The organism is Legionella sp. PC1000, assembly GCF_014109805.1.
Classification (GTDB): Bacteria; Pseudomonadota; Gammaproteobacteria; order Legionellales; family Legionellaceae; genus Legionella; species Legionella resiliens.
In genome coordinates, this window is the sequence record NZ_CP059400.1 from 2,298,498 (window position 1) to 2,529,183 (window position 230,686).

The window sequence follows — 230,686 nt, forward strand, 5'->3', positions numbered from 1 at the left end:
TGGTCAACTGGCAAAAAGGGGCCTGATTTACTTACAAACTGGGTAGATATTGTTCCTGATAAAACCTATATTGTAAACCAAGACCAACTTGCATCAGCAATATTAATGTCAGGTGCAGGCTGCTAGTCCGTCAAAATTTTTTTTAAGCTTGTGGCAGTTTCTAGGAACCTATTAAAGCCACAAGCTTATAAAATTGCTTCCTCCAAGTCTGAATATCCCCTTGTTCCATCTGTACTTTTTTGAACACTCGATACGGCTCAATTCCTGTAACAATTGTTGATTTAGGTCCTAGAAATTATTGAATCCAGCTTGAGAAAAGTATATGGTGAACGATGTAAAGAAAAACATGTGCATGTCTATGCTTTTAAAAGAAAAAATATGATCAAATTATTATTTTTTACCTTACTTATTCTCTTAGATAGTATTTATACTATTGCTAATTCCAAGGCATCACAATCTGTCCCTATAGAATCAACGATCACGATATCAAACCCCAAAACTTTAGCAAGTAATTCGAGCATAAGTTCTAACCCAGCTGCGGTCAATGTGACAACTGGATCGAGCGTTATTCAACGTTATTTAGAGGAAAAACTAGGCATCCAAAATAATCATGGAATTATGTTTCAAGGTGCTTGGATAGGTGATACGAATGAATTGTTTTCAGGAGGAATTTCAGATGCTGATCGTGTGACATCCAATAGCGTACTTTTATTGGATCTTACTGTAGATACGGAGCAGTTTAATGGGTGGAATGGAGGATTATTTAGCGCTCAGTTTCTGCAACAAAATGCTCAGAATACCAATGCGCAAGCAGGTATTATTCAAGGGTATAATTCATTGCCAGATGTTTATCCTTTTAACCGATCCGAGCTTTATGCGCTTTGGTATAGACAAGCCCTTTTTGACAAAAAAATGTTTGTTCGAATTGGAAAAACGATCACCACACTTGATTTTAATAACGTAATCAAGCCCGCATCACTTAGTTCTCATGCCCCCAATATCCCTGCTGTGACAAGCTTGATTTATACTCCAATTTTCATCAATCCATCAGTAGATGGGGTAATGCCGGGCTATACGAATACCGCATATGGTATTACCATGACATTAGCCCCTATTACACAATGGTACATTTCCTATGGCATATATGATGGCAATTTGGCCAGTGGCAAACAAACAGGATTATCAGGTCCAACGTTCAATGGAAATTATTTTCAGGTTGGTGAAACCGGTGGAGCCTGGGTTGTAGGCAAAAATCATCGTCCAGGTACTGCGGGAATAGGTGTATGGCATCAAACAGGATTAATTCGCCAGCACGATCTTACAGAAAAGGGAGCAACAGGTGCTTATCTATTTGGTTCCCAGCGCTTATGGTATCGTCATCCTGGATATGACATTAGTGGAATTTCTGCGTTCTATCAATACAGTATCAATAATTCCAGCGTTTTACCGATGAAACAATCCATTGGTGCAGGTTTGACTGTATTTGGCCTTATTGCAAATCGTGAAGGAGACTCACTTGGAACAGGATTTTCTCTTGCTTGGCTCAATCATAGGATTACAAATCGCTCTTCTGAGTTAATGTATCAAATTTATTATCAGGCAAAAATAATGAACAATATATATCTTGAACCTGCACTTTCATACATACCTACTCCGGGACAAGATACTCATTTACCTCCTGCATTTGCTGGAACATTACGTGCTATTGTATTGGCATAAAAGCAATTACTGCAGATACTATTTGATAAATCACCTCATTTTTATCTAAATAAACATCATACACATCAAGTATTTGACATGAGCAGCACTAAATAATTACCATTTAATTCGGTATGACTTAAATTATGCGCAATCTAATTAATCTATAAAACACCTGCCATCGAAATATAGCTGTATTTTCAAAGGAAAAATCATGACTGTTGAACTCATACAAACTGGAAAGGAAGATACGAATAATTATGAACAATACTTACAAGATTTAGGCTATACTGACTTAAACAAAAATGTAAAAGAAGATGTTATTGCAGTCTGGAAATTTTTCTGCAATGAAGAATTGGTATTACGGGGTTTAAAAAAGTTCGTAACTGCATATTTCTTATTTTACCAAGAAGAAAATAGATCTTTGCGCCAGTTTTTCGATGATTGGGGAAGCAAAAATCATTTTAATACACCAACCTCTTCCGAGATTAGTACGGAATTTGAAACTAGCCCTGATTTTAAGTATCCCAAACACACACCCATTTTGCATGGTGAATTAACTGCTGATCTTTTTAATAATATTCTATTAAAAAATGGTTATTTAGCTGCAGATGCGGGGGCTGGTCCAGCACATGGAAAATGGGCTCACACGACTCAATTTTTTCTTTTAGAAGAAGCTCTAAAAGAAGGTATTTTGCAATTGCATGCGCAAAGTGTTTGCCAATTTATACAAACGATCTCACAAATCAAAGGAATGTTTGAATCATTAAGCTTATGGAATATTCTATTTGATTCTTTTGATGAGCATATTTTTACTTCACCTAATAACATTACCAAGATCTTAACGAGTTCGTGGGATTCTTCAGAGGCAGCTCAATTTCTAGCTGCTAAATTTAATGCTTTTGAAGAGAAATTTAATCGAATTGCAAAAGAGGAAAAATGCTATGAAGGTTATGCCAAACAAAAGTATTTAAGCAGATTACATGAAGCAAATTATATTTTTTATAAAGACAAATGTGCTTTATTATGGTTTGCATCAAAGAATAAAGAAGAGAAAAGCGATACAGATAACTTAGGGAGTGTATGCACATCCTTTTTAGAAGTTTAAGAGTGCTGAAGCTCACCTCTTCCTGAATTGAAAAGATGAGCTAAGCAATTACAATGAGTGCTGCTTCTGATGTGCTGGATGTGACTCTTTAAGAATGAAGCTTGCAATAAGCAAACTGGCTAAAAAGCATATTGGCATTACCATTAAGGCAACCTGGTAACTTTCAACACTGTATACATGCGCCCCATCCACTACATGCCATAAGTTAGTATGCTGTAATATGTAACCTACTAAGGGCTGAAATATCGCACCACCTAACACAACTGAAAGATTATTAAAACCTGAAGCAGTACCAACAAACTCAGGAGGGTTATTTTCTTTGACCACTGCAAAACTTACCGTTTGTCCACCTGCTCCTAAACCCAGTACAAAGAGAACAAGGGGCGCCCATCCATAAGACAATCCAGGCAAATACAATAGGACCAATGTGGCAAATAATCCTAAAAATGCACTAATAATCAGAGCAATACGTCGGCTTTCAATCCTATCACTGAACCATCCTAAGAGAGGACTCCCCACACCTATTCCAATCCAAATCATACTGCATAATCCTGAAGCAGCAACTAAGTTTATTTGAAATTTTTCTTGTAAATATGGAACTCCCCAGAGTGCGGCAAAAACTGCAATTGGAGCCCAGATTGTGAATGCATAACTGCCTATTATCCAAGTATAACCATGTTTGCACACTGCAATAAGTCGTTTCCATTCATCGCGTAGGTAATGTTCAGGAACTGATTGACTTTTCTGGTGCGGATAATCTCGAATATACAACCAAAAAAATGCGGCTAAAATAAAGCCAATAATCGAAAGGATAAAACTTGCATTCCGCCACCCCACAGCCTGAATTAAGTAGGCAAGAGGCATTTCACCAAAAATGGCACCAACCGAACTCATCAATTGGGCAACTCCTGCCAAAATGGCAAAATAATAAGGAGGAAACCATCGCGATAAAAGAACCAGCACCCCTATAAAAGAAAATGCGGAGCCAATACCAATAAGGAACCTGCCGATACACGCAGTGAATACACTGTCTGTTGAAGCAAAAAAAGCAGATCCAAGCGCACATAGTATAATTGCAAAAGTCATTAATTTTCGCGGACCATAACGATCGTATAAGACACCAGCAGGTATTTGCGTGGGCGCGTAAGCATAAAAATAAAATGCAGATATAACTCCAAATCCTTGTCCAGTGACCCCAAAGGTTTTCATCATGGATTCCGCCATAACGCTGGGTGCTACTTGCAAAATGAATTCGTATAAATAAAATGATGCCGCGAGAAAAAATATAAAATAAGCAGTTACGAGACTTGTGCCCGTTCCTTGACTTGTGCTTTTTGAATAATGTGCGCTCAATTTAAGGTCACTCCGTTTGAAATTCCACATTTAAGCCTATACATATTTATTTTGTCAATATAAACTTGCTAGACAAGCAAATACAGTGCTTTTTCGCTTTTCATTTTGAGATACAAAACCTGGTCAACAGGCAGAAAAATAACTACTTCAACTCCTGATTCTACTGCAGCTTACTTAGGCCGATTGATTTTCTTTCACATCATTTTATAACAGGATAGATCGCACCTAAAATTGCTGGTTGTCGTGCGCCAGTAATAGTACATAAATCCACTGGAATTTGATTTATCGTTTGTTCAGCAAGCCAAGCAAACATCATTGCTTCCAAGTAATCAGGGCTAAGGCCTATTTCAGCAATACTTTTTACCTTGGTTTGAGGCAACAATTCAATCAACATATGCAATAAAGCAGAATTATGAGTGCCTCCTCCACATAAGTACATTGTTTCAGCATGATTTTGTTCATTTAATACTGTATCCGCAATTGTTTTAGCAGTAAATGCAAGCAGAGTTTTTTGTACGTCTGCAGGTTGATACTGTTCTTTTAAATGGCCCTCTAACCATAATAAAGAAAAGTATTCTTTTCCTATACTTTTGGGGGATGGCGAATTAACGAACGAATCAGACATTAGCATTTCAAGAAGAGGTTCGATAACTTTACCTTGCCGCGCCCATACTCCATTAGCATCATAAGATTTTCCCTGGTGTTTCATGATCCATGCATCCATTAAACAATTTCCAGGGCCTACGTCCCAGCCTTTAATTGGCTCATTTGCATTAATCAATGTAATATTCGCGATGCCCCCTATATTCACTACAGCGACATGATTATTTTCATTACCAAATAATTTGTAATGATAAAGAGGCGCAAAAGGAGCTCCTTGCCCCCCCAGCACTAGATCACGGGTTCGAAAATCAGCCACAACCGTGATACCTGTTAATGCAGCGATAGTGTGAGCACATCCCAGCTGTAAAGTATAGGGAATAGTGCACTGAGTATTATGACATACTGTTTGGCCGTGACTCCCTATGGAGCAAATATCACTGGCTGATAATTTTGCTTTCTGTAATAATTCATTTACTGCATAGGCAAATTCTCTTCCAATTAAGGTATTGAGCTGACAAATAGATGCGACACTTAAATCTGAACCCGAAAGCAGCTTCTCCATCCGCATTACTACTTCGTTACTGTATTTTTTAGTAATTCCATAAAGCAGCGTATTTGTTGATACATCAACAAGAGCCGCATCAATACCATCCATACTTGTTCCGGACATCAAGCCAATGTACAGAGTCATTAATTAATCCTCAATTTATCGCCAGTAACACTATGTAGTTACAATCTGAAACAAGTATAAAAGTTATTCGTAGTAATTTCAGCTATTTCATCATAGGACATATTACGAAGCTCAGCGATAGCCTCGGCTACATGCTTCACAAGTGCAGGATGATTTTGTTTGCCACGATAAGGCACTGGAGCTAAATAGGGGGAATCCGTTTCAATAAGTATTCTATTTAGAGGCACCTTACGGGCTACATCTTGAAGTGCAATTGCATTTTTAAATGTAACAATTCCTGAAAATGAAATATAAAAATTTAAATCCATCGCTTTATGTGCGATGTCCAAACTTTCAGCAAAACAATGCATGACGCCACCAATTTGATGTGCATTTTCTTCTCCCATTAATGCTATCGTATCATCTGCCGCCTGGCGAGTATGAATAATTAAGGGTTTTGAAGATTTTAATGCAGCTTTTATATGTTCTCTGAAAAGGTTCCGCTGTATCTCCTGAGCTTCTTCGGTATGGGTTCGATAATAATCCAAACCTGTTTCGCCTATGGCAATACATGCTGGATTTACCGCCAAATCACATAGCATTTGTGCTGTAACAGGATATTCCATTTCAGTATTGGGATGAACACCTACAGAAATGCTGATATTAGAATATTTTGCTGCAAGTTTTTCTAATTGTGGATAATCTTTTAATTCGACGCAAACAGATAAAAAATGCTGCACGCCATTAGCTTTTGCTTGAGCCAGTACATTGGCTATATCATCATTGAAATCTGCTAAATCGAGAAAATTCAAATGACAGTGCGAATCAACTAACATGGATGCCCTCATTAAATATTATGCGTTCTAAATTGTATCGGTTAATTGCGAGGATTTTAACATACCTGCTAAATAGGTCTCTATTTTATTACACAGGTAGCGGCTGTTTTCACCAATAAATTGTACCCCTATTCCAGGTACTTTATTAGCCTGAGCGCCTTTGGGAGTAATCCAAATCACCTTACCATCGACTACGTAGAGTTCATCTTCATCTATTAATTTAATCAATAACTTAACCATTGAACCAAACAAATAATCGCTATTAGTACGGATAAATAATCCGCCTCCTTTTATAAAAGGCATATAAGCTGCATATAGTGCTGATTCATTAAGAAATGTGCAATTGATTTGAGGAATTGTATCCATCATCGCCTTCCTTTATATCCCTTAATTTTCAGTAAAATCAAAATATTAATGCATCGGCTTTATGAGAAAGTCCTAGATTTACTGTATAGTCCTAGGTTCCGTGAACCAATTTTTTTAATTACTTGAAAAGTAGGCAGTTTTTATAGTGAAATTCGATTGCGATCGTTAACAACACTAATGGAACTGCCTACATGTATAATAATATATCAGAACGAGTCTGGGATACAATTTATTCTTTTCTGCAAGGAGTAAAAGGATTGCACATTAAGAATAATGAGAAGACAAGATGCTTTGTGGAAGGAGTCTGGTATGTATTACGTACAGGCTGTCAATGGCGCCTGCTCCCGCCCTATTACGGACATTGGCGTAAAATTCACAAGCGATATAAAATGTGGTCAGATCGCGGCATTTGGACTGGCTTAATGTCTTCAGTTAGCGATGTTGATGATCAAGCCGTCATGATTGATGCCACCATAGTGCGCGCGCATGCGTGTGCATCTGGTTACGACAAGGAAGGGAATGATGCTCAGGCATTGGGGCGCAGTAAAGGAGGTTTTACCACTAAAATTCACGCTTTGGTGGATGGACTGGGGAATCCGATTAAGTTTATCCTGACCGGGGGACATCGAAACGATATTACTCAAGCAGCAGAGCTATTGAAGGAGCAGCGTGACACGATAGTTCTTGCAGATAAAGGATATGATTCACAGGCACTTGTTGACACACTGGAGAGTCAAGGCTGTATTGCAACCATTCCGTCAAAAAAGAATGCGAAGAACCCAAGAAAAATCGATAAAGAGCAGTACAAAGAGCGGTTTTTAGTTGAAGCTTTTTTCTCCAAAATCAAACACTTTCGGCGTGTTTTTTCTCGTTTTGATAAAACAACGACCGCTTTTTCCGGGTTCTTACATTTGGCCGGAGCGCTTATATGGATGCGCTAGAAAATTGGTTCACGGAACCTAGCAATAAATCTTCCAATGCCAAAATCTGATTTACATTTATATTATGGCTTAATTTTCTCTGCAATGTATTTAATTTGTCTATTTGATCAAAAATTATTATGGGATTTAATAAAGACATTAAATGATTCAATTGGTGAATCGCTGGACCAACAGCTGCAGGCATATTAATTTGCATCATGTGTATTTGCGCATAGACTAAATACAAAAACCAAAGTAATGCACCAAACTCAAATTGATTCCATTGGGCTGCAATCACACTCGGATGTTCTTTTTGTTCCACCACAGCGATTAACCCTTCTAAAATAAATTCCGATTGTTTCACAATCATTGCTTGTTCAGATTCCGATGAGTAGTACTCAGCCAATTGCAAAAGATTAATAACTGATAAATCTTCATGTGATGTAAAGCGAATGATTTGACATCTGCTTAAAACCGTAGGCAATAAAGTGCTTAGTTGCTGAGCTAAAAGTAAAAATATCGTCTGTGGCGCCGGCTCCTCTAAAATTTTTAGTAATGAGTTCGCAGCAGCAGTATTCATTCGATCAGCCGATTCAATCACAATCAAACGATGTTTGCTCCGCTGAGGAGTCAAATAAGCATAATTTTGTAATTCTCTGATTTGATCAATTTTAATTGGACCACTACTTTTTTCTGGTTTGACCCATTCCACATCAGGATGTTCTCCATGAGCAACCATGTGACAATCAGCGCACTCAAAGCAAGGTTTATTTTCCTTTTTTTTACAGAAAATTAATTGAGTTAATTTCTTAACAAAATCCATAAAAGCAGAATCAAACGAACCCACGAATAGTATAGACTGCGGCATACGATTACTTACCCATGCGGACTGCATTTGATTCCATTGGGTTTGATATTCTTTCTTTCCATTCAATGGTGAAAGATCCTGAAGCTCATTAAAGTCGCTCATCCCTGCTGCTCTATAAATTCATTCATTGCTTTTCGAATTGACTGTTGCACTTCATCTAGCGGTTGCCTCGCATCAATTGTTATTGCATTCGTGCTCATTTCAACATGACGAATATAACTTTTATGAACACGATGGAAAAAATCAATAGATTGTTGCTCGATTCTATCAAACTCTCCTCTTGATTTGACTCTCTTCATCCCTTCCTCAGGACCAATATCTAAATAGACAATCAAATCCGGTTTAAATCCCTTCAATGCAAAAGAAGATAACTGATGTATTATCTCTTGATCTAAGCCACGTCCACCGCCTTGATAGGCCATAGTCGAAAGTTCGAATCGATCTGCGATAACCCAGACTCCTCGAAGTAATGCAGGCTTAATAATTTCCTCAAAAAGCTGAATACGGGCTGTATAAAGTAATAATAATTCACTGCGATCATCCAAAATATCACGATAATCTGGATTTTTGATCAAATCACGCAAAATCTCGCCTATTGCGGTGCCACCAGGCTCCCGAGTAGTTAGGGTTTTAATTTGTCTTTCTGCCAGCAGCTCTGTAATAGTACTTATTGCAGTAGACTTCCCTGCTCCCTCCAATCCTTCAATAACAATTAATTTCCCGCTTAACGATGGCATTAAAAATCCTTGCGTTTGTATTGATTAATTGCTTGCTTTTGCTGTTCATAAGTTTCTGAAAACTGATGTGTTCCATCTCCTTTGGCAACAAAATATAAATAATTGGATAATTGAGGATGTGCTGCTGCATCCAAGGCCTCTTTACCCACCATCGCAATCGGCGTTGGCGGTAATCCTCGATTATGATATGAGTTATAGGGCGAATCGATGAGCAAATCATTGTGAGATAGTTTTCCGGTATATGCAGCACCTAAGCCATAAATGATTGTGGGATCCATCTGTAGAGGCATTTTTTTATTTAAGCGGTTAACCATTACTCCTGAAATTAATTTTCGCTCTTGCGAAATAGCTGTTTCCTTTTCAATTATTGAGGCTGCTGTAAGTAATTCGTATGGGCTTTTATAAGGCAGGTTAGGCGCTCTGTTAGCCCAACTCGTATTTAAATAATTCATTAAATTACGATGAGCATGCTCTAACAAACTTCTCCCACTACTCCCACCTGGATATTGATAAGTATCAGCGAGTAGTAAGCCTTCCGCATTAGGATGATCACCCTGAATCGAACTCCAATCCTCCGAACGATAATTCAAATATGCTGCTCTCATCAAATCTTGAGAAATTTTCTGCTGCGTAGTCCCTGCAATTATTGTAAAATTTTGCGTTAAAACATCTCCGGCTACGATTCGATGCACTAATTGCATTGGCGTTTCACCTGGGTTTATTTGATATACACCTGCTTTAAGTTGAGAAGACAAACCTGAGTAACGAATCATCATTAAAAGCATTGAACTTGAATGGATTAGATTGTTCTCTTTTAAACTTTTTACAAATTGTGATGCCGAAGCAGCTCGGTCAACGGTGATAATAACTGGCGAACCTTGTTTTGGAACAATAGGTCTTGTGATTTGACTATAGACAATCAAAAAGAAAGAAAGGAAAGACATAAAAAACAGTATTACCACAAAAAGCACCAGTTTTTTATGTCTTGTAAACGTCATTTATACACGCTTAAATAATAAGCTACCATTTGTTCCACCAAAACCCAATGAGTTACTCAGAACGTAATTAATAGCTCTTTTTTGAGGTGTATAGGGTACATAGTTCAAATCACATCCTTCATCTGGATTATCCAAATTAATAGTGGGTGGAGCAATCTGATCTCTGATTGCTAAAACACTAAATATTGCTTCTACAGCTCCGGCAGCACCTAATAAGTGTCCAGTCATTGATTTTGTAGAGCTCACAGCCAAATCATAAGCATGTTGCTTAAATACACGTTTAATCGCTTTTGTTTCATTCAAATCATTAAGATAAGTAGAGGTACCATGCGCATTAATATAATCAATCTGTTCGGGATCAATACCTGCATCATGTATCGCTGCTTCCATTGCACGAGCAGCACCATCAGCATCATCATCTGGAGCAGTGATATGAAAAGCATCACCAGACATACCGAATCCTAAAAGTTCAGCATAAATTTTTGCGCCACGAGCTTTAGCATGCTCATATTCCTCTAGTACAAGAACACCTGCACCCTCGCCCATAACAAAACCATCTCTATCCTTATCAAAAGGTCTTGATGCTTTTGCAGGCTCATCATTACGCTTAGATAAAGAGCGTACAGCAGAAAATCCTGCTAAACATAGCGGTGTTAAGGTCATTTCGGCCCCACCACATACCATGACATCGGCATCGCCATAAGCAATCATTCGTCCAGCAAGACCAATATTGTGTGTTCCTGTAGTACAGGCAGTAACAACTGCAATATTGGGGCCTTTGAGCTGATGTCTAATTGAAATCTGTCCAGCTACCATATTGATAATACCGGCTGGAATAAAAAATGGAGAAACCTTTCGAGGACCACCCGCCATCAGTTTATCCTGATTATTGGTAATTGTCTGGATGCCGCCAATACCTGCACCCACAGCAACACCAATACGATTTGATAAATTTGCATCAATCTTCAAACCCGAATCAAGTATTGCTTCATCAGCCGCAGCAATACCGTATTGGGTAAATACATCCATTTTACGTGCATCTTTAAGCGGAACATAGTTCTCAATATTAAAATTCTTAACTTTGGCCCATATCCGTGTGCTGTACTCGGCAGCATCAAACTCATCTGCCAAAACAACGCCACTTACACCAGCCAATATATTTTGCCAAGTTTCTTCTACATTAAGTCCGACAGGGGTCACCATACCCATACCAGTAATTACTATACGCCGCTTATTCAATGAAAGCTCCTCGTAAAACCTCTCCTCCATCTCCCACACGCTAAGAGCAGAAGAGAAGGAGATAAAAGAAAACCGTTACGCTTCTTCTTTATTTAAATTAGATTCAATATAATCAATTGCTTCTTGAATCGTGGTAATTTTTTCAGCTTTTTCGTCAGGAATTTCTGTTTCAAATTCTTCTTCTAGAGCCATAACCAATTCCACAGTGTCTAAAGAATCAGCACCTAGGTCATCAACAAATGATGCATCATTCTTTAACTCTTCTTCTTTAACACCTAATTGTTCAACAACAATTTTGCGAACACGCTCTTCAACTGTACTCATAACTTGATTTTCCTCTTTCGGTTGATAGAAATTTAAAAAAACTCTGGGTTAATTACCATACTACTTCCACTTAACTTTAATTGCTTGAAAAATAAGCCTCATATTCATTCTTTAAATTTTAACCAATTTAACAAATAAGCCAGGTTCCATCTTTTTAATCTAATCACTTCAATTTAAAAGCAATTCAGAAAAACCAAAACAACCAAAGTTAAATGGAAGTGGTATAGTTTATTCATTTATACAGATAACGCAAGTGCATTTAGTCCATATACATGCCGCCATTGACATGGATTGTTTCACCTGTGATATATTTAGCACTTTCTGAAGCTAAAAAAGCAACCGCTTCAGCTATATCTCCAGGCTCTCCCAGCTTACGCATAGGAATTCTTTTTAACATTTCATCCTTTACCATATCAGGTAAAGCTGCTGTCATGTCTGTATCAATAAAACCGGGAGCGACAACATTGACAGTAATTCCCCTGCTTCCTACTTCTTGGGCTAAAGACTTACTGAAACCAACAATGCCGGCTTTTGCTGCGGTATAATTCACTTGGCCTGAATTTCCGCTTGAACCAACCACTGACCCAATAGAAATAATCCGTCCCCATCGTGCTCTAAACATGGGTTTTATACAAATTTTAGACATTTTGTATATTGAATTCAAATTTGTTTCAATTACCCTATACCACTCATCATCGTCCATACGCAGCAATAAATTATCGGAGGTTATCCCAGCATTATTTACCAATATTGAAGGAGATTGGTTCTCTTTAGCCAATTCACTTATCACTTGTTCTATTTGCTCTGAATTTGTAACATCAAGAACTAATCCCTTGCCTGATAATTTTTCTTTTTCAAAATAGGCATTAATTGATTGAGCACCTTGCTCTGAAGTTGCCGTACCAAATACCAAAGCACCTTGCTGTGCCAATTTAAGGGCTATAGCCTGTCCTATTCCCCTGCTTGCCCCTGTGACTAAGGCAATTTTTCCCTCTAGACTCATCATTTATTTTCCTCAATAGAAAATGTTTATTTGTGTAGGTTACGGCGTATTTGACAAACAATTTCAGGTTCCATGCTACAGCCATAGCTATTTACATCTCAGCATACAATCCAGGCTCGCTTTTTCCATATCTCCAGACTAGGCGAATTCTTCTTCAACCTGTTCCAGGCTAATCGTATCGTAAACACTGATAGTATTTAAGCTTCTGTCTATTCGTTTAACTAATCCGCCGAGTACTTTTCCAGGACCACACTCAAGAATTAACTCAATACCATTATTTTTAAAAAGCTGGATTGTTTCAACCCAACGAACAGGGCTGTATAGCTGCTCTTTTAACTTTTCACGTATATGCTGTACTGAGTGATAAATGCTTAAATCAACATTACTCACCACATCAGTTGTTGGGGTTTTGAATTCAATTTTAGCTAGATATTCAGCAAAGGATACTGCAGCATCAGACAATAAGGGACAATGGCATGGAACACTGACTGGAATCACTTTAGCCAGACGGGCCCCAACTTCCTCAGCTAGTCCTAATATTCGTGCGACCGCTGGAGTATGACCTGCAACAACTACCTGTCCGATTGCATTATAGTTAGCAGGAGTCACAACTTCATTTGCTTGGCTGGCTTGCTCACATAAAGTTTTTACTTGCTCATCTGTTAAACCAACAATTGCAGCCATAGCACCCAAGCCCAAAGGTACTGCATTTTGCATTACTTGTCCTCTACGGGCTACCAAACATGCAGCATCAAATAATGACAACGCATTAGCACAAACCAATGCGGCATATTCACCTAAACTATGGCCAGCCATAAGCATTGGCTGAGTAATATTATGCTGCATCAATACTCTATATACAGCCACATCCGCAGTAAGCATTGCGACTTGAGTATGCTCTGTTTGATTTAGTTTTTCTTCAGGACCATGTTGCACTAGTTTCCAAAGATCATAACCAACCGCCTCTGATGCTTCTGCAAAAGTCTTTACAACAATAGGATACTGCAACTCAAAATCAGCCAACATTCCTATTGATTGCGAACCTTGCCCGGGAAATACAAATGCTGTTTTTACCATATTAAAAATAGCTCCGAACTAAAAATTTAATTCAAAAAAGTTAACTCAAATAATCATTAATAACGAATTACCATAGCTCCCCATGTCATCCCACCTCCAAAGGACTCAATCAATAACAGCTCATCTCTCTTAATCTGATTGGTTCGAATAGAATGGTCTAGAGCCAAAGGAATAGATGCAGCCGAGGTATTACCCTGGCTACCGATAGTAACGATCACTTGTGACATAGGAAGGTCCAGTTTTTTTGCAATGGCTTGAATGATACGCATATTTGCTTGATGAGGAATGAGCCATTGAATATCTGATTTCTTTAAATGACTCACCTCTAGAACTTCATCAACAACATCACCCATAATTTTGACAGCAATTTTAAAAACCTCATTACCACGCATACTAATCGTAGCGCGTTGATTATCGAATGTTGCATTACTAAGATTTAATAGCTTTTCAGCATCATAAGAAGCATGTAATACGCTACCCATAAGACCTTGCCTGTCACTGGCACTTAGAACTACGGCTCCGGCACCATCACCAAATAAAACACAGGTCGAGCGATCAGTCCAATCCACAGCCCTGGACATGCTTTCACTGCCAATGACTAGGATATTTTTTACAGCACCAGCTGCAATATACTGTTTTGCAATATCCATCACATAAACAAAGCCACTGCATGCAGCACCAACATCAAAAGCAGGTATAGGTCGCTTAATTTTTAAAGCATGCTGAACATAACAAGCTACTCCAGGAAAGAAATGATCTGGAGTACATGTAGCAACTAATATCAAATCAATTTCATCAGCGTCCAAACCTGAAGCACTTAATGCCTGTTCAGCAGCTTTCGATGCCATATACGAGGTGGTTTCATAAGGTTGTGCAATACTACGACTGCTAATGCCAGTTCGAGTTACAATCCACTCATCGCTGGTATCCAGCATTGATTCCAGTTCAAGATTGGTAAGTTGTTTTTCAGGAATATAACTTCCAGTCCCACGTATTACAGCATTTTTCATAACAGCAATCCCTGATTTATAAAATCATTTATTTGAACGCGCACTAAATCAACTACATTATTTTTAACTTCAAGAACTGCTTGTTCAATAGCATGTTGAAACCCAATCTCGTTGGCACCTCCATGGCTTTTTACCACTATACCATTCAAACCGAGCATACTTGCACCATTATAACGAGAAGGATCAAAACGTTTCTTAAGATGCTTTAAAGCCGGACGAGCAATTAAAGCAGAAAGTTTGGTGTACCAATTCCTGTTAAATGATTCCATGATCAAACTTACAAAAAGCTTTGCAAGGCCTTCACTCGCTTTTAAAGCAACATTACCCACGAAACCATCACAAACTACCAAGTCTACTTCTCCGGTATAAAAATGATCGCCTTCTACATAGCCTACATAATTCATAACATCGCATTCAGCAAGCATATGTGCCGTACGCTTGACTTGATCATTTCCCTTCATTTCTTCCACGCCAATATTTAACAAGGCGATTTTCGGTTTGGGTTTATTCGCTACTGCTTGTACTAGTGCGGATCCCATAACTGCGAATTGAAATAAATGTTCCGCACAAGAGTCTACATTAGCACCTAAGTCAATCACCCATGTTCTACCGCGCATGGTTGGCAGCTCGGAAACTATTGCAGGTCTATCGATTCCAGGTAAAGTCTTTAAAACATAACGTGCTGTAGCCATTAGTGCACCGGTATTTCCAGCACTCACACAAGCCTGTGCCATGCCCTCCTTCACTAAGTTAATAGCTACACGCATGGACGAATCTTTTTTATTTCGCAAAGCATGTGAAGGCAATTCATCCATAGCCACCACTTCAGAAGCATGTACTATGGAAAATTGATTTGAAGAAGTCATCCCCTGCTTTTTTAGAGATGCATGAATCTTATCGTGAACTCCAACAAGAATGAGCTTCAAATCAGGATTATTTTTTGCCGCGCGAACACAGGCAGGAATCACAACACCTAAACCATGATCCCCACCCATCGCGTCAATTGCAATGGTGATATTTTTCAAGAAAATTACTCTTTTTCGTCTTCGTAAACGTTACCAGTATCAATGACTTTTCTACCACGATAATAACCATCTTCTGTCATATGATGACGACGATGTGTTTCACCTGTAGTTGAATCAACCGATAGTGTAGGCAAAGTCAGACTATCATGCGAACGTCGCATGTCACGGCGTGAGCGTGATTTTTTATTTTGTTGTACGGCCATTGTATTACTCCTAAACAAATTGCATTCATAAAGCGGGAATATTAGTGTTAATTAGATAAAATTTCAATAATATTCATTTTTTTCCCGCTAAAATTTGATTTATTTCACTGCTGCAATCATTAATTTCCGGATGAAATTGTGGCGCGTAGAGATGTAACTCATCAATTAGTATATCTTCCAAACTCACTTGCAAATTTTCAGAAACAATACACTCGTAAAGCTCCAATATCTGCTCTGCTCTCTCATCGTTACGACATACAGCAACTACAGTTATATTATCATATGGAAATTTGAATTCGTCTAGACAACGCTGGCATTGAATAGGCAAAACGCCCTTAACATGAAGATGAATCAGGTAAAAATCTTCTTTAGCTTCAATATGATAGATAATATCCAACGGACAGGGAGAAGTAATAAAATTGGGTAAACGCTCACTGAGTATCACGGTCTTAGTTTGTTGGCCTTGTTTAACCATTTCTTGTAAGTGGAGCATTATTGTCGTATCCTAAAGAGTTATATTTGTAAAAGGTCACTTCTAGAATTGCAGGCTGGGTGCAGCGCAGCCAAGCCCGGGAACGTCTGAGCCCTTGTGAAACCCTGGTTTCGCTGCGCTGCCGGCTACAATTCTGGAAAAAATAGAATATTAAGCGGTATCTCAATTTTATGAAAGCTAAAGTTATTGTTGGAATGTCTGGTGGGGTTGATTCCTCAGTTGCAGCATGGTTGTTACAAGAAGCAGGCTATGAAGTAGAAGGCTTGTTCATGAAAAACTGGGAGCAGGATGATAAAGATGGATTCTGCCCGGCAGCTCAAGATCTTGCTGATGCCCAAGCCGTATGTAATCAATTACGTATTCCTCTCCATGCTGTTAATTTTTCTGAAGATTACTGGCAAAAAGTTTTCACACATTTTTTAAGTGAATATGAAAAAGGAAGAACGCCGAATCCAGATGTATTGTGCAACAAGGAAATCAAATTTAATGCTTTTTTAAATCACGCGTTGAACCTTGGCGCAGACTATATTGCTACAGGTCATTATGCTAAAAATAAAATAGAAGGAGATATTGGGCTTTTATATAAAGCCAAAGATCGTGATAAAGATCAAACCTATTTCCTTCATGCTGTAGATCCTAAAGCTCTGGCAAAAACTCTGTTTCCAGTTGGTGATTATACAAAACCAGAAATTAGGGAGTTTGCTAAAAAACTTGGTTTGGTGACGCAAGCAAAAAAAGATTCGACAGGTATTTGTTTTATTGGTGAAAAGCGGTTTAAATCTTTTCTACAAGAATTTATTTTGGCGCAACCAGGCGAGATAAAAAGCACTGATGGTAAAGTTCTAGGTAAACATGATGGATTAATGTTTTACACTTTGGGTCAAAGACAAGGATTAGGAATTGGTGGTTTACAGCATTCAACCGATGATCCATGGTATGTAGTCGATAAAGACATAACTACCAATACGTTATATGTAGCCCAAGGTAGTCAACATCCAATGCTCTATGCACAAGGTTTGATTTGCGGTCCAATCCATTGGCTAGCTGATTACAAGGATAATTTACCGCTTACCTGCTATGCTAAAACACGATACAGGCAAGCAGAACAGGGCTGTATCATATCACCTCAGGATGAAAAGCGGCATTATGTGATGTTTTCAAATCCACAAAGAGCAGTTACTCCAGGACAGTACGTTGTTTTTTATGATAAAAACCAATGTTTAGGTGGGGCTACTATTGAACAAATTATTAGATAAATACATTATACTTGTATTATAGAACGGGAGTTAAAATGGCTGCTATTGATATATCCCCTGCTACCAGTACTAGCGACATTCACTTTACTGTTAGTGCAGCAGACAAAGTTGCTGAGCTAATAAAAGAAGAAGATAATTTAAACTTGAACCTACGGGTCTCAATTACAGGTGGAGGCTGCTCTGGATTTCAGTATGGATTCAGTTTTGATGAAGAAGTCAATGAGGATGATACCGTAATTGTTCAGCAATGTTCGGATGGTGTATCCTCAGTAAAACTTCTTATTGATTCAATGAGTTATCAATACTTGCATCAAGCTGAAATTGATTATGTTCAGGGTATACAGGGCGAACAATTTGTGATTCGTAATCCAAATGCAAAAACCACTTGTGGATGTGGCTCATCATTTAGCATAGATGATGAGGATGATTACTAATCATTAGCGATTCTCATGTAATGAAGCAAAACTCAATTTTGCTTCATTACATCGCTGTTTTTAAAAATTCAATAAGGTTTCACAATTACCTTAGTTCCTATTCGAATAAAATTTTTACTTAACCATTTAGCGTCGCCCGGATGCACACGGATGCAGCCATGACTTGCATTATAATTTGGCACATGATAGGAACCATGAATTGCATAATATTTTGAATAAAACATACAATAGGGCATAGGTGAACCACCCTTACCTACAGGATAACGACTGGAAACACACCCTGGGCCACCTTTACTCCAAACCGTAAAAACACCGCTCGGTGTTTTACATCCTCTTTTTATGTCCGCACAATATTTTTTACCACCAGATCCTTTGCCGGTACGAATAACTTTACCATTCGAATTAATGGCCTTCCATGTAAGGGTATTGGGATTAAAAACAAAGGTATTTGCTGAAGCGGTGGAAGAATATAAAAGAAACCCGAATAATGGAATGAATAAAAAATAAGCTAATGATAATAAAATAGAACTTTGCTTTTCCATAATAATTCCTAACAATTTAATCCATCTTCACCCTAATTCTAGTTCATTTTTTGATCAAAACAAATTATTTTCAAGCAAAAGAACAATATTTGTTCTACTATTAATGGAAGAATGTTAAAAGGTATTTTCAATCATGACTAAACAATTGCTTACAGCTTACTGTATTTCATTGGGATGTATGTTTATTTCGTTCACAACAAATGCCGAAGATAAGGCTGCCAGCTCTACTAGTAGTTCTACAGACTCATCTTCTAACAGTATTGATGTATCTAAAGAAAACTGGTTAAAATCAGTTACACCATTGTTACCTGATCTTATTTGCAAGGGTTTTGAAAATGACCCTCAATTAAAAAAACGACTTGATGACATTAAAATGACTTTTGACCAGTGTGTCGCTAAGATTCCAGATAGTGTCAGTAAATGTCAGCAAGATCTCTACGCTAATATCCCTGATAAAATAAATACCGACAATGCAGGGGTTTGGGGGAAAGCTCTTGGTGAGTGTATCGGTAAAGATTTTGCAATAAAATACTTAATTCCCAAAAGCTAATAAGCAGTTAAGTCACGTATATCCAGCATAAAAGGTATGGAAATACCTGTTATGCTGCTAAACAAATATTATGCGTAGCATGTATAGGGGATACTGTTCGAAACAGGTACTCCCAAATATCAGTTATCACTCCAATGATTAATACCCGACTTTTTATACAACAACTCAACAAACGACTGATGCAACTCCAGTTCTTCATTATCTGCTGATAAAACAATAGGATTTGCCAAATGAAGTGCCGCAATTTCCTGCGTTTTGACTTTAGCATGACTTGATGTTTCTTCAGCCTCTGCAAACAAGCTTGTTTGACCACCAGTCATTGCCAAATAAACATATGCAAGGATCTCGGCATCAAGCAAAGCACCATGAAGTTCACGATTAAAGTGATCGATGCCATAACGTTTACATAAAGCATCAAGACTATTTCGTTGCCCAGGATATTTTTCACGTGCCAAAACGAGTGTATCAATAATAGGACAGAAGTCTTCTAACTTTTTATTCCATTTGATCAACCTCAGCTCAGAATTCAGAAATCCCACATCAAAGGCAGCATTATGAATTATCAATTCAGCGCCAATAATAAACTGCCAAAATTCATCAGCCTTTTCTGCAAATAAGGGTTTATCCTGCAAAAATTCATCACTAATCCCATGGACTCGAAAGGCACCCTCATCAACCCGGCGTTCTGGATTAAGATAGACATGGAAATGCTTGCCGGTTAATTTTCTATCCATTAATTCGACACAACCTATTTCAATCACACGATGACCATACTCATGACCTATACCCGTAGTTTCTGTATCTAAAACAATCTGGCGCATTTATTTACTCACTTAATTCTTCGATCGCTTGGTTTGCCAAAGCATCAACCAAATCATTTTCCACATGACCTGAATGCCCTTTTACCCAGTGCCAATTTATTTTATGGCGCGAAGCCAATTCATCTAATGACTTCCAAAGATCTGCATTCTTCACAGGTTCTTTTTTAGAATTACGCCAGCCATTTGATTTCCAGTTGGCTAACCAATCCATCATACCTTGTCTCAAATATTGAGAATCAGTATATAAATCAACGGTACAAGGGCGCTTTAAGGCTTCCAGGCCTTTAATCGCGGCCATAAGTTCCATACGGTTGTTCGTGGTATGTGTCTCTCCTCCGTATAAGGTTTTTTCCTGTCCCTTATAACGGAGCAACACTCCCCAGCCTCCAGGTCCTGGATTTCCTTTACATGCCCCATCGGTATAAATTTCTATACTCACGTTCATTCCTAATTTTTATTCCACAAGTGGAAAAATGGAGTGGCAAATTCCTCATCGAGAATCTTTTGCTTGATTATGGTAATATCAGGTGCAAAAAAACGATCTGTATCATAAGCTGCAACATTAGAACGGATGCGTTGATAAAATTTTTCTAATAATGTCGATGATTTTAGTGGTTTATGAAATTCAAGACCCTGTCCAGCGGCTAATAACTCAATAGCTAAAATAGTTGCAGTATTATCATTCATCTCCTGTAGCCGTCGAGCAGCACTGGTTGCCATAGATACATGATCTTCTTGATTTGCAGAAGTTGGAAGACTATCTACCGAGTGTGGATGGGCAAGTGCCTTATTCTCACTGGCACAAGCTGCTGCAGTAACATGAGCAATCATAAATCCTGAATTTAAGCCACTTTCTTTAATGAGAAAAGCAGGTAAACCACTAAAGTTCTTATCAATAAGCAGCGCGATGCGTCGTTCTGCACCTGCTCCTATCTCAGCTACAGCCAAAGCAAGATTATCTGCCGCCATCGCAACAATCTCGCCATGGAAATTGCCTCCAGAAATAATTTGCTCTTGCTCACTAAAAACAAGCGGATTATCTGAAACAGCATTGATTTCAACGTCTAAAGTCTTTCTTACAAATCGAATTTGATGCAGTATTGCACCCATAATCTGGGGCTGGCATCTTAATGAGTAAGGGTCCTGGACCCGTGCGCAATGGCGATGAGCCTCGCGGATCTCACTTCCAGCTAATAATTCTCTATAGCATGTTGCTACATTTTGTTGTGCCTCATGACCGCGTACCTTTTGTATCCGTTCATCAAATGGCACATCACTGCCATTTGCCGCATCCACTGATAAAGCACCAGCAACGAGTGCTGTTTCAAACAAGGTTTCTGTAACAAACAAGGCATTTAATGCGATAGCTGTAGAAGCTTGTAATCCATTTAAAAGAGCTAGTCCTTCTTTCGCTTCCAATTCAATTGGTTTTAAACCTGCGATTTTCAATCCCTCAATTGCACTAATTACTTTTCCTTGATGACGAACCTCACCAACCCCTAATAAAGGTAGAGACATGTGAGCTAATGGGGCCAAATCACCGGAAGCACCTACTGAGCCTTTAGACGGAATACAGGGATAAACTTTGTGATTGAATAAAGCGATCAAAGCTTCAATCAGTTCCAGACGAACTCCAGAATACCCTTGAGCCAAATTATTTATCTTAAGCAGTAAAATTAAAGCAACAACCTCATCAGACAACAGCCCTCCAGTTCCGCAAGCGTGGGAAAGGACTATATTCCGCTGTAACTGTTTCAGGTTTTCCTCTGAAATCGTTTGATTTGCCAATGAGCCAAAACCTGTATTAATTCCATATACCGTTTTTTTATCAAGAATGACTTTTTTAACCGTTTGGTGCGATGCATGAATCCGTTCAAATGCCTCTTTAGCAAGAACACAATGCAATTGCTGATTTAAAATGTATTTGATTGACTGCAAGTTCAACTCGCCAGGTTGAAGAATAAAAGGTTCTTGCATTACCTTACCTCCTTAAATATCATTGTGTCTTTTGACCCAACATGAGATCACAACCACCAAAAGTTTGTTGGACAAAAAGCCTCACCAAAGTTTGCTCTAAGATTCCATAGGCAGCCAAAGTGAGTTTTCTTTAGCACATTTTTTTGCAAGATCATATCCTGCATCCGCATGGCGCATGACCCCAGTAGCCGGGTCATTATGGAGTACTCTTGCCAAACGTTTCGCCGCTTTATCTGTGCCATCCGCAACAATCACAACTCCAGCATGTTGTGAAAAGCCCATACCTACTCCACCACCATGATGGATGCTAACCCAAGTTGCACCACTCGCACAATTTAATAAAGCGTTGAGTAAAGGCCAATCAGAAACTGCATCACTACCATCAATCATCCCTTCAGTTTCGCGATTAGGGCTTGCTACTGAACCAGAGTCTAAATGATCCCGTCCTATCACAATGGGCGCTTTAACATCACCATTACGAACCATTTCATTAAAGGCTAATGCTAAACGAGCGCGATCTTTTAACCCAACCCAACATATGCGTGCAGGTAATCCCTGGAACGCAATTTTTTTCTTTGCCATATCCAGCCAATGATGCAGATGCTTATTATCCGGAATTAATTTTTTAACCATTTCATCCGTAGCATAAATATCTTCAGGATCTCCTGATAAAGCAACCCATCTAAAAGGCCCTATTCCTTCACAAAATAAAGGCCGTATGTAAGCGGGAACAAAACCTTCAAATTCAAAAGCATTTTTTTCTCCCGCTTCAAAAGCCATTTGTCTTATATTATTTCCATAATCAAAAACGGGAATGCCTCTCTTTTGGAATTCAAGCATCGCACGAACCTGTACGGCCATAGACTGTTTGGCTGCAGCAACCACTTCTTCCGGTGCAGTTTTACGCAATTTTGCTGCCTGTTCTAATGTCCATCCAGCAGGAAGATATCCATTTAAGGGATCATGAGCACTCGTTTGATCAGTAACTAATGCTGGAGAAGCTCCTCGCTGAACCAACTGGGGAAAAATTTCTGCAGCATTTCCCAAAACCGCAACAGATAACGGACTATTCTTTTGACATGATTCATTTATCCATGCTAACGCTTCATCCAAGTCCCTTGTGTATCGATCTAAGTATTTTGTTTTAATACGTTTTTCTATTCTTGATATATCGCATTCAACAGCCAACACACTGGCTCCTGCCATTGTACCAGCTAAAGTTTGCGCTCCCCCCATTCCACCTAAACCACCAGTTAAAATCCAACGTCCCTCTAAGTTTCCTGCATAGTGTTTTCGGGCAGCTGCAACAAAAGTTTCATAAGTGCCTTGCACAATGCCTTGAGAACCAATATAAATCCAGCTTCCTGCAGTCATCTGCCCATACATCATCAAACCTTTTTTATCCAATTCATTAAAATACTCCCAAGTAGCCCAGCGCGGAACTAAATTAGAATTGGCAATTAGAACTCGAGGCGCATCTTCATGAGTAGTAAAAACACCAACAGGCTTACCGGATTGAATTAACAGGGTTTGTTGATCATTTAATGTCTTGAGAACATCTACAATTTTGTTAAAGCACTCCCAATTACGAGCAGCCTTACCCAAACCTCCGTAGACAATGAGAGAATCTGGATCTTCCGCCACATCCGGGTCAAGATTGTTGCACAGCATACGAAGCGCTGCTTCAGTTAGCCAGCTTTTGGCTTGTTTTTCGTTTCCTCGATTTGCTCTAATTACTCGATTTGTTTTGTAGTCTTCCATTAAGAAATGCTCCATAACGAAAATAAAATAGAAGCATCATACACCAGAGCTATTTCAGAGCATAGATATCAATTCCAGTAGCGGAATATTTGACATAAGTCATTATGTACATAACTCCGGTGTATCTTATAATAATTAATCACTTTGATTATTATATTTACCAATTACCGCTCAAAATGACCTTCAAGAGAACACATTGCCTATGATCTCTCATGACACTATGTTATAATTGCCCTACTCTGAATTTACGTATTTAAATAAAGTGCACATCAACTCTGAAAAACACCCGAAGTCACTCCGTATTTTTTTTGCAACTGAAATGTGGGAACGCTATGGTTTTTATGTAGTTCAATCTCTTTTAGCACTTTATTTAGCTTTGCATTTCAAATGGCCAGATAAGCAAATTTATGCATTAGTTGGCTCATTTACTGCCCTGACCTACCTTTCTCCTGTAGTAGGAGGATGGATTGCCGATAAATTAATAGGCCAAAAGCGTGCTGTGTTGCTCGGCGCAGTGGTACTCTTTGTAAGCTATTGTATCTTGTCATTAGTTGATAATACATTGGCACTTACAGCAGCTCTTGCAGCAATTGCCGTAGGAACTGGACTATTGAAGCCGAACATTTCATCACTTTTAGGAAATGAATATCTTACGGGATCTGCTCGTCGTGAGAGTGGTTTTACTATTTTTTATATGGGAATCACTACAGGTATTATTTTAGGGACTACCCTACCCAGTATTTTAAATGAGCATTTTGGTTGGGTTGCCTCTTTCACCAGTGCTGCTATTGGTATGATCATAGCCTTCCTTGTTTTTTTACAAGGCATCAAAAAATATAACATTAAAGACTACAATCCTTTTGTTTTTCAATATAAAAAAATCATCACAGCCATTCTCTTAATGATATTTCTGTGGTCCTTATCGTTTTATATTTTAAATTCACCTCAATTAGCCAATCTTATATTTGGGCTTGTTGTCTTATTCTCAGCCGGTTATATTTTATATTCAGTCAGTGGAGAAGATGCCAATCAATCACGTCAAACTCTAGTGATTGGTTTATTGTGCATCATTTCAGTAGTCTTCTGGTCTTTCTATTTTCAAATGTTTATGTCATTGACCCTGTTTATTTCACGAGTTGTTGAGCCCACATTTTGCGGTATTCAGTTCCCACCACCTTATTATGTAACGATTCAAAGCGTGGGAATGCTGATTATTGGTTACTTCCTCGCGAAGAAAAACCCCAAACTCAACTTAGTCGAGCGTGGATTAAATATTGGGAAAAAATTTCTTCTTGCCATACTTATTACCACAGCAGCATATGCTATTATTGCCTTAGTCTCCAACTTCACTGACAAGAATGCGTTACTTTCACCGCTTTTAATCATTCCAGCTTATTTAATGTTTTCCTTGGCAGAGCTCTTATTATCTCCAGTAGGATTATCTGCAATTACACTTCTTGCAGACAAAAACAAAGTGAGCACCCTAATGGGTATCTTTTTTGTTTCTCTGGGAATCGGCGGATTTTTATCAGGTAAACTGGCTTCATTAACAGCGATTCCTTCAGGCGAAACAAATATTGCGGTATTAAAAACCCTGTATGCTGCAGCATTCACGCAACAATTAGGAATACTCTTTATTGCTGCACTATGCTGCCTGGTCTTATTTGCAGTAATCAAATTCCTATTAACTCATGTACATTCAACTGATTCATCATCTTTGGAGTTGAAACAAAGTGGAATTTAGACATCATTTGTTTCATTTAAACATCAAATATTGAATCCCTTACTGAAAACATAAGCACATGATTAATCAATATTTTTTTTATTAATCAGCGATTTTATCGGCCATTTCGTTGCATGTGATCCGCGCAGCCCTTTTTATATAGGGAAAATACTGTTATCATTCAGCGCTTTTTATAAGTGATTAGTCTAATTTATGTCAGATCAAAACCCAATGTTAACTAAACTGTTGCAGTTGCTTGATGACAATCAAGCTATTGATGTTAAAGTAATTGATGTTCGAAAACAGACGACCATTACTGATTATATGATTATTGCTTCAGGACGCTCTTCCCGTCATGTTAAAGCTATTGCACAAAAAATAATGGAAGATATGAAATCCGCAGGCACTCCTGCCATGAATTGCACAGGACTGGAAACTGGTGATTGGGTTCTTATTGACTTTAGTGACTTTATCATTCATGTCATGCAGCCTGAATACAGGCAATATTATAATCTGGAAGGTCTGTGGGATGAGCCGTCCAAAGATTAAATACTTTTATTAAATTCGTTATGTTAAAAATCACCATCATTACTTTAGGCAATAAAATGCCCGACTGGGTTAACCAAGGGTCTAACGAGTATGCCAAACGATTAAATGATGGTGTGCAACTTAAACTAATTGAAATACCATTGATTCGCCGAGGTAAATCATCAGACTTATTGCGAATATTAGAAAAAGAGTCTGCACTTATCAGAGATGCCTTACCCAATAATGCACGAATTATTGCTCTTGATATTGAAGGTAAAACGTTTAGCAGCGAGGAGTTGGCTCTTAAGATATCTCAATTGCAACAAATACACAGCCATCTCTGTTTTATCATAGGTGGGCCTGAAGGCCTGTCTCAAGAAATCCTTAAATTATGTGATGAACGATGGTCATTATCAAAGCTTACCCTTCCCCATCCACTTGTACGCATTATTTTACTGGAAACTTTATATAGAGCCTGGTCTATTATTAACAATCATCCTTATCATAAGTAATGAATAGGAGCGGTGCTAGTAAACCATCTAATTTTAAGTTACTATGCAGTTTTTTGAGTCCAGCTAACTGACTGTGCGTCAATGAGTCGAAATCAATCTTTTAAAAATTACCGGTCAGAATCCCAGCATCAACTGTTTAGAATTAATCTGTTGGTGGCGTTCCTTATTATTTTATCTTTAATCCTTGTTTTAAGACTTGCATTTTTACAAATTTCCGAATTTAAAAAGTATCAAACCCTATCTTTAAAAAATCAAATGAGTATTATTCCCATTGCTCCACCAAGAGGAGTAATTCTCGATAGGAACGGCGTATTGCTTGCAGAAAACATCCCTGTTTACGTCCTGGAAATTATCCCTGAACATGTTAAAAACATGGATCAAACATTAGTTGAATTACAAAAATTAATACCTTCGATTACAGAAGAAGATATCAAAAATTTCAAACGAACCCGAAAGCAAAACCGCTCTTTTGTACCCATACCTGTTAAATTAAAATTGACTCAAGAGGAGGTAGCGCTTTTTGCTATCAATCAATATCATTTCCCCGGCGTCAGTATTAAAGCACGGTTGATGCGCCATTATCCCTTAGGTGAGATAACAGCTCATGTCCTAGGTTATGTTGGTCGAATCAATGTTGAAGAATTAAGGGCAGTAGATCCAACCAATTATCGTGCTACAAACTTTATTGGCAAAGCAGGTGTTGAAAAATATTACGAGGATGTGCTTCATGGTAAGGTAGGATACCAAATGATAGAAACCGACGTCAGTGGGCGCACTCTAAGAGTTGTTGATAAAATTAATCCTCATTCAGGAGCGAAGCTTTATTTAAGTATTGATATCAGACTTCAACGGGCAGCTTATGAAGCACTCAAGGACAAACGAGGCGCAGTGGTCGTGATTAACTCTAAGAATGGTGAAATCTTAGCCATGACGAGTTCTCCAAGTTTTGATCCCAATATTTTTGTCGGTGGTGTGAGTACTAAAGAATACAAAAAATTGTCAAATACCTTACAAAGACCCTTATTTAATCGAGCGGTACGAGGTGTATACCCTCCAGCATCAACAATTAAACCATTTGTTGGCCTAGCGGGTTTAGATAAAGGATTTATCACTACTACAACAACAATTTATGATCCAGGCCGATATAAGCTTCCCACTGCCAGCCACATCTATAGAGATTGGAAAAAAACAGGCCATGGAATGATTAACTTTAAAAGAGCGATCACTGTTTCCTGTGATACCTATTTTTATCAACTAGGAAATAAAATGGGTATTTCCAATATTGAAGATATGCTCGTAAAATTTGGGTTGGGTCATTTAAGCCATATCGATCTTTACGAGGAAGCTGCGGGTATTGTACCTAGCTTACGGTGGAAAAGACAAACAAAGGGAGTTTCCTGGTATCCTGGCGATACCTTAATTACGTCTATAGGACAAGGTTTTATGCTTGCTACACCATTACAAATGGCAAATGCCACAGCTTCGTTAAGCCAGCATGGACAGCGGTTTAGGCCTCATTTATTAATGAGAACTGTCAATAGTGACAGTGGTGAGATAAAACGATACAAGCCAGTTGAGGAATATCCAATTTATCTTAAAGATGAAGCAAACTGGGATATCGTTGCAGATGCAATGCATAGCGTTTTAACCAGCAATGAAGGAACAGGTTATCGATTTGGACGCAATCCCCCTTACCCAGTTGCAGGAAAAACTGGTACAGCACAAGTATTTAGCGGCAGACAATATGAAAAAGTAAAATATGAAGACATCCCCGAAGCATTACGGGACAACTCATTGTTCATTGCTTTTACTCCAGTTGAAAAACCTGAAATTGCACTGGCAGTTGTTGTAGAGAATGATGTTGCTGCTTCCACAGTTGCACGTAAAGTGCTTGATACATACTATCAACTTTATCCGATGAAAGCTCATGAACAGACGACACACTAAACCCGTTTACCGGTTTACCAAAAAATCACTGCATTTGGATTTCCCCTTATTGGGGTTACTGCTTTTATTGATTTCCTTTGGTCTTTTGATTTTGTACAGCGCCTCCAATGCGAACACAAGTATGATCTTGCGTCAATCAATGAGACTCATTTTTGCTTCGCTCATTATGATTGTGCTCGGTTTTATTCCTCCGCATAAATATAAAATATGGACTCCATGGATATACAGCGTGGGATTAACTTTATTAATTGCCGTAATGCTTATGGGAAAAATTGGGAAAGGAGCCCAACGCTGGCTTGAATTGGGTTTATTTCGCTTTCAACCTTCTGAAATCATGAAATTGGCTGTCCCTATGATGGCTGCATGGTACTTTGACCGGCAAGCTCGACCCAGCAGCTTTAAATCTCTTGTTGTTGCAGGACTTATTATCTGTGTTCCCGCATTGCTTATTGCAAAGCAACCTGATTTAGGAACTGCAATTATGGTGGCTGCTGCTGGGCTATGTGTTGTATTTTTAGCTGGAATTCGTTTTAAAGTTATTTTATTGCTCATACTCCTGATAGGCTCTGCCATACCGGTAGTCTGGCATGTAATGCATGATTATCAAAAACAACGTGTTTATATGCTGCTTGATCCCGAGCAAGACCCGCTTGGAGCAGGATATCACATTATCCAGTCCAAGATTGCCATTGGTTCAGGCGGGCTTGCTGGAAAAGGTTGGTTACAAGGGAGTCAATCCCATCTTAACTTCCTGCCCGAACATGCTACGGACTTTATCTTTGCAGTTACAAGTGAAGAGTTTGGCTTCGCAGGTGGATTTGCCATTATTGCGCTTATTGTTATGACTTCCCTGAGAAGCCTGAACATCGCATCCAATGCCCAAACGACATATACTCGCCTATTAGCTGCAAGCCTTGCTATGTCTTTTTTTATGTCCGGTTTTGTCAATATTGGGATGGTTATGGGAATCATTCCGGTTGTGGGCATTCCTTTGCCTTTAGTCAGCTATGGAGGTACCGCAATGGTTACCTTTTTAGCGAGTTTCGGAATCTTGATGTCCATTAGTTCACATAAAATTTTATTTAATAGCCTGCATTGATTAGATAATATAGAGAAGCGAATTCTGTTGAATCTGGGTTCCGCTTCGTGTTACGCAGGCTTCAAAATTAAAGCAATGTTGCAACATGTTCGAAATTCCGACGATGAATCTTGCAGGGCCCAAGTCGATTTAATGCTTCTCGATGAGCTACTGTTGCATATCCTTTATGTTCTGCAAACCCGTACCCCGGATAAAGTGCATCAAGCGCTATCATTTCTGCATCTCGAAACACTTTTGCAAGAATTGAAGCGGCACTAATTTCAGGAATTAAATTATCTCCTTGCACAATTGCCTTACAAGGGATACTCAGTTTTGGCATATATTTGCCATCGACTAATACGTGATCTGGCTTGATTGGCAAAGCCTCAATTGCACGTTGCATAGCCAGCAAAGTTGCATGATGAATATTCAAGACTTCAATTTCATCTACTTCAGCCCTCCCATATGCATAAGCAATAGCCTGCTCCTTTATTAGCACGGATAACAATTCACGTTTTTTCGCGCTTAATTTTTTTGAGTCGGCAAGACCTTCTATAGGGGCTTCTAAAATAACTGCTGCAGTTACCACTGCTCCCGCCAAAGGACCACGTCCTACTTCATCTACGCCAGCTATAAGCATAATATTCTTCTCTTTCTTTATCAGTATAGTCATTGGACATTAACGCCGGCTAATAATACTCTTTTAAAATTGATTTATCATCCAAGAAATGCGATCATGCGCACAAATAATTGACATATGAAGATAATGAGTAAAATTCGCTGTGCAGTCATTGGTGTAGGGTACCTAGGTAAATTTCATGCACAAAAATATCAACTTCTTCCAAATGCAGAGTTAGTTGGGATTTGTGACCTGAATCAAAACCTATTGGAAGCAGCTTCACGGGAATTGCATGTTCCTGGCTATAAAGACTACCATGACTTATTTGGCAAAGTTGATGCAGTGAGTATTTCTGCAACAACAAACAAGCATTTTGAAATTGCCAAAGCTTTCTTAGAGCAAGGTATCCATGTTTTAATTGAAAAACCAATTACTGAAACAGTAGCCCAAGCAAAAGAATTAATTCAACTTGCGGAAAAACACCAAGCAAAAATACAAGTTGGACATCTTGAGCGTTTTAATTCAGCACGATTGGCTTTGGATGAATATTTGGAAACACCTCTATTTATTGAATCAGAACGTTTAGCTCCATTTAAACCACGTGGGGCTGACGTTAATGTGATTCTTGATGTCATGATCCATGATATTGATTTAATTCAAAATATAGTTAAAAGCCCAATTGTCTCAATTCTTGCGCAAGGGACGCCTGTGCTTACCAAAGCAATTGATATAGCCAATGCGCGTATTACATTTGCCAATCAGTGCGTAGCTAATATTACAGCCAGTCGAGTCAGTTTTAAAACAGAGCGCAAGACAAGAATATTCCAAAAGAACTCCTATCTTTCAGTTGACTATCAGAGCAAAAAACTGGCTGTATTTAAAAAAGGAACTGGTGAAATGTTCCCTGGAATTCCTGATATTATTCGAGAAGAAAAAGAGTATGAGCAAGGTGATGCATTATTTGAAGAAATAAAATCATTCATCAAATGCATCCAGGAAGACAGTAGCCCACTGGTAACTGGCGAAGATGGTCTTCACGCACTTGATGTTGCAGAAACAATCACTTCGCTTATCCAGAATAACTTAATTGAACGTCATGCAAAAATCTAAACGTATTAGACTTCTTTCCAAACTTGCTACAATCAGGAAAGTGCAAAGAGAAACGGGACGCAGAACTGAAGCGTACATGCAGTCGCATAAGGATTCGAGCACCCTATCGACGAAGCAGTTTTCCGCTGAAATAGAGTTTGGAAAGAAGTCCATTGTCATTATTGCAGGTGAAGAATCGGGTGACGTGCATGCATCGGTTTTGATTCGTCAATTAAAAGCTGCCTATCCAAATATCGAAATTACTGGAATTGGCGGCAGACACATGCAGGAAGCTGGGGCACAAATAATTTCAGATTTAGCTCGATTTGGCGTCACAGGACTTACTGCAGTTATCCGCAATCTTAATGTAATTCGCAAGGCATTTCTGGCGATTAAAAAACATTTAAAACAGCAAAAGCCTGATTTACTCATTTTAGTAGATTACCCAGGCTTTAATTTAAGACTGGCAAAATATGCAAAACAAGAATTAGGTATTAAGATTCTATATTACATCAGCCCCCAAATTTGGGCCTGGAAAGCAAATCGCATTCATCTTATCAAACAATGCATTGACCAAATGGCAGTTATTTTGCCCTTTGAAAAAATTATATATGAGAAAGCTCAAGTTCCAGTAAGTTTTGTTGGTCATCCTTTAGTAGAAAAAATAACATCTGTTGATGACCGTCAAGCACAGCGCAAGATCCTAGGTCTTCCTCAGGAAGCAAATATTTTTGCTCTTCTACCTGGAAGTCGTACTAATGAAATAAAATATCATATGCCCGTGTTGCGAGACACCGCTCTAATTTTGCAGCAACGTTATCCCAATTTGCATTTTGTGATCCCCATTGCAGATACAATTAATCCAGATAAAATTAAACATTATTTTTCTAACCTCAATTTACCTGTTAGCTTTGTACAAGGGCAAGCAGTACACTGTATGGCTGCTGCAAATTTTGTTATCGTTGCTTCAGGTACCGCCTCTCTTGAATGCGCTTTATTAGAAAAACCGATGTGTATTATTTACAGATCTTCCTTTCTTTCCTATGTGCTGGCGATGAGATTTATCAGAGTCAAATTTTTTGGTTTATGTAATCTTCTAGCGAATAGAATGATTGTCCCAGAGTTTTTACAATACGATTGCAATGCTCATGAATTGACCCGTTATATTGATCTTTTTTACAATGATCCAGCTCAACCTACGAAAATGATTTCCCATTTAAATAAGGTAAAAAATTCATTGTCTTCAGAAAAATCCGATCGCTCATTATTTAATCTTGTGGCCAATGAATTGCTCGAAAAAAATGCATAGTTTTCTCTTAAAAATATAGAATATCAATTATCCTTCATGTACAATTAATTTTGCTTTCATTTTAAATGTTAGCAATTGGAATGTGTGATTTAATTAATAATAAGGAAGTTAAGATGACTGTCATTGAAACACCTGAAGCTACATTAAGCATAACGAAACAAGACCAAGGTCTACAAGATTTAGTCTATAGTTTAGTTACTCGTTTTCTCGCTGAAAATAAAAGCAAAAATATTGATGATCTTTACGATATGATCTTATCTGAGGTGGAACCTCCATTACTTCAAGCAGTGATGGAAAAACGTCGTGGCAATCAACTGCAAGCAGCTAAGATGCTGGGCATTAGCCGCGGCACCATTAGAAAGAAACTCCAAAGGTATTTTGGAACTAAATATTTTCGTTTAACTGACGAATAATTAAATTTTAAAACTCGGAAATTATTACTTACATCTAATAAAGGCTCGCATATCGAGCCTTTTTTTATGCTGGTTTTTAAGGATAATATGTGATGAAAAAAATAAGGTACCTCACACCATTAATAGGCCTCCTAATCGCCTCTTGTGTGACTGACAAACCCGATGTAATCACAGACGACGCAGGCAATTTACATTACACAACTCCTTATCTGGATGATACACGAGGTCGCAACATATTTCCCCTGAAGTGAGATGTCCAAGGCAAAAAGCTTTTTATTTTTGACCCTAAAGTCTACGCATGGGCAGCTTATGACGCTCAAGGGAATAGAGTGATGACAGGCAGTGCCTCTGGTGGAATGGATTATTGTGATGATATTCATGAATCATGCCGCACTGTTGTCGGAACCTATCACATATTCAATAAAAAAGGAGCTGACTGTAAATCGAATGAATACCCTATTGCTCGCGATGGTCACATAGTGGGAGGCGCCAAAATGCCTTATTGCATGCATTTCCATGATGGTTATGCGATTCATGCTGCTTATGAAGTTCCTAAATCCAATAGCAGTCATGGCTGCATTCGTGTGTTACCTGGGGCGGCAAAATGGCTCAATGAGCATTTCATTGATCTAGGAACAACGGTATTAGTTCTTCCATATGTATAACACATAACATGCATACCCATTAATCCTGGAAAAAGTAACAATATTATTTTCCAGGATTTTTTAAAAAAATAATACTTATTGACTCTGTAAAGGACTTATATAAAATGCAGCTAAATATTACAGAGGGATTGGAGTATGTCGCTATCAAAATTAAATCTTGAGCGTTCAGTTGAGGAAATAACAGATAAGTACATTGAAAGTTCTCACTATTCTACTTTGCGTGACTCATGCGTTCTTTTATCGCCAATCTCTTTTGTAATCAGCGAAATTAAGGAACTACTCTCACGTATTCTTCAGATTGATCAAGAGGAGTCAACATCTGATTTAACATCAGATGCCTGTAGCAAACAATACAAATCTGATTTAGATGAACAAAATCAGGATCATAAAGAGTCACAAGATGATTCGCTTTTAGCAACTACCTTAGAGTTTCAATTGCAACTACTGCGTGAGAAAGCAAGATCTAAAGAGTTAGAGATACTAAAGTACCAAGATAATATTCATCGCCTCCAAGTCCGTATAAAAAGCATTGAAGAACTTATTTTGGATAAGAATGCCAAAGAAACTCATCAACATCATTCTCATCCAGAGACGGCGGATCCCCTTGCAAAAACTACTCATAATCACCCTCAGCCAGAAGCTTTCGAACAACAAGATGATAAGACAACCCATGCCCACCCCGAAGTTACTTCGCATTTAAAAACATCTCATGCTCATCCGGACATACCACAACATGGCCATCCAGAAATCGACTTAGAAGGCGAAAAAAATACTCTTGCAAAAGAATTAAAATCACTCCAAAGAGAATTAACGACTGAACAATTACTTCATCGACAGCTGATCGAAAGTTGCAGTAAATTCAGCAAAAAACTTTTGGATTTACCCGAAAAAGAAAAACAAAGACAGATCCGAGCTGTGGCACGATCTAAAAGAGGGAGAGCACGTTTGGCGGGAGAGCCTGCTTTATTACAGCTCTCTGAGGAAAACTGCAACTCACTGAAAGAAGCGATTAAGGCAGAGCACAAAAAACTGCATCAAAAACAAGAACAATTGATGCAGCGAGCTATTGAGATAAGCTATCAAACTTATCTTACACGGCTTGAAATTTATTTGCAATCAATGACAAATCTAATTTACCAAGAAAATGAAGCGTTAAAGCAAATAATTCAATTTATGCGTGAATATCTTACACTTAAAGCGGAAGAGCAACGAGTAAGATTAGTACGAAATAACGTTTTTGTTGAGAAGGAAGAAATAGTACAGGATAAGTCTCAAAAAGAAAAAAAAGTTGAACGATTTAAACAATCAAACCCGCAACTGACCTTAAAAAATGTAAGTTTAGGAAAGGAAAATGAACAATTAGAAATCGCCATCAAGGAGCGTCGTAATTATAGGGATACCTTTCTCAAAATAGGATTGCTCTTCTTTTTCTTGACAGCCGGAGGAGCTGGTGCCGGAGCAGCCGTTGCAGGCGAGATTTTTGCAATAACTTCTCTGTTTATGGCTCCAGCTGCACTACTTGCTGTCGTTACATTAAGTCTATTTATTGCTGCATTAATCTACACAATAAAAAACAGTATAGACAGCAATCAATTAAGTAAAAATCAAACCATAATAAGAGATAATATTGTAACCATTACCCAACAAAATAGTGAAATGATTTCGCTTGAAAAAGAAATAATGCCTGAACTAGCAAATAAAATAAGCGGGGCTGAAGGTAATCTGAGTAGGCTGGATAAACACATCAATGGATTATTCCAACATGCTGAATTGAAATTAAATAACGCAAAAAAAGTAACTGTTCAATATCCAAGCAGTCAACCCTTCTTCACTAGTGATCAAACATCTCAACATACATATCACGATTCAAGCCCATCAGCCCCCTTTATGGATGAGTCTCTTGAAGAGAGTACGTTTACTCCTAATTAAATTATTGCTTGGGTGAAGTGAGTCAGAGCTGCCGGTTATGTTAATGTCCGTTGACCTCCGACGTTCCGTGGCTTCTCCGCTGAAGCCAGAAATCATGAGAATCACTGGATCCCGCGAACAAGCCGCGGGACGTAGATAAAACACTGGGTTTCTTAACAAAATAGCAGTTCTGATACTTCACAAAATAGCAGTTCTGATACTTCCTTCGCTATTTCTTAAACTAAAGTATAGTTGCCTGGGACAACTATTAAACCGCAGATGAAACCAATAATTTATTAACTCGATTTACAAAGTCTGCAGGATTATCTAATTGCCCACCTTCAGCTAAAACTGCTTGTTCAAACAACATAGTGACCCATAATTCAAATAAATCATCATCTTGAATATCATGTAAGTGTTTAATTAACTGATGCTCAGGATTTATTTCAAATACAGGTTTGCTTATTGGAACTTGCTGGCCAGCAGCTTGCAAAATACGTTGCATTTCTAATCCCATATCTTGCTCATCTGCAACAACACAAGCAGGTGAATCAGTCAGTCTGTGAGTCACCATCACATCTTTAACCCGTGCATCCAAAACGCTCTTAATATGCTTTAGCAAAGGTTCAAGAGTTTTTTCTTGTTCTTTGATTTGCTCAGGTGACTCATCGCCTAACTCCACCTTTCCTTTGGAAATGGACTGAAGTTTCTTTCCTGCATATTCGCTTAAATAACCAACCAGCCACTCATCCACTTTGTCGCTAAGCAACAATACTTCAATTCCTTTTTTTCTAAAAATTTCCAGGTGAGGACTGTTTTTAGCAGCATTATAACTGGACGCAGTGATGTAATAAATCTTGTCCTGTCCTTCTTGCATACGACTGACATACTCATCCAAGGTTGCTTCTTGTTTCTCGGAACCAGTAGTCGTTGTTGCAAAACGTAGTAGCTTTGCAATAGCCTCTTTATTGGTAAAGTCTTCAATTGGGCCTTCTTTTAAAACCAATCCAAACTCATTCCAAAACTTTTGATAGGTTTCCTTATCTTGAGTACTCATTTTTTCAAGCATGGCTAAAACACGTTTTGTACATGCAGAACGGATGCTCTCTACTTGTTTGTTGTCTTGTAAAATTTCTCGAGACACATTAAGCGGTAAATCACTCGCATCCACAATTCCTTTTACAAAACGTAAATAGCGAGGTAAAAATTGAGTGGCATCGTCCATAATAAAAACACGTTTAACATAAAGCTTTAAGCCATGTTTGACTTCATGTTGCCATAAATCAAATGGTGCATGTGCAGGAATATATAGCAAAGAAATATAATCATGCTTTCCTTCAACATGGTTGTGTGACCAAATGAGCGGATCTTGGAAGTCATGAGAAATATGCTTATAAAGTTGTTTGTACTCTTCATCAGGAATATCTGATTTTTGCATTGTCCATAAAGCAGTTGCCTTATTTACAGTTTCATATTCGTTTGTTTCTTTATCATCCTGAGAGATTTTCTTCATAACGATAGGCCAGCAAATATGATCTGAATATTTACTGATAATACTGCGCAGACGCCAATTGCTGAGAAACTCATCATTCTCATCTTTGATATGTAAAGTGATTTCAGTACCACGAGTTGCTTTATTTTCAGAAGCAATGGTAAATTCCCCTTCGCCATTGGATTCCCAAATAATTCCCTCTTCGGATTTCACTCCCGCACGTCGACTTTTAACAGTTACCTTATCAGCAACAATAAATGCTGAGTAAAAGCCCACACCAAATTGTCCAATTAACTGAGAGTCTTTTGCACTTTCCCCTGTTAAATGGCTCATGAATTCTTTGGTGCCCGATTTCGCGATTGTACCCAAGTTATCAACAGCCTCATCCCAAGTTAAGCCAATACCATTATCTTTAATCGTGATTGTTTTTAACTTCTCGTTAACATCAATAGTAATTCTTAAATCAGAATCATTTTCATACAGTGTACCGTTTGATAAAGCTAAGAATCTTAATTTATCCAACGCATCAGAAGCATTGGAAACTAACTCGCGTAAAAATATTTCCTTGTTGCTATACAGTGAATGCACGACCAAATGCAACATTTGCTTTACTTCTGTTTGAAAGCCCATGGTTTGTTGCTTACTTGACATTTACCTAATCTCCTATGAAACATTTCTTAATGATGTATGTTCATATAGGGTTGATTTGCTAAATTTCAAGGGGGACCTACTGAAATTTACATACAAATTATTCGTAATCAAACCCAGGCATCGTTAAGGTCCCCCCAGAATGAATAATTAATACATTACCTTTCAATTGTTCGGTTTTGATATATTTCCTTGACTCATAAAATAGCTTTGCTGCATAAATAGGATCAGCCAAAATCCCCTCTTCTCGTGCCAGACGCTTTATTTCATTTTTAATTGTTTGATTCACTGAGCCAAAAGCTTTGGCGGTAGTAGGATAAAAACAAAGAAAATTACGGGGAATTAGTTCAAGCCATTGTTTTAGTTTATTTCGAAACGTTATTTCATCATCAGCCAACAACAATACATAAACCCGAGCAGAATGATTTAATCGGTTCAGACCTTTAATGAGTGCAGCAGCGGAAAAGCCTGTACCCGAGTCAATAAAAATATGTTGAAACGTAAATCCCAATGAATGCTCATTTAAAATAATATCATCAGCCAGAGTTAACGCACCATTCATTGCTTGAGATACGCTTGCTCCTTCCCGTAAAACAAATCCAGGCTCATTTAACTTCAGTAAGTAATTATCGGCCAGTTCATTAACTTTTGACCACGCGTTACGGGCAACCCAGACAATTTCCCGTTCCTCGAGAAATAAACGGCTTAATTTATAATTCCCGCGCAGCTCCAATTGCCAAGACTGTATCAAGAAGGCAGTTACTTTCAGTTTAAATTCGCGTACTAATTGTAATGCAGCAAGTAAATTGTTGGATTGAGGTCCGGCAATAATAATTAAGTGCTGAATTCCTTCCTCAATCAAACAAGGAAAAAGACTGGCATACTTTCGTAATTTTGAACCACTGATGCCACAACCTAATTCGTCATCTCTTTTAACATAACAACGTACGTCTTGATTAGGAAATTGATTTAAACAATGTACTCGACTGGATAAGTTCCACATAAATTAACTATTTTGTAGCTTGGGTGAGCGTTGCGGAACCCGGAAATAATTTATCGGATAAAACCCGGGTTCCGCTACGCTCCACCCAGGCTACAATCATTAAATTTTACATTAATGAGTATCTCGTACAAAATCAAGATGAGCATCAGTTGATGTCGAACTATGGAATTTATAACCCAGTTCATTAAATTGCTTCAGGTGTTCTAAATCATCAAATTGGTTTTGCATGAGAAACTTAGCCATTGTCCCGCGTGCCTTTTTCGCATGAATACCAATTATTTTCATTTGATCATTCTTTTTTTCATAAAAATTGATCGTAATCATTGGATAATTTAATCCCTTTTCATCTACAACTTTAAAATACTCACTTGATGCCAGATTAATTAATACCGGATTTTTCTGCTCGGCTAGCTGTTGATTTAGTGCATTAGTTACTGTTTCTTGCCAAAAATCATACAAATTTTTACCCGCAGGATTCTGTAATCGTACTCCCATTTCAAGCCGGTAAGGTTGGATATTATCTAAAGGTTTTAACATACCATAAAGCCCAGATAAAACTCGCAAGTGGTTTTGCGAATAGTCAATCGTCTTTTGCTCCCAGCTTGCAGCTTTTAAACCTTGGTAAACATCTCCCTGAAATAAAAGTAAAGCGGGGTACGCATGTGATGACACTTTATCGTCCAAACAAAAATCTTGATAGCGTTTATAATTTAATTCAGCCAAATCCTTGGACAAATCCATCAACGCAGCTATATCAGCAACTGATTTAGTTTTCATCAGTTTAACCAGAGTATTGGTTTTATCAACAAACATAGGATTGGATGTCGTTCCAGAATAGGGCTTGGAACTATTTAATAATTTTTTAGCTGGTGATAATAAAATAAGCATAATCAATCCATAGAAATTTAACGCGCAGTACCAGGAACCATACCAACCCGCGGTCTAAAGACATAAATAGTAATAGGATCACTAGTATCAATCACATTTCCATCCGCATCAACAATTTGCACAGCCAAATTATGCGTTCCCCTATTCATACCTTTTATTTCAAATACTGGATTCACTTGCGGTTCGCCAAGAGTTCCACTATCGTAAATCAATTGTAACTTATCTCCCGGACGTAATTCAGGTTCTACTCCTGCAGTCACGACGACAAAGCCTTGATTATTACGAATTGTTGCCCCACTTTGGGGTTGGGTAATTTCTATTTTAGTGTAGGAATTCTTTAACTTTATCGTATCATCTTGATCTTCTTGCTCAGGTTTTTGTGCTGGAGTTTGAGGAGACGAAGGAGTTGGTGATGAAAAACTTTGTGTCTCGGGAATTGTCACGGTTTCAGCTCCCTTACGCGGGGTATCACTGAAATGAACATTTCCTTGACTATCAGTCCATTTGTAAATTTGCATCGCATAGGACGCGCAAATTACCATCATAAAGGATAGAGAGACAAAAAATTTACTCATCACCATTGTTCCTATAGGCTGTAATACAACTCAAATTCATAAGGATGGGTCAAACTTCTAATCCTAGTTGTTTCTTCTTCCTTCATTTTGATGTAATTCATAATAAAATCTTTAGTAAACACATCACCTTGTAACAAGAAATCATGATCCTTTTCCAGATATTCCATAGATTGTTCTAAAGACGAACATACTGTAGGTATATCAACAAGTTCTTCTGGTGGTAAATCATAGAGATCTTTATCCATAGCTTGACCTGGATGAATTTTCTTTTGGATACCATCCAGCCCTGCCATCATCATGGCGGCAAATGCCAGATAGGGGTTCGCAGTAGGATCAGGGAAACGGACTTCAATACGACGTGCCTTAGGATTGTTCACATGAGGAATGCGAATTGCAGCAGATCGGTTTCTTGCTGAGTAAGCCAATAGAACCGGAGCTTCAAAACCAGGAACTAAACGCTTATAACTGTTGGTTGATGGGTTAGTAAACGCATTTAAAGCACGTGCATGCTTAATTATTCCACCTATATAATAAAGTGCCATTTCGGAAAGACCGCCATACTGATCACCGGAAAACAGATTCACACCGTCTTTGGCTAATGATTGATGGCAATGCATACCGCTTCCGTTGTCACCAACTAAAGGCTTGGGCATAAAAGTAGCTGTTTTTCCGTAATTATGCGCAACGTTATGAACTACATATTTTAAAATTTGTAATTCATCGGCCTTTTTGGTCAATGTATTAAACCGAGTAGCAATTTCACATTGGTTTGCTGTAGCTACTTCATGATGATGCGCTTCGACAACAGTTCCCAATGATTCGAGGATCAAACTCATTGCAGAACGCATATCATGAGAAGAATCTACTGGAGGAACAGGGAAATAACCACCTTTTATCGCTGGGCGATGTCCAATATTACCTCCTTCTAATTCTTTTCCTGAATACCATTGGGCTTCTTCTGAATCAATTTTATAAAAAGCACCGCCAATGGTTGTTTCCCATTGTACGCTATCGAAGACAAAAAACTCAGGCTCGGGTCCAAAATAGGCTGTATCCGCAATACCAGTAGATTGCAAGTAAGCTTCAGCACGTAACGCCAATGATCTGGGACAACGTTCATATCCCATCATAGTTTTTGGATCGACTACATTACATCGAATGAATAGAGTGTTGTCCTGAAAGAATGGATCGAGCTTCATTGTTTCCAAATCAGGCATCAAAGCCAAATCGGACTGGTGAATTTTTTGCCAACCCTTAAAAGAAGATCCATCTATCATTTTTCCATTTTCAATAAAATCATTATCCACTGATGAAATTGGGATGGTTATATGTTGCTCTTTACCCCGTATGTCCGTAAACCGCAGGTCAACTAATTTGGCATCATGTTCCTTAATCGCCTCAAGTACTGTATTTTTGCTCATTATTACTCTCCAGGATAGTCTGGTTGTATAGTGTACCTTAAGTGACTTATTAAACCCAATAGATTAAACTCTATGTTTTAACATAAACCATAAAAAACATGGGTGCATACCAATATCAGGCGCTTCAAAAAAATGGCAATGCGACCAAAGGTGTACTGGAAGCAGATTCTGAGCGTCACGCACGCCAACTCTTACGTGATCAGGGATTAATTCCAACTCAAGTTCGTATATTGAGTCAACAGCGTGCAGGGAGTCATGCCAGAAGCAAAATTTCTGCAGCAGATCTTGCCCTATTTACACGTCAGTTAGCTACATTACTTGCTGCGGGGATTCCTGTTGAGGAATCATTACGTGGAGTGAGCGAGCAAACAGAAAAAGACAAAGTCAGAGAACTCATTATTGGTGTGCGTGCAAAAGTCCTTGAAGGTTATGGATTAGCACAGGCCATGGCTCAATTTCCATCCGCATTCCCCGAGTTATATCGCGCTACTGTGGGTTCAGGAGAGCAAACGGGTCGCCTTGATGTGGTTTTAGAAAAATTAGCGGATTATACTGAAAATCAGCAGCAGACAAGACAGAAAATTCAGCAGGCGCTGATTTATCCACTCATTATGATTATTGTCTCAATTGCCATTATTAGCTTTTTGCTAAGTTTTGTTGTTCCAAAAATTATTGAAGTATTTACCAGCAGCGGACAAACTCTGCCTGAAATGACTCTATTATTAATTAACATTAGTCACTTCGTTAAAGATTATGGCCTTTATACCTTAATTGTACTTATCCTCATAATTTTTGCCTTTAAGAAAAGCCTGAACAATGAAAAGATTAAAATTACTTGGCATCGTCTGTTATTAAAACTTCCTATAATTTCATATTTGGTAAAAACAGTTAATGTTTCGCGTTATATACATACTTTTGGTATACTTTTCGCAGCAGGAGTAAGTGTTCTAGAAACAATGCGCGTTGCAGCAAGCCTAGTAACCAATGTCGTTATGCGACAAGCTTTTGATACTGCTACAATAAAAGTTAGAGAAGGATGTGGTATTAATGAGGCTTTAAAAGAAACAGGTTATATTAGTCCGATGGCAATTCATTTAATTGGCAGCGGTGAAAAAAGCGGCCAATTGTCCAACATGATGGAACGCGCTGCAGCTCACTTAGATAATGAAGTCAAACGGCTAATTGATACATCATTGACTTTACTGGAGCCTATGGTGATCCTATTGATGGGTGCAATCGTTTTATTTATTGTTTTAGCTACTTTATTACCTATTTTTTCAATGGAGCAATTAATAACTTAAAGCCAAATGTGGTGCAGCTAATTGCTTCACTTTCATCCAATCGAATTTAAATCGGAGTAAAAATGAATAGACAAAAAGGATTCTCATTAATTGAAATCATGGTAGTAGTCGTTATATTGGGCATTCTCGCCTCTATAGTGGTGCCTAAAATAATGGGTCGTCCTGATGAGGCGCGCAAAGTTAAAGCCAAACAAGATGTACTTGCCATCCAAAACGCATTGGATTTATACAAATTAGACAATGGTAATTATCCCACTACGGATCAAGGCTTGATGGCCCTCGTTGAGAAACCGACATCAAATCCTGTACCCAACAATTGGAAACAATACCTCAAGTCACTTCCCACTGACCCATGGGGGAGAGATTATCTTTATTTAAATCCTGGTCAACACGGTGATGTTGATGTTTTCACCTACGGCGCTGAAGGACAACCCGGAGGTACAGGGATTAATGCCGAAATTGGTAACTGGGATGAGAAAAAACAATAGATTTCTTCGGAAGCTCCCTACAGAGAGAGGAACGCGAGGAGGCACGAAGCGCAGAATTGCTTCATGCACGCGGTCACATGAGAATTTGCGCACCGTATGGACCAAGCAATTCTCCTCTGTAGTAGAAGTTCCCAAGAAGTCGAATCAAGGTTTTACCCTGATTGAAATCTTGATTGTTCTGGTGATCATCGGCATAACTGTTGGTTTTGCCTTAGTTGCCTTTGGGGATTTTGGTGAAAGTCGGCGTATTTTATTTTCTGCAGAACAATTAGTTAATACGCTTCGCCTAGCCCAACAGCAGGCTATTTTGGGAACCAGCACTCTGGGCCTGCGTATTGATAACAACGGTTATCAAGTGTTTCAACTGTACAACAACGCTCAATGGAAACCCATTTCCGATAAAGGAGTGTTTAAAATGACTTATTTTCCCCAAGATACACGTATTATTTTGAAAACCAGTAGTTCAACCCCAGTGGGAGTCCCACCTATCATTATTTCTGCCTCTGGAGATATGACACCGTTTACTTTAAATTTTGGTAGCAAGCAAGATAACAATTTAGCCTTGCTTATTGGCAAACGTAATGGGGAACTCCAATTTAACGTGGTAAACACTAAATAGTGCGAGGAGACATGAAACGCAAAACCACAATGTACCTACCCGTACGTGAGGATTCGAATTCTGAAGTAACGTTTCACAAGGGGTCTAATGAGTCAGGATTCACTCTAATCGAAGTTCTATTAGCACTTTCCATAATAGCGATTGCATTGACTGCTTTGCTGAAAGCGATATCACAAAATGTAGAAACTACCCGACGTATAAAAGAAAAAACAGTGAGTCATTGGGTTGCCATGCAAGGTGTGGCAATGATTCAGCTCAATTTACTCCAGATTAATCAAAGTCAGGAAACAACCCAAGATACAACCATGTTGAATGAACACTGGTACTGGAGAGCTAAAGTAAGCTCGACACCACTAAAAAACATTCAAAAAATAGTTATTTCAGTCAGTCCAGAAAAAATAGGCCCTTTTAGAGAGGAACTGCAAGCTTTCAGGTATGTACCATGAAAAAAAATGCAACATCCGACAAACTGAATGGCTTTACTTTGATTGAAATTTTAATTGCACTTGCCATATTTGCTATTCTGGCAACAATTACAAGCTCTGTATTGTATAATGCATTTACAACACGTTCTCGAGTTAATGAACAAAGTGAACGTCTCAACGAATTGCAGCTTGCAATAAGCCTTATTCAACAAGATACGCGTCAAACTGTAGAGCGCCCTATTCGAAGTAATGAAATGCAGTTACTACCTGCTTTTATAGGACAAACAAATTATGTGGAATTTACGCGGGATGGTAATATAAATCCTGGCAATATTGAAAAACGCAGTACACTCAAACGAGTTGCATATGTTTGCCAACAAGGAACTTTAATCCGTAGAACCTGGAGTAGTCTCGACATAATCAATCAAAAAAGCTATGAAGATAAGCTCTTGCTGAATCGCCTTACTAACTGCCACTTTGGTTATTTAAATCAAAATTTGCAAATACTTCCTGAATGGAGAGAACAAGCGGTAACCTTAAATCAGCGTAAAGAGCCATTCCCCAAAGCCATACAATTTAATATGACTTTGCAGGATCAGGGTGAACTGAATTTACTTTTTGTTCTACCGGGTGCGCTTTATGTTTCAAATTAAAACCATAAAAGGAAGCGCCTTACTCACTGCACTTTTTATTATGACTTTGGTTGCAATTGTAGCCACCGCCATGAGTACGAAAGTGCAATTAGATATTTACCGTACAAAACTTATACTCACTCATGATAAAATTTATCTTGCATCACAAGCAGTCACTTTTTGGGCACTTGGTGAGTTAAACAATAAAAACAATAAATTTGCCAAAGCCGATGCACAAGGAATAGTAAGCGTTATCCCCCATGACATGGAACATATCGATAGCACCGTTACCTTAAGAGGCGCACTTTATGATCTACAGGCCCAATACAATATTAATAACTTGGAAAATAGAAAATCCATGTTAGGATTTATAAATCTTATTGGGGTAGCCTTGCCACAAATTCCTGAAGCAGAACGAGTTAAGCTCACTCTTGCAGTTAATGATTGGCTCTCACCATATGATCTGGCACGCGGCAAAGACAATTACCTATCCTATTATATGAGTCAAAAACCACCTTATTATCCTAGTCATCAACTGATGAGCAGTAAATCTGAATTGCGTCTGGTCAAAGATGTGAGTGCTCCTCTTTATTTAGCTCTAGAGCCTTTAATTACAACTTTACCCGAGTCTACGCCTATAAATATCAATACAGCACCGATAAAAGTTCTCAAGTCATTAAGCAGCTCAATGAAAGAAACTCAGCTCAATGAATTACTTAAGGCAAGAAAAGAAAATGGAATTAAAGACCTAAGCAAAGTCTCTGATATACTTAAAAAACTTAATATTGCTAATGACCAAATTACCATAGAGAGTACTTACTTTCTCAGTATTGCTTCTGCCACCAGCGATAATCTTACTTTAACGGTATACACTGTGTTTAAACGAAGTCGTGATAAAAATCAAAAAATCTCAGTTAACGTTCTCAGGGAAAGCTTCAATGTTTTCTAATCTGAATATTAAGAACTGTTATTCTTCATTGTTTGAAGATTGAGTATTAGCATTCTTTTGAAGAATTTCTTTTGATAACTCATCACCTGCTTTAATATCCGCATCAGACAGTTTATTTTTTAACATTTTAAGTTCTCTGATTGCTTCGTCATTTTGATTCTGGGCAGCAATCTTAAATAAAGCATATGCCTTAATCCAATCTTTTTCTACACCTAGTCCTGCAAGATACATATAACCTAACTTGGCTTGCCCTGCTGGGTTTCCTTGTAAAGCGGACTTAGTAAACCAATACACAGCCTGTTCGTAATCTTTTGAAATACCAGTTCCTGTCAGCAGTAGCTGGCCTAATTCAGCTTGTGCCTCAGGTAATCCGCTTTGCGCTGCAGACTGATACCAATAAGCTGCTTTTTGTGGATTTGCTTCGACTCCATATCCTTTAAGGTAATAATAAGCCAAATAAGCTTGTGCTTTCACATGGCCTTGATTTGCTGCTTGAGAAAACCAATAAACTGCCAATTTGTCATCTTGAGCAATACCCTCTTGTTGTCCTGTATATAGTAGACCTAAGCTATACTCAGCCCTAACATCACCCTGATCAGCTGCTTTCTGATACCAATAGAAGGCCTTATTGACATCCTTTTCAGTCCCTTCTCCCATAATGTACGCATAAGCAACGTTTACTTGTGCCTTGCTGTACCCTTTTTTTGCAGATTTTTCGAACCATTCAAATGCAGTTTTTTTATTCGCTTTAACACCATCGCCTGATGCAAACATTAAACCAATATTTCTTTGTGCAATTGCATTACCTTGTTTTGCTGATTTCATATACCATTTAAATGCCTCCGGGAAATTTTGCGGAACCCCTTGCCCTAAATCATACATAAACCCCAGGCTTAGTTGTGCTAAGGCATTATTTTTAGCTGCTGATTTTTGGTACCAACTCATTGCCTCAGTATAATTTTTAGTGACCCCTTCCCCATATTGGAACATACGGCCAAGTAAATACATCGCATCAACATTTCCATCCCTTGCTGATTTCGTTAGATAAGGATATGCAGTGGTATAATCTCCATTTTCATATGCTGCGAAACCAACAATCTCATCACCTGCGAAAGCAGTATTCACTACCAGCAATGCTGCTAAAATCACCCTGCGCATGCCGACTCCAAATCGATCCTCTTACCTAAAGAGTAGAATAAAGAATTAACAAAGCAAGTACACTGCCTTGATAGAAAACATGATATTCTTTGAATATTCAGTAAAAAACGAATAACACTAGCGATGTCTGCTCGAGTTTTTGATTATATAAAATCCCTCTGCCTTTCCATTGTCTTATTAGGGTATTTGCATTCTGGCATTAATTCTAGATGGGATTACTTGGCATTTTAAACTCATATGAATCGTCTTAAAAACAGATCCCTGCTCTGCAGGGATCCTCACTTTTCTTTATTTTCCTGCAACCATCATTTTTTCGATTAATACAGAGCCGCATCGTGTCGCAATATTGGGATTAATATCATGACCCACTGCAAGAATGTTTTTAAACATATCTTTTAAGTTTCCAGCAATTGTAATCTCATCAACAGGATATTGGATTACACCATCTTCAACCCAATAACCACTGGCACCTCGTGAATAATCACCGGTAATAATATTTACTCCTTGCCCCATTAATTCTGTAACTAATAATCCCTTGCCCATAGTTTTTAATAAATCAGCAAGATCACCTGCTGTAGGATCAATCGTTAAATTATGAACTCCATCAGCATTAGCAGTAGTTTTTAATCCCATTCTGCGTGCTGAATAACTGCCCAATACGTATTGTTTCACACATCCTTTTTCAACAAGAAGATTTGGACGAGTTGGAACCCCTTCACTATCAAATGGAGAACTTCCCAAGGCACCTAACAAGTGGGGCTGTTCGTAAATGCGGATGAACTCTGGAAAAACGTGTTGTCCTATAGAATCCAACAAAAAAGTATTTTTTCTATAAAGATTTGAGCCACTAATTGCATTAATAAAAGTTAAAAATAAACCACTGGAAATTCGTGATGAAAAAATAACCGGTGTTGCTTGTGTTGCAATTTGTTGCGCGCCTAAACGACTTATAGCGCGATCAACAGCATTTTTAGCAATTAGATGGGGATCTACCAAATCCTGTGGATTACGAACCGTTGTATAGTCGTAATCCCGTTGCATTTCCTCACCATCCTTCGCAATCAAAGAACAACTTAAACCATGCCGTGTGCTGTGGGTAAATCCTGAACCACCATACGTATTCGCAAATCCATTATGTGATTCATATGTAGATACATTTACTCCATCTGAGTTAGTAATTCGTTTATCCAGCGATAATGCATAATTCTCACATTTTAAAGCCATCTCTATAGCTTGTTGGGGACTTATCTCCCATGGATGAAATAAATCAAGATTGGGATGATTCTTAGACATTAATTCTTTATCAGCCAAGCCAAAGCATGGATCTTCTGCACTTACCCTTGCTATATCACAGGCAGCTTTAACCATAGCTTCCAAAGCAGCAGGTGAGGTATCAGTACTGCTTGCACCACCTTTACGCTGCCCAATATAAACAGTTAGGCCAACACCTTTATCTTCGCTAAATGCTACTGTTTCAACTTCGCCCATGCGCACATCAACTGAAAAACCCTTATCGTTATTCACTGCCACCATAGCATTGCTTGCACCTTCCTTTTTTGCAAGTTCAAGCACCTCGTTCATAAGACGGGTTAAATCTGTTGTTGACTTATGTACTTCACTATTGTTATGTTGCGTTTTAATTTGCATAAGAGATTCCGTGGTGTTGAATGAGTACATAAGGATACAATAACATGTCTTCACAAACCAATGATTATCCTGCAAACAAATCATATTTGTTCGGTTTATTATTTGTGTTTTGTCTTACATTCGTCCCTCTTCATTCCTATGCTGAGGGATATTGGCGAACATTAAGCCCTGGTATTGAGTATCAGGATCTAGCTGGTGGAATCCTTTCACCCTGGGCACATATTTATGTATTTCGTATTGACCTCAATAAAAATAAACTCGCCTTGGTTAATGCAAAAAAACTATCCCTGAAAAATGCCTCTGCAGATCAATTTGCTGAGCACAGTAAAGCTCTTTTAAGTATTAATGGAGGTTTTTTTGATCATGAATTTAATCCTCTTGGACTTAGAATTAATAATAAAAAATTGATTAGTCCTTTAAAACGAATTAGCTGGTGGGGAATTTTTTATATAAAAAATAATCAAGCATATATTTCCAGCTTAAAACATTTTAATCATGATAGTGATATTGATTTCGCCATTCAAAGTGGGCCTCGGTTGCTCATTAAACGAAAAATTCCATCCCTTAAACCGGGTATTGCCGAACGTTCTGCCCTGGGAATCACTGAGGACGGAAAAATAATTATTCTTGTTTCAACCAATGCAGCAATGACGACCAACAAGCTTGCCCAGTTACTCAGATCCCCTCCTCTATCCTGTATTGATGCAATCAATCTGGACGGAGGCAGCTCAAGTCAACTGTATGCCCATATTGGTTCGTTTCTATTAAATGTTCATGGATTTTCTAATGTCAGTGATGCTGTTATTGTGAAAAAAAGAGAAATTCGGTGATAACAAAGCTGTAGCCTGGACCATGCAGCTTATACGTTACTTGAACAATGATGGGATCATGAGTCAGGTGCAACAACCAAATTTTGCTAAAACTCTACGCTTTAACGTGTGCTAAGGCTCTCTTAATAGTCGCTATGTATAATTATTAAATATTAATATTAATATTAAGCTCTTATACATGATAACTAAAGCCGGGGCTGAATACCTACTCACAAAATATGCAAAATTATTTAGTATCTCAAAAGAAGATAAACGGTATATTTTAATTCACAATATTTCTCAGGCTTTGCATGCAGTAAGTGATGGAACAAAATCCAATCCTTCTATTGATGAGCTTATTCATGATTTAGGGAAGGTTGAGTTTCGCCATCAGTTTTTTAATGTTCTGGATGAACAAATCAAAGATCAATTTATTTATTTGGTGGATGATTTACTCGATGACAATCTCGAAATAAAAGCAACTCTCACGTTACATTCCCCTCAGGCGCAACAGAACAGACGAAACGAAGGGGTTTTAGATAGCATTATGGCAGGTGAACAATTTAAAATTACCTTAGAACGTTTTTTGCAACTCCCTTATTCAGAAAATAAAAAAAACCTAATCGATGCATCGAGCACTCTTTATAAAAGTGTTGTGTCTGAACAAGGTTTCGATACCGATAGGATAATCGCCAAACTAGATAAAATCTTAAAGTCTCTTTTAAAAGACATCCACATCAACGCTCATCAAAAAATTCTCCTGGAAATCCTCATTAAGGATTTAGGGAAAGCAGCAGCTGTGATTCAGAAAAGCGAAAAAGTGATTACTATTAAAATCGCGAATGGAAATGAGAAAGGAAAAGATATAAACGCATTTCATGCATTAAATCTCGCTGCCAATAATTATCTTATACCTAATTTCAAGAAAAACACTTTAAAAGAAATTGCTCAGAATTTCTTAGATGAATTAGAGAAACTTGGGAAAGCCAGTACCTTAATAGGGCAAAAAATTTTAGAAGGCAGTTTCTTTTTCTATGGAGAGGATGCTAAAAATATTTATGAAAGAAAGAGGATTATAGAAAATATATTTAAATCTTTTTCTGACAAAATAATTAAGTCAGTGAATAAAGAAAAAATATCTTTAAAAGACAATAAACAACAACTTTTTGACTTTATTGATGAATTATCTGAAAAAGAATGTAATGCTGTAATAAATACATTAATGGACAATATAAAACAGATAACTGCTCAAGACAGAGGCCTTTTGAACACACATTCTATTAATGATAAATGGATTTTTAATTGGTTTATGAAATTAATACAAGTAATTGAAGAAGCATTTGATATTAAAACTACGTCAGAGGAGCTTCTTGAAGGTATAGATTCCAAGGTAGAAGGATTCCTCCATTAGTCGCTGCTAACGCTACTTAGTTTACTCATAAAAACAATTGTGAATAAACCCACAACTTATCCACAAAATACTCCCATATTATTCTCTTGACCATTGTGCAAAAACACATTATCTTGTTATTAATAACCCAATACAACCCAATATGTTGGGTTTTCTGCTATAATCTAAGTAATAGTGAATAAATTTAACTCGACTGTTAATAACAATAAAAACTGCGTGGAGGAAAAATGTCCGCAATTCTTGATCCGGTAAATGATGTGCCGCAAACCAGTCAACTGGAATTGACCGCTAATGCCCCTGGTTTATTAAAAACCATTAAGCGCAATGGTAAAGTAGTAAATTATGATGATACGAAAATTAAAGTTGCAATTACCAAGGCATTCATCGCTGATGAAGGTGGTACCGCCTCTACCTCAGATCGTATTCACCAACAGATTGAAGAACTTACTCGTCAAATAACTCAAGTCTTTAAACGCCGCTTGCCTAGTGGCGGTGCAGTTCACATTGAAGACATTCAGGATCAAGTAGAGTTAGCGCTCATGCGCAGTGGGCACTACAAAGTTGCTCGTGCTTACGTATTATATCGAGAAGAACACCGTAAAGCCCGCGAAAATGAATTAAAACAACAAGCCAGTGATAGTAAAATCCTGCTAATCACAATGCCTGATGGTGAATTAAAGCCATTAGATACTGAACGCATGAACACGATTGTTCAAGAAGCTTGCCGTAATTTAGAATATGTTCAAGCAGAACCTGTTATTAAAGATGCGATGCGTAATCTTTACAATCAAGCGAAATTTGCAGATGTACATAAAGCATTAATCATGGCTGCGCGTACATTGGTTGAAAAAGAACCAAATTATACTTACGTCAGTGCTCGCTTGTTATTAGACAGTTTACGTTCGGAAGCATTGAATAAATTAGAAATTCAAGCAGATGCAACTTTTGATGAAATGAGCAAACTCTATCCTACATACTTTAAAGTGTATGTCGCCCATGGCATCAAGCAAGGAATGCTGGATGTAAAAATGGCTGATTTTGATTTGGAAAAACTCGGCAAAGCACTATTACCTGAGCGTGATATGAAGTTTAGCTATTTAAGCTTACAAACTTTATATGATCGTTACTTCATTCATGATCACGGTGTACGTTATGAGTTGCCTCAAGCATTTTTCATGCGTGTTGCTATGGGTCTAGCAATACGCGAGCAAGATAAAGATGAAAAAGCCATCGAGTTTTATCAATTGCTGTCATCATTTGATTACATGTCATCAACACCTACTCTGTTTAATTCAGGAACTATTAGACCTCAATTATCCAGCTGTTACTTAACTACAGTCCCCGATCATTTGGATGGTATTTACAGTGCAATTAAAGATAATGCCCTACTTTCAAAATATGCAGGGGGGCTAGGTAATGACTGGACGCCAGTACGTGCTATGGGCTCACATATCAAAGGAACCAATGGAAAGTCACAAGGTGTAGTTCCCTTCTTGAATGTTGCTGACGCTACTGCAGTTGCAGTAAACCAGGGAGGTAAACGTAAAGGGGCTGTTTGTGCTTACCTGGAGTGTTGGCATAAAGATGTCGAAGAGTTCCTCGAGTTAAGAAAAAATACTGGCGATGATCGACGCCGTACCCACGATATGAATACTGCATTATGGATACCCGATTTATTTATGGTACGTGTACGTGAAAATGGTGATTGGACTTTATTCTCGCCTGATGAAGTACCTGATTTACATGATCAGTATGGTAAATCTTTTGAAACGCTTTATCGCGATTACGAAGAAAAAGCCCGTCAAGGCCTTATCAAAAACGCAAAAACACTCTCTGCAGTTAAACTGTGGCGTAAGATGTTATCAATGCTTTTTGAAACTGGCCACCCATGGATGACCTTTAAAGATCCTTGCAATTTACGCTCACCACAACAACATGCGGGTGTTGTTCATAGTTCTAACTTGTGTACTGAGATTACACTCAACACTTCAGAAGAAGAAATCGCCGTATGTAATCTGGGGAGTGTTAATCTTCCTGCACACATCAAAAAAGGCAAGCTGGATACGGAAAAATTAAAACGTACCATTAGAACTGCTATTCGTATGTTGGATAATGTGATTGATATTAACTATTATTCCGTACCTCAAGCGCGTAACTCCAACTTGAAACACAGACCTATTGGCTTAGGCCTCATGGGTTTCCAGGATGCATTATATGAGTTAAAAATTGATTATGCTTCTCAAGAAGCAGTGGAATTTGCTGATTCATCCATGGAGTTAATTAGCTATTATGCAATTGAAGCTTCTTGTGATTTGGCTAAAGAACGAGGCAGTTATTCCAGCTATGAAGGTTCTTTATGGAGTAAAGGCATATTGCCAATTGATTCAATTAATCTGTTACAACAATCCCGTGATAAATATCTGGAACAAGATCGTTCACAACGCTTGGATTGGGAAAGCTTACGCATCAAAGTTCGTACACAAGGAATGCGGAACTCCAATGTGATGGCAATAGCACCTACCGCGACTATTTCTAATATCTGTGGTGTAGCTCAATCCATTGAACCTACGTACCAAAACTTGTATGTGAAATCCAATTTGTCAGGCGAATTTACTGTGATTAATCCCTATTTAGTTGCTGATTTGAAAGCATTGAATCTTTGGGATGAAGTAATGGTCAATGATTTGAAATACTTTAACGGGAGTGTCCAACCAATCAGCCGCATTCCTGCTGAATTGAAAAAACGTTATGCAACTTCTTTTGAAATGGACCCAATTTGGTTAGTGGATGCTGCTTCTCGCCGTCAAAAATGGATTGATCAAGCACAATCACTTAACATCTATATGGCTCAGCCATCTGGTAAGAAATTGGATCAACTCTACATGCATGCATGGACACGCGGACTAAAAACTACTTATTACTTACGCAGTTTAGGTGCATCCAATGCTGAAAAATCAACTGTGACTGATGGAGCACTCAATGCAGTTAAAATAGCTGAGGAGCCTAAAGTTTGTTCCATACTCGATCCAGACTGCGAAGCATGCCAATAATCAGGGGAATTTAAATGTCAGAAATAATACAACAACACGATATAATTCATCCTGGTGCAACAGGATACGAGCCCCTTGAAATGGGGGCTGCACGCATTCACGTTGATGATAAACGCATCATTAACTGTCGTGCCGACTTAAACCAACTGGTTCCTTTTAAATATAAGTGGGCGTGGGACAAGTATTTAACTGCTTGTGCAAACCATTGGATGCCCAATGAAATCAATATGAGTGCTGACGTAGCCCTCTGGAAAGATCCTAAAGGACTTACAGAGGCCGAACGTTTGATTATCAAACGTAATTTAGGATTTTTCTCAACAGCAGATTCATTGGTAGCCAATAACCTAGTGCTCGCTGTTTATCGACATATTACCAATCCTGAATGCAGACAATACTTGTTACGTCAAGCGTTTGAAGAAGCGCTGCATACCCATGCGTACCAATACGTCATTGAGAGTTTGGGGCTTGATGAAGCAGAAGTCTTTAATATGTATCGTGAGATCCCATCAGTAGCAACTAAAGCAGCCTGGGCATTACCTTTTACTCAAAGCTTAGGCGATGAAACATTCCATACAGGTACTGCAGAAAATGACCAGCGTTTATTGCGTGATTTAATTGCCTTCTATGTTATCTTTGAAGGAATCTTTTTCTATGTTGGGTTTACGCAAATTCTCTCTATGGGTCGTCGAAATAAAATGGTAGGAACTTCCGAGCAATTCCAATACATTTTACGCGATGAATCCATGCATATGAACTTTGGTATTGATGTCATCAACCAAATTAAAATTGAGAATCCGCATCTGTGGACGCCTGAATTTAAAGAAGAAATGATTCAACTCATTCGCCAAGGAGTAGCATTGGAGTATCAATATGCCAAGGATACTATGCCTCAAGGCATTTTGGGAATGAACGCAGAAATGTTTGAAGAATACCTGCACTTCATAGCGAACCGTCGTTTAAACCAAATCGGCTTGCCAGAGCAGTATCCTGGTGCCGAAAATCCATTCCCGTGGATGAGTGAAATGATGGATTTGAAAAAAGAGAAAAACTTCTTTGAAACTCGGGTCATTGAATACCAAGCCGGCGGAACTCTAAACTGGGATGATGAATAATAACTCCTACATCGAGCTCCATTATAGAACTACCTGGATTAATAGGGATTCCCTGAGAATGGGTAACTTTTGATTAGAAACGTTGATGTATGAGCCACTATTCAATAAGTAGTGCACATACTTCTACGTCCCGCGGCTTGTCCGCGGGATCCAGAATAAAAATAAGATGACATTTTTCCTTCCTATAGTAGAATCTTAAAACAGTCGAAAATGCAATTTCGACCATTGATATTAAATGCATTTCAATAAAAAATTGATTAATCTGGTACAACACATGAGGTGGCGTATGACCAAGAAAAAACAGGAAGATGATACCAATTATACTTTTTTACTCAGATGTATGGCAGCAATAACCGCTGCTGCAATAGTTACGGCAGGAGTTATTGCAGCAGTAACGTTAAAATCTGCTGCTGCAGCAATCACAGCTGCATTAGCTACGAACCCCCTGCTTGCATCGGCTTTTATTTTTACACCGATACTACCAATTGCACTCGTTGCTATCGGACTTGTTTTTGTATTACCTTTTTTATTTTCTTGCAACAATAATACCTATACTACTGTAAGAACCACCGCTGCACCTGGTTACAGTAGTTATAGCTTTTATTCTCCCCTTTATACAACCTCCGATCCTTATTATGACGGACACTATGATACTGGCACCACCGTATACGTAAATAATGATCACTCCCATGGACATCCTAGCTCCCAAGGAGCAGAACCTAGTCATGATGACGGTCATATGCATGAGCATGGCGGCAGTCATAGACATGGTCATTTTTAATAAACCTTCCCCCAATTTGGGGGAAACTGAATCCCTAAAGCTCTTTGATTACATATACTTATTTCTTACAAAATTCATATCATTTTGATTAAAAAATCTTTTTAATTTAAATGTGCTATATTTAATCAAGTATCTTTATTTTTTAACGAAGATAAAGACTTTATGGAAAAATGTACAAGGAGGATGCACAAATGAAAAGAACACTACTCACAGCTTTACTCCTAACTGTCACAACGGCAGCCTTAGCTGATAGCGTGATCGTAACAGAAACCAAATCCTGGAAAAGTGTCCCCATCACTGTAGATACAAGTGCTCATACTTATACTACCGTTGAAGGACCAGTTCCTACAGGTGATTTTTATTATACTTATCCTGGCTACCGTTGTTTAAAAGAGAAAAGGGATATAGCTGGAGTTGATGCACTGATATTCCATGCCGGTGTAGGTGGTGGCAGTGAGATTTATTGTTATCCAGAATAACCTCAAAGATCACGCTGAATAATAGTGTAACCTGGGTTCCGCTTCGCTGCACCCAGGTTATAAATACAACGCCAATTTATCCAAGATCTTTTTTATCTAATGAGCGAGCCAATTGCATTAATTTCTGTTTCGCGATAGCTTTTGCTTGTTTTCCCGTTGAATAATCAGGCTTGGCATTATCCTCAATATATTGAGCAAACAAAATAGTACGTGAACCTTTCTCTATCCAGCCAACAAACCATCCGAGTTGCTTGTCCATATTACGTGAACCATCTGCTTTGAATGGATTACCCGAGCCTGTTTTTCCATACAGTTTCCAACCCGATGGCAAATCCTCAACAAATAGAAGATCATGAGTCATTTGCATGGAAAAATGGCTCACAGGCAGCGTGTTGTGAGTCAGTTTCGATAAAAACTCGACCTGTTCTTGCGGTGAAATCTGCAATGAGCTTGAAAGCCATGCACGAACTAATCCATTATTCATACCCTTGTCACCTGAAACATTCTGATTTCCATAATTAAGAACCTGCATATAATGCTTAAATTGTTCCATTCCTAATTTTTGAGTGATCAGCTGACTGTACCAAACACAGCTGTGTTCTATCCAGCTGGTTGGATTATGCGGTTGCTTCCAAATGTCCAGCCAATCATTATACCCCTCTTTGAAAGGCCATTCAGGATGAGTTTTATCAATCAAAATCCCCTTATCAAACCCCATCAAACTGATTGCAATTTTAAAAGTGGAGCAAGGCGAATGGCGCTCGGTACATCGCCCTTCTTGTTTAAGCACCACACCGCCCTCTTTAGCAATAAAACAATTATTATTTGCCAAAGCAATAGTGTTTACTGAAAGCGCAGTAATTAAAAAAACAACCCATTTTTTCATTTTATAAAACCATCCCATTGACTTGGCTGTCCCAAAGCATTTTGAAATAACTTTGTTCACTGTTTACCAGTTCGTTAAAAGTACCTTCTTCAATAATCATCCCACCTTCCATTACTACAATTCTATCCATGTGCCGAATGGTAGACAATCGATGTGCGATTGCGATGACCGTAGCATTATTTTGTTCTAACATGTCATTAATCGATTGTTGAATCTCTTGCTCAGAAAGTGTATCAAGACTTGAGGTTGCCTCATCAAGAATAACAATTGATGCATTTTTTAAAAATGCACGTGCAATTGCAATGCGCTGGCGCTGACCTCCTGAAAGTTTCACCCCACGCTCGCCAACCAGTGTATTATATTTTTCAGGAAGAGATTCAATAAACTCATCGATATTTGCCATCGCAGCCGCGCGTTTAATCTCTGCAAGAGTCGCATTTTCTTTTGCATAACCAATATTCTCACCAATAGAACGATGGAAAAGCATAATATCCTGGGGAATAAGTGCTATTTGTTGACGCAAAGAATCCGAGGTAATCTCTAAAATGGGTTTATCATCAATTAAAATTTGCCCTGAAGTAGGCCTGAAATTTTTTAACAGTAAGGAAACCAATGTCGATTTACCAGCACCCGAATGGCCAACCAGCCCAATTTTCTCACCAGGTTTGATAAGCAGATTAAGATTTTTAAATACAGCAGTTCCTGCATTATAAGCAAAGGAAAGCTGCTGGAATTCAATTTTACCCTGGGTAATCTGATATTCTTGTGCGTTGGGTTTATCCACCTCATCATGAGGCATCGATAAAATACTGAACGATGATTTGAAATCCCCCATTTCTTTTAAAAAATTACAAAGACTACTCATGAGCGTCCATAAATCAAAAGAAATGGTAATGGCTGTCAGCATAACAAACAGGAAATCCCCAGTAGAAATCTTCCCGTGGGTACGCAGGTAAATCATAAATATAAAAACAGCAATCAACATGAACCAGTACAGTACTGATCCGATCATATTAAATTTAAAGTCATACCGATAAAGAGCAATTTGACGAGGCACAAAATCATCGGACATCAACTCATGAACACGCCGATGTTCAGCGCGTCGTTTAGCGAAATAAAACAGAGAAAAAATATTGGTAATATTATCCGAAAAACTGCCTATGACTTGATGTTTACTCTCAGCCATATGATTAGAGAGCTGATTCAGTTTGAGTGCCATAGGTAACATAATTGTCATAACGAGCACGCACCAGGCAAGCATGAAACAAAACACACTGAAATTGACAATCAACAAAACAAAAACAGAAACAACAACCACACAAAAGTGCTTTCCTACAATGTGATGGATATTGGCAAAAACACTATCATAACCATCTAAAAGGCCTTTTAATTTACTAATTACCGTACCACTGGGCGTATTTTGAAAATAGTTATAGGAATGATGTTGCACATAATTGTAAGCAGATGACAATAATCTTTGCCGCGCATAAGGCTCCGCTTTCCACTCTGCAAAATCACTAATTCGCCAAACAACATCCAACACAATTTGTGCAGTAATAAATAATGCCATAGGGAACACTACCTGTTGATATGAAGTGATTGTTTCACTGGAAAACGCATCAACCAGTAGTTTAAAAGAGTAATTATTGGCAAAAATATAAAACGCAGTGAGCACTGGTGCCTGAAGCATTAAGACATACCACCAACGATAAGGCTTAATGACCTGCCACAAAAAATTCCACGCTGAATGAAATGGATATTTTAAATCCGACGTGTTCATCATATTGCTCAAAGTAAAAGGTCGATAAAGTATACCACAATAAGGCTGCAATATGCTTATTATTAACTCATTTATTATGAATAATTGAAAAATGAAAACCTTGTATTTACCACCTTAGAAGTTGTTATTTTCTAATGATGACGGTAGACTTACGACGTCAATCAAAAGTCCCGGTGGCACAGCTGGATAGCGCAGCCCCCTCCTAAGGGGCAGGTCGGAGGTTCAAATCCTCTCCGGGACGCCAGTAGACAAAGGATTTATGTAAAATACTCCCAATTTTTCTAGTTTACAGGGTGCATACAGGGTGCAAATTGAATGAATGTGCATAGCGTAAATTATAAAACTATATATGCTGATGTAAGAAGCAATAACCAAAATGGTTTATTGGCTTAGTGGTTTTAACTCAAAGGATTAGTAAGTTGTATGTGTAAGTTTGGGTCAATTATTTTATTGTCATTCTACTTCCCTTCTTTTGCTTTTGACTGTCACCCAGAAATTAATCCTAATCTTCCACAATATATTGTTGGCTATGGAAGTTTAAATTGATGAGACCTCTAAAAAAAGAACAGATCCTTCTGCAGAAGAAAGTTTTCCCATTTTGGTAAAAGGATATAAAAGAATTTGGGGAGGACACAGTAATTTACCTGGAGTTAATGTGTTTATTATGGTTAAAAATTCTGATGAGTGCTGGCATGTTCTTATATTTTTCCACGATGAATTTCAAACCCTATATAATGGGCGGCATAGGTGTAGCTCGCAATAAAGCCAGTGATATATTTTGGCCGGCCGCGGTTCAGACAGAATTTGGCGATAAGGCCTGGCAAGCAGGTTTAGGTGCTCTATGGGCCTTACTGGTAAGCTGATAAAGAAAGTAGAGCTATCTTTGACTCTTCACTATATATAACCAAGGAAACTGGGAAATGTATTTTTAATTTCAGGAGTATTCAACCAAATTCTTAATAAATGACGTACAGTATGGTTTTCTGGAAAATCAAAGGTTGTTCTGCCATGTAAAATTTCTTCATTATTGATAAAGATAAGACTTCCAGGCTCTAGTTTTGTTTCGAAAGCAATATTCTTTTGAAGGGAAATCGTGTCAAATAATTTCAGTGCCTCGATTTGTTGAGGAGTATAACGGGGAATATCTGGAAATTTGGTTTGAGCATCATCATAAAATGGCTGATGATACTGGCATCTTAGTTGATCTTCGTACATGGCAAAAACAGGATTCAGATCATAGGGTAATGAGCCTTCTGGTTCATTGCCACGTCTGTCGGTATAAAAGGGTTGATATAATATATCCAGTAAATCTGGTCGGACCTTTTTTATTTCATCGTGTACAGCACGCGAACTGGACAGGATTGTATGTCCTCCAACATCAGCAGATGCAAAACAATACATTCCAAGAATTGCACCAGCATCTGTATGCATGGGTAATGATTCTTTAACATAAGGTCCTCGTGAATTTGTTGCATTAAGTTTCATGCCTTCAATACTTTTCACGTCGAATATAATGTCCTGATTTCTGTTCTGTATCAGGGGCGCTCCTAAGGGTAAGCATAAAGAGATAAAAAAATCTTTTATTATTTCTGGATCATATTTATCTTCAGAGGAAGGAAACCCTTTTAGAGTTATAAATCCTCTTTTATGAAGCAATGCATTCATGATTTCTTCATATAACGGATTGAGACCCTGAGATAGAAGTTGATTAACCCTGCCTTTATTTTCTGACGATAGAGAGTCTTGTTCCAGCACTGATAGAGCATTCAATACCAGGTCATGTTCTTTTTCAGATAGATAACGGATATAGGATACTCCATCATTGATTATGTCCTCGTTGTACCATTTTAGAGGATTGTTAACGCTCGCTTGATTCATGTTTTACCCTAATGTCGCCAAAAATAGTTAACTTTGTTTAGGTGATTTATATTATCTCAGAATATTTGTTAATTGAAAGACCAATGTGATTGTTTTGATAACTTATAAATAAAATACATGCAATATTAATAAAATTTGAGCCTAAAATAATGGCAAGTTACGACTTAAGTCTTCTCTATCTTTATGCGTAATAATCTGAAAAATGGCAGATTTAATAAGAACACAAATGAACTCGGTATTTCTATACAAAAAAATAATGAGATTATTTTCAAACCCGAATTAATTGCTAATATTGATAAGTCTAATATTGCCGCCGTAATTAACCACATGAAGCATTTGAGTAAAAATAGTCTGTTAATGACTCATCATGCTAACAAAGCACTTGCAGAACAATTGCAACAGGCAAATATTCAATTTATTGATTATTCAGGAAATGCCTATATTAATGAGCCTCCAATATTTATCTTTATTAAAGGTGAATTATCGCAAAAAGTATCGTCGTATGATGAACTTGCCTTTGATCTTAATAGCGCCAATATAAAAATTATTTTTGCCCTATTAGCGATTAAGGGCGCAATCAATCTCACATATCGAGAGATTGCTAAAATGAGTGATGTAGCACTTGGAAGTATTAATAAAACTTTTCTTATGCTCCAAAAATATAATTACCTCATCATAAAACAAAATGGTGCTGAGTAAATGATGTATCGCCTACGCAGGAAAATTACGTCCTAAATTAATTCTAGGGAAATTTTCTACCGATTTAATTAATGAGTTAAAAGAAGTAAAACCCTCGGAATTTAATTTCCTGTGGGGAAGTGAAATTGCAGCAAGCCATTTAACCCGCTATTTAAAACCTGAGCTCATCACCTTATATGCAGACAATGATTTGCCCCAATTACAATTAAAATTTCGACTTAAGAAAAATACTCATGGCAATATTGAGCTATTAAAAAAATTTTGGGCCTTCGACACTGAAGACTCCTCTACTATTGTGCCCCACATTCTAGTATATGCGGATTTATTAAATTCTTTTGATGAAAAAAATCAAGAAACAGCGAGCCTTATTTATGAGCAATACATTAAAAAACAAATGGAATAATTTTTTTCTCTAGGATATTGAGTTATTTAAACCCATAAATGAAGTGACCAGTTCCAATAACTGTGCTTATTTTTTAATTGGCGCTAAAGCACGGGACATACTTCTCGAATACTTTTGGTAAAACGCAGCGCAACGAGCAACCTTAGATACTGATATGGCTATTTGCTGCAAAAACTGGAATGAGTTTTATAAAATCAAGAATGCTTTTATTCATACTGCGGATTTCGTCGCGGACAATAAATATGAACATCGAGTGGTGTCTTCTAAATTTGGTTATTTAGATATCCTACCCTTCGGGATATAAAAGAAGAAAATCCAAATTTAAAATGGCCACCTGAATATGATATTGAATTTAGTTTAATTGGATTTGATGATGCTTATAACAGTGCAATTGAAATCGATATTGATAAAGTGGCAGTTAAAGTAGCCTCGCCATTGGGCTTGGTACTACTCAAGCTGTTTGCCTGGATATCCAGACAAGCAAAGAAAGATGCCAGTGATTTTATCAACATTGCTTCTAACTACTTGGACTTTGATAATCAGGATAGGCTTGATATAGAACATGGAGATCTTCTAAAAATTCCAATGGTGAACAAATTTGTTTTACTCGCAAAGGACAAGAGCCTTTTATCATAGCTAAAGTTGACACTCCAACAGAAGCTCAACTTAAAGAGACAAAGCATGGAAAACGTGCTCAAGCAATTAATAAACTGAAAGAACGCCATGTTGCTACTATTAAGTCTTTAGCAGCAACGAGCAGAAGTACATAGTGCATAGTCTTGATCGCATATAATGGGAGTTTCAGAAGCCTGCGCATGCTTCTGATGAATCAAGAAAAAGTGAAGTCATGACAATTGAAGTAAGTGTAGAAATGAAAATAGCTCAAGCGTTGTCATTACAGAGGCAGCAGGATTGTCGGTGCCCATCTGGTACTTAAGATTCTTCAAGAAGAACATACTGTACTTTACCACATGACCAGGATTCCTACGAATATTCAAAGTGTCCCGCTAAACGATAATGCAAAGAGATTTTTGAAAAAATCTCATCTGGAGATATTGCTTGGATGGTCCAATCCGCATCTCCATGCCCAATAAACGCTCAAAAAATATCTACTATACTTATTTATATACTATGCATATACAGAGAGTGTTATGCCTTTATATTTTCACAAAAAAAGAAGTTATTCTGTAGCCGATGCAGAAAATTATCTTAATGACAAGAGTAACTTCAATTATTTATATTCCCTTACAAGTATCTTTGATGATTTAAGGGCCGACTTTCAGTTATTCAGTAAATCTATGAAAGCCTATTACTCTCTCACTAGGCTTTACGGCACTGAATATAATCAAGAACTCTATCTTTCTAATTTATATAAAATTTTTTATGAGGCTAGAGGGGCTTTAGAGATATTACAAAAAAAAATCATGGATCGTTATGGTGAGATTAATGATGCCTTTTCTGAATTCGAAAAAGACGTGCAGACTAAATCTAATTTGGGAAAATATCGCAACTTTCCTACTTTACTTTTGGGCAGAAATGCGTATGAGGACACATTGGATAGATTAGGATATTTAAATGAATGCTGCATAGGTACGATGAAGCACCTCATTGAAACAGCTGAAATTTTTTTACCAAAATTTGCAAAAAAGATTGATGAAGATGCTAATTACATAACTGCCAGAGAGTTTAATTGCCCATTTTTACCACTTAGCCAGACATTTGATCCTTTGATTGGCAGAAGTAATATTGATTGGGATTACTGGGAAGGGACTTGCGGTGGTTATATCGATTTTTGGCAAGAGCAAATCGCTAGCTTTGGCGCACTTCAGTATATGCCTGTAACTACTAGCGATGTTTATAATGCTCAAGGTCAAGCAAAAACTCGATCGGATGTAAACAAAATTGCTTACAAGAATGAAAACATAACAATGGCCGAAGTAGTAGAAAAAATATTAAATAGTATAGAGGAGGATCAAACTTATGCTCTTTCATTTTTGGCAAATGTCGGTGGTCATGCAACAGGGATTAGAAGAATTCCTGGGACGAACGGGATCGAGTTTTTCGAACCCAATTATGGAATTTTTGTTTTTCCTGAGGAAAATTTATTTAAAAGTTGGTTTGTAAGATATACTGACCATTATGCCTCAAAAAATATTTTTATTGAGCACTTCAATTTACAAGCACGTCCAGCTGCCCTGAATCATAAACCCGTTATTCACCCCTCTTCAACCAGTCTGTCATTTTCGAATGAGGCCTTACTAAATTACATGGAAGGGATTTTAACAACCTTTAACAATCAAGAAGCCAAATCATTTAGTGATATACCTAAAGAAAAAATTTTAGCTGAAATAGCTTCCCGATTTGCAAACGGAATTAAGTATATTAAGAATTTAAAAATATTAGAAGAATTAGAAAATTCTATTCAAGATGGGGTTGCTAGGAACGAATCAGAAAAATTATTGATAGAATTTTTAAACAAACAACCTTTTGCATTTAAAGAATCTTTTTTACAAATGATTCAAAAAACCAAAGAAGATCTCGAACTTAGAGAAGGAGATGCTGTTTCCTTTCCTAAAGCAAGAAAATCAATCCAGATTGATTTACCAATTTTTTCTGCCATTTCCTTGGGAGATTCTGAAGAATTCAATGCATATTTAGCCGATAAAAAGGATGTCAATGTTTTTAATTATGAAAAAGATACGCTGCTCATACATGCAATAAAACATAAACAATATGAGATGTGTAAAAAATTACTCGTTCAAAATGCAGATGTCACAGAAGCAGATGGAAAAGGTTTTACTCCGCTACATCTGGTCATTCAAAACGGCTACTTTGATTTAGCAAAAGAGATAATTGCTAGAGGCGCAAAAATTAATGCAGCAACCCATAATAAAGAAACACCGCTTCACTTTGCAGTTTCTAACAACGCGTTGGATATTGTCAATTTATTGCTGACTAAAAATGCCAGTGTCAATTATCGACTTGTAGATACTGGAGAAACACCTTTACATATCGCTTTTAGACGGGGGGCACATGAAATCCTACAGGCATTAATTAAACCAAAAAATGTCAATTTAGGTATAAAAGACAATCAAGGTGAGTCTGTATTGAGCCTTGCTGTTAAGAAGCGTGATCTTCATACCCTGCAGTTATTACTCAACAATAAGTCTACCCAAGAGAAAGAGAGATTGTTAAATGAAGAATACGACTCTCATAACTTGCTCCACTTTGCAATCGATAATAAAGATGTGGATATGATCATTTATCTCCTTGAAAATGGCGCAAAAACTGCTAAAGCTATAGAAAACCGCTATCTATTTACAGATAATCCTAACTTGGAAAGTTCCCTAATCAAAGCGGCACAGTATGTTGAAAAGCGCTCTTCATATGAAACTAGGCATTCCTTTTTTGGTAAGCCTATTCAATTTGGTTTCACAAAGGAAGATAAAATCTTAGGTGCTAAGCACATTATTTCAAGCATTCTAAATAATGATACACTACAGTATGATCCTGTTTTTAGAGAAGGTGACTTAAAGGAAATCTACGATGGTTATCAAAGAATAAAACCGCGGTAGATGCGTTACAATGATGAAACGTGCTGTTCTTGAAAAGTCCTAAAGTTTAGAGACTTCCTCGTTCTTTCTCTGGGGGTAGATAGGGTTCAATGAGTAGCCCCTGATTGTCAGTTAAATCACTGCGATAAGATTTTCGTTCCATTTCTACTATTATTGGGAGTCCATTATCTCAGTATAGGGCTCTGAAGTAGAATGATATTTTTCGGATAGACTCCAAGAGTAAAGTAGCCAGCAATCCAATATCATAAAATAAGCGAGCCATATCACTCGCTTAGAGCTCTATGTATTTAATTGTTACAACATGCCAGCCCTGGTTTTGTTTCTGCTCAAACTTCTTTCATTTGGTTGCTTTTGTTGTAGATAAGAGGGTAGCATCTATTTTTTCCCAATCGCGCTCTGCTATACTCTTTTTTGCTAACTCACATAGTTCTGAGAAGAGATCACATGGTACTGCTTTCTGGATGCTACTTAACAAAAATAGGGTCTCATGAGGATTTATTGCAGAAAATATTCCCTCCAGAGAAGTTTTGGTTTCTTCTAGTGATTGAGATTTTTTAAATTGTTCCAGAACAGTAAGTAGTTCGAATTGGTCATAATTTTTGTGAAGAGTGTTCATCACATCAATTTCTTCAAAATACAAATGTTGTAAATAGTTACTAGCAAACTGACAAAATTCCAAATAAAAATTATTGCTGTATTCAAGACAAATTGTTTTATTATTGGAATCTAGTAATTGATTCAATAGTTTCTCTAAATCAATCAATTTCTTTTCTAGCTCCTCATGCTCGTTATGAAGTAAATTAAATTTCACGAGACTTATTTTCTCTAAAAGAGGATGGATAAAGGTATCTTCATGTTTTGAATGATCCCTCAATAAAGAAAGTAATCTTTTGAATTGTTGTAAAAACATCTGTGAATCGGTTTTATCATAAAAATCAATACTTCCAGCTAAAATACACATCAAGAAAATTTCTTTCCTGATTGCCTTATGAATATTGGTATATAAGCTAAATTTTGGAATTGCCTTGTCTAGGGAATAATTATTAATGAGCCATTCAGCAATTCCTTTTCCAATTTCATCAGGATAATCTTCAGCATGATTATATATCCCTTTACCTAAGTAGTATAAGCTCACTGAAGGAGCAATTTTGCCGAGCTCTTTGACTTGATCGGTCGTAAAAAATGCAGCAGGTTTTGTATAAAAGAATAACTGAGGGATTTGAGTTTGTTTTTGCCATATAAAATTATCATCTACGAGTTCAACGACTTCTTTTGGACTGCCGGCTATTGGTAACTCTTGAGGTGCCTTCCAAGCGGCCTTTCGTCTTGCTATTGATTTAAAAGGTTTTATGTAATTTTCTTTTTCTTCAGGTAAAAGTTTTCGTACCGAAGCATTTACAAATATTTTTTCAAGGAATATATTTTGGTTAACAATAAGATCCCATCCTTCTTTTGAACGAAATTTCTTAAACATTTCTTGGGCTTGCGGGTTATCTGGATTAAATTCCTCCCAAGAATCCCAGGACCCTAACATAGGTTCTAAATAACTCAATCCTCTTACATTTTTTTCATTATTTTTTGCATAAGCGATCCCCAGTGTTATTCCCCAGCTGTGCCCTACAATTAAAATATCCTCTAAATCTAATATTTCAATAAATTTTGTTAGATAATCCAGATGATCTCGAACATTAAACTCAATCTCTGGGGACTCGGATTGCCCATGACCAATGAGGTCGAGTGCAATGCATCGTCCATAAGGTATCAAATGAGGAATAATATTACGCCAAAGATAAGAAGAGGAAGGCATACCGTGGATAAATAGAATCGGCTTCCCTTTCCCTTGTTCTATATAATGTATTCGAGCCCCATTTACCTCAACAAAATTTGAGTGAAGATAGTCCGTTTTTAGTGGAGCATTATCCCCTTTGGAAATGTTTCCGGTGTTTTTAATCATCATGGTTACCTCAATTGTTTTTTAAATCCAGATTGCTCTCTGTAACCATTTAATTATAAGTAGACTGTGTGGGATTTTATTGTAAAAACGCGACAGTTTGGGATTCCTAAATTTGCTTGAGAAAATTTTTTGGGGAAATTCCCGTCAGGTGCTGGAATTCTTTTATGAAATGAGATTGATCATAGTAATTTAATTCTTGTGAAAAAACGTCCCAAGATTTTCCTTGTCTTATTTCTTGTAATGCTTTTTGAAAACGAGTAGTCATCATAAATTTTTTAGGACTTATACCTATAAGGGATTGAAAATGTCGTTCAAGACTACGTCGACTAAATCCATAATTCTGCGCCATTTTCAAAATGGTGTCTTGGGATGGGTTTAAAATTATATTTTTTGCGATATGTATAATACGCTGTTGAGGTGAATAATTATGATTATTCTTTTGAAGCAACTCGATAAGAAAGTTTTGAACAAGCCGGATAATGATGTTCGGATCTTGAATGGATTGAATTTTTTCCTCAATAATTTTTAGTATTGATTCATTTATAATGTCAGATAAACCTAAGGACTGATCAGTAAAAGCCTGTGCTGATTCTCTAAACAAACCAGCTATTGCCCATGGATAGAAAATAATTAGCAAGGACTTAGTATTAGAACTATTTTCTTGAAACGTTCTATAGTTCGTTAATAACCCAGTAATCCCCCAATTTTTTAGTTTAATCCTTTTCGTTTCCTTTGTTATAAGAGAAATACCGCCTTGATATTGAAACCCCATAACTACAAAGGGACCAGGATATACTTTGTAGGGATCGGCTTGCTCCTGAGCTTCAACTAGTTGTATATTTTTTATGTACGGCATCAACACCGGATGGATGTATTGGTCAATCATCGAAAATCACTTTATTGAAGTAACTACCCATTTCTGCTAATTGAAGAAATTAGATTCTATTTTTGGTAACCTTACTTCATTTAGTTTTAATTTAAACAAAATCCTTCTTCAGGTTTACATTATAATTTTAGCATATTCCTCGATCAGGAAGAATCCCGATGGTGAATGCCATTGCAAGACGCTAATATTATTATATTTTTGGAACATAGTATAAATATATGAAAAAAAAAATTGAACGTTGGTTAAATATCAGAACTTACTCATCTATTTCCACTACAGCACAATTAATAGCCCCTTCACTTTATCCCCCTGAAGAAAGAATAACTAATTTTATCAATGAGACAATTAATGCTCCAAACTTCAATACATTACTTTATCAAATTGCACAATCAGACAACTCTGATTGCCAGGAGATATTAGATGCTCTAGGCAGGGTTGAGGTGATGCTTCTAAATAACAAGTTTCAAAAGATAATTGATGCTCAAATTATAAATAAGTTATTTTTCCATTTATCTCAATCGGAAAATCCACAGGGACTTGCTGTATCAAAAGTTATATATGTCATGGGCTTAATAGCCCATGCTGGATGTCTCAATGGAATAATTGATGCTCAATGGATTAATAAATTGCTGTTTCGATTAACACGGTGCAACGTGATTACAAATCAGATGATATCTAATATTTCTTATGGACTTGGGTTAATCGGCCAAAGTGATTGCCTGAGCGAAGCAATTGAGACCGAATTGATAATTCAATTACTTCATAAGTTTTCTCAAGACAGCATTCAGAACGTTCCAGCACCCTCCATCGCTCTATACACACTTCATGGTCTTGGATTGTTAATGCAACATGAGCGCTTAACTCAAAAAATTACTAGAACAAATGTAGAGCACCTACTAAAAATAATCCCATTAAACCGGTCAAAGGCTGTAATGCATTTTGCTATATGTTGTAGTTATCTAGGAATCCCTCTGACAGAGGTGATTGAAATGAAGTTAAATAAGATGCGACCCGAGTCTCAGGAGATTCAAAATCTGCTAGTCTCAAAGTTAAAAAATAAATTTCAAATCAACTATATTGAAGCAGAATATAGATTAGGTCCATTCTTTGTAGATCTCTATCTCAAAATACGAACTGAAAAAGGTGTACAGGAAATTATTGTTGAAATTGATGGAAAGCAGCATTACATGGAAAACGGCAATCTGCGTGGCAAAGATAAAACACGAGACCTCTGGCTTAAAAATTTAGGCCTTAATATTTATAGATTTAATCGTGGCAATATGAAAGATAATGATCTAATACATATTATAATTCAGACTATAGAGAAGAAATACTTAACCCTCACTCAATTTGACAATCCTGAAGGTCAAAATAAATTCATTGACTCCATAGAGCCTAGGTTGAAACAACAATTTACCAGGGGGATAATGAATGATGAATGCATAAATAACTTGCTTTCCCCAATAGCTAAATCAGAAAATAATCAAGCTCTTCAAATATCCTTGGCTTTGTATGAAGCGGGACAAATGTCGAAAAGTGGTCACTTCAATGGACCAATAGATGCTCAATTAATAAATAAATTGCTCTTCAAATTAACTCAATCAGAAAACCTCCAAGGACTCGAAATCTCCAAGTCCATCCAAGGGGTTGCCTTAATGGCACAAAGCGGTTTTATAAGGGGAGTAATTGATGCTCTATGGATAAATAATCTGCTTCTCAACTTAACTCAATTAAAAGATCTCCTCAAACAAGAACTATCTGCTACCAAGTATGGACTTGAGCTTATAGAACAAAGCAGTTGTATTAGTGGAATAATTGAAATCCAGCTGTTAAATACGTTTAGTTGCCCAGAATATAATGAAAAGATATACTTGGAGACTCCTTCTCAATATCAACCCAAATTATTTAAAAATGACCAGAAGAGTCAGAACCATCATAACCCTAATGTGAATACAAACATAAATTGGCCTCGAATTTAATGAATTGTTCTTAATACGAGAGTGGCTTATTTAACCCTAATGAGACTACTGGCTAAAAACACATTGCTACTCTAGAAGTCGTTATGCCCCTTCTCATTTTCCGCCCTTGATGACATAGTCATTCTTTCCTTTGATTTGCGTACAAATATCATAGACTGAAGAAATACACTGTAAATCCCACTCTAGGGTCGCATAAACAAAATTAACCTTAAGTACCGGAGAAATTGAAAAATTTTCTTTAAGCAAAAAACAGTTGGAGATTTTTAATAAATGATATCCAGCGAAATCACCCAGAATATTTTAAATCTTCCGGGGATGGATGAATTATTGAAATAAGCTGGAAAATACCTTGGTAAATGATCAGTCATCGAATTAACTTCTAAATTGTACAAGTAGTTTGACAGATTATAAACAGACTTATCCACAGAAAATGTGTATAACTACCAGGGATTAAAAAGCTATTAAAAAGCTATTAAACTTAGACACAGCAAGAGATATGCAATGTATCAAGATAATTAATAATTATTTAGTATTTTTTAGATATCCACAGAAATGGGATGAAGAAAAGAAATGGCACGTATCTATGGTATACAAATAAAATTTAAAAAAATAGTCTTGACTCGAACTATTTTTACTTTTTATTTTGGAATGTTGGTAATTTAAATTTTGTGACTAAAAATAATCAATACTAGCTTAACCCCATTATCATCCCATAGCTCTGCTACAAAGGTTATTTGAAGATACGTAATCGCCCTCCTTTATATTACCGCATCAGATACTTGATTGATTTGTTCTCCCCAAGCTATTTTTTTAACTCTTTAACCTTATGCTCTGGTAATCATTTAAAATTTCAATTGCTTTTTCACGTGCCTACGCCCCCGACTTCCCCAGAGTATAATTTTATGAGAAATAATGGAGCATAAAGAAAATAATCAATCATTATCTGACTCTAATTTTCATCCTTAAAATATTAGGGGTAGATACTGCCAACACTATGCCTGCCCTAATTAACACTGCCCTATCCTAAAGATAATTAATGGGGTATTCGCTCGTTATTTCAATTGTACTTTAAGTGTTGCCTAAAATTTATTTATATCGTTCTAAAAAATTTTTATGGCTTATTTTAATTTTTCTTTAATACATATTTTATACACTGTACACACTAAATGATCAGATATTGTATTTTTATTTGAGCATTATTTGGAGATTCAAAAAAGGATTGCAAATTTTTGTTCAAGAGGTATTAAAGATGTATGGTTTATATGAATTGGGGGTATCGCTCTTTAGCCGTCGCGCTACTCTAAATGCTGTTCGAATTACTGGCGCCGCTTATGACTCACACAATGTCGTCGCGTTGCAACGTTTCAAGCAAAAACATAATTTTAAATTTATTGAAGTAACTGATCCAACCATATTTAGGGGAATCTCAGTTGAGCATTATCTTGGTTCTTTCGATCGCCCTGGTTTAGGAATATCAGCAATGCGGCCTAGCTTTGCCCGTTTTCTTAAATCTAAAGGATATACCTGTTTGGACGATTTGAGTCCTCTCGAGAAACAGGAAATTATCGAGGCACATGTCCACGGTTTCTCCCTATTCAAAGGAAACACAAAAGTAGCTCACTCATTTACTTATTGTCCTAGTGTAGCTCTTGGTTTTGGACTTGATGCAGCAAAAAAATCAAACTTCCCAAGCATTTCATTGATCAGCGTAGCAACAAAAGTCTGCAGTAAAACGGCATGGGATGTGGAGTATGATCAGCCTTTTGATGGTGAAGACCGTGGTACTTCGATATTTGCGTATCAATGCGAAACTATTGTGCCTCATCTTCATTTGCCTATAAGTCATTGTATCGTTGTCAACCAAAAAGCATCCGGTATTATTCAGCTTGATGATTTAAGACAAGCGAAACGTTTTGATGTCTCAGAATCATCGATACTTGAGCTAAGCATTATTCCAAGAGAAAAAATGAAAAAATATCAACAATTAGAAGTTGATAAAGTCATTGCTTATGATGATTTTGCTACCTACGTCTGTGAAAGTAAGGATCCAAAGCATATAAAAGACACCAAAGCAGCTGAATTATATGAGAAATATAAAAGCATCTTCAAAGAACAAACTGCACTAGTGAATTTATCGCCGTGCGAACGAGATCTATGGGTTAATGTAGCAAGGGAAGTAGCTCCCAAAGCGTACACTTGTATTTCGGCTCATACAGATGGTTTTACTATTGAAGCGCCCGCAAAAAGCGGTGGGGTACTTACGATTGCTATCTCGAATATGGAAGCACTAATCTGTCTTGCTCCATTATTTGAAAAGGATCCAACATTAACCTTAGATCAGATAAAAAATGGTAAGGTTCCTTGCGCTTTGAATTACTTAACTGAGTCAGTAATTAGAAAAAATAAAGAGCTAGTTTGTCAAACTGGTTTAGAAAAATGTGTCGATGAAGTAGAAATTCAAAAACTCAATCTATGTTAAATAACTTAAGCTACAAGCTAAAAGCCTTGCGTCTGTTCAAGGCTTTATTTTTGCTATCCAGCAGCTACATTCGTATAAAAAGTTACCATTACCCTAACTAGCCCAACCCCATTCTAAAAATAATCAATAGGTTATTCGTACAAAATTTGAATCTTAAATAAACCCTAAGTGAACTAAAATTTATTTATACCTTAATAATTTAATTTTTCCTTAATGTTCATTTAATATACTAGTTGCACAAATGTTTAATGATCGGTATTTGAGCATTATTTGGATATTCAAGAAAGGATTGCAAATTGTTACTCAAGAGGTATTCAAGATGTATAATAAGATTTTTGGTTTATGTGAAGTTGGGGCTTCTCTCTTTGCCCGCAAAGGTGGTCTAAAAAAAGCTGTTAAAATTATTGGAAGCGCTTATGAGTCACACAATGTCTCCGCTTTACAACAATTTAAGCAAATATATAATTTCAAATTTATTGAAGTAACCGAGAAGCCAATAATATATAGAGGAGTCTCAGTTGAGCATTTTCTTGGTTGTTTAGATTATCCTGGCTTAGGGATAAAAGCAATGCGTCCTAAGTTTGCCCGTTTTCTGAAATCTAAAGGATATACCTGTGTGGACGATTTGAGTCCTTCCGAGAAAAGTGAAATTGTCGAGTCGCATGTCCACGGTTTCTCCTTATTCAAAGGAAACACAAAAGCAGCTCACTCATTTACCTATTGCCCTAGTGTAGCTCTTGGTTTTGGACTTGATGCAGCCAAAAAATCATACTTCCCAAAAATTTCATTAATCAGCATAGCAACAAAAGTCTGCAGCAAAACGGCATGGGATGTGGAGTATGATCAGCCTTTTGATGGTGAAGAGCGTGGTACTTCGATATTTTCGTATCAATGCGAAACAATAGTGCCTCATCTTCATTTGCCTATAAGTCATTGTATCGTTGTCAACCAAAAAGAATCCGGTATCATTCAGCTTGATGATTTAAGACAAGCGAAACGTTTTGATGTCTCAGAATCATCGATACTCGAGCTAAGCGTTATACCGACTGAGAAAATGAAAAGATATCAACAATTAGAAATTGATAAAGTAATTGCTTATGATGATTTTGTTACCTACGTCTGCGAAAGTCAGGATCCCCAGGATATAAAGGCTGCAAAAGCAGCTGAATTATATGAGAAATATAAAAGCATATTGAAGGAACAAGCTGCACTAGTGAATATGCCGATTTGTGAACGAGAGTTATGGATAAATGTAGCAAAAGAAGTAGCTCCCAAAGCGTATACTTGTATTTCGGCTCATACAGATGGTTTCACTATTGAAGCGCCAGCAAAAAGCGGTGGGGTACTTACGATTACTATCTCGAATATGGAAGCACTAATCTGTCTTGCTCCATTATTTGAAAAGGATCCAACATTAACCTTAGATCAGATAAAAAATGGTGAGATTCCTTCTGCATTGAATTATTTAACTGAGTCAGTAATTAGAAAAAATAAAGATTTGATTTGTCAAACTGGTTTAGAACAATGTGTTGTTGAACAGGAAGACAATCAAAAACTCGCACTGGTTTAAATATCCAATTCTTACTAAAAGCCTTGTGCCCTTTTCAAGGCTTTTTATTTTTTATTTACACAATAAAATATAGCCACTTTGTGTTAAAGTAATTCTCAAGACATGTCTTAATACAATACAAGGATAGGATTTCATGCTCACTAAATTAGAAAGGGTTTTATCGCTAAGAACTAAAATATCAAAAAATCTTACAATGACAAAAGTGATTCCCAAAACGATACAAAAGTTATTTCCTGTTTCACCGATTCAACATCCTTTAGCTCCAATAATGAAAAATTCCTTAACCAAAAAGGAACTGCATGCAATGCATATTAATGGAGAAGAATTAAACTTAGTTCAACAACTGCATGAGTCAAACAAGTTTTATATCCTTGAAAAGCATAATAACGTCTTAAAACAATTTTTTTTAGCGAAACAAAAAGAAAGTTCCCCACTTGGGAATTTGTATAAAGAAATGGATTATCCAGGGTTTTTATCTCGATTAATCTCTAAAAAATTTAAGGCTATTTATTCTGATGGTCGATTAGTAATGCCACGCGACCATACAGCTGAATTTGCTCAAGCCTATCAACGAAGAAAAGAAAAATACAATTCATCGCGTAAATTGCTGGAAGTAATTGGTACCACTGAAGATGATTTACTCTATAAAGAGTATTTATCTTTGGAAGAGGCAGCTGTCAGTCCTTTGATTGTACCGCAAGCCTATTTTTTACCTCTTTCTGATGGAAGACGAACAGAATTTTCACCCGTGCTTCATGGGCTTAATTTACAAGGAGGAAATCTGTTTGATGAATGGGAAAAGGCACATCCCTACCCTGTATCAGTAAGTTATCTTGCAGCACCAGAGTTTCGCAATTGTCTGAGTTTACAATACGATGTATTAGCTTGCGTTCGTTTTGAGAGTTCGAACGGCGAGGCAATCCATTTTGGGGAGCGCCAAGCTTTAGCAGTTCAACAACCTGGATTTTCTTCTGTTCTTTCTTCTATTTATGGTGAAGACAATGCATTATCGCGTTTAAATCATTCCCGATCCAAAACAATACCCTTTAATAGCCCTGTGTTTGGCAAAGGTGTTTTTTATGTCGATGCTTATAAAAACCGTTTAAACCACAATCTCTATCAATTATTACTCCTTGCTGACCACAGTTTAAGCAAAGAAGGAGTTCTTACGATTAAAGGGATGAGTTTGGGTGCATTCGCAATTCAGGAATTATTATATCCAATGGAATGTATTTTTCATGAAGCACTGGAAGAAACGCTGGCTACTCTTGATTTACCGCAAATTAAAAAAATTAATCTTATGAATTTTCCTTCTGCGCTTGATAAGTTTAGCGATCCTGATGATCGCGAGTACGCTTTATTAATAGGCCATAGAAGTGAAACTAAATCGATCAATGTGCATGGAAGAACCATTGAGATCAATACCTGTCTTGGTGCTCCCTTAGCAGCGCAACCCGAAGAAAGTTTTGCTACACATATTTGTGGCGATTCATTGTCGTTTCCAGGAAATGAAGCTCATGCGGGGATTCCCCCTAAGGTTAGCAGCGATGACTCGGTCATGCATTATGCAGGAGCCTGTTTCTCGATGATTAAAGATATCGAATCACCTATGGAGAATATCAGGAAAAAAATCCATGTGGTTAGCGGCAATAGAGCAACTTTATTCAACAAGTATAAATCCAGGCAGGATATTGAAGTTCCAGAAGCGCAGAGCTTATTTACACTCTCAAAAGATTAAGAATTTTAAATTCCCTCTCCCAGAATTTTATACGAATAGGGAGAGGGTACATTTTAGTGTTCGCTTCAAGTCACTTTATTTGGCGAAAAGCGATAAACTTAGTTATCTATTTTCTTTTCATTATTCCAGCAACAACCACTTCTTCCTCGTCATCAGTGTTGCCTTCATGAGTTTTTGCAATCTTCTTGGCAAGTTTTTGGTAAAACATTTTACAAGGCATTTCATCGACACCGCCCTGTTTGTTGACATCAAAACGAGCACAACGAGAGTCATCCACTTTTTCGACATAAATTTGGTGCCTATCCATTTCTCCATCTTCCCGAACAACAGGATAAGTAACCAGCATTTGATCATAATCTTTTAGCAAAGTTTCTACTTTTTCCTCACTTTCACTTTCGCTTGCTTTCACTATTTTTTTATCATAAGGGATATGATGATCTACAAATACCGCGTGAACACCGTCTTTTCCTTTATGGATGAGATCAATTTGGTGCTGTTTTTCTTTTATTGCTTCTTCATAAATATGGGTGGGATCACCCTCTCTATAACTACGATCCCGATAGCCTAATTGTTCCTCAAAATATAAATTGACCATTGGAGAACAAATACCCTCCTCATTAGGAGGCGCACCAACTTTATCAAAGAGTTCATCTTGAGTTGTAAATGCTGTTTCAGAACGAGTAGGTGTTTCACGAGACAGTGATGCCATGATTTTTTTCGGTGAGCCCAGCTCATCTAATTTAGTAGTCTCATCTGCTTGGCGAGAGTGTTCGGTATCCGAACGACTTGAAACAGCATTTTTCAAAGCAGTAATCTGAGTTGCAGCAAAATTAGCAATGAATGTAACCGGTGTTAACAAGAATTTAGCACCTGCCCAAGAGTCTACTCGTTCGTTATCCCTGTTACCGGGATTTGATGAGTTATCTTTTTCATCATGATTCGTTTCATAAAAGTCAGGAGAAGTCTCATATTCCTGAAATTCTTTATCTATTTGGTTGGTGTAATCCGTATCACAATAATCTTCCCAGGAAACACCGGACTGATTATCAGATTCCGAAGGTAAAGCAGGCTTATCCACTAAAAGAGAAGCTTGTATATCCTCAATAATATTAGGATCTCCAAAAGGATCATCCATCATTAATCTCCTCCTGATGATTCATATAGCAAAAAGAATAATATTATCATAATGTAAAATTTATTGCCAAAAAAGAGTTTTTTTAACTCATTACAGTTTCAAATAAATGCAAGGAAAAATAAACAGTACAATTTCCCCTGCATTGAAGACTTAAAGAAGGATTTGAATAGACCATCTTTAATGCATTTTTATTGTTTCATCGATGAAGGCTTAGTCACGATTTCACTATTCTCTTCACCAGTAACTTTCTTCTTAAATTTTTGTTCAACTACCTTTTTAGAGTTTTCAATCATGAGATTGTATAAAAAGTTGTTAGATGGCAGAGGAGTGACAAAACCAGGTTGCGCAGTGACACCGCCTGTAAATGTTTCTAAATCAAGAGCACTTATTTCAGCAACTCCTTTGGCTGTATGGATTACGCTGCCTGCTTTGTCATAGTCATCCTCACCTTGTGCAAACTCGTGAGCAATTTCAAATTCAGTTTTAGCATGGGTAACCGCTTCGCTGGGTGGAGGCAAATCCCCTCCACAGTCTTTTTTCGCTTGTTGTTTTGCCTCCGCATGCTTCTTTAAGGTTTTGCGAGCCCCAGGTAATAACGGTTTCTGCTTTTTATCAAGAAATACATTAACATTCACCATTTCTTCATTCTTTGTATTTCCTGTCTTTTTATCAAGTTTCTCTCGCTCCTTACAGTGAAACGTATGCTGTTCACATTCTTCGCGACTCGTCATTAGCGCTCCATAAACCGTATCAACCGCTGCTGCTAAAATTTTATTTGTTGAATCAACACTTTTTTGGTGCTCCAGATAGTCCACTTCATCAAAATTCTCATCTACTACCTGTTTTGAACTCATCTCATCTGATTCAGTACTGGAAACTGGATTCTTCCCACTAAATGGGGTTGTAATCATATCAGCCAGAAAAGCAATAGGGCTTAGTAAAAACTTTGCTCCCGCCCATGAATCGCTACTCTTTTCAGAACTTTTGTACGGATTTGATGAAGTACTTTCATCGCTCTCACCAGAAAGTTTTTGGTTTTTGTCTGTTTCATTATATTCTGTTTCATAAGAACTCACAGAAGATGATTCGAAGCTTTCTTGACTCGTTGAGAAAGTAACGGCGGTGGTAATAGAAGGTTCGCTAGGTTCGACATGTGTTTGACTCGAGTCACTTAATGATTGATTACTAACGTTAATACTAGAAACCTTTTCATCTTCTATGGCATCATCTAAATCAAACCCCATATCCGGCATATATTTCGACTGCATACTTCTACCCTCTAAAAATAATTGGACTTATATTTGGAGGTGGTATTCTAAATGATTAATATTAAGGCATTATTAACATGAATTAATCATGTTAATAATTTTTAGATCATCACCCCATTTATTGTTCATTTAATTAATTTTTATATGATGCACTACTGATCTCTAGTCTTATTGATCAGTAGCAAAGAAGGAGGTTTTTAAGTAAATGAAATGAGGTTAACTCTCTTAATCTAAGGAGCAACGGTTTCTGTATTATGGTTGTCGAGCTTAGTTGAGATAAAATCTGACAAGCCTTTAATTAATTTATCGCATTGATCAGCCAAGATCTCATATAATGTAAACGCCAACCTACCTGCTCCAATTGGAGAAGTAAGAATTTTTGCGCAAAAAAAGAATGCTACCGCGAAGATATTTTTTATAATACTTGGCTCAAAATCAGTATCAGCAGAAACTTTTTCCAACCCAAACCCGTAAAAGAGTTTACTATACCAACTGCATGTAACTTTCTTAATGATTGCAGGAAATTCCTCATCACTAAACTCATAAATGCCATCATTACAATCGAAATAGTGATAGATGCCATCATCAATTTTTTTTATCGAAAGCGCATGGCCAGCAATAAGTCCAAAATATTTCAAGATTACAGCATCGCCATTATTCACCAACATCTTCTGTATATCTTTTGTTATCGCTTCTTCATTCCAATCCATATACACATCAGGAATCCATTCACTCTTTGCAGAAGGTATAAATTGACTCCATTGAACACATTCAATCGCTTCGGTGAGTGGAATCTCTTGTTCCTTCTCTTTAGCATTCTCAGGAAGCGTTAATTTTCCTTTAGCCCAAAAGAAGCTGTATCCATAACAAGCCCCCAATTTGCTTTTTGAAGACTGTTTTAAATTGCAAATTTTTCTCATAACAAACCCTTTATTGCCTTCATAAAATTCAACATGGGCAAGTTTATCACATTTAGGACAATTAATGCTAAATAATGATTCAATTGATTTTGTGGTGGGAGATTATGCTGAGATCATTCTATTATTGAACCAACTATTTGATTTTATTCCATTACAATTAAGATCAAAGTAACTCATTTGAATATCCTCATATTTATTTCTATATTTTAAATTAATAAATAAGAACTAAGCATAGATAAGGAACTCTATGAATAATCAGAATGAATTGACTCATGAACAACAAAAACTACTTGAAATTTGGGAAAATCATACTCGATATGAATTTGAAGCGAAAAATGTTAACCAAACGATGGAAACAATGATTGATAATCCCTATGTAAACCATGTGCCTACAATGATGGGAGGATTTGGAAAAAAAGAGGTAGAACAATTTTACAGCACGTCTTTTATCCCACAAATGCCCCAAGATACGGAAACGACACTTGTATCAAGGACTATCGGAATGAATCAGATTGTTGATGAGCTCATTTTTAAATTTACACATTCGATTCGCATGGATTGGATGTTAAAGGACATTGAACCAACAGGGAAACGAGTAGAAATTCCTCTAGTAGCTGTAGTTGCCTTTCAAGATGAGAAAATTGCGAGTGAGCATGTTTATTGGGACCAAGCTTCTGTTTTAGTTCAATTAGGGTTGCTCCACTCCGATAATTTACCTGTATATGGAATTGAGACCACGCATAAAGTTATGGAACTTAAAAATCGAACCAATTGCTGAATGATACTCTATACTGGATCCGCTTATTTCCTTATCAATTCGTAATTTTTAATATGTTTTACGCTCGTCTGCTTTAGGTAAAACATGATACAGTTCCCTTAATTGAGTAAGTGGGATTTCAGCAACATCCCAAATATTCCATCCTTTAGAATATAAATTAATTTGCATTTGCGAGCCTCTGTACCAAGCATCCCAGAACTCGTAAGGATCGATTACTACCTGGGCGGAACCGGCAAGTTCATTGATCTTAATGCCCAAATAAAAAGAATAAATAACGGGAATAACGTGACCGTCAATCGAATTTTTTTCCAGCATTGTTGAGGTAAATATAGAAACCAAGAGCTCACCATAAGGACTCGTATCGTATCCACTTAGGACATGAAGGGAGTCATGAGGCATAATAAATTGATAGTTCGCTCCTTCCTCTTCCCCAGGAAATTTGTAATTATTCTTTTTAAATTGCATCCAAATATGATACCCAAAACTTTCTTTAGGTAAACGGTGAAGATTTTCGTAACGTTGCGCAAGTTGCGGATTTTTTTTGGCACCGCGGTAAGGAAAAAGCCAATTATCAATATCTTTTTCATCTTCAAGATCGGGAAAAATATCAAAACTTTCAAGATTCTTGCGCATAATATCTTTAATAAGCCACTGAAAATCTCCTTCTAACGTTTTCTTTAACTGACTCAAATAATGAGGATTAATATGAGCCGCCTCAGCATAGTCAAAAACGGTTTTAATTTTCTCCCCGTCAAGTGTTCTATCCATCAATGCAGTGACTACCAGAAAACGTAATACATATTCTGCCTTTATTGCATTAGGAAAGACCTGGGTAAAACTTGGAAGCGGTGTTTCAAGGAGTTGTGCGAATTGCAATTCATCTTTGTGCCCAAAAACATGAGCGTATACCGCTTTAAGAGAGGATTGTTGCAAAGGTGTTAAAGCCTGTTTCCCCTGAGCTGTGGCAACATCTTTCATAGCAGATAAAAGATACAAGATTTCTTTAATTTGTAATTTCACAGTCATTCCTCGGCGTGTTCCAGGAGGACTCAGTTTAGAGCTCTCAATGTAATAAGTGTATCACATGGATGCTCAAATAATAATCAATGCTATTAGTGAGCAGCATCATGACCAAGTATTCAAGATTTATTTTTCTGCAGCGCATTTGTAACAAAATATGATGTAAACCTTAGTTATTTCCATTAGTAGTATACTTAATAATAGAAAAGTAACTATTTAATTTTCATCGACAATTTTGTCATGCAAAATGAAACTGGAATAGAAATCATGCCCGAAAAAATTGTTCTTATATTCTCTTTAATTTTACTCACGGGTTTTATATGCCAATGGGTTGCCTCGCACCTCAAATTACCTGCAATAATTTTTTTACTTCTTAGTGGAATTTTTTTCGGTCCAATAATGCATTGGCTCAGACCTGACGAGCAATTAGGTGGAATACTTTCTCCTTTTGTCTCTTTTGCAGTTGCAGTTATTCTGTTTGAAGGCAGCATGACTTTAAAGTTTTCTAAAATCAGCGGTATGGGCTCTGTAATCCGTAATTTAATTAGTGTGGGAGCGCTCATTACCTTTTTATCCGTAGCTGTTGCAACCCATTTTTTAATTAAATTCTCATGGGAAATTTCTTTCCTGTTTGCCTCACTTATGGTGGTGACTGGCCCGACAGTGATTGCACCCATGTTACGAATTTTGCGACCGAATGCAAATATTGCTAATGTTTTACGGTGGGAAGGAATTTTAATTGATCCTATTGGTGCTATTTTAGCGGTTTTAGTATTTGAATTTATTATTTCAAATACATTATCCGATGGTTTTATTTCTGGTGCTTTTATTTTTGGAGAAATAATTTTAAGTGGTATCTCTTTAGGTGTTATTGGTGCCCTGTCTATAGGAGTAGCATTTAAAAAATACTGGATTCCTCAATACTTACAAATCTTCGCCGTATTAAGTGCTATCAGTATTGTTTTTGCCAGTTCTAATTATATTACTTCCGAATCCGGTTTACTTGCTGTAACCGTGATGGGGCTTACGTTAACCAATATTAAAGGTATTGAATTAGATGATATCTTGAATTTCAAGGAAAGTTTGAGTTTAATCCTTTTGTCACTCTTATTTATCATCTTAGCTGCACGGATTGATTTATCCTCATTTATTGATTTAGGGTACCCTGCACTTTTATTGTTTTTGGTAATCCAATTTATAATTCGACCTCTAAATGTTTATTTATGTTCTTTAGGTTCTACATTAACTATGCCTGAACGGCATATGATTGCATGGATTGCACCTCGAGGTATTATTGCTGCAGCGATATCTGCTTTATTTGCCATGCGATTAGGCAGCTTAGGTTTTTCTGAAGTATCAAAACTTGTCCCTTTAACATTTTTTATGATTATTGGTACCATTATATTACAAAGTTTTACAGCGAAAAAAATTGCTCTAAAATTGAAAGTCGCTGAACCCGAACCTCAAGGCTTTTTGATCATTGGTGCGAATAAAGTCGCCCTAGCAATCGCAAAACAGTTACAGGAAAACAATTTTTACGTATGTCTTATTGATGAAGATTGGTCAGCTCTTAGCAACGCAAAAATGAAGGGATTGGCAACGATTTGGGGAAACCCAATTTCTCAACATGTCGAGAACAATCTTAATTTATTCAATATCAAACATTTATTAATTCTCACGCCTTATTTGCAGTTAAACATTCTTGCAGCCAAACATTACCGCTATTTTTTTCCTGAGCGAGAAATTTTTGCCATTCAAACAGTACTTCCTCAAGAAGGGCAAAGGGAAGAAAAATTTAGTTTTAAACATAGTGGTAGAAATCTTTTCAAACAAGATATTACTTATCAATGCATAGAGAATTTATTGAATCTAGGCTGCAAAATAAAAACCACCTTAATAACAGGGCAGTTTTCCTATGAGGAGTATCTGAATATACGTAGCGTCCCATTGTTTGCAATTGATCCCAAAGGGTGTATCTATGTTTTTGCAAATCAACCTGCTTTTACCCCTGCTAATGGATGGAAAATCATAGGAATATCTTAATTTACTTTTAAAAAAAACACCTTTTCTTCTATAATCTTTTTCTAAACGCACGTTAACTGAAGAAGATATTGGAGTATTTATCTTATAACTGAGTTTTTGAGGTGAGAAAAATATGGACATTGGAATTCTGTATGCATTAGACAAGAAAGTGGCTGTAGTTACAGGAGCTGCTGGTGGTTTAGCGCGAGTTATTATTGATATTCTATCTCAAGCAGGTGCTACGATAGTCATGATCGATACGAATAAGTCAGTAATTGATTTGCTTGCAAAAGATATGACGTCCCAGGGAAAATCCTGTTTTGCCTTAACTTGCGACGTAACCAATAAATCGCAAATTTTAAAAACCATCTCTGAAATTGAAACAAATTATGGAACTATAGATATATTAGTAAACTGCGCAGGCATATTAGGTGCTGATAAACCTTTATTCGAAATTGAAGAAGATGATTGGGATAAAGTACTGAACACAAACCTGAAAGGAACTTGGCTGATGTCTACAGAAATTGCCAGGCATATGGTAAAAAATAAAATTAAGGGTAACATCATTAATATTTCTTCGGCTTGTGGCGATCACGCCCAGCTTAATCGTGTCCATTATGCCACTTCTAAAGCGGGCGTTGAACATTTAACGCGTAATATGGCAGTCGAATTATTGGATTATCAGATTCGCGTAAATTGTCTTGCACCCGGTTGGATGTCAACTGAAATGGTACGACAAATTTTAGAAGGACCTGAAGGTGAAAAATGGCGAAAAGCAATTCCAGTAAAACGTGCTGCCGATCCCCAAGAATTAGCTGGAGCGGTATTATTGCTTGCATCCAATGCATCAAGTTATATGACGGGTTCAACGCTAAGAGTGGATGGTGGTTATGCCTGTCATGCAATTGTTTTACCTAAGGAGTAACTATGAAACACAACCTGATTATCGTTCCTGGATGGGGTGGAACGGAACTATTATGGAAACATCAAAGCGAGCATCTTTCTGACATCGCTGATATTACTGTCACGTATTTTCCCGACGCAGAAACCATAGAAGAAATGACAGAACAACTCATTAAAGATGCACCTGAAAAATTTATTATCTGTGGGCATTCTTTGGGAGGTTGGGTAGCACAACTCGCTGCAATAAAAGCACCTCATAGAGTTTCTCACCTGATTATCATGGGAAGTTGGACAGGTGATTTAGACCACGAGAAACGCCAATATTTTGAGCAGTGGCAGCATGAAATTGAAAATGACCGGCTCGAAAAATTACTCAGTGAAATCAATGCAACCAGTGTTTTCCCCTCTCGCAGCAATGACAGGACCTTAATGAGCACTCTTATTGAAGGACAATCAAAATTTCCCAGACAAGGATTTCTGAATCAGACTAAAGCGATGCTAAATAGTCAACCAACAACACTGCAACTTCATAAAATAGTATGCCCAACATTAATTATTTATGGCAGACAAGATAGTGCTTTTACTTTGGAAACACAGCAATCAATGAAATCTGGTATTCCTTCAGCAAAATTAGCAATTATTGAGGATTGTGGGCATATGCCTCATGTTGAGCAACCGCAAGCAGTAACTGCATTATTGAGATTTTGGCTTGAAAACCAAGTAAAACAATAACTGTATTGCAGGTTGGGAATGCATCCCCACCCCCAGATGCTTGCTGGCTCATTTCCAAGGAGAATGATCCGTGCTTAGTAAAGAGCACTCCGCAGTCACTGACTCTAATTTTGCACCTTCCTTTTTGAGATAATCCCCCCTTGAAATGAAAAATTTTATAATTATTTTAAAAGAACTCTCGCAATAAATACGCAAAATGATGTAAAATTATCCATATTTGAATATATAGGGTAGTATTTTATTGAAATCGGATATTGAAAAAAGCATACACGCATTAGAAGTACGAATGTCGCTAGTTGAAAAGATTAATGGCATCGGATCAGCGACCGCGCAAAAACAATCTAAATCAATTAAAAACAAAAAAAATACGGACAAATCAATACCCAAGCCTATGTCAGGTAATTGGTTAGGTTTTGTTGCTTCAGTTTGTTTTATTCTAGCAGCGTGCTTCATTGTTAAATTATCAATTGAATCTGGGTGGTTAACTCATGAAAAGCAACTTGGAGTAGCGACATTATTTGGAATGGCTTTATTTACCGCAGGAATTGTTATTTCCAATGCGGATAGAATATATGCATGCTTTTTACCTGCTGCTGGAGCAATAGTACTTTATTTTACCTGTTATGCCGCATATCAATATTATTTGCTGATTTCATTTCAAACAGTCATTGCCGTATCAACCATTATCTCAGGGATTTCTATTTGGTTTTATTTACGGTTTAAACATGATATTTATGCGATTGTGGCTGCATTAGGTGCATACTTTGCCCCCATTGTTGCCGGTGTTGAAAATAATGCTATTTTTTCTTTGTATTATTTCACTATTTGTTCTTTGAATTTTGCAACACTTGCTATTTGGGTAGAGTCGCGTACCTTAACTATGATTTCTGCTTACTTAGCAATATCAATAACAGCAATCGTTGGACTAGAACTTAATCAAGATGTGTTAATCGCTACAGTCCTTGCTCTTAATTTTCTTATTTATTCAATTGGTACTCTATTTTTTACACAATTGACCAAAAAACAGCTCACTGAGAGAGAGTCATGGAGTCTTTTTCCAGTCTTATTGATTTTCTATGCAATGGAGTATTATTATCTAAGTCGTATTGATCAGACTCTAGCCTCATGTGTTTCCCTAGCATCAGCAGCTCTTTTAGTCGGACTCTATTGCTCAGCTAAAAGATGGTTTCCTGATCGTCGTTTTAACAGCCGTAATGTACTGCTGACCTTTGTAACCCTTGTCTGTTTCCATTCTATTTACCTTGGCCTTTTGCCGTTAAGTCTAAGACCATGGCTTTTTGCAGTAATTGTTTTTGCTTACACCCTCTTCCATGAAAAAATTAAATGGATACAATGGAATATTACATTCTTAATCCCATTTTTGGCGCTCTCTGCTATTTTGGGGATTGAATACTTAAGTATATTAGGCCACTTAGTGAATGGCAGCGGATTGTCTTGGTCTGCAGTGTCTTGGGTTTCTTTTGCCAGCATTTGGTATTTATTAATACAAAATCGCCAGGAAATAGTTTATAGAGAAGAATATTATTATGCATTACTAGCAGCAGCACATCTCCTTGCGATCATGAGTCTTTATCAACTAACTTCCGAATCCAGTACCTTGGCTGTGTCTGCTTCCTGGCTTATGTATGTTCTTGTTATCCTCCGCGTTTCAACACTGCGCAATGATGTCCTTATTGCGAAATCAGTTCTCCTTGTTTTATTTTTTGCTGCAGGAAAGGCCTTACTTTATGATGCATCATCAAGTCCAACAATTATTCGGACATTATCGCTTATCCTTACTGGAGTTGTTTTATATGCTTCAGGGCTTGTCATTAGGAAAAAAACGAAGTGGAGAAGTAAGCTAATTGAGGGCCATTCTCAAAGTACCGAATTGGATTGATAGTCAATTAATCATCATGGATGATGAATAAAAAATATCTTCATATCAGGATAATTCAAAATTGTTGCTTTTTATAATCAACTGTCTGTAATATAAAAAATCACGATTGTCATTTTTTGTTATTTTCGCATTTTAATTTTTAGTATCAGTTAAAAATAGAGAATAAATACATGCGTATCAATTTTAGCTTATTAAGACTTTTGCATCTTATTGAGTATCAAAAACCCAAAGGTGAGCAGTGTTCACTTGAATTGTTTCGACGAAGAATGAATCCAATCGAGCTTTCAACATGTATGCGGCACCTCTATCTGTTCTCTTCTGAACAGATAGAAATGCATAGTGCTCAATATCAAGAGATACTTTTAAATTTGAAAAAGCCGCGTTTACATCAAAAATTACCCCAATTAGATATTCTTGAAGGAAGTGAGGCCTATCGATTTCTTTTATTTTGGGTCATTGGAGGATTAAATAATAAAAAGCCTTTTGATGACGAACGTATTTTAGGTGATCTGAGAAAAATTTGCAGAAATTATGAAACTTCAATATCACCTGCTAAAAAAGAAGCCTGGCAACAAAATCAAGCGGTTATGCATGCATTATTAGCGGATGCAAGGCATTTATTAAAATTAACAAAAAATATTGAATTACCTTTAGAAGAAAAGAAAATACTTTTAAAAGCAGTTTGTGATCATTGTACCTGGGTCAGAGAACAAGGTTTTTTTGAGTTAACCCCATGCATCGATTATTCTTCTTTTCTTGATAAACATGAGATGGTAGTGCACCTTCATGGAATACTCGAAATAGTACGTCGAAAGGTCAATATTGAACTTGATAAAATTGCTGAAGATAAAGCGCCTATTTTCTTTTTATTTTCAAGGTCTGCAAACCGCTTGCAAAATAAATTGAACCAGATTGACACACTACAAGCGCTGTTAATAGATGAAGAACCTTCCTTAAAACATGCTGATGGATTAATTCATACTGAGGGGATGAAGATGTATGAAGGATACGTAGGATAACTATTTTATTATACACCAATACTGTGTTGGGATAATTTCTCCTCATTTAACTTAAGCCGACTTAAGGTAACTAAACTGAAAAAACCAATCAAGCACAGTAAGCACATAAAAGAACTTACATCTTTAATACCAATGACGCTCGTAATAAAACTAAATAAGGCTGAACAATTGAATTGACAAAATAGGGTTAAAGCTAAAGCCAATGCCATTTGTTTCGGGAACGGGCGTACGACTACGGAAGTTGCACTAGCCACAATAAATCCGGTGCCAAAATAATAGATCAGCATTGGGAAAATAAAGATAAGATAAATCGTGTCAGAAAGTAGACTAAACAGCCACATTAAAACTGCTGAAAAAGCAAAAAAATAAACCCCAAATGCAGTGAGTTGCCTGCTCGAATAATACTTAACCAAGATGCCGCAGCATGCTGTGCCTAATAAATGCATGATTGCCATAACTGTTTTAGCAAGACCATACTGGGTGGAACTCCATTGAGCCCCTTTAATCAAAATAAATGATGCAGAAGTATTAAAAGCGGATTCACCAGCCATCATTAATGCAGAAATCAATAAATAACCAACAAAAATAGGATGTCGGAAAACTGTTGTTATTATTTCTTTAAAACTCAAGCTCAATGAATAATTTGGTTTTGTTTCCTGTATCCTCATACTCAAGGGAAATAGAAACAGCGCATACAATGCGATGATTATAGATGCAGTCTGCCAATTCCAATGACTATTAATTAAGCCTCCCAAAAAAGGTAAAAAGCATATAAAAAAACCTCCCAGAGTAAAAAACCAGGCAAAGTATTGGGTTGCATGCTGTTCATCATGAGTATCATTAATCATTGCCCTCCCCATAAGCAATGTTGCTCCTACAGCCATTCCCTGAACAAAACGGCAAAGTAATAAAGCGCCAATAGAAGGACTAAATGCAGCGAGAAGATTAGAGATCAGATACAATAACAAGCCCCAAATAAATATAGGTTTCCTGCCATAATGTTCAGAAAGAACTCCCCACAAAATCATACTCAATGCCTTGCCCAGTAAAAAAAGACTAATGGTAAATTGAGCAATATTCGGTTTCACTGAAAAAGAATTGGCTAATTTAGGTAATGCTGGGGTAATAAAATGAATATCCAAATTCCCAAAAAACCAAGTAAATAATATAAGTAGAAGTTCTTTATTGGTCATGATGTACTATCTGAATACGCATTGGAAATCTGAGGTACCGGATTGATAAAAAATCCATGAAACCCCGCCACAAAAAGAGCAAATAAGCCATAGAAGCTGGCAATAATTACAAACAGTGTCGAATAAGCGAGCCAATTCATCAGCATGCCTCCGAGTAATAGGCCAATGAGATTTCCTAGTTTGGCAAAAGAATTTGCTAAACCAAGTGCGTAACCAGGTAAAGAATAACGATCGCTTAAAAGAGCACATAATGCAGGTAATAGGGCAGCTAAAACCACTCCCCATAAGCTACGGAAACAAGCAAAGAGAAAGAGATTGCTTGTAGTTGCTTGACATAACATAAGAATTAAACCGATTACACTGTAACGTACTAAATAGCGATGTACTAAAAAAATGTCACCTCGACATTGATCAAACTGACGCCCACACCATTCAGAACTCACTAACATTCCAGCAGCAGGGAGAGAATAAAGCAGACCGATAAGAATTAAATTATGAGAAAAAGAATCGTTTATAAATAAAGACAATCCCGGATCAGGTAAAAACTTAATGATTTGAGTTAAGGTAATTAAAAAACATAGAAAGTATATAGGCTTCGAATCAACCAACAGTCTATTGGTTTTTTGATTCCGATTTTTATCCGCTTTTTTTGGTGTTGCCGGAAGGTAATATTGCATAATAAGTGTTATAGCCAAGCAAATAGCCGTAGCAATCCCATATAATCCTTGGTAATTGGTAACAGCTAAGATTATTCCTCCTATGAAACCAGCTAGAGTAGTAGCAATCGCCTTTATAGATTGTAAACGCGCCAGCTGTCGACTTTTATGATGCCATTCGCAAAGGCTTAATGAATAAGTTTGCATGGATACAATAAAGCCTGCGAAAGCCCCCTGCAAAATACGAATGATTAAAATCCAGACGAGAGAATGAGCAAACATCATGGCCAGTTGGGTAACTACCAATGCCCAAGCTGCACGCATTAACATCGATTTATAACCATAACGATCGGCTGCAATCCCCCATACTGGTCCCATGATAATGTTCGCAAGCATAGGCAATACGAAACTGAGCATACTATAAAATACCACCTCCTGAAGTGCTCCTTCACTATGGGAGGCTATGAGCAAAGACAAAAAGGGATTTGTCATTTCTAAAGCCAGGATCATAAAAAATTGACTTACTAAAATGAGCGGCTGAAGTGATTTAGGCATAATTTCTGCTCAATGGATTTGTAATCATAGAAAATAAATCTTCGTTTTGATTTTCATGAAGACGCATGGCCAGCAAACATTTTTGTTGCCAAGGTTCAACAAGCAATTTCGTTCGATGCCAATGATGAATTTGGGGCTCAGTTTTAGTTCTAAGTTCTTCTAAAATATCATCGAGAATTTGTCTTACCCTTTGCCAAAGAATAGGCTTAGATAGCTCATAATCGACACTTAAACAATCAATAGCATAAGCCAAATTACTCAGCAGATTACCATGTATAAATTTATTACTCAGTTCACTTAGTCCAGTACAGGTTATGGTTGAATCTGGATGTAGTGTGGGTTTAATTACTTTCTCATAAAGTGGATGATTGCAAATTTTTATCCCTCCTAGATCACGTATTACAAGACCCGAAGGACGATTTGCTTGAAAAATAATTAATGTATTTTGTTGATGGGCTTCCAATGCAATCCCATAACATAACAATAGATGCAGCTGACTTGCTAAAACGCAGCGGCAATAATCAGTAAAGTAATTTACTGGATTACTTTTGCTGAGTTCAATGAGTTCGCTCAATAAAGATCTTCGACTTATAGGTGATCGTTTAAAGAGAGATGCCACTGGAACAAGTTTTTGGTTTAATCTAATCCATTGCAACGGGTTTTCACGAACTATGAGGGCCAAATGTTTCTTTTCATTATCAGGAATCGAGGGATGTAACACATTGATACCAGCTAAATCACGAGCCAAAAATAATTTCCCTCTATAATATTGATTTTGTGCAAGTAATTCATTGAGCCATTGTGATAATGTAGATGAGTTACTTACAGATGCAGGGGAAACCGTACGCAAAGATGAAGTTGTATGTACGCCTACAGCCAATTTCAAATGAGGACCATGTTTTGCGAGTGGCATCATGGTACGAAATGACATCGAAGGTTTTGTTTGTTGGTATACTGGATTGAGTATAAATTGATGCTCCTCAACCAAGGGTTTTGCAAGCGTCTGTAATTTATTAGCCCACTGCCAGGGGTGAATGGGTAATGGGTAATAATCCTCCGATTTTAGTTTCTTTAATCGCAGGGATTCACTCCACAAACTGTATTCCTTGGGAAAATGATTGCTAAATATCCAATGAAAAACCGACTTTGAAGTCGAAGTAAATGCAAGAGAATGATGGATTGCTGCCCAACAAATAGTGACTTCTGAATTGAATTCAGGAGAATACTGTATAACTTCTCTACGGTTAAACCCTATTTTGGCACGAAAATTAGGATGGGATGGATGCCCCATACATCCCCATTGTTCTAAGAAATTAAGTACTTGCTGCTGATCAAATTGTTCGATTAGCCAAGACCACAAATTAGAATACCCCTTTGCCTGGCGTCTTATTTTTTTATGCCACTGGTATTGATATGCAAGAGCTAGAGCTTGGTTCGCAATGCTTTCATTTAATTCTTCATTTAATGAGTGCCAGTTTTTAAATTGAACCTTTCGATTTTTTGCATAAATCTTCAGGATCTCAAGATAAGTAGCAATAGATTGGCTCGTTACTTTTTTATCAATTAATCCTTCTGAAAAAGCCGCCCTTTTTAACCGATTGAAACACTGCTGATAAGAGGTAAAAAGAAAATGCTCCATTTGGTTGGATGAAACAGGAAAATCAGCATTCAATAATAATGAACGTAATTGAACGTTTAGCTCATTAATGTGAGAACTCGATAAAATCATACGCACCACCCTCTTTATTGTCTGATAGCTTAAGTTGTTATTTATTGAGACAACTTTCTGATTGCCCAGACCAAAATCATTCAAGACAACCAAAATGAGAATCATTATCATTTGCAATATAAACGATAATGATTATCATTTGCAATAATTAGGAACGAATTTTTATAAAGAATGATCTGGAATAATTAAAAATTCACTATGAGTTGCAAAGCAAACGTATTTACTTTTGCAGACGACCCCACAATAGTCTTAGTAAGACCCGAGGCTTCATCATGGGAACTGTATTCATAATCTTTGAAATATTGAAATTGCGCCGTAAGATAACGTTTGGGATATGCAGCAAGACCTACACCGAGTCGCTTCTTTGGTATTCTTAATGCTAAAGCGTCATAAGAATATTCGTAAAATCCAATCAATTTCACGGGAGTTTTCTTTATCATTAACTCATAACTGCTTTGAAGGCTAAAAGCTTGAGGTTTAGCTCCCTTCCTATTATAGCTCAGTTCCGAAAGTTGGAATGGATGAACCGCGGTAACATAAGTTAAACTAGCGCCCGCTTTTTTATAATTTAAATGTACATAAGCAGCAAAACCAGGAACTTTGCTGTGGATGGTTCTCTCCAAAAAACCGCCAAACCCTTTGTTGTATTGAAAAAGCTGGCTATCAGCTAAAGAATATAGATAGCTGCCGCCAATATCATAGGTTCTTTTATGAATACCTACGTTTAAATTGTAATAAGGAAGAGAAGAGTAACTAATACGTGAGTAAGGCGAAAATATAGACACATTCATATAATAATCTGCGTCGTAACCCATCACCGCTGTTAATTCATTGGTTTGCCCTAAAGCTTTTGTCAGAGGCTTGTAAATAAGATCACTTTTATAGTTGCCAAAAGCCACCCATTTTCTCCCTCCCTCAAGGTACCAGTGTGAGTTAGGAATTTTTAACTCATGATAAAGTTGATCAAAATAAAATTGTGGGTTGATGGGAGTTGGTAGCGTATTGTAAATCAGCAATCCTTTCGTTTTATTCCAATCATTAATTTGCAACTCAGAACCTAATTTAACGTTTGATAATTGCTGGTTAAGCAAATACTTTTCTCCTTGAACTGCTGAGTTGGTCGCATTAAAAAATACATGCCCTTCATAGGAGAATCGTTTAGGACGCCATTCTAATACTGCAGGTTTTGCAAAAACATGAAATGGTATCAGCAAAATTGCAGCAAACATTGCAATTATTTTAATCATGATTAATAAAAATTATTAAAAACGACATACATCCTAATTGATAATGATTATCATTATCAATTAGGATGTATAAAAATAAATCTATTTATTGCTGGATTTATGATTAAAACCAGTAGAAACCGCTTTCAATGGGAGTTAGGGTTTAGATCACTTAAATAATTTTTCTTGGACACTTGGATGGCCAGCGCCTACGTACCACAACTTTTTCTTGAGAGATCTCCCCCAAAATTTTTCACCCTACCTGCTGCGCTTTATGCCTAGAGATCCTCACAAAATTTAATCAAGGTAAAGATCATTTGTTGCTTGAATCCATCTACTCTAAGGAATGGACACCCTATATCGAAGTCAAAAAAGCTGTCATCCCTGTAGATGTAGAATAGGTATTTTCCTATTTCGATTTTGTGAGGAACTCTCAGGATTTATGCGCGGTATCCAGGAGATCTTACTATATACAAAGAACTCAGGAGTAACCCAATGCATCATTCTGGATACCGTGCATAAAGCACGGTACGTAGGCGCGACGCCAGAACCTTTTAAAGCACCCCAACATGGCAGCCAGCTCAGTACCTGATTTTTGTCCAAGATTATGGGGGTATGTCTTACCAATTTATCGATTCAGAATGAGAACTGGAATCCTAAAAAATAAACGTACATTAGATAATTCACTAAGGTATTATATGTACAATAATCAAAGCTAATTTCGCTGAAAAAGAAGCGATAACCGTTAGAGGCAGCATCGCGGAGAATGTTATTAATAAAAATTTTTGAATGGATTTAACCTAATCATTTTCCTAATTGTAAAATCCATTTTGAACGCTCCTGATAAAAAATACATTACATCTAAAACGATTTAGAAGATTTTTTTTTGTTGCAAAAAAATGCCATAATAGCCCCCTCAGTTTTACAAAAGCAATCTTGAAGCTCTGCTTCATGTTGTAATAAAAAATATGAAACTGATAAACCCAAATAAACTTTAAAAAACAGGATGTTTATAATGAAAAAATTTTTTTGTTCCCTTTGTTTAAGTTTCAGCCTTTTTTCCAGTGTGTTCGCAAGCAACACTCTTGATTTATTAAACTCAGAGATTGCAAATATTCTGGTTCCATTTCAAAATCAAGCCACTGTGGCAAATCTCAAGTTTAACGCAGTAGAAATCAACAATGAACATGCAGCCAAAGTCGCTTTTAATGGGCTTTATCGCAAAATCGGTTCAAAAAATAGTTTCGAAATAAAAGTCGACAACCTCAGTTATGATTATGGCGATGGTACATCTCCTACGACTGTCCTAAAAGGCTCTCTTGGTCTGGATCTTACCAAGTTTTTAACTCGTGAAGAAAGCAATGAAATGATTCCCAGTGCGATTGAGCTTTTAGAAGCCACTGTGAAAAGCTATACCGAAGAATATGGTGATGCAATTTTTATCAAAGGAGTAGTTACTTCAACCACCAAAGATAATGACGGCAATTACACTGGATTAACCGCATTGATCTCAACAAAGATTGATCTCAATAAACTCCCTGAAAATCTATCTCGCCAAGAGGTTATGGCCACCGATGCTTTTTTCTCAATCACCTTAAATTTAAAGACTGGAATCGCTGTTGATGCCTTTATCATAAGTAACCCAGAGTATTGGGGATTTCAGGACAACCAACTTGGTTTGAAAGAACTGCTTGAACATCTTCTTGCCCGTGATAAAGAAGCAATTGAAGTTATCGTAAATGTATTTATGAATTTGGATTATATAGCTTCTAATATAGTCGAAATTGATAATTCATCATCTTGGAGCCTCTTCGCGAAGAAATTTATTACTTTGAACTAAGAGGCTATAGAACAAAAGCTCCCGTATTTGCCAAGCATAATACGGGATGCAACTCCCAAGAAAAGAATCTGGGAGTTGCAGATTTAACGGGCATGTTACTTCCGGAATTGCTCCAATAATTGCAAGGTCTTTTCTTTAGATATCCGTCCAACAGAGCTTAAATTAGTCAGTTGTTGCCCTTGTTTATCATAAAATAGCATCGTGGGGATACCATAAATGTGAAACGCTTGACGAATCTTGGCTACTGCATCTGTTTTTTCGCTGATATCAACCCGAAGACTTACTAAGTCTTGCATCGCATCGATGACTGCAGCTTGGTTAAAAACATACTTATCCATAGCCTGACAATCACTACACCACCCAGCAAAAAACTCGATAAAAACGCGCTTGTTGTTTGCCTTTGCTTCAGCTAATTTAGCATTGACCTCTTCAAGACTATGCACCATTAGGAATGGAGCATGTTTTACTGATTGAACAAGTGGAGCAGGTTGGAATGCTTGGTAAGCTAAAGCCCCTGCCCCCATCATGGCTAACAAAGCCACACCTTGTAACAATCGCCCCCCCAAATGATGTTCCTGACGAAATGCACCAAAAACCCATGCAGCGATAAGTAAGACTATAGCCCACAGCACATCAATCCAAAATGGTGGCACAACACGGCTTAATAACCAAACAGCCATGGCAAACATCATGATAGCAAAAACTTGTTTGATGCGAACCATCCAAGGTCCAGAGTTTGGTAAAAAACGCCCATAACCGGCTCCGACAAGCAGCAAGGGTAATCCCATTCCCAAAGCTAAAACAAAAAGCAACAAACCGCCTTGAGCAACATGTTTGCTTTGAGCAATATACGTTAGAATACCAATTAAGGGTGCCGTGACACACGGAGATACAACCAAAGTTGACAAAGACCCCATCAAAGTTGCTGAGATAACACCATGTCGACGTGATTTTTTGAGGGTAAACCGTGTGAAAATTGACAATCGTAATTCAAAAATACCCAACAACCATAAGGCCATTAAAGTAAATAAAATACTGAAACCCCCAATAATCATCGGCTGCTGCATTAAAGTTTGTACCGTTGAACCAAACCATGCTGCCAACATTCCCGCTACAGCATATGTGACTGCCATACCCATTACATAGCCTAAAGATAATTTAAAGGCATGGCGTCCTGTACTGGCTCCTTGTCCTGTGATAATACTGGATAGGATCGGTACCATAGGCAAAACACAGGGGGTAAACGCCAACAAAACACCGAGGCCAAAGAAGGCAGCCAAATAAAAAATCGGACTATGATTTTGAATAAACATCATTGCATCGACTGGATTAGCGCTGCTAAAACCCGCAGCAAAAACAGAAGATGAGGTGAATGTCATCAATAATGACAAAATTATTTTTTTCATTTTGATTCCTCTAATAATTATTTTTGAATTTAAATAAAAGAGAAATCAAATAGGAGGACGATATATTTCATCCCGAGGAGAGTTATATTTTGAGAAAACAAGTAAAAAACCAAGCAAACCAATGAGCCACTGTGCTATCCATTGTACTTTCAAATGAAATTCATCTTGAAGCCAATAAGAAGCAGAGAAACAGCCGTTATTCATAGCTTGCTGAACAGAGCAAGGAGTTAGCGCAAAAGAAAGAGCAGCAGGTGCACCCACACGTTTATTTAGGCAAGTTGGCATCTTGAGTGGCGCAAGAAAGAGAGCACTCATGAGTAACAACAGAATTAGCGAACGATATTTGCTCATTTGAACAACTTAACATAAAAAATACAAAGAAATCAATGTATGCAATTATGAAGTGATCCGCGCTGATGAATACAAACATGAAAAGAATTCATTTCTAACTATTAAATTTTTATAAATCGCTCAATGTCCCCGCGCGGGACATTGAGCGATAAACGTGCGGATCTATTAGACATTTTGTGAATACTTAAGTAGAACAAACAGCTTGCAATTCATCTGATCCTAAATTAATAAGATTAATTTGAGTTCCTGATTCTGCACTCACAGATAAACTGCTGTTATTTTTTACTTTGATTAGGGTTCCTTGGCCAGTAGATAGTTTTTTCCCATTTACGGTACCGCTATTTTTTACTACATTAATTTTGATTTTGCTCTTAGTAGGGTGCGTGCTTTGAACCACACAAGTAGCATTCAATGTCCACATCGTATTATTTGCGAGCATCTTCGATTCATTGGGACTAAGTTTAATTGTTTTTGCATTGGCGTGGGAACAAAATAATCCAATGAGCATAAAAAAAGATAGAGTTAAAATCTTATTCACGTTGCATCCTTAATGTCATTAATAAAAGTCATGAGCAAATATTGCATTCATAGTATATATTTTATACATTCAATATTAAGGTTTTATTAAGGCATAGTCCTGCTTCTCTTAACACCGGGATAAACCCATCTATTTTCCAATCATTAACCCTGACCCCACGACTTGTTGTCGGTCATCCCTGTGTAGGCAGGGATCCATTTACAATGTATACGAGAAAAACAAATTAAAAAATGGAGAAGACAATGGAAAAACCACCTTACTTGCATCAAATCCAGCGGATTCATTTGAATTATGACTATTTCAAACGATAGCTTCCCAGGAGGGTTTAGGATTAATAGTTGCCATTTTATAGAATATTGCTCACCATAGGATTGTATCGACATTACCTTTTTAAGGCGAAAGGATGGCAAGAACAAAATTTTCATTTTGGTCTGATGCAGCAGATGAAGAGTATTTTGTAGTGAAACTTAAAAAAGGAACAGAAGAACTCACTGCGATAAATGCAATACACGACCATATTTCCAACTCTATTTATCAAGTCCTTGGGGTATGTACAGCAAATTTATATATTGGATACTATCAAAAAATGCTTGCTTTAATATCAAAGGTCTTACCTGGTTACAAAGATCTTATTGAATGGCTTAACAACAAAAATGCATTAGAAGAAATTGAACAATATAATAAAGTTGATGAATTTGTAAACGCCTATAAAAAATTTGAAAGTGATTTATCAATTAACGGAAAAGAAAGTTTACTTGCCGCAGCGATTATCTTAGAGGATCTGGATGTTCTAGGCGCGGGTCTACGTAACATAGGTCTTATCAAGTTTTCGGGTAAACACCAAATTATAAAAATAGATCCCAGTGATTCTATATTTGATATCCCATCAGATAGGATTGATGCTGCCCTGGCTAAGTTTGAATCCAATTTATCATGGGACAATCCTTTAATATATTCACTCTTTTCCTTAAGCAAAGTATGCAATAATCCTAACAACATACTAGGCAATTTACATTTTAGTGAGTTTTTTCATGACATTGATAAAGAAAAACTGAAATATGAGTTAGCAAAATTTACGAGTTTAGATGATGCCTACATTAAAAAACTTATTATCCGTGATGAATACATAGAACTATTATCAATGGATGATAAAAAATTATATTTAGAACAATTATCTAACTTATTAGTGCGTAAAAAAAACATTTTGAAAAAAACTTTAAATTTACCTGAAATAAAAGTAACTCCGCCAGAACCAGCTCCAGTTTTCATAAAGGATGCTGTCTTCAGTGAACCAGTAGAACATATTAAACATGGTGCCTCTAAGCCTTTTAAAGTTAAAAGAATTGTGCCTTCAAAGGATCTGGATGCAGATTTGGTTAGTTGTACGTCGGATTTTATGATGAAAATCGTTTAGAAAACCCTAAAATGGCTCAATGCCTTCAGATTTCCGGAATGATGCAAAGTTTTTAACTAGATTGGGATTTAAATTAGCTTATTTTTCAACTGCTTATTACAAATAAATTTGCACATCATACTCGACTATAAAAATGAACCGGGATGGCACATGGTTTCAAAAAAATGTGACGTCAGGCCTGCCGATAACTGGCAAGAATATAATAGCGGAGTTTATACTCAACCAATTACTGGTAAAAGCCTACTAAGATAGATTCCGTATAAAATCACTTTATAAAAATCAATGGGCTCTCCCTAAAGCAGAACCCATTGTTTTTTTAAGATAACTCAAGACTCAATTAGGTTTGGAAAGAATAGGAGGCTCATAAGTTGATTCGTTATTATTATAAACAGCCATTCCCTCAAATAAATCAATATCTTCCCATTCCATACTTTGAGCATGAGTAACTCCTTTACGTGTTTTAACATTTTCAATAATTACACTAGGGGAACCCGTAAACATGGGCTTTATACCTAGTTCAGTGCATTGAGTCGTATACTTCTCGATCTCTTGCCGAGCTACTAGAATCTGCTCGGTTGCTTGCTCATAAATATCTACTCCTGAGGCCTGCTTAAGTTCATTACCTCTTTTTTCTAGGGCCTTTAATCTGGCAACCACATTTTCCATAAATTCAATATCTAATTTATGAGGTCCCTCTTCACGTCCGTTCGGAATACCATTGTTACAATTTAACTTAATAGCAGTGGCTTCGCTAAGTCGGTTATGCAAGTAGTCAGAAAGTAGCTCTCCTACTCGTCCAGAAGCTTGCTCTAACCAAGCTTGAGAAACATTCATGAAACATCCACGCAAAATCATTTTCCCTGCATTATTGGGTCCAATTTGATCCATAGGCTGGATTTTAGACATGGGTTCCTCCTTAAAACCAATTATTTTGTATAATTATAGAACATACTGGTTAAGTCATTCTTGAACTCATATTTTTATAAGCAAAGAAAATAGGGGATGACACACTGTCCATTATCTTGGCGAATGCATCGCAGCGTCCTGTTTGTCGCTACTCAACTTTATTTGCTGCAGAGAACCCTTATAAGAATGAGCGGAAGCGTCTACAAGAAAAGGATTCGGAGCGAATTGCAAGGAGTCGATTGCCACTAGTTGGGTTTGGGCAGAGTTCATTGTTTCAATGAGCTTTAGTTTTAAGGATGGAGGTAAAACCTTATCAGGCATTGAATTAATTCCTTCAGCCAATTTATGATTGTGCTCTTTCAATGCCGGAATACTGGTTTCTTTAATTGCTTTTTGTATGACATCAAATATTGATTTTAATTCTTTGGGAAAATGTACTGATTTATCGCCAATTTTTAATACAGTCGTATCAGTATAATCACCAAAAAGCCCATATTTTTTAGTGAGCTTCCATTTTTTATGTTCTATTAATTGTTCAAATACTTCTGAAAATTGATTCTGCATGATCTTAATATTTACATCATAGGATTCGAACAATTTTTTTAGAGGATCACCACATCTTTGTGCCTCTTTCATTAATGTACCGCTAAGCATCCCTGTTCTTATTGCGTAAGGATTTGCATTATGCGCTAATAAAAATTGGCATCGATCCATACTTCTCTGGTGAATTGCAACCCACAAAGGATACTGACGCCCACCATTGATATTATCGATTTCTGCATTGACCAATTGAGGAAATTTCTTTAAAACCGCATCTGCTATCTCGTAGTTCTTATCATACAGGGATTTAATAAAGATTTTTTTGCACCATTCTTCACTGACATTTTTTATTGAAAATAACTCTTTAAATAAAACGTTATTGTTCCTTTGATAATACAAATCAAGATCATCAGTGCGTGCAAGAAAAGCAGGGTCTTCTTTTAATTTTTTAATACACTTTATGTATACCTCTTCATTGTTATGCAATAATCCTAATAGATACATTTGGTTTAAAGCCTCGGGTTTTAAACCATCTAAGGCGATGGGGTTTATTAACTGATTAAATGCATTTTCATCTTTTTCAAAAAGGATGAAGGGATCAGTTTGACTTTGTGGACTCTTGAGTAACAGATAATTTTTATCGAGAATAAAACCACCAATCTCTTTACACAGATCGATTTTTTTATGATGTAAAGCGATGAGATAATATTCAATTAACTGCTCTTGAGCTAGCTTTTTAATGTCCACTTTTTTTTCAACAAGCTCAAATAATTCGGGTTTTTGAGTCAGGACTTTCCAGGGAGATAAGGCAACCACAGAGCCTTTTTTAAAGAGTATGTTGGGATCACGTGCAACAACGTGCAACACTGAATTTATGATTTCTACATTACCATGCTTGAGTGCCAATAAATAGATGCTATGAAGTGTGTCTTGAGTTTGTTCCGTATAATTTATACCCGCTAATGCTTGAGTGAATGGAAGCGTTCGTCCGTCATCAAATGTTCCTGTCTCACACAGTTCAACAAACCGATTTTTCGCTGTGCCTGCTTCATGCTGAAGCATTGCGGCAAAAGTAATATTTTCTTGACACCGCTTAATCATGCTTTGGTTATTATTTTTTAGCGCTAAGACATATGCTTCATACCATTGCTCCCCTTTTATGAGTATGGGATAAATCTTTTCGCTCAACGCTCCCCCTGCTCGATACAAGCGATGTATAGGACGTTCACCTTGTTTGTCTTTGGCGAATAATAAAGAGGGATTGCGTGATGCAATATCTACAAAAAGTTCTGGTTGATGAAGAGTAAGATAATGCAAACAATTTCGCCCTGCTTCATCGGTTAATAAAAAATTGACCTTTCTGCCTAATAACATACGCATCACTTCGACACTATTATTTTGCGCAGCGATATTCAATAATGGAGTGGGCGTTTTAGTTAATGCACCGGAATAGATCAATTCAGTAGGATTAACTAAATCAGTTTTATCTTTGTGGAATTGATCATAGTATTCTAAAAGTAAATTAAAAGTGTATCCTTGATCCAGACGTACAGCATCAGCAAGTGCGTGCTCAAATGCCTTCTTCTCAAGACGGTGTCCTTTTTCAAGTAGAAAATTAATTACTTGTTTGTCACCGCTGGAGAACGCATGAATCAGTACGTTTTGATCCACGTATTCTTTTTTATAATAGCGACCTACAAATTCTAGCTGTCCATAGGATACAGCGCTTTTAAATGCTTGTTTTTTAGCTGCTTCAAGTTTCACCGATCCTAGCGTTCGTTCCAGATATTCAACTAACTTTTTATCCCCGTTTTGTACGGCATAGGCTAATGCATCGAGCTTTGTAAAATTATCCTGCTGATCCAGTGTGTCTTTCCTTTTTTCATAAATGGAAGTTACTAATTCGGTAGCAGACGGATAAATAGTTGGCAATACTTCAGGATTTGGATCATGTAATCGTGAATACACATGCATACGTACACCCGTGTACGTCCCTTGAAACTTTACTTCATCAAAATGTAAAGCACTATGAATTGCCTCATCAAACATTTTACTTACAGCTGATTTAAGTGCTGCTGCATTTTCCTCTGCAGTTTCTTTTTGAGGTATTTTAATAATCCAGGACTCCCCATAAGCGGGATCAATCACTTCAATTTGGTCGCCAACACGTGTTATCGATATAGAATGTTTGTTACAACTCAGAGTAAATCCTACACCTTGCTGTTTGCTTGGATCGAGTGTTAAATAGGTTGCAAGGGTTTCCTTGAGTTCTTCAACGGTAATAATGCCCGCAAATTGTTGATGATAAGTTAGGGGAAATGGCTCCCCCTTCCGTTCAAATAGAGCTTCTAAAGCCCCTTTCATGCGATCCTGTTGCGTCCCGGCTTCAATACGTAGAGTTCGATGCAACCATAACGTATTTTGAATAAAGGTTTCATATGCCTGATGCACTTCAGGGCTAATATTTTCTGCAAGAGGATCAGAGTCATAAATGAGTTTTAATATCTTTTCATATTCCCCATATTTTCCTGTTAATGTGCAATACAATCGCCAAATTCCTAACCCCAGGCAAACCCCTTCGTTAGTGACCTCCTTGTTAAAACTTGCAGTATCCCCCCTAAAACGTCCTTGCCATTTGCTCGCTTTTTCTATTAATACCTCTTGTGGAAGTGATGGCATATTGATACCGTGATTTAATAAGCTTATTGTTTATATATAGCACAACAACACACTCCTTTTACTGAAGAGAAACTCATTTAACCTCAACTCGACGTAAGAATCAGGCCTAGTCCTCGTATTGAGCTTGAAGCTTCTTAGGTAAGTCGAGAGTTAATAAATTAATTTTAGGAGGCAAGCTATTTGAATCAAGCGATTGCTCAAAAAATTGCTTCGCTTTCTCTTCATTAGGAGTTTCTAAAAATAAGAAATCATAAACAGTTTCATTAGAATCAACTAATAAATAGAGCCATTTTTTCTTGATCTTGTGCTCTATTTTTTTCATGGTTAATTGATTTTTATCTACTGTTTTTTTAGGAGTTAATTTCTCCAGTTGGTTTTTACGATAATAATCAGAAACATTATCCAAACTATAATCTGTGAGCTTAATTCCTCGTTCATCTGAAAGTTCTAAAAGATTGGAATAGCTTAGTGAAAGGCCTCTCCAAAACACAACGGTAGGTAGGACGTATTTTATAACCCCCCTATTTTTTAAATACCACAAAACATTAGGGATTAGAAATAACAAATCAGTCCAAAGCGAACAGCGAAATAATGGAATCATATTTTAAGTTAATTACAATAAAATCCTTCTTCAAATAATAGCAAATTGCTTTTGGACGAGAGTCTATTTTTTTAGCACAGTCCATAGAATCAAATAAAAGAAAAGATTAATATGGGTGCCTAAAAAAATCTATTTTAGAGGTATTTATGAAGGAACTAATAGAAGCTATGGTATCTAACCCTGATGAATTCATTCGCTTAATTTCTGAGAACTTAGATATATTGTCTTTAAAAGATGCTACTTATTTGGATTCCGTTGACCCTTTAAAATTACATGATTTATTCGAATATGGCGGTTTAGCCCCTTTTGCTGGTCATTCTTTGGGACCGGTATTCAAACCTGCCGTGAGAGAAATAAAGCGAATTACTAAGTTACAGGCAACTCATTTACATGAAGGGCATTTTTCGGAAACTCATGAACGAGGCGGTAACTGGTTTGATTGCGATATTGAGGAAGACGCAATTAAAGCAATGCAGGCAATGTTAGGTTTTTCCGAGCCTTGTGAATTTCTCTATACTCAGGAAGGCTTATCTTCTAATCTAGGTCGACTGGTTGATACTTTTTACCGCCCTACCCTTACTGATTGGCAATCAGGAAAAACTGGTATTTGTCATTTAGGAAAAGAATTTTTCTCCGATCAAGCCATCATTGAATCCATCTTAAAAAGAGGAATACACACTGCAAAACAATTTGGCGTTTTTAGCCCCTCCAGCCGTATCCCTAATCCCGCATCCCTTACCCTAAAAATTCTGCCGGATGAAAAAGGGCTCTATAGCGAAGAGGCAATTATTGCTTTTATCAAAAAAAATGCAGGCCAAATTCAGATTTTACACTTATCGGATCTGGTATTTAGTACAGGACAACGACTTGATATCACCTACATTTTAAATGAATTAAAGGATGTAATCACGAAGCACCAGATTATTGTGGGCCTCGATTTAGCTCATACAGTAGGAAATAGGATTTTAAATCTGAAAGAATTACCCGTTACTTATGCTGTAGGTTGTGGCTATAAACATATTTGTGGCTCGGCAGGTAGTGGATTTGGTATGTATGTTAGTAAGAATACAGATTTGGAAAAATACCCACCAATTCAAGGTTGGAAAGCAGCAGCTTCAGATAAAGTCTTCGGATTAATCGACGATTTTGATGCTAAAATTATGATGCAAAAAGGTGCTTGGGCATTCAGATGCAGCAATCCCTCCCCTATCGCTCTTGCTCCAGTAAAAACCTATATGCAAACAATGAGCCAAATTGGCTGGGATAAATTAATTGCTAAATCAGAATGCCTCACTCGTTATATGCATGCGCTCCTGCAACAGTTTTTGGGTGACAAAATTGAGTGGATTACTCCTGACGACCCTAAGCGGCGAGGCGCTATGCTGGTTTTTCGTGTTAAAGGAATCAGCGATGTCAGGCAGATAGAAACTATGCTAAAACAATCAAGCGAATTAGGACAATTTGAAATAGATGTACGTCCCCCTAACAATATTCGTGTTACTGCGCATTATGGCTATACTCAGTTTACTGATATTCATAATATGGTTTCTCGCCTCACGCAAGTTGTAAATCTGTTACTGGAACAAAAAAAGGTGGAGAGCTCCAGTTTAAGCCCGAAACAGCGAGGAAAAGATGGATTTTTTGATAAGCCGGTCATTTTGGGAAAAACAGATCATACCAATCCTCAACTTCAAACTGATAATGGGAGTTATAGTCCTTAGGTGCAACCACTCACAATATGGCATAACTTATATTTTTTTACGATACGAGTTATGCCTGCTATCTACTTCTATTTTAATGGTTCTTCTTCATGTCTAAAAAAAATTTCTCTGTATATAACAAACGCTGTCCATCACATAATGTACTAGAAAAAATTAGTGACAAATGGTCCATTTTAATAATTAACATCTTATTAAATAAAACCTCTCGCTTCGGAGAGATAAAGCGTGAAGTAGGAGAAATTTCTCCTAAAATGCTCACCCAAACATTAATGAAATTAGAACGTTTCGGTTTTATAGTGAGACGTTCATTTCCAGTATTACCCATGAAAGTTGAATACTCATTAACTCCATTAGGGAACGAGTTAGGTATTATTCTTAATTCATTAACATCATGGACTGAAAAAAATATGGATGCAATTATGATTGCCGAAAGTGAATTTTTAGAAAAGCGCGATTTGTGAATTAGTGGTCAAACCACTTTATCAATGTCTCTTCACCCAAATTATCATATATATAGGATAAATATAGAGTCAACTTCTGTTCATAGTTTTCATCTAAGGTAGTGTCATTTGTATTTACAATAGGCTCATGATGAAAGAAAACGCCCCCAAGGTAATTACCACAAAACTCATGATAATCTTTCGTGAATAAAAGAAATGTATGCCACATATTATCAATATCACACATTTCCGGATGAATAGCACAAGTAAAGTCAAATAATTCGTTTTCAGGATTGTTTTTTTTATCTGACTTGTGCTTTAAACAAAGCCAAATAAATTTCATTAGCTCTCTTAAAGCAACTTCTGCATGCATTTTTGCATGAGGATAATCCTTATTGTATCGATAAATAATTTTGTTATTTTTATAATGTATTAATTCGTTAAGATTAGGACAGTACATAAATTAGACCTGTTAAGTTTTATTGCATGCATCATATTTCATGTCGCATATGATGCATGCTGCTTTAATTATCCGATGCAGGTACCAGGGCCACACCATCCCTTACTTTTCTTTAATACTTTTTCTCGAACAATTTTTTTGATAATTTTTTCTTTCATAATGGTTCTCCTTTTGGGCTCCAAATTCCATTCTCGAGAATATAAAAGCGATATTAATCAGTCAATTAGTTACTAATTGGTAACTAGCTATGGAACATCATATGAATAATAAAAATTGGGTAAATTATTATAAAATTACAAAGCAAAAGACTCTTCCTAGAAAAACTTTAATGAAAGCAATTAAATTGTTTCATTGTAGGAATAAATTCGACCTTCCCAAATTAGCGATTGATCTTGGATGCGGCTCCGGTTCAGATTCACTTGAACTTTTAAAAAATGACTGGTCCGTTCTAGCGATTGATTCTCAAGCAGAAGCAATATCCATTTTATTATCCTCCTGCCCGCAATCATTAAAGAGTAAATTAAAGACAGAAGTCGCTTCATTTGAGTCATTCACTTCTCTACCGATTTCCCAATTAATTAACGCAAGTTATAGTCTCCCTTTTTTAAAACCTGAGCTTTTTTATAAATTTTGGAAGTTGATTTTAAAAACACTACAGCCAGGCGGACTATTTTCTGGAACCTTTTTTGGAATAAATGATGGATGGAATAGAAATAAAAGAGCCGATATGACATTTCTGAGTTACAAAGAATTACATCAGTTATTTCTTCCATTTAAAATCGAATTGCTTGAAGAAGAAGAACGTGATGAAGCAGATGCATTAGGGTACTCTATGAAACATTGGCACAAGTACTTTGTTGTAGCGGAAAAATGTTAATCCATACCGTCCGTATTAAACTGGTTAATACGGACGGGGCATATTATGCTCGCTGAGCTTGATTGACATTTACGGCAATATCAGCTGCATCATCAGCAATGAATTGAGTTTCTTTACATAATTTGACGTATTCTTTATGTGTAATTAATGCATAGAAAAGAGCTGACACGAGCAGAATGTAATAAATATTTTGATAGAAATAAATTAACCACAAATAAGTTAGAAAAGGCGTTGATAATACTAATAATGTTGTTACTTTCATTCGACGTGCAATCTGTATTGCTCCATAAATTACCATCAACATAGAAATCGACAAATTCATCTTTAGAAAATCACTGGCAGGTAAAGTACTCATCATGAGTCCAAGAATACAAAAAATGATTAACCCAAATAATTTGGTGTTCGGCTTAATCGCTCCCATACTAATCGGCGCTGCCATATATCCAATTAAATGATACCCCGTTACAATGACCATTAATGAGGCCCAACTATCGGAATTCCAGAGAAATATTGCAGTGAGCGTGAAGTTAATGAGCAAGGAGCGGCGACACAGATTATATTCAGGATGTAATTTACCAATGGTTTTCTTTGGCATTTGGCCTTCTTTAGCCATGGCGTAAAACATTCGTGAAGCACCACCTAAATAAGAATATCCTGTACCTGATGGGCTGACGATACTATCAGCAATCAAGATCATTGCTAAGAAATTTACTCCAAGCAACATGGCTAAGTTAATTAAAGGTGAATGAAAATTAAGACTGCTCCAACCACTTGCTAACATACTATGGGGCACAGAGCCCATAAAGGATAATTGCAACAGCATGTAAACAAACATCACAATTACAATTGAAAGAATGATTGATAGAGGAATATTTCGTTTTGGATTTTCAATCTCGCTGGCAAAGGCCACTGCTAATTGAAATCCATTGTAAGAATAAATTAATCCAGCAGAAATGATTGCAGTGATTGCTGAGCCAATTCCGTATTGAGAATTTGTATCCAGGGTAAAATTACTGGTGTCAAAACGCATAATCAAGAAAATAACGATAGTAAAAATCGGACTAAGAATTTTTATTACCGTCACTGTATTATTAATTTTGGCTAATAATTTAATACCAAAATAATTAATAAATAAATAAATGACCAAGATACTCAATGCAAATAATTTGCCGTAAATCGTCAGCACATTGTTCGCGATTAGAACATCACTCTTAATTGCAGCCGCTAAATATTGTGTAGTCGCTTGAGCTTCTGTACCAATCGTAACCATTAATCCAAACCAATTGGCAAAGGCAAAAGGCATGCCAAAAATACTATTGTGTGACAACGCGCTAGACCGGGCAGTTGCCCCACGCACTGGGTAGATTGATGCAACTTGTGCAAGACATAATCCCACCGCCATGACCAATAATGCTGCCAGAACCCATGCAAGGAAGGAGTAATTGCCTGCAATTTTAGCATTTAACTGAGCACTAAAGAGCCATCCTGAACCAACCATAGCAGTAGCAGATAGTGCTGTTGCACTAAATAATGAAATTTTAGCATGCTTAGATCTTGAACCCATAATCAATTACCTTAGAAAGATACTCATTTTAGAATAATGTGAAAATAAAATATAAATTTTGCATATTTTTCAGTCAACGTCAATAGGTCCAAATACAAAATCCATCTAAAAAGATAGTGAGAAAAAATTGCTCCCTAAAATAGGAAGAAACATGCACCATCATAAAGCAAGCAACTTATTGTTTTTACTAAATTTACTTCTATTCAAGCGGCAATTGCTTGTTTCTAAATGGATTTATTGATTCAATTAGGAAGAAAAATGAAAACGACGCAATTAGAAGCATTTAGCGATGATGTGCTCGCAATCATTATTACAATTATGGTACTAGAGATTAAAATTCCACATGGAGATACCTTCGCCAGCCTTTCCCCTCTTGGACCCATTTTTTTGAGTTATCTATTAAGCTTTATTTATATTGGTATTTATTGGAATAATCATCACCATTTATTTACCGCCGTAGAGTCTATTTCAGGTAAGATACTTTGGGCAAATCTCAATCTTTTATTCTGGATTTCCCTATTCCCATTTGCAACAGGATGGATGGGAGAAAATCACTAAACTGCGATATCGACTTCCTTTTATGGGATAGTGCTTTTAATGGCTGCTATTTCCTATTCGATACTCGTGCATACTCTTATTTCACATGAAGGAAAAGAGTCGTTAGTTTCAAAAGCGATTGGAAACGACTTTAAAGGAAATATCTTTATCTTCTTATATGTCCTAGCAATTCCCCTGGCTTATGTTTACACATGGATCGCTCAAATACTTTATGTAATTGTCGCGATAATCTGGTTTATTCCTGATAAACGAATTGAAAACAAGATAAAGTAACAATTTCACTAAATACTTAAACTGTCATCGTGTTACCTTAACTCATCCTCATCCTGTGGACTGAAAAAAGTCAGTTATACTCTAAATAGGGCATATCTAATGTTAGAAAATCAGATTATGAAAATAGTGAAATGGCTTTATTTAAGCCTCCTTACCTATGTATCAATGGTACCTGACTCCGCCGCATTGGATGAAAACAATTCCATTACAATCGGAAAAGAAAGAAAAATATTTATGCATTGTGAAGGCTCAGGATCACCCACCGTATTATTCATTGCCGGTTATCCTGATCGGGGTGATGCGGGCTGGGAAACGCCCCTAACCGGAAAAAAGATAACTGTATTTACTGGAGTCAGTAAATTCACAAAAGTATGCGATTATGATCGCCCAGGAACAATCAAAATAATCGGGGACGAGCGTTTTTTAAAAAGTCGTAGCGATCCTGTGCAGCAGCCCGTTTCAGCTGCAGATATAGTGGATGATTTACATCAACTGGTTAAAGCCGCAAAAATTCATAAACCTTTTATTATTGTCGCACATTCTGCAGGAGGATTGGCTGCAAGACTCTATGCGTTGAAATACCCCAATGATGTAGCAGGAATGATCCTTATAGATGTAACCAATGAAAAACTACTTGAGGCATGGACAAAAAAAGAAATTGAAGTATTTTACTTTGGTGTAGACAACAGCTCTAAATCACTAAGCTCCCATTATAAAAATGGTGAAATAATTAACTTTAAGGAAAGCTTCAAACAATTAAATGCTTATCGTACCCAAAAATTAAATATGCCTGCTATTGTACTCACCGCTGGTAAGATTCCAAAGGCCAGCGAAGTAGTCAAAAGTAGGTTTTGGCCAAGTTATGTGACCCAGGATATGGCGGATTCTATAATACATGGTATTGCTCACGCCAATGATCTGGTAGCTGATACTTTTGTACCCAAAGCAAAACGTATTGATGTAAAAGATAGTGAACATTATATACAAAAGGAGCAGCCAGAATTAATTGTTCAACTAATCCATTCTCTTGTCGAACAGCTAAGATAGGACGCTCCTTTTCTCGCAGGTATTTTTTAATTATTGGATTTCTTTTTCTTTGCTCTATCGATTGCAATTGAAATGGCCCTGCCTTCTTCATATCCTTCTTTAAGAAGCGCATTTGCTATTTCAATCGCTTTTTCTCGAGTAGATGAACTCAAATTTTTCATTGCATCTGGATAATCCGATTTGCTCCATGGCATAATGTCCTCCTGTAAATATAAGTTCATGCGAAAAAATCCAGTGCATGAAAACACTGGGTTTTTTTAGTGAATACTCTTTCTTATTGCGCAGGTTTTGTTTGCAACTCGCAGGTAATCTTTGTGCAGTCACGGCAATTTTTTAAGGCAAAATCAAATGCAGAACCTCCAGGAGCCTCATTTTTAGTCATTGTCTGATCGGCCTGCTCATCAGGAGAACCTGAAGTTGGGCTGCTCGCATTGGTAGTACATATCCACATGCCTGGATGCGTATTTGCTGCTGGCTGATTGGCACTTGAAGCTGCTGGCTGGGTGGTAGTAGTCGTATTTGCTGGAGTAGAAGAAGCATTATCAGCCATTACATAACTTGACACTGCAAACATACTGCTTAAAACAATCATTTTCATTATTCCTTTCATGATTTTCTCCTTGTTTTAAATTTGCTTTTCAGAAAACAGAAATGAACAAATAAATCATAGATCTCTTTTAATGATGTTTGACTTCTTGCGCTTTTTTAATATTTTCTTTTCTAGCATGTTGTTGTGCTTTGTTGGTTTATCTTTTTCAGGAACTTTTTCTCTGGTTTTGATTTAAAAATATCACCTTTGCATGGCGTGGATCTTTACCAAGTCTCTAATTACACATGATGAATCAATTATAGCCTTCTTTTTAACATGGCAACCTAAGGTTTTCCTTTAATTTTATCATGTAGATTGCTATAACCACCCTATTTTCCTTAAAAGGGGGATAGTGTTGCATCATAAGCTGGGAACGCTTAACTGGAGAAGCAAGCGTTTTTTAGTCAATCTAATCAATACTTGCACTAAACCAGGGCTATAAAAAAACAAAAAATCTTTTTCAAGAGCGAGAAGGGGATTTTTATTCTGATATATCTTGAATTTAAATTTACGCAATCTATACTCAAAACACACTCATCATGAGTCCAGTGGAAATATTCCTAAGGAAGATGTATGTTGGGTTGGGCTATTCTTTTCTTTATTATTGCGATTATTGCAGCAGCTTTTGGTTTCGGAGGAATTGCCGGAGCCGCTGCGAGTATTGCACAAATACTATTTTTTATATTTTTGGTACTATTTATAGTTTTTATTGTTCTTGGCCGCAGAGGTCCTCCTCCGCCAGTTTAGATGGTCGGAACCAGGATCGCTTCTTAATTTCATTAAGAAGCGATCCATATTTGATTTGAAAAATAATATGGATACCTCTAATTAACGCTCAGACAAATGAGTATTTAGGGAGATATAAATGTGGCTTTCTTATCTCGAGAAAATTAATTCAAGTATGGACCTTTCTTATATTCTTATAAGAACGTTTATAATTTATATTTACGCTATTTTTTTAATCCGAACAGGCAACAAGCGATTTCATTTTGATACACCCATCGATTTCGTACTGATCATTATTATTGGAGCCGTACTAAGCAGAACAATTAACGGTCCTTCGACATTGATACAAGCAATGGCAGGTAGTGCTTTACTTATTTTTTTACATTGGGCATTTGCTAAACTTTCTTTTAAATATCATACATTTGGTAAATTAATAAAAGGCAAACCAAGAACTCTAATTAAAGATGGAAAAATTATTTGGGCGGTGCTGGAAGAAAATCAGATATCTAAAGAGGATTTATTAGAAATCATAAGAGATAAGTTAAAGACTGATAATTTAGATCAAATAAAGGAAGCCTACCTGGAACGTACAGGAAAGATAAGTTTTATTACAAAAAATAAGAAAATATAGTCAAATTCATGAAAACCACACCACAAAGGTACATAACGAATTCTTAATACTTAACCTGCACAACTCATAGAGCATTAATTGAAATCAACAATAAAAGGTTCAGCAGTGTGGGTCAGAGGGTTATATTGAAAACGATTGGTATAATTTAAATTTTTCCCATACACATGCAACGAAATTGCTACTGAGTCGGAGACATTAACTACGCTATGAATGTCATCGGGATTAAAAGCAATAACATCACCAGGAAAACAGGTAATGGCTTTATTTTGTTTTTGAATATCCGCATACTCAGGTTGGGAACCATCATCCCTACGAATCCAAAAAAAATTTTTTTCTACACCTACAACACAACCTACTACACCCCAGGTTTTATGATCGTGTGGCGTAATTTCTCGCCCAGGCTCCCAAGCAACTATATTAACAGCCAAGGAGTGATCTGGCTCTTCAAAAATTAGCCAAGAAGTAAATCCGTTCACTGGGTCAACAGTATAAAAATGCTCCTCAAGCCAATCTGTTTTTTTAACCCAATTTCTTAAAATTAATGAAACCTTTTCCATATTTTCATGATTAGCATGTTCTAGAATATTTAATTGCTTAAGCTCTTGGATCAAAGGCAATAATCCTGAAGGCGTATAAAACTCCATACGATAACTCACAATTGATAAGGTTCTTTAATTAGCATAGCGCATACCATCAATAATTCGAGTTTCACTTCTTTTGCTCTTTGGATAAATCCCTAATTGAAATCAGGAACAGGATAATCAGGTGCTAAAACAGATGCTAGTTCTTTCCATAAGTCTATGCTTAAATTATTGGTTTCATTCGTTATGGGCTTTAAGGTATTAAATGCAATAAACACGATTTGCTTTTCCGGTAATACAGCAAAAACCCCACTATAACCACCAAATCTAGGATTTTGCATAAGCCAATGATTGGCTACGCCAAACCTCATTGCAAAATAAAGTTCATTTGTATTTTTCCCCTTTCCAACAGTATCTGGAGTTCTTAATTGTTGTGTCGATTTGGCTGTTAGCAAATTACCATTCATCCAGGCATTCGCCCATTTTCCTAAATCTTCTATGGTTGAAGTCGTGGCACCCGAGCTTGCAGTCCAGGATGGATCCCAAAAAGTTGCATCTTCATAAACCCCTCTGTCTTGACTAAATGAATGTAACACAGGACAGGGTATCGTAGCTGTGCGATCAAACCGGGTCTTTTCCATGCCCAATTTTTTTAAAATTAATGAACGAAATAATTGATTAAGCGGCTGATTACTTGCCTGAGCTAAAATACTCCCTAATATAACGTAGTCAGTATGAGAATAGTGTTGATTGGTACCTGGCTTAAATAAAGGTCCTTTCATAAACGCATAATCAATTAACTCTTTATCAGACCACTGTTTAAAGGGTTGTTCAATGACTGCTTTAATAAATCCTTCATTATAAACATAATCAGGAAAACCACTGGTACCATTAGCAAGCATTTTTAAATCAACCTGATCTGCGTTGGGCAAATCGGGATACCAGCGTGCCACTTTATTCTCAAGACTTAGATCTTTTTTTTCTACTAACAACATCAAAGCAGTTGTTAGTAATGTTTCTGTTACTCCACCTATACGAAAATACATGTCTTTTGTGGCGGGTACGGCAGTCATGGAGTTTCCAATAGCCTGAATACTAATTGGTTTTCCATCGATCCACAGGCCATAAACTATAGCTTTCACAGGCTTGCCTTTTATAAATGATCGAATTTTATTATCAAGCCAAGGTTGCTCAATCGTAGATGCATAAAGTGAAGCTTGGAACCCGAAAAGGAGCACTATAAATAAATTTCTTATTTTTACCATCGATGTCTCCCCTGGTCATTTTCATTACTCTATTGTTTTTTATGAGAGCAACATGGATAATAAATAGCGAATTGCACTTAATGTGTACATAATAAATGCTACCCTATACTTAATGTATGCCATTTTGAAAAGCAACTATGACATATTCACGCAAAAATCATGTCGTTCTTTCAGATGAAATGGATGATTTAAAAAAAAGAATAAACCAAAGGAAGAAAGAACAGAAGTCATATATTGAAATTGCCCACAAAAAGGGGAAGTTATCCCAACGTCTACTTGAAGGTGCACAAAAATTTTTTGGCCTGGCTGCCACCGCTTTTTCATCGGCAAAAGAACTCCCATACATTGGATTTGTGTTTCAAATTGTCGCCATTATTCCCGCTTCGATTGCCATGATAACGGACAAAAACAGTTCGATATTGGGTAAAATTTTAGCAGTAAGTTTTCTTTTGGGCTTAACCGCTTTAGGTATCACCGCCTTTGTTATGGGGGGATTAGTTGCTGCGAAAATTGGATTGGCTTTGGCTTCTTTGGTTACGGTTATAGAAGGGATGTCATTTATAGGCTCACTTTTTAATAAATATAAAACGTGGAGCGCTTATAAAGAAAAAGAGGAGTTTAACCATTTATTAGATTCCCTTGATTCAGATGCTTTAGAAAATGATAAGTATCGTGAACGATTGGAAATTCGAGCTTTAGAACTAGAACACTTGCTTGAACACTCAACCAGTTCGTCACTTGAAAAAGAAAACGAAGAATTGCAGTTTATCAATACGATTCGCAATAAAAAACCTTATGTGCCTCCCCAAATGGATAACACTCTTCTGCGGTTTATCAATGCGATGCGCAGTAAAATAGGATGGGAAAAATTACCCTCTGATGACCCTCCCATAACCAAACTTTCAAATTTATATGATGAGCGTAAAATAGCGGTAAGTTATTTGGCGAAGATCACAGAAATAATTGACAAAGACGATCAGACAAGCCATTCAATACTTATTGATCAAGTAACTGAGCTTCAACACCAAATTGCCCAAATTGATAAAGAGATTGAAAGCATAACGGAACCATTGCATGAATTGCAACGAAATGATCTCTTAGCCAATGAAGCCATCCCCAAATCCTTTACTAATTTTGCTTTAGGTGGGGCTGGTGTGATTTTGTCAACTATTGGTTTAATGATTTTGCTAAGTGCAGTAGCCGCTCCTCCTATAATGGGCCCTATTTTATTTGGATTTGGTATTGGGCTGGCAATATTTGGAGTAGTTAAATGGGGAATAGAACTTTATGCGACGAGTCAAGACGAGAAATTCAAGCGGAAACTTGAAAAAGAGAATGAAGGAATAATCCTCGAAGAAGCATTATATGAATATGACCATGGATGCAGTTACTCAAACGCAATGCGTCCCATACTCGATTCAAAAGACACAACTTCTGAGAAGCCTACAAATACAACAGAAAATGATTTGGCGAAAATATCAGAACCACCCTCTATAGAATCAACAAAACTTCTAGAATCTACAAACGCCCCCCCAAAAAGCTCAGGAGAATACCAAATCTAATCGCCTCTCCAAAGAGGTGGAAGAAACCGCTGTGAATACCCAATTTTTATATTTTTAGAACAACCTCACAATCTTTTATATTTGTTTAATAAATATTCAAAATAATAAAGAAAGAAAGTTTGTGTTCTTAATAAGAACTTAATAATTTGTTAATAATCTATATGTATAATTTAATGCCTTTTGGTTTAAATTAAAAACGGGTGAATAATGTTCCAAAAGCAAGAATCAATAAAAGGTTTCACACTTAAATATACGGGAACAAAATTTAAAGATGAAGATGTTTCTGTTTATGGAATGGAAGCATTGCGAAAAAATTTTTCCGAAATGGGCGCATTGGCCATTCGATTCCAATTAAGTTTAGCCCAGTTTTCTGCTTTGATTGAGCCAGCATGCGAAGAAAACTATGAGGAAAACTCTATTGAGCATACTGCCGAAGGAAAAAATCAGTCTGATGTGTTTGGTCTTTGCAAGGAAGGCTCAACAGTTTCACAAAATACGAAATTATTGGAAAAATCCAGCCATTATAGTATTGGGAAAGGGAAAATATTAAATGAGCGTAACCAGGCACTTAAATATCCCAACACAGAGGGTCTTCGTGGTGGCGAATCAATTTGGGATACCATTCATTTTTCAGTTTGGCAAACAGGAATCTGTCTTAGTAGCCAACTATCGAAACAAGGATTTCTATATCTTTGTCACCCTCAAAGAATTGATGCACAGCAATATGAATTAATTACTCAAGAGTTAGATAAAGGCGAATTTGAAATTATCACTCAACATGATAAAAAAATTGTTAAAACTTACTCCGGAATAGAAATAGAGACATCTGCTATTCCCTCAAACACCAGAATCGATCTTGATCCTGAACATACTCAAACATATCAAGACAATGGTTTTGTAGTTAATGTAAACGATCATCCTGCACCCATGGGTTGGATTATTAATGAAAATAATAAAAAATTAGTCAAACCAGAGCATGCAGAAGATATACTTCGAGTAATACGAATTTCAAAAAGCGGTTTTCGCCGCTTACCTGAGAACCAGGGAAAATTATTAATGCTTGGTTTAATGAAAGGTAATGAGCATATCCTGCATACACAAAACCGCTCATTCAATGCGATGGATATTCTTCTTGAAATTTTAGAAAAGGAATATGGCTTTGATCCTTCACAATTAATGGACTCTACCGTCATAAAACGTGTATATAATCAAATGCAAAGAGATGCAAAAGAAAAAGATATCGTAGAAGATCTATTAACATTGAATCTTGCATTTGAAATGGTTCAACCTTTAAAGACAACTTTAGAACAAAGTGTAAGACATCCTTTATTAAAACATTTGACTAATTCCTACACAACAAATCAAAACACGCTGAAAGCAATTATTTATGCTTTTGATTTACAAAAAAAAGATGGTAGTCCTGCTCTCTATTTAGATAGAGAGATGCCTATTACCACAGATGAAGGATTAATTGATGTACGAATTAATGGGCAATTGGCCGATCCTGATTTAACAAATCCTAAAAATGCAGCCGCATTATTATCCATTGCAGTTCTTGTTTCAGAACAAATGATACTTGAACAATTGCTACGCGATACACTTCATTATGGAGAAGAACATCCTAATGCACGGGCACTTAAAGCGATATTAAATGATGACGAATTTTTTTTAAACCTAAGAGAAGATGCCTTGCATTTACCCACTAATGAAAATGGGCCAATTTTAGGATTACAATTTGCTTACTGCGAAAAAATCGTTGCTCAACTCAGAGAAAAACTCGGTACGAATCATCTTATTGAAGTCATACGTCAATTAGAGAACGATGAGTCCATGGATATTAATTCTGATGCCACGATCGCTCTTCAGAAATTATTTACCATTGGTGAAACCCTACAGCGACTTGAAGGAATTTCAGGAGTCAAAGCAAATTCTAGAGGAATTAATGGAGGATTAGGTTTAGTCATCCAAAAACTTGCCCCTTCATTATATTATGGACTTTCCAGCCAGAGTCCTCCGCCTCCTGTATTGCCAATAAAATCCAAGGTGGAAAAAGCAAGTTGTGAACTGGAAACAATGGATGCCTGCCCTTTCCTAAGTGGTAAGTTAGGAAGCAAACCTATTGAAAATCCTCATCAGCCAAAAGATTACGAAGTAAAAAAAGAACAAACCACAGTATCATGGTGTGGTTTCTTTACAAAAGTAATCGTTACAACAGGCGTAACTGCTGCAAGTATTTATCTAGGAAGTCAGATTCTATAACGAGACATAGCCCGTATTTTGCATAGCGAACTATGGGCTTTCCCCTCATATTTCTAAATCCATTTCAATTCAATCCCGAAAAAACGTATTTCTCATTTTTTCAATTCAAACCTATACTAAAAGAAATTAATATTACATGGACGATTCTTATGAAAATTTTTCGTGGATTATTGCTGCTCTTTTCGTTAATTTATCAAAACGCTTATGCTGAAAAACCACTTTCCCCGCCAAGCGGACAAGCTCCTCAATGCGAGCAAGCTTATGAAAGCTCTGGCCAGATTAAAACCATAAATAATGTTTTTAGCACTTTATCAAGTACCTGCCATTCTGTTGGCGGGATGAAGTTAATGCATAAAATCTTAATATCAGAACATTCAAATGAACCAACAGGAGTTTTATTTACCTGTACAGGAGAAGACTTAAATTTTGTTGTTTTTACTTGTCTCTTTTCAACAAATATTGGGAGCTTATAAATAAAAATATTTCCTAAATAAGAAAAATGATTTCGTCTATCCTTATAAAAATACTAAAAAAGCACATTGAATAAAATGTACCATCACGTTCACATCAAAAGTCTACAAGGGTTTGACAGACTATAAACAGACTTATCCACAGAAAATGTGAATAACTTAAAAGAATTATGATGTTTTTAAAAGAAAAGAAGATAAGTGCGGTAAAGACTTTCTCATAGTCGAACGATGGTGATTTGACATGAAGTTGAAATAAATATCCACAGATACAGGCTATTTGAAAAAAGAAATGAGACATAGTTATCTTAACAAATAAAGAATAAAAAAACAGTCTTGACTGATATAATTTTCTTTTTATTTAGATTTTAATGGTGAAATTTTTACACTAAGAAACAGATAACGTTTCTGGATCGACGCCCAATAGGTATTATGATAAAATTATATACATATTTTTTTGGCTTTTAGACTCTTACATACGTACTGCACATGCCCTCGTTAACAACAACCAGCATTTACATTTATTGCGTGTTTTTTTTAATAAGTGCCCTGATTGAATCGATGTCATTTAATGCACTCGACCTAGCGGAACAAAAAATTGTATCGAATAGAAAGAAACTTCCTTTTATGACTGATTTAAACAGTACCATCAAAGTATTTTTCTTTTCATTCATTGTTATCTGTATTACACCTTGGCAAATGCGATATAAAACCTATTTATACAGTAATACCCAAGAGCTGGTGTTTCTCTATCATGTGTTTATGTTATTTTTTGTTGTTGCATTTGTACCCATAATCAAATGCTTACAAAGCAACATTAGAAATGAACGTTTACCCAAATGGTATCTTAAAAATATATTAATTGGGGATTATATTCATCTATGGGGTATTTTATTGGCATGTTATGCGTCAATCCCTAATTTTTAGTGAGCCATTTTCTTTCACTCTTAAAAATAAGTTAAGGTCGCTTTAAGATCTTCTGGATACCGCGCATAAAGCGCGGTAGGTAGGTAGAGTGTCGTATGCATACTCACGCATAGAACGCTATCGTAGGTGAGAACTGGATATATCTTTTTAATCAAACCACAAGTGGGACAATTTTATAGGGAACCAGTTCACAATATTTTTTCCAATCATTGCCATACTTAGCAGAGCATCGTTTATCATCACGAAATGCTCTGTCAAATAACAGAACAGTTAAAAAGCAAAGATAAAAATACGGGGAAAAATTATCAAATAAAGCAGGCACAGACCAAAAAAATGTGCCTGCAAGTTCTGGAATATAGTGGAAATGTCTGGCAATTCCCCACCAACCTGAAGCAAGCAATATGGTTTGTTTTTTATCTCCTTCAGTAGTTTCATATCCCGCCAATACTGTAACCGGTTTTTTACCCCAGATTTTACATTCTCCTTGAGTCGCTCGTGCAACAAGTCTCTGTTTGTCAGCAAGATAATTAATAATAATACTTGCTAATCCTAAGCCCAAAATGAGAATTGCCCATACAAAGGATAAATGAATCGGATGGAGCACAAGGTACATACTCGGTGAAGTATAAACACAAGGAACCCATACCATGCACCCCCAGCAAATATAAAAACCGGCGCGATCATGCATGATGTCCAGGGAGCGTAAATAGCCCTTTTCCCACATGTAAAATTTACTCAGATAGACAAATTGCAATAGAACAGAAATTAACATTGAGTTGGATAAACCACCTAATTCTGCTTGTTTGGCACAATAGGAAATAAGAAATAGCCCCCAGCTCATCATGCCAAAGCGGCATGTAATAAATTTTTTAATACTCCATCCCAGAACCTGAGGATAGAGTTCTGTTCCCCAATAATAATCAAATAATATATTCTTAGTTATTCCTGAATCGGTTGTTGAAGGAAAAAAACGTCCTTTGAGATACAAAAATATGCAGAAGATAAGGCTCAACAAATTCAATGCTCCGAAAAGCCCCCCCAGATTGTCATAAAGAATAGAGGCTGAGAATAAATTGAAGCCAAACGATGCAATACAAAAGGTTGCCATAGTGACAATAAATGCTAAAACACCGTTATCTTTATATACCGGAACATTTCCTTTAGGCGTAATAGGACCATTAAATGGTTTTCCTGGCAGAATGCGCATTAAAGCCAGTTCAAATACAGCAAAAACTAAAATAATTTTCCAAGCAAGAGAAGTTCCCCAAAAGTAAGGCTTCCATACTGTAACTATTGTTTGCAAAAAACCGTTTTGGGTTATTAAATCCCATAAAGCAGATAAAGACCCCTGAAGTTGAGTATTGGCATACCACATTAACATTACAAAAATAGGGCATGAAAGGATAAGAAATAAGGGGCCTAAGGTATTCCTAATATTGAAATTCATAAATGCTTCCTTACATTTTTAAAATGTCTAAAGAAGATCATAATACAGGAATTTTTTTCATTTAGTATCCTTTTAAGAGTTGATAAAAAGATGAAAAGCAGAAACAAGGAATATCGAAGACTATCCCTATAATAAAATAAACTTATTCGGAAATTTGCGCCATAAAGAAAAGTATGTGAAGACTCGAATCGGAACACAGAACCGCAGTGTACACAAAGTCACATGAAGGATTCGAACCCTATATCGACGAAGTAATTCTCCTCTGCAGTAGAGATTTTCCGAAGAAGTCTAATGAAGTACCTATTTGCTTTAGTGATTACTTTAATATTTAATTTATTGTATAAACCCGTAAAAAAGTGAATATCATGTCCCAATACCGTATCGAGCGTATGACACAGGATGAGGTTTCAATTGCTGTAGAATGGGCACGAAAGGAAGGTTGGAATCCAGGATTAAATGATGCTGAATGTTTTTATCATACTGATCCGCATGGTTTCTTCGCCGGCAAATTAAATGGCCAAGTTATTGCTGTTGGTTCTGCAGTAGTTTATGACCAACAGTTTGCCTTTTGTGGATTTTATATGGTAGATAAAAAATATCGGGCCCAAGGATATGGGATGCAATTAACACGTGCTCGTCTGCTGTATGTTGGTGAGCGTAATGCGGGAATTGATGGGGTACTCGACATGGTCGATAATTATGCGCGTATTGGTTATCAGTTTGCACACAGTAACGCCCGCTATGCTTTAGGACATACTCGACTGACTCCTAAACCTGATCCCAATCTGGTTGAATTAAAAACGGTCCCTTTTGAGCAATTAACACAATATGATCGTCACTATTTTCCTGCACCAAGACCGAAATTTCTCTCAGTGTGGATAAAACAAAATACTGCTTTAGCTCTTGGTTATGTGCAGGAAAAACAATTAAAAGGTTATGGAGTAATCAGAAAATGTTTTGAAGGATATAAAATAGGCCCTCTATTTGCAGATACCCCTTTCATCGCTGAAAAATTGTTTGAGCAATTGGTCGAATATGCTCAAGGTGAAACAGTTTATCTCGATATTCCTGAAAATAATCCCTTAGCTCTTAATCTGGTAAACAAATATAAGATGTCTAAAGTATTTGCAACTGCTCGAATGTATTTAAAAGGAACACCTAAACTATCTATTGAAGGCATTTATGGTATTACAACCTTTGAACTAGGATAAACATGCGTGATTTAGTGGGTTATGGATCAGAAGGAAAAAAATTTTTTTGGCCCAATAAAGCAAAAATTGCTATTAATTTTGTGATTAACTATGAAGAAGGGGCAGAGTTAAGCCCTATCCATGGTGATTCACAAGCAGAGACTAGTGGCGCCGATTTTCCTTTTATACCCAAAGCCAAAGGACAACGACATCTGAGCATGGAATCATTTTATGAATATGGGAGCCGCGTAGGTATATGGCGGCTGCTGCGTTTATTTGAGCATTATAAAATACCGCTTACATTTTTTATTACTGGACAAGCATTGATATTAAATCCTTTATTTGCCGATTATCTGGCACAACAAAGCCATGAAATAGCAGGGCATGGATGGCGCTGGATAAATTACACCAACATCTCGAGGAACGTTGAAAAGAAACATATTCTTTTATGTATTGAAACGCTGGAAAAATTAACCGGACATAGACCCAGAGGATGGTACACAGGACGACGAAGTAAAAGCACTCGAGAGTTATTGCTTGAAATCGGGGGATTTCTTTATGATTCAGACAGCTATGCAGATGAATTGCCTTATTATAGTGAGAAGCATTTAATAATCCCCTACTCTCTTGACTGCAATGATTTCCGATTTACAACGACACCCGGTTTTGCCGACGCTAAAGCATTTTACGAGCGATTAATGAATACATTTCATTATCTTTATCAAGAAAAACGTCTCGCACTAATGACTGTAGGCTTGCATCCCCGTCTGGGTGGAAAGCCCGATCGTTGCCTTATGTTAAAACAGTTTTTAGAACATGTAACACAGTATCGAGATGTCTGGATAGCAAGGCGTATTGATATAGCTCAATTTTGGTTGGAAAAATCGCCTCCTGAATAACGAGCGAATGCTTGCTTTTTTCCATATAGGCACGACAGATAGGTGGGTTTGGGCCTTGGCCCAACTTCTCTTCAATACTTAAGATAAGAATTATTAAAAAATTATTTTAATTGTATCAAGTTGTTGGGCCAAGGCCCAGCCTACACGTCCGACCATAATGAATGCCCTGATTCCGATTTTGTGAAGAACTCTCAGGAGCATATCGCGATTTGTAGGCGCGATATGAATTTATCATGCGCCTAAAAAATCAAATAAAATTAAACACAGATAATCCCTGAATCAGTACAAAACTTTGCTGGGCAACCTCTAAATTATACAACTCCTGTTTGAATTCAGTGGCAGCGGCTAATGGGTCAACTTCTTGTAGCCGTTTTAAAATAATTTGGCTTTGTTCAATTAAATCAGAGTTCGCTGTTTCAGCATGCTCCAACTGATTGAGGCGAGCGCCCAAGTTAGCCCGGGCATCCAAAATCGTAGTTAAAGAACTATCTATTTGGGCTAATATTTGATTATTTACGGTGGTTGCTGCTGCCTTTTCGGTGGCACTTGAATAGGGTTGATTCAAATTATTAATCATGTTCTGGATCGTTGCAAAAACCGACTCATTTTGTGATGGAGCAATTAAAAATGCATCACCAGGATTTGGCATTCCTGAGACTTTCATTTCCATACCATTAAAACTAATACTCATCCCCTCTTCATATAAAGGGGCGTCATCAGGTAACCCTGTAGGAGGAATAACATTCCCACTTACTGCTCCACTGACCATGACGACCAGCTGCCCCTGTGAATTTAATGCAAAACTCATGGTGTAATTATCAGGCACATAAGCTGAAGGAGTAGTTACCGAACCCGTATTAATTGATGCAGTTCCAGTATTAGGGGTACCTGTTTGTTTAATCGTAAAACTGCCATTTCCATTCGGTATACGCATAAAAAGAGCATCGCCTGGATCGTTGACAGCCATTTGTAAACTACTTGCAACAAGCTGAAAACGCTGGGTACTGTCTCCATTATATACATATTGCCCCGAGGAACTAATTGAAAAAGGCAAGGTGGTAGTTTGCCCACCACTGAACATATAATCACCATTAATATCTTTTGTATTTGCATAATCAAGCAATTCATTCAAAATGATATTCGCTTCGATAGCTAATGCCTTACGATCTTGTTCAGACAATGTAGCATTCCCTGCTTTAACTTGAATTTCCCGCAAGCGTTGTAAACTGGTTGTGCAATCATTTAAGATCGATTCCTCCATACTCAGCGCACTATCAGCACTTTCACGATTTTTTTGCAGAAGCTCCGTGATGTTTATACGCTGATTCATTAGTTCGATTTGCGCAAAAGCGATAGGATCATCGGATGAATAACGCACCTTTAGAAAATTTTCGCTTAGTTGCTCTTGCAGTTTCGCTACGCGTTCTTGCTTAAGTAATAAACTGTTCAAACTGTTCTGATAAATTTGATTTGTTGAAATGCGCATTTATCACCTCATTATTTGAAAAAGTATTTCCATCATTTGATTGGCTATTTCCATCAGCTTTCCTGCAGCTTCATATGCTTGCTTGAATTGCAATAAATTTTCCGCTTCTTCATCCAGGTTAACGCCACTGATACTTTCCTGATAGTCTACAGATTGTTTATATAAAACTTGAAATGCATCACTGCGATTTTTAGCCTCATTAGTTAGGCTGCCTGAATCAGAAAGTAAATCAGAATAAACGTCAAAAAGCGTTTCTGTACCGTTAGAAAAAATATCTTGTTGTTGAATTCCAGCTAAAAGTAATCCATTACGGTTATCACCATACCCCCCCTGGTTGTACTGAGCTGTAAACTGATCACCGGTATTGGGAGCTCCAGATAAAGTAATAGAATAAGAGGGATTGATATTATCCGGAATCTCGATCACATTGTCTGTATTGGGAACAAACGTAATTGGGCCAGTTGTAATGCCATCAGTAACGTTAATCAAATTGAATTGTGTTGGAGAAATAAAATCAATAGTATATCGTTTTGTAACCTCAGTAGTATTTAAAACAGCTCCCAAATCGATTTTTCCCTGCCCCGTATTATTTAGTGATGCACTGGTTTGTACAGGTGATGCAAGCGCCAATTGACGAGGATCACTCATCAATAGAGCAAAATTCGAGGCAGCACCACGTGTAGGCATCAGTGTAAAAGAATCATTATTTACCAAATTAGCCAGGTTATCTACAGTAATGATCATCCCATCAACTACAATTTGTCCTGCAGGAGGGGCTGGCGGGTTGCTACTCCAATTTAATGTTACAGCAGAGCCATCCGAATCACGAATGAGGGTTACCTGATTTGCTCCTGCATTGGTAACAACTAATTGATAATCACTTATTTGGGTTTGTGAAATATCAGAAATATTCACCGACAATACTCCAGACCCCGCATTTGTTGCTGCGGCTATCGAGCGATTCAGCTGTAACGCTTGACTGTTATAATCAGTAAAAATGTTCTGTCCTAATTGATTGTTCAAATCCATACCCAAACGATTTTGAGCATTGAATGTCTGTGCTAAACCAATCGCCATTTGACCTATTATTTGACTGGTTTTAGATAAAATATTTCTTTCATAATCCAGTAAACCACCTAAAGTTCCGCTTGCTAATTGATTTGTAATATCTGTTTGTCCTGCACCTGTATCCAATGAAATATGAGTTCCTTGTGCTGTTAATTGATCATAACTCACAGATAAAGCGCGCTGCGTTGCTCCAATCACCAGCATTTGACCACTGCCAATACCCACATTTACCATCCCATTATTCTGCTCCACAACAGTTAAATCGGAGAATTCGGACAGTTGCTTGAGTAATTCATCCCGTTGATCCAACAATTCAGGTGAGTTGGGCGAGTTCATTATTTGTCCGTTAACGGCAGCAAGATCTGATGTCAATTGATTGATTTTATTTGCTATTTCTTTTATCTGAGCGGTGGAGTTTTCTTGATATTGATCGAGATTTTGCTGTAAGAATAAAAATTGACTCGCTAATAATTGACTTTGACTCATAACAACATTTCGCGACGCAACACTGTCTGGCGCATTATTTAGTTGACCTAGTGAATCAAAAAAGGATTGCAAAGATGAGGAAAGGCTACTGCCATCTTGAGAAAGTAATTTATTAATTTGCAACGCTTGTTGGTAAAAAGTGTCGTATTGAGATTTAATGCTTAGAGTGCTTCTCACTTGAGCGTTAGCAAATTGATCCACGTTACGGGAAACATTATTAACTGCTACTCCGGTCCCAATAAAAGAACCCGCAAACTTGCGCGATGGGGTCGCAGTAAATTGAATACTTTGTCTTGAATAACCTCGAGTTTTGATATTTGCAATATTATTTCCAGTAACACTCAATGCGTTTTGAAAAGCATTCATCCCCGAATAAGCAATACTTAGTATTGACATAGTTACTCACTCCCTGACCTAATAGTCAAATGTTCCATCAAACTTGCTCCAATAACTCACAGCGTTGAATTGCCTGGTTTAATTCCTCGCCACGATAAATTGATAAAATTTTTGTACCGTACTCAGGATCAGTGGCATATCCTGCTTTATGTAACTCATTGACATAAACCTCTGGATTCCCGGTACTGGCTAAAGCACTTTGATAGCGTTCGCTACCCTTGATTAAAGAAATATAATCACTAAAGCTATGTTCAATTGATGAATATTTTCTAAACGATGCATTTATTTTAATCGGCGTATCGGCGATATATTCTGTTGTTTTTACATTTACTGAATCAAGCTCGTTACCACTACTCGACTTGATATTGAACAAGTTATTACTGCTGGTGCCATCAACATCCTTAGTGACAAATTTTCCCCATCCTGTTTCCAATGCTGCTTGTGCCATTAAAACTTTAGGATCCAAACCAATAAGTGACGCAGCCTGTTTTGCCTGGGGCCAAATTGATTTGACGAACTCATCAATTGTAGTAGTTACGGGTATCTCCTGTTTTGCTGCCTTGACTGGAATAGCAGGGAAAGAAGAAATCTCCGACTTAGCTGGAATACTCTTTGCTGGTTGTTCCACGGTAGGCAGATTATGTTCCATTTGTTTTGCAAGCATGTCAGCCAAACCAATACTCTTGGAATTTGCAATGGTACTCGCATATTGAGCATCTAACATATCCTGAAAAGTTTCCCGATCTTTACCTCTAAAGGGACTAGATTCATCAAGAAAATGTTGCCCCATACGCATACTTTTTAACATGGATTGTAAGAATATTCCTTCAAATTGCTTCGCTGCATCAGGCAGCGCTTCTTTTGCATTATTTTGAGCTTGAACTTTTAATTCAGTTAATGCATTAAAATCACTGGTTGCAATTCCATGTACGGTCATATTAATCCTTTATCTTAATCGATGATGCTTCATTGTTCATCAAAATACACACCTATATCACAATTAATGTGGCATTTAACGCACCAGCTTGTTGTAATGCTTCAAGGATCGCAATCACATCAGCTGGAGTTGCGCCAACAGCATTAATACCTCGAACGATATCTTTTAATGTCACGCCACGAGGTAAGACAAAAGCATGGTTATTTTTTTGGTCAATCGATACTTGCGACTGCTGTGTTGAAACGGTTCTTCCATCTGCAAAGGCGTTAGGTTGGCTTATCACTGGAGTCTCAGTCACACTAACTACCAAATTACCATGCGAAACCGCCGCAGATTTAACAATAACATTAGAGGAAATAACAACGGTTCCAGTACGTGCGTTAATAATAATTTTAGCCATAGCCTCAGCGGGTTTAAATTCTATATTCTCCAACACTGAAACATAATCCACACGTTGTGACATTTTTTTAGGCGCGGTAACAACTACTGAAGCGGCATCCAGTGCTCTGGCAGTTCCTGGTCCCATCATTTCATTAATGGCATCGCTCATGCGCTTCGCAGTTGTAAAATCCGGAGTATGCAAATTAAAGGTCAAATCTTTTGTAAAATAGAAAGGATTAGGTATATCTGCCTCAATGGTTGCACCGTTCGGAATTCGCCCTCCACTGGGAACATTTACCGTAACACTTGAACCATCACTTCCTGCAGCACTAACGCCGGATACGATAACATTTCCCTGAGATATTGCATAAACTCGCCCATCCGCTCCTTTTAATGGGGTCATTAACAAGGTACCGCCTAATAAACTTTTTGAATCGCCAATCGACGAAATATTGACATCCAGGGACTGGCCCTTTTTCATAAAAGAAGACAAACTTGCTGTCACCATGACTGCAGCCATATTTTTCGAATTAAGCTTGGTTCCTGGTTGTATGTTAACACCTAATTGAGTGAGCATGTTTGCAAAGGTATCTTCGGTATATCGAGTTCCGGTTTTATCTCCAGTACCATTTAAACCAACCACCAAACCATAACCAACCAACTGGTTTGTGCGAACACCAGCCAAAGTAGCAATGTCTTTAATGCGTTCGGCATAAACATGATTTGATATCAAGTTTATTGCAAACATCCATGTAATTATCAGCAATCGCCGCATTACAATTCCTTAATTAAGCACTTTTATAAATACAAATCCCTTTCGAACTGATAAGACAAAGTAGAGTCAGGCAGATACTTCATTGCAAATTATATTTACCATTACTAAGACTACAGGTTAGGGTTAGGTTGGGAATAATGGCCCCCACATAATTCGCGCTAACCATCCCTGGGCATTCGTGTTATTCACTTGTCCTGTGCCGCCATAAGCAATACGAGCATTTGCCAGACGATCCGAGGTGATGGAATTATCAGCCCGAACATCCTGAGGACGAATAATACCGGAAACACGTACATACTCCTCACCTTGGTCTATTTTAACCCATTTTTCTCCCTGAACGACCATGTTACCATTTGCCAACACTTGAGCCACAGTAACAGAAATGCTTCCTGCTAACTTATTATTCTGTACTGCCTGCGCAGAACCATTGAACTGTCGCCGGTTGTTCAAGTCAAAATCCATACTGTAACCGCTACCAAAGGATATTGGCCGGCCTAAAAAGAGATTGTTTTTGACTACGTTAGTATCTGTTTTCATCTGTTGCAGCGTTGCATTTTTTGATGCATTGGTGCTTTCAACCAAAAAAACGGTAATGATATCGCCAGCATGCCTAGCTCTTGGTGTTTCGAAAAGAGGCAATGCCGTTTCAGCGCTATAAATAGCTCCAGACTCCTTCCTCAACTCCTTTGGATCAGGTGTCGTAGGATATGTAGGTGCATACTCAGGATCATTCCCGCGCTGGGGAGGATTAAACAGTTCGCACCCACTCATAAGAATGACAACCGAGCTTACAACAAGCAAATTAAATAATTTCATTAATGAAATCTTCTTAAACCGTTTGATTCAAGTATTGCAACATGTTATCCACTGTCTGGATGCTCTTTGCTGTAATTTCATAGCTTCTTTGAGCCTGAATCATATTGACTAACTCTTCAACTACATTCACATTCGATGCCTCCAGAGAGCCTTGCAACAAGGTACCTACACCCGAATTTCCTGGATTATTCAGTGTTGCAGCACCACTCGAAGCCGTTTCTATAAAAAGGTTTTGTCCTATAGGTTGAAGCCCTGTAGGGTTAGTAAAATTAGCGAGTTGGATGGTTCCAAGTACCGTTGGCGTATTGCTTCCAACCACGGTAGCACTCACTACTCCATCAGTACTAATGGTTACCCCTAATGTTTGAGTAGGAATATTTATTGCAGGTTGCAACGGATATCCATTGATATCAACAAGCTGGCCTGTGTTATCCACTGTAAAAGTACCATCACGTGTATAAGCTTGGGTACCATCAGGCATTAAAATCGTAAAAAATCCTTGCCCCTGGATCATCAAATCATAAGGATTACGTGTATTTTGTACACTTCCCTGTTCGAATATTTTTTCTGTAGCAGCTAAATGGACTCCTGCACCTGAGTTTATTCCCGTTGGAATTAAAGAGTTCTCTGAAGATTGGGCTCCAGCCTGGCTTGAGTTCTGATAAAGCAAATCCTGAAATATTGCTCTATCCTTTTTAAATCCAGTTGTATTAACGTTTGCCAAATTATTAGCAATAGTAGCGATATTTTTTTCTTGTGCTTCCAAGCCTGATTTACTTACCCATAATGCTGGTTCCATGGAGCCCCCTCCGCAATTATTCTTGTTTTTCAACTAAATTGGTTATCATTCCTGCAATACTTGTGCCAGCTTTTGGAAATTGTCTTCAACTGTGGATATCACCTTCATATGCGCATCATATTCGCGTCCTGAGGTAATCATTTCTACCATCTGATCAATAGCATTCACATTAGAGCCTTCAATGGCTCCGCTTCTAATCTTGACACTCCCATCAGCAGCAGCTGGAGTTCCACCATTCTTTAATTGGAATAAACCTTCTGAATTTTTAACAATATTATTTTTATCGAGCGTAACTAGCTTAATTCTATCCAATATGGCTGCACTTTTAGGATCGCCACCCAATGGAACAACTGTAATTGTTCCATCAGTTCCTATGTTTACAGATTGGGCTGGGGGAATCGAAATTGGGCCGCCATTTCCCAGAACAGGAAGCCCGGAAGCAGTTGTTAATAAGCCGTTAATATCCAAACGCAAGTTTCCAGCCTTAGTATAGGCCTCTTTACCTTGACTACCTACCGCAAACCAACCATTACCCTCAATTGCTATATCTAAATTACGCCCTGTTGTCATAATCTCCCCAGGACTCAAATTAACTGCACTTTGATTTTGTATTGGAAAGGATGGCCCTTTGCCGGATCCATCTGTACTTGCATACATAGTTTGTGCTTGATACATGTCCGCTTTAAAACCTGGAGTACTCAAATTCGCCAAATTATTGGCGATTATCTCCTGGCGTTTAAAGCCGATCCGCCCCCCACCAGCAGCATTATATAAGATAGGATCCATAGGGTTACCTCCTAACGCATATTAATTATTGTTTGTGTGATCGCATCACCAGCACGAATTGACTGAGCATTGGCTTGAAAATCGCGTTGTGCACTGATCAAGTCTACTAATTCACTGGTTAAATCAACATTAGATTGCTCTAACATACCTGATTTAATGGCGCCAAATCCTCCGGATGCAGCAGTACCAATTAAAGGTTGTCCTGAAGCAGAAGTTTCAGCCCAACATACATTCCCCATATTTTGTAGGCCTGTAGGATCAGCAAAATTAGCTAATTGAATCTGTCCCATAGCCATAGATTGGCCGTTGGTATAAATTCCTAAAATAAGTCCGGTATCATCAATACTCAGGCTTGCCAGGCTTCCTGTTGTATAACCATTTGAGGCGGTAGATTGGACACCAAAGGGACTACCAAACTGCGTACTGTTTGATAAATCAATATTTAAGTTTAAAGGATTGGCACCATTATTCAAATTAAGTGACAATGGGATCAGATTATTACCTATGGGAGCTCCTCCTGGACTCGCAACTCCGACAAATGATCCATCTGAATTAAAATTCACTTCGAACAAATTCGTTGTATTATCTGTTCCAACATTAGCTGGAACATTTTGGTTATCAATTTGAAAAGCAACATACCATTGATTCTCTGTACCTGGAGGAGTTGATGCATTGGGTTGTCCCGCTGCAGCAGCAGAATCCGCTTTGATAAAATACATGCTAAGCACATGCGAATTTCCTAAGCTATCGTAAATAGTCAATGATGTTGGATTATTGTAAGAGCTGCTAAGTGGCGCAGCTCCACCTATCCAATCAATGGCTGGAGGAGTACTTTGTGAATTCAAATTGACGCCAGTTGTCACCGTGGTACTTGCCTGCGGACTTATGTTCTCTGTATTTATCTGCAATTTTCCAGAAGTTCCTGTAATATTTCCATTGCCATCAGAAAGGAGTCCAGTAAGATATTGCCCATTCGCATTGGTAATATAATTTTGGTTATCCAAATTAAACTGGCCTGCGCGTGTGTACACTGCACCGCCACCTGGATTATTTAAAATAAAAAAACCAGAACCATTCACTGCGAGATCCAGGCTGTTTGTACTACTGGATAAATTTCCAGATGCGAACGACTGCTGAACTTGAGTCAGCATCACCCCGCTCCCTATAGAAGTACTGCCTGCACCAAAGCTTCCGTAACCGCCAAAAGCATAAATATCACCAAAATTAGCGCGAGAACCCTTAAACCCTACAGTTGAAGAGTTTGCAATATTATTCCCTATAACATCCAGATTACTTGTTGCTGCTTGAAGTCCACTTAGTGCCGCGTCAAAAATCATTTTAGCCTCCTGCTTTTAAACTGATATTTGTCTTACCTGATCCAATGATACTGGTCCAATCCCTGCTACATTCAATTTTAAACCTTCTCCATTTTGGCCAAGGCTTACGCTATCGACATTGGCAGAAGTCATTGTTTTTAAAGATACTTCTTTTCCTCCATAAACAGCATGTACTTCAATTTTATATTTACCCTCTTTCATCCGATTATTGTCGCTGCCAGTACCATCCCAACTAAATTGAAAAAATCCAGGAGCAGGCTGTCCTAAAGGAATTGTCTTTATCAGCTCCCCAGATTCCGAATAAATTGATGCACTTAAATTACTTAGACCAGGTGGAATATCAACTGCTGCCTTTGCATCACCCTCATTATTCAGCTGAAGGGTCTGACTGTTGACCAAAACTTTACGACCCACTAAAGCCGAGGCTTGCAAAGCCTGATTTGATTGCAGGGAAGTTGCCATTTGTTGTAACGACTCTTGCATTTTGGCAACCCCATCATTCGTACTAAACTGTGCTAGTTGCGATAAAAACTCACCATTTACCTGCGGTTGCATCGGATCCTGGTTTTGAATTTGAGCAACCATTAAACGTAGAAAATCCTGTTGCCCCAAACTGTTCTTCGCTGTGGAATCCATTTGATTATTAAATGATGGGTTAGACGCGTTAGTTCCGTTAACTGAATTTGTCGACATTCACTTTTCTCCCTTATTCACCCAACTTTAAAGTCCGTAGTAATAGTTGTTTTGTTGTATTAAGCAATTCAACATCCATTTGATATGACCTGGAAGCAGAAATAACGTTTGCCATTTCTTCAACATAGTTCACATTCGGTGTATAAACAAACCCATCTTTATCTGCCAAGGGGTTATCAGGCGCATAACGTCTTTGAGGATCTAAAGTACTCTCATAAGTTCCTTTAAGTTGTACCCCTCCTGATACGTGTTCCCCCATCCATTGATTTGCATGTTCCTGTACTGCTTTAAATATCGGATACTTCGCCTTGTACACCTCATCAACACTCCCTGATTCTACATTAGCATTACTCATATTCTCGGCGCTAGTGGTCAAACGTGCTGTTTCAGCGGTCAATGCTGAGCCTGCAATATTAAAAATTGCACTTAATGTCATTCTTATTCTCCTTTCAGCGCAAGCATCATGGATTTGATTTTACTATCAAGAAAACTCAAACTGGCCTGGTAGTTAAGGGAGTTACGTGCAAATTCAGTGGTTTCCAAATCTTTATCCACGGTGTTCCCGTCTAAAGACATTTGCGATGTCACTCTGTATTTCAAATTCGCCGAAAAATCGGCGTTTGCATTAATATGATTAGGCGAAGTTACCTCCATCTTTTGCGAACCGCCAGCCATACTGGCTGCTAAAAATTCGTTGAAATCGATATCTTGAGCTTTATAGTTGGGTGTATTGACATTGGCTAAGTTGTTCGCTAATTGTGATGCCCTATGGTCACGTGCTACTAAAGCTTTAGCATGTACTCCAAAATACGAATCCAGATCTAACGCCATATTTTCCCCCTTAAAGTAAGTACAACAAGAAAAGCAAACATTGTGCCAATTTCAAATAAGTGAGAAAATAAGCGTGTTATAAATTGGGGAGATCAGCCACATGTCAAAGAATCATACTCTTCCAGAAAATACGATTGAACAAGTAAAAACTTACCTATTAGAATTACAAAATAAAATTTGCTCGAGACTTGAGCGACTTGATAACCAAGCTCAATTTATTGAAGATGCCTGGAAACGTCCTTCAGGTGGCGGCGGAATTACTCGAGTTTTAACACAAGGCTCAGTCTTTGCAAAAGCCGGTGTCAATTTTTCTCATGTCTATGGAACTCATCTTCCTGCCTCAGCAAGTGCACATCGCCCCGAATTAGCAGGCAGAAATTTTAATGCACTCGGTGTATCATTGGTTATTCATCCTGATAATCCCTATGTGCCAACATCGCATGCTAATGTTCGCTTTTTTCTTGCAGAAAAAGATGGTTCTGAGCCAGTTTGGTGGTTTGGTGGTGGATTTGATTTAACACCCTATTATGGATTTGAAGAAGATTGCACGCATTGGCATCAAACCGCCTTACGCGCCTGCCAACCTTTTGGCCAATCGATTTACCCTAAATTTAAACAATGGTGTGATAATTATTTTTTTATCAAGCATCGGAACGAAGCACGTGGAATTGGGGGCTTATTTTTCGATGATTATAATGAAATCAGTTTCGATCACAGTTTCGCTCTGATGCAGAGCATCGGTGATCATTATATTGAAGCTTATGCTCCAATAGTGTCGCGTCGTAAGTCACATCCTTTTGGTGAAAGAGAAAAAGCGTTTCAACATTATCGAAGAGGACGCTATGTAGAGTTCAATTTGGTATATGATCGTGGAACCTTATTTGGCTTACAATCAAATGGCAGAACAGAATCGATTTTAATGTCCTTACCACCTGAAGTCACCTGGGAATACAATTGGCAGCCTGATGCCAATAGTGCAGAAGCAAAACTTTATACTGATTTTCTACCGCCACGCGATTGGTTAACATAACTCAAATGTTTAAGTCTGATGAAGTGCAGCGGACTTCATCAGGCTATTGGTCCTTACCTTATCCTACTTCCCGCGGCTTGTCCGCGGGATCCATAAATCACGCACTATCACTGGATCCCGCGGACAAACCACGGGACGTAGACAAGACACTTAGTTATTCTTAATTTAATGGCAGTACCGCTGACTTCACCAGGCTATACTTATTTATTATTTTTCTGGCACAATCACCCTCTTGAGATAAATCCTGGCCAGCCATGCAGCACCAACATTTAATAAACTCAAAATTAAAAAAATTTTCGGAATTGCGGCACTAAAGTGTAATAAACCAATAATCATAAACGTCCCTATCACCATAAATAGGGCATTATAAATATTATTGGCCGCAATGACCCTGGCTCTAGATCGAGGGGGACTGGCAACCTGTAAATAGGTATACAAAGGAACTACAAATAAGCCTGAGCTAAACGCTAACATAAATAAATCAAAAGCAATACGCCAATAGTTAAACCGTGTAAAAAAGGTATTTAAAGTAAGTAGTGAACCTTGATCTGTTAAAGGGGTAAAAGGGGTAGCCCAATATAAATCCATAGCAAAGCAGCTAAAAGCAAACATAGCCCAAGGAACCATAGGCAAACTAATCCGCCCTTGAAAAATAAAATTCACTGTCACTGAACCGCATGCAATTCCTATGGAAAATAAAGCAAGAAATAATGCAAAAACAGCATTATTTGCTCCTAAAACATAGTTTGTATAATCAGGAAGCTTTGTCAGTATTACTGTTCCTAGCAACCAAAACCAAGATAAAATTAAAATAGACAATAAAATACCAAAATGTTCTGTAACTTGCTTCAACATTTTATATGTCACTCGCCAAATCTGCATATCGACTTTTATCTTTTCGGAGCTAGGTGGTGCGCTTGGGATAAATAGACTTGAAGTTAAACCAGCTAGCGCAATAATCACTGTTAAGAAAACCGCCATATAAGGTTTAGGATTGTTCATGCCTATAGATAAAGAACCCATAGTAGTTCCCAGCAAAATAGCGATAAAAGTACTCCCATCAATTAACCCAGTTGCACCTAGTAAATCGTTCTTAGGCAAATGATCAGGTAAAATGGCATATTTTATTGGTCCAAAAAAAGTTGAATGCACTCCTAAACCAGTTAAAGTAAGCATCATCAGAAAAATGTTGCCCCAATATAAAGAAAAACTACCAATAATCATTAAAAGTAATTCTAATATTTTAATGAGCCGAGTCATAAAAGCTTTATCGTATTTATCCGCTAATTGTCCGGCAGTCGCAGAAAGTAGAAAAAAAGGGGTTATAAATAAAGCACCCGCTATTGCTTGGTAGAATTCTGACTGAGCTTGGTCATGTGTCAAATGGTAACTAATCAATGTGAGCATCGCTAATTTGAATGCATTATCATTGAAGGCACCAAAGAATTGAGTAAGGAAAAAAGGCAAAAATCGACGTTCTTTTAAAAGGTAAAAAGCACCAGTGCCCATTGGCAAAACTCCATTGATTAATATAACCGTTCATATGTATTCACTAAAAGATGAATACTACACTGAACGGCTATATAATTCTGCACTTGCTATCAATAAAAAACGTGTAAGTCTGATTGATTTGATTTTAATGTTGGAGGAAGAAACTGATTATGCTTTAAAATCAATCCTGCAAGTTTATCATGTGCAACTGCCTCACGTACGAGTTGAGACAAACCTGTTTCTGAAATTCTATTATCTGATAAATCAACATATTTTAAATTTTTATTTGATTTTAATGCGTGGGCGATAAGCTCGGCTCCAGCATCCCCTATTTTATTACTTCTAAGATTCAGATGAGTCAAAGAATTTGATTCAGTGATCATGGTGGAAATTTCTTTGGCACATTTTTCATCCAAATTATTATAGGAGATATCCAAAGTTTTTAATGTTGAATGCTTCAACACAAAATGATGTAATGCCTTCATTCCACCCAAACCGAAATCATTACAGCTTAATACCAACTCATTCAATTCAGTATTCGCTTCTATTGCTTCTAACAAATGCTGCACTCCAGCATCACGCAACCAATTTAATGATAAATCCAAAACCTTCAATTTTTTCTTTTGTAAAAAAGAGAAAAAACCAGAAGGAATTTTTTCCCCTATCCAATTATCTACAAACTTGATTTTATTCAGTTTTTTACTGGGTAAAGATTCAAATAAATAAGTAACTTGCTCAGTATCAATATGATTTGAGTAAAATGAAATTTCGTCAACTTTAGATGATAATTTAAAAATGTCATGTAATGCATGATAATCTTTGTCATCCAAGTTGGAATGATCAACCCTAATTTTTTTTATTGATTTACATTGCTTTGAACCTTTTGATTGTAAATATTTCTTAAGATGGGGAAGCGCCAAGTGGTGTTGTAACTGAAAAAGCTCTATTTCTTCTAACATTCCATGGTCATGTTTCAGTCGAATTGTCATATTGCACCCTCTGTAAATTGAATCACTATTTAAGTGTAGATGATATTTTTCTTTTGAATGTAATGACTTATAAGATTTTCTTTAAAAAAGGAAAGGGGATTACTTATATCCCTCACAAAACTCCACCCTTCTACGTACCGCGCTTTATGCGCGGTATCCAGAACGATGTTTGATGTTCTTTGAGTTCTATTTCAAAAGCAACTACTGCTGGATACCGCGCATAAAGCGCGCGGTACGTAGAAAAGTAAAAAATTCTGTGGGGACTCTTCAGGCATAAAGTACGGTACACAAAATAGCTAACAGGGGGATATTTTCAAATTTGCAATTCATCTTTCTGATTTGTCACTACAGATGCAGTAAATCCTTGCTCGAAATAATTAAATTTGCGTTACTAAGCGAGTCAGCACATTTCCCGGTCCTACTTCTATAAAAACCGTTTCCCCTTGGTTTTTCAAGTAACGAATCGTTTCGGTCCAACGAACTGGATGAGTAATTTGCTTTACTAAATTTTCCTTAATCATGTTGTTGCTATAAAGCTCTGCAGTAACATTAGCGATCACTTTGGTCTTAAGTGTGGAGAATTCAAATGGAGCGATAAATTTTGCAAACTCATCGGCAGCTGCTTGCATATAACGAGAATGAAATGCACCACTTACTTTCAAAGGTACGCACATCAGCGCTTCATTGGCAAGTAACTCATTAGCTTTGGCAATATCTGCAGCAAGTCCAGAAAGAACAATTTGTTTCGATGAATTAAAATTGGCAAAATCTACAGAATCCAATCCATTGACCCTCAGTAAAAATTTAATTCGCTCTTCAGGTAAATTAATTACTGCCAGCATTCCCCCGCCACTTGCTTGAGCCATCAATTCACCTCGTTTCTGCACAAGTTTTAACCCTGTAACAAAGTCAAAAGCACCTGCTGCAAATAAAGCAGCATACTCTCCTAAACTGTGCCCTATGAGATAATGAGGTGACGGTTCTTCAGCAGCCCTGACTAAAAAAGAAAGCGCTTCAATAACGTATAATGCGGGTTGCGTATACTCGGTATTACTCAATTGCTGCTTTGGATCATCCAAGCATAATTCTTTAATAGAATATCCTAAAATCTCATCAGCTTGTTTTATTTGCTCAGGGAAATGTGAAAATAATTCAATTCCCATCCCCTTTATCTGAGATCCTTGTCCAGGAAACATATAGATAGTCATAAGATACTCCTTTTCTAATACGAGCGTTCCAAATAACACATGATAAATACAACCACGAATAATGTCATCTAATAAATCATGTACGGCATCTCATAATGAATCAAATAAGTTGTTACTTTAAATAAATAATATTTCGCCAAAGAATTGACAGGTAAATTATTCAAATGGAGCGATATGATCGCTCCAAGAGCGTAGAAGTTCTAAAGTCTATGGCAAGTAAATTGTACCATCTAAATAAAGATGACTCGTTCCATAAAGAAGAACTCTCCCCTCTTTTACCTCACATTGCAATTTGCCTTGGCGGTTTCCACCTTGTATCGCATCAATACGAGATTTACCCAATTGTTCACACCAATAAGGTGCAATCACACAATGCGCTGAACCAGTCACTGGATCTTCTGGAACATTGCATCCTGGATAAAAACACCGCGAATAAACATCAGTATTTTTACCTGGAGCAGTTAAGATCAAACCTCTATATTCCAAACGTGCGACTGCATCTAAATCTGGATCTGCTGTCCTCACGTCGTTTTCATCCTCATAAACAAACATTAAATCAAACTGGCTTTTTAAGACTTTTTGAGGTTTTTTTAAATTTAAATGGTGCAACTCAGGTGATAATTCAATTGGGTGATAAGGTAATTCTGGAAAATCCATCATTAAACCATTCTCATTTTTATAAACAATAAGCGCCCCGCTTTTAGAATTAAATGTTATTTTCTTACCCTTAAATCCTAATTTTTCAAAAATAACATACGCACTCGCAAGCGTAGCATGACCACATAAAGCGACTTCTTCATTTGGTGTAAACCATCTTATATAAAATCCATCTCCCTCAGGAACAAAGAAAGCTGTTTCTGATAAATTATTTTCTGTAGCGATACGTTGCATTTCCTGATCGGTTAACCAATGTTCTAGCGGACAGACTGCTGCAGGATTACCTTCAAAAAGAGCAGATGCAAATGCATCCACCTGATACATAGATAAGCTTTTCATACCTCACCTCTTAAAGTAAAAATAAATAAACAAGAAGTAAGATATATGAAGATGCTTTAGAGAAATTCAAGAGGTTTTATTTTTTCTTTTGGAATATTTTAGATACAAAAAGAGAACATTGATTAATTGTCACATCCTTATGATTTAAAAGGTTTCTCGCGCTCAGCAAAGAGCCTACGGGAACAAAATCTAGATTGCAACCATAACCAAAAGTCCATTGCATGAAAAGTAACCCGGGTTATGGCAAATCCCTAGCCCAGGCTAAACTTAACACGCAGCGATAGCTGAGAATATTGATTCGTTACTTTACTTATTCAGTAATAATTGTAACGTCTTGTGCTTTTAGTCCTTTAGGTCCTTTATCAAGCACAAAGGATACTGGATCATTCTCATGAAGGGTTTTAAATCCAACACCTTGGATATCTTTATAATGAACAAAAATATCGTCACCATTTTCATTAATGATAAATCCAAATCCTTTTTTCTCATTGAACCACTTTACATGGCCCGTTTCTCTTTGCGACATTAGCTATCCCCTTTGTCTTAAGCTTTACTATCCAACTGTTACAGATGTTTATTTTCAACACAAAAATATTTACTATTAAAGCGCTGAGTATCTATAAACATACACTTATGCAAGAAAAAATTCCCTGCATATAGATTAGCATAGCAGTTTTTTATTGATTGTTAAGGATTTTTTAAAAAAATCGATATCTTTATAATTTTTTTTTCTATTGGAAATACATAATGAATCAGATGAAATCAGCTTTTATAAAATTAGCACTTGATTGCCAAGTATTAAAATTTGGTGAGTTTACTTTAAAATCTGGCCGCATCAGCCCTTATTTTTTTAACGCAGGATTATTTTATCAAGGCAACGCGTTGCGGCAATTGGGCCAATTTTATGCCAAAACATTACTTGAGCACCAAGCTGAATTCGACCACTTATTTGGCCCAGCTTATAAAGGTTTGCCTCTTGCTACAGCTACAGCTATTGCCTTAGCTGAATTAGGTCAGGAAACCACGGTTACTTTTAATCGTAAAGAAGTAAAAAATCATGGTGAAGGAGGCCAATTAATTGGCGCCCCCTTAACTGGGAAAACAATTGTCATTGATGATGTCATTACTGCAGGTACCGCTTTTCGAGAGTCACAGATCTTAATTAAGGAAAATGGCGGTCAATTAACTGGAGTTATTATCGCTCTTGATCGATGTGAGCGAGGATTAACTCAGGAGTCAGCACTGGCAGAAATTAAGGCGCAAGGTATCAATGTTTATTCAATTATCACTTTATTTGATTTAATCGATTACTTGAAAAGTACAAATCAAAACGAGCAAGTAAAAAAGCTTGAAGCGTATCAAGCATTATATGGGTGTTAATTCCACAACGCCCTGAACTGTAGCCTGGGAAAGCGAAGCGGACCCAGGTTTCAGAATTTCATGTTCCACAAATTTTTTGCGCCCTACATACCGCTTAAAAAGCCGTCATCCTTGCGCAGGCAAGGGATCCATTTTCAATGCACATCGTTGCTTAGTGAGTAGGTTGGTTCAGAATGACCTGAAGTATCGTCAGTTTTTTGATGAGAAACCCCCGCTAATTTTTTCGCCTACGTACCCCTCTTAATTTTTTCGCCTACGTACCGCGCTTTATGCGCGGTATCCAGGAGATCTTGCTATATAAATGCTCAGCGGCATCTTAAAATATTGTTCTGGATACCGCGCATAAAGCGCGGTACGTAGAGGAGTTTAAGCGGTTCGTAGTGAAATTTAAAATGAAAAACTGACGATTCCACAGAGCAAAATTACCCAACAAACCTGTCTACGTGAATCTGATACACATCCCTGAAAAACATCGCTACTTCGACCTTCCGAGGCGTTTCCAGAAGATCTGCCCTAAAACACTGAGCCCAGCCGGCAAGCCACGGGACGTAGACAGCGATGTGAGAGTGAGAGGTGGGATGCAAATTGTACAAGATTTATCAATCTTCAGTGTTTGTACATGGTGTTGACAGTTTTAAAAACATTCAGTACTATTGAGTTAATGTTCTATTACGCTAATACATTAATATGAAAACACATACAACAGCAAAACATTCTGCTCTGTCTGATTTAATGCACGCCATTAGTTTGCTTAAAAACAAAGAAGAAGCCTTGCAATTTTTTACCGATTTATGCACCCCAGCAGAACTCGAAGCAATGGCAGATCGTTGGCAGGTTGTTCCTTTATTGCGACAAGGTATTCCCTATCGCACTATTCATGAACAAACTGAGGTCAGCGTAACCACAATAACTCGTGTAGCACGCTGTTTAAGTTTTGGTACCGGCGGTTATGAGCTAATCGCGAAGAGATTGGAGATGTCGTGAAAAATCGTTTACGTTTGGCCTTACAAAAGAAGGGGCGTTTATCTGAAGAATCTTTGAGACTTTTGCAGCAATGTGGTTTGAAATTTCGTATTAAGACGAATAGCTTACTTACTCATGTTGATAACTTTCCTATTGATTTACTTTTTGTCCGTGATGATGACATACCTACTTTGGTATTTGATGGCTTATGTGATGGCGGAATCGTTGGTGAGAATGTCTTACTCGAGGCTTCTCTTGCCAATCCACAAAAATTATATAAAACAACAGCAGCATTAGGCACGTGCACTTGCCGTTTATCCATAGCTATTCCAGAATCCACAGAGTATCAAGGTCCTGGAAGCCTGGATGGCAAACGAATTGCTACCAGTTATCCTAATTTACTAAACCAATATTTACGTGACAAAAAAATATGTGCAGAACGTCTTGTATTATCCGGCTCAATTGAAGTTGCACCACGAATGGGTATGGCGGATGCAATTTGTGACCTCGTTTCAAGTGGTCAAACTTTGGAAGACAACAAACTCTATGAAGTAGATACAGTACTGTTCAGTCAAGCCGTATTGATCCAAAGCGATCGGAGCTTTTCTAACATGTTTCAGGAGTTATTTGACATGCTCGCACGAAGAATTCAGGCAGTACAACAAGCGCAGGAAAGAAAATACATTGTTTTTCACGCTCCGAAATCAGCTCTTGATGCAATTGCAGAAAAATTGCCTGGCGCTGAGTCACCGACAATTCTGCCTTTACCTGGCAATATGAATAAAGTTGCGGTGCATGTTGTCTCCAGTGAACGTGTATTTTGGAATACTTTAGAAACCATTCAAACCCTCGGAGCCAGTTCTATATTGGTTTTACCTATAGAAAAAATGTTGGAGTAGTATGATGTTATCGATTAAAAATTGGCAATCCCTATCCCAAGCTGAAAAAGAAATCTGCCTAACACGCCCAATGCAAACATCCTCGGTAAAAGGCAAGGTACAAGAAATTATCAAACAGGTGCGGACTCTTGGAGATCAAGCATTATTTACCTTTACAGAGCAATTTGATGGGGCTCGATTGAGCAGTCTGCAAATCCCTAAACAAAAAATTGAAAATGCGTGCATTAGTAAATCGTCTCTTGCTGCCCTTACTGAAGCAATTAAAACGATTACTACCTACCACCAAGCTCTTTTACCAGAAAATAAAAATATAGGTACAGCCGATGGTGTAACTATTAACAGTATCTACAAACCCATTCAACGAGTTGGTTTGTATGTCCCAGGTGGCAATAGAACTCCTCTAATTTCTTCATTATTAATGCAGGCCATCCCTGCCCGTGTCGCGGGATGTCCTATAAAAATATTTTGTACCCCTCCTGATGCATCCGGTTCAATTAACGAACATTTATTGGTTGCAGCAAGATTATGCGGCATAGATACCATTTATGCGCTTGGGGGAGCACAAGCAATTGCGGCTATGGCTTATGGTACTGAAACCGTTACTAAGGTAGACAAAATTTTTGGGCCGGGAAACAGTTATGTTACGGAAGCAAAAACTCTAGTTGCTTCAGATCCTTATGGCGCAGCAATTGATATGCCCGCGGGACCTTCCGAAGTCATGGTCATTGCTGATAATCAAGCAAATCCAGCATTTATCGCTGCTGATTTACTAGCACAGGCTGAGCATGGAGTTGACTCACAAGTCATTCTGATTTGCGACTCACTTCAAACCGCAGAACAGGTAAACCAACAGCTGTACGCACAATATAATAGTCTATCAAGAACACAAATAATCAAACAATCACTGGCAAACAGCTTGATTATTGTATGTGCTGAAAAAAACGAACAATTACATATGATTAATTCCTATGCTCCTGAGCATTTGATCATAAACCGTGAAGATGCAGACACTTTTGTAGATGAAATACATGCAGTAGGTACAGTATTTCTTGGCGCCTGGGCAGCTGAAACACTTGGTGATTATGTAACTGGATCAAACCACGTTCTACCAACCAATGGTTTTGCCAAAAATCACAGCGGCCTTGGAACACTCGATTTTCTCACTCACTTTAATATTCAATCAATTTGCAAAGAAGGAATCAAAGCTTTAGGGCCTGCAGCAATTGCTCTGGCTCAAATTGAAGGATTGGATGCTCATGCACGCGCTGTAGAAATCAGGTTGAACTCACTGGAGCTTTAAATGTCAGTACTTAACTTAATACGCCCTGAATTATTAGACAATCAACCTTATAGTGTAGGTAGTGCTCCCATAAGACATCGTTTGCATGCTAACGAACTTCCTTGGTCTGCATTAAGTACGAATATTAATTTAAACTTTTATCCAGAAAAATACCTGCAGAAGCAACTGCAAGAACAATTGGCAAAGTACTATCAAGTTGAAGAAAAGCAAATTGTGCTCACTCGGGGATCAGATGATGGAATTGATTTAATTACACGCTTATTTCTCAGTGCAGGGCAAGATGCATGCCTACAATTTCCGCCCACTTTTTCTATGTATTCTTTTTATATCTATTTACAACATGCCAAGCTTATTGAATGTCCTCTAGATGCTCAAAATAATTTTCAACTTTCTCTACACGACATTCGTAGTAGTTGGCAAAACAACTGTAAGATCATTTTTTTGTGTAATCCCAATAATCCTACAGGTAACTTAATTGATCTAGACTTTATTGCAACACTGTGTAATGAGTATAAAAATCGCTCTGTTATCGTTGTTGATGAGGCTTATATTGAATTTGCTCAAACTCAAAGTGCAACACACCTCATTTCTCAATTTGATAATTTAATTGTGTTACGTACTCTATCTAAAGCTTATGGCTTAGCCAATCTTCGGTTAGGAATCATTTTAGCTCAAGCAAATGTAATTCAAGCCTTGAATAAAATTATGCCGCCCTTCCCCATTTCCAGTGTAGTGATTGATTTAGCTCTCCGTGCATTAGAAAAAAATGAGTGGTTTTTGCAGGCAATCAATACAATTAAAGCGTCTCGAGCCAAGTTAATGAAGGAATTGCAATTATGTCCTCTTATCAAGAAAGTCTATCCGACTGAAGCCAACTTTATTCTTGTTAAAACCAAATACACATCCGAATTGGTTTCTTGGCTTGCTCATCATGGCATAGTAATCAAAAGTTTTTCACCTAATTCATCGTTACATGATCATTTACGAATTACAGTAGGTGATGATCAACAAAATCAACTTTTGCTGCACGCTTTATCTTCTTTCCAAAATAATGTTTCAGGATATTAAAATGCAAAAAATCTTATTTATCGATCGTGACGGAACCTTAATTGAAGAACCTTTTGATTATCAAGTAGATTCTTTAGATAAAATTAAGCTCACACCTTGTGTTATTCCCGCATTACTGCAATTGCAAAAGGAAGGCTTTCACATTGTTATGGTGAGCAATCAAAACGGTATAGGTACCGCTGCTTTTCCTGAAGATGATTTTATGATTTGCCATGAATTCATCTTAGATATTTTCTCGTCACAAGGAATATTTTTTGATGAAGTTTTTATTTGCCCGCACATGCCCGAAGATAATTGTTTGTGCCGAAAGCCTAACACGGGCTTAGTGAATCAATTCCTAAAAGAAAGAGCAATTAATAATTCATGTACCTGGGTTATTGGAGACCGAGAAACTGACCGACAATTTGCCGACAATCTGGGGATCAAGTTTTTGCCCGTCTCCAAAGAGCATGGATGGGATCAAATTACCCAAAAAATACTGGGTCAAAAACGAACTGCAGTTGTCCAAAGAAAGACAAAAGAGACAGAGATAAAATTAACCCTGATTTTGGATACTGACCAGAGCAGCTCCATAAATACGCCATTTCCATTCTTTAACCATATGCTGGAGCAAGTAGCCAAACATAGTGGATTCAATCTTGAATTACATGCAACCGGTGATATAGAAGTTGATGATCATCATTTAATTGAAGATACCGCGATCGCTTTAGGGGAAGGGCTAAAAAAGGCACTTGGCGACAAATGGGGTATTAACCGCTATGGCTTTACTTTACCTATGGATGAATCTTTAGCCTCTATAGCCATCGATATTGGCGGTAGAGGTTTTTGCGATTTTAAAGGCCAATTTACTCGAGAATTTGTTGGAGGCCTGGCAACTGAAATGGTTCCCCATTTCTTTAATTCATTAGCCACTGCCCTTGGTGCAACCATTCACATTGAAGTGAAAGGCCAAAATCATCATCACATGATTGAAGCCTGTTTCAAATCATTAGGACGAGCGCTAGGCCAAGCCTGTATGAAAACAAACAACATTCTCCCATCGACCAAGGGGGTATTATGATTGCCATTATTGATGTCAGCGGCACCAATCTAACCTCTTTAGTAAACGCAGTAAAAAGGCTAGGTTTTAAGTATCAATTAACACACGATGCAAAAGAAATTGGGAAAGCAAGTCATGTGATTTTACCCGGCGTAGGTACTGCTGCTTATGGTATGAATGCGCTACGCCAGTATGAATTGATCGATGTCATTACTTCGCTAGAACAACCCCTGCTCGGTATTTGTCTTGGCATGCAATTATTACTCGAAAGCAGTGAAGAAGGTGATATTCGTTGTCTTGGTATGCTTCCTGGAAGAGCACAACGTTTACGCCAGCAAGAAGATTATCCAGTGCCTCACATGGGTTGGAACCAATTGCAGTGGTGCACAGAAACATTCTTGCAACAAGGGTTAAGAGAACAGGACTATGTTTATTTCGTTCATAGTTACGCACTAGGTGAAAGCCAATACGCTTTAGCCCATTGTGAATACAATGAACCGTTCACAGCAATCATTCAAAAAAATAATATTTGGGGTATGCAATTTCATCCGGAAAAATCTGCTGAAACCGGAATGACTTTGCTAAACAATTTTTGTAACTATTAGATTTTTTCGAAAACCTCTACTACGGAAGAGTATTTTCGAAGAAATCGATAACTTAAAATATGGAGGCTGTATGATCCTTATCCCTGCAATTGATATCCAAGCAGGTCGTTGTGTTCGTTTACGACAAGGACAATTTGATCAAGTCACTCAATTCGATACTCCCCCACTCGAACGTGCTGCTTACTTCGCCGAATTGGGAGCACAGCGTTTGCATGTCGTTGATTTGGATGGAGCACAAACAGGAGCGATGCAACAGTTGTCTTTAATATGTGCTATGCAAAATACAGGAATCGTTGTGCAAGCAGGCGGAGGAATTCGATCCTTAGAACAAGCAATAACATGTTTTTCAGCTGGGATATCCAATCTGGTTTTAGGTAGTATTGCAATTACCAATCCAGAACTGGCTGCACTTATTATCAGGGAAATCAGTCCACAACATATTATCCTGGCTTTAGATATTCGAATGAAAAATAGGATACCCTTCCCAGCTATTCATGGTTGGCAAACAACGACAAATAATAATTTATGGGATGTTGTTACCCATTATCAGCAATTAGGAATTAAACAAATACTTTGTACTGATATTGCTTGTGATGGAATGATGCAAGGGCCGAATTTCGAACTTTATAAAGAAGCAATTGAACGTTTTCCTCAAATCGAATGGCAAGCTTCCGGAGGTATCCGTAATGCAGAGGATATTAATCGATTGGATGCACTAGGAGCTAGCGCAGTAATCCTGGGGTTATCCTTATACCAAGCCACTTTTGATCTGAGGTCAATGTTATTGTAGGTGTAGCCCAGGCTACACGATTAATTTGAGTATAAATTATGTTAACTAAACGAATTATTCCATGTCTTGATGTACGCGATAATCAAGTAGTCAAAGGTGTTAAATTTCGTAATCATCGTGTTGTTGGCAACATTCTCGAACTTGCCGCTCATTATTCTGCAGCAGGTGCAGATGAGTTAGTATTTTATGATATTACTGCAAGTTCTGAACAACGTTCAGTTTGCCCAGATTGGGTCCGCCAAGTTGCAGAAACAATTAATATTCCTTTCACTGTAGCGGGTGGAATTCGCTCACTTGATCAGGCAAAATCGGTATTAAATTCTGGGGCTGATAAAATATCCATTAATAGCCCGGCATTAGAAAATCCCGGTTTAATTAATGAACTAAGCCGGAATTTTGGAAGCCAATGTGTTGTAATAGGAATTGATAGTCAATGGATAGATAATGATTATTATGTCTATCAATACACCGGAGATGAACATAAAATCCTTAATTCCAGACGCAAAACAAGAGAATGGATCAGAGAAGTTCAAGACAGAGGTGCAGGAGAAATTGTACTAAACTGTATGCAATCGGATGGCGTGCGTTCAGGGTATGATGTGCATCAATTAAAATTGGTACGATCTTTATGCCAGGTACCATTAATTGCTTCTGGAGGTGCCGGGGCGCTGGATGACTTTACTCAAGTATTTCTTGAAACTCGAGTAGATGGAGCTTTAGCTGCCAGCATTTTTCATGACAAAATTTTGACGATCCACGAAATTAAACGAACACTTAAAAAACAAAAAATTGAGGTACGATTATGATTCATATGGAAATTAATTCTTTGGATTGGAAAAAAATGAATGGTTTATTACCAGCCATCGTCCAAAATGCTGAAAATGGTAATGTCTTAATGTTAGGTTATATGAATCAGGAAGCGTTGATCGCCACACTGACTACAGGCCAATTGAATCTCTACAGCCGAAGTCGCAAGCGTTTATGGCGTAAAGGAGAAAGTTCTGGTAATAGCATGTCCGTACAGCATATCAGTGTGGATTGTGACAGCGACAGCCTTTTAATTCAGGTCTTACCTAAAGGTCCCGCTTGTCATTTAGGATCCACGAGTTGCTTTCAGCCTGAACATAATACAAATCTTGGTTTTATACATGAGTTGATTGGACTGATAAATGAACGTGCAGACTCAAAAGATGAAAACAGTTATACAGCACAGTTATTCGAATCCGGACTCTCACGATGCGCTCAAAAAGTAGGTGAAGAAGCCATTGAAACAGTAATTGCTGCAGTAAATAATAACCGTGAAGAATTAGTTAATGAATCAGCTGACCTTATTTTTCATTTATTTGTTTTATTAAAAGTATGTGAACTGAGTTTTTATGATGTCTTGCAATGCTTACGAGATAGAGATAGATCGGTTCATACCTAATAGAGTCATTAACCAGGTTATTGCAAACTCGAGTAGGTTGGTGGCGTTCGACCAGAGGTATCGTCAGTATTTTGATGAGAAACCTCCACAAATTTTTTCGCCTACGTATCGCGCTTTATGCGCGGTATCCAGGGGATCTTGCTATAGAAATGACTCAGCGGCATCTTAAAATATCGTTCTGGTTACCGCGCATAAAGCGCGGTACGTAGAGAAATTTAACATGAAAAACCTCCACTAATTTTTTCGCCTACGTACCGCGCTTTATGCGCGGTATCCAGGGATCTTGCTATAGAAATGACTCAGCGGCATCTTAAAATATCGTTCTGGTTACCGCGCATAAAGCGCGGTACGTAGAGGAGTTTATGCGGTACGTAGAGGAGTCGCGGTACGTAGTGAAATTTAAGCGGTATGTAGAGAAATTTAAGCGGTATGTAGAGAAATTTAAAATGAAAAACTGACGATCCATCAGGTATAAATGACTCAACCTACTTGCTTAAATATAATCGTTACGTAGCTACATTATCAATTACACCACCGCCAACAAAATCGCAGTAAGGTAATTTCCTTCTGGGAAAGAAGCTAAGGTAGGATGACAGCTTGCTGGACCATAAATACCTAAAATACGTGCTTGTTTCCCTACTGCTCCAGCTTGAAGACTAACCAAAGAACAAAACTCCTGAGATGAAAGCGCTGAAGAGCAATTACATGTCATTAATAAGGAACCTGATTTCATGTATTTAAATACTTCGCGATGTAAAAACCGATAATAGTTTTTAGCACGCTCAACATGTTGCTTTGATGGAACCAATTTAGGAGGATCAAGGACAACGAGATCATAATTCCCTGCTTTTGTTAAATATTCACGCGCATCAGCCTCGATAAATTCAATTTGAGTCACACCGTTTAATGCTGCATTCTTTTGAGCCTGAGCTATTGCCTGAGCAGAGCTATCCACCGCAGTCACTTTTAAGGCCCCAGCTTTAGCAGCATGCAATGCAAAGCCACCACTATAACAATAAAGATCTAATACGCTCTTTCCTTTGGATAACTGGGCAATACGTTGGTGATTCTCTCGTTGATCAAGAAACAGGCCTGTTTTCTGTGCCTGAGCAAACTCAACCTCATAAATAACCCCTGCCTCAAGAACCTGAGTATTATCATCTTTCTCGTGTAGGCTAATTTGTTTCCATCCATCTTGGCTTAAGGGTTTACTTTGTGGCATCCATTTAATTTGATCTTCAGGAAACAAATTTTGTAATATTTGAATGATAATTTCTCGATTGAGCTCAACCCAATAAGCGGAACTGGCAACGACACACGTTTGATTAAATCGATCAATCGTTAAACCAGAAAGACCATCTGCTTCGCTATTAAACAATCGATAGGCAGTAGTTTCCTTATTAGGTAGATTTAAACACGCCCTTACCTGTTTTGCCTGGCTTAGTCGATGTGTCATCAGGACATGTAAATTACTGATGTCGATGGATTCATTGGCAAGTGCCAAGACCCTGACTCTATAAAGAGAATGCTCATTATAAACACCTACGCCAATAAGCTCTTCATCTGCATTATAAATATCAATCAAATGTCCTGTAACTAATTTTCCATGCGTTTTTGCAATAGCCTTAGGAAATATCCATGGGTGGCCGCGTAATACAGTATTTTGTTTTGCTGCAAGCAAAATAACTTTTGCATTCATTTTCTATTTCCCAAAGAACAAAAATCGGCTAATCTACACAAAGAACGTTAGACCTGCAATAGTTCAAAATCTAAGAAAGCAGTTCCCACCCCAACATACTGGTGGAAATAAATAAAAGTTAGGGACAGTATAACAAATATGAAAAAACTCTTTATCTCCCTTTTTGCTATTATATTTAGCAAAGTATTCTGGTAATCGATATGGAAAATACACAAAAGTTCTCTTATGGCCTCACTTTAGGTGCATTAGGCGTTGTGTTTGGGGATATCGGTACAAGCCCGTTATATGCCTTAAAAGTAACATTAGATAATATCCCTATTACTCAATCACATATTTTGGGTGTTCTGTCACTTATTTTCTGGTGTTTGATTCTTATTATTTCCTTCAAATACTTGATTTTGATTTTTCGGGCAGATAACGATGGTGAAGGAGGAATTCTCGCCCTTTTGGCACTAATGAAGTATAAAAGTACTAAATACACGCCTTTATTTTACATCATCGCAATTTTTGGAGCTGGATTACTCTTAGGTGATGGAATGCTGACACCTGCTATATCTGTAATCAGTGCAGTAGAGGGTCTTAGTACTCTTTCGCATGAATTTACCCCCTTTATTCTACCTATAGCCGTAATTATCCTGATTCTTCTTTTCACATTACAAGCAAGAGGGACAGGAAGTATAGGAAATCTATTTGGTCCAGTTATACTGATTTGGTTCCTTACTATCGCAATTCTTGGCATCGTACAAATTGTTAAAGCCCCTATCGTACTTACAGCAATCAATCCGTATTACGCATTTGATCTGATGCGCGATACGGGATTAAAAGGGTATTTGTTATTAGGCGGCATTTTTCTTGTTGTCACTGGAGGCGAAGCGCTTTATGCAGATATAGGACATTTTGGGAAAAATCCTATTCGTGCCGGTTGGTTTGCGGCTGTTCTTCCTTGTTTGATATTAAATTATTTTGGTCAAGGAGCTAACTTACTCATAAACCCCAATGCAATCAAAAATCCTTTTTACATGATTGCCCCTGAATGGTTCTATATTCCCTTGATTATTCTTGCTACGATTGCCACGATAATTGCCTCACAAGCTGTAATTTCAGCTACGTTTTCTTTGACAAAACAAGCAGTTTTACTCAGCTTATGTCCTCGTATACCAATAGTGCAAACATCCAAGGAGTTTTCCGGGCAAATTTATGTACCGCAAATTAACTTTATCTTGTTTATTGGCACATTAACTTTTTGTTTCGCCTTCCAAACTTCAGATAGACTGGCTCACGCATACGGAATTGCTGTGAATGCAGACATGCTTCTAATTGATGCAATGGTTGCCTATGCAGCAATATCAATTTGGAAATGGCCAAAATATAGGGTCATGACCATATTTGGCTTTTTTCTTATCGTAGACTTTGCATTTCTTGGTTCAAATCTACATAAATTCTTGACTGGCGGTTGGGTTCCAGTCATTTTTGCCTTACTCATCGCCACTATCATGTATACCTGGAAATTTGGCTTGGAATACTTACGCGAAAATTATTATATGAATAAGGATGATATTTCGAAGATTCTCAAGCAATTAGAATATAAAAGTTTAAACCAACTCACTGATCTCACTGCAGTTTTTATCACTGATGTTTATGATAAAAGCGGCGGCAGCTTTCTTCATTTTCTTAAATTAAGTCGTGCAGTTCCTGAGCGCGTACTTATTGTTAATTATGTGGTTGATAACATCCCGCATATCCATTACAGCCAACGTTATGAAATTACATGTTTGCATGAAAAAGTATTCAACCTCACCCTGCATTATGGTTTTATGGAAACTATTTCTATACCCAGAGCTTTGGAACGAGCCTCTAACAAAAATCTTTTTCCCTTTAAGTTAAATGTTGAGCGCGCTACATATATGGTAGAAATTCCTAATATTACCGCATCAAAATCAAGAAAATCATTAACTTTTTACTGGCAAGAAAAGTTGTTCGCCTTTCTGATACGCAATTATTCAGCCAATTTAAATATCGAATTTTATAAACTACCGTACAATAGAACGATGGCAATCGGTACCTATTATATTATGTAATCTCAGGAGTTTTTTTATGTGGTTTAACAATGCACTGATCTATCAATATGAGTTGGATGAAGCTTGTGACTTAACAGCATCTCTAGCTGAAAATATTCTAAAACCTTGCCCTCCCCATGCTCGCTTTGTTTATGGCTGGCTTCCTGCTTTTGCGGATGAAATGGTTCAGGAGGTTGCTGGAAGTTCGCTGATTTGTATGGGAAAGGAAGAGCGTTTGCTACCACGGGGCGTCATCAACAAAATGCTTGCCGAAAAAGTACAAGTACTCGAGACCCAACAAGGACGCGCAATTAAACGGGCAGAAAAAGCGCAAATGGCTGAAGATATCGAGTTTGAATTATTGCCTAAATCATTTTGCATCCAAAAAAAGATGCTTGCTATCCTTGATAGCGCCAGCAAAAGAATCATAGTTAATGCTTCCAGCAATAATCAAGCATCACAACTCACTTCCCTTTTGCGTAAATCCGTAGCCGGAGTTTCGATTGAACCATTAACACACACAGAAAATCTTGCTTTACGATTCGCCGAATGGATTCATTCACCCAATTCGCTTCCCAATCATTTTCAATTAGCGTCTGATTGTCTGCTCTTTTCGCTTGATGACGAGAAAAAACGAGTGCATTGTAAAGGTTATGAGCTACCAGCAGAGGAAGTTTTAACTTTATTATCGCAAGGTATGGCAACCGCAGAAATTTCTTTAATCTGGAAAGAAAGAATTCAGCTTACACTGACTCATGACTTTGCATTCAAAAAACTTAAAAGTCTTGATTATCTACTTGATGACTTTAACGAAATTAAACAACTTGATGAAGAGTATCAACAACGCGATGCAGCACTCACTTTATTATCTGGAGAATTACGCGAGTTGACCAATGATCTTTTAGCGGCACTGACAGTAAAAGAAAAAGAACCTGAGTTAGCGAGCATCGTATAAAGGCTATGCCCGCAATAAAACCTGGGTATTACAATTCTACCCAGGTACAATTCCAGATCAATTAATTAGATACTATATGTTCCATTTTAGAGGTATGATAAGTCGCGTTATATACCACTAATGCTTCCTCAGCAGCCTTGTTGAAACCTAAAGCCATATTCGCATCATACATTACAACTAAAGCTTGTTTTGCGCTCGGAGCTTGTGGATAGTTTTTCACCACATAACTCGCTCTATTAATTGCTGCAACATACATCTTGCGTTTAAAATAGTATGTCGCAACATTCAATTCATGTTGAGCAAACATATTGCGCAAATAAATCATACGCTGTAGCGCGTTTGCTTTATATTTACTCTCAGGGAATTTTTGAATCAGGATACCAAAATCAGAATACGCCTGAGTTTGTGTACCAGGATCTCTCCATGATTCGTCTAGAGGTAAAAATTTTGCAAAAACCCCACGACTTTGTTGGAAATTAGCCATGCCCCTCATGTAATAAGCATAATCCACATTCTTAGCTCTTGGGTAAAGATGAATAAATCGTTCCGCAGTAGCAGCAGCTGAAGGATAGTCCTCATTTTTATAATAAGCATAAATTAATTGCATCTGTGAATGCTCTGCATAATCGCTAAATGGATACATCGTTTCGATTGCTTCAAGATGTTTTATTGCTGTTGCATATTCTTTTTTACGTAGATCCTTCTGAGCATCCGCATATAGTTGCTCAGCAGTCATTCCTTTATAAGGATTATTATCTTCATCGTCTTTACCCCACCATGTCTTACATGCAGATAAAGATACGATAAGACCCACTAGGAACAACATTTGAATTCGTTTCATAAACTACACCTATCTATCAAATATATATATCTGTTGTATCCGCGACAACAGTCACAAATTGGGAACATTATACCTAGGACTATTTATTTTGCGAACATTCTTCTACTTTTTTTGTAAAATGGAAAAAATAGAAACAGTATCGAAAAAAACTGCCTTTAATTGCCCAGAAGATTAAAAAAATATTTGCAAAACCAAGGCCGTTAGGATAGTATTCACGCCTGGAGAGATGGCAGAGCGGTCGAATGCGGCGGTCTTGAAAACCGTTGAAGGGCAACCTTCCCAGGGTTCGAATCCCTGTCTCTCCGCCAAGATCTTCTCCCCCTATTTAGCACCTTCTTAATTCAATATCAAAGCCAATAATATCAATAATGATATTATTTAAGTCATTGATATAGTAGTATTATCTACGAATTAATGGAGAAAACTCTATGATAAGGAATACCCTAAAGCGTTTTGGCGGCGTGACCAAATTATTGCACTGGTTAATCTTTATTTTAATTATCGCCCAATTTTATTTTGTCTGGTCTCTTAGCGATAATTCACCACTCACAGCACTCTATATAATGCTGCACAAATCAGTAGGATTTACTATTTTATTACTCGGAATTTTATTTTTTATTTGGCATATTATAAATATCAAACCACTTCCACCAATAACACAGCCACGATGGCAATACATTACTTCGAAAGTGGTCCATCATACTCTTTTTGTTCTTATTATACTCATGCCCATAGTTGGCTACCTTTTAACATGTGCTGGTGGAAAACCCATTAACTTTTTTGGTTGGTTTACTATCCCTTGCCTTATCTCAAAGAATGATTATTTTGGTAATATTATGTTTTCGACGCATCAAGTGATTGCCTATTTAATTCTCATTTTGGCAGGAATCCATTTCCTTGCAGCGTTATATCATCATTTCATTTGTAAAGATAATGTATTAAAACGCATGCTTCCTTTTACTTCCAGTGAATAGTCTTAAATATCTAATAGAGTGAAAATAAGTCGTAAAATCATGATCTTGACCGAGTAAAGAATTGCTCTTTACTCGGTTCAATACACCTATCCGAATGCAGAATATTGAGGAGCTGTAGGTGTTGTGTACGTTCCAGGATATGGAGGTGGGGTGTCAGAATAGGTAGGTGACACTTCAGGATATAGGGGTTGAACTGGATTATAGTAAGGTGGGATATAAACCCTTTGAGGAAGTCTGCAATCAAAATTCAGCTCCCCTACTTGAACCATATTGATGTCCCCTTTACGCAAATGCCGTAATTTTTCTAATAGCTCCTGGACCTTTTCATTCTCTTTATTAAAATAACGCGAGAAAAACGACGGTATTGGTTTCTCGTTTCCTAATAATTTCGCCATTTCCGCACGCAATGCAACCATCGCGCATCTGACGATAATGGGATCCATACCTTTCTCATCTCTCAAAAAAGCTTCTTCTGAGGCAGTTAATCTAAATCGTTCTGGGTCTGATGGATCCATAGACTCGTTATTTGCTGACTTATTAAGCGAATCATACAACATACTCATCGCAAAACATCCAATACCTGCACCGATGATAGTAAGCAGTACAGCTCCAGCTATCACGATGCCAACTGGATTAAGTCCTGCAGCTACCGCAAGAGCAATTAATGGTGCGGCTCCAAAATTAAGCGTTAAAAAAGCCGAACCTGCACCAAATCCAATAGAAGTAGCGAACATTAATGCGCCCTTTAGCCATCCTTCACCATAGCAAAAACGCTCAATGCTGTTTGCAAATTCATTAAGCATATAATACAAAGCAATAAAAGCTAAAACGACAGCAATCAAAGCCATAAGAATCAGAAGCAAGGCTGCCATCAATTTAGCAAAATCGTCACTTGAAGATGAATCATGACCATGTTGGTTAGAAGGCCAACAGCAGCCATCACTACCCGCATGATGATGATATGAATGATTGTGGGAGTTGATTATGGAACTTAGAATTAACCAATCAAGAAGCGTTGGATCTTGATAACCATAATAATTATACTGATTAATCACATATTTAGCCCTTGGGTTAAACTGAGGCGTTGACGGATTAAAAGTACTTCGTTGAGAAGACTGCATTCCTTGATATAAAGGTAACGCGTTAAATAGTGCATTAAAAGCGGCATATACTTTTAATTTCTCTGCAGGCTCCAATTTAGCGAGTGGGCTTTGACTCCATGATGATTCTAGAGAAAATTGCACCGCGAGAAACATTTCATTGTACGTAGCATTAACATCTAAGCCGCGACTAACACAATTTTGATAATGACTTAGTACATGACCATATAATTGCTTTAATTTAAGATCAGTAAACTTCTTGCTTAAATCAGGCATAGCGATACTCCTATATAGTAGATTACATAGCCAAACTTTGCTATCCCAGCCTTAGTATATTAATTTTAAAAAATAAATAAGCAGCTCAAGTTAGCGCATTTGTCTATAAAACCTAGTGCCTCACAATTTGTGCGCGATTAATTAAACTTTTTACATACAAGTCATAATCCATCATGCCATAGCTTGCTTCTATTTGTTGAATTAAGCTATCTTGCTGCTCCCTGTCTAATGTACTTAATTTTCCATAATGAATTTGTTTCAATCTTACAACAACATAATCCCCATTTGGCATGACAAGACCATCACGGCTTTCTGGTCGTAACAAATTGAATGCCATATCATTAATATCCGTATCTACCTTATCGTTGTCACGAGTAGACATAGCAACTGATTTCCATAATAAATTATTTGAACTAATTAATTCGTGTTGCTGCTTATCCTCAACTGGATTTAACAAACCCTTTCCAATCTCTTTTGCTTTGGATTCAGCAATTTTTCTAACCAAAATTTTGCTAATTTGATCCTGAACAGCTTCTAAAGGTTGCTCTTTTTCATCCCAATGCTGATTAACCCTTACAACCACGAGTGAATCATTATCAATTTGTATTGGTTCGCTGTTATTGTTTAAATCGAGAACATCATGGCTGAAGGCAGCATTAATTACCTGTTTATTTTTTGTAATATTATCTGTCCCACCCGACCTTGAAAAAGGTTGGGTTTTTTCAATTTTTAAATTTAATGCCTCTGCTACAGGCTGAAGGGAGTCTGGAGATTGATAACTTAAATCAGACAATTGTTCCATGGCTTGTGTATATTTTGTTTGAGCCGCTTCAGCAATCAGCTGTTCTTTAATCGAGGAGGCTACTTCGGAAAATGGTTTTGTTGAAACAGGCTTATATGCAATTAGTTTAAAAATTTCATAGCCATGTTTTGTTTTTTCAGGAGGAGAAATCTGTCCTGGTTTCGTTAAATTAGATAAAATTTGATTGTAATTATTTTGGCTTCCTGCAGTAATCCAGGGAAGAACACCTTTATCAGCAACTGAAAGCTTGTCATCTGACATCACTGAAACAAGACGTTCAAATTGTTCTGGATTTTTCTGTAATACTTGGTATGCATCATTCGCTTTTTTCTGAATCTTTTCCAAATCAGCTTGACTTGCATCCTCTGGAACAGCAAATAAAATATGTGCTACTTGCCAGCTTGCAGGAGTTAAATAGTTATTTTGGTTGTCTTCGTAATACCGTTTCGCATCATCATCAGATATTTTTATCTTACTTCTAATATCATACATCGATAAAGTGACATAATCTAAACTGACTTTTTCTGGGGACATAAATTCCTTTTTATGCATTTTATAATAATTTGCAATTTCCTCTGGAGAAACTTGAATATCTTTTTCGAAGCGCGCTACTGGAATAGTTAAGTAATCGTAGTCCCTGCTTTGCATGTACAAGCTCACAAAACGATCTATTTCATCAGGTAAAGCAAAAGAACTACCCATAAAAGCAAATCGTTGCTGGTTCAGTAGCATTCCCTGCTTTACTTCATTTTGAAAACTTGATTGAGTGAATAAAGCAGCATTTAGTGCTTGCTGATATTTTTGAGCTGAGAAATGACCATCTTCCTGAAATTGAGGAATACTTAAAATTGCTGCATCCGCTTGGTTTGAACTCACATCAAACCCATGATTACGAGCAGCTTGCACCAGGACTTCATTAGTAATCATTTGATCTAAAACTTGATTTTGTAACTTCTTTTCACTAGCAGCAGTCATTTGCTCAATATCTTGCATGGAACGAGCACGTCTGTAATTGTTTTCAAATGATTGTATTGATAAAGGAGTGTCGTTGACGACCACCTTGGCGTTTGTTGTTTGATGTGATTGCAGGTAATAATCTACACCAAAAAGTGTAAACGTAATACCGATTAAGATAACCACTAACCAAGCTACAACACCCTGTATACGTTCATTTAACTTTTGTAACATGTCCCGAGATCCATATTATTAATAAATAAAGCATTTTTAATTTAGTGAGGGCTGATTATAACCCAGACTGAGAAAAATCAAAACAAAAATCATTCATCTATGCCGCAAAAATTTTCCTTTCCCTGAAATAACTAAAAATTAGGGTGAAGTGAGCAGATTACTACTTTTCATGGCTTCATCCAATCTTTCTCTTAAAGACATGCAAAATGAGAAGGAAATAAAATTTTGAAGTAAACATTCATTCCAGATAAAAAAAACGCGCCTTTCGGCGCGTTAATCTGGCGGAGTGGACGGGGCTCGAACCCGCGACCCCCGGCGTGACAGGCCGGTATTCTAACCAACTGAACTACCACTCCATTTCTTGGTGGGTGCTGTAGGGATCGAACCTACGACCCTCGCCTTGTAAGGGCGATGCTCTCCCAGCTGAGCTAAGCACCCTGAAAACTTATGCTTCTTGCACTGCTTCTTTCAGGTTTTTACCCGCTTTAAACTTGGCTACTCGTGACGCTTTAATTTGAATAATTTTACCAGTTTGTGGGTTTCTACCTGTTCTTGCTGAACGATTGCCTGTTGAAAAAGAACCGAAACCAGGTATTACTACTTGATCACCACTTCTTAAAGCATCAGTAATAGTACTAGTAAAAGTTTCGAGAACTCTGCTTGCGTCAGCTTTTGTTAAACCCGAACCACTTGCTATAGCATCAACTAATTCGCTCTTATTCATTGCTTCCCCTATACTGTTAATCTTCCATACTTCTAAGTTAATTTAATAAAACGCATCAAATTAACCGATCGAGTAGTTACTTCCTTGCAATGCCCGCTAGTGGCGGGCTACGAAACGAAATATACCTCTAATTAATGGGTATGTAAATCATTATTTTTAATTTTTTTTGATCTTTTACCCACTAAAGCCTCAGATTGTACATTTGTTGGCTTTTCTACCCAAGGACTGCGTTGTAAAGCCAGTTCTAAAACCTGTTCTATAGTCTTAACAGGGTGTATTGTTAGCTTACGCAAAACATTATCTGGAATCTCTTCCAGGTCTTTTACATTTTCCTCAGGGATAATGACATGCTTAATTCCACCTCGATGAGCTGCTAATAACTTCTCTTTTAGACCACCAATTGGCAACACCTGCCCTCTTAGCGTTATTTCTCCTGTCATCGCTACATCCGCTTTAACAGGAATCTGCGTCACTACAGAAACCAATACCGTACACATACCTATCCCTGCGCTTGGACCATCCTTTGGTGTAGCACCTTCGGGCACGTGAACGTGAAAATCATTCTTTTCATAAAAATCATCAGGTAAACTAAGTTTTTTAGCTCGACTTCGTACAACCGTCATCGCTGCATGAATGGATTCCTGCATCACTTCACCCAATTGGCCCGTATGCGTCACTTTGCCTTTACCAGGCATCATTGATGCCTCAATCGTTAGCAACTCGCCACCAACACTTGTCCAGGCCAAGCCTGTAACCTGTCCCACTTGGTCAAACTCTTCAGCCAAACCATATCGGAATTTTTTCACACCCAAATATTTTTCAACATTGCTTGTAGTTACATTCATTTTTTTAACTTTTTTATTCGATAAAATTTCTTTTACTACTTTTCTACAAACACTAGCAATATCACGCTCTAGATTACGTACACCTGCCTCACGGGTATAGTGACGGATAACATCTCGAATCGCACCTTCACTAATATGTATTTCATCGTTACTCAGGCCGTTTAAGACGACTTGTTTCGGCACAAGATATTTCTCGGCAATACTTACTTTTTCATCTTCTGTATAACCTGCAAGGCGAATCACTTCCATTCTATCTAATAATGGAGCAGGAATTTCCAGCGAATTTGCTGTTGCAATAAACATAACGTCACTTAAATCATAATCTACTTCTAGGTAATGATCGTTAAACGTATGGTTCTGCTCGGGATCCAATACCTCGAGTAAAGCTGCAGCTGGATCTCCTCGGAAATCCATAGCCATTTTATCCACCTCATCCAGCATAATTAGCGGATTTTTTACACCAGCCTTACACAGTTTCTGAATAATCTTTCCTGGCATTGACCCGATATAAGTTCTTCTATGACCGCGAATTTCCGCTTCATCTCTAACGCCACCTAAAGCAATACGAATAAACGTACGTCCTGTAGCATTTGCAATAGATTGTCCTAATGAAGTTTTACCTACCCCTGGAGGGCCAACAAGACAGAGTATAGGTCCTTTCAGGCGTTTCACACGCTGCTGAACAGCCAGGTATTCAATAATGCGTTCTTTTACCCGCTCTAGACCATAATGTTCTTTATCCAATAATTTTTCTGCCTTAAGCAAATCAAATTGAATTTTGGTTCTCTTTTTCCATGGTACAGAAAGCATCCAATCAAGATAATTACGGATAACGGTCGCTTCAGCAGACATAGGCGACATCATTTTCAACTTATGAAGCTCTGCATGCGATTTTTCTTTTGCTTCTTTAGGCATTCCGGCTTTGTTAATCGAATTTTCCAGTTGCTCAATTTCATTTCCTTCTTCGCCTAACTCGCCCAATTCCTTTTGAATTGCTTTCATTTGTTCGTTGAGATAATACTCTCTCTGACTTTTTTCCATTTGTCGCTTAACACGCCCTCTCACGCGTTTTTCAACATGCAACAAGTCAATTTCATTCTCTATAGCAGACATTAACCGTTCAAGACGAGTTCCCACATCCTTTGTTTCCAGTAACTCTTGTTTATCGTCTACCTTCAGCGTTAAATGAGCAGCAATGGTATCTGCTAAACGTCCGGGTTCTTCTATACCAGCAAGCGGAGATAAAACTTCAGGGGGAATCTTTTTATTCAGCTTAATGTATTGTTCAAACTGCGACATTAAGGAGCGCATCAAAATGCCAATATCTGGTTCTTGTACCGCACTATTTTCATCTTCAATTAATTCGAGATCGGCTTCAAGATATCCTTTAGCTTGATTGTATTCTTTTGCTCTAGCACGCTTTTCACCTTCAACTAAAACTTTTACAGTTCCATCAGGTAGTTTCAGCAACTGAAGTACGCTAGATAACGTACCGACTTGGAAAATATCAGCTTCAGTTGGATCATCATTCGATGATTTTTTCTGCGCTACCAAAAAGATTTGTTTGCTATCAACCATTGCCGCTTCTAAGGCTTTAATTGATTTTCCTCGCCCAACAAACAAAGGAATGACCATATGAGGGTAGACCACTACGTCTCTTAATGGTAATACAGGTATGTTGGACAGATTTTCTGTCTCATTCGAAGTCTCTTTAATTTCAGTGGACATAATGAACCCTTATTCAAACGGAAAACTTATTTTTATTCACGTGACTGCTAAATTATAATTTAAAAGGAAGGGAGAGTTATTGCAAGAAATCAAAGCGTTATAATTAAGAAAGTTCCTTAAAGAATCTCTCCCACACCCTAGGCAGGAGAGATAAAGAGCAGAAATTCTACTCTTGGCCACCTGCTGCACTCTTTATCCCATCCTGTTCATAAATAAGAATGGGTTTAGATGAGCTATTTACAGCATTCTCATCAACCACAACCTTAATTATTCCTTCAAGAGAAGGTAATTCATACATGGTGTCTAAAAGTATATTTTCAAGTATGGCACGTAATCCTCGTGCACCCATTTTTCTTTCCAGAGCTCTTTTAGCAATAGCGATTAATGCTTCTTCTCTAAATTCAAGTTCCACACCTTCCATTTTGAATAAAGACTGAAATTGTTTGGTTAAAGCATTTTTGGGATTAGTTAAAATATCAATCAGAGCTGATTCATCCAACTCCTGCAACGTCGCAACTACGGGCAATCGTCCAACAAACTCTGGTATCAATCCATATTTAATTAAGTCGTCAGATTCCAATTGATTCAAAACCTTGGATACTTCATCACTGGTATCCTTTTTATTTTTTAATTGAGCAGAAAATCCAATACCTGACTTATCACTTCGTTCTCTTATCACTTTTTCTAATCCAGCAAAGGCTCCACCACAAATAAATAAAATATTTGAAGTGTCTACTTGCAAGAATTCTTGTTGCGGGTGTTTACGGCCACCTTGTGGGGGAACTGAAGCGATTGTACCTTCAATCAATTTTAAAAGTGCTTGTTGAACTCCCTCGCCGGAAACATCTCGGGTAATCGAAGGATTATCAGACTTACGTGATATCTTATCAATTTCATCAATATAAACGATACCATGCTGGGCTTTATCTACATCGTAATCACACTTCTGCAGAAGTTTCTGGATAATATTTTCTACATCCTCACCTACATAGCCTGCTTCAGTAAGGGTTGTTGCATCAGCCATAGCAAATGGAACATTGAGAATACGAGCTAATGTTTGAGCTAAAAGTGTTTTTCCGCTTCCAGTCGGACCAATCAGCAAGATGTTACTTTTCCCAAGTTCAACTCCATCTTCACTTTTATGTTGTAATCGCTTGTAATGATTATACACAGCTACGGACAAGACTTTTTTTGCATGAGATTGTCCAATGACGTATTCATCTAAGAAATTTGAAATTTCTTTAGGTGATGGTAAGCGTACGTCTGCTTCTTCATGTGAGTCATGGGTTTCTTCACGAATAATATCATTACACAGTTCAACGCACTCGTCACATACAAAAACAGAAGGGCCAGCAATCAATTTTTTTACTTCATGTTGGCTCTTACCGCAAAAAGAACAATACAAAACTTTATCGCCACTTCCGTTACCGGATTTACTCATAACCCAACCCCTTCTTACAACGATTATCGGAAAATAGATAATATATGTAAAATATTAGTCAATCAGAAAAAGATATGCCACTGTTTATTCAGCGCAATTATTTTTTAAAAATAAAGCAAAATACGAAGAAGTAATATTGAATCAATATAAAAGGGACCCCCTATCGCATTCCTAGCCTGGGCGCAGTGAAGCGGAACCCGGTAAATCTGAACCTCAAACCCAGGTTCCGCTTCACTGCACCTAAGCTACGATAAATTATAGTTCAGTTCTTTAAATTTAATGAAAAATAATTACTCTGATTTACCTACTGACTCTCGATCATAAAGCACTTTATCAACCAGGCCGTATTCAACAGCTTGTGTAGCGCTCATAAAATTATCACGCTCAGTATCTCGCATAATTTGATCTGGTGTCTTATTAGTATGCTTTGCCATAATGGTGTTTAACCGCTCTCTTACAGCTAAAGTCTCGCGAGCATGAATTTCGATATCAGTTGCTTGACCACGATAGCCCCCTAAAGGCTGGTGAATCATTACTCGTGAGTTTGGTAAACAGAATCTCTTACCTTCAGCCCCAGCACAAAGTAACAAGGCAGCTGCACTTGCCGCTTGTCCTATGCACAAGGTGCTTACATCAGGTTTAATAAACTGGATGGTATCGTAAATTGCCAAGCCTGCTGTTACGACCCCTCCAGGTGAATTAATATAGAGAGAAATATCTTTCTCAGGGTTTTCAGACTCAAGAAACAACAATTGAGCAACCACCAAATTAGCCATATGATCTTCAACTTCACCCAAAAGAAAGATAATACGTTCTTTCAATAATCTTGAGTAAATATCATACGAACGCTCACCTCGTGAGGTTTGTTCAATAACCATTGGGACTAATCCACTGGCATTGCGAATTATGTTCTCTGAATAGCCCGACATATAATTACTCTCCTTTTTTCTCTGCCGCTTCAGTTGCTGGTTTAGGATTCATTACTGAATCATAATCTTTATTTTTATATTTAACTTTTGCATCCTCGGCGATTTTATCTGCAACCATCTCTTCCATAACAAGCGCTTCAATTTCAGCCATGTTCTCTTTGCTATTTTGATACCAGGCACGAAGCTCATCAGGATTTTCATAAGCACTAGCAAAACGTTCAATCATTGCCTTCACTTTGTCTTTATCAGCAACGATTTGGTGTTTTTTAACATAATCTGAAAAGAGCAAACCAAGATGAACGCGTCGTTTTGCTTGTTCTTCGAAAAGCTCTCGTGGGAAGTCAGGAATTTGTTCGTTTTCATGATGTTCATGTCCAAAAAGACGATGATACATATCATGTTTCAAATGTTCGATTTCTTTGTCAATTAAAGCAATTGGCAATTCAATGGTATTTACTTCCATTAATTTATCAAACAACTTTTCCCTGTTCATCATGCTCACGCGACGCTCTAACTCACGAGTCATGTTTTCTTTGATGTCTTTTTTCAGCGCATCTATACCACCTTCTTTGATATTGAACTTCGCTGCAAATTCATCATTAAGTTCAGGGAGTTTCCCTTCCATTACATTATGAATCGTAATTTTGAAAACAGCTTCTTTATCTGCTAATTCTTTATGGCCATAATCTTCAGGAAACGTTACTTTGATATCAAAAGGCTTCTCTTTTTTATTTCCAATAATTCCATCTTCAAAGCCAGGAATCATTGCGCCAGAACCAAGAATTAATTCATGGCCTTTCGCAGTGCCACCATCGAAAGGTTTGTCGTCGAGGTAGCCTTCAAAATCAATAACGACCTTGTCGCCTTTTTTGACAGCTCGCGATACGTCATGCCATTCTTTATTTTGCTCGCGAAGTTTATCCAACATGCTTTCAACGTCTTTATCAGTAACTTCTGAACGAGCCAGCTCAACCACTGCTTGATTTAATTCAGCAATCTCAAATACAGGCATCACTTCAAATGTTGCAGTATATTTAAAATCCTTCCCTTTCTCTATTTGTTCGGGCTCTACGTAGGGATAGCCAGCAGGAATCAGTTCATTTTTTTGTAATGCTTCATATAATGTGGATTGTACCATCTCGCGCGCAACCTCTTCACGAACACTTTGAGAGTAGCGACTGACAACAACATGCATGGGTACTTTACCGGGACGAAAACCATCAATTTTAACTTTGCGAGCAAGATTCTTGAGACGTAAGCTCACTTCTTCCTCAACTTTCTCTGCAGGTACAGAAACTGTTACCTTACGTTCCAAACCTTTTAGGGTCTCAACAGAAACTTGCATCAATTTCACCTCTTTGGAATTATAATGTAATGGTGCGAAAGGAGAGACTCGAACTCTCACGGGTCGCCCCGCTGGAACCTAAATCCAGTGCGTCTACCAATTCCGCCACTTTCGCAAATCAGGTTGGATTATCAATCAGTAATTCGGTCTTGTAAAGACTCAGATAAAATCTTTAGCGATAAACCATTTTTTCTCAAATGGGGTGAACGATGGGACTCGAACCCACGACAACCGGGATCACAACCCGGGGCTCTACCAACTGAGCTACGCTCACCATAAAAACTTTTTAGCCAGAAATTCTTATGAACAAGATCTGGGCTGGCACGCCCGGCAGGATTCGAACCTGCTACCCTCGGCTTAGAAGGCCGATGCTCTATCCAGATGAGCTACGGGCGCATCTTGGTCGGGGTGGAGGGATTCGAACCCCCGACATCCTGCTCCCAAAGCAGGCGCGCTACCAAACTGCGCTACACCCCGTAAAACCCGTCCCAAGGACAGAGCGCAGATGATACTAGGTGCTTTCATCAAGGTCAATATCTTAAATCATTTAATTTTTATTAATTTTGCTTTAAGTATTAAGAGACTTATTTAGCTTGAACAAATCGATATTTTTTGAACCATATAGCTGAGTGTACAAACAAATACTTAGGCTCCTGCTCCTACTCGTATCTTCATCACTTTTCAGCTAGCATTAGTGATTATGATAAATACCCAAATGAATATTATGAAATTTAAACTGCTTCCTATCTTCGATAATATGAATTACTTACATAAAAATCATGAACATGCCGTATTACCCCATATTCGCTTTCAAAATGATTTTAATTACGCTTTAAGTTTTCTGAAAAGCTATACCGGTAGTCAAGGTACATTTAATAGCTACCGCAGAGAAACGGAACGTTTATTACAATGGTCCTGGTTAATTAAGAAAGCTACGATAAATGAATTGAAACGTGATGATATAGAGCAATACATACATTTTTGCCAGAATCCGCCCAAATCCTGGATCAGTTTAAAAAAAGTACCCCGCTTTATTGAAATAGATGGAAAACGTACCCCTAATGAAGAATGGAAACCGTTTGTAGTAACATTAAGTAAATCTGCAATAAAAAATGGACACAAGCCTGAAATTGATCAATTCAATTTATCTCAAGGAGCTATTCAAGAAATATTTGCTATTTTAAGTACCTTGTTTAATTTTTTAATTGCTGAGGAATATTTGGTCTCTAATCCGGTTGCTCTAATTCGTCAAAAAAGTAAATTCATTCGAAAGAGACAGCATAATGCCCCCATACGCAGACTTAGTTTGGTTCAATGGCGCGCAGTATTGGAAGCCGCCGAATCCCTTGCAGAAGAATCTCCCTTGAAGCATGAACGGACCCGGTTCATGCTAAGCATGTTGTTTGGTATGTATTTACGTATCTCTGAACTGGCAGCAAGTGATCGCTGGATCCCGAGCATGAATGATTTTTCCAAAGACAGCAACGGCCATTGGTGGTTTACCACCGTCGGTAAAGGAAATAAAGAACGACAAATTGCAGTAAGCGATGCAATGTTAGAGAGTTTAATGCGATGGCGTTGTTTCCTCGGATTATCCCCTCTTCCCTCCCCTGCTGATAATACACCACTTATTCCTAAGATTCGTGGTAATGGACCCATGAGTGATACAGCACCAATACGAAGAATCATTCAGCACTGTTTTGACTTGGCTGGTGAGCAACTGAGGATAAATGGGAATATTGAGGAAGCAGATAATTTGGCTGCTGCCACGGTCCACTGGCTAAGACATACAGGAATTTCTGAAGACGTTAAAATTCGCCCTCGTGAACATGTACGGGATGATGCTGGCCATAGTTCCAGTGCAACAACTGATCGCTACATTGATATTGAGAAACAGGCTCGCTACAAATCAGCCAGGAAAAAAACTATAGAGCCCGAAACAACCTAGATATTTTGTGTTAAAATTAATTCATTTGTAGCTAAAGATTTATCATGCTTACACTTCGTCAAATTACCCTGAGTCGTGGCACTAAAATTTTATTGGATAATGCCAATGCCACTCTTTATGAAAAACAAAAAATAGGTCTTATTGGTCATAATGGTTGCGGTAAATCAACATTATTTGATTTTTTATTAGGAAAATTAACTCCTGATTCAGGTGAATTTTTAATTAATCCTCAACTCTCCATCAGTCATTTATCTCAGCAATTACCTGACAGCGATGAAAAAGCATTGGATTTTGTCTTAGGCGGCGATGACCATTATATGAAGTTGCTCCAGCGTTTGCACGAAGCGGAAACTATAGGCCATGATGCTGAAGTGCTCGCATGTCATGAAGAATTAAGTCATACCGGAGGCTACAGTAAACCAGCTCAGGCAGCTACGATCATGTCTGGACTCGGTTTTAAAGGCGAACAGCAACACGCTTCGGTAAATAGTTTTTCCGGAGGCTGGCGAATGCGTTTAAGCCTTGCTCGATGTTTAATGAAACCGGCTGATTTACTTTTACTGGATGAGCCTACAAACCATTTGGACATGGAGGCAATTTTTTGGCTGGAACGTTTTTTGAAGCAAAGTCCCAGCACGATTATTCTTATTTCTCATGACCGAGAATTTCTTGATGCTTTTGTTACTCATATATTACATATTGAGAAACAAAAGCTAACTCTTTACAGTGGTAATTACAGTTGTTTTGAAAAAACACATGCACAACAATTAGCATTACAACAAGCAATGTATGAAAAACAACAAACAAAAATCAATCATATGATGTCCTTCGTCAATCGTTTTAGAGCAAAGGCAACTAAGGCAAAACAAGCACAAGGACGTCTTAAAGCCATAGAGAGAATGGAAATTATTGCTGCAGCACAAGCTGACTCACCTTTTTCTTTTGATTTCTTCCCTTGTCCTCGCGCTGGAAATCCCTTAATTCAATGCAATATGGTTGATGCAGGGTATCAAACTGAAAAACCGATTCTAAAAAGAATTAATCTCTCACTCAATCCTGGCGATCGAGTAGCCCTACTCGGACCAAACGGTGAAGGAAAGTCAACTTTAATTAAAACCCTAACTGGGTCTTTAACACCTTTGAATGGTACGATTCACCGTTCAGCACATTTAAAAATTGGCTATTATGCGCAACACCAATTGGAACAATTGGATTGCAATTTAAGTCCAGTGGAAACAATTCAAGTTTTGTCATCCGAAGTGCGTGAACAAACGATTCGTGATTTTTTAGGTGGCTTTAATTTTACTGGTGATATGGCTGTACAACCTATAAATAACTTTTCCGGCGGAGAAAAAGCACGCTTGGCTTTAGCGAAACTTGTTTGGCTTAAACCCAATCTGCTCTTGCTTGATGAACCGACAAACCATTTGGATCTTGGGATGCGATCTGCCATTGAACTTGCATTGCAAAGTTATGAAGGTGCATTAATTCTGATTTCTCATGACCGCCATATGCTCAAAACCAGCGTAGATAATTTCTATCTGGTATACCAACAAAAAGTTCAAGCTTTTGATGGTGACTTAGATGATTATTATTTCTGGTTACAAACTAAAGATGCAATTAAAGAAAATACAATTGCCTCACCTGTGAATGATTATAAAGAAAAGAAAACGTTACAAAATCGCCTGAAAAAATTGGAACAATTAATTGAACAATATCAAAGTGAAATTTCCAAGCTGGATACCCAACTCGGTGATTCCACTCTTTATGAAGACAGTGCGCAACAAAATAAACTCAATCAATTGGTACAAAAGCGCACATCCACTCACTCCTTTTTAAATCAGGCTGAAGAAGAATGGCTAGAAATTAGCAGTAGCTTGGAAGATTTAGTGTAGTGCTGGAAATAACGAAGTAGAATCCAGAAATGAGTGCAGCAGTTTAGTCTGGGTTCTGTTTCGCTGATATACAGCTACGATTTGTTCCACCATTTATCTTTATTTGCAAACCCATTGAATTTTTATTACACGCCCTAATTCTCTTGTAGTCTATAATTTAATCATATAGTGTGAAAATTGAGATCACAGTGGAAGCAAAACTACTTGCGAAACTCAAAAAAATAAATCCTTCAAATGAACATGGCGTTCCTAAAAACCAAGGAAATTGCCATTGGTGTGCTATCGAGGCAGCTCGTGTTATATTACAAGGTGTGGAACCAACGGAAATACCCGAGTTCGAAGGTGGCAATGATCCTGTAGAAGGGTTGGTTCATTCTGTACATGGCAGTAAGGAAGTAGAAAACTTAGATGAATTTTTTCAGCAAATACAAGCATTAAATAAGGGTGAATTAATGTTAGTCAGGCTTGAAAACACAAGTCAAGGTAAAGATGATAAGGATTTGGATCATTCCTACATCATCTATGTAGATGAAAATAATGAAGCATATCTTATTGACCCAGATAGGCAGGTTTTTGTTGAATTAGAGGATCGAGAAGATTTTTTCCAAAGTGTTAAAGGCTGGGATAATATTAGCAAGATTAACTACTTAAATGGGGAACTCGACTCCGCTTTTACAGACAATGTTAAAGTCTGCATATGTAAATTAACTAAGGAAGCCGTTCATGCGACTCGTGGCGATCCTTTGCCTGAGTATGGAACTGAGGTTCCAGGTCTTCGTTTTTCTTAGGGTCTGTTTACATTTTTACTATCTTGGCCAAACTGTTCCTGATTTTCTGTGCTGCTATGCTCTCATACCTTATGTATGCTGCTCTTCGGAACTCGAAAATCAGGCCCCAGTGTCCAAACCCTAATCAAGAGTGGTTATAAATTTCGACGGCAACCCCGCTAACATCTTTTTGGATTTGAAAAGCATCATCAAGCGTTTCCAAAGGCGTATTAGATACTGCAATGATAAATACAAGTAAATGCCCATTTTTTGCGTCAATATATCCCGATAATACTTCTGAAAAGGAATAAAAACGTTGGTTCGAGAAGTCATAAGTTAGTGATGTACCTGTTTTCGCATGAATTTTGCCTACTGCGGGAATGTTCTGGGCTGCTTTAGCAAGACTGCCATCGACACCAAGTATTGGCAGTGCATTATAGAACAGTTTAAATTGGTCTTCAGGAAGTTTGTGTATATAGGTTAATAACTGAATAGCAGCCTTGGGAAGAAGCCTGTTTGTATCGCCACCAGCGCCATCACCGAATACAAATTCATTTTTAGCTAATCCTACTGTATCAAGTAAAAATGTCGCAATATGGGACATGCCTTCTGCAAATGATGTTTCCTTATTATACTGGGCTAATAAAAGCGGTATTAAATCGGCACCTATGTTGTGACTTAATTTTAAAATAACTTTCACATATTCAGAAAATGGTGGAGAAATATATTGTGCTATAGGTGTAAGTTGCTTATAGACATCGGCGTCTGGCAGTTGGCTATTTTTATTATCAAGATTTACTATAATCCCTTGTTGTTTTAATGCAGCGATAAAAGCTTTTCTGGCAAAAGGCTCCGGTTTAAGGATAGGAGATACTCTTAACAGTTCCCCTGCATTGGCCGCAATTTGTCCTTTTAGAGTCAATACAGTGTTGTCATTATTGGTTGAGATTTCAATATCGTTTTTTTCATCATTGCCTACGGTCATAACCTGATTATCAATAAAATAACCAGGGGCTTGTGGACGCCATTTTATTGAGGCTTTCTGGCCCACAACGGTAGGTTTAATTTGAAAATCAAACAGATTTTCATTAATCATGATTGGGGAAATAGTGTAATTGCGCAAATATTCCGTTTTAAATAAACGGTTGTCCACTAACACATCACCATTAATTTGTTTAATACCTTTGGCTTTGATTTGTTGAGCAAGGCTGATCAGTCCATTGAGCGGGTTTTCGGGGGTAATGGATGCGCCTGGCAAATCATTAGCATAAATATGATCGATATACCCATAAGTGAGTTTGTCATCATGAACACGGCCGCCTAATTCCAAATCGCCTTTCCCAACGAGAATTAAGTTACCATTTAGCGTCCCCTCGTCTTGTTGTCCAATAAAATAAACCGGTGTTTTAAAACGGTAGCCATTACCGAAAACATTCAGTGCAGCTGCAGAAGAAAATAATTTAGTAACAGAGGCAGGCATTAATAAATAACGAGTATTTAATTGATAAATAGTCTCTTGGGTATTCAAATCTTTAACCTCAATCCACCATTGTGCATTTTGGTAACGTGGTTGGTGCATAACATTGAGCATATCCTGAGGCAATGATTTAGCCGCATTGGATGAAGTAGAAAGCAAGAAAATAAAGATGGTGCTGATCTTATTAAAAAGTATTTTTGTTGTTTTGTGTTTCATTTGCACAGTAAGTTCCTATTAATTAATGGTTCCCTTGAGAATAAGTTGTCAGATATCACTAGTTATATCAAGCGCTCTCTTTTTCGGGCATCTCACGGACAACCGCAAGATATAGGCGGGAGATGAGCTATTACAGATCAGCTGGATGTACATAAACACGGCAACTAAGCAAAAAAGATATATGACGGGTAAATGAATCGAAAAGCAGAATACCTATGCCGTTCGGTATACGCGGAATCAAACCCAATTTACTATAGCGGCTTTGGAGACCGTAACAGTTCTAACATCAACTTCGCAGCGAATTGTTCTGCTTTTCTACGATTAGGTCCTTGGCCAAAAGTTTTTTGTTTTGCTCCTATTACCCTACAGGTAATATAAAATATTTGATTGTGCTCATCACCTTCCACCTTAGTCAAGGTATACTCTGGAAGAGCCATTTTTTCAGCTTGCAAATACTCTTGCAGCTGAGTTTTGGCATCTTTTAAGCAATCGTTTAAATTAGAATCTTCGAGTCTGGAACGATATAGTCCCAGAATGACCTTTTGTGCAGGATCTATTCCGCCATCAAGAAAAATTGCTGCAAAAATAGCTTCCATAGCATCTGAAAGGATTGAGGCGCGACGAAAACCACCACTTTTCAGTTCTCCCTGCCCTAAAAAAAGAAAATCTCCCAGATCAATTTCTTTAGCCAACTCAACCAACATGTCACCTCGAACCAAAAAGGAACGCAAGCGGCTTAATTGACCTTCACTTTGCAAAGGAAATCGATGAAACAGTTCATTGGCAATTATAAAACTTAAAATTGAATCTCCAAGAAACTCGAAACGCTCATAGTTTTCACTTCCTACACTACAATGCGTTAAAGCTTGCTTGAGATAAGCAATATGATTGAATTGATAATTTAATCGTCTGCATAACCTTTCTAAATCAACTTTCACTGCCTGTTACAACCTCTTCAATATGATCAAAATCAAATAATAAGCTTATATTGTATACTAAAGGCTTAATCACTTGATATTTCAATTTCACTCTAAATTTATTGACGCCAAGGGGCTCAATCATCAACTGATTTTCCTTTAAACTTTCTACTCCATTAATATTTAGGCGTTTATCCAAAGTACTCTTTAGAACATTAACATCGGCCATGGGATCGCCCGTTAATGAAGATGGAGATATCTCATTTAATCCTTTTATCGACTTAGTAATGGAGTAATACTGCAAATAAACTGGAACAACTCGCATTACTATCGTTGCCGCTATAACAATCACAACTACTGCAAATAACATCCCTATAAAAGTCATTCCCTTTTGCTTGTGCATTCGTTATTCCTTTTTTCTGTTCACTGGGTAATCTGTTGCTAATTCTCTAGAGTAAGCCAATGGTTTAGTTTTAGAGCACCGAAACGCAGCATACATGAAGATGTGTGAATCTCGGAACACATAAAATCACATCATTTTAGCCAAGATATTAGAATGGCAACAGCCCCTAATTAAAGTATTTGGATCTGAAAATAAATACCAATACTTACGGAATTAATTTTCCTATTCTTGACCAACGAACGTTATCGGTCTTACCATTCCAACTCATCCAAACCAAAAATGCTCTGCCTCGTAAGTAGGGCTCAGGTACAAAACCCCAAAATCTGCTGTCAGCACTGTCATCTCGATTATCGCCCATCATAAAATAATTTCCTTCAGGAACTACAATATCAAAGTCCACAGCAGGAACATCCGTCCGAACGAAAATATTATGCACTGTTCCATTTAAATCTTCTTTGTATTTAGCTACAGCCTTTCCAGAACTTTCATCAATAGTGTACTCAAGAAAAGTTTGCTTTGCTTCCTTTCCATTAATGGTTAATACCTTATTGTGATAACTAATTTTATCTCCAGGTACACCTATCACCCTTTTAATGTAATCATAGGAAGGATCGGGCGGCCATCGGAATACAGCAACCTCTCCTGTTTTAGGATCAGAAATTGAAACAGCTTTTTTTTCCCAAACAGGAAGCCTTAAACCATAAATAAATTTGTTTACCGCTACGAAATCACCCACAAGCAAGGTCGGTTCCAAAGAGCCTGAAGGAATGCGAAAGGGTTCAATGAGGAATGAGCGTAAAATTAAGACAATGAAAAACACAGGAAAAAAAGATCGTGAATATTCAATAATACGATTGGGCTTTTGATTCTCAGCGCGTTTTTTTGACCAGAATATTATGTCTAAAAGATAAATAAATCCACTAACAAAAGATAGGACAACCAATATTAAAGCAAAATTCATAAATTTATATCCTAATCAAACTTAATTTTATAATAAGACATTCACTGGCATTAATATGCCGCCCTTATATCAACGTGTTTCCATTTCTACTATCTTGGCCAAACTGCCCTGATTTTCTGCGTTCCGATGCTCACATACTCTATGTATGCTGTGCTTCGGTACTCGAAAATCAGGCCATTTTGACTCAAGCTAGCGCAACGCATATTTCTACTATCTTGAACCAAAGAGAAACAGATCCTATTTCTTTTTGTCTGTTTGAAAAACAGCCATAAAAGCTTCTTGGGGTATCTCCACATGCCCCACTTGTTTCATGCGCTTCTTCCCTGCTTTTTGCTTTTCTAATAATTTTCGTTTTCGAGTCACATCACCGCCATAACATTTTGCAGTAACATTTTTACGTAAAGCCTTTACTGTTTGTCTGGCAATAATATGACTGCCCAATGCTGCTTGAATTGCTACGTCAAACATCTGCCGTGGGATCAAATCACGCATTTTTTCGGCAATTAGCTTTCCACGACTTTGTGCTGAAGAACGATGAACAATAACTGAAAGCGCATCCACTCGTTCGCTATTAATCAAAATATCCATTTTCACCAAATCAGCTTCTTGAAAACGTAAAAAATTATAATCCAATGAAGCGTAACCACGACTCACCGATTTTAAGCGGTCAAAAAAGTCAGAAACCACCTCACTCATTGGAATATCATAGGTTACAGAAACCTGACGACCACTGTAAGTCATATTAACCTGAACACCACGACGTTCAATACACAAACTAATAATTGACCCAAGGAAATCCTGGGGCACCAGTATATTTGCTCTCACAATTGGTTCGTACATTTCTTTAATTTGAGGAAGCGGTGGTAGAAGTGATGGATTATCAATCAACAACGTCTCGCCTTTTTGGGTCAAAATTTGATAAACCACAGTAGGCGCAGTAGATATTAAATCAAGATTGTATTCCCTCTCCAGGCGCTCCTGTACAATCTCCATATGCAGCATACCCAAGAAGCCACATCGGAAACCAAAACCTAATGCCTCGGATGATTCAGGCTCATAAAATAATGAAGCATCATTGAGGCTTAATTTAGCTAAAGCTTCGCGAAATGCTTCAAAATCATCCGAACTTATAGGAAATAAACCGGCATAAACTTGTGGTTTTACACGTTGAAATCCAGGAAGCGGTTTTTCTGCAGAATTTTTTTCCAGAGTGAGGGTATCTCCTACTGGGGCACCTTGAATTTCTTTAATTCCAGCGACCAAATAACCTACTTCGCCAGCATTTAACACATCCAGCTTAGTACGCTTGGGTGTAAATATGCCTACTTGATCGACTTCATAAGAACGGCCGGTAGACATCACCCTCATTTTGTCGCCTTTGCGTATTGAACCATTTACGATACGTACTAATGAAACCACACCGAGGTAACTATCAAACCATGAATCAATGATCAATGCTTGCAAAGGTCCATTGATATCACCTTCTGGCGCTGGAATGTGAGTCACTAAAGCTTCAAGCACATCTTCTACACCCAAGCCGCTTTTGGCACTAACTCTTATTGCATCATGTGCATCAAGACCAATAATGTCTTCAATCTCTGAGATAACACGCTCTGGCTCAGCTTGTGGTAAATCGATTTTATTGAGTACAGGTAAAACAGATAAAGATTGATCTATGGCAGTGTAACAAACGGCTACCGTTTGCGCTTCCACTCCTTGAGCTGCATCTACAACTAGAATCGCACCTTCACAAGCCGCTAGAGAACGGGATACTTCATAGCTGAAATCTACATGTCCTGGTGTGTCAATAAAATTCAAGAGATAGGTTTTACCATCTTTTGCTGTGTAATTTAACGAAACACACTGGGCTTTAATGGTGATGCCTCGCTCTCGCTCTATATCCATAGAATCAAGTACTTGAGCACTCATTTCACGCTCAGTTAAACCACCACAAATTTGGATAAATCGATCAGCCAGGGTTGACTTACCATGATCGATGTGGGCAATAATTGAAAAATTACGAATTCGCTTTAAATCACTCAACTGAAATAACCTATTTTGCAAATAGCGCATTTTAGCTTAAATATGCGTAGCCTTAAAGTATTTGCTAATACACTGCATTTTTAATAAAATTTATCGTTTCAGTTTACATTACTTGGAGGGGCTATGCGACAAATGCCATGTCTGGGGTTTATTGCAATAATATTGCTGCTTCTTTCATTCTCAACTTATTCAAATACGTCCTTTACCCAAAGAAAAGACGTACAGCTTTTTATTAAAAACATGGTTAAAGAGTATCATTTTAATGCTAAAGAGCTTACAGCAATAATGAATCAAGTAGTTATTCAGCCCGATATCATCGAATCCATGGAAAAGCCCTATGAAAAGAAAAATTGGGATGTTTACAGAGATTTGTTTCTGACCCCCATGCGCGTAAAGGGCGGATTGGATTATTGGGTTGCTAACAGAACAGCATTAGAAAAAGCAGAAAAAAAATATGGTGTTCCCCCAGAAATTATTATTGCGATTCTAGGTTCCGTGAACCAATTTTTTTAATTACTTGAAAAGTAGGCAGTTTTTATAGTGAAATTCGATTGCGATCGTTAACAACACTAATGGAACTGCCTACATGTATAATAATATATCAGAACGAGTCTGGGATACAATTTATTCTTTTCTGCAAGGAGTAAAAGGATTGCACATTAAGAATAATGAGAAGACAAGATGCTTTGTGGAAGGAGTCTGGTATGTATTACGTACAGGCTGTCAATGGCGCCTGCTCCCGCCCTATTACGGACATTGGCGTAAAATTCACAAGCGATATAAAATGTGGTCAGATCGCGGCATTTGGACTGGCTTAATGTCTTCAGTTAGCGATGTTGATGATCAAGCCGTCATGATTGATGCCACCATAGTGCGCGCGCATGCGTGTGCATCTGGTTACGACAAGGAAGGGAATGATGCTCAGGCATTGGGGCGCAGTAAAGGAGGTTTTACCACTAAAATTCACGCTTTGGTGGATGGACTGGGGAATCCGATTAAGTTTATCCTGACCGGGGGACATCGAAACGATATTACTCAAGCAGCAGAGCTATTGAAGGAGCAGCGTGACACGATAGTTCTTGCAGATAAAGGATATGATTCACAGGCACTTGTTGACACACTGGAGAGTCAAGGCTGTATTGCAACCATTCCGTCAAAAAAGAATGCGAAGAACCCAAGAAAAATCGATAAAGAGCAGTACAAAGAGCGGTTTTTAGTTGAAGCTTTTTTCTCCAAAATCAAACACTTTCGGCGTGTTTTTTCTCGTTTTGATAAAACAACGACCGCTTTTTCCGGGTTCTTACATTTGGCCGGAGCGCTTATATGGATGCGCTAGAAAATTGGTTCACGGAACCTAGGTGTAGAAACTTTATATGGAGAGCGACAAGGAGGGCATCGAGTTCTGGATGCTTTGGCGACATTGGCTTTCAACTATCCCAAACGCGCACCTTATTTCACTAAAGAATTAAAAGAATATCTGCTTCTTTGTCGTGAACATGGAGTACCAGCAACCCAATACAAAGGGTCTTATGCTGGCGCTATTGGTCAACCACAATTCATGCCAAGCAGTTACCGTAATTTTGCTGTTGATTTTAATAATACAGGCACACGCGATCTCGTGTCGAACAATGCTGACTCCATTGGGAGTATTGCTAATTATTTCCATCATCATGGTTGGAAACCCAATGATGGGGTTGCCCAGCATGCGAAATTAATAGGAACACACTATAAACGCATTCAAGTTAATCCTAAAAGAGCAAATTATCATTATTCACAATTAATTTCATATGGGATTAAGCCTGTAAGTGCAGCAGATAATCATCCTTCACGTGCCGGATTGATTGAGCTAGTTACCGCTAAAGGAAATGAGTATTGGATAGCTTATCCTAATTTCTTTGTAATTACCCGTTACAACTCCAGCCCCCAATATGCGCTTGTAGTATATCTGTTGGCACAACAATTGAAACAACAATGGACTGCAATGAATATAAAAAAACATAGAGCATATGCTTAGGCATGGATACTCTTTTTCTTTTTGCAAAACATCTTGCTGAAACAGGATGTTTTTGCCTTAAATTAAATGCGGATGGCGCCTTAATTACTCCACCCGCACAACGTAGTTTTGATGAAATTAAATCATTACAAACTGAATGTAAAACTTTAATTATTGAAACATGCGAACATGTCAGCCTTCTTAATCTGGAGTTCGCATGGCTTCCAGAAAGAAAAGCAAGAGCTGCAATTCCTTATGCTTTAGAAGAGAAACTGGCGCAACCTGTAGATGAGCTGCATTTCGCTTTTGATAGAGCACGATATCAAAACAATCAATATCTGGTCACTGTTATAAGTAAACAGCGAATTCGATATCTGATGCAATTGCTCAATGAACAAAAAATCGAATTTTCTGCAATTACTGTGGATTGGTTTGCCTTAGAACCACAAGAGCTATGTATTAGTGAAACGACTTTAATCATCAACTTGGATGATTTCAAAGGAGCACTTTCCGGAGAGTTAGCAGACGTCTATCTAAAAAGCCATCCACAATATCAACCCTTACTTTTCGCAGACAGTGCAATCCAAATTGATCCATCATTAACTAAAAGTCAGGAAACTTCACATACCTGGATTGCTCAAAGAATACTTAAATCCAAGTTAATGAATCTCTGCCAAGGAGAAATGCAACATGGAAATAAAGCAGATTTAATTAAAAAGGGATACCAGCTCGTCGGCGCCCTTTTTTGCTTTTGGCTTGTTTCTCTCCTTGTAGTGAATGGAATCAAATTGCATTTATTAAATAAGCAAACTCAAAAAATTGATGAACAAATTGCAGTGATTTATCATGAGTTTTTTCCTGATGCAAAACAAATTATTAGTCCTAAATTTCGTATTACAGAACTTTTAAAAAGTAATAATACAGAAGAGCAAAATCGCTTTTGGTTTTTACTCAATCAATTTGCCAAAGTAATGAAAAATGAACGCAATACCCTAGAGCAATTGCGCTATCAAAACAAAATTTTATCTGTGACGATAATCAGTACAGATTTTGCCAGTCTAGAAGAGTTGGAAAACGAATTAAAAAAACAGCAACTCAAGGTAAAACAAACTCAGGCATCGACTCGTGAACAACATGTTGTAGCTACTTTGGAGTTAATGTGAAAGCCTATTTAAGTACACTTAATGAAAGAGAAAAGTGGATGTTAATTGGAACAGTGTTGTGTCTTTTCCTCTATGTTTATTATTTATTTTTATATAGCCCCTTAAGTCAACGAGTTACCCAAAAATCAGCTCAGTTAGTGGAGAAAACAGCTACGCTGGATTGGATGCAAAAAATAAGACAACAAAGTCACATGAAGCAAACAAAAAAGAAAACAGTGGATAACAGTCAGCTTTTGACAACATTGGCAACGCACTTAAAGAATGACCCGACCCTAAAATTTCCTTATCAGTTGCAACAAACTGGCTCTGGAGATATTCAGCTTACTTTTGATGCTGTTGCTTTTAACCTATTTATTATTTGGCTGGAGAAAATAAATCAAAACTATGCCATTACGGTGAAACAATTTGAAGCAGATCGCTTGAAAACCTCAGGGATCGCTCGATTAATGATTCTAATTAGTTCAGCTTCTAAAACGACGTAGTCTTAATCAAATATTTCATAAAAATAAGGAAATTTCATCTCACACTCATCGGTTAAAATCGTTCGTTTTCATCAAGCTGGAGGTCCCGAAGTATTAATACTCGAAGAAATGTTATTGCCCGAACCTGGAAAAGGAGAAGTTCGCTTACGTGTTCACGCAATTGGTTTAAATCGAGCTGAGATTATGTTTCGCTTAGGAGCCCATCTCCTTGGGAGAAATAGTAGACGCACATAAATACATGGAATCAAATGAACAAATCGGCAAGATTGTAGTGACCCCCTAATACAATAAGTTCCCGGAGTTAGATTTTGCCTAAACCGGGAACTCATTGCTTTATTGCTGCACGCTGCTCCAATTAATTACCGAAGCACTACTTTTGATTTCGGGCGGTAATGCATTTAATGCCTTTTGTGCTTCTTCTGCTGTGCTGTATGTTCCATATACCCCTTTATAATGCGTTTTTCCATCTCGATCATATTTTACCTGGGCTATTCGATCATTTTTGGGGGCTTTATAAAGAACTTGCGCTACTCGAGATGCCTTATCACCTTCTACCAGTTCAATAGTGTAGCCTTGCGGATTTTGGCTATTTACCCAACTCTGATCTCTATCCTTAAAAGAAGTTGGAGAATGCAACTCTCCAACATAATATGAATCAGGAACTTTAACTTCCTGTTTTTGTTGATATTTATAGTCATAACTGACCATACTATAACTATTATTGGCATATGCTTCTGTATTATCATAAGAGTACGCTGGATAGGCCATGTAGTCGCTTTCTTTGGCACAAGAAGACATTGTGAACGCACAAATTGCTATGAGTGCTAAATTTATTTTCTTGTTCATTGTTATCCCCTATTTATAATTCTTCTTTTTAGTCCTTGTCTGTTATATCTACAAATTTAAGAAAAACTTTAGAAAATTGTGTTGTTAACGAACAAATTATGCCTTACAGTAATTGTTTTTTATTTTATATTGCAAAATCTATGTGGACACATCGACGCTCTGGACAAACAAATCAAAGAGGAAATCAGGATCATCGAGATCCTTATGAACGAGACCGAACTCGAGTAATTCATTGCCCTGCGTTCAGACGACTGCAAAGAAAAACACAAATTTTAGGGACTGATGAAGGAGATTTTCATCGCACCCGCCTCACTCACTCTCTGGAAGTTGATTCGATAGGACGCAGCATTGTACACAATCTTTTAATGAGCCAAGAAAAACATATTGGACTCGCTGGTTTATTACCTAATGATGATCTCATTTCTGTTATTTGTTTATTACACGATATTGGCCACCCTCCTTTTGGCCATGGTGGTGAGGTCGCTTTAAATTATATGATGCGCAATTATGGAGGGTTTGAAGCAAATGGACAAACTCTACGGTTACTAACCAAAGTCGAAAGCAGCTATGGAACCTATGGTCTTGATTTAACACGGCGTGCGCTACTTGGTATTTTAAAATATCCAGTGAAACGTTCTACTGTTGTAGCACCCAAGCAACCTCCAGTTCATGAATCCATCCATAAAACCATCAAAATCAATGATTGGCTGCCTCCTAAAGCTTATTTTGATTGCGAACAGCCTGAGATTGATTGGCTGCTATCACCTTTTACCGATAGAGACAAAGAGTTATTTCAATCATTGTCACAAATGCCGCATAATACAAAATCAGGAAAATCAACTTATCATAGTTTTGATTGCTCCATCATGGATATTGCGGATGATATTGCTTATGGTGTTCATGATCTTGAAGACGCTATCCATTTACGTCTAATCAATCCCTCTCATCTCGATACATCTGAATTTAGACACTTATTAAACAATACCCTATTAACTGATCGACAAAATCAGATAATTGATTCGCTATTTTCTTCAGATCTTTATTCAAGAAAACAAACAATAGGGGAAATGGTTAATTATTTTATTACGTCGACGCAAATCATAATAACCAACGAAAAATTTGAGAATAATTTACTCAAATACAATCTGGCGCTCACTCCTGAAGCAAATGCCCTTCTAAATTATTTAAAGCAATGCATCTATAATAATGTCATTGACTCTCAGGAAGCCCGTACTTTTGAATATGGAGGTCAAACGGTCGTACTTAGACTCTTCGATGCGATTAGTTCAAATCCTGCTAGTTTATTAGATAACAAAAATAGAGTTTTGTTCAAACAAGCAGAGGATGAAACCTCAGCTTATCGAGTGGTATGTGATTATTTAGCCAATATGACGGATGAGTATGCCTATAGAATGCATGAACGATTGTTTGGTTTTAATACACGAACAATTTTTGAAAGGCTTTAAGAGCACCTCACAGGTACAATCAAAAAAAGAGACAAGAATTCTGTTCCGGAAAACATTATTTTCTATTCATATCTAAGGATTGAAGGGAATTTTTTTTAGGAATTGGATTAAATGTTTATCTTGATAAATAAAAACAATTAAACCTGAATATGGCGTCCCCAAGGGGGTTCGAACCCCTGTTACCGCCGTGAAAGGGCAGTGTCCTAGGCCGCTAGACGATGGGGACCTGGATCTTTAACAACTTATAACATTTTACTACAAACTTCAAACACCAATAATGGCGTCCCCAAGGGGGTTCGAACCCCTGTTACCGCCGTGAAAGGGCAGTGTCCTAGGCCGCTAGACGATGGGGACCTTGAACGTTTTCCCATCAACATCAAAGATGTTGATGGTGGAGCTAGGCGGGATCGAACCGCCGACCTCTTGCATGCCATGCAAGCGCTCTCCCAGCTGAGCTATAACCCCAAAATTTAGGTTCGCAGTTTAATGAGCCACCCAAGATCTGTCAAGTAAATTTTGCACTTTTCCTTAAGAAGTTTATTTTGTAAACGAAAATGATGCGTAATAAGTTTTTAAACTGTCTGATTTACAGAAAATCAATACAGGTGGTTACTACCAGGAAGGTATAAAAAGCAATTGTTGTTGCTGCATACCCCTCTAAAAAGACTGATTACATGAATAATTTATTTACATATCGCATTGTATATATTCTTTTTTTTTCATTATAATACGTTTCACCATAAGCGAAATAAGAATACGTTCATTGCATTGTTAACGCTTAATCTCCTGTTAATAATAGCGGTGTATTATTTTATTTCTTTTGATTCTAGGAGTTTTGCTGTGCCCCAATATTCACAAAATAAATACCTTCAATCCTTACTAGAAAATCTGATTACTTCATACGAAACTGAAATAAACTACACGCCCTTAGAAATTGAACTTGATCCACAACAATTCGCTGAAAAAGATATTGATAGCCTATTGAACTTTATTAACGAAGATCGTAAACGTCTCTTTATTTTTAAAATTCCAGAAAGCCAGCAGACCTCTAATCGACTCGCGTTACTTGCACGTAGAGCCGTCTTAAATAAAACAGCAGAAACCCTACTTAAAAATACATCCAACGAACCCAAAATTAACCCATTGAAGTATGCGTTGAACTCCAAGTCGACCGCTGTTCGTGCGCGTATCCAAATTCAAAGAAGTATTCATTTACCTAAACCGCCAAGCATTCCAAAAGACATTCATCTCGAACATAGTGAACTTATAGAAAGTCCGGATCTTAATCTAATTCCTATTGAATTGCCTGATTTTCCTGAATTGGTTGCACAGCTCAGAGCTTTAGGTATCGAAAACCTACAACAATCAGCCATCCCCATCATAAAAGAACATGCTTATGCATTTAGAGATGGTATCATTCCCAATAATCCTCCCAGAGGATTTCATATTAGTAAAAACAAAAAAGCCCTTTGTTATACTGATGCACCAAAAAGACTCCCTTCTGCCTTAGCTCCTGTACTTAAAAAGCTCGAATCCTTAACATTACCTTCGGTAGAAGAAGCAACAACCTTGTTTCCAAATCTTTCTCGACAAACTCTTTCGACACTATTAGAAACAAAATATTCAATTGAACAAAAAAATATATTGTTCAGCCTATTTCCTGCATATGAAAATGAATTCAAAACATTATTACTGCAATTGTATCGATCAACTGAGCCACAAATCTCAACACAACAGCATGACGAATTCATCATTCCATTACTTTGCAAGCAATATCTACTTGGAGGTGAATCACATACTGCTTTATTAGTGAGACTGCTTAATGGGTGTTTGAATAAAAAAATCAATCTTGAGTTTCTTAACAATCCTGAAGTTCAAAATTCATTATTGAGCGCCCACGGAATTAAAAATCTTCAAAAATTAATTCAACTTCCAGCAGAACAAAGAGAATGGTGGAACAAACTGGTTGTTAATCATCTTAAATATGACAAAAAAAGCTTTGATTTTAACACCTTTTTTGATGCCTATACTCAAATTTTTCTTCCTCGAATTGCAGAAAAAAATCTGACTTTACCCAATCCGTGCCCTATTAACCATCAAGGGCATTTGCTTATTACCTTAAATCGGGTGATGGATGTTATAGAACAGGCTTCAAACCCACAGGAGCAGTGTCTTTCTTTGGCGGAGCTCAATTGGGGACCAACAGGCGTTCATTATGCCATGTTACAAAAACCAGCTCCGGAGCAATTTAAGCACGTTGCCGCCTGTATGAAGATTAACAGTCCTGAAGACACCATTACCGATCCTGATCTCATTTATCAACAAATCAATAACGAACATCTTGAACTTCAACCTTGGTTGTTTCGATATATAGGACAACATTGGAAGGCTGAAATCAGATTAGAGGACATCCAGTCTCAGCTTCTTGAAATTGGGAAGCTCGATTCTTGGTCCACCGTTCAAAAAAATCAACTCACTTTTATTTTAACATGTGCTTTTGCGGATAAGACCGTACTGAACGCCAAACAATGGAATGAAACTTTAAAAAATTGCATACATTCTCTACAGAGATTAGATCCAGATGATCGAAGTGATTTACTTCATGCATTTTCACGATGTTTTAAATTCAAACCCAGCCCTTCTTTGGCCCAAATCAATACATTAATCAAACAATGTATTGATTATAAAATTACATTTCCTGATAAAAAAATCAAAGAAGAATTTATTGCTCCACTCGTTTCATGTTTGGAAAATGAAGGATTTGAACTCCTCAATACACTGCAAGAGCGCATTCAAAAAACAGATCCAGCTCCTGAAGAAAATCAATTTTCCCTATCTGTTATTGCAACTTTTACAGAGATGCTGCAAAAAAATCGCCAAGCCTTATCTCCTGATGTCATCAAACTCCTTACAAAACTCAATGAACCTAATTTAACTCAAGAGAAAATTGATAATTTATTATTAGGCATTCAAAACGTAGGAAATAAAAAAGGCGATGTTTTTCAGCGAGTCGTATCCAGTACTTTAGGCCAAATCAATATCTCAAAATCACAAACATTACCTAAAATAGAACAAATTGAGGCATTACTGGATACCCTTGCAAATTCAGCGGAAACTATCCCTGAAGAGTGTAAAACCCTAGAAAAACAGGAAGCCTGGTTAAAAGCGCTTCTCATTGAAAAGAATCCATTTCCGGGCTGTGTACTTGGGAATGGAGATATTTCCAAGCTCGATGATTTAATTGTTGATGCTTTAGTTGATGCGATTAAAAAAAGAAGTGCTGTATTTGATGTAAAAAAATTAAAAACAACACTTCAAGAAAATCTGCAAAGTTTCCTGGTGCCTAAACAATTACGTGAACAACTCGATCGCGAATTAATGCCCCTATTCGATGCAGTAGACGAATTGGTACAGCTCTTACAAAGGCCCAATCCCAAATTCTCTGACGTTATTGCAAAACTTCAGTTTTTCGAAGAGAAAAAACCTCTTTTACTCGATGGAAAGTATCGTCTCGTCGGAGAAATTAAAGGGGAACATATTTTAAGTTTCTTGCTTACTGGAAAAAGAAAAGAAACGGATAAGACTACGGGATCAACTTTAGCTGCTATTTTGGCTCCCGTGCATAACAAACTGATTGTACCACCAATGAAAGCCTTCTTTGACAATCCTCAGAATAAACTCATTGTCAAAGATTTAGATTTTAATACCTGTCTTTCCTGGATGACAGCTTTTAATGAGACACACTCTTTAACCTTCTTTTTCAAAGAAGAACTGATTCAGAAAAAAGTATTGCCTGCTTTGAAAAAAACATTACAACAACTGAATACGCAAGACGTTGAATTTGAAAAAAGTGTTCTTGACGAAGCTACTTTAATTGATGAACATGCCCCAGCTGACCAAGCGTTACAAAGCTATAAAAACAAAATTGAGTCAATTGCAAATTATCTCAACCTGCTCATCGAGCTTAATGACCAACTTCCTCAACAATTCAATAAAATCTACAAACAACTGAACACAGGAGCCCTGGCTCGTCTAAATTATAAGCAAAAACAAATTCTCGTTGATAAGCTAATCAAAGAAAGCTCGCAAAACCTGGATCTTTATTTAAAACTGACAACCCAAGCTTTAGAAGAGTACCCTAATGCAGATACTGCTGCGCTTGAGCGTGCAGTCAATGGTTTAGTTGAACTGTTTAAAATAGAAAATCTTGAGCCAGATACCCAAATTATGTTCTTCAAAATGAGCATGGCTCATAATTTGAAAAGCACGACTCCCTTCCCGCTTGCGGCATTAAACGAATTGAAGAAATCGGCTCTTCCCGAAGAAACCAAATCTTTAATTATCAAACAAATTATTCAAATTTTAGGGCTACCAGGCACAAAATCCGAGCTCATTCAGGAACTAGTCCAACAGACTCAATTATTCTTAACTCATAATCCAGGGCAAACTGAGCTTTGCATTGCATTACTTAATAAAGCATCTCAGGACAATTCCAAGCTGGAATACTATGCTCAAATTCTTCAACAATTGGATCAAGTCGATCTTGAGCATAGGCTCAAAATTGCTACGATTTTAACTGGCTTAGCTAGAAATAAAAAAGACTCCTCAGTAAAGCTTGCTGCATTGCTGGAAGTTGCTAAAGGTTTGGGACGTCGCTCTATTGATGATGTCAATCGAGTCCATAAATTATTTGATACCCCCCCCTACCCTAATGCACAAAGCCTTAACTCTGCCTTATTCGCGCATGGCTCTGAAAAACTTCATGAATATTGCGCCAGTTTCGACACAAATCCTTTTGCTAAAAATGGGGTAAAAAGAGACCTAGCCGATCATTTTGCAACAGATCGGATAAAATATGCTCTGGAAAATTTGCAAGATTTACTGCATGAAACTGATTTTCCTTATTCATTGCAAATGAAACTTGCAAGGCAATTAACTTTTATTGAAACTTTAGGTTACACTGACCCCCTAAATCCCGGAGATTTTCAAAAAGAAAAAAAATTAACGGCCTGTTCACGTCATGATTTAAAAGAACACGCCAGCGCTTTGCTTCAAAAACTACGCTCGCAATTACTAAGTCCCGAAGAAAAGGAATTAACCCATTTAGAACTTTTAGCTTACTTAAGAGAAATCTATTTCCGAACTACGGGTTTATTTCCCAATACCACACAAATGCTCGTTCTTTTGATTGCACTAGAAGATCCAACATCCAATTTATTAATGCGCATCAAAACTGGAGAAGGGAAAAGTATTAATACGCCTATGCTTTCTGTTCTACAGTGGGCACAAGGTGGTACTGTTGTTCAATGGACTGCGAACCCAACCCTTCTGGTTCGAGATTTTGAGAACAGTTGTGAGCCATTTTTTAATTTTTTGGGAATCCCAACAGCTCTCATTCAAGGCGACACTCCGATTACAGCCTTTAAACCTAATGGAATCAACTGCTCCACAGTTGAAGACATGGCTAGTTTTCATTTAGCTGCCAAATTAGCCGGAATGGAAAAACTACTTAAAACGGATGGTCCAGTACATATTGTCTTAGATGAATGTGATGATGCACTTTTAGATCAATTAACACTGTATAAATTAGTTGCAGAAGCCGAAGCAAGCCAAACGAATAATCCTGCTCAATGGGTTTATCCGCTGGCCTACCAATTCATCAATTTGCCGGCATATCGCAATGTTGATTCATCTCGTAAAATTTGGGATGAGGATGAGGATCTGGATCAATTCCGATTATTTCTCAATAAGCAAATTAATGAACAATTCAGCGGTGATGTTCAAAAACAAAATTATTTGATGGCATCCAGTAATACACAACTGAAACAATGGCTTCATGCCAGTTGTATCGCCGAAAAGCAGGTTGAAAATAAAGATTTCTTAATGCAACCAGTCAAGGAAAAGGATGAATCGGGTCAGGAAATTATTAAAAAAATTGCTTGTGTTCCTCTAATTCGCAGTACACCTAAATCAGGTTCAATTTTTACTGAAGCAGTTCAACAGGCTTTACAGGCCCGATTGCAAGCAGAATACAAAGATCAAGCACAATATATTTTTATTGATCCAGTCCCTTCAGTACTTGCCAGTCAATCTGCACAAGGGTTAATTAAGTTTTTTCAAAAGACCTTGGGACGTCTGCTTGGAATTTCAGCAACTCCTGGAGACAAACGCGAGTTGGAAAGCTTAGCTACCTCAGTCGGAACCCAGGCAATCAGTATTGCTCCTCATGCGGGAGACAAACGCATCGATCATGATCCGATTTTTACGTTAAATCGTGAACAAACCATCAAGGCAATACATGAAACATTTGACAAGATTAAACGTCCTGTTACACCAGCCATGATGAAGATTGATCCTGATGAAGAAATTCAAACCTATGAGGAATATGAAAATTTACTTGCTGAAAGAAAAAGTGCCATTGAAAAATGGAGTCCCACTCAAACTCAACCTATCCTCATTATTAATGAAGATTTTAGTGAGGCAAAGGCAATTGGTAATAGTTTAAAGATCTATGAGGAACAAGGGTTTAAAATTCAGATTATTACCGGTAAGGAAACTCCAGCTGAACTGGATAAGATCATTAAGCAAGCAGGCCAAGTCAATACCATAACTGTAGGTACAGCAATGCTTGCAAAGGGAATAGACATCAAGACAGATCATCCTAAGGGTTTATTTGTAATGCAAACTTATCTGGATACAGAGAGAATGACCACTCAGATTCCTGGGCGTACTGCGCGTAATGGAAAACCTGGTGAATGGTTACCAATTTATCAAGTAAAACCACCTGAAGATTTATTCAATAAGTTTTTTTATTATGTTTTCCCTTGGAGTCGGCAACGTATTAATGAACATACCGTCGAAATATTAAGAGAAAAAATCCAATTACAGGCAACAGTCGACAGAATATATACTCAGAGCATCGATGAAGCTCAGCAAGTCCTCATGCAACAAATTGAAGCTTGGGAAGGTTTACTCCTTGAGCTCTATCCTGATAATCCCCAATTACAATTTGAGCTCTATCAATGGCGTGAAATGCTTTTGAATGAACTGGCTCGCGCACAAGATCCCAATGTATCTGAAAGTTCTCTTAATGAAAGCATTACCCAGTTTAAAAGGTCTGCATGCAAGCTTTGGGAGTCTGCTCGAGAAGAAAAATGGGTGGCCAAGGCAGAAAAAGCAACTCACATGAGTTATGAACAATCCCTAAGACTTAAGTTCTTAAAACAAGTAGATTTCGTTCAAGAATTAAATATTCAAGCAAAACTACAACAAAAAGGTAAACCCATTACCGCTGGAATAAAAGCACTGATGCAGCAAAACCTTGAAACAGTGATTGCTGACAAAGCAGGAGCAGTTTTAGAGTATACAAAACCCTCAGGTCAAGAAAAAAAGAATTTAGAATTAGCACAAAGCAAGCAAATTTTACCTTATTTAATTGGAGATTTTTGCACTATATATCCAAATATTATAGAAAAATTTTTCCCTGAACGAACATCCAAAAACCCCTCCTATGTGCCTGTAATAGTCATAAAAGTAATTAAAAAGCTAATCGAACAAAAAAATAAGGTATTGCATGGCGAAGAAAAACAAGAAGTCGCCAAAGGTATCATCCAATCTTATCAAGAAAAATTGATGAAAGCCGACAGCAAAGAAATTGGGGAATTATTAGCTCAGATGAAACCCTGGATCCAAGAACATTGCACAGATTTAACAAAATTTTCGCTTGTTGAACAATTTAAAATGCAGGGTTTGGTCCTTACTTTTTCTACCCTTTATCGAAACTTAGGCTTACCTGAAGATCCAAGTTTGAATGACTTGCAAAAAGCATATAACGAAGAAATTATGAAAAAACTGGCTCAACATTTACTCAATGAATTTGCTTGGGTGCATAAAAATCCAGTTCCTTTCCACGCGCTCTTTGAACGAACTGCTGCCAAAAAAGCTGCTTTGAATATTTATACCTTGGCAGAGGATTTAATCAATTCGCCTCAGGACAAAGACAAAATTCAGACTCTCTATGCAGCCCTTCAGCGTCATAGAGTCATTTTAAAAGATATGTATCTGTTTTCAATCAGTCACTCATCGCCTCGAAATGTCATTAATGATGCATTAGATGCCATTGATTCATTAAATAATGCGCCCTCTTGTGATCTTGACTTTAGGCAAAAATGTCATGATAAAGCCGTTTCAGAACACCAAATTTCTGCATTCCGTAGAGTGTTGACGAATAATTCGCCTTCCTTTTTCAATACTTATGATCCTACGTGGGAGCATTTGAAAAAAACACTACTTGAAATAAGCCGCCAAAGCAAAAGTAATCCAAGTCATATTGTACAGGAATTATATGAAGCGACCGTACGTTTTAGCTCATATCAAGCATATCAACCTTATTTAAGCCGACTTAATGCCTTGAAAAAACAACTTTTACGCTCTATAGAAGAATTGGATAAAGCTGATGGACTGAATCAAGACGTACAAGAAAGCCTATTTACGCAAAAACAGAACCAATTTGCTACCTTATTAAAAGTAAATCCAAAACAGGTTCGCATTCAAAGTGGTAGTGATGGCATGCAATCCTACATAGAATTACAAATTGAAGATGCACCGTTGCAAGAAGGATTTACTGGGTATCAATCCTCTTTCCTAACCCGAGTAGAGGCAGAACGAAGTGAACTCAGGAAAGTTCGATCAGCTCTTGAGGAGAATAAAGAGGGTCTTCTTAAGTTAGGTGATGTACAGCTAATTGAAATCCTTCCTGTGCGAAAACGTCCTGCATTTGAGAAATTATTTAGATTAAAAGGGCTTTTAACACGTGATTGGAATTTGGATATTGATCGCAGTGAACTCCCAGAGCTGATTCGACAAAAATTGGAACATGTCGATGAGCTGAAGCATTGGAGTTGGAAACTTCATCCTGTGGATCAAATCCGACTCAAGACAATTTTGGGTAAAGAACCAAATATAAATATTGCTGCTTCTGTTAATGAGCAATCAAGCATCCAAAGCGATCTTGAGAAAATTAAAGCAAGGATAACTACTGCTAATGAACGAATTCGCCTCAAACAAAAAGAAATATCAGATGCTGAAGAGATCATTACTGCAGCAGAGAAACGTATGAAAGAAAAAGATTGTACCTATGTAGAGGGAATTAAGTTAAGGGGTACAATTTTTCTTCGACAAAGAGATATCCAGTCCTTTCAAAATCAACTTGTGGAACTTAGGGAAACTTTATCGTCTATTCAAGAAGAAGAAACGGAGTGCATAGATGCATTAAGTGACCATAATGTAGGATTAGATAGTAAGAGAACTGAACTCATAGAAGAATTGCTAATTCAAATCAAACGGGATCTTGCATCTTATCTCGATGAAACATCAAAACAATACCTCGCTGGAATAGAGAAAGAACTTTTGCAAGCTGAGCCGGTTATTGAGAAAATTGAAAAAGAAGAAGTCCAAAAAACACGCTATCAAACACGGAGATTCTTCAAAACAAGTGAGCTGTTACAGTATGAAGCAAGTTTGGTTGGTGAAGAAGCAGGGATCCGAGCAAAAGTGCTCGAGCCTTCAGTCGTACATGAGGAACATGAAGTTCTAAATACAGGGGTTTTAGTCTATTAGGAAGTTTAGAAAGCCTGTAACATGGGTAGATAATACATTTCCGGGTTCAGCAAAGCGAACCCGGGCTACTACTAAAAAGTCCCCATGTAATCTGCTTTACCAATATCAACCCCTAAACTTCTTAAAATGTCATAAGCGGTAGTAACATGAAAGAAAAATTGCGGTAACCCATAATGCACAAGATAAGTTTGTCCACTAAGTTTTCGCTCTTTTGAAGTCCCTGGACGAAGAATAATTTCATTCTCTTCACTACCGTTAACATGTTCTGGAAGAATATTAGAAAGAAAGAGTAGCGTTTTCTCAATACGGCCACGCAGCTCAAAAAAAGTTTTTTCATTATCTTCAAAAGCAGGGACTTCCATCCCAGCCAAACGAGCAGACACACTTTTAGCAAAATCAGCTGCAATCTGCACCTGGCGTGTGAAATGAAACATATTCGGAAAAAGGCTTGCTTGTAAGAAAGTCTCAGGGTTTATTTTATTATGATCAATATGAGCCTGAGTTTTTTCTAAAATTGCATTGAGCGAGGTAAGCATTTGTTTAAAAACGGGTATGGAAGCAGCATACATTGAAATTTGTTGTTTCATTTTTTTTCCTTGTTAATATTATACGATCTATTTCGAATCATGAATAAAAAATATGATCCAAAAAATTCTAATTATCACAGGCATTATTTTACTAATAACCGGTATATTTTGGCCGTTTATCAAAAAAATCGGCTTGGGTAAATTGCCAGGTGATATCATAATTCAGAGAAGTAACTTTACTTTCTATTTCCCTATTACTACATGCATCCTAATTAGTCTCATCATTATGCTCATTTTTTGGTTTTTCAATAAATGACTGTTTTGTTCAAAACCATTGACAACAATTTAATAATGATGATAAAAAAACCTCACCCAAACTGATTAGGCATAATAATGATTAAATTTTACACTTTTCTTTTGATGGGTTTACTTGCTGGAACGAGTTTTGCAAAACCGTGCACCAGTATACATAGAAGTTGTTTAAAACTCAAAAATCAACATTTTCAATCAGCTAAAATTGAGTGTAATTGGCTGAATGAAGTAACCTCTTCCGGGCGCTCACAAGGCTCTACCCAATTGGATTTGGGTTATGGAGATGGTCTTGGAGCCCCAGAACCGCGTCAAGTTTCTTGCAAGTTAACGACTGGACAGACCAAACAGGTTTTTGAATTCCATAATCCTTATTGGGGCTCATTAATTGAATTTAATCTAGTCTCTGAAAAACAGCTTGAAGTACACATCATAGATGGATGGAGTTCAAGAGAAACACGATATACTTTTAGCTGGTAATTGTAATATTTCAAATTGCTATGCTCAATATTTTTCTCAAGATGCATCCATGCCGTTCCCTGATAGGAACTGAGCGCTTAGGGTAAATTACGGTAGCCTGCGCTTCATCAAGGCTACGCATTCTTCAGTGGATCCTGACGGTAAAACCTTACGAGTAAATCATAAATATCAGGATAATAGGTTCTGACTGTTTCCGGTTTTTCAAAAAATAATTCAGAAAATACAGCAAAAAATTCAGCTGGCGAGGTAATAGCATACGGATCAATTGGAATAGAATCATCGCGTTGAATACGGTTTAGCAAATCATTATATCCCCTGTTAAAAACTTCAGTCCAATGCTGCGCAGACATTCCTTTATGGAGAGGTGGAAATCCATTCGCTCTACCGTTTTGCATATCCAATTTATGGGCAAACTCATGAATCACCACATTCCGCCCATTCACACCACCATGATGTAGTGCATCGTCCCAGGAGATAATCACTGGCCCGCGTTGCCATGATTCTCCGCTTAAATGTGATCTTCCCAAATGCTCTACCCCAAATTCGTCGATTTCCTTACTCTCATGTGAGTATGCTCCAGGATAAATTACGACTGAAACCCAACCGTCATACCAATCGAATCCAAGATTCAGAATAGGAAGACATGCCTGCAAAGCAATATTTAATTGCATGGAAGTTGTTATTTGCAGCTCGCCAACTCCTTCTAATGACTTGTAATAAAGAAATAAAATAGCTAATCGCTTAAGCCTTATTTTTTCTTGTTCATTCAAGCGCCGCAGCAAAGGTAAATTTTGAAACACCTCATTCCACTCTTCGTCCGTTATAAGTGAATGGCGTACAATGCGTTCGTACCTCCATTCCTTTAACCAGTGAAACATGACTATGGCCTTACTGTAACTAAAAGAATAAACCTATTTTTTGAACGAATAGTAATATGTCTTTTTTCTTCATCGATACGAAGTTCCATTTCCTCTCTTCCTTTGATTTCTTGTCAACAAAACAACCGATTAGCTGCTTCAGAAAAGCCAGTGATCTAAATTAACATCCTGTATCCGTCTTCTCCGAGTTCATGCTCCGCTACGTGATCAAGATTTGCTTCCTTAGCGTGACTATTAAAATGAGCCGAATCATTTCTACCCAAAACATAAGCAGTTAAATCAGAGTATTCAATGGGCTTACCCTCAAATTGTATGAGCTCTTGAATTGCATTAAACTCAGGTTGATTTAATGCCTTAACTAAAGCCAATCCGGAAGTTGTTGTCCCATAAAAACTATAGCTGTATCGGTCACGTTGTAACGCAATTGTGAGAATATCCCTGAGTATAAAACTCAATTGCTCTTCACTAAAAGACCTATCTTTGCCCAAACCTTGTTGAATATTACTTAATAATATTCCCTTTCTCCCTTGCTTACTCGTGTCAGTCATTTTATCTTTGATAGCTTTAGCCAAACTTAATAAAACTTCTTTTGTTAAGGGAGTTTTTACTTTTTCAGAATAAGTTCGTTCTGGCTCCACTTTTAAGCATAGTTCCTCGGGATCCTGAGACTCCATATCTATAAGTTCACGATGCGTTTTATTAAGATATTTTGCTGAACTCTTAACCGTAATCTTAGAATCATCCTGAGAATGTAATTTTCTACTTTTGGGGATAATATTCCTAATAACTCCAGCGAGTATGCCAGTCCATTTCTCTCGTTCTCGCTCAAATTCCTTGATAATCTCAGTTTGTGCAACATTCTCTCCCACCTCTGCCAAGCTTCCTACCCGACTCAAGAACTGATACATAATTGCTCTACTGAGCTTTCTGATTACAGGAATTACATTAACACCATAGTAGTTTATTTGGGCTGTATCTTGCTCTTTTTCAAGGTCTTGAAAAGCTTTTAAATGCGCTCCTAAGATAACCTCTTCTCTAACGTGACAATGTTTTGGATAAGTCGGCCTTATGGGGATATGAAAATTGGCAAGAACCTGATCCAGTCGTTCTCCTGTGTCATCACCTACTTCGAGATAAGGGTAGAGTGTCTCAACATAATTTAAATTTTTAGAGTGAGACAAATCAAGTGTGCGATTCGTTAATGTATATTTGAAAAAATCCAGAAAGGGAATATAAAATAAATTGCCAGGTACAGGATCCAAAAGAAGCAAATTCGTTTCCAAATGAAATCGATCAATATGAGCTAATTTAATCGCCGCTAAAATTGCCGCAATCCCACCGCGGCTTAAACCAATACCATTTAACTTTACTTTATACCCGTCATGAATGAGCTTTTTAACTACCGCTACAACTTGGTCACTTTGTTCTTCTACACCTGCCCCAAATAAAAGACCCTTTACACCATAATCAATGCCACATCCATTAAAACCCATTTTAAAATGGGTCACATCTTGATATTGGTTAATCTCCTCCGCAGAAGTAATGCGGACCCCATCACAATCTTCTTGCAACACTCGATGCAAATGGGTTTGTCGCTCTTCAATACTGTAGATTGTCCCTTCAAAGATAGCGGTAAGAGTGATCTCTTTCATTGAGTAAACCTTTTATAAAACAGCAGTTACGCATTGTTTGGGTATTCTAGCAACATCACCCAGGATGAGCAATTAACCATCAAACTAATATCTTTTTTTAATTCAAACTGGGTCTGTTTAATTCATTTTTTTATTACCCAGTTGTTTTAATCTTATAAGTTTGGTTTAATCCGGATTGTATTTTAAATGATAACTATGAAAAAAATGCAATCTCTTATTGAATCCAAGGCTCAATTTAATGAATGGAAAACTGAAGTTTTTTTTCATAATGAATAAGTCACTAACCACTCTAATGAGTAAATTAAATGAGCAGCTTAATGAGCTTAATTTGAATTTACATACCGTGCTGCAGAAAAAGCAAAGATTTGAACAGCAAATTCAACAGATAGAAGAGCTAATCAATCAAACCAACTCCAGCTCTCTCACCATTAATCCAACAATCGAGATTCATAAGCTGAACATCATTACACAGGAACAAGAAAGAAAAGAAGCAATCACTTTGGATCTTAAAAATTATCAAGATATAGAAAATAAATTAAGGGAAAAAATCAAACGCGTAAAAATGGAATTAAGCATGTTAATGCATTATTTAGAACGAGAAGAAACCAATCAGCAAAAAAGTTCTCTGGATTTTACCCTAATTTAATTCAAATAGGGACGCTAAATGCATCGGAAAACACACTCATCCTGATTCGTATCAGTGTCTATCTCATCGCCCAATGTCTCAGTATCCGCAGGAACTGCTGTACCTGCAGCAAGTACCGTAGCTACTGGACGGGTAACCACGGAGAGCACGCTGTGAGGAAAACTAATAATCGCCAATAGAGCGCTAATTGCAGCGGTTAAAAGAGCTATACCCGAAAAATATAACGCATAACCAGCAAATTGAAGCGCATTATCACGAAGTTTTGGAGCACTGAATAACTCACTCCCAGCAGCTACAAACAAAGATCCTATACAAACAACAACTGATCCAACTGCAGCAAATGCAGAAAAGCCGGCGACAACAATACCCGCCAAAGGATATACAACAGGAGCAAGTAGCTCTTCTACAAACTCCTCGCCATTTTCATAAGGAGTAAAAAATCCTGGACGCTTCTTGTATGTATGGATTGCTCTATGGGTGATTTCTTTAAGGGTTCGTCCTTCAAAAATGTAATTTATTTCTTTTTCGCCAATTAAATAAACCATAAAACTTACTCCATTAATTTTTGCAAAATAAAAAAACCATCCAAAATAATAAAATTGTCTTTATAAGCAGACACTTATTTCAGAACGATAGTAATATATTTCTCAACACGACTTATTTTTACACATACTAAAGAGAGGAATAACTGATGTCAAATAATTCAAAAGAATCTGCCAAACTAATCGCCAACACATCTTAAGTACTGTAAAACCATGCATTTTCCCCATTTTGTAAAATAGGCACTCGGAAACAGGCGAAGGTATTTGTACTGGTAAAATCCTGAGTTTTCATGGACGTGTGTAAGTAAAAAGGTCACTCTTACATTTCGTATACGTAGCAAAAAATCGAGCTAAAAAATAATTCTAGCCTCCAAAAGATATATTCCATACCAAAATGATTAAGAAAAAACCTAAAAATAACACTATACTTATAAAAAATGCTTTTCACCCTACGATCCAATTAGTTTCACTCAGGAGAGATATATGGAAATCAAGACCTTTCAATTCCTTAGAAATAAAGGATGGAGCTTGAAAGAATTTCCTGATCTTGATTCAGAGCATACCTTGGTTCTTATTTTTGCTGCCCCAGAATTTCTGGATTTTCAAGAACCAATTATTCAATTGGCGAACTTTTACTCAAAATCCAAAATCATTGGTTGCTCTACTGCTGGTGAAATTTTAGATAATCATCTTTTTGACCACAGTATTTCCGTTGCAGTAGTTAAATTCGCAAAAACCTCATTAAAAATCGCAAAAGCTGAAGTAAATCACAGCAAAGAATCCCAAAATACAGGCAGGTTAATCTCCGAAAAATTAAAATCAGACGATCTGCACAGCATTTTTATTCTATCTGACGGACTTAATGTTAATGGTTCTGAATTAGTAAAAGGCTTAAACTCAACCAGTAACACCGCCCAACTGATAATGACTGGTGGTTTAGCGGGTGATGGCAGTAACTTCAAAAAAACATGGACCATTTTAAATGATAAAATCCTTGATAATTACGTCGTTGCGGTAGGATTTTACGGTTCTGATATTCATGTTGGTCATGCCTCTAAAGGAGGATGGGATATTTTTGGTCCCGTTCGTCGAATTACTCGCTCAGAATCGAATGTGTTGTACGAACTTGATTATCAACCTGCCTTACAACTTTATAAAGAATATTTAGGTGAAAAAGCCTCTGAGCTACCCTCCTCGGGATTGCTTTATCCATTGGCTATTAATAATCCTGAGGCACCTGATAATGTCCAACTGGTTCGTACTATTCTGGCAATTGATGAGAAACAGCAGTCTCTGGTGTTTGCGGGAGATATTCCGGTGGGCTGGCATGCACAATTGATGAGAGCGAATTTTGATCGATTAATTGATAGTGCTAATGAAGCGAGTTTACTCGCAAATAAATTGATGCTACGCGACAGCTTGGAAAAATTAGGACCTGTTTTGGCTATTGATATCAGTTGTGTGGGTAGAAGACTGCTTTTGGGTGAGCGCACAGAAGAAGAAATCGAATCGACTATGTCCGCTTTGCCGGAAGGTTCAACTCAAGTAGGTTTCTACTCATATGGGGAATTATCCCCTTTTTCTGTAGGTAATTGCGAACTGCATAACCAAACTATGACCATTACAACTATTTATGAGACCTAAAAACTTAATATTAAAGTAAGATAATATGGAAATTCACAAATTATTAAAACGACAACTTGAACATTCACACATTGGTCAAGATAACAAACCAGAAACCGATGAGCAATGGGAGACCTTTATCAAGCGTGTTAATAATGCCTATATGGAAGCAGATCAAGAGCGTTATTTACATGAACGCTCTATGAGGATTTCTTCTCGCGAAATGATGAATTTGAATGAGAAGCTTGAGTTTGCACAGCATATCGCAGGATTAGGATACTGGTCTTTTGATGGCAATACAGGGTATACAATCTGGTCTAATGAATTATTCAATCTCTTCCACTTAAATGCAATTAATAAACCACCTTCGCTGCAGGAGTTTCTGGAATTAGTTCATGAACAAGATAGATTCGAGTTATCTCATAAGATAGAGCGCGCTTTAAATGCTCATATTGATTATGAATGTGAAGTCCGTGTAAAAGCGCCTGATGGAAAATACCATTGGTATCGTATAATTGGCCAATGCCAGGATGGCGATAAACATCTTGCTGGTATTGTTATTGATATTCATAAAAGTAAAATTAATGAAGAAAAAATTAACGAATTAAATCAACAAATATCATCGACTGCACGTCGTGCCGGCATGGCCGAGGTAGCAACCACCATTTTGCACAACATTGGAAATATATTAAACAGCTCCAATGTCTCCATTACTTTATTAAAGAATAGCTTCCAACAAGATTGTCATAAGAAATTATTGAAAATTATGGAGATGATGGAAAAACATCAAATGGATTTAGCTGATTATTTAACCAAGGATCCCAAAGGCAAGCTTATTCCCGAATATCTGAACAAACTGACTAAAATAATCTTGGAAGAAAATGAAAAAAATAATATTGAGATTGAAAATCTACAGAATGATTTGCACCACATAAGTCAAATCGTAAATACGCAAAAATCGATCAGCGGGTTATCCAGTGTGAATGAGAAAATCTATCTTCCAGAATTGATTGATACTGCCTTAAATATTTCGATGAGTTCTTCAAAAAAAACAGGTATTAAAATTACTAAAGAGTTTAAACCAGCACCTTTAGTTACCGTCGATAAATCCAAGTTGCTGCAAATATTAATTAATTTAATTCAAAATGCTAAAGAATCAGTGCTGGAGGACACAATCTCCTCTATTAAAGAGATCAGATTGATTGTGCAAAAAACGAAAAAAAATTCAGTACAAATTATTATCGAAGACAATGGCGTGGGTATTAATGCGGATAACTTACAGCGTATTTTTGCTTTTGGATTTACTACAAAAAAAGATGGCCATGGCTTTGGTTTGCATAGTTCAGCTTTATCAGCTCGCGAAATGGGAGGCTCCCTTTTAGCCAAAAGCGAGGGTAAGGGGTACGGCGCACAATTTACCTTAACTTTGCCGATTACTGAGGATTTTAAATGAATATGGAGAGGGCCTGATGAGTGATATACCATTACATATTATGATTATTGATGATAATCCTTCGATACATCAGGATTTTATTAAAGTTTTGACCTCTGCAAATACTCAGTCAGAATTGAATGATTTGGATAAACAATTATTTGATGATGAATCTTCTTTTATGGAATCTAGCAGTCCTGAGATTGAATTTTTTTTACCTAAATTTATTTTTAATACCGCATGTCAAGGCAAAGAAGCCATTCAAAAAATTCTAAAAGACCAGACAAAAGGGATACATTATGCTTTGGCATTTGTCGATATTAGAATGCCGCCAGGTTGGGATGGTATTGAAACAATCAAACACATGTGGGAGATTGATCCTGATATACAAGTAGTGATTTGCACTGCATATTCTGATTACAGTTGGGAAGAAACGGTAAAAAAATTAGGAATGGGGGATAATTATCTTATCTTGAAAAAGCCTTTTGATGTGGTTGCGGTAAGGCAACTGGCCTGTGCGCTAACAAGAAAATGGATTTTAGCAAATGATTCAAAGCATCATGAGAAAATTCTACAGAAAACTGTAGAGGAACGTACGGAGTCCCTACAACAATCATTATCACTTTTAAGGTCTACATTTGAATCATCCGCTGATGGAATTTTAGTTATTGATTTGCATAACAAGCTCATTGATTGTAATTCAAAATTTATTTCCATGTGGAATATTCCAGAATCTATGTTAGAGACTGACGATGGAACCATCCTTTTATACTATATGCTTAATCAGATCATTGAACCCAGAGACTATTTAACCGCCGTAAATCGTCTTAGAAAGAATATTGATGAGATAAGCAGGGAGATTGTAACATTTAAGAACGGTACCATACTGGAATGCTATACTCTTCCACACCGGCTAAACGAGGAAACTATTGGTCGAGTATGGAGTTTCCGTGATATTACAGAACAGGCAAATCTTGAGAAACAACTTAAATACCAAGCTCTGCACGATCCATTGACCCAGCTACCCAATCGAGCCTTATTAATCGATAGAATACAAACCAGTATGGATTATGCGAAAAAATATAAACAGCAATTTGCCCTTCTGTATTTCGATTTGGATCGATTTAAATTAATCAATGACAGTTTGTCGCATGAAGTGGGTGATAAATTATTGAGTTTAGTGGGACATAGGTGGTCTACTTTAATTCATAAAGAAGATACCTTGGCTAGAATTGGTGGTGATGAATTTGTCATGGTTTGTCATATATCAAAAAATGAAAGTATTGGAAGTATTGCAAGTAAAATTTTAGATTCAATGAGAGAACCATTCAAAATTGCAAATCGCGATATAATAATTACTACTGCTATTGGAATATGTATTTACCCTAAAGACGGAGATGCCCCAGGAGAATTATTAAAAAATGCTGATTTAGCAATGTATCAAGCTAAAGAACGCGGAGGAAATCAGTATTTTTTTTACGACCCTCAATTACAAGAATATACGAACCAATGTTTTAAACTTGAGACCGAGCTCCACAACGCCATTAAAAATAAAGAGTTTTTTTTATTGTATCAGCCTCAATTTAATATTGAAACAAAGAAAGACTTACACTCTGTAGAGGCATTAATTCGTTGGAATCATCCGGAAAAAGGATTAATACTTCCTATGGATTTTATTCCTTTAGCAGAAGATAGTGGATTAATTATACCTATAGGCGAATGGGTTATCCATGAAGTGTGCCAACAAATAAAATCCTGGCATAACAAAGGGCTGCCATATATCCGAGTGGCCATTAATATCACCAGCCGTCAATTACAACAGCCCAATTTTATTAATACTGTAGAAAAAATTTTAAAAGAACATTTAATAAATCCACAATATATAGAATTTGAAATTTCGGAAAATGTGGTTATAACGCATAGAGATATTGTACACACACTCAATCAACTGAAACAACTTGGCATACGAATTGCTTTAGATGATTTTGGAACAGGAAATTCCAGTATCAATTATCTGAAACGATTACACATTGATTGTTTAAAGATAGATCAGTCTTTTATACAAAATATATCTGCTTCACGTAGTGATGAGGTAATTATAGAAGCGATTATTTCTATGGCTCGTAGTTTTAATTTTAAAGTTCTTGCTGAAGGTGTAGAAAGTCAAAAACAATTGGATTTTTTAAAAAAACAACACTGTGACGAGGTTCAAGGATATTTTTTCAGTAAACCTTTAACATCTAAAGGGCTTGAGAAGCTTTTAAGGAATCATCTTTAATAAATATTTTCATTCCTGTTTAGGTAAGATAAATCGCACTATCTGCACACTTGAAAATACTTCTTTTATCTTACCTATAAACAAAATAAGCCACTCCCTTAGTACACGATTTTAATCATTTTACCGGTACCAACAGGAATAGAACCTCTAATGACATGAACTCAACTCGGGTCTAATTTTTTTCCATTGATTTAAGGGTGAATAATCTGGTGCTACCATTTTATCGACAGGAAGATAAAACGTTTGTTCCAGTAAATGCTGACCGCTCAAAGCTGCATGGGATACATGATCGGTAAAAACTATCCATGTGCTCTTGGCAGGAAAATCCATTTGCATCTTTTCAACTTTTGCCTGGTAAACATCATCTAACTTCATCATATCATGTAAATGTAACATGTAATGATCATAAGGCGAGCGCAGAGTTTTAGTTGCTTTAACCCATTTCAACATTTTTGCTTTCATTTTACTGTAAGGAGCAATTTTGGGTGCAAAGCGATTAAGAACATCAGTAAATGGCTCGCCAAGATTCCAAACTCGCGGTTCGTTATGTGGATTAATATTACAAAAAACGCGTAAAATTCGTAAGCCATGTACGGGGCTTGCGGAAAATGAATCGACATGCAGCCGAGTATCATCTTTACGTTTAGAGGAAATACGCCCATTAATTTGTGCAGGCCTGAAACTCGTTCTTCCCCATTGCAAATGGGGTACATAAGAAGGTAGAACTGTTTGAATCAATTGATGTGCAAACTCTGCATAACCATGCATCATAGGCCTAAGCTTAGAACCCAAATTGTTCATATCCTTTTTAAAGGCACTTAACTTTTGATTACGAATATCGTAACTTACATTTTTACGACTGCCATCCAACACGTTTTCAGATAGCAAAAGCGGGTCTACATCAGCAAAAAAATATTCCGGGAAAAACAAAACCTTGCCCTCCTCCAATAAATTCACGCTTCTTTGTTGATCGATTTGCTCTATGTTTTGTGTAAATAAATAAGAATTCATTATTTTACCCTAAATAATGTGTAATTCAGTAAAATTTTAATGCTATATCGCATATAATCCAAAAATCCAATTTACTTTTAGCTGGATCATATCATGTCATCTTGTCCTTGTGGATCACAAAATACATATGAACTATGTTGCGGTTTATACATCGACAACAAACAACTCCCAGAAACTCCTGAGCAATTGATGCGCTCAAGATATACTGCTTACAGTATGGGTAAAATTGATTACATCAAAAATACAATGAAAGGCAACGCGTTAATAAGCTTCAATGAAATGGAAGCTGGGCAATGGGCTAAAAGTGTGACCTGGATTGATTTAGAGGTAATGCACACAAGTATGTCTGGTCCTGATAAAGGTTTTGTGGAATTTGCAGCACGTTTTTCCGAGCATAACCAAATAAAAATTATTCATGAATTAAGTGAGTTCCATAAGGAAACGGGTCGTTGGTTCTATGTCGATGGGGTACATAAAGCAAAATTAAATAAAACCAGCAAACCAAAAGTTTCACGTAATGCGCCCTGCCCTTGTGGAAGTGGAAAAAAATTTAAAAATTGTCATGCAAAATAAAATCAGAGTTAAATTATGAACGGAAACCTATTGCTTAATGTCTTCATCTTTCTTGCTTCAGCCAGCATTATGGTTCCTATTGCGAGCCGTTTCAAACTGGGATCCGTCCTGGGCTATCTTATAGTTGGTATTCTTATTGGTCCATTTGGATTCAAACTGATAGGAAACTCCCAACAAATTATGAATTTTGGTGAGTTTGGTGTGGTTATGATGTTGTTTCTCATTGGTTTGGAACTGGAACCGGCCATGTTATGGAAGCTTCGCAAACTCATTGTCGGCTTAGGTGGTTTACAAGTCCTCTTAACTACAAGTATCTTAACGGCAGTTGGGCTCATGATCGGTTTTGATTGGCGACCCACTTTGACTGTAAGTATGGCTCTGTCGCTTTCGTCCACAGCTCTTGTATTGCAAATGCTCCAAGAAAAAAACCTACTCAAAACATCAGAAGGTGAAACTTCATTTGCTGTATTGTTGTTTCAAGATATTGCGGTAATTCCAATATTAATTATTATCCCCTTACTTGCACATCATGGAAACATGCAACTTAATATCCATGAGGCTGCATTCATTATGAGTCTACCAAGATGGTTGTATGCTATTTTTGTTGCTGGAGTTATTGGGAGCGTTATTGTAGTTGGTCACTATTTATCCAGACATTTGTTTTTAATTATTGCCAAAACCAATTTACGTGAAGTATTTACCGCTTTTTCTCTTGCTTTGGTAGTTGGTGTGACTTTATTAATGGAATCTATAGGAGTATCTCCTGCCTTAGGTGCATTTATTGCGGGCGTTGTCTTAGCCAACTCTCCGTACAAACATGCAGTTGATGCAGATATTCAGCCTTTTAAAGGAATCTTGCTTGGATTATTTTTTATTTCTGTGGGAATGGTAATGAATTTTTCTCTTTTTTCTCAGAAAGCAATGCTGATTCTCATCTCCGTGTTTGCCTTAATTACGCTTAAAGCAACCGTTTTGTATTTTCTAGGACTTTTGTTTGACTTAAGAAAGCTGCAATCCGTAGGTTTTGCTTTTGCTTTATCTCAAGGGAGTGAATTTGCCTTTGTTCTTTTTGAATATGCTGGAAAAATTAAAGTAATCAGCCCTGAATACCAAGCTTTTTTTACTCTTGTTGTTGGGGTATCCATGCTTGCCACTCCCTTTTTAATCCTTCTCTATCATCGTTTGATTATACCCAAATTTATAAGTTTTTTGCCTGAACGTGAATATGACGCAATCAATGAAAGAAATGGGATTATTCTTGCAGGTTATGGACGTTTTGGACAAATTATTGGACGTTTACTTAATGGTGAAAATGTAAAAATTACAGTATTGGAAAAAAATGCAGAACAAATTGAGTTACTCAGAAAATTTGGTTATGTCGGCTATTTTGGAGATGCCAGTCGCTTGGATTTGTTAAAAAGTGCTGGTGCTGAACATGCCAAACTCCTTATAGTTGCTGTTGGAAATCCAGATGCAAATCTAAAGATTGTCAAGTTAGCGAGACAGCATTTCCCTCACCTGAAAATTTTTGTTCGTGCCCGTAACCGTCGCCATGCTTATGAATTATATCGAGTAGGTGTTGATTATTTTATTAGGGAATTATTTGACTCCTCTTTGAGTATGACCAAGGAAATTATGAAATTCCTAGGTTACAAACACGAGGACATTCAGAGAAAGGCAACGGCATTCCAAAAGCATGACGAAGAAACATTAATTCAATCGTTTGATTTTTTTGAAAAAGAAAGCGACCTAATCAATTTCTCACGGCAAGCAAAAGGCGAATTGGAACGCATTTTGCAATCGAGTTAAAAAGTACAGCTCAAGTTTATTAATTGTAGCGTGGGTGGAGCGAAGCGAAACCCGGGGAAAAATAAGGCTCAAAATCCCGGGTTCTTCGCTCCCCAGGCTACAATAATCAGATGTTTTTTTGGGAGTATTAACAACACATGATCAATTTTCAGCAAATTTCTTTAAAAACCTTTCTCAGTGAGTATTGGCAAAAAAAACCTCTAGTGATTCGCAATGCCATTCCAGATTTCACTAATCCATTATCCCCTGATGAATTAGCAGGACTTGCCCTTGAAGAGGATGTAGAAAGTCGCCTTGTCTTTGAAACACCCCATGAAAAACCCTATTGGCATCTAAAGCGCGGACCCTTTTCTGAAAATGACTTTAATCTCCTTCCTCCAACGCATTGGACCGTCCTCGTACAAGGCGTGGATAGATTAATTCCCGAAGTATATGATTTACTTGATCATTTTGATTTCATTCCCCAATGGCGGATTGATGATATTATGATTAGCTATGCAGCGCTTCACGGCAGCGTCGGACCTCATTACGATAATTATGATGTTTTTTTATATCAAGCTCAGGGGAGACGGGAATGGTCACTTACTACTAAAAGATGCACTAATGAGAATTACATCAAAGATCTCGAACTTCGTATTATGGAACAATTTGACGTCGAAGAACGTTTGACCCTTGAAGAAGGTGATATGTTATATCTTCCACCCCATGTAGGCCACTATGGTATTTCACTTTCCGAAGATTGCATGACCTACTCTTTCGGCTATCGTAGTTATCAAGGACAAGAATTATTGGATAGCCTTGGTGATTATTTAGCTGAAAAAGGAACATTCAAAACATTATATCAAGACCCTGATTGGTCTCATTTACACAATACCTCTGAAATCACTCGCCCTGCCTGGCAAACTGCACAAAAACTGTTACACCAATTAATCAGTGACGAGAAAATAATAAAATCCTGGTTTGGATGCTTTGCGACACAGCTGGATCAACAAGCAGAAATGCGGTTACCGTTACCTTTAGAAGAAAATGAGCTCATTGATTTATCACATTTTATTAAGGAAATAAAAGCAGGCTCAGATCTGACAAGAGATGCAACATGTCGTTTTGCCTATCAAAACTCAGAGGGACAATTCGAATATCAGTTGTACGTTAATGGTTGTGAATGGGATGCAACAGGAGTTTCTCATGATTTGCTAAGCTACGTTGCTAATAACCGTCACTTATCTCATCAATCCCTTGTCGCTTATTTAAATACTGCACAAAATCAAATATTTATTTATAATTTATGGAAATTGCAATGGCTATACATTGCAGAAGACTAAAGTTTAGTGACTCGACGTAGCCCGTATTAGCGCAGCGTAATACGGAAAATAGGTGCAAATTATCCCGCATTACGCTGCGCTAATGCAGGCTACATTCTATGGGAGGTTATTCATCAATGGCCGTGACGGTTACAAAAAACTTGCGTATAAATTGGTTAAATTCAAAAACATAGAGTATAGTTAATATACATACCATAATAAGGACAGGTAATGAAAAAAATAATACTGGCTGTAATGTTGGTGTGCTCAACTGCCTTGCTGGGCAACTGTGGTGGTAATCCCTGTTGCGGGACTTGTGCTACTGATTGTGGTGGCTGCGGCGGTTGTAATGGAAGTTGGTATTGAGTAACTGTTTTCACAGAATTCGAATTAGGGAAAATATTCTGGACCCAAACGTAGGCTGGGCTGAAAAGCCCAGCAATAAGCTTCCGATATTCTTTTCTGGGCTTTTCAGCCAAGCCTACGTGCTTGGAAATACAATCTGAGCGGAAGCGCCAGGCTGCAGTTTGACACATTATGAGAGCAGTTACCCTGCATCTTCGCTACGCACGAGCTGAAACTTCAATTCGCCCAGAGTGATTTTATGGCTAAATAAAGTAATAAGCGCGCCTGTTAATACCAATACAATACCTACCGTGCCCCAAAAGTTCAATTCTTCACCTAAAAGTAATACACCAAAAATTACCACAAATACCGGCTCTAAAACGGATAAAATAGAAGCCTTTTCTGAACTGATGTATTTTAAGCTGTACAGCATCAAAACTATGGGAACAACGGTTGCAATAACAGAAATTCCAAATAAATGGTACCAAACGTCCGATGTGGATGGGATGGCAAAAGAGTGATTAAAAAGAGAAACCAATAAACTGGTTAGCATACATCCCAAACACACCATAAAAGTAGACATATTTGGAGAGAGCTCATTCCTTTTACTGCCTATTACATAGCACGCATAAAAAAAAGCAGAAGCAATGCCCAGTAAAATACCCCAAAGGTTAAAAGACAATGCATCAAAGTCCACCATAAGCGCCATTCCTATTAAAATCACTAAGATGGCTAAATAATAAACCGGGGGTATCAATTGCTTGTAAAAGAAATAATTGAGCAACATAATGAGTACCGGATAGGTAAAAAAGATAACCATCGCCAGTCCAGAACCTATGTAATAAGATGCTAAAAAGTAAAGCCAGGTTGATATGCCATAAAAAAAAGCCCCTGTTAAAAAGGCAAGGAACATATTTTTATAAGAATCGTTTGTTTTTTTTATTTTTGGCAACATCACCATTAAAATAATCATGCTGGAAATTAAAAAGCGCCAAAACAACATCGTGCTCGCAGATAAATTGCCGTTCATTGCACTTAAACCAAAATAGCCAATAAACCCGTAAAGAAATCCAGATAAAATAGCATAGATAGAACCGCGATATTCTTGATTTATCATCATGATAATACTGCCTGAAAAACTGACTTAAACAAAAAGCAGGTTAGGTTCTTAATCCTACCTGAAAGCTTGAGGTAAAGTTAACCTACATAAAAAATAAGGAATAGTGTATCATTTTTTACGCATACTATCATATTGCAAATAAAAGATACATACTGTATTATTTGTCAACTTATAATTGAGACTGTAACCATGCTTCGTATTTTTCTCCTTATCTCGTGCTTCTTTGCAGTAGCCACTAATATTTATGCTAACTCTGCCTGTACTGAACATCAATGTATCGCTGTTGTTGATGCAGGGAGTACGGGATCACGACTTCATGTTTTTGCTTATGATCTTGATGAAACAAATACACCTTCTCGTATCACAGAAATATGGTCTAAAAAGATCAAACCTGGATTTGCAATGATTGAAGCAAATCAAAGCACTGTAGATGCATACTTGACAACGCTTTTCTCAGGAGCCCCTACTCAACATATACCTGTTTATTTTTATGCAACTGCAGGAATGCGTCTTGTGCCGCAAGCGAAACAAAAAATTTATTATCAGGAAGTACAAACGTGGTTTCATCAGAAATCTGAATGGCAACTAGTAGAAGCAAAAACCATTACGGGGCATGATGAAGCTTTATATGACTGGCTTGCGGTAAACTATCATATTGGGGCACTCAAATCATCTGCCAATGAACCAGTAGGCGTCATGGATATTGGTGGTGCGTCAGTACAAATTGTTTTCCCAATACAAAGCAAAACGGATAATAAAGGGACGCAAGTTGAACTGGATCTTTACGGGCACCACATCAATTTATCTGTTCACAGTTTCCTGGGTCTTGGACAAAATGAAATGGCTCACCAACTTCTGGATACAGCTTCCTGCTTTTCAGATGGTTACCCTCTTTCTGATGGCAGTTCTGGACAGGGCGATGCATTAACCTGTGAACAAGAAGTAATCCCTTTAATTAAAATGCACAAAGTCAGTAATGAAGTACAACCTGATCTTTCTGCCAGTCATATTAATTCGTGGTACGCCATTGGTGGTTTTCCAAATCTTGTAGAGAGCAAACCGTTCCAGTTTCAAAACAATCAATTGACCATTCAAGACTTGCTGCAACAAGCAAATACTCTGATTTGTCATCAGCAATGGGAAATTCTCAGCGATCAATTTCCAGACAATGAATACATTGAATCCTATTGCCTCTTTCCCGCTTTTTATTATGCTTTGATGGTAGAAGGCTATGGTTTAACAGTAAATCAACCGGTGAGCTATATTCCTGCAGAACAAAATATAGACTGGACTTTAGGAGTGGTACTACATCATTGATCCTAAAGGGATTTCATGCAGTTGCGACTGGTACATCAAAGTAATTTCTGGATACCGTGCATAAAGCGCGGTACGTAGGAAAGAGTGCCATGCGAACTTCCAATCACAGTAATGCAGCCAAGGTTGAACGCAGAGGAACCTGTGTTTAATTATTCGTGTATGTTCCGATTCCCCCAAAGTTTCCTACGTACCACGCCTTATGCGCGGTACTCAGAGATCGTACTAATAAACAACTCAGAAGTTCATAAAACCTATAATTCTTCAAAAGAAAAATCCTCGATCCTTAAAAGAGTTGGTTTGCCATAAAAAGAACATAAAGCCTCACGAAATTTTTGGGCACGTTGTGATAATCCATGGTTACAATAATGTACTACCTGCTTATATACCGCCTGTTTAAAAGCAAGGGTGTCTGATTCCATACCATTTAAGTTGTCGATACTAATATAAAATTTATGTCCAGCAGCCTTTGAAAGGATCCATTCTATTGCTTGCGGTTTTACTTCAACTTGTTGAAACAAAGACTGTTGTTCTACGGTGCGTCCATCAGGCATATACCAATACCCAAAATCGACTTGCTTTCTACGCTCTTCCCCAGCAATGAGCCAATGGGAACATTCATGTAGCGCGCTGCTAAAAAAGCCGTGGGCAAAATATAAAGCGTTGTAAGGATGCTGTTCACCAGCAGGTATGTAGATAGGCTCATTATTGCCCTTAACCAGTCTGGTATTAAATTCTTCACCGAAGCAATTATAAAAAAGCGTTATTAAATCCTGATATTGATGCACAAATAGCTTTTCACTCATTAATTTACACATACTGATTAATTTATACTAATATATTTAAAGAGTCATTATTTTTATGAGTTCCTGGAATTTGGAGTTCCGACGATAAAAATGCAAAAAAAAGCACTGTCGTATCGATTAGGAAGATTTATAAATAAGCTTCGTTGGCCAATTATAGGCTTATGGTTGCTTGCTATATTACTCTGCATCCCTTTTCTACCCCACATTATTGATCCCTTTAAAACAACTGGATTTATTGATGAAAGTTCATCAAGTGCCCAGGCTGAAAATTATATGAATAAAAAATTGGGATATAACGATAAAAATAAATTTCTTATTATGTATCATAGCAATAAGCTTTTAGCGACCCAGGATCAATTTAAGAAAAAAATTAAAAAATCATTATCCGATTTAAAAGATTTTCCAATTAAACACGACATTATTTACCCTGACGACAAACATCAAATTTCCAAAGATAAACATACCGCTTATGTAGTGGTGATCATCAAAACCAATAAACAGCTTAGTGATGACTTATTAAAACAACTTAAAGAATCAATAAAAAAACCTTCGCGCATGACAATGAAAATTGGCGGAGAGCCACTTTTTGTACAAAATGTGAACAAACAGACACAAACCGACCTTTTTAAAGCGGATATGATTGCAGCCCCAGTAGCGATTATCACTTTAATTCTTGTATTTGGATCGGTAATTGCAGCCACACTCCCCATTATTTTAGGGGGAGGATGCGCCATAATTATCCTAACTACCCTCTATTTTTTAGGCCATCTGTTTACTCTTTCTATTTTCACCATCAACATTGCCTTATTACTCGGCCTGTGCCTTTGCCTGGATTATTCATTATTTTTTATTAGTCGATTTAGGGATGAATTAAAGAATGGATTAAATATTGAAGAAGCGATTGCAACAACTCAAGAAACCGCAGGTAAAGCAATTTTCTTTAGTGGTTTAGCAGTTTTTGTGAGCCTCAGCGCATTATTTTTATTTCCGGTTAATATTCTTTTCTCAGTAGCAGTGGGTGGTTTAGCTGCTGTTTTTTTCGCGGTACTAGTATCAACTATATTTTTACCAGCAATTCTTGCCGTCCTGAAATCAAAAATTAATTTGCTCTCAGTACGCCTGTTTAGGAACAAAAATCACTCCAGTTGGTGGCGCTGGCTAGCAGAGCGAGTAGTTCGTCACCCCGCTCTCTTTTTCTTTCCCATTCTTATTTTTTTAATAGTGCTGGGATACCCTTTGTTAGTATCAAAGTTTGGTATCTCAGATTATCGTATTTTTCCAGAAAAATCAGAGAATCGAGCATTCTATGATACATATGCAAAGAAATTTCAGATTGAACAATTAAATCCTATAATACTGGTTATCGAATCCCAGTCTTCATCAATTTTGTCGCGTAAAAATCTTTCTAAAATATATAATTTGGTCCAAAAACTAAAGCGCAATCCGGTAGTCAAAGAAGTCAATGGCATCATCAGCAGTGAGTCGGATCTAAAAAAGAGACAATATTACACTCTTTATCATTTAGATAAAAAACTTCTCGACCCAAGTGTGAAACAATTGCTTAAAACAACGACCACCAAGCGTATGGCTGTCATTAATGTGATTAGCAAATATCCAGTAGATTCCGAAGAGACCAAGAAACTTGTTAATGAGTTACAGAAAATAAAATTAGACTCGGGATTAAAAGTACAAGTTACTGGAGTAGCTGCGAGTAATATTGATGTGCTTCATAGCATTTATCATTATTTACCCTATGCCATCCTATGGATAATGGTATTTTCTTATCTGATACTCCTCCTCCTATTGAGATCTCTATTTTTGCCATTAAAAGCAATTGTAATGACTTTATTAAGCCTATGCGCCGCATATGGAGCTCTAGTTTTTATATTTCAAGAAGGATATTTCTCTGAAGTTCTTAATTTCCAGCCACAAGGAATGCTCGATATTAGTTTATTAGTCATCATATTTTGTGCTCTTTTTGGTTTTTCAATGGACTATGAGGTATTTTTATTGACTCGAATTAAAGAGGCACATCAGTTAACCAAAGATAATAACAAGAGTATTATTTTTGGTATTGAAAAAAGCAGTCGTATTATTACGAGTGCCGCATTGATTGTCATTGTGATTTGCTGTGCTTTTTTGATCGCTGATGTATTAATGGTCAAAGCATTTGGCCTTGGCATTGCAGTTGCTATTTTCGTAGATGCCTTTTTAATACGAAGCTTTTTAGTACCCGCCACAATGGCTCTCTTTAAATCTTGGGTCTGGTATCTCCCCAAATGGTTGGATCGACTCCTACCTAAGCTTTAATCCTTAAGTTTGAATATCCCTAGAGTATCCACCCTATTGAATTTAAAGGCTTTTAAGTTATTTTAAGGCAGATAAAGAAATTTTAAATAACTTCGGACTAACTAAAAACCTTTACTTTCAGGATAAGAATTGTGGAGAACTCTTTTCCTATAGTCTCCGTAACTCAAAACAGCCAATTGATAATTAAGGATTGTTTACTCATAATTAAAATCACATATTCATGCCAATGCCTTTTGCAGCAAGATTAATTTTCTGATAGAGTAACCTGGATAAAATTTCGGGTCTAAATAGAATAGAGGATGTTAAAAATGATACGAGGATTTTTTACAGGTTTAATGTGTTTACTTAGTTTCTCTGTTTTTTCATATGGTAACCCTTGTGGGAATGCTGTTCCTACTAATGATTTAAATTTTTGTGCCTCATTTAAGGTAGTTGCAACGTGCTATTGTACTTCTTCTGGTTTACCTGCTGGTATGTGCCAAGATATGAATATGCTTTATGCACGTATGGTAAGTGTATATGGTTCATTGGATAAAGCATGCGCGGCTCAACCTTACACTACAAAACAAGATTGTCTTGATAATTGGAATTGTTACCGTCTTGGAGGGATGGATTCTCGCGGCAGAATATGTAGTTCCACTCAGAAATCCTGTCAATAAGTTTATTAAAGTATTAAAATCAAAAAAATTTGATTAAGTTGGGCTTCGGCCCAACAGAAATTCTAATGATTAAAGCAATCTTGGTAGAGTATTATTGTGCATAATAAAAAATCAAAATTATTTTTACTCTCATTCTTATTTCTTTCTACATCGTGTTGTTTGGCAGATAGTAATCTACCACAGCACCCTTTTTATATAGGTGCAATTGGTGGTTTCGGCTCAACTACCTGGAAGGGTTTAGTTCCCACTAAAGAAAATCAGAATGTTGCTCTGATGCTTTCAACACCAATAAAGGTTCAAGAAGGTGGAAGTGTATGGGGTGTTTTGGCAGGATATGAATTTACTCATTTCTTTGCAATTGAAATGAATTACACACACTTCCCTGAAGCAAATGTGAATTTCGATTCTATAAGTTTATTCAGTTTCGATCATGATGGCTTAGAGACTTTAACATCTCAAACTGAAGTCCTAACTTTGATAGGAAAACTCATGGTTCCTATTCCTCATTCCCAAATGAAAATTTTTTCCGGCGCGGGAGTGGCAGGTGTGCATCGTAAAGATATCGTTGTGGATAATTGGCGTCCAGGACCTACTTTTAATGTAGGAGTAAATTATAATTTTACAGAGCAAATAATGGGCGAAATTGCTGGAGCTTTTACTGCCGGGTATGGAGAATCGCAGCTTAATCCAGCAGACGCATATTATCCTTTTCTCTACTCAGTCGCTGCCCATCTGATTTTTCGTTTTTAATGGTTTTTAAAAACCAGCCTAACTCTACTCCGCGGCCACCCACCCCAACGACTTGTTCACGGGGTAGTCCGCGGGATTCAGAAAATCTACCGTAAAAACCCTGGACCTCGCGGACGTTCCACGGTACGCAGAGATGTGATCAAGAGAGAGTTGCAAGCAACCCCAAAACTTATCTATTTTGATATACCCTGAAGATAAAAAACTACCTGTGCTTGCCCATAGAATATTCAGCATAGCATTTTTCCAAATTCGGTTTTAGATTCGTATTTTCAATTCCTAATTGCTCTACTAAGGTCAAAGTGTGCCGTATATGGGCTGCTTTCGCTTGGGTAACTTTGAAAGGCATTACAAAATTAGCCTTCTGGGAATCGGAGCTTTCTTCGAGCAGTATTTTTTTTGTAAGCGTCGCATCAACATGCTTGCATTTCTTTTCTGGATCCGGCAGAAAGTGTTTTTCTTTTACAAGACATCGCATTACATGATAATAGGTATGTATTTGTTGATACGTTAAATCAATAGGTACCGCATTATCATCATTATAAATATCCATAGTTGGATTTCGAGAAAGTAAAGGATTATGCATTTGTGCAAGGTCTTCTGTTTCTGCACGTTCATCCTGGACAGAAGAAGTTTGTGACCTTTTTTTATCGGAAAACCAGTAAGAGAATACAAGAGCACTGGCAAATAAACCCCCACCAATGCTCAGAAAAGCAATTGCCGGTAAGATACCAACAAATGCAATACATGCACCAACAAAAATTTCCAATATGGGTACAGAAATCATCCAATTTTTTATAAGAAAATACATGCAAGGCCGGACTGCGTAGGTATACGGCAGTAAAAAAAGGTTATAAATTAGGCTCCTACCCAAGGTATAGAGCCAAAAATTACGTGCTTTTCGTTTGGCATTATCCAGTTCAGCCTCAATGTAAGTAAAGATCGTTTCTGCAAAACCAGCATAATTTAAAAAATGATCACAAAAACTATTAGGTCCTTGTTTTTCTTTAGGTGGGGTTACTTGAATAATATACCAATCATCCTTCCAAATCCCAAAAGCCGACACGGGGTCATTCCCTTGTTTTTGCACCACAACTTCTGGTTTCTCAGTCAATTCATCCCAATGATCATGTTTTCTTTTAAACCAAGCATCATGAAGTCCAGCAGGATTTAATGCATCCACACGTGAAAGTTTATACCTCCCTTTATCCATAGCGAGTAATAAGCTTAACGATCCGCCCAGGCTTACTCCGCATACATGTATTTTATTCTTCTGTGTGCTTAACCATTCATGAATTCTTTTTCGTCCCATTAAATAAAGAGACTCGCCTACTGTTGCAAACCCCTTAGAATCAGTATTAATTTGCGGTAAAAAACCTTGTCCAGCAGGATAGGTTGTCCCCATAAAAATTAAATGTGACTCTGCTTTCTTATTAAAAATTGGCTCAAGTCCATAAGCAAAAACACGATCTTTATCATGGATAAAATAGCGCTTCCATCCTGATCTTTCTGTTAATTCAATGGGCTTCACCTGATATTCGACCTGTTCCCAATGTCCATCGATGCATTGAGGGATTTTGATGGATTCATAAGGAGTTAAATCACTGTAAGGAAGTAACGTCAAACAGTTACTCAAGTAAAGATTAACTTGTTCTTGTTGCGCATCGGTTAATTTTTTCTCTTTCAATTGTTCAAAAAGATCTAAAAAACCTTGTTGAAAAGCGAAACGTAATTCTCTTAATAATTCATGATCACGTTGTACAAAGATTGCATTGGCTACTTTAGCAGTTAAAAACTCAGTCCATTGTTCAGTCCATCCCATCATTAAAAGCCGTACTGCATTGCGAGCAATAATGGGGGCCTGCTTCTCCGGATCTACGCCCTCAATTGATTCAAATTCACGTTGTGGAGAAAAATTAAGATCTATTCCACCTTGAAAAGTTGCTTTTATAGGCATAATTTGCCTCCCAAATAATTACAGTTGTAATTACCTCATCCCGGAGCAAAAAATTCTGGGAACGCTCGAATTTAAAATGCATGTGTATGTATTAAATACGAACGTTTTTAATAAAGGAAATAAGTGCTTATTATAATTTTTCTTGCTGCAACGATGTCACAATAGCCGGACGCTCTGCAGCAAGATTCATAAATTGTTCTAAATGTTTATAGGCTGAAAGATCCATTTTAAAATAATAGGTCCATCTTAATATGACAAACAAATACGCATCGGGCAGACTAAAGTCCTTACCCATCAAATAGGGTCTATTCGCAAGATGCTCATTAACATAATTCAATCGAGCACTAATTACCGATATAAAAATGCTTTTTGTTTCCTCATTAAGATTAGGATTGAAAAACATGCTTACTGTTTTATGTAATTCAGTGGCAACGTAATTGAGCCATTCCAGAGTATGGTACCTTCTTAACTCACCTACTGGCGGCAAAAGCTTTTGACCTGGCGTGATATCTGCTAAATATTGCAAAATAACCTGATTTTCGGTCAGGACATCCCCATTATCAAGCTGAAGCGCTGGGACTGCCCCTTTAGGATTAATCGATAAATAATTTTCGTCTGAACGGGTTTTTTTTGCTTTCAAATCGACTTCTTCATCTTGAAAATCAAGCCCTAACTCATTAAGAACAATACGTACAGCTAATGAACACGCTGATTTGGTGTAATAAAGCTTCATATTCACTCCCTAGATTCATAGTTAAGGTATATTTAGAAAAACTCAGAAAACTACTTATAATATGCTTTTTGTACACACTTGAACACTACTAAAATTAGCTTATCTAGCTTAGTTTTCTATTCGTGATTTCCGTCGCAAGATCATCTTCCACTTCTGCAAGTAAACTCATAGTAGCCGATTGTCTTTTAATGAAAGAGAGCGAGTCCCAGAAATATTCTTTTCTTAAAACGTTTAATACTTTCTTATTATCCTTATCCTCTTTCCAGGTGTGGATGCTTCTTAGTAATTCATCGAGAGTTAAATCCTTCTCTGGCCCAACAATATTCAAATACAATTCTTTCAATTTCAAAAATTTATTCTGAGTATCCTGAGAATTAGGCTGAAGAAGTAGCATATTTTCCATTCGCGAATATAACTTGATAATTATCTTTTCTTTCAACTTATCCGATTCATGAAAAGCTGCTGGTGGAGGTGGAAGCACATAAAACGGAATGCTCTCACTCGGGCTGCCATATTCCAATACCGTTTCATACGGTAGATTTACCAAAAAAGAAGAAGAAACCGAAGAAGGGACAGGAGCATGCTGAATTGCTTCAACAAGTTCTATTGCTGAATGTCTGCACGTATTACTAATATTCAATTCACTTAGATGTGCTTTTATCTTATCTGCATTAACTGATGGTAATTTTTTTCTATTGCTAAGTATGAATCTGACCTCATCAATGTTCGTTAAATCAGGATCTTTTTTGATACAAGGCTTATAACATGTAAATGTATTATCCGATTCTTGCAATGATTCTAATATCCCCACAAATTCCAAATATTGCTCATAAGTAATATCATAGGCTTGATAAGTGATAGAACGTTCATCTTTATTATCACGACTAATCCTCTCATCTTCTAGATAGGCACCATTAACAAAAAACAGAGAATTACAAACGAACTTCAAGTTGAAAAGAAAGTTGGGATTTTCAACACCCTCGCCAAACTTGCCTACACGGCACAACAAATTTCGAACTTTATTTTGGTCGTAAATTCCAAGCATTAGAAAAGAATGTGGCCCTTGCTTATTAATTGAAATAAAAAAATGATCCGTTTTTTTATTAATTATCAGATATTTTGGAGGGGGAGTACTTGGCATATATAAACTTTTAAAAATACCGGATGACGAATCATAGCATTTAAGTATTCATGCCACAATCTGATTGAATTTAGCACACTCAGGGCATTTTAAAGTTTCACTTGCTTCCCCCATACGAAATGGGAGAAGAGCAAAGGGTAAAACTCACGAGATACACTGTAACTCAGGATAATTTTTCAAAATGACTTTGTATAAATTTCGGTTTGCTTCCATGATCTCATCGCCTAATTTAGAATCCGGATTTCCTTCCCCTCCTTTGCTATTTAAAGCAACCACTGTAGTAACATTATTGCAAGGTTGCCAAAAATACATCACACGGAAGCCTAAGGTGCTTCCTTTGTATACCCAAAAACTTTGTTTAAGATCGTTATCATAAAGATACCCTACACCCAATCCAAATCCATAAGGATCATCTTCAGTCACTTTAGGAATCGGCTGCCCTGTTTTCATAGATACAACAGATTCTAATTCAGCTAAAATTTGCTCCCTAAAAATGGGTTTAATTAAAGTTCCGCGATAGAGCAATTGCACCCAATGTACTACATCTTCGGGTGTAGCTACAATTGCACCAGCAGCAGCGCCCCAGGATAAGTCATTGGTGAGTGTATCAATTAATTTATTTTTTTTCTCATCATATAAATATCCATGTACCCTGCGATTTTCGATCGCTTTTCCTACTGATTGACCATCGGGTCCGGCAAGATAAAATGAATTATTCAATCCATTTTTTGAATTAATTATTCGCAATTTTAATTGATTTGCAAAAGTATCATTGGTCACTTTTTCTATTACCAAAGCAGCAAGAATATAATTGGAATTAGAGTATTCAAAAAGATTCCCTTTTTTCTTTTTGAGTGGCTTTTCAGGGTGAGCGTATTTAAGCAGCTCCTCATCAGTCCAAACTTTATCTAAATTTGACTCCATTTCTTTGGAAAACTCATCATCTTCAGAATAATTCGGTATACCACTTGTCATATTTAATAATTGTCTTAAAGTAATATTTTTCCAATTGGGATATTGTGGCAACCATTTACCCAAACGATCATCTAGTGTCAATTTATCTTCGGTCTGTAATTGCAAAAGAATTAATGCAGTAAAAGATTTGGTAATACTGCCAATGTCAAACAAATTATTAGAGGTAATAAGTTGGGATAAAGGAGGATAACCCATAGTGCCGTGCACAACCGTTTTGATTTCTTTTTTATAATTTCCTTGATTCTGAGGAATCAAGACAGAAGCAGCAATCGCAGTAAATTTTTCTTTTTTACTGTACTTTTTATAATAGGAATCAATCTCTTTTTGCAATTGATTCGTGAGTTCGGAAGAAGTATCAAAACCGGCATAAAGTATGGGTGACGCCAAAAAAGCACTTAAGGCAAATCCCAAGAATCGTGATTTTAATTTCATAATGTATCATCCTTCATTTCATAAAAATTTTTGTCGGTCCAACAGTACATGATACATTTCGGACTTATAGAGTCTGCAGGCGACACATGCATCACCTACAGTCTTGAGGGTATTCATCAATTACTTGCTTGGGCTCTGATTTTTAATTGTTCCAAGGCATTTTGAAGGCGAGTTAACACCCTTTCCCTTCCCAATAAAGTCAATGTCATATCGATAGACGGCGACATCCCAGAACCTGTTACTGCAACTCGTAACGGTTGTGCTATTTTTCCCATATTAATATCAAATTGCGCACTGATATCATTAATGCATTCTTGTAAATGATCTTTTTCCCAGGATTTTACCGTTTGCAAACGTTCATAAAGCGCGGTCAATGGCTCTAAAATAACGGGACGCAAATGTTTTTTTACCGCAGCTTCATCGTACTCAATCGAATCAGTAAAAAAGTACAGACTCATTTGACACATTTCAGTCAAAGTTTTACATCGCTCCGCTTGAATGGCAACTAAATCAGTTAACTTAGGTCCTTTGGAGAGATCAATGCCAGCTTCTTCAAAGTGCCAACGCAAGGCTTCAGCCACCGCCTCGACTGGATCATTTTTTTGATAATGTTGATTTAACCAATACAATTTCTCATAGTTAAAACTCGAAACTCCCCGACTTACATTCCTTAAATCAAAGTATTCAATCATCTCATTGATGCTAAAGATCTCTTGATCGCCATAAGACCAGCCTAAGCGTACCAAATAGTTCAACAAAGCGTGCGGTAGAACGCCCAACTCTTTAAATTGCAACACACTCACTGCACCGTGTCTTTTTGACAAACGCTTACCATCTTCTCCTAAGATCATAGGTAGATGAGCAAATACGGGAATGGAAGCCTTAAGTGCCTGAAACAGATTAATTTGTCTTGGTGTATTATTAATGTGATCATCACCGCGAATTACATGCGTGATTTTCATATCTATATCATCGATAACCACAGCAAAATTATAGGTTGGATGACCATCGGAGCGTACTAGAATCAAATCATCCAGCTCGCTATTTGCCACATGAATTTCTCCATATACTTCATCGTGAAATGTTACAGTTCCTTGTTCAGGATTCTTAAAACGAATTACAAAAGGTTTATCGGATAAAGGCAGATTTTTATCTCGGCAGTAACCGTCATACCGAGGTTTTTCTTTAGCAGCTAATTGTTCTGCGCGCAAAGACTCCAGACGTCCTTTACTGCATTCACACCGATAAGCCTTACCCTCATCTAAAAATTGCTGTGCCACTTGCTTGTATCGCTCGTAACGCTCGGTTTGATAAAATGGACCTTCGTCATAATCCATGCCTAGCCACGCCATGCCATCCAGAATAGCTCGTACCGATTCTTTGGTGGAACGTTCCTGATCAGTGTCCTCTATGCGTAATATAAATTCGCCATGATGGCGTTTTGCATAAAGCCATGAAAATAAAGCAGTTCTCACTCCACCCACATGTAAAAAACCAGTTGGGCTTGGTGCAAATCGGGTTCTAACTGTCATAATCTCTTCCACATTGTAAGGAATAAAATAATCGGGCTATAATAACTGACTTTGCAGCCAGGGTGAAGCAAGACATTTGAATATTTAGACTTCTTCAGATACTCGCTACAGAAAGCGAAGTGCGAGGAGGTCCGGAGCGTAGAACCAGAGAGAATGCCCAGGGATATGAGGATTCAAGTACTGGAGCGACGAAGCAATTCTCGACTGGAATAGAGTTTCCGGAGATGTTTATTGTACAAATCATACCAGGTTACACAGCGCTGCACACAGGCTAAAATAAAAGTATTACCCGAACTACTTGGTGAGTTATTTTGAAAAGCATTGGTATTAAGTATCAACTGAGAATTACTACCCTAATCCCAGCCTTTTTAGTCGCCCTGCTTCTCGCTATTTTTTATAATGGACTATTTGGTAATGACTTAAAACAACATATGTCGCGTTTGGGAGAAGCTTATATCCGTCAATTGCTTCCTGCCGCTCAATACGCCATGCTCCGACGCGATGATCGTACTTTGCAAGGTTTAATTAATGCTTCTACAATTAACCCGGAAGTAATAGCTCTAGCCTTTTACAGTAGTGATGGGCAATTGCTAGCCTATCGTGGTGGGAAACACTCGCTGAATAAGCCATTTAATCCACCTAAATTTACAGGGGATTACATTGAAAGTAAGCAAATTAATCCTTTCACTATTAATTTCATCGCACCAGTTACCATTCCTAAATTTAATCTTTACTCCAATTCATCCTTCCAGAACCTACTGAGTCCTATGGCTACTCGTGCAGATGATATTTTAGGTTGGTTATCCATTGATATTGATACGCGCTCGATGATTATAAAGCGCTATCAAATGCTCATAGTAACGATTTTTATTACCCTATTTGGCTTGCTTATGGGATTAACCATTCACTATTTTCTGTCCAAGAAGATTTATTTACCTATTTCTCGTTTACGTAGAAGTATGAAACAAATTTTGCGAAATGAATTCGAAACGGAAATAAAAACAACCAGTCCCGGTGAACTAGGTACTATTGAGCAAGGTTGTGCCCATTTACAAAAAAAATACCTCGAGACAGTTCGTGATTTAAATCAACATATTGAAGTAGCCACCGAAGATTTGCAGCAAAGTCTTGAGCTGTTAGAAGAAAAAAATATCGAACTATCACTCGAGAAGAAAAAAATAGAAGAAAAAAGTCGGCAAAAATCAGAATTTATTGCCAATATGAGTCATGAAATCCGCACACCAATGAACGGAGTAATTGGTTTCACTAATGTTTTACTGGAAAGCAAACTTGATCCATTGCAATTGGATTATGTAAAAACGATAAAAACTTCTGCACAAGATTTATTAGGAATAATTAACGACATTCTCGATTTTTCCAAAATCGATGCTGGAAAACTTCATCTGGATTGCATCCCATTAAATATTCGTCATTGCATTGATGAAGTCCTTACACTCGCGGCACCGAATGCACATAAAAAAGGAATTGATTTAATCCCCATAACCGACATTAATGTACCCAAAATTATTTTGGGAGATCCCTTCAGAATAAAACAATTTATCACCAACTTGGTAACCAACGCCGTTAAATTTACAGATCATGGTTATGTGTTGGTTCGCACCAAAGTAGAACAGGAAACAGATAGAGATTATACTTTATGCATCACAATTACAGATACCGGTCTGGGTATTTCTCCCGAAGATCAAAGTAAATTGTTTACGGCATTTAACCAAGCGGATACAAGCATTACGCGACGTTATGGCGGTTCAGGCCTTGGTTTAGTTATTTGCAAAAAACTCTGTGAAGAAATGCATGGTCGGATTACATTTACAAGTGAACTCAATAAAGGCTCTAGCTTTACTGCCCATGTCAAAGTCGAAAAGCTGGTTGCTTATGAAATAGAAAAAAACCAAATACACCCCTTTGCCCATTACAAAATGCTGTGCTTTGACGATAATTCCCTGCACTTGGAAGCTCTGTGTAATGGCTTAGGCTATTGGGGAATACAATGCGTCCCTGTAAATTCGTTGAACCACCTTGAAAAAGCCCTGGAGAATAATAAAGACTGTAAAATTGCTTTTCTCAATATTAATAAAGGCTACGAGCAAAAAATCGCTAAAATTATCTCAGAGCATAATTACTTTCCTTATGTATTGATTTCCAAATGGCTTATTAATGATTACACCGCGCTTGGTGGTCAAGGCTTTTTATATAAACCAATTAGTATTCAGAAACTCCAAGACGTTATTGAATCACTTACTAGCCTAGAAAATATTGAAAAGCCAGTCAATCATGAATTGGATAGCTTAAGGGAACAATTACGTTTTATGCATCCAGATTTGCTTATTGCCGAAGACAACCCCGTTAATAAAATGCTTTTGAACTCTTTATTAGGCACCCACGCAAACATGACTTCAGTTGATGATGGTGAGATGGCTGTATCTGCATGCAATGACAAAAAATATGACTTGATTTTACTTGACTTACAAATGCCGAAAATAAATGGTTTAGAAGCAGCTCGACTCATTCGTCAAAAATCGCAACTTAACCGTCATACCCCTATAGTTTTGATTAGCGCGAATGGCAGTGATGTAAATAGTATTGATCTGAAAAAAGCAGGTGTTGACTATTGCTTACAAAAGCCTATAGATGAAAAACAATTACTTACACAAATTCTTCGTATTGCAGATAAATCAAAACATGCGGCAATCGACTGGCAATTATGTGTACAAAAAGTATCAGGAAATCAAGTGCTTGCGGAAGAATTCCTTGCACGATTTGTTGAAGAGCTCCATAAAAATCGTGAAGAATTCATCCAGTTAATGCATGATAAAAACATTAAAAAATTAGGAGAAGCAGCACATAAACTTCACGGGGCATGCTGTTTTTCCGGAGTACCCACGTTACAGAAAAAAGTAGTTCATGTAGAAAAACTGGCGGTACATGCTGCTTCAATTGAAGAATTAGCCACCCCTTTTGCAGAGTTAATTCAAAGTATTGATGCAGTAATTAATGAGTACGAAAATCAGAAAATCAGAGTTAACTAGGACTGTTTGCATTTCGTTAGCTTGAGCCAAAATGGCCTGATTTTCCAGTACCAAAGCGCAGCATCCTTGCAGTATGTGAGCATCGGAATGCAAGAAATCAGGACAGTTTATCCAAGGTAGAAATAGACAGTCCCTATTCCTATTCTTGCAACTTCCACAAAAATGATAAAGATGAGCAGTAACCTAACTAGGAGAAAGAATGACTATAAAAAATGCAATATATGCTCAATCAGGCGGCGTAACGGCTGTAATTAATGCTTCAGCGTGTGCTGTGATTCAAACCGCTAAGTTATATCCGCAATATATTGGCAAAGTATATGCAGCCAAAAATGGAATTATCGGCGCTTTAAATGAAGAACTTATTGATACATCGCTTGAAAGTGATGCAGATATTGCCAAATTACTACAAACCCCTTCTGGTGCCTTTGGTTCATGCCGCTACAAACTCAAAAATGATGGTGATGAATATGAGCGTCTGATTGAGGTGTTTAAAGCACATAATATAGGTTATTTTTTCTATAATGGCGGTGGGGATTCTCAGGATACAGCACATAAAATATCGCAATTAGGGGCTAAAATGGGTTACCCAATTACGTGTATTGGAATACCCAAGACAGTCGATAATGATCTGCCTTTTACAGATGCCTGCCCAGGATTCGGTTCCGTGGCTAAATATATAGCTATTTCCACCAAAGAAGCAGGTTTTGATGTTGCTTCTATGGCTGCATCATCGACAAAAGTCTTTATCCTTGAGGTAATGGGACGTCATGCAGGGTGGATTGCAGCAGCAAGCGGCTTAGCCAGTCAACAAGCGGATGAGCCACCACATATTATTTTATTACCCGAAGTTCCTTTTCAACAAACAAAGTTTCTGAGTAAAGTTGATGAATGTGTTAAAACTTATGGTTATTGTGTTGTCGTAGTTTCAGAGGGTATTCGCACTACAGAAGGTAAATTTTTAAGTGAAGCAGGGATTCGTGATGCATTTGGCCATGCCCAATTAGGTGGTGTTGCGCCAATTATTGCACAGTTAATCAAAACGGAACTGAATTATAAATACCATTGGGCAGTCGCAGATTATTTACAACGCGCCGCTCGTCATATCGCCTCAAGAGTAGATTTGGATCAAGCTTATGCTTTGGGTAAGGCTGCCGTAGAATATGCGATGAAAGGTCATAATGCCATCATGCCTATTATCATTCGCGAACAAGATGAACCTTATCAATGGTCTATTGGACATGTCCCATTAGCCGATGTTGCCAATCAGGAAAAAGCCATGCCTAAGGAATACATTGCTGCGGATGGAATGGGCATTACTGCTGCCTGTAAGCAGTATTTATTACCCTTGATTCAAGGCGAAGCTTACCCTGACTATGTGAATGGATTGCCTGATTATGTTCGTTTAAAAAATCAACTTGTTCCTAAAGTACTATCACAACTGTAACTTAGGTGCAGCGCAGCAGAACCCAGGATTAAGAGGTTTTTATCATATCCAGAATCCCCGGTTCCGCTGCGCTACACCCAGTTACAGCATCGGGAATTTCTTCAAACAGTTCCATTGTGATAAAAGAAATCAGACCTTTTGAAAAGAATAAAAAATTGTCTGATTAAATATTCAAGTTAGTCCGCCTTACACGTTAGGCAACCCGTCTATTCATCTGCTACAATAATATAAGGGAAAGAAAATGGACTTCAGGACCTTTTCTTACCATGGCAGGTTGTATCGTTGTTCTAGCCTAATTTGAGTTGTAACTTTTTGATAAATGACATTCTATTTGTCTATTTATTGTTGTACCAATTATTAGGAGCAGATAATGAAAGAAAAAGGTTTTACTTTAATTGAATTAATGATAGTGGTAGCAATAGTTGGTATTCTTGCCGCAATTGCTATCCCGGCATATCAGGATTACGTCGTCAGAGCTCGCGTTACAGAAGGGTTAAGTGTTGCTTCTTCAGCAAAAACAACTGTCTCTGAAAATGCAACAACAGGTAACGCTGACTTAAGTCAGGGCTGGAGTTTTGCAAACCCTACACCTAATGTGCAAAGTGTTGTTGTTACTGCTGCTACGGGTGTAATCACAATTACTTATACAGCGCTTGCACAAAACGTAGTTCTTACTTTAACGCCACAAGCTAACGGAGCCGCCCTTGTTGCTGGAACTCCACCAACTGACCCAATTACCTGGGTTTGTGCCGTAAATAATGCTGCGAACAACCGATACGTCCCTGCAAACTGCAGAATATAATTATATCTTTCTTAAAAGCCGCTTCAAGGGCGGCTTTTTTATTATGAATTTTAAATGAATAAGAGTTTAATATGTCACGTAAAAATCGTATTGAAGAAGTGATAAATCAGGAATTAGTTCCTACATTTTTAAATGTCGAAGATGAATCATCTAATCATCATGTCCCTGAAGGTGCGCAAACACATTTCAAAATCACTGTGGTCTCGTCACGATTTATTGATTTATCGCGAGTTGCGCGACATCGATTGTTAAATCAATTGCTCATAGAAGAATTTGAACTTGGATTACATGCCTTAAGCATGCATTTATTTACTCCAGACGAGTGGGAAGATAAGAGCAAAACTGTTTTGCAATCTCCTGTTTGTAAAGGGGGTTTTAATAAAGAAAAAAAAGAGACATAACTTTGTATCAGCTAGGTAAATCTGATTATCAATTAAGAATAGAAATTTTTCTCAAATTCGATATTGTATTAAAGTTCGTAAAAAAGATTTTCTACCTCAATCATAGGAGAAAAAAAGAAAATTTTTCTTTACGAATCCGAAACAAATAAAACAATCTGATTTACATGACAAATAGCTCTGGAATTAATCCAAAGCCCCCCAAAATCGTTCACTAATAATGCGGGAAAAAATTGGTTACCGTGTGTAAGCTGAATATATATTCGTGTTTCCTAGTAATTTTTTTACATAAACGTAACAAAGTTAACACTATGTGATAAAATAAACAGTAACGTCCATCGCCAACTTCCTATATAATGCCTGGCATTTTTAATAAGTCTATTTAATTAATGAACAATTGGTCTTCTGAAAAAATATCCGTACTCGCCTTAGTTTTATTAATTACAGGTGCAATTGACAGCATTAGGAATTTACCGGGAACCGCTCTATTCGGCTCTTCATTAATTTTTTTCTTTATCTTTTCCGCAATTGTTTTTTTAATTCCTGTAGCTTTAGTATCAGCAGAATTATCGTCGACCTGGTCTGACGAGGAAGGTGGAATTTATAGTTGGGTCAAACATGCATATGGTGAAAATTTAGCCTTTTTTACTATTTGGCTGCAATGGATCAATACCTTGGTCTGGTATCCAACTATTTTATCCTTTATTGCTGGAGTGTTAGCTTATTTAATCAACCCCGAACTCGCTCAAAATAAGTACTATTTAATTACAGTAATTCTGGTTATATTCTGGTCCTTAACCCTAGTCGCTTTATCGGGTTTACGTGCCTCGGCACATTTTGCAGGTCTTTGCGCCATATTGGGAATGATACTTCCTATGGGATTTATCATTATTCTTGCACTGATTTGGGTCATTAAAGGAAACCCTATAGCAATTAATTTAAGCCTGTCACATTTACTGCCACACTGGAAAGACAGCCAATCCTGGGTATCACTCACCGCAATAATGACTTCGTTCCTAGGGATGGAGCTCGCAGCAGTACATGTTCGGAATGTACATAACCCCCAAGTCAATTTTCCTCGTGCGATGTTTTTTTCTGTGCTGCTTATTTTAACCACAATGATTTTTGGTTCTTTGGCTATTGCTTTTGTTCTTCCAAAAGAGAAAATCAGTCTAATTGACGGCGTACTTCAAGCTTTTAATAACTTTTTCCAAGCATATAACCTGGAATGGCTCTTGCCTTTTCTTATTGCATTACTCCTGTTAGGAAGTTTAGGCAGCATGATTAATTGGATTATCTCACCTGCAAAAGGCTTGCTCATGGCTGCTAACCATAACTTCCTACCAAAATCCATGTGCCAGTTGAACAAACATGGAGTGGCTTCGCGAATTTTAATCACGCAAGCAATTTTGGTTACTTTTTTGTGTAGTGGTTTTCTCTTGTTTCCCAGCGTTAATGCCATATACTGGTTATTTACTGCTTTAAGTACAGAACTCTACATCATGATGTATGTTTTGATGTTTATTGCAGCCTGGAAATTAAAAGGAAAATATGCGCATCTTAAGAGACCTTTTGCTATACCAGGGAAAAAAACCGGCTACTATATGACCTGTATTTTGGGCTTATTCGGATGTACTATGACTTTAATTGTAGGCTTCATCCCACCTGTTGAGTTTATGAATTTTGGCAGCGCCGCGCACTTCCGTCTGGTTTTCTCTATAGGAATTGCAATCATGATGATCCCTGCATTTTTACTGTATTGGCGTAAAAAATACATTACAAGATCATAATCTGTTACTTGGGTAAAGGTATAGCGATGCGGTAATTCCTGGGTTTCGCTGCTTTTACCCAGGCTGCAATACGATTGTTACAGCTTATCCTTTTCCTCTAATGAAATCACTCGAGCCTCATGTTCCAACATCACAGGAATATCATCCTGAATAGGAAATGCCAATCGGTCAAATTTACAAATAAGTTCTTGTTTTTTTATCAATAACTTCCCTTTACATAAAGGGCATACTAATATTTCCAATAGTTTTTTATCCACAAAATTCTCCTATAATCCTAAGTCACTTTATTTCGTACATATACAGGTTGTGCTTGGGCAGCTACGATAGGCTTTTGCGCAGAAAACCGAGCAAACTGAATCATAGCTGCTGCAGAAGGATATACTGTTAATTTATCACTTATTTGTGATTTAACTTCTGGAGTAACATCATCCCAATATGAGTCTATCCCTACTCCTGCAAGAATTACTGATTGCTTTTCAGGAAGGCTGAGTTTATGTACTGGAGTGACGTATTCCTCTGCTGTCCATTGATGCTCAGCAAAATAGGCCCAATACATCTCATGCATTCGCGCATCCAATACAGCTAATACAGGCAGGTTATTCTTCTGCATCTGCTGGCGGACTGACCAAGCAACAGCAACAAGGCCGCTCACCGGAATTAAAGACAAGTCATTGGCATAGGCAAGACCTTTTGCAATACTGCACGCAATTCGCAAACCGGTAAAACTACCTGGTCCACGACCAAATACTATGGCATCCAGTTGACTCATTTGTAAACCAGCATTTACCATCAGCTTATCGATCATAGGTAAAATAAATTGAGCATGTGTTTTTTGATTACTTTGTTCCTCACAAAGTAACTCTTCTCCAGTAAGCAAAGCCAAACTGGCTATTTCTGTAGATGTATCAATCGCTAACAGTTTCATAATCCAGCTCTAATTCTCTGATAAATTGAAGCACTCTGTGTTCATCACGAGTTTTCGGTAACTGAGGCAAGCTTGCCAGGATACGTCCACCATAATCTCGACTGGTTAGACGGGGATCGGCAATCATTAAAACCCCTTTATCCGTATTATCCCGAATTAAACGCCCTACTCCTTGCTTCAAAGAGATCACTGCCCCAGGTAAAGATAACTCATCAAAACCCGATAAACCTTTTTCTTTTAAATAAGCCATTCTACCGCGAATTACAGGGTCAACTGGGCTGGAAAAAGGCAATTTATCAATAATAACACAAGAAAGAGCCTCCCCTTTAACATCCACCCCCTCCCAAAATGTTGCGGTCCCCAATAAAACAGCATTGCCTAGTTGCCTAAAACGCTCAAGCAAAATGGGTTTGGCCTCAGTTCCCTGAATCAATAATGGATAGTTTAAAATACTGCCCATCATTTGAGCAACTTGTTTTAACGCTTTATGGCTAGTAAATAGGAAAAAGCAACGCCCCCCTAAAGCTTCAATTAAAGGAATAGCTCGAGATACTAATAATTCATAATAAGTAGAATCTTTGGGATCGGGTAAACCTCTAGGCAGATACAGCAAGGCTTGTTGTCGATAATCAAAAGGACTGGGCAATAATAAAGTTTTTGCCTCATGCAATCCTAATGGCTTACAGAAACAGTCAAAAGAATCTGCAATGGTTAAGGTTGCAGAAGTAAAAATATAAGTACACTGCTGGCGCTTGAGTAAACTACTGAACGTTTCAGCAACATCATACGGAGTAACATGAAAAACTAAAGTATGTTTAAAGCGCTCTAGCCAACGTATTTTTTGATTATTTTCTTGAGTAAAAAACAATAAAACTCTGGCAA

Annotated in this window: 199 protein-coding genes, 11 tRNA genes and 3 pseudogenes (1 of these 213 running past the window's edge); 103 read left to right on the plus strand and 110 right to left on the minus strand. The window is 37.4% G+C overall.

The features are described 5' to 3' along the window. The first annotated feature begins 378 nt into the window (after positions 1-378). Complete coding sequence (locus tag FOLKNPGA_RS10090) at positions 379-1,719, plus strand: carbohydrate porin (RefSeq protein ID WP_182352827.1); 1,341 nt, start codon at positions 379-381, stop codon at positions 1,717-1,719. 193 nt (positions 1,720-1,912) lie between these two features. After that, positions 1,913-2,806 carry a LirA/MavJ family T4SS effector gene (locus tag FOLKNPGA_RS10095; protein WP_182349797.1) on the plus strand — a complete coding sequence of 298 codons (894 nt, stop codon included), beginning with the start codon at positions 1,913-1,915 and terminating at the stop codon, positions 2,804-2,806. A 48-nt stretch (positions 2,807-2,854) separates the two neighbouring features. On the opposite strand, the gene FOLKNPGA_RS10100 is transcribed toward FOLKNPGA_RS10095, so the two are convergent. The 4 genes from FOLKNPGA_RS10100 to FOLKNPGA_RS10115 all read right to left on the minus strand — a co-directional run bounded on the left by FOLKNPGA_RS10100 (position 2,855) and on the right by FOLKNPGA_RS10115 (position 6,634). Continuing rightward, positions 2,855-4,189, minus strand: coding sequence for an MFS transporter (locus FOLKNPGA_RS10100; RefSeq protein ID WP_370529163.1), 1,335 nt, complete (start codon positions 4,187-4,189; stop codon positions 2,855-2,857). A gap of 169 nt (positions 4,190-4,358) precedes the next feature. Continuing rightward, positions 4,359-5,453 (minus strand): anhydro-N-acetylmuramic acid kinase, encoded by a 1,095-nt coding sequence (locus FOLKNPGA_RS10105; RefSeq protein ID WP_182349799.1) that lies wholly within the window; start codon positions 5,451-5,453, stop codon positions 4,359-4,361. 38 nt (positions 5,454-5,491) lie between these two features. After that, a complete protein-coding gene (locus FOLKNPGA_RS10110; protein WP_182349800.1) occupies positions 5,492-6,268 on the minus strand; it encodes a TatD family hydrolase in 777 nt (258 codons plus the stop codon). A gap of 27 nt (positions 6,269-6,295) precedes the next feature. Further along, complete coding sequence (locus FOLKNPGA_RS10115; protein ID WP_182352828.1) at positions 6,296-6,634, minus strand: PilZ domain-containing protein; 339 nt, start codon at positions 6,632-6,634, stop codon at positions 6,296-6,298. A 191-nt stretch (positions 6,635-6,825) separates the two neighbouring features. On the opposite strand from FOLKNPGA_RS10115, the gene FOLKNPGA_RS10120 reads away from it, so the two are divergent. Next, on the plus strand, positions 6,826-7,575 hold the full coding sequence (locus FOLKNPGA_RS10120; protein WP_058441825.1) for an IS5 family transposase: 750 nt from the start codon (positions 6,826-6,828) through the stop codon (positions 7,573-7,575). Here the strand turns inward: FOLKNPGA_RS10120 and FOLKNPGA_RS10125 are convergent. The 11 genes from FOLKNPGA_RS10125 to FOLKNPGA_RS10175 form a co-directional block, all read right to left on the minus strand. Further along, positions 7,559-8,524: a DNA polymerase III subunit gene (locus FOLKNPGA_RS10125; RefSeq protein WP_182349801.1), complete on the minus strand. Its 966-nt coding sequence runs from the start codon at positions 8,522-8,524 to the stop codon at positions 7,559-7,561. The two genes, FOLKNPGA_RS10120 and FOLKNPGA_RS10125, sit on opposite strands and share 17 nt — an antisense overlap. Further along, positions 8,521-9,159 carry a dTMP kinase gene (gene tmk / locus FOLKNPGA_RS10130; protein ID WP_182349802.1) on the minus strand — a complete coding sequence of 213 codons (639 nt, stop codon included), beginning with the start codon at positions 9,157-9,159 and terminating at the stop codon, positions 8,521-8,523. Before tmk ends, FOLKNPGA_RS10125 begins: the two co-directional genes overlap by 4 nt. Further along, entirely contained in the window at positions 9,159-10,157 is a 999-nt protein-coding gene (gene mltG, locus FOLKNPGA_RS10135; protein ID WP_182349803.1) for an endolytic transglycosylase MltG, read from the minus strand. The genes tmk and mltG overlap by 1 nt, the downstream gene beginning before the upstream one ends. After that, complete coding sequence (fabF, locus tag FOLKNPGA_RS10140; protein WP_182349804.1) at positions 10,158-11,396, minus strand: beta-ketoacyl-ACP synthase II; 1,239 nt, start codon at positions 11,394-11,396, stop codon at positions 10,158-10,160. A gap of 75 nt (positions 11,397-11,471) precedes the next feature. Next, a complete protein-coding gene (gene acpP / locus FOLKNPGA_RS10145) occupies positions 11,472-11,720 on the minus strand; it encodes an acyl carrier protein (protein ID WP_003631752.1) in 249 nt (82 codons plus the stop codon). 259 nt (positions 11,721-11,979) lie between these two features. Next, complete coding sequence (fabG, locus tag FOLKNPGA_RS10150) at positions 11,980-12,726, minus strand: 3-oxoacyl-ACP reductase FabG (protein ID WP_182349805.1); 747 nt, start codon at positions 12,724-12,726, stop codon at positions 11,980-11,982. A 135-nt stretch (positions 12,727-12,861) separates the two neighbouring features. Then, a complete protein-coding gene (gene fabD / locus FOLKNPGA_RS10155; RefSeq protein ID WP_182349806.1) occupies positions 12,862-13,800 on the minus strand; it encodes an ACP S-malonyltransferase in 939 nt (312 codons plus the stop codon). A 56-nt stretch (positions 13,801-13,856) separates the two neighbouring features. Further along, on the minus strand, positions 13,857-14,810 hold the full coding sequence (locus FOLKNPGA_RS10160) for a beta-ketoacyl-ACP synthase III (RefSeq protein ID WP_182349807.1): 954 nt from the start codon (positions 14,808-14,810) through the stop codon (positions 13,857-13,859). Next, positions 14,807-15,835 (minus strand): phosphate acyltransferase PlsX, encoded by a 1,029-nt coding sequence (plsX, locus tag FOLKNPGA_RS10165; protein ID WP_182349808.1) that lies wholly within the window; start codon positions 15,833-15,835, stop codon positions 14,807-14,809. Before plsX ends, FOLKNPGA_RS10160 begins: the two co-directional genes overlap by 4 nt. Positions 15,836-15,840: 5 nt before the next feature. Further along, entirely contained in the window at positions 15,841-16,038 is a 198-nt protein-coding gene (gene rpmF, locus FOLKNPGA_RS10170; protein ID WP_182349809.1) for a 50S ribosomal protein L32, read from the minus strand. Positions 16,039-16,111: 73 nt separating this feature from the next. Next, on the minus strand, positions 16,112-16,531 hold the full coding sequence (locus tag FOLKNPGA_RS10175) for a DUF177 domain-containing protein (RefSeq protein WP_182349810.1): 420 nt from the start codon (positions 16,529-16,531) through the stop codon (positions 16,112-16,114). A gap of 170 nt (positions 16,532-16,701) precedes the next feature. On the opposite strand from FOLKNPGA_RS10175, the gene mnmA reads away from it, so the two are divergent. Beyond that, positions 16,702-17,787: a tRNA 2-thiouridine(34) synthase MnmA gene (gene mnmA / locus FOLKNPGA_RS10180; protein WP_182349811.1), complete on the plus strand. Its 1,086-nt coding sequence runs from the start codon at positions 16,702-16,704 to the stop codon at positions 17,785-17,787. Positions 17,788-17,822: 35 nt separating this feature from the next. Next, entirely contained in the window at positions 17,823-18,221 is a 399-nt protein-coding gene (gene erpA, locus FOLKNPGA_RS10185) for an iron-sulfur cluster insertion protein ErpA (RefSeq protein WP_182349812.1), read from the plus strand. Between the two features lie 68 nt (positions 18,222-18,289). On the opposite strand, the gene FOLKNPGA_RS10190 is transcribed toward erpA, so the two are convergent. Next, entirely contained in the window at positions 18,290-18,763 is a 474-nt protein-coding gene (locus FOLKNPGA_RS10190; RefSeq protein ID WP_182349813.1) for a L,D-transpeptidase, read from the minus strand. 133 nt (positions 18,764-18,896) lie between these two features. Here FOLKNPGA_RS10190 and FOLKNPGA_RS10195 point away from each other — a divergent pair, with 133 nt between their 5' ends. Beyond that, positions 18,897-19,313 carry a hypothetical protein gene (locus tag FOLKNPGA_RS10195; RefSeq protein ID WP_182349814.1) on the plus strand — a complete coding sequence of 139 codons (417 nt, stop codon included), beginning with the start codon at positions 18,897-18,899 and terminating at the stop codon, positions 19,311-19,313. Between the two features lie 119 nt (positions 19,314-19,432). On the opposite strand, the gene dnaQ is transcribed toward FOLKNPGA_RS10195, so the two are convergent. From dnaQ to hutU, 4 genes are all read right to left on the minus strand, one after another. Continuing rightward, entirely contained in the window at positions 19,433-20,134 is a 702-nt protein-coding gene (dnaQ, locus tag FOLKNPGA_RS10200) for a DNA polymerase III subunit epsilon (RefSeq protein ID WP_182349815.1), read from the minus strand. A 4-nt stretch (positions 20,135-20,138) separates the two neighbouring features. Beyond that, positions 20,139-20,573 (minus strand): ribonuclease HI, encoded by a 435-nt coding sequence (rnhA, locus tag FOLKNPGA_RS10205; RefSeq protein ID WP_182349816.1) that lies wholly within the window; start codon positions 20,571-20,573, stop codon positions 20,139-20,141. An 8-nt stretch (positions 20,574-20,581) separates the two neighbouring features. Then, positions 20,582-22,111, minus strand: coding sequence for a histidine ammonia-lyase (gene hutH / locus FOLKNPGA_RS10210; RefSeq protein WP_182349817.1), 1,530 nt, complete (start codon positions 22,109-22,111; stop codon positions 20,582-20,584). Positions 22,112-22,207: 96 nt separating this feature from the next. Then, positions 22,208-23,872 carry a urocanate hydratase gene (gene hutU / locus FOLKNPGA_RS10215; RefSeq protein ID WP_182349818.1) on the minus strand — a complete coding sequence of 555 codons (1,665 nt, stop codon included), beginning with the start codon at positions 23,870-23,872 and terminating at the stop codon, positions 22,208-22,210. A gap of 319 nt (positions 23,873-24,191) precedes the next feature. Here hutU and FOLKNPGA_RS10220 point away from each other — a divergent pair, with 319 nt between their 5' ends. From FOLKNPGA_RS10220 to rodA, 5 genes are all read left to right on the plus strand, one after another. After that, positions 24,192-25,616 carry a peptide MFS transporter gene (locus tag FOLKNPGA_RS10220; protein WP_232891036.1) on the plus strand — a complete coding sequence of 475 codons (1,425 nt, stop codon included), beginning with the start codon at positions 24,192-24,194 and terminating at the stop codon, positions 25,614-25,616. 192 nt (positions 25,617-25,808) lie between these two features. After that, positions 25,809-26,144, plus strand: coding sequence for a ribosome silencing factor (gene rsfS, locus FOLKNPGA_RS10225; protein WP_182349820.1), 336 nt, complete (start codon positions 25,809-25,811; stop codon positions 26,142-26,144). Positions 26,145-26,164: 20 nt separating this feature from the next. After that, entirely contained in the window at positions 26,165-26,635 is a 471-nt protein-coding gene (rlmH, locus tag FOLKNPGA_RS10230) for a 23S rRNA (pseudouridine(1915)-N(3))-methyltransferase RlmH (RefSeq protein WP_182349821.1), read from the plus strand. Between the two features lie 81 nt (positions 26,636-26,716). Next, positions 26,717-28,582: a penicillin-binding protein 2 gene (mrdA, locus tag FOLKNPGA_RS10235; protein ID WP_182349822.1), complete on the plus strand. Its 1,866-nt coding sequence runs from the start codon at positions 26,717-26,719 to the stop codon at positions 28,580-28,582. Then, a complete protein-coding gene (gene rodA, locus FOLKNPGA_RS10240) occupies positions 28,563-29,681 on the plus strand; it encodes a rod shape-determining protein RodA (RefSeq protein ID WP_182349823.1) in 1,119 nt (372 codons plus the stop codon). The genes mrdA and rodA overlap by 20 nt, the downstream gene beginning before the upstream one ends. A gap of 67 nt (positions 29,682-29,748) precedes the next feature. On the opposite strand, the gene rnhB is transcribed toward rodA, so the two are convergent. After that, positions 29,749-30,300, minus strand: coding sequence for a ribonuclease HII (gene rnhB, locus FOLKNPGA_RS10245; protein WP_182349824.1), 552 nt, complete (start codon positions 30,298-30,300; stop codon positions 29,749-29,751). A gap of 126 nt (positions 30,301-30,426) precedes the next feature. Here rnhB and FOLKNPGA_RS10250 point away from each other — a divergent pair, with 126 nt between their 5' ends. From FOLKNPGA_RS10250 to FOLKNPGA_RS10270, 5 genes and pseudogenes are all read left to right on the plus strand, one after another. Next, positions 30,427-31,389, plus strand: coding sequence for a Gfo/Idh/MocA family protein (locus FOLKNPGA_RS10250; protein ID WP_182349825.1), 963 nt, complete (start codon positions 30,427-30,429; stop codon positions 31,387-31,389). Continuing rightward, on the plus strand, positions 31,376-32,677 hold the full coding sequence (gene lpxB, locus FOLKNPGA_RS10255) for a lipid-A-disaccharide synthase (protein WP_255465951.1): 1,302 nt from the start codon (positions 31,376-31,378) through the stop codon (positions 32,675-32,677). Before FOLKNPGA_RS10250 ends, lpxB begins: the two co-directional genes overlap by 14 nt. Positions 32,678-32,790: 113 nt before the next feature. Further along, positions 32,791-33,090 carry a helix-turn-helix domain-containing protein gene (locus FOLKNPGA_RS10260; protein ID WP_058459743.1) on the plus strand — a complete coding sequence of 100 codons (300 nt, stop codon included), beginning with the start codon at positions 32,791-32,793 and terminating at the stop codon, positions 33,088-33,090. A gap of 92 nt (positions 33,091-33,182) precedes the next feature. After that, a pseudogene (locus FOLKNPGA_RS10265) lies at positions 33,183-33,755 on the plus strand (L,D-transpeptidase). A 135-nt stretch (positions 33,756-33,890) separates the two neighbouring features. Then, positions 33,891-35,684 carry a hypothetical protein gene (locus tag FOLKNPGA_RS10270; protein ID WP_182349826.1) on the plus strand — a complete coding sequence of 598 codons (1,794 nt, stop codon included), beginning with the start codon at positions 33,891-33,893 and terminating at the stop codon, positions 35,682-35,684. A 247-nt stretch (positions 35,685-35,931) separates the two neighbouring features. Here the strand turns inward: FOLKNPGA_RS10270 and htpG are convergent, their stop codons facing one another. From htpG to glnA, 5 genes are all read right to left on the minus strand, one after another. After that, positions 35,932-37,806, minus strand: a complete 1,875-nt coding sequence (gene htpG, locus FOLKNPGA_RS10275; protein ID WP_182349827.1) for a molecular chaperone HtpG — start codon at positions 37,804-37,806, stop codon at positions 35,932-35,934. Between the two features lie 97 nt (positions 37,807-37,903). Further along, complete coding sequence (locus FOLKNPGA_RS10280; RefSeq protein WP_182349828.1) at positions 37,904-38,806, minus strand: 1-aminocyclopropane-1-carboxylate deaminase; 903 nt, start codon at positions 38,804-38,806, stop codon at positions 37,904-37,906. A gap of 111 nt (positions 38,807-38,917) precedes the next feature. Continuing rightward, a complete protein-coding gene (yaaA, locus tag FOLKNPGA_RS10285) occupies positions 38,918-39,694 on the minus strand; it encodes a peroxide stress protein YaaA (RefSeq protein ID WP_182349829.1) in 777 nt (258 codons plus the stop codon). A gap of 17 nt (positions 39,695-39,711) precedes the next feature. Continuing rightward, positions 39,712-40,269, minus strand: a complete 558-nt coding sequence (locus tag FOLKNPGA_RS10290; protein ID WP_182349830.1) for a DUF4124 domain-containing protein — start codon at positions 40,267-40,269, stop codon at positions 39,712-39,714. A gap of 11 nt (positions 40,270-40,280) precedes the next feature. Further along, entirely contained in the window at positions 40,281-41,690 is a 1,410-nt protein-coding gene (gene glnA / locus FOLKNPGA_RS10295) for a type I glutamate--ammonia ligase (protein WP_182349831.1), read from the minus strand. 98 nt (positions 41,691-41,788) lie between these two features. On the opposite strand from glnA, the gene lspF reads away from it, so the two are divergent. The 6 genes from lspF to gspK all read left to right on the plus strand — a co-directional run bounded on the left by lspF (position 41,789) and on the right by gspK (position 46,104). After that, the gene (lspF, locus tag FOLKNPGA_RS10300; RefSeq protein WP_182349832.1) at positions 41,789-42,991 is read left to right on the plus strand and encodes a GspF family T2SS innner membrane protein variant LspF; all 1,203 of its coding nucleotides are present in this window, start codon (positions 41,789-41,791) and stop codon (positions 42,989-42,991) included. Between the two features lie 62 nt (positions 42,992-43,053). Next, positions 43,054-43,479: a GspG family T2SS major pseudopilin variant LspG gene (gene lspG, locus FOLKNPGA_RS10305; protein WP_182349833.1), complete on the plus strand. Its 426-nt coding sequence runs from the start codon at positions 43,054-43,056 to the stop codon at positions 43,477-43,479. Positions 43,480-43,564: 85 nt separating this feature from the next. Beyond that, on the plus strand, positions 43,565-44,098 hold the full coding sequence (gene gspH / locus FOLKNPGA_RS10310; RefSeq protein ID WP_232891099.1) for a type II secretion system minor pseudopilin GspH: 534 nt from the start codon (positions 43,565-43,567) through the stop codon (positions 44,096-44,098). Between the two features lie 11 nt (positions 44,099-44,109). Continuing rightward, entirely contained in the window at positions 44,110-44,544 is a 435-nt protein-coding gene (gene gspI / locus FOLKNPGA_RS10315) for a type II secretion system minor pseudopilin GspI (protein ID WP_370529164.1), read from the plus strand. Then, entirely contained in the window at positions 44,541-45,176 is a 636-nt protein-coding gene (lspJ, locus tag FOLKNPGA_RS10320) for a GspJ family T2SS minor pseudopilin variant LspJ (RefSeq protein ID WP_182349835.1), read from the plus strand. The genes gspI and lspJ overlap by 4 nt, the downstream gene beginning before the upstream one ends. Next, entirely contained in the window at positions 45,163-46,104 is a 942-nt protein-coding gene (gene gspK, locus FOLKNPGA_RS10325; RefSeq protein WP_182349836.1) for a type II secretion system minor pseudopilin GspK, read from the plus strand. Before lspJ ends, gspK begins: the two co-directional genes overlap by 14 nt. Positions 46,105-46,122: 18 nt before the next feature. Here gspK and FOLKNPGA_RS10330 read toward each other — a convergent pair whose 3' ends face one another. Next, a complete protein-coding gene (locus FOLKNPGA_RS10330; protein WP_182349837.1) occupies positions 46,123-47,262 on the minus strand; it encodes a tetratricopeptide repeat protein in 1,140 nt (379 codons plus the stop codon). A 288-nt stretch (positions 47,263-47,550) separates the two neighbouring features. After that, positions 47,551-48,909 (minus strand): metalloprotease PmbA, encoded by a 1,359-nt coding sequence (gene pmbA / locus FOLKNPGA_RS10335; protein ID WP_182349838.1) that lies wholly within the window; start codon positions 48,907-48,909, stop codon positions 47,551-47,553. A gap of 44 nt (positions 48,910-48,953) precedes the next feature. Between pmbA and FOLKNPGA_RS10340 the strand changes: the two genes are divergently transcribed. The 6 genes from FOLKNPGA_RS10340 (at position 48,954) to FOLKNPGA_RS10365 (ending at position 56,551) form a co-directional block, all read left to right on the plus strand. Further along, the gene (locus FOLKNPGA_RS10340) at positions 48,954-49,739 is read left to right on the plus strand and encodes a phosphodiester glycosidase family protein (RefSeq protein ID WP_182349839.1); all 786 of its coding nucleotides are present in this window, start codon (positions 48,954-48,956) and stop codon (positions 49,737-49,739) included. A gap of 178 nt (positions 49,740-49,917) precedes the next feature. After that, the gene (locus FOLKNPGA_RS10345; protein WP_182349840.1) at positions 49,918-51,129 is read left to right on the plus strand and encodes a hypothetical protein; all 1,212 of its coding nucleotides are present in this window, start codon (positions 49,918-49,920) and stop codon (positions 51,127-51,129) included. Between the two features lie 227 nt (positions 51,130-51,356). Then, positions 51,357-54,179: a ribonucleoside-diphosphate reductase subunit alpha gene (locus FOLKNPGA_RS10350; RefSeq protein ID WP_182349841.1), complete on the plus strand. Its 2,823-nt coding sequence runs from the start codon at positions 51,357-51,359 to the stop codon at positions 54,177-54,179. Between the two features lie 14 nt (positions 54,180-54,193). Then, on the plus strand, positions 54,194-55,291 hold the full coding sequence (locus FOLKNPGA_RS10355) for a ribonucleotide-diphosphate reductase subunit beta (protein WP_182349842.1): 1,098 nt from the start codon (positions 54,194-54,196) through the stop codon (positions 55,289-55,291). A gap of 286 nt (positions 55,292-55,577) precedes the next feature. Then, positions 55,578-56,072 (plus strand): hypothetical protein, encoded by a 495-nt coding sequence (locus FOLKNPGA_RS10360; protein ID WP_182349843.1) that lies wholly within the window; start codon positions 55,578-55,580, stop codon positions 56,070-56,072. A gap of 191 nt (positions 56,073-56,263) precedes the next feature. Then, positions 56,264-56,551 (plus strand): hypothetical protein, encoded by a 288-nt coding sequence (locus FOLKNPGA_RS10365; RefSeq protein WP_182349844.1) that lies wholly within the window; start codon positions 56,264-56,266, stop codon positions 56,549-56,551. Positions 56,552-56,627: 76 nt separating this feature from the next. Here FOLKNPGA_RS10365 and blaOXA read toward each other — a convergent pair whose 3' ends face one another. Further along, a complete protein-coding gene (gene blaOXA, locus FOLKNPGA_RS10370) occupies positions 56,628-57,437 on the minus strand; it encodes a class D beta-lactamase (protein WP_182349846.1) in 810 nt (269 codons plus the stop codon). 1 nt (position 57,438) lies between these two features. Then, positions 57,439-59,220: an ABC transporter ATP-binding protein gene (locus tag FOLKNPGA_RS10375; protein ID WP_255465953.1), complete on the minus strand. Its 1,782-nt coding sequence runs from the start codon at positions 59,218-59,220 to the stop codon at positions 57,439-57,441. Between the two features lie 164 nt (positions 59,221-59,384). Between FOLKNPGA_RS10375 and FOLKNPGA_RS10380 the strand changes: the two genes are divergently transcribed. Together FOLKNPGA_RS10380 and FOLKNPGA_RS10385 are read left to right on the plus strand one after the other, a co-directional pair. Next, a tRNA-Arg gene (locus tag FOLKNPGA_RS10380) sits at positions 59,385-59,461 on the plus strand. Between the two features lie 448 nt (positions 59,462-59,909). Then, positions 59,910-60,080, plus strand: coding sequence for a hypothetical protein (locus FOLKNPGA_RS10385; protein ID WP_182349848.1), 171 nt, complete (start codon positions 59,910-59,912; stop codon positions 60,078-60,080). A 31-nt stretch (positions 60,081-60,111) separates the two neighbouring features. On the opposite strand, the gene FOLKNPGA_RS10390 is transcribed toward FOLKNPGA_RS10385, so the two are convergent. Beyond that, positions 60,112-61,095: a TauD/TfdA family dioxygenase gene (locus tag FOLKNPGA_RS10390; RefSeq protein ID WP_182349849.1), complete on the minus strand. Its 984-nt coding sequence runs from the start codon at positions 61,093-61,095 to the stop codon at positions 60,112-60,114. A gap of 183 nt (positions 61,096-61,278) precedes the next feature. On the opposite strand from FOLKNPGA_RS10390, the gene FOLKNPGA_RS18945 reads away from it, so the two are divergent. From FOLKNPGA_RS18945 to FOLKNPGA_RS10405, 4 genes are all read left to right on the plus strand, one after another. Further along, positions 61,279-61,794, plus strand: coding sequence for a hypothetical protein (locus FOLKNPGA_RS18945; RefSeq protein ID WP_255465954.1), 516 nt, complete (start codon positions 61,279-61,281; stop codon positions 61,792-61,794). A gap of 67 nt (positions 61,795-61,861) precedes the next feature. After that, positions 61,862-62,197, plus strand: coding sequence for a type IV toxin-antitoxin system AbiEi family antitoxin (locus FOLKNPGA_RS18950; protein WP_255466086.1), 336 nt, complete (start codon positions 61,862-61,864; stop codon positions 62,195-62,197). A gap of 411 nt (positions 62,198-62,608) precedes the next feature. Next, a complete protein-coding gene (locus tag FOLKNPGA_RS18955; RefSeq protein WP_232891061.1) occupies positions 62,609-62,833 on the plus strand; it encodes a hypothetical protein in 225 nt (74 codons plus the stop codon). 515 nt (positions 62,834-63,348) lie between these two features. Further along, a complete protein-coding gene (locus FOLKNPGA_RS10405) occupies positions 63,349-65,772 on the plus strand; it encodes an ankyrin repeat domain-containing protein (protein WP_182349851.1) in 2,424 nt (807 codons plus the stop codon). A gap of 337 nt (positions 65,773-66,109) precedes the next feature. On the opposite strand, the gene FOLKNPGA_RS10410 is transcribed toward FOLKNPGA_RS10405, so the two are convergent. Both FOLKNPGA_RS10410 and FOLKNPGA_RS10415 read right to left on the minus strand, forming a co-directional pair. After that, on the minus strand, positions 66,110-67,729 hold the full coding sequence (locus FOLKNPGA_RS10410; protein ID WP_255465955.1) for a haloalkane dehalogenase: 1,620 nt from the start codon (positions 67,727-67,729) through the stop codon (positions 66,110-66,112). A gap of 103 nt (positions 67,730-67,832) precedes the next feature. Next, positions 67,833-68,612: an AraC family transcriptional regulator gene (locus tag FOLKNPGA_RS10415; protein WP_182349853.1), complete on the minus strand. Its 780-nt coding sequence runs from the start codon at positions 68,610-68,612 to the stop codon at positions 67,833-67,835. Positions 68,613-68,830: 218 nt separating this feature from the next. Here FOLKNPGA_RS10415 and FOLKNPGA_RS10420 point away from each other — a divergent pair, with 218 nt between their 5' ends. The 4 genes from FOLKNPGA_RS10420 to FOLKNPGA_RS10435 all read left to right on the plus strand — a co-directional run bounded on the left by FOLKNPGA_RS10420 (position 68,831) and on the right by FOLKNPGA_RS10435 (position 76,378). Beyond that, positions 68,831-70,591: a DUF559 domain-containing protein gene (locus FOLKNPGA_RS10420; protein ID WP_182349855.1), complete on the plus strand. Its 1,761-nt coding sequence runs from the start codon at positions 68,831-68,833 to the stop codon at positions 70,589-70,591. 1,249 nt (positions 70,592-71,840) lie between these two features. After that, the gene (locus FOLKNPGA_RS10425; protein WP_182349856.1) at positions 71,841-73,070 is read left to right on the plus strand and encodes a hypothetical protein; all 1,230 of its coding nucleotides are present in this window, start codon (positions 71,841-71,843) and stop codon (positions 73,068-73,070) included. Between the two features lie 319 nt (positions 73,071-73,389). Continuing rightward, a complete protein-coding gene (locus tag FOLKNPGA_RS10430) occupies positions 73,390-74,640 on the plus strand; it encodes a hypothetical protein (RefSeq protein ID WP_232891063.1) in 1,251 nt (416 codons plus the stop codon). A 133-nt stretch (positions 74,641-74,773) separates the two neighbouring features. After that, positions 74,774-76,378 carry a hypothetical protein gene (locus FOLKNPGA_RS10435; RefSeq protein WP_182349858.1) on the plus strand — a complete coding sequence of 535 codons (1,605 nt, stop codon included), beginning with the start codon at positions 74,774-74,776 and terminating at the stop codon, positions 76,376-76,378. A 106-nt stretch (positions 76,379-76,484) separates the two neighbouring features. Here the strand turns inward: FOLKNPGA_RS10435 and FOLKNPGA_RS10440 are convergent, their stop codons facing one another. From FOLKNPGA_RS10440 to FOLKNPGA_RS10450, 3 genes are all read right to left on the minus strand, one after another. Continuing rightward, complete coding sequence (locus FOLKNPGA_RS10440) at positions 76,485-77,516, minus strand: hypothetical protein (RefSeq protein WP_182349859.1); 1,032 nt, start codon at positions 77,514-77,516, stop codon at positions 76,485-76,487. A 185-nt stretch (positions 77,517-77,701) separates the two neighbouring features. After that, positions 77,702-78,781 carry a hypothetical protein gene (locus FOLKNPGA_RS10445; protein WP_182349861.1) on the minus strand — a complete coding sequence of 360 codons (1,080 nt, stop codon included), beginning with the start codon at positions 78,779-78,781 and terminating at the stop codon, positions 77,702-77,704. A 230-nt stretch (positions 78,782-79,011) separates the two neighbouring features. Next, positions 79,012-79,701 (minus strand): hypothetical protein, encoded by a 690-nt coding sequence (locus FOLKNPGA_RS10450; protein ID WP_182349863.1) that lies wholly within the window; start codon positions 79,699-79,701, stop codon positions 79,012-79,014. Between the two features lie 247 nt (positions 79,702-79,948). Here FOLKNPGA_RS10450 and FOLKNPGA_RS10455 point away from each other — a divergent pair, with 247 nt between their 5' ends. After that, the gene (locus FOLKNPGA_RS10455) at positions 79,949-80,479 is read left to right on the plus strand and encodes a hypothetical protein (protein WP_182349864.1); all 531 of its coding nucleotides are present in this window, start codon (positions 79,949-79,951) and stop codon (positions 80,477-80,479) included. A gap of 48 nt (positions 80,480-80,527) precedes the next feature. Here the strand turns inward: FOLKNPGA_RS10455 and FOLKNPGA_RS10460 are convergent, their stop codons facing one another. After that, positions 80,528-81,499 carry a hypothetical protein gene (locus tag FOLKNPGA_RS10460; protein ID WP_182349865.1) on the minus strand — a complete coding sequence of 324 codons (972 nt, stop codon included), beginning with the start codon at positions 81,497-81,499 and terminating at the stop codon, positions 80,528-80,530. Positions 81,500-81,766: 267 nt separating this feature from the next. On the opposite strand from FOLKNPGA_RS10460, the gene FOLKNPGA_RS10465 reads away from it, so the two are divergent. The 5 genes from FOLKNPGA_RS10465 to FOLKNPGA_RS10485 all read left to right on the plus strand — a co-directional run bounded on the left by FOLKNPGA_RS10465 (position 81,767) and on the right by FOLKNPGA_RS10485 (position 88,075). Beyond that, positions 81,767-83,542, plus strand: a complete 1,776-nt coding sequence (locus tag FOLKNPGA_RS10465) for a sodium:proton antiporter (RefSeq protein WP_182349866.1) — start codon at positions 81,767-81,769, stop codon at positions 83,540-83,542. A 112-nt stretch (positions 83,543-83,654) separates the two neighbouring features. Next, entirely contained in the window at positions 83,655-84,446 is a 792-nt protein-coding gene (locus FOLKNPGA_RS10470) for an SDR family NAD(P)-dependent oxidoreductase (RefSeq protein ID WP_182349868.1), read from the plus strand. Between the two features lie 2 nt (positions 84,447-84,448). Next, positions 84,449-85,156 (plus strand): alpha/beta fold hydrolase, encoded by a 708-nt coding sequence (locus tag FOLKNPGA_RS10475; RefSeq protein WP_182349869.1) that lies wholly within the window; start codon positions 84,449-84,451, stop codon positions 85,154-85,156. A 286-nt stretch (positions 85,157-85,442) separates the two neighbouring features. Beyond that, positions 85,443-87,056: a DUF2339 domain-containing protein gene (locus tag FOLKNPGA_RS10480; protein WP_255465956.1), complete on the plus strand. Its 1,614-nt coding sequence runs from the start codon at positions 85,443-85,445 to the stop codon at positions 87,054-87,056. Between the two features lie 170 nt (positions 87,057-87,226). Next, positions 87,227-88,075, plus strand: coding sequence for a hypothetical protein (locus FOLKNPGA_RS10485; protein WP_182349872.1), 849 nt, complete (start codon positions 87,227-87,229; stop codon positions 88,073-88,075). An 8-nt stretch (positions 88,076-88,083) separates the two neighbouring features. Here the strand turns inward: FOLKNPGA_RS10485 and FOLKNPGA_RS10490 are convergent, their stop codons facing one another. The 4 genes from FOLKNPGA_RS10490 to FOLKNPGA_RS10505 form a co-directional block, all read right to left on the minus strand. Beyond that, the gene (locus FOLKNPGA_RS10490; RefSeq protein WP_182349873.1) at positions 88,084-89,268 is read right to left on the minus strand and encodes an MFS transporter; all 1,185 of its coding nucleotides are present in this window, start codon (positions 89,266-89,268) and stop codon (positions 88,084-88,086) included. Next, the gene (locus tag FOLKNPGA_RS10495; RefSeq protein ID WP_182349874.1) at positions 89,265-90,479 is read right to left on the minus strand and encodes an MFS transporter; all 1,215 of its coding nucleotides are present in this window, start codon (positions 90,477-90,479) and stop codon (positions 89,265-89,267) included. The genes FOLKNPGA_RS10490 and FOLKNPGA_RS10495 overlap by 4 nt, the downstream gene beginning before the upstream one ends. Continuing rightward, entirely contained in the window at positions 90,472-92,208 is a 1,737-nt protein-coding gene (locus FOLKNPGA_RS10500) for an IucA/IucC family siderophore biosynthesis protein (RefSeq protein WP_255465957.1), read from the minus strand. Before FOLKNPGA_RS10500 ends, FOLKNPGA_RS10495 begins: the two co-directional genes overlap by 8 nt. A gap of 185 nt (positions 92,209-92,393) precedes the next feature. Further along, positions 92,394-93,455 carry an LbtU family siderophore porin gene (locus FOLKNPGA_RS10505; RefSeq protein WP_304599221.1) on the minus strand — a complete coding sequence of 354 codons (1,062 nt, stop codon included), beginning with the start codon at positions 93,453-93,455 and terminating at the stop codon, positions 92,394-92,396. Positions 93,456-94,449: 994 nt separating this feature from the next. Here FOLKNPGA_RS10505 and FOLKNPGA_RS10510 point away from each other — a divergent pair. Beyond that, positions 94,450-95,274: a hypothetical protein gene (locus tag FOLKNPGA_RS10510; RefSeq protein WP_182349875.1), complete on the plus strand. Its 825-nt coding sequence runs from the start codon at positions 94,450-94,452 to the stop codon at positions 95,272-95,274. A gap of 95 nt (positions 95,275-95,369) precedes the next feature. Here the strand turns inward: FOLKNPGA_RS10510 and dsbD are convergent, their stop codons facing one another. From dsbD to FOLKNPGA_RS10525, 3 genes are all read right to left on the minus strand, one after another. Next, a complete protein-coding gene (dsbD, locus tag FOLKNPGA_RS10515) occupies positions 95,370-96,680 on the minus strand; it encodes a protein-disulfide reductase DsbD (protein ID WP_182349876.1) in 1,311 nt (436 codons plus the stop codon). A 45-nt stretch (positions 96,681-96,725) separates the two neighbouring features. Continuing rightward, entirely contained in the window at positions 96,726-97,031 is a 306-nt protein-coding gene (locus FOLKNPGA_RS10520) for a hypothetical protein (RefSeq protein ID WP_182349877.1), read from the minus strand. 184 nt (positions 97,032-97,215) lie between these two features. Next, positions 97,216-97,569 (minus strand): hypothetical protein, encoded by a 354-nt coding sequence (locus FOLKNPGA_RS10525; protein ID WP_182349878.1) that lies wholly within the window; start codon positions 97,567-97,569, stop codon positions 97,216-97,218. Between the two features lie 403 nt (positions 97,570-97,972). On the opposite strand from FOLKNPGA_RS10525, the gene FOLKNPGA_RS10530 reads away from it, so the two are divergent. Next, positions 97,973-98,983: a hypothetical protein gene (locus FOLKNPGA_RS10530; RefSeq protein WP_182349879.1), complete on the plus strand. Its 1,011-nt coding sequence runs from the start codon at positions 97,973-97,975 to the stop codon at positions 98,981-98,983. A 333-nt stretch (positions 98,984-99,316) separates the two neighbouring features. Here the strand turns inward: FOLKNPGA_RS10530 and FOLKNPGA_RS10535 are convergent, their stop codons facing one another. The 3 genes from FOLKNPGA_RS10535 to FOLKNPGA_RS10545 all read right to left on the minus strand — a co-directional run bounded on the left by FOLKNPGA_RS10535 (position 99,317) and on the right by FOLKNPGA_RS10545 (position 103,709). Continuing rightward, on the minus strand, positions 99,317-99,889 hold the full coding sequence (locus FOLKNPGA_RS10535; RefSeq protein ID WP_182349880.1) for a hypothetical protein: 573 nt from the start codon (positions 99,887-99,889) through the stop codon (positions 99,317-99,319). A 111-nt stretch (positions 99,890-100,000) separates the two neighbouring features. Then, entirely contained in the window at positions 100,001-103,108 is a 3,108-nt protein-coding gene (locus tag FOLKNPGA_RS10540; protein ID WP_182349881.1) for a hypothetical protein, read from the minus strand. A gap of 106 nt (positions 103,109-103,214) precedes the next feature. Then, the gene (locus tag FOLKNPGA_RS10545) at positions 103,215-103,709 is read right to left on the minus strand and encodes a hypothetical protein (protein ID WP_182349882.1); all 495 of its coding nucleotides are present in this window, start codon (positions 103,707-103,709) and stop codon (positions 103,215-103,217) included. Positions 103,710-103,855: 146 nt separating this feature from the next. On the opposite strand from FOLKNPGA_RS10545, the gene FOLKNPGA_RS10550 reads away from it, so the two are divergent. Both FOLKNPGA_RS10550 and FOLKNPGA_RS10555 read left to right on the plus strand, forming a co-directional pair. Then, positions 103,856-105,430, plus strand: coding sequence for an aminotransferase class V-fold PLP-dependent enzyme (locus FOLKNPGA_RS10550; protein ID WP_182349883.1), 1,575 nt, complete (start codon positions 103,856-103,858; stop codon positions 105,428-105,430). A gap of 89 nt (positions 105,431-105,519) precedes the next feature. Next, on the plus strand, positions 105,520-105,891 hold the full coding sequence (locus tag FOLKNPGA_RS10555; protein WP_182349884.1) for a helix-turn-helix domain-containing protein: 372 nt from the start codon (positions 105,520-105,522) through the stop codon (positions 105,889-105,891). 1 nt (position 105,892) lies between these two features. Here the strand turns inward: FOLKNPGA_RS10555 and FOLKNPGA_RS10560 are convergent, their stop codons facing one another. After that, positions 105,893-106,330, minus strand: coding sequence for a hypothetical protein (locus FOLKNPGA_RS10560; protein ID WP_182349885.1), 438 nt, complete (start codon positions 106,328-106,330; stop codon positions 105,893-105,895). Positions 106,331-106,589: 259 nt separating this feature from the next. On the opposite strand from FOLKNPGA_RS10560, the gene FOLKNPGA_RS10565 reads away from it, so the two are divergent. Next, positions 106,590-107,207 carry a trans-aconitate 2-methyltransferase gene (locus FOLKNPGA_RS10565; protein ID WP_182349886.1) on the plus strand — a complete coding sequence of 206 codons (618 nt, stop codon included), beginning with the start codon at positions 106,590-106,592 and terminating at the stop codon, positions 107,205-107,207. Between the two features lie 43 nt (positions 107,208-107,250). Here FOLKNPGA_RS10565 and FOLKNPGA_RS10570 read toward each other — a convergent pair whose 3' ends face one another. Continuing rightward, positions 107,251-108,771, minus strand: coding sequence for an APC family permease (locus FOLKNPGA_RS10570; protein WP_182349887.1), 1,521 nt, complete (start codon positions 108,769-108,771; stop codon positions 107,251-107,253). Positions 108,772-109,029: 258 nt separating this feature from the next. Here FOLKNPGA_RS10570 and FOLKNPGA_RS18960 point away from each other — a divergent pair, with 258 nt between their 5' ends. The 3 genes from FOLKNPGA_RS18960 to FOLKNPGA_RS10580 all read left to right on the plus strand — a co-directional run bounded on the left by FOLKNPGA_RS18960 (position 109,030) and on the right by FOLKNPGA_RS10580 (position 110,649). Further along, positions 109,030-109,329: a TMEM175 family protein gene (locus FOLKNPGA_RS18960; RefSeq protein WP_232891078.1), complete on the plus strand. Its 300-nt coding sequence runs from the start codon at positions 109,030-109,032 to the stop codon at positions 109,327-109,329. Positions 109,330-109,368: 39 nt separating this feature from the next. Further along, positions 109,369-109,602 (plus strand): hypothetical protein, encoded by a 234-nt coding sequence (locus tag FOLKNPGA_RS18965; protein WP_232891079.1) that lies wholly within the window; start codon positions 109,369-109,371, stop codon positions 109,600-109,602. 99 nt (positions 109,603-109,701) lie between these two features. Continuing rightward, the gene (locus tag FOLKNPGA_RS10580) at positions 109,702-110,649 is read left to right on the plus strand and encodes an alpha/beta fold hydrolase (RefSeq protein WP_220471036.1); all 948 of its coding nucleotides are present in this window, start codon (positions 109,702-109,704) and stop codon (positions 110,647-110,649) included. 26 nt (positions 110,650-110,675) lie between these two features. On the opposite strand, the gene FOLKNPGA_RS10585 is transcribed toward FOLKNPGA_RS10580, so the two are convergent. Together FOLKNPGA_RS10585 and FOLKNPGA_RS10590 are read right to left on the minus strand one after the other, a co-directional pair. Then, positions 110,676-110,843, minus strand: coding sequence for a DUF2188 domain-containing protein (locus tag FOLKNPGA_RS10585; RefSeq protein WP_182349889.1), 168 nt, complete (start codon positions 110,841-110,843; stop codon positions 110,676-110,678). Positions 110,844-110,923: 80 nt separating this feature from the next. Beyond that, the gene (locus tag FOLKNPGA_RS10590) at positions 110,924-111,259 is read right to left on the minus strand and encodes a hypothetical protein (protein ID WP_182349890.1); all 336 of its coding nucleotides are present in this window, start codon (positions 111,257-111,259) and stop codon (positions 110,924-110,926) included. Between the two features lie 552 nt (positions 111,260-111,811). On the opposite strand from FOLKNPGA_RS10590, the gene FOLKNPGA_RS10595 reads away from it, so the two are divergent. Together FOLKNPGA_RS10595 and FOLKNPGA_RS10600 are read left to right on the plus strand one after the other, a co-directional pair. After that, on the plus strand, positions 111,812-111,985 hold the full coding sequence (locus FOLKNPGA_RS10595; RefSeq protein WP_182349891.1) for a DUF1328 family protein: 174 nt from the start codon (positions 111,812-111,814) through the stop codon (positions 111,983-111,985). 118 nt (positions 111,986-112,103) lie between these two features. Further along, positions 112,104-112,595 carry a DUF421 domain-containing protein gene (locus FOLKNPGA_RS10600; protein WP_182349892.1) on the plus strand — a complete coding sequence of 164 codons (492 nt, stop codon included), beginning with the start codon at positions 112,104-112,106 and terminating at the stop codon, positions 112,593-112,595. Between the two features lie 74 nt (positions 112,596-112,669). On the opposite strand, the gene FOLKNPGA_RS10605 is transcribed toward FOLKNPGA_RS10600, so the two are convergent. Continuing rightward, positions 112,670-113,239 carry a cupin gene (locus FOLKNPGA_RS10605; RefSeq protein ID WP_182349893.1) on the minus strand — a complete coding sequence of 190 codons (570 nt, stop codon included), beginning with the start codon at positions 113,237-113,239 and terminating at the stop codon, positions 112,670-112,672. 92 nt (positions 113,240-113,331) lie between these two features. Beyond that, positions 113,332-114,441 carry a serine hydrolase gene (locus FOLKNPGA_RS10610; protein WP_182349894.1) on the minus strand — a complete coding sequence of 370 codons (1,110 nt, stop codon included), beginning with the start codon at positions 114,439-114,441 and terminating at the stop codon, positions 113,332-113,334. A 137-nt stretch (positions 114,442-114,578) separates the two neighbouring features. On the opposite strand from FOLKNPGA_RS10610, the gene FOLKNPGA_RS10615 reads away from it, so the two are divergent. The 4 genes from FOLKNPGA_RS10615 (at position 114,579) to FOLKNPGA_RS10630 (ending at position 119,656) form a co-directional block, all read left to right on the plus strand. Continuing rightward, positions 114,579-116,003, plus strand: coding sequence for a T4SS effector SidA family protein (locus tag FOLKNPGA_RS10615; RefSeq protein ID WP_182349895.1), 1,425 nt, complete (start codon positions 114,579-114,581; stop codon positions 116,001-116,003). A gap of 207 nt (positions 116,004-116,210) precedes the next feature. Then, a complete protein-coding gene (gene ceg17 / locus FOLKNPGA_RS10620; RefSeq protein WP_182349896.1) occupies positions 116,211-118,262 on the plus strand; it encodes a Dot/Icm T4SS effector Ceg17 in 2,052 nt (683 codons plus the stop codon). Between the two features lie 149 nt (positions 118,263-118,411). Further along, entirely contained in the window at positions 118,412-118,735 is a 324-nt protein-coding gene (locus tag FOLKNPGA_RS10625; RefSeq protein ID WP_182349897.1) for a hypothetical protein, read from the plus strand. A 555-nt stretch (positions 118,736-119,290) separates the two neighbouring features. Beyond that, complete coding sequence (locus FOLKNPGA_RS10630) at positions 119,291-119,656, plus strand: hypothetical protein (protein ID WP_232891086.1); 366 nt, start codon at positions 119,291-119,293, stop codon at positions 119,654-119,656. Positions 119,657-119,807: 151 nt separating this feature from the next. On the opposite strand, the gene FOLKNPGA_RS10635 is transcribed toward FOLKNPGA_RS10630, so the two are convergent. Continuing rightward, positions 119,808-121,103, minus strand: a complete 1,296-nt coding sequence (locus FOLKNPGA_RS10635) for a 7-dehydrocholesterol reductase (protein WP_182349899.1) — start codon at positions 121,101-121,103, stop codon at positions 119,808-119,810. 365 nt (positions 121,104-121,468) lie between these two features. Here FOLKNPGA_RS10635 and FOLKNPGA_RS10640 point away from each other — a divergent pair, with 365 nt between their 5' ends. Both FOLKNPGA_RS10640 and FOLKNPGA_RS10645 read left to right on the plus strand, forming a co-directional pair. Next, entirely contained in the window at positions 121,469-122,314 is an 846-nt protein-coding gene (locus FOLKNPGA_RS10640; protein ID WP_182349900.1) for a GNAT family N-acetyltransferase, read from the plus strand. A 2-nt stretch (positions 122,315-122,316) separates the two neighbouring features. Further along, a complete protein-coding gene (locus tag FOLKNPGA_RS10645; protein ID WP_182349901.1) occupies positions 122,317-123,192 on the plus strand; it encodes a polysaccharide deacetylase family protein in 876 nt (291 codons plus the stop codon). A 247-nt stretch (positions 123,193-123,439) separates the two neighbouring features. Here the strand turns inward: FOLKNPGA_RS10645 and flgL are convergent, their stop codons facing one another. The 11 genes from flgL to flgB all read right to left on the minus strand — a co-directional run bounded on the left by flgL (position 123,440) and on the right by flgB (position 133,983). Next, entirely contained in the window at positions 123,440-124,678 is a 1,239-nt protein-coding gene (gene flgL / locus FOLKNPGA_RS10650) for a flagellar hook-associated protein FlgL (RefSeq protein WP_182349902.1), read from the minus strand. Between the two features lie 3 nt (positions 124,679-124,681). Next, positions 124,682-126,628: a flagellar hook-associated protein FlgK gene (gene flgK / locus FOLKNPGA_RS10655; protein WP_182349903.1), complete on the minus strand. Its 1,947-nt coding sequence runs from the start codon at positions 126,626-126,628 to the stop codon at positions 124,682-124,684. 37 nt (positions 126,629-126,665) lie between these two features. Then, entirely contained in the window at positions 126,666-127,565 is a 900-nt protein-coding gene (gene flgJ / locus FOLKNPGA_RS10660) for a flagellar assembly peptidoglycan hydrolase FlgJ (RefSeq protein ID WP_182349904.1), read from the minus strand. A 52-nt stretch (positions 127,566-127,617) separates the two neighbouring features. Then, positions 127,618-128,721 (minus strand): flagellar basal body P-ring protein FlgI, encoded by a 1,104-nt coding sequence (locus FOLKNPGA_RS10665; protein ID WP_182349905.1) that lies wholly within the window; start codon positions 128,719-128,721, stop codon positions 127,618-127,620. A gap of 123 nt (positions 128,722-128,844) precedes the next feature. Further along, positions 128,845-129,537, minus strand: coding sequence for a flagellar basal body L-ring protein FlgH (locus tag FOLKNPGA_RS10670; RefSeq protein ID WP_182349906.1), 693 nt, complete (start codon positions 129,535-129,537; stop codon positions 128,845-128,847). Positions 129,538-129,550: 13 nt separating this feature from the next. Beyond that, positions 129,551-130,336 (minus strand): flagellar basal-body rod protein FlgG, encoded by a 786-nt coding sequence (gene flgG / locus FOLKNPGA_RS10675; protein ID WP_058458823.1) that lies wholly within the window; start codon positions 130,334-130,336, stop codon positions 129,551-129,553. A gap of 45 nt (positions 130,337-130,381) precedes the next feature. Continuing rightward, positions 130,382-131,122: a flagellar basal-body rod protein FlgF gene (gene flgF, locus FOLKNPGA_RS10680; RefSeq protein ID WP_182349907.1), complete on the minus strand. Its 741-nt coding sequence runs from the start codon at positions 131,120-131,122 to the stop codon at positions 130,382-130,384. An 11-nt stretch (positions 131,123-131,133) separates the two neighbouring features. Beyond that, positions 131,134-132,459: a flagellar hook protein FlgE gene (gene flgE, locus FOLKNPGA_RS10685; RefSeq protein ID WP_182349908.1), complete on the minus strand. Its 1,326-nt coding sequence runs from the start codon at positions 132,457-132,459 to the stop codon at positions 131,134-131,136. Positions 132,460-132,474: 15 nt separating this feature from the next. Next, complete coding sequence (locus FOLKNPGA_RS10690; protein WP_182349909.1) at positions 132,475-133,152, minus strand: flagellar hook assembly protein FlgD; 678 nt, start codon at positions 133,150-133,152, stop codon at positions 132,475-132,477. Between the two features lie 13 nt (positions 133,153-133,165). Next, the gene (flgC, locus tag FOLKNPGA_RS10695) at positions 133,166-133,588 is read right to left on the minus strand and encodes a flagellar basal body rod protein FlgC (protein WP_182349910.1); all 423 of its coding nucleotides are present in this window, start codon (positions 133,586-133,588) and stop codon (positions 133,166-133,168) included. 2 nt (positions 133,589-133,590) lie between these two features. Continuing rightward, positions 133,591-133,983: a flagellar basal body rod protein FlgB gene (gene flgB / locus FOLKNPGA_RS10700; RefSeq protein ID WP_182349911.1), complete on the minus strand. Its 393-nt coding sequence runs from the start codon at positions 133,981-133,983 to the stop codon at positions 133,591-133,593. Between the two features lie 100 nt (positions 133,984-134,083). On the opposite strand from flgB, the gene hemF reads away from it, so the two are divergent. After that, on the plus strand, positions 134,084-135,013 hold the full coding sequence (hemF, locus tag FOLKNPGA_RS10705; RefSeq protein WP_182349912.1) for an oxygen-dependent coproporphyrinogen oxidase: 930 nt from the start codon (positions 134,084-134,086) through the stop codon (positions 135,011-135,013). Positions 135,014-135,220: 207 nt separating this feature from the next. Here the strand turns inward: hemF and FOLKNPGA_RS10710 are convergent, their stop codons facing one another. The 5 genes from FOLKNPGA_RS10710 to FOLKNPGA_RS10730 form a co-directional block, all read right to left on the minus strand. After that, positions 135,221-136,522, minus strand: a complete 1,302-nt coding sequence (locus FOLKNPGA_RS10710; RefSeq protein WP_182349913.1) for an MFS transporter — start codon at positions 136,520-136,522, stop codon at positions 135,221-135,223. A gap of 92 nt (positions 136,523-136,614) precedes the next feature. Next, the gene (locus FOLKNPGA_RS10715; protein ID WP_255465958.1) at positions 136,615-137,463 is read right to left on the minus strand and encodes a hypothetical protein; all 849 of its coding nucleotides are present in this window, start codon (positions 137,461-137,463) and stop codon (positions 136,615-136,617) included. Positions 137,464-137,870: 407 nt separating this feature from the next. After that, a complete protein-coding gene (gene fabD / locus FOLKNPGA_RS10720) occupies positions 137,871-138,701 on the minus strand; it encodes an ACP S-malonyltransferase (RefSeq protein WP_182349915.1) in 831 nt (276 codons plus the stop codon). A 207-nt stretch (positions 138,702-138,908) separates the two neighbouring features. Then, positions 138,909-139,697 carry a PhzF family phenazine biosynthesis protein gene (locus tag FOLKNPGA_RS10725; protein WP_182349916.1) on the minus strand — a complete coding sequence of 263 codons (789 nt, stop codon included), beginning with the start codon at positions 139,695-139,697 and terminating at the stop codon, positions 138,909-138,911. Between the two features lie 310 nt (positions 139,698-140,007). Then, positions 140,008-140,223, minus strand: a complete 216-nt coding sequence (locus tag FOLKNPGA_RS10730) for a cold-shock protein (protein WP_003631957.1) — start codon at positions 140,221-140,223, stop codon at positions 140,008-140,010. Between the two features lie 221 nt (positions 140,224-140,444). On the opposite strand from FOLKNPGA_RS10730, the gene pyrE reads away from it, so the two are divergent. From pyrE to hisIE, 10 genes are all read left to right on the plus strand, one after another. Further along, complete coding sequence (gene pyrE / locus FOLKNPGA_RS10735; protein WP_182349917.1) at positions 140,445-141,077, plus strand: orotate phosphoribosyltransferase; 633 nt, start codon at positions 140,445-140,447, stop codon at positions 141,075-141,077. A gap of 687 nt (positions 141,078-141,764) precedes the next feature. Then, entirely contained in the window at positions 141,765-142,061 is a 297-nt protein-coding gene (locus FOLKNPGA_RS10740; RefSeq protein WP_182349918.1) for a YerC/YecD family TrpR-related protein, read from the plus strand. After that, on the plus strand, positions 142,058-142,939 hold the full coding sequence (gene hisG, locus FOLKNPGA_RS10745) for an ATP phosphoribosyltransferase (protein ID WP_182349919.1): 882 nt from the start codon (positions 142,058-142,060) through the stop codon (positions 142,937-142,939). Before FOLKNPGA_RS10740 ends, hisG begins: the two co-directional genes overlap by 4 nt. Before the next feature lie 4 nt (positions 142,940-142,943). After that, positions 142,944-144,239 (plus strand): histidinol dehydrogenase, encoded by a 1,296-nt coding sequence (gene hisD / locus FOLKNPGA_RS10750; protein ID WP_182352836.1) that lies wholly within the window; start codon positions 142,944-142,946, stop codon positions 144,237-144,239. After that, positions 144,240-145,307: a histidinol-phosphate transaminase gene (gene hisC / locus FOLKNPGA_RS10755; RefSeq protein ID WP_182349920.1), complete on the plus strand. Its 1,068-nt coding sequence runs from the start codon at positions 144,240-144,242 to the stop codon at positions 145,305-145,307. 1 nt (position 145,308) lies between these two features. Then, complete coding sequence (hisB, locus tag FOLKNPGA_RS10760; RefSeq protein ID WP_182349921.1) at positions 145,309-146,367, plus strand: bifunctional histidinol-phosphatase/imidazoleglycerol-phosphate dehydratase HisB; 1,059 nt, start codon at positions 145,309-145,311, stop codon at positions 146,365-146,367. Next, positions 146,364-146,951 carry an imidazole glycerol phosphate synthase subunit HisH gene (gene hisH, locus FOLKNPGA_RS10765; protein ID WP_182349922.1) on the plus strand — a complete coding sequence of 196 codons (588 nt, stop codon included), beginning with the start codon at positions 146,364-146,366 and terminating at the stop codon, positions 146,949-146,951. Before hisB ends, hisH begins: the two co-directional genes overlap by 4 nt. A gap of 70 nt (positions 146,952-147,021) precedes the next feature. Further along, complete coding sequence (locus tag FOLKNPGA_RS10770; protein ID WP_182349923.1) at positions 147,022-147,741, plus strand: HisA/HisF-related TIM barrel protein; 720 nt, start codon at positions 147,022-147,024, stop codon at positions 147,739-147,741. A 38-nt stretch (positions 147,742-147,779) separates the two neighbouring features. Further along, a complete protein-coding gene (gene hisF / locus FOLKNPGA_RS10775) occupies positions 147,780-148,547 on the plus strand; it encodes an imidazole glycerol phosphate synthase subunit HisF (protein WP_182349924.1) in 768 nt (255 codons plus the stop codon). Then, complete coding sequence (gene hisIE, locus FOLKNPGA_RS10780) at positions 148,544-149,167, plus strand: bifunctional phosphoribosyl-AMP cyclohydrolase/phosphoribosyl-ATP diphosphatase HisIE (protein WP_182349925.1); 624 nt, start codon at positions 148,544-148,546, stop codon at positions 149,165-149,167. Before hisF ends, hisIE begins: the two co-directional genes overlap by 4 nt. Positions 149,168-149,693: 526 nt before the next feature. Here the strand turns inward: hisIE and FOLKNPGA_RS10785 are convergent. Beyond that, the gene (locus FOLKNPGA_RS10785) at positions 149,694-150,866 is read right to left on the minus strand and encodes a class I SAM-dependent rRNA methyltransferase (protein ID WP_182349926.1); all 1,173 of its coding nucleotides are present in this window, start codon (positions 150,864-150,866) and stop codon (positions 149,694-149,696) included. Positions 150,867-151,066: 200 nt separating this feature from the next. Between FOLKNPGA_RS10785 and FOLKNPGA_RS10790 the strand changes: the two genes are divergently transcribed. Further along, positions 151,067-152,944, plus strand: a complete 1,878-nt coding sequence (locus FOLKNPGA_RS10790; protein WP_182349927.1) for a potassium transporter Kup — start codon at positions 151,067-151,069, stop codon at positions 152,942-152,944. Between the two features lie 16 nt (positions 152,945-152,960). After that, complete coding sequence (locus FOLKNPGA_RS10795) at positions 152,961-153,878, plus strand: recombination-associated protein RdgC (protein WP_182349928.1); 918 nt, start codon at positions 152,961-152,963, stop codon at positions 153,876-153,878. Positions 153,879-153,939: 61 nt separating this feature from the next. On the opposite strand, the gene FOLKNPGA_RS10800 is transcribed toward FOLKNPGA_RS10795, so the two are convergent. Then, positions 153,940-154,719, minus strand: coding sequence for an outer membrane protein assembly factor BamD (locus tag FOLKNPGA_RS10800; protein WP_182349929.1), 780 nt, complete (start codon positions 154,717-154,719; stop codon positions 153,940-153,942). 220 nt (positions 154,720-154,939) lie between these two features. Between FOLKNPGA_RS10800 and FOLKNPGA_RS10805 the strand changes: the two genes are divergently transcribed. Together FOLKNPGA_RS10805 and FOLKNPGA_RS10810 are read left to right on the plus strand one after the other, a co-directional pair. Continuing rightward, positions 154,940-155,027: transfer RNA gene (locus FOLKNPGA_RS10805), tRNA-Ser, on the plus strand. Positions 155,028-155,147: 120 nt separating this feature from the next. Next, positions 155,148-155,693: a cytochrome b gene (locus FOLKNPGA_RS10810; protein ID WP_182349930.1), complete on the plus strand. Its 546-nt coding sequence runs from the start codon at positions 155,148-155,150 to the stop codon at positions 155,691-155,693. Positions 155,694-155,779: 86 nt separating this feature from the next. On the opposite strand, the gene FOLKNPGA_RS10815 is transcribed toward FOLKNPGA_RS10810, so the two are convergent. The 13 genes from FOLKNPGA_RS10815 to FOLKNPGA_RS10875 all read right to left on the minus strand — a co-directional run bounded on the left by FOLKNPGA_RS10815 (position 155,780) and on the right by FOLKNPGA_RS10875 (position 166,548). Then, entirely contained in the window at positions 155,780-157,069 is a 1,290-nt protein-coding gene (locus FOLKNPGA_RS10815) for a hypothetical protein (protein ID WP_182349931.1), read from the minus strand. A 112-nt stretch (positions 157,070-157,181) separates the two neighbouring features. Then, on the minus strand, positions 157,182-159,059 hold the full coding sequence (locus FOLKNPGA_RS10820; RefSeq protein ID WP_182349932.1) for a SurA N-terminal domain-containing protein: 1,878 nt from the start codon (positions 159,057-159,059) through the stop codon (positions 157,182-157,184). A gap of 279 nt (positions 159,060-159,338) precedes the next feature. Beyond that, positions 159,339-159,415, minus strand: a tRNA-Asp gene (locus tag FOLKNPGA_RS10825). Positions 159,416-159,421: 6 nt separating this feature from the next. Next, positions 159,422-159,497: transfer RNA gene (locus FOLKNPGA_RS10830), tRNA-Val, on the minus strand. Positions 159,498-159,504: 7 nt separating this feature from the next. Then, entirely contained in the window at positions 159,505-159,783 is a 279-nt protein-coding gene (locus FOLKNPGA_RS10835; RefSeq protein WP_010653977.1) for an HU family DNA-binding protein, read from the minus strand. Between the two features lie 131 nt (positions 159,784-159,914). After that, complete coding sequence (lon, locus tag FOLKNPGA_RS10840) at positions 159,915-162,356, minus strand: endopeptidase La (protein ID WP_182349933.1); 2,442 nt, start codon at positions 162,354-162,356, stop codon at positions 159,915-159,917. Between the two features lie 166 nt (positions 162,357-162,522). Beyond that, positions 162,523-163,797, minus strand: a complete 1,275-nt coding sequence (gene clpX / locus FOLKNPGA_RS10845) for an ATP-dependent Clp protease ATP-binding subunit ClpX (protein ID WP_182349934.1) — start codon at positions 163,795-163,797, stop codon at positions 162,523-162,525. 290 nt (positions 163,798-164,087) lie between these two features. Next, positions 164,088-164,726 (minus strand): ATP-dependent Clp endopeptidase proteolytic subunit ClpP, encoded by a 639-nt coding sequence (gene clpP, locus FOLKNPGA_RS10850; RefSeq protein ID WP_182349935.1) that lies wholly within the window; start codon positions 164,724-164,726, stop codon positions 164,088-164,090. A 4-nt stretch (positions 164,727-164,730) separates the two neighbouring features. Continuing rightward, on the minus strand, positions 164,731-166,071 hold the full coding sequence (tig, locus tag FOLKNPGA_RS10855) for a trigger factor (protein ID WP_182349936.1): 1,341 nt from the start codon (positions 166,069-166,071) through the stop codon (positions 164,731-164,733). Positions 166,072-166,101: 30 nt separating this feature from the next. Next, a tRNA-Leu gene (locus FOLKNPGA_RS10860) sits at positions 166,102-166,186 on the minus strand. A gap of 83 nt (positions 166,187-166,269) precedes the next feature. Continuing rightward, positions 166,270-166,345, minus strand: a tRNA-His gene (locus FOLKNPGA_RS10865). A 45-nt stretch (positions 166,346-166,390) separates the two neighbouring features. Continuing rightward, positions 166,391-166,467 (minus strand) — tRNA-Arg (locus FOLKNPGA_RS10870). A gap of 4 nt (positions 166,468-166,471) precedes the next feature. Next, positions 166,472-166,548: transfer RNA gene (locus tag FOLKNPGA_RS10875), tRNA-Pro, on the minus strand. Between the two features lie 247 nt (positions 166,549-166,795). Here FOLKNPGA_RS10875 and FOLKNPGA_RS10880 point away from each other — a divergent pair. The 3 genes from FOLKNPGA_RS10880 to FOLKNPGA_RS10890 all read left to right on the plus strand — a co-directional run bounded on the left by FOLKNPGA_RS10880 (position 166,796) and on the right by FOLKNPGA_RS10890 (position 170,702). After that, a complete protein-coding gene (locus FOLKNPGA_RS10880; RefSeq protein ID WP_182349937.1) occupies positions 166,796-168,019 on the plus strand; it encodes a tyrosine-type recombinase/integrase in 1,224 nt (407 codons plus the stop codon). Between the two features lie 44 nt (positions 168,020-168,063). Continuing rightward, positions 168,064-169,914, plus strand: a complete 1,851-nt coding sequence (locus tag FOLKNPGA_RS10885) for an ABC-F family ATP-binding cassette domain-containing protein (RefSeq protein WP_182349938.1) — start codon at positions 168,064-168,066, stop codon at positions 169,912-169,914. Positions 169,915-170,102: 188 nt separating this feature from the next. Further along, a complete protein-coding gene (locus FOLKNPGA_RS10890; RefSeq protein ID WP_182349939.1) occupies positions 170,103-170,702 on the plus strand; it encodes a hypothetical protein in 600 nt (199 codons plus the stop codon). 124 nt (positions 170,703-170,826) lie between these two features. Here FOLKNPGA_RS10890 and dacB read toward each other — a convergent pair whose 3' ends face one another. The 5 genes from dacB to lepA form a co-directional block, all read right to left on the minus strand. Beyond that, positions 170,827-172,374 carry a D-alanyl-D-alanine carboxypeptidase/D-alanyl-D-alanine-endopeptidase gene (gene dacB / locus FOLKNPGA_RS10895; RefSeq protein WP_255466087.1) on the minus strand — a complete coding sequence of 516 codons (1,548 nt, stop codon included), beginning with the start codon at positions 172,372-172,374 and terminating at the stop codon, positions 170,827-170,829. A 251-nt stretch (positions 172,375-172,625) separates the two neighbouring features. Further along, positions 172,626-173,312, minus strand: coding sequence for a ribonuclease III (gene rnc, locus FOLKNPGA_RS10900; protein ID WP_182349941.1), 687 nt, complete (start codon positions 173,310-173,312; stop codon positions 172,626-172,628). Then, complete coding sequence (locus FOLKNPGA_RS10905; protein WP_182349942.1) at positions 173,302-173,694, minus strand: DUF4845 domain-containing protein; 393 nt, start codon at positions 173,692-173,694, stop codon at positions 173,302-173,304. Before FOLKNPGA_RS10905 ends, rnc begins: the two co-directional genes overlap by 11 nt. A gap of 205 nt (positions 173,695-173,899) precedes the next feature. Continuing rightward, entirely contained in the window at positions 173,900-174,655 is a 756-nt protein-coding gene (gene lepB, locus FOLKNPGA_RS10910) for a signal peptidase I (RefSeq protein WP_182349943.1), read from the minus strand. 237 nt (positions 174,656-174,892) lie between these two features. Further along, entirely contained in the window at positions 174,893-176,728 is a 1,836-nt protein-coding gene (gene lepA, locus FOLKNPGA_RS10915; RefSeq protein WP_182349944.1) for a translation elongation factor 4, read from the minus strand. Positions 176,729-176,821: 93 nt separating this feature from the next. Here lepA and FOLKNPGA_RS10920 point away from each other — a divergent pair. From FOLKNPGA_RS10920 to lspM, 5 genes and pseudogenes are all read left to right on the plus strand, one after another. Next, positions 176,822-177,190: pseudogene (locus FOLKNPGA_RS10920) on the plus strand (lytic murein transglycosylase); the annotation flags it as partial. A gap of 94 nt (positions 177,191-177,284) precedes the next feature. After that, positions 177,285-178,034: an IS5 family transposase gene (locus FOLKNPGA_RS10925; protein WP_058441825.1), complete on the plus strand. Its 750-nt coding sequence runs from the start codon at positions 177,285-177,287 to the stop codon at positions 178,032-178,034. A gap of 18 nt (positions 178,035-178,052) precedes the next feature. After that, positions 178,053-178,712: pseudogene (locus FOLKNPGA_RS10930) on the plus strand (lytic transglycosylase domain-containing protein); the annotation flags it as partial. Positions 178,713-178,714: 2 nt separating this feature from the next. Further along, entirely contained in the window at positions 178,715-179,854 is a 1,140-nt protein-coding gene (gene gspL / locus FOLKNPGA_RS10935; protein ID WP_182349945.1) for a type II secretion system protein GspL, read from the plus strand. Beyond that, positions 179,851-180,336, plus strand: a complete 486-nt coding sequence (gene lspM, locus FOLKNPGA_RS10940; protein ID WP_182349946.1) for a GspM family type II secretion system protein LspM — start codon at positions 179,851-179,853, stop codon at positions 180,334-180,336. Before gspL ends, lspM begins: the two co-directional genes overlap by 4 nt. A gap of 333 nt (positions 180,337-180,669) precedes the next feature. Here the strand turns inward: lspM and FOLKNPGA_RS10945 are convergent, their stop codons facing one another. Next, a complete protein-coding gene (locus FOLKNPGA_RS10945; RefSeq protein WP_182349947.1) occupies positions 180,670-181,182 on the minus strand; it encodes an SPOR domain-containing protein in 513 nt (170 codons plus the stop codon). Between the two features lie 140 nt (positions 181,183-181,322). Here FOLKNPGA_RS10945 and FOLKNPGA_RS10950 point away from each other — a divergent pair, with 140 nt between their 5' ends. Continuing rightward, a complete protein-coding gene (locus FOLKNPGA_RS10950; RefSeq protein WP_182352837.1) occupies positions 181,323-182,648 on the plus strand; it encodes an anti-phage deoxyguanosine triphosphatase in 1,326 nt (441 codons plus the stop codon). Positions 182,649-182,798: 150 nt separating this feature from the next. Here the strand turns inward: FOLKNPGA_RS10950 and FOLKNPGA_RS10955 are convergent. The 3 genes from FOLKNPGA_RS10955 to FOLKNPGA_RS10965 form a co-directional block, all read right to left on the minus strand. After that, positions 182,799-182,874: transfer RNA gene (locus FOLKNPGA_RS10955), tRNA-Glu, on the minus strand. A gap of 52 nt (positions 182,875-182,926) precedes the next feature. Then, a tRNA-Glu gene (locus FOLKNPGA_RS10960) sits at positions 182,927-183,002 on the minus strand. A gap of 35 nt (positions 183,003-183,037) precedes the next feature. Continuing rightward, positions 183,038-183,113 (minus strand) — tRNA-Ala (locus FOLKNPGA_RS10965). Between the two features lie 375 nt (positions 183,114-183,488). Between FOLKNPGA_RS10965 and FOLKNPGA_RS10970 the strand changes: the two genes are divergently transcribed. Beyond that, positions 183,489-192,266 carry a hypothetical protein gene (locus FOLKNPGA_RS10970; RefSeq protein ID WP_182349948.1) on the plus strand — a complete coding sequence of 2,926 codons (8,778 nt, stop codon included), beginning with the start codon at positions 183,489-183,491 and terminating at the stop codon, positions 192,264-192,266. A gap of 71 nt (positions 192,267-192,337) precedes the next feature. Here FOLKNPGA_RS10970 and FOLKNPGA_RS10975 read toward each other — a convergent pair whose 3' ends face one another. Next, the gene (locus FOLKNPGA_RS10975) at positions 192,338-192,853 is read right to left on the minus strand and encodes a DUF1993 family protein (protein WP_182349949.1); all 516 of its coding nucleotides are present in this window, start codon (positions 192,851-192,853) and stop codon (positions 192,338-192,340) included. A 52-nt stretch (positions 192,854-192,905) separates the two neighbouring features. Between FOLKNPGA_RS10975 and FOLKNPGA_RS10980 the strand changes: the two genes are divergently transcribed. Next, on the plus strand, positions 192,906-193,109 hold the full coding sequence (locus FOLKNPGA_RS10980; protein ID WP_182349950.1) for a DUF2905 domain-containing protein: 204 nt from the start codon (positions 192,906-192,908) through the stop codon (positions 193,107-193,109). 77 nt (positions 193,110-193,186) lie between these two features. Next, positions 193,187-193,582, plus strand: coding sequence for a hypothetical protein (locus FOLKNPGA_RS10985; RefSeq protein WP_182349951.1), 396 nt, complete (start codon positions 193,187-193,189; stop codon positions 193,580-193,582). A 113-nt stretch (positions 193,583-193,695) separates the two neighbouring features. On the opposite strand, the gene FOLKNPGA_RS10990 is transcribed toward FOLKNPGA_RS10985, so the two are convergent. Next, on the minus strand, positions 193,696-194,460 hold the full coding sequence (locus tag FOLKNPGA_RS10990; RefSeq protein WP_182349952.1) for a zinc-dependent peptidase: 765 nt from the start codon (positions 194,458-194,460) through the stop codon (positions 193,696-193,698). Between the two features lie 155 nt (positions 194,461-194,615). Continuing rightward, positions 194,616-196,112, minus strand: coding sequence for a hypothetical protein (locus tag FOLKNPGA_RS10995; RefSeq protein WP_182349953.1), 1,497 nt, complete (start codon positions 196,110-196,112; stop codon positions 194,616-194,618). 238 nt (positions 196,113-196,350) lie between these two features. Here FOLKNPGA_RS10995 and FOLKNPGA_RS11000 point away from each other — a divergent pair, with 238 nt between their 5' ends. Then, the gene (locus FOLKNPGA_RS11000) at positions 196,351-196,758 is read left to right on the plus strand and encodes a hypothetical protein (RefSeq protein ID WP_182349954.1); all 408 of its coding nucleotides are present in this window, start codon (positions 196,351-196,353) and stop codon (positions 196,756-196,758) included. Between the two features lie 14 nt (positions 196,759-196,772). Here FOLKNPGA_RS11000 and FOLKNPGA_RS11005 read toward each other — a convergent pair whose 3' ends face one another. Beyond that, complete coding sequence (locus tag FOLKNPGA_RS11005) at positions 196,773-197,303, minus strand: hypothetical protein (RefSeq protein WP_182349955.1); 531 nt, start codon at positions 197,301-197,303, stop codon at positions 196,773-196,775. A gap of 480 nt (positions 197,304-197,783) precedes the next feature. Between FOLKNPGA_RS11005 and FOLKNPGA_RS11010 the strand changes: the two genes are divergently transcribed. The 3 genes from FOLKNPGA_RS11010 to FOLKNPGA_RS11020 are packed head-to-tail and all read left to right on the plus strand — an operon-like array spanning position 197,784 to position 202,633. Continuing rightward, positions 197,784-198,944: an FIST signal transduction protein gene (locus FOLKNPGA_RS11010; protein WP_182349956.1), complete on the plus strand. Its 1,161-nt coding sequence runs from the start codon at positions 197,784-197,786 to the stop codon at positions 198,942-198,944. Positions 198,945-198,969: 25 nt separating this feature from the next. Then, positions 198,970-200,376, plus strand: a complete 1,407-nt coding sequence (locus FOLKNPGA_RS11015) for a sensor histidine kinase (RefSeq protein ID WP_182349957.1) — start codon at positions 198,970-198,972, stop codon at positions 200,374-200,376. A 16-nt stretch (positions 200,377-200,392) separates the two neighbouring features. Continuing rightward, positions 200,393-202,633 (plus strand): EAL domain-containing protein, encoded by a 2,241-nt coding sequence (locus FOLKNPGA_RS11020; RefSeq protein ID WP_182349958.1) that lies wholly within the window; start codon positions 200,393-200,395, stop codon positions 202,631-202,633. A 147-nt stretch (positions 202,634-202,780) separates the two neighbouring features. Here the strand turns inward: FOLKNPGA_RS11020 and FOLKNPGA_RS11025 are convergent, their stop codons facing one another. Continuing rightward, positions 202,781-203,644: a Kdo hydroxylase family protein gene (locus FOLKNPGA_RS11025; RefSeq protein WP_182349959.1), complete on the minus strand. Its 864-nt coding sequence runs from the start codon at positions 203,642-203,644 to the stop codon at positions 202,781-202,783. A gap of 93 nt (positions 203,645-203,737) precedes the next feature. Here FOLKNPGA_RS11025 and FOLKNPGA_RS11030 point away from each other — a divergent pair, with 93 nt between their 5' ends. The 3 genes from FOLKNPGA_RS11030 (at position 203,738) to FOLKNPGA_RS11040 (ending at position 207,348) form a co-directional block, all read left to right on the plus strand. Next, entirely contained in the window at positions 203,738-204,217 is a 480-nt protein-coding gene (locus tag FOLKNPGA_RS11030) for a YchJ family protein (RefSeq protein WP_182349960.1), read from the plus strand. 15 nt (positions 204,218-204,232) lie between these two features. Further along, entirely contained in the window at positions 204,233-206,026 is a 1,794-nt protein-coding gene (locus FOLKNPGA_RS11035) for a monovalent cation:proton antiporter-2 (CPA2) family protein (RefSeq protein WP_182349961.1), read from the plus strand. Positions 206,027-206,163: 137 nt separating this feature from the next. Continuing rightward, positions 206,164-207,348 (plus strand): cupin domain-containing protein, encoded by a 1,185-nt coding sequence (locus tag FOLKNPGA_RS11040; protein WP_182349962.1) that lies wholly within the window; start codon positions 206,164-206,166, stop codon positions 207,346-207,348. Between the two features lie 161 nt (positions 207,349-207,509). On the opposite strand, the gene FOLKNPGA_RS11045 is transcribed toward FOLKNPGA_RS11040, so the two are convergent. Then, on the minus strand, positions 207,510-207,863 hold the full coding sequence (locus FOLKNPGA_RS11045; RefSeq protein ID WP_182349963.1) for a hypothetical protein: 354 nt from the start codon (positions 207,861-207,863) through the stop codon (positions 207,510-207,512). Positions 207,864-207,874: 11 nt separating this feature from the next. Beyond that, positions 207,875-208,789 carry a DMT family transporter gene (locus FOLKNPGA_RS11050; RefSeq protein WP_182352838.1) on the minus strand — a complete coding sequence of 305 codons (915 nt, stop codon included), beginning with the start codon at positions 208,787-208,789 and terminating at the stop codon, positions 207,875-207,877. Positions 208,790-208,981: 192 nt separating this feature from the next. Between FOLKNPGA_RS11050 and FOLKNPGA_RS11055 the strand changes: the two genes are divergently transcribed. Beyond that, positions 208,982-210,109, plus strand: a complete 1,128-nt coding sequence (locus FOLKNPGA_RS11055) for a multidrug DMT transporter permease (RefSeq protein WP_182349964.1) — start codon at positions 208,982-208,984, stop codon at positions 210,107-210,109. Between the two features lie 251 nt (positions 210,110-210,360). On the opposite strand, the gene FOLKNPGA_RS11060 is transcribed toward FOLKNPGA_RS11055, so the two are convergent. Continuing rightward, entirely contained in the window at positions 210,361-210,894 is a 534-nt protein-coding gene (locus tag FOLKNPGA_RS11060) for an elongation factor P hydroxylase (RefSeq protein WP_304599240.1), read from the minus strand. Between the two features lie 108 nt (positions 210,895-211,002). Between FOLKNPGA_RS11060 and FOLKNPGA_RS11065 the strand changes: the two genes are divergently transcribed. From FOLKNPGA_RS11065 to FOLKNPGA_RS11075, 3 genes are all read left to right on the plus strand, one after another. After that, a complete protein-coding gene (locus tag FOLKNPGA_RS11065; RefSeq protein WP_182349966.1) occupies positions 211,003-213,222 on the plus strand; it encodes an MMPL family transporter in 2,220 nt (739 codons plus the stop codon). A 308-nt stretch (positions 213,223-213,530) separates the two neighbouring features. Next, positions 213,531-213,881 (plus strand): hypothetical protein, encoded by a 351-nt coding sequence (locus tag FOLKNPGA_RS11070; RefSeq protein ID WP_182349967.1) that lies wholly within the window; start codon positions 213,531-213,533, stop codon positions 213,879-213,881. Positions 213,882-213,977: 96 nt separating this feature from the next. After that, complete coding sequence (locus FOLKNPGA_RS11075) at positions 213,978-214,631, plus strand: outer membrane beta-barrel protein (RefSeq protein ID WP_182349968.1); 654 nt, start codon at positions 213,978-213,980, stop codon at positions 214,629-214,631. Between the two features lie 202 nt (positions 214,632-214,833). Here the strand turns inward: FOLKNPGA_RS11075 and FOLKNPGA_RS11080 are convergent, their stop codons facing one another. From FOLKNPGA_RS11080 to gltX, 5 genes are all read right to left on the minus strand, one after another. After that, positions 214,834-216,585, minus strand: a complete 1,752-nt coding sequence (locus FOLKNPGA_RS11080; protein ID WP_182349969.1) for a hypothetical protein — start codon at positions 216,583-216,585, stop codon at positions 214,834-214,836. A 130-nt stretch (positions 216,586-216,715) separates the two neighbouring features. Beyond that, complete coding sequence (gene gstA, locus FOLKNPGA_RS11085) at positions 216,716-217,318, minus strand: glutathione transferase GstA (RefSeq protein WP_182349970.1); 603 nt, start codon at positions 217,316-217,318, stop codon at positions 216,716-216,718. A 103-nt stretch (positions 217,319-217,421) separates the two neighbouring features. Beyond that, positions 217,422-218,363, minus strand: a complete 942-nt coding sequence (locus FOLKNPGA_RS11090; protein ID WP_370529165.1) for a hypothetical protein — start codon at positions 218,361-218,363, stop codon at positions 217,422-217,424. A gap of 240 nt (positions 218,364-218,603) precedes the next feature. Further along, positions 218,604-219,866 carry a serine hydrolase gene (locus tag FOLKNPGA_RS11095; RefSeq protein ID WP_182349972.1) on the minus strand — a complete coding sequence of 421 codons (1,263 nt, stop codon included), beginning with the start codon at positions 219,864-219,866 and terminating at the stop codon, positions 218,604-218,606. Positions 219,867-219,982: 116 nt separating this feature from the next. Continuing rightward, positions 219,983-221,398: a glutamate--tRNA ligase gene (gene gltX / locus FOLKNPGA_RS11100; RefSeq protein ID WP_182349973.1), complete on the minus strand. Its 1,416-nt coding sequence runs from the start codon at positions 221,396-221,398 to the stop codon at positions 219,983-219,985. Between the two features lie 308 nt (positions 221,399-221,706). On the opposite strand from gltX, the gene letS reads away from it, so the two are divergent. From letS to FOLKNPGA_RS11125, 5 genes are all read left to right on the plus strand, one after another. Then, positions 221,707-224,445 (plus strand): two-component system sensor histidine kinase LetS, encoded by a 2,739-nt coding sequence (gene letS, locus FOLKNPGA_RS11105; RefSeq protein WP_182352839.1) that lies wholly within the window; start codon positions 221,707-221,709, stop codon positions 224,443-224,445. 199 nt (positions 224,446-224,644) lie between these two features. Further along, positions 224,645-225,889: a 6-phosphofructokinase gene (locus FOLKNPGA_RS11110; protein ID WP_182349974.1), complete on the plus strand. Its 1,245-nt coding sequence runs from the start codon at positions 224,645-224,647 to the stop codon at positions 225,887-225,889. A gap of 370 nt (positions 225,890-226,259) precedes the next feature. Then, positions 226,260-226,691 carry a pilin gene (locus FOLKNPGA_RS11115; RefSeq protein WP_220471037.1) on the plus strand — a complete coding sequence of 144 codons (432 nt, stop codon included), beginning with the start codon at positions 226,260-226,262 and terminating at the stop codon, positions 226,689-226,691. A 71-nt stretch (positions 226,692-226,762) separates the two neighbouring features. After that, positions 226,763-227,092, plus strand: coding sequence for a BolA family transcriptional regulator (locus FOLKNPGA_RS11120; RefSeq protein WP_182349975.1), 330 nt, complete (start codon positions 226,763-226,765; stop codon positions 227,090-227,092). 386 nt (positions 227,093-227,478) lie between these two features. Next, positions 227,479-228,879 carry an APC family permease gene (locus FOLKNPGA_RS11125; protein ID WP_182349976.1) on the plus strand — a complete coding sequence of 467 codons (1,401 nt, stop codon included), beginning with the start codon at positions 227,479-227,481 and terminating at the stop codon, positions 228,877-228,879. 77 nt (positions 228,880-228,956) lie between these two features. Here FOLKNPGA_RS11125 and FOLKNPGA_RS11130 read toward each other — a convergent pair whose 3' ends face one another. The 3 genes in view from FOLKNPGA_RS11130 to FOLKNPGA_RS11140 are tightly spaced (at most 17 nt apart) and all read right to left on the minus strand, a layout consistent with a single transcriptional unit that may run on beyond the window. Then, positions 228,957-229,136 (minus strand): Trm112 family protein, encoded by a 180-nt coding sequence (locus FOLKNPGA_RS11130; RefSeq protein ID WP_019231979.1) that lies wholly within the window; start codon positions 229,134-229,136, stop codon positions 228,957-228,959. Between the two features lie 17 nt (positions 229,137-229,153). Beyond that, on the minus strand, positions 229,154-229,804 hold the full coding sequence (gene tsaB / locus FOLKNPGA_RS11135; RefSeq protein ID WP_182349977.1) for a tRNA (adenosine(37)-N6)-threonylcarbamoyltransferase complex dimerization subunit type 1 TsaB: 651 nt from the start codon (positions 229,802-229,804) through the stop codon (positions 229,154-229,156). Then, positions 229,785-230,686: the end of an ATP-dependent DNA helicase gene (locus FOLKNPGA_RS11140; protein ID WP_182349978.1), read on the minus strand. The gene runs 1,057 nt beyond the window's last position; the window shows 902 of its 1,959 coding nt (coding positions 1,058-1,959); its start codon lies beyond the right edge, outside the window; it ends in the stop codon at positions 229,785-229,787. Before FOLKNPGA_RS11140 ends, tsaB begins: the two co-directional genes overlap by 20 nt.

What these genes read in the sequence shown, in the direction of transcription:
- FOLKNPGA_RS10740 (WP_182349918.1), top strand. Translation starts at nt 141,765, where the DNA reads ATGAAAACACATACAACAGCAAAACATTCTGCTCTGTCTGATTTAATG.
- FOLKNPGA_RS18945 (WP_255465954.1), top strand. Translation starts at nt 61,279, where the DNA reads ATGCGTAATAATCTGAAAAATGGCAGATTTAATAAGAACACAAATGAA.
- clpP (WP_182349935.1), bottom strand. Translation starts at nt 164,726, where the DNA reads ATGTCGGGCTATTCAGAGAACATAATTCGCAATGCCAGTGGATTAGTC.
- FOLKNPGA_RS10405 (WP_182349851.1), top strand. Translation starts at nt 63,349, where the DNA reads ATGCCTTTATATTTTCACAAAAAAAGAAGTTATTCTGTAGCCGATGCA.
- flgG (WP_058458823.1), bottom strand. Translation starts at nt 130,336, where the DNA reads ATGGAACCAGCATTATGGGTAAGTAAATCAGGCTTGGAAGCACAAGAA.
- FOLKNPGA_RS11080 (WP_182349969.1), bottom strand. Translation starts at nt 216,585, where the DNA reads ATGCCTATAAAAGCAACTTTTCAAGGTGGAATAGATCTTAATTTTTCT.
- FOLKNPGA_RS10350 (WP_182349841.1), top strand. Translation starts at nt 51,357, where the DNA reads ATGTCCGCAATTCTTGATCCGGTAAATGATGTGCCGCAAACCAGTCAA.
- FOLKNPGA_RS10715 (WP_255465958.1), bottom strand. Translation starts at nt 137,463, where the DNA reads ATGTTAGAAGAAATAGAGCTTTTTCAGTTACAACACCACTTGGCGCTT.
- FOLKNPGA_RS10465 (WP_182349866.1), top strand. Translation starts at nt 81,767, where the DNA reads ATGCCCGAAAAAATTGTTCTTATATTCTCTTTAATTTTACTCACGGGT.
- FOLKNPGA_RS10545 (WP_182349882.1), bottom strand. Translation starts at nt 103,709, where the DNA reads ATGATTCCATTATTTCGCTGTTCGCTTTGGACTGATTTGTTATTTCTA.
- FOLKNPGA_RS10975 (WP_182349949.1), bottom strand. Translation starts at nt 192,853, where the DNA reads ATGAAACAACAAATTTCAATGTATGCTGCTTCCATACCCGTTTTTAAA.
- FOLKNPGA_RS10635 (WP_182349899.1), bottom strand. Translation starts at nt 121,103, where the DNA reads ATGAATTTCAATATTAGGAATACCTTAGGCCCCTTATTTCTTATCCTT.
- erpA (WP_182349812.1), top strand. Translation starts at nt 17,823, where the DNA reads ATGGCTGCTATTGATATATCCCCTGCTACCAGTACTAGCGACATTCAC.
- FOLKNPGA_RS10540 (WP_182349881.1), bottom strand. Translation starts at nt 103,108, where the DNA reads ATGCCATCACTTCCACAAGAGGTATTAATAGAAAAAGCGAGCAAATGG.
- FOLKNPGA_RS11015 (WP_182349957.1), top strand. Translation starts at nt 198,970, where the DNA reads ATGGAAATTCACAAATTATTAAAACGACAACTTGAACATTCACACATT.
- FOLKNPGA_RS11095 (WP_182349972.1), bottom strand. Translation starts at nt 219,866, where the DNA reads ATGAAATTAAAATCACGATTCTTGGGATTTGCCTTAAGTGCTTTTTTG.
- mnmA (WP_182349811.1), top strand. Translation starts at nt 16,702, where the DNA reads ATGAAAGCTAAAGTTATTGTTGGAATGTCTGGTGGGGTTGATTCCTCA.
- FOLKNPGA_RS10195 (WP_182349814.1), top strand. Translation starts at nt 18,897, where the DNA reads ATGACTAAACAATTGCTTACAGCTTACTGTATTTCATTGGGATGTATG.
- FOLKNPGA_RS10600 (WP_182349892.1), top strand. Translation starts at nt 112,104, where the DNA reads ATGTGGCTTTCTTATCTCGAGAAAATTAATTCAAGTATGGACCTTTCT.
- clpX (WP_182349934.1), bottom strand. Translation starts at nt 163,797, where the DNA reads ATGAGTAAATCCGGTAACGGAAGTGGCGATAAAGTTTTGTATTGTTCT.
- FOLKNPGA_RS10615 (WP_182349895.1), top strand. Translation starts at nt 114,579, where the DNA reads ATGACATATTCACGCAAAAATCATGTCGTTCTTTCAGATGAAATGGAT.
- FOLKNPGA_RS10820 (WP_182349932.1), bottom strand. Translation starts at nt 159,059, where the DNA reads ATGTTACAAAAGTTAAATGAACGTATACAGGGTGTTGTAGCTTGGTTA.
- flgC (WP_182349910.1), bottom strand. Translation starts at nt 133,588, where the DNA reads ATGACATTAAGTGCAATTTTTAATATTGCAGGCTCAGCATTGACCGCT.
- FOLKNPGA_RS11090 (WP_370529165.1), bottom strand. Translation starts at nt 218,363, where the DNA reads ATGCTTGGAATTTACGACCAAAATAAAGTTCGAAATTTGTTGTGCCGT.
- FOLKNPGA_RS10435 (WP_182349858.1), top strand. Translation starts at nt 74,774, where the DNA reads ATGCTCACTAAATTAGAAAGGGTTTTATCGCTAAGAACTAAAATATCA.
- fabD (WP_182349915.1), bottom strand. Translation starts at nt 138,701, where the DNA reads ATGACTATCTATATGTTTCCTGGACAAGGATCTCAGATAAAGGGGATG.
- FOLKNPGA_RS10475 (WP_182349869.1), top strand. Translation starts at nt 84,449, where the DNA reads ATGAAACACAACCTGATTATCGTTCCTGGATGGGGTGGAACGGAACTA.
- FOLKNPGA_RS10495 (WP_182349874.1), bottom strand. Translation starts at nt 90,479, where the DNA reads ATGCCTAAATCACTTCAGCCGCTCATTTTAGTAAGTCAATTTTTTATG.
- FOLKNPGA_RS10880 (WP_182349937.1), top strand. Translation starts at nt 166,796, where the DNA reads ATGAAATTTAAACTGCTTCCTATCTTCGATAATATGAATTACTTACAT.
- FOLKNPGA_RS11030 (WP_182349960.1), top strand. Translation starts at nt 203,738, where the DNA reads ATGTCATCTTGTCCTTGTGGATCACAAAATACATATGAACTATGTTGC.
- FOLKNPGA_RS10690 (WP_182349909.1), bottom strand. Translation starts at nt 133,152, where the DNA reads ATGTCGACAAATTCAGTTAACGGAACTAACGCGTCTAACCCATCATTT.
- hemF (WP_182349912.1), top strand. Translation starts at nt 134,084, where the DNA reads ATGTCAAAGAATCATACTCTTCCAGAAAATACGATTGAACAAGTAAAA.
- FOLKNPGA_RS10785 (WP_182349926.1), bottom strand. Translation starts at nt 150,866, where the DNA reads ATGAATGCAAAAGTTATTTTGCTTGCAGCAAAACAAAATACTGTATTA.
- FOLKNPGA_RS10730 (WP_003631957.1), bottom strand. Translation starts at nt 140,223, where the DNA reads ATGTCGCAAAGAGAAACGGGCCATGTAAAGTGGTTCAATGAGAAAAAA.
- FOLKNPGA_RS10905 (WP_182349942.1), bottom strand. Translation starts at nt 173,694, where the DNA reads ATGCACAAGCAAAAGGGAATGACTTTTATAGGGATGTTATTTGCAGTA.
- FOLKNPGA_RS10430 (WP_232891063.1), top strand. Translation starts at nt 73,390, where the DNA reads ATGTATAATAAGATTTTTGGTTTATGTGAAGTTGGGGCTTCTCTCTTT.
- FOLKNPGA_RS10595 (WP_182349891.1), top strand. Translation starts at nt 111,812, where the DNA reads ATGTTGGGTTGGGCTATTCTTTTCTTTATTATTGCGATTATTGCAGCA.
- flgE (WP_182349908.1), bottom strand. Translation starts at nt 132,459, where the DNA reads ATGATTTTTGACGCGGCACTAAGTGGACTTCAAGCAGCAACAAGTAAT.
- hisH (WP_182349922.1), top strand. Translation starts at nt 146,364, where the DNA reads ATGATTGCCATTATTGATGTCAGCGGCACCAATCTAACCTCTTTAGTA.
- pyrE (WP_182349917.1), top strand. Translation starts at nt 140,445, where the DNA reads ATGAATCAGATGAAATCAGCTTTTATAAAATTAGCACTTGATTGCCAA.
- FOLKNPGA_RS10535 (WP_182349880.1), bottom strand. Translation starts at nt 99,889, where the DNA reads ATGTCTAAAATCCAGCCTATGGATCAAATTGGACCCAATAATGCAGGG.
- FOLKNPGA_RS18965 (WP_232891079.1), top strand. Translation starts at nt 109,369, where the DNA reads ATGGCTGCTATTTCCTATTCGATACTCGTGCATACTCTTATTTCACAT.
- FOLKNPGA_RS10770 (WP_182349923.1), top strand. Translation starts at nt 147,022, where the DNA reads ATGATCCTTATCCCTGCAATTGATATCCAAGCAGGTCGTTGTGTTCGT.
- FOLKNPGA_RS10095 (WP_182349797.1), top strand. Translation starts at nt 1,913, where the DNA reads ATGACTGTTGAACTCATACAAACTGGAAAGGAAGATACGAATAATTAT.
- acpP (WP_003631752.1), bottom strand. Translation starts at nt 11,720, where the DNA reads ATGAGTACAGTTGAAGAGCGTGTTCGCAAAATTGTTGTTGAACAATTA.
- FOLKNPGA_RS10260 (WP_058459743.1), top strand. Translation starts at nt 32,791, where the DNA reads ATGACTGTCATTGAAACACCTGAAGCTACATTAAGCATAACGAAACAA.
- lepB (WP_182349943.1), bottom strand. Translation starts at nt 174,655, where the DNA reads ATGAATTTTGCTTTAATATTGGTTGTCCTATCTTTTGTTAGTGGATTT.
- dsbD (WP_182349876.1), bottom strand. Translation starts at nt 96,680, where the DNA reads ATGAAAAAAATAATTTTGTCATTATTGATGACATTCACCTCATCTTCT.
- FOLKNPGA_RS10355 (WP_182349842.1), top strand. Translation starts at nt 54,194, where the DNA reads ATGTCAGAAATAATACAACAACACGATATAATTCATCCTGGTGCAACA.
- FOLKNPGA_RS10985 (WP_182349951.1), top strand. Translation starts at nt 193,187, where the DNA reads ATGATTAAATTTTACACTTTTCTTTTGATGGGTTTACTTGCTGGAACG.
- FOLKNPGA_RS10560 (WP_182349885.1), bottom strand. Translation starts at nt 106,330, where the DNA reads ATGTACTGTCCTAATCTTAACGAATTAATACATTATAAAAATAACAAA.
- rlmH (WP_182349821.1), top strand. Translation starts at nt 26,165, where the DNA reads ATGTTAAAAATCACCATCATTACTTTAGGCAATAAAATGCCCGACTGG.
- FOLKNPGA_RS10360 (WP_182349843.1), top strand. Translation starts at nt 55,578, where the DNA reads ATGACCAAGAAAAAACAGGAAGATGATACCAATTATACTTTTTTACTC.
- FOLKNPGA_RS10835 (WP_010653977.1), bottom strand. Translation starts at nt 159,783, where the DNA reads ATGAATAAGAGCGAATTAGTTGATGCTATAGCAAGTGGTTCGGGTTTA.
- dacB (WP_255466087.1), bottom strand. Translation starts at nt 172,374, where the DNA reads ATGAAACACAAAACAACAAAAATACTTTTTAATAAGATCAGCACCATC.
- tmk (WP_182349802.1), bottom strand. Translation starts at nt 9,159, where the DNA reads ATGCCATCGTTAAGCGGGAAATTAATTGTTATTGAAGGATTGGAGGGA.
- lpxB (WP_255465951.1), top strand. Translation starts at nt 31,376, where the DNA reads ATGCAAAAATCTAAACGTATTAGACTTCTTTCCAAACTTGCTACAATC.
- FOLKNPGA_RS10115 (WP_182352828.1), bottom strand. Translation starts at nt 6,634, where the DNA reads ATGGATACAATTCCTCAAATCAATTGCACATTTCTTAATGAATCAGCA.
- FOLKNPGA_RS10815 (WP_182349931.1), bottom strand. Translation starts at nt 157,069, where the DNA reads ATGCCTGATTTAAGCAAGAAGTTTACTGATCTTAAATTAAAGCAATTA.
- FOLKNPGA_RS10390 (WP_182349849.1), bottom strand. Translation starts at nt 61,095, where the DNA reads ATGAATCAAGCGAGCGTTAACAATCCTCTAAAATGGTACAACGAGGAC.
- FOLKNPGA_RS10565 (WP_182349886.1), top strand. Translation starts at nt 106,590, where the DNA reads ATGAATAATAAAAATTGGGTAAATTATTATAAAATTACAAAGCAAAAG.
- flgJ (WP_182349904.1), bottom strand. Translation starts at nt 127,565, where the DNA reads ATGACCGTACATGGAATTGCAACCAGTGATTTTAATGCATTAACTGAA.
- rodA (WP_182349823.1), top strand. Translation starts at nt 28,563, where the DNA reads ATGAACAGACGACACACTAAACCCGTTTACCGGTTTACCAAAAAATCA.
- mltG (WP_182349803.1), bottom strand. Translation starts at nt 10,157, where the DNA reads ATGACGTTTACAAGACATAAAAAACTGGTGCTTTTTGTGGTAATACTG.
- FOLKNPGA_RS11055 (WP_182349964.1), top strand. Translation starts at nt 208,982, where the DNA reads ATGCTTCGTATTTTTCTCCTTATCTCGTGCTTCTTTGCAGTAGCCACT.
- FOLKNPGA_RS10480 (WP_255465956.1), top strand. Translation starts at nt 85,443, where the DNA reads ATGTCGCTAGTTGAAAAGATTAATGGCATCGGATCAGCGACCGCGCAA.
- FOLKNPGA_RS10645 (WP_182349901.1), top strand. Translation starts at nt 122,317, where the DNA reads ATGCGTGATTTAGTGGGTTATGGATCAGAAGGAAAAAAATTTTTTTGG.
- hisC (WP_182349920.1), top strand. Translation starts at nt 144,240, where the DNA reads ATGTCAGTACTTAACTTAATACGCCCTGAATTATTAGACAATCAACCT.
- FOLKNPGA_RS11005 (WP_182349955.1), bottom strand. Translation starts at nt 197,303, where the DNA reads ATGGTTTATTTAATTGGCGAAAAAGAAATAAATTACATTTTTGAAGGA.
- FOLKNPGA_RS10415 (WP_182349853.1), bottom strand. Translation starts at nt 68,612, where the DNA reads ATGATTGACCAATACATCCATCCGGTGTTGATGCCGTACATAAAAAAT.
- FOLKNPGA_RS10520 (WP_182349877.1), bottom strand. Translation starts at nt 97,031, where the DNA reads ATGAGCAAATATCGTTCGCTAATTCTGTTGTTACTCATGAGTGCTCTC.
- FOLKNPGA_RS10425 (WP_182349856.1), top strand. Translation starts at nt 71,841, where the DNA reads ATGTATGGTTTATATGAATTGGGGGTATCGCTCTTTAGCCGTCGCGCT.
- hisD (WP_182352836.1), top strand. Translation starts at nt 142,944, where the DNA reads ATGTTATCGATTAAAAATTGGCAATCCCTATCCCAAGCTGAAAAAGAA.
- FOLKNPGA_RS10455 (WP_182349864.1), top strand. Translation starts at nt 79,949, where the DNA reads ATGAATAATCAGAATGAATTGACTCATGAACAACAAAAACTACTTGAA.
- mrdA (WP_182349822.1), top strand. Translation starts at nt 26,717, where the DNA reads ATGAGTCGAAATCAATCTTTTAAAAATTACCGGTCAGAATCCCAGCAT.
- FOLKNPGA_RS10665 (WP_182349905.1), bottom strand. Translation starts at nt 128,721, where the DNA reads ATGCGGCGATTGCTGATAATTACATGGATGTTTGCAATAAACTTGATA.
- hisF (WP_182349924.1), top strand. Translation starts at nt 147,780, where the DNA reads ATGTTAACTAAACGAATTATTCCATGTCTTGATGTACGCGATAATCAA.
- flgK (WP_182349903.1), bottom strand. Translation starts at nt 126,628, where the DNA reads ATGTCAATACTAAGTATTGCTTATTCGGGGATGAATGCTTTTCAAAAC.
- FOLKNPGA_RS10330 (WP_182349837.1), bottom strand. Translation starts at nt 47,262, where the DNA reads ATGCGCAGGGTGATTTTAGCAGCATTGCTGGTAGTGAATACTGCTTTC.
- blaOXA (WP_182349846.1), bottom strand. Translation starts at nt 57,437, where the DNA reads ATGAAAAAATGGGTTGTTTTTTTAATTACTGCGCTTTCAGTAAACACT.
- FOLKNPGA_RS10220 (WP_232891036.1), top strand. Translation starts at nt 24,192, where the DNA reads ATGTGGGAACGCTATGGTTTTTATGTAGTTCAATCTCTTTTAGCACTT.
- FOLKNPGA_RS10885 (WP_182349938.1), top strand. Translation starts at nt 168,064, where the DNA reads ATGCTTACACTTCGTCAAATTACCCTGAGTCGTGGCACTAAAATTTTA.
- FOLKNPGA_RS10105 (WP_182349799.1), bottom strand. Translation starts at nt 5,453, where the DNA reads ATGACTCTGTACATTGGCTTGATGTCCGGAACAAGTATGGATGGTATT.
- FOLKNPGA_RS11125 (WP_182349976.1), top strand. Translation starts at nt 227,479, where the DNA reads ATGAACAATTGGTCTTCTGAAAAAATATCCGTACTCGCCTTAGTTTTA.
- flgL (WP_182349902.1), bottom strand. Translation starts at nt 124,678, where the DNA reads ATGCGCATTTCAACAAATCAAATTTATCAGAACAGTTTGAACAGTTTA.
- FOLKNPGA_RS10440 (WP_182349859.1), bottom strand. Translation starts at nt 77,516, where the DNA reads ATGATGGATGATCCTTTTGGAGATCCTAATATTATTGAGGATATACAA.
- FOLKNPGA_RS10925 (WP_058441825.1), top strand. Translation starts at nt 177,285, where the DNA reads ATGTATAATAATATATCAGAACGAGTCTGGGATACAATTTATTCTTTT.
- gstA (WP_182349970.1), bottom strand. Translation starts at nt 217,318, where the DNA reads ATGAAGCTTTATTACACCAAATCAGCGTGTTCATTAGCTGTACGTATT.
- FOLKNPGA_RS10290 (WP_182349830.1), bottom strand. Translation starts at nt 40,269, where the DNA reads ATGAGTAAATTTTTTGTCTCTCTATCCTTTATGATGGTAATTTGCGCG.
- gspI (WP_370529164.1), top strand. Translation starts at nt 44,110, where the DNA reads ATGAAACGCAAAACCACAATGTACCTACCCGTACGTGAGGATTCGAAT.
- FOLKNPGA_RS10710 (WP_182349913.1), bottom strand. Translation starts at nt 136,522, where the DNA reads ATGGGCACTGGTGCTTTTTACCTTTTAAAAGAACGTCGATTTTTGCCT.
- FOLKNPGA_RS10510 (WP_182349875.1), top strand. Translation starts at nt 94,450, where the DNA reads ATGAAAAAATTTTTTTGTTCCCTTTGTTTAAGTTTCAGCCTTTTTTCC.
- hutU (WP_182349818.1), bottom strand. Translation starts at nt 23,872, where the DNA reads ATGGAAGACTACAAAACAAATCGAGTAATTAGAGCAAATCGAGGAAAC.
- FOLKNPGA_RS11000 (WP_182349954.1), top strand. Translation starts at nt 196,351, where the DNA reads ATGAATGGAAAACTGAAGTTTTTTTTCATAATGAATAAGTCACTAACC.
- FOLKNPGA_RS10550 (WP_182349883.1), top strand. Translation starts at nt 103,856, where the DNA reads ATGAAGGAACTAATAGAAGCTATGGTATCTAACCCTGATGAATTCATT.
- FOLKNPGA_RS11025 (WP_182349959.1), bottom strand. Translation starts at nt 203,644, where the DNA reads ATGAATTCTTATTTATTTACACAAAACATAGAGCAAATCGATCAACAA.
- FOLKNPGA_RS10410 (WP_255465955.1), bottom strand. Translation starts at nt 67,729, where the DNA reads ATGATGATTAAAAACACCGGAAACATTTCCAAAGGGGATAATGCTCCA.
- flgF (WP_182349907.1), bottom strand. Translation starts at nt 131,122, where the DNA reads ATGGATCCTATCTTATATAATGCTGCTGGTGGGGGGCGGATCGGCTTT.
- FOLKNPGA_RS10190 (WP_182349813.1), bottom strand. Translation starts at nt 18,763, where the DNA reads ATGGAAAAGCAAAGTTCTATTTTATTATCATTAGCTTATTTTTTATTC.
- FOLKNPGA_RS10790 (WP_182349927.1), top strand. Translation starts at nt 151,067, where the DNA reads ATGGAAAATACACAAAAGTTCTCTTATGGCCTCACTTTAGGTGCATTA.
- FOLKNPGA_RS11050 (WP_182352838.1), bottom strand. Translation starts at nt 208,789, where the DNA reads ATGATAAATCAAGAATATCGCGGTTCTATCTATGCTATTTTATCTGGA.
- FOLKNPGA_RS10250 (WP_182349825.1), top strand. Translation starts at nt 30,427, where the DNA reads ATGAGTAAAATTCGCTGTGCAGTCATTGGTGTAGGGTACCTAGGTAAA.
- lspF (WP_182349832.1), top strand. Translation starts at nt 41,789, where the DNA reads ATGGGTGCATACCAATATCAGGCGCTTCAAAAAAATGGCAATGCGACC.
- FOLKNPGA_RS10175 (WP_182349810.1), bottom strand. Translation starts at nt 16,531, where the DNA reads ATGCTCCACTTACAAGAAATGGTTAAACAAGGCCAACAAACTAAGACC.
- FOLKNPGA_RS11040 (WP_182349962.1), top strand. Translation starts at nt 206,164, where the DNA reads ATGATCAATTTTCAGCAAATTTCTTTAAAAACCTTTCTCAGTGAGTAT.
- FOLKNPGA_RS10090 (WP_182352827.1), top strand. Translation starts at nt 379, where the DNA reads ATGATCAAATTATTATTTTTTACCTTACTTATTCTCTTAGATAGTATT.
- FOLKNPGA_RS10160 (WP_182349807.1), bottom strand. Translation starts at nt 14,810, where the DNA reads ATGAAAAATGCTGTAATACGTGGGACTGGAAGTTATATTCCTGAAAAA.
- FOLKNPGA_RS10570 (WP_182349887.1), bottom strand. Translation starts at nt 108,771, where the DNA reads ATGGGTTCAAGATCTAAGCATGCTAAAATTTCATTATTTAGTGCAACA.
- FOLKNPGA_RS10795 (WP_182349928.1), top strand. Translation starts at nt 152,961, where the DNA reads ATGTGGTTTAACAATGCACTGATCTATCAATATGAGTTGGATGAAGCT.
- FOLKNPGA_RS10610 (WP_182349894.1), bottom strand. Translation starts at nt 114,441, where the DNA reads ATGGTAAAAATAAGAAATTTATTTATAGTGCTCCTTTTCGGGTTCCAA.
- htpG (WP_182349827.1), bottom strand. Translation starts at nt 37,806, where the DNA reads ATGTCAAGTAAGCAACAAACCATGGGCTTTCAAACAGAAGTAAAGCAA.
- FOLKNPGA_RS10810 (WP_182349930.1), top strand. Translation starts at nt 155,148, where the DNA reads ATGATAAGGAATACCCTAAAGCGTTTTGGCGGCGTGACCAAATTATTG.
- FOLKNPGA_RS11070 (WP_182349967.1), top strand. Translation starts at nt 213,531, where the DNA reads ATGATACGAGGATTTTTTACAGGTTTAATGTGTTTACTTAGTTTCTCT.
- FOLKNPGA_RS10580 (WP_220471036.1), top strand. Translation starts at nt 109,702, where the DNA reads ATGTTAGAAAATCAGATTATGAAAATAGTGAAATGGCTTTATTTAAGC.
- gltX (WP_182349973.1), bottom strand. Translation starts at nt 221,398, where the DNA reads ATGACAGTTAGAACCCGATTTGCACCAAGCCCAACTGGTTTTTTACAT.
- lspJ (WP_182349835.1), top strand. Translation starts at nt 44,541, where the DNA reads ATGAAAAAAAATGCAACATCCGACAAACTGAATGGCTTTACTTTGATT.
- FOLKNPGA_RS10345 (WP_182349840.1), top strand. Translation starts at nt 49,918, where the DNA reads ATGATAACTAAAGCCGGGGCTGAATACCTACTCACAAAATATGCAAAA.
- FOLKNPGA_RS11115 (WP_220471037.1), top strand. Translation starts at nt 226,260, where the DNA reads ATGAAAGAAAAAGGTTTTACTTTAATTGAATTAATGATAGTGGTAGCA.
- FOLKNPGA_RS10125 (WP_182349801.1), bottom strand. Translation starts at nt 8,524, where the DNA reads ATGAGCGACTTTAATGAGCTTCAGGATCTTTCACCATTGAATGGAAAG.
- rpmF (WP_182349809.1), bottom strand. Translation starts at nt 16,038, where the DNA reads ATGGCCGTACAACAAAATAAAAAATCACGCTCACGCCGTGACATGCGA.
- FOLKNPGA_RS10505 (WP_304599221.1), bottom strand. Translation starts at nt 93,455, where the DNA reads ATGATTAAAATAATTGCAATGTTTGCTGCAATTTTGCTGATACCATTT.
- hisIE (WP_182349925.1), top strand. Translation starts at nt 148,544, where the DNA reads ATGATTCATATGGAAATTAATTCTTTGGATTGGAAAAAAATGAATGGT.
- FOLKNPGA_RS10530 (WP_182349879.1), top strand. Translation starts at nt 97,973, where the DNA reads ATGGCAAGAACAAAATTTTCATTTTGGTCTGATGCAGCAGATGAAGAG.
- FOLKNPGA_RS10365 (WP_182349844.1), top strand. Translation starts at nt 56,264, where the DNA reads ATGAAAAGAACACTACTCACAGCTTTACTCCTAACTGTCACAACGGCA.
- FOLKNPGA_RS10670 (WP_182349906.1), bottom strand. Translation starts at nt 129,537, where the DNA reads ATGAAATTATTTAATTTGCTTGTTGTAAGCTCGGTTGTCATTCTTATG.
- hutH (WP_182349817.1), bottom strand. Translation starts at nt 22,111, where the DNA reads ATGCAAGAACCTTTTATTCTTCAACCTGGCGAGTTGAACTTGCAGTCA.
- FOLKNPGA_RS11045 (WP_182349963.1), bottom strand. Translation starts at nt 207,863, where the DNA reads ATGTGTCAAACTGCAGCCTGGCGCTTCCGCTCAGATTGTATTTCCAAG.
- glnA (WP_182349831.1), bottom strand. Translation starts at nt 41,690, where the DNA reads ATGAGCAAAAATACAGTACTTGAGGCGATTAAGGAACATGATGCCAAA.
- FOLKNPGA_RS10590 (WP_182349890.1), bottom strand. Translation starts at nt 111,259, where the DNA reads ATGAAAGGAATAATGAAAATGATTGTTTTAAGCAGTATGTTTGCAGTG.
- gspK (WP_182349836.1), top strand. Translation starts at nt 45,163, where the DNA reads ATGTTTCAAATTAAAACCATAAAAGGAAGCGCCTTACTCACTGCACTT.
- FOLKNPGA_RS11035 (WP_182349961.1), top strand. Translation starts at nt 204,233, where the DNA reads ATGAACGGAAACCTATTGCTTAATGTCTTCATCTTTCTTGCTTCAGCC.
- dnaQ (WP_182349815.1), bottom strand. Translation starts at nt 20,134, where the DNA reads ATGCGCCAGATTGTTTTAGATACAGAAACTACGGGTATAGGTCATGAG.
- gspL (WP_182349945.1), top strand. Translation starts at nt 178,715, where the DNA reads ATGGATACTCTTTTTCTTTTTGCAAAACATCTTGCTGAAACAGGATGT.
- FOLKNPGA_RS10470 (WP_182349868.1), top strand. Translation starts at nt 83,655, where the DNA reads ATGGACATTGGAATTCTGTATGCATTAGACAAGAAAGTGGCTGTAGTT.
- FOLKNPGA_RS10725 (WP_182349916.1), bottom strand. Translation starts at nt 139,697, where the DNA reads ATGAAAAGCTTATCTATGTATCAGGTGGATGCATTTGCATCTGCTCTT.
- lspG (WP_182349833.1), top strand. Translation starts at nt 43,054, where the DNA reads ATGAATAGACAAAAAGGATTCTCATTAATTGAAATCATGGTAGTAGTC.
- fabD (WP_182349806.1), bottom strand. Translation starts at nt 13,800, where the DNA reads ATGGTAAAAACAGCATTTGTATTTCCCGGGCAAGGTTCGCAATCAATA.
- FOLKNPGA_RS10950 (WP_182352837.1), top strand. Translation starts at nt 181,323, where the DNA reads ATGTGGACACATCGACGCTCTGGACAAACAAATCAAAGAGGAAATCAG.
- lepA (WP_182349944.1), bottom strand. Translation starts at nt 176,728, where the DNA reads ATGCGCTATTTGCAAAATAGGTTATTTCAGTTGAGTGATTTAAAGCGA.
- FOLKNPGA_RS10980 (WP_182349950.1), top strand. Translation starts at nt 192,906, where the DNA reads ATGATCCAAAAAATTCTAATTATCACAGGCATTATTTTACTAATAACC.
- FOLKNPGA_RS10485 (WP_182349872.1), top strand. Translation starts at nt 87,227, where the DNA reads ATGCGTATCAATTTTAGCTTATTAAGACTTTTGCATCTTATTGAGTAT.
- FOLKNPGA_RS10500 (WP_255465957.1), bottom strand. Translation starts at nt 92,208, where the DNA reads ATGATTTTATCGAGTTCTCACATTAATGAGCTAAACGTTCAATTACGT.
- FOLKNPGA_RS10555 (WP_182349884.1), top strand. Translation starts at nt 105,520, where the DNA reads ATGTCTAAAAAAAATTTCTCTGTATATAACAAACGCTGTCCATCACAT.
- FOLKNPGA_RS10280 (WP_182349828.1), bottom strand. Translation starts at nt 38,806, where the DNA reads ATGTGGAACTTATCCAGTCGAGTACATTGTTTAAATCAATTTCCTAAT.
- FOLKNPGA_RS11065 (WP_182349966.1), top strand. Translation starts at nt 211,003, where the DNA reads ATGCAAAAAAAAGCACTGTCGTATCGATTAGGAAGATTTATAAATAAG.
- tig (WP_182349936.1), bottom strand. Translation starts at nt 166,071, where the DNA reads ATGCAAGTTTCTGTTGAGACCCTAAAAGGTTTGGAACGTAAGGTAACA.
- pmbA (WP_182349838.1), bottom strand. Translation starts at nt 48,909, where the DNA reads ATGCAAATTAAAACGCAACATAACAATAGTGAAGTACATAAGTCAACA.
- FOLKNPGA_RS11020 (WP_182349958.1), top strand. Translation starts at nt 200,393, where the DNA reads ATGAGTGATATACCATTACATATTATGATTATTGATGATAATCCTTCG.
- FOLKNPGA_RS10445 (WP_182349861.1), bottom strand. Translation starts at nt 78,781, where the DNA reads ATGCAGTCGAAATATATGCCGGATATGGGGTTTGATTTAGATGATGCC.
- FOLKNPGA_RS10585 (WP_182349889.1), bottom strand. Translation starts at nt 110,843, where the DNA reads ATGCCATGGAGCAAATCGGATTATCCAGATGCAATGAAAAATTTGAGT.
- hisB (WP_182349921.1), top strand. Translation starts at nt 145,309, where the DNA reads ATGCAAAAAATCTTATTTATCGATCGTGACGGAACCTTAATTGAAGAA.
- tsaB (WP_182349977.1), bottom strand. Translation starts at nt 229,804, where the DNA reads ATGAAACTGTTAGCGATTGATACATCTACAGAAATAGCCAGTTTGGCT.
- FOLKNPGA_RS10100 (WP_370529163.1), bottom strand. Translation starts at nt 4,189, where the DNA reads ATGTGGAATTTCAAACGGAGTGACCTTAAATTGAGCGCACATTATTCA.
- FOLKNPGA_RS10420 (WP_182349855.1), top strand. Translation starts at nt 68,831, where the DNA reads ATGAAAAAAAAAATTGAACGTTGGTTAAATATCAGAACTTACTCATCT.
- FOLKNPGA_RS10945 (WP_182349947.1), bottom strand. Translation starts at nt 181,182, where the DNA reads ATGAACAAGAAAATAAATTTAGCACTCATAGCAATTTGTGCGTTCACA.
- FOLKNPGA_RS18960 (WP_232891078.1), top strand. Translation starts at nt 109,030, where the DNA reads ATGAAAACGACGCAATTAGAAGCATTTAGCGATGATGTGCTCGCAATC.
- FOLKNPGA_RS11010 (WP_182349956.1), top strand. Translation starts at nt 197,784, where the DNA reads ATGGAAATCAAGACCTTTCAATTCCTTAGAAATAAAGGATGGAGCTTG.
- lon (WP_182349933.1), bottom strand. Translation starts at nt 162,356, where the DNA reads ATGTCCACTGAAATTAAAGAGACTTCGAATGAGACAGAAAATCTGTCC.
- rsfS (WP_182349820.1), top strand. Translation starts at nt 25,809, where the DNA reads ATGTCAGATCAAAACCCAATGTTAACTAAACTGTTGCAGTTGCTTGAT.
- fabG (WP_182349805.1), bottom strand. Translation starts at nt 12,726, where the DNA reads ATGATGAGTCTAGAGGGAAAAATTGCCTTAGTCACAGGGGCAAGCAGG.
- FOLKNPGA_RS10640 (WP_182349900.1), top strand. Translation starts at nt 121,469, where the DNA reads ATGTCCCAATACCGTATCGAGCGTATGACACAGGATGAGGTTTCAATT.
- FOLKNPGA_RS10990 (WP_182349952.1), bottom strand. Translation starts at nt 194,460, where the DNA reads ATGTTTCACTGGTTAAAGGAATGGAGGTACGAACGCATTGTACGCCAT.
- FOLKNPGA_RS10800 (WP_182349929.1), bottom strand. Translation starts at nt 154,719, where the DNA reads ATGAAACGAATTCAAATGTTGTTCCTAGTGGGTCTTATCGTATCTTTA.
- FOLKNPGA_RS10450 (WP_182349863.1), bottom strand. Translation starts at nt 79,701, where the DNA reads ATGAGAAAAATTTGCAATTTAAAACAGTCTTCAAAAAGCAAATTGGGG.
- FOLKNPGA_RS10490 (WP_182349873.1), bottom strand. Translation starts at nt 89,268, where the DNA reads ATGACCAATAAAGAACTTCTACTTATATTATTTACTTGGTTTTTTGGG.
- FOLKNPGA_RS10385 (WP_182349848.1), top strand. Translation starts at nt 59,910, where the DNA reads ATGTTCTTATATTTTTCCACGATGAATTTCAAACCCTATATAATGGGC.
- yaaA (WP_182349829.1), bottom strand. Translation starts at nt 39,694, where the DNA reads ATGCTTATTTTATTATCACCAGCTAAAAAATTATTAAATAGTTCCAAG.
- FOLKNPGA_RS10630 (WP_232891086.1), top strand. Translation starts at nt 119,291, where the DNA reads ATGTCATTTAATGCACTCGACCTAGCGGAACAAAAAATTGTATCGAAT.
- FOLKNPGA_RS11120 (WP_182349975.1), top strand. Translation starts at nt 226,763, where the DNA reads ATGTCACGTAAAAATCGTATTGAAGAAGTGATAAATCAGGAATTAGTT.
- FOLKNPGA_RS10120 (WP_058441825.1), top strand. Translation starts at nt 6,826, where the DNA reads ATGTATAATAATATATCAGAACGAGTCTGGGATACAATTTATTCTTTT.
- flgB (WP_182349911.1), bottom strand. Translation starts at nt 133,983, where the DNA reads ATGGCGTTAGATCTGGATTCGTATTTTGGAGTACATGCTAAAGCTTTA.
- FOLKNPGA_RS10625 (WP_182349897.1), top strand. Translation starts at nt 118,412, where the DNA reads ATGAAAATTTTTCGTGGATTATTGCTGCTCTTTTCGTTAATTTATCAA.
- FOLKNPGA_RS10110 (WP_182349800.1), bottom strand. Translation starts at nt 6,268, where the DNA reads ATGTTAGTTGATTCGCACTGTCATTTGAATTTTCTCGATTTAGCAGAT.
- FOLKNPGA_RS10375 (WP_255465953.1), bottom strand. Translation starts at nt 59,220, where the DNA reads ATGATGAACACGTCGGATTTAAAATATCCATTTCATTCAGCGTGGAAT.
- FOLKNPGA_RS10270 (WP_182349826.1), top strand. Translation starts at nt 33,891, where the DNA reads ATGTCGCTATCAAAATTAAATCTTGAGCGTTCAGTTGAGGAAATAACA.
- FOLKNPGA_RS11110 (WP_182349974.1), top strand. Translation starts at nt 224,645, where the DNA reads ATGACTATAAAAAATGCAATATATGCTCAATCAGGCGGCGTAACGGCT.
- FOLKNPGA_RS10605 (WP_182349893.1), bottom strand. Translation starts at nt 113,239, where the DNA reads ATGGAGTTTTATACGCCTTCAGGATTATTGCCTTTGATCCAAGAGCTT.
- ceg17 (WP_182349896.1), top strand. Translation starts at nt 116,211, where the DNA reads ATGTTCCAAAAGCAAGAATCAATAAAAGGTTTCACACTTAAATATACG.
- FOLKNPGA_RS10340 (WP_182349839.1), top strand. Translation starts at nt 48,954, where the DNA reads ATGTCTTCACAAACCAATGATTATCCTGCAAACAAATCATATTTGTTC.
- rnhB (WP_182349824.1), bottom strand. Translation starts at nt 30,300, where the DNA reads ATGCTTATAGCTGGCGTAGATGAAGTAGGACGTGGTCCTTTGGCGGGA.
- FOLKNPGA_RS10995 (WP_182349953.1), bottom strand. Translation starts at nt 196,112, where the DNA reads ATGAAAGAGATCACTCTTACCGCTATCTTTGAAGGGACAATCTACAGT.